General features: G+C 37.1%; 225 protein-coding genes, 1 tRNA gene and 1 pseudogene (1 of these 227 cut by a window edge). 91 read left to right on the plus strand and 136 right to left on the minus strand.

Going from position 1 to position 230,686, the window contains the following annotated elements; translation table 11 throughout:
- From G440_RS0106200 to G440_RS0106250, 10 genes are all read right to left on the minus strand, one after another.
- Positions 1–236 (minus strand): helix-turn-helix domain-containing protein (locus G440_RS0106200; protein WP_026450513.1); only part of this gene is annotated, 236 nt, incomplete at its 3' end.
- A 286-nt stretch (positions 237–522) separates the two neighbouring features.
- Positions 523–1,380 (minus strand): reverse transcriptase family protein, encoded by an 858-nt coding sequence (locus G440_RS20590; RefSeq protein ID WP_026450514.1) that lies wholly within the window; start codon positions 1,378–1,380, stop codon positions 523–525.
- Between the two features lie 9 nt (positions 1,381–1,389).
- Positions 1,390–1,680, minus strand: coding sequence for a helix-turn-helix domain-containing protein (locus G440_RS19560; protein WP_051285186.1), 291 nt, complete (start codon positions 1,678–1,680; stop codon positions 1,390–1,392).
- 37 nt (positions 1,681–1,717) lie between these two features.
- Entirely contained in the window at positions 1,718–1,954 is a 237-nt protein-coding gene (locus G440_RS0106215) for a hypothetical protein (RefSeq protein WP_026450515.1), read from the minus strand.
- A gap of 635 nt (positions 1,955–2,589) precedes the next feature.
- Entirely contained in the window at positions 2,590–3,600 is a 1,011-nt protein-coding gene (locus G440_RS0106225) for a hypothetical protein (RefSeq protein WP_026450516.1), read from the minus strand.
- A gap of 12 nt (positions 3,601–3,612) precedes the next feature.
- On the minus strand, positions 3,613–4,131 hold the full coding sequence (locus G440_RS20595) for a J domain-containing protein (RefSeq protein WP_051285188.1): 519 nt from the start codon (positions 4,129–4,131) through the stop codon (positions 3,613–3,615).
- A 2-nt stretch (positions 4,132–4,133) separates the two neighbouring features.
- Positions 4,134–4,349: a hypothetical protein gene (locus G440_RS0106235; RefSeq protein ID WP_026450517.1), complete on the minus strand. Its 216-nt coding sequence runs from the start codon at positions 4,347–4,349 to the stop codon at positions 4,134–4,136.
- Between the two features lie 254 nt (positions 4,350–4,603).
- Positions 4,604–4,840 (minus strand): hypothetical protein, encoded by a 237-nt coding sequence (locus G440_RS0106240; RefSeq protein ID WP_026450518.1) that lies wholly within the window; start codon positions 4,838–4,840, stop codon positions 4,604–4,606.
- On the minus strand, positions 4,833–5,261 hold the full coding sequence (locus G440_RS0106245; RefSeq protein WP_026450519.1) for an Imm40 family immunity protein: 429 nt from the start codon (positions 5,259–5,261) through the stop codon (positions 4,833–4,835). The genes G440_RS0106240 and G440_RS0106245 overlap by 8 nt, the downstream gene beginning before the upstream one ends.
- Positions 5,262–5,415: 154 nt before the next feature.
- Positions 5,416–5,820: a hypothetical protein gene (locus tag G440_RS0106250; RefSeq protein WP_026450520.1), complete on the minus strand. Its 405-nt coding sequence runs from the start codon at positions 5,818–5,820 to the stop codon at positions 5,416–5,418.
- Positions 5,821–5,909: 89 nt separating this feature from the next.
- Here G440_RS0106250 and G440_RS0106255 point away from each other — a divergent pair, with 89 nt between their 5' ends.
- Positions 5,910–6,365 carry a zinc-finger-containing protein gene (locus G440_RS0106255; protein WP_051285190.1) on the plus strand — a complete coding sequence of 152 codons (456 nt, stop codon included), beginning with the start codon at positions 5,910–5,912 and terminating at the stop codon, positions 6,363–6,365.
- Between the two features lie 43 nt (positions 6,366–6,408).
- On the opposite strand, the gene G440_RS0106260 is transcribed toward G440_RS0106255, so the two are convergent.
- From G440_RS0106260 to tamL, 6 genes are all read right to left on the minus strand, one after another.
- A complete protein-coding gene (locus G440_RS0106260; RefSeq protein WP_026450522.1) occupies positions 6,409–7,572 on the minus strand; it encodes a tyrosine-type recombinase/integrase in 1,164 nt (387 codons plus the stop codon).
- A gap of 244 nt (positions 7,573–7,816) precedes the next feature.
- Positions 7,817–10,060, minus strand: a complete 2,244-nt coding sequence (locus tag G440_RS0106265) for a polyribonucleotide nucleotidyltransferase (protein ID WP_026450523.1) — start codon at positions 10,058–10,060, stop codon at positions 7,817–7,819.
- A 374-nt stretch (positions 10,061–10,434) separates the two neighbouring features.
- The gene (rpsO, locus tag G440_RS0106270) at positions 10,435–10,704 is read right to left on the minus strand and encodes a 30S ribosomal protein S15 (protein ID WP_026450524.1); all 270 of its coding nucleotides are present in this window, start codon (positions 10,702–10,704) and stop codon (positions 10,435–10,437) included.
- Between the two features lie 121 nt (positions 10,705–10,825).
- Positions 10,826–11,701, minus strand: coding sequence for an acetyl-CoA carboxylase, carboxyltransferase subunit beta (accD, locus tag G440_RS0106275; protein WP_026450525.1), 876 nt, complete (start codon positions 11,699–11,701; stop codon positions 10,826–10,828).
- A 173-nt stretch (positions 11,702–11,874) separates the two neighbouring features.
- Positions 11,875–12,942, minus strand: coding sequence for a class II fructose-bisphosphate aldolase (gene fbaA / locus G440_RS0106280; RefSeq protein WP_026450526.1), 1,068 nt, complete (start codon positions 12,940–12,942; stop codon positions 11,875–11,877).
- A gap of 128 nt (positions 12,943–13,070) precedes the next feature.
- On the minus strand, positions 13,071–15,653 hold the full coding sequence (gene tamL / locus G440_RS0106290) for a translocation and assembly module lipoprotein TamL (protein ID WP_084426637.1): 2,583 nt from the start codon (positions 15,651–15,653) through the stop codon (positions 13,071–13,073).
- Between the two features lie 12 nt (positions 15,654–15,665).
- Here tamL and G440_RS0106295 point away from each other — a divergent pair, with 12 nt between their 5' ends.
- On the plus strand, positions 15,666–16,394 hold the full coding sequence (locus G440_RS0106295; RefSeq protein ID WP_026450528.1) for an RNA methyltransferase: 729 nt from the start codon (positions 15,666–15,668) through the stop codon (positions 16,392–16,394).
- Here G440_RS0106295 and porT read toward each other — a convergent pair.
- Both porT and ubiE read right to left on the minus strand, forming a co-directional pair.
- Positions 16,381–17,109 (minus strand): type IX secretion/gliding motility protein PorT/SprT, encoded by a 729-nt coding sequence (gene porT / locus G440_RS0106300; protein ID WP_026450529.1) that lies wholly within the window; start codon positions 17,107–17,109, stop codon positions 16,381–16,383. The genes G440_RS0106295 and porT overlap by 14 nt on opposite strands.
- A 3-nt stretch (positions 17,110–17,112) precedes the next feature.
- Positions 17,113–17,844, minus strand: a complete 732-nt coding sequence (gene ubiE, locus G440_RS0106305; RefSeq protein ID WP_026450530.1) for a bifunctional demethylmenaquinone methyltransferase/2-methoxy-6-polyprenyl-1,4-benzoquinol methylase UbiE — start codon at positions 17,842–17,844, stop codon at positions 17,113–17,115.
- Between the two features lie 208 nt (positions 17,845–18,052).
- Here ubiE and trkA point away from each other — a divergent pair, with 208 nt between their 5' ends.
- On the plus strand, positions 18,053–19,402 hold the full coding sequence (gene trkA, locus G440_RS0106310; RefSeq protein ID WP_026450531.1) for a Trk system potassium transporter TrkA: 1,350 nt from the start codon (positions 18,053–18,055) through the stop codon (positions 19,400–19,402).
- A complete protein-coding gene (locus tag G440_RS0106315) occupies positions 19,402–20,907 on the plus strand; it encodes a TrkH family potassium uptake protein (RefSeq protein WP_026450532.1) in 1,506 nt (501 codons plus the stop codon). Before trkA ends, G440_RS0106315 begins: the two co-directional genes overlap by 1 nt.
- 143 nt (positions 20,908–21,050) lie before the next feature.
- Here G440_RS0106315 and G440_RS0106320 read toward each other — a convergent pair whose 3' ends face one another.
- From G440_RS0106320 to G440_RS0106335, 4 genes are all read right to left on the minus strand, one after another.
- Positions 21,051–21,371 carry a nucleotidyltransferase family protein gene (locus G440_RS0106320; RefSeq protein ID WP_026450533.1) on the minus strand — a complete coding sequence of 107 codons (321 nt, stop codon included), beginning with the start codon at positions 21,369–21,371 and terminating at the stop codon, positions 21,051–21,053.
- 128 nt (positions 21,372–21,499) lie between these two features.
- A complete protein-coding gene (locus tag G440_RS0106325; RefSeq protein WP_026450534.1) occupies positions 21,500–24,412 on the minus strand; it encodes a GEVED domain-containing protein in 2,913 nt (970 codons plus the stop codon).
- Between the two features lie 124 nt (positions 24,413–24,536).
- Positions 24,537–25,724 carry a pyridoxal phosphate-dependent aminotransferase gene (locus G440_RS0106330; RefSeq protein ID WP_026450535.1) on the minus strand — a complete coding sequence of 396 codons (1,188 nt, stop codon included), beginning with the start codon at positions 25,722–25,724 and terminating at the stop codon, positions 24,537–24,539.
- Positions 25,725–25,729: 5 nt separating this feature from the next.
- The gene (locus G440_RS0106335) at positions 25,730–26,830 is read right to left on the minus strand and encodes a fatty acid desaturase family protein (RefSeq protein ID WP_245574835.1); all 1,101 of its coding nucleotides are present in this window, start codon (positions 26,828–26,830) and stop codon (positions 25,730–25,732) included.
- A 128-nt stretch (positions 26,831–26,958) separates the two neighbouring features.
- Here G440_RS0106335 and rsmG point away from each other — a divergent pair, with 128 nt between their 5' ends.
- Positions 26,959–27,588 carry a 16S rRNA (guanine(527)-N(7))-methyltransferase RsmG gene (gene rsmG, locus G440_RS0106340; RefSeq protein ID WP_026450537.1) on the plus strand — a complete coding sequence of 210 codons (630 nt, stop codon included), beginning with the start codon at positions 26,959–26,961 and terminating at the stop codon, positions 27,586–27,588.
- Between the two features lie 150 nt (positions 27,589–27,738).
- On the opposite strand, the gene G440_RS0106345 is transcribed toward rsmG, so the two are convergent.
- The 3 genes from G440_RS0106345 to G440_RS0106355 all read right to left on the minus strand — a co-directional run bounded on the left by G440_RS0106345 (position 27,739) and on the right by G440_RS0106355 (position 32,103).
- The gene (locus G440_RS0106345; protein ID WP_026450538.1) at positions 27,739–28,299 is read right to left on the minus strand and encodes an NUDIX domain-containing protein; all 561 of its coding nucleotides are present in this window, start codon (positions 28,297–28,299) and stop codon (positions 27,739–27,741) included.
- A gap of 116 nt (positions 28,300–28,415) precedes the next feature.
- A complete protein-coding gene (locus G440_RS0106350; protein ID WP_026450539.1) occupies positions 28,416–30,086 on the minus strand; it encodes a T9SS type A sorting domain-containing protein in 1,671 nt (556 codons plus the stop codon).
- 325 nt (positions 30,087–30,411) lie between these two features.
- Entirely contained in the window at positions 30,412–32,103 is a 1,692-nt protein-coding gene (locus G440_RS0106355) for a T9SS type A sorting domain-containing protein (protein ID WP_026450540.1), read from the minus strand.
- Between the two features lie 358 nt (positions 32,104–32,461).
- Here G440_RS0106355 and G440_RS0106360 point away from each other — a divergent pair, with 358 nt between their 5' ends.
- Positions 32,462–33,196 (plus strand): T9SS type A sorting domain-containing protein, encoded by a 735-nt coding sequence (locus G440_RS0106360; RefSeq protein WP_026450541.1) that lies wholly within the window; start codon positions 32,462–32,464, stop codon positions 33,194–33,196.
- Between the two features lie 83 nt (positions 33,197–33,279).
- Here the strand turns inward: G440_RS0106360 and G440_RS0106365 are convergent, their stop codons facing one another.
- Positions 33,280–34,941 (minus strand): DUF6029 family protein, encoded by a 1,662-nt coding sequence (locus tag G440_RS0106365; protein ID WP_026450542.1) that lies wholly within the window; start codon positions 34,939–34,941, stop codon positions 33,280–33,282.
- Positions 34,942–34,967: 26 nt separating this feature from the next.
- Positions 34,968–35,453, minus strand: coding sequence for a TlpA family protein disulfide reductase (locus G440_RS0106370; protein ID WP_026450543.1), 486 nt, complete (start codon positions 35,451–35,453; stop codon positions 34,968–34,970).
- A gap of 244 nt (positions 35,454–35,697) precedes the next feature.
- On the opposite strand from G440_RS0106370, the gene G440_RS0106375 reads away from it, so the two are divergent.
- Positions 35,698–37,014 (plus strand): Omp28-related outer membrane protein, encoded by a 1,317-nt coding sequence (locus G440_RS0106375; RefSeq protein ID WP_026450544.1) that lies wholly within the window; start codon positions 35,698–35,700, stop codon positions 37,012–37,014.
- Between the two features lie 187 nt (positions 37,015–37,201).
- On the opposite strand, the gene pruA is transcribed toward G440_RS0106375, so the two are convergent.
- The gene (pruA, locus tag G440_RS0106380; protein WP_026450545.1) at positions 37,202–38,827 is read right to left on the minus strand and encodes an L-glutamate gamma-semialdehyde dehydrogenase; all 1,626 of its coding nucleotides are present in this window, start codon (positions 38,825–38,827) and stop codon (positions 37,202–37,204) included.
- Positions 38,828–38,961: 134 nt separating this feature from the next.
- Between pruA and G440_RS0106390 the strand changes: the two genes are divergently transcribed.
- On the plus strand, positions 38,962–39,726 hold the full coding sequence (locus G440_RS0106390; RefSeq protein WP_342663960.1) for an NRDE family protein: 765 nt from the start codon (positions 38,962–38,964) through the stop codon (positions 39,724–39,726).
- Between the two features lie 25 nt (positions 39,727–39,751).
- On the opposite strand, the gene apaG is transcribed toward G440_RS0106390, so the two are convergent.
- The 4 genes from apaG to G440_RS0106410 form a co-directional block, all read right to left on the minus strand.
- The gene (gene apaG / locus G440_RS0106395; RefSeq protein ID WP_026450547.1) at positions 39,752–40,138 is read right to left on the minus strand and encodes a Co2+/Mg2+ efflux protein ApaG; all 387 of its coding nucleotides are present in this window, start codon (positions 40,136–40,138) and stop codon (positions 39,752–39,754) included.
- Positions 40,139–40,144: 6 nt separating this feature from the next.
- On the minus strand, positions 40,145–41,221 hold the full coding sequence (locus G440_RS0106400) for a DUF3667 domain-containing protein (RefSeq protein WP_026450548.1): 1,077 nt from the start codon (positions 41,219–41,221) through the stop codon (positions 40,145–40,147).
- A gap of 67 nt (positions 41,222–41,288) precedes the next feature.
- Entirely contained in the window at positions 41,289–42,539 is a 1,251-nt protein-coding gene (locus G440_RS0106405) for a type IX secretion system plug protein (RefSeq protein ID WP_026450549.1), read from the minus strand.
- Between the two features lie 136 nt (positions 42,540–42,675).
- Positions 42,676–43,554, minus strand: a complete 879-nt coding sequence (locus tag G440_RS0106410; protein ID WP_026450550.1) for a retropepsin-like aspartic protease — start codon at positions 43,552–43,554, stop codon at positions 42,676–42,678.
- Positions 43,555–44,312: 758 nt separating this feature from the next.
- Here G440_RS0106410 and G440_RS0106415 point away from each other — a divergent pair.
- From G440_RS0106415 to G440_RS0106455, 9 genes are all read left to right on the plus strand, one after another.
- The gene (locus G440_RS0106415; RefSeq protein WP_026450551.1) at positions 44,313–45,665 is read left to right on the plus strand and encodes a Na(+)-translocating NADH-quinone reductase subunit A; all 1,353 of its coding nucleotides are present in this window, start codon (positions 44,313–44,315) and stop codon (positions 45,663–45,665) included.
- 5 nt (positions 45,666–45,670) lie between these two features.
- Positions 45,671–46,870: an NADH:ubiquinone reductase (Na(+)-transporting) subunit B gene (locus G440_RS0106420; RefSeq protein ID WP_026450552.1), complete on the plus strand. Its 1,200-nt coding sequence runs from the start codon at positions 45,671–45,673 to the stop codon at positions 46,868–46,870.
- 2 nt (positions 46,871–46,872) lie between these two features.
- Positions 46,873–47,622, plus strand: a complete 750-nt coding sequence (locus G440_RS0106425) for a Na(+)-translocating NADH-quinone reductase subunit C (protein ID WP_026450553.1) — start codon at positions 46,873–46,875, stop codon at positions 47,620–47,622.
- Between the two features lie 3 nt (positions 47,623–47,625).
- Entirely contained in the window at positions 47,626–48,270 is a 645-nt protein-coding gene (locus G440_RS0106430; protein WP_026450554.1) for an NADH:ubiquinone reductase (Na(+)-transporting) subunit D, read from the plus strand.
- Positions 48,271–48,343: 73 nt separating this feature from the next.
- Positions 48,344–49,084 carry an NADH:ubiquinone reductase (Na(+)-transporting) subunit E gene (gene nqrE / locus G440_RS0106435; protein ID WP_026450555.1) on the plus strand — a complete coding sequence of 247 codons (741 nt, stop codon included), beginning with the start codon at positions 48,344–48,346 and terminating at the stop codon, positions 49,082–49,084.
- A gap of 1 nt (position 49,085) precedes the next feature.
- Positions 49,086–50,396 (plus strand): NADH:ubiquinone reductase (Na(+)-transporting) subunit F, encoded by a 1,311-nt coding sequence (gene nqrF / locus G440_RS0106440; RefSeq protein WP_026450556.1) that lies wholly within the window; start codon positions 49,086–49,088, stop codon positions 50,394–50,396.
- 360 nt (positions 50,397–50,756) lie between these two features.
- Positions 50,757–55,631 carry a M4 family metallopeptidase gene (locus G440_RS20600; RefSeq protein WP_051285192.1) on the plus strand — a complete coding sequence of 1,625 codons (4,875 nt, stop codon included), beginning with the start codon at positions 50,757–50,759 and terminating at the stop codon, positions 55,629–55,631.
- A 110-nt stretch (positions 55,632–55,741) separates the two neighbouring features.
- On the plus strand, positions 55,742–56,104 hold the full coding sequence (locus tag G440_RS0106450) for a hypothetical protein (protein ID WP_026450557.1): 363 nt from the start codon (positions 55,742–55,744) through the stop codon (positions 56,102–56,104).
- 78 nt (positions 56,105–56,182) lie between these two features.
- Positions 56,183–57,187 carry an FAD:protein FMN transferase gene (locus tag G440_RS0106455; RefSeq protein ID WP_026450558.1) on the plus strand — a complete coding sequence of 335 codons (1,005 nt, stop codon included), beginning with the start codon at positions 56,183–56,185 and terminating at the stop codon, positions 57,185–57,187.
- Between the two features lies 1 nt (position 57,188).
- On the opposite strand, the gene G440_RS0106460 is transcribed toward G440_RS0106455, so the two are convergent.
- The 8 genes from G440_RS0106460 to G440_RS0106495 form a co-directional block, all read right to left on the minus strand.
- Positions 57,189–59,279, minus strand: coding sequence for a T9SS type B sorting domain-containing protein (locus G440_RS0106460; protein WP_026450559.1), 2,091 nt, complete (start codon positions 59,277–59,279; stop codon positions 57,189–57,191).
- Between the two features lie 30 nt (positions 59,280–59,309).
- Entirely contained in the window at positions 59,310–60,065 is a 756-nt protein-coding gene (locus tag G440_RS0106465; RefSeq protein ID WP_026450560.1) for a class I SAM-dependent methyltransferase, read from the minus strand.
- Between the two features lie 89 nt (positions 60,066–60,154).
- A complete protein-coding gene (gene map / locus G440_RS0106470; RefSeq protein ID WP_026450561.1) occupies positions 60,155–60,958 on the minus strand; it encodes a type I methionyl aminopeptidase in 804 nt (267 codons plus the stop codon).
- Between the two features lie 4 nt (positions 60,959–60,962).
- Positions 60,963–61,370 carry a BT0820 family HAD-type phosphatase gene (locus tag G440_RS0106475; protein WP_026450562.1) on the minus strand — a complete coding sequence of 136 codons (408 nt, stop codon included), beginning with the start codon at positions 61,368–61,370 and terminating at the stop codon, positions 60,963–60,965.
- A 48-nt stretch (positions 61,371–61,418) separates the two neighbouring features.
- Positions 61,419–62,018 carry a thioredoxin family protein gene (locus G440_RS0106480; protein ID WP_026450563.1) on the minus strand — a complete coding sequence of 200 codons (600 nt, stop codon included), beginning with the start codon at positions 62,016–62,018 and terminating at the stop codon, positions 61,419–61,421.
- A gap of 9 nt (positions 62,019–62,027) precedes the next feature.
- Entirely contained in the window at positions 62,028–62,471 is a 444-nt protein-coding gene (locus tag G440_RS0106485; protein WP_026450564.1) for a DoxX family membrane protein, read from the minus strand.
- Positions 62,472–62,526: 55 nt separating this feature from the next.
- The gene (gpmI, locus tag G440_RS0106490) at positions 62,527–64,065 is read right to left on the minus strand and encodes a 2,3-bisphosphoglycerate-independent phosphoglycerate mutase (RefSeq protein ID WP_026450565.1); all 1,539 of its coding nucleotides are present in this window, start codon (positions 64,063–64,065) and stop codon (positions 62,527–62,529) included.
- 227 nt (positions 64,066–64,292) lie between these two features.
- Entirely contained in the window at positions 64,293–65,039 is a 747-nt protein-coding gene (locus G440_RS0106495; RefSeq protein WP_026450566.1) for a M15 family metallopeptidase, read from the minus strand.
- A gap of 36 nt (positions 65,040–65,075) precedes the next feature.
- Between G440_RS0106495 and G440_RS0106500 the strand changes: the two genes are divergently transcribed.
- Entirely contained in the window at positions 65,076–65,519 is a 444-nt protein-coding gene (locus G440_RS0106500) for a GNAT family N-acetyltransferase (protein ID WP_034259187.1), read from the plus strand.
- A gap of 105 nt (positions 65,520–65,624) precedes the next feature.
- On the opposite strand, the gene pepE is transcribed toward G440_RS0106500, so the two are convergent.
- The gene (gene pepE / locus G440_RS0106505) at positions 65,625–66,326 is read right to left on the minus strand and encodes a dipeptidase PepE (RefSeq protein WP_026450568.1); all 702 of its coding nucleotides are present in this window, start codon (positions 66,324–66,326) and stop codon (positions 65,625–65,627) included.
- Positions 66,327–66,454: 128 nt separating this feature from the next.
- On the opposite strand from pepE, the gene G440_RS0106515 reads away from it, so the two are divergent.
- From G440_RS0106515 to G440_RS19580, 6 genes are all read left to right on the plus strand, one after another.
- The gene (locus tag G440_RS0106515; protein ID WP_026450569.1) at positions 66,455–67,273 is read left to right on the plus strand and encodes a carboxypeptidase-like regulatory domain-containing protein; all 819 of its coding nucleotides are present in this window, start codon (positions 66,455–66,457) and stop codon (positions 67,271–67,273) included.
- Positions 67,274–67,381: 108 nt separating this feature from the next.
- Positions 67,382–67,882, plus strand: coding sequence for a DUF6702 family protein (locus G440_RS0106520; protein WP_026450570.1), 501 nt, complete (start codon positions 67,382–67,384; stop codon positions 67,880–67,882).
- Between the two features lie 56 nt (positions 67,883–67,938).
- Positions 67,939–70,245 (plus strand): M1 family metallopeptidase, encoded by a 2,307-nt coding sequence (locus G440_RS0106525; RefSeq protein ID WP_026450571.1) that lies wholly within the window; start codon positions 67,939–67,941, stop codon positions 70,243–70,245.
- 60 nt (positions 70,246–70,305) lie between these two features.
- Positions 70,306–70,668, plus strand: coding sequence for a hypothetical protein (locus tag G440_RS0106530; RefSeq protein ID WP_026450572.1), 363 nt, complete (start codon positions 70,306–70,308; stop codon positions 70,666–70,668).
- A 173-nt stretch (positions 70,669–70,841) separates the two neighbouring features.
- Positions 70,842–71,129 carry a twin-arginine translocase TatA/TatE family subunit gene (locus G440_RS0106535; protein WP_026450573.1) on the plus strand — a complete coding sequence of 96 codons (288 nt, stop codon included), beginning with the start codon at positions 70,842–70,844 and terminating at the stop codon, positions 71,127–71,129.
- 107 nt (positions 71,130–71,236) lie between these two features.
- The gene (locus tag G440_RS19580) at positions 71,237–71,686 is read left to right on the plus strand and encodes a phosphatase PAP2 family protein (RefSeq protein WP_245574836.1); all 450 of its coding nucleotides are present in this window, start codon (positions 71,237–71,239) and stop codon (positions 71,684–71,686) included.
- Here G440_RS19580 and G440_RS0106545 read toward each other — a convergent pair.
- The 8 genes from G440_RS0106545 to G440_RS0106580 all read right to left on the minus strand — a co-directional run bounded on the left by G440_RS0106545 (position 71,672) and on the right by G440_RS0106580 (position 80,102).
- Positions 71,672–72,313 carry an O-methyltransferase gene (locus G440_RS0106545; RefSeq protein ID WP_026450574.1) on the minus strand — a complete coding sequence of 214 codons (642 nt, stop codon included), beginning with the start codon at positions 72,311–72,313 and terminating at the stop codon, positions 71,672–71,674. The genes G440_RS19580 and G440_RS0106545 overlap by 15 nt on opposite strands.
- Positions 72,314–72,332: 19 nt before the next feature.
- Positions 72,333–73,427, minus strand: coding sequence for an amidohydrolase family protein (locus G440_RS0106550; RefSeq protein WP_026450575.1), 1,095 nt, complete (start codon positions 73,425–73,427; stop codon positions 72,333–72,335).
- Positions 73,428–73,485: 58 nt separating this feature from the next.
- Positions 73,486–74,271, minus strand: a complete 786-nt coding sequence (locus tag G440_RS0106555; protein WP_026450576.1) for an SDR family oxidoreductase — start codon at positions 74,269–74,271, stop codon at positions 73,486–73,488.
- Between the two features lie 121 nt (positions 74,272–74,392).
- On the minus strand, positions 74,393–75,841 hold the full coding sequence (locus G440_RS0106560; RefSeq protein ID WP_026450577.1) for an aldehyde dehydrogenase: 1,449 nt from the start codon (positions 75,839–75,841) through the stop codon (positions 74,393–74,395).
- 72 nt (positions 75,842–75,913) lie between these two features.
- Positions 75,914–76,342, minus strand: coding sequence for a RidA family protein (locus G440_RS0106565; RefSeq protein ID WP_026450578.1), 429 nt, complete (start codon positions 76,340–76,342; stop codon positions 75,914–75,916).
- A gap of 13 nt (positions 76,343–76,355) precedes the next feature.
- Positions 76,356–77,804: an FAD-dependent oxidoreductase gene (locus tag G440_RS0106570; RefSeq protein WP_281170756.1), complete on the minus strand. Its 1,449-nt coding sequence runs from the start codon at positions 77,802–77,804 to the stop codon at positions 76,356–76,358.
- Between the two features lie 201 nt (positions 77,805–78,005).
- A complete protein-coding gene (gene kynU, locus G440_RS0106575; RefSeq protein WP_026450580.1) occupies positions 78,006–79,271 on the minus strand; it encodes a kynureninase in 1,266 nt (421 codons plus the stop codon).
- Between the two features lie 129 nt (positions 79,272–79,400).
- Complete coding sequence (locus tag G440_RS0106580; protein WP_026450581.1) at positions 79,401–80,102, minus strand: hypothetical protein; 702 nt, start codon at positions 80,100–80,102, stop codon at positions 79,401–79,403.
- A 91-nt stretch (positions 80,103–80,193) separates the two neighbouring features.
- Between G440_RS0106580 and G440_RS0106585 the strand changes: the two genes are divergently transcribed.
- Entirely contained in the window at positions 80,194–80,490 is a 297-nt protein-coding gene (locus G440_RS0106585) for a GNAT family N-acetyltransferase (RefSeq protein ID WP_026450582.1), read from the plus strand.
- A 33-nt stretch (positions 80,491–80,523) separates the two neighbouring features.
- Here G440_RS0106585 and G440_RS21325 read toward each other — a convergent pair whose 3' ends face one another.
- Both G440_RS21325 and G440_RS21195 read right to left on the minus strand, forming a co-directional pair.
- Positions 80,524–80,667 carry a hypothetical protein gene (locus tag G440_RS21325; protein WP_169718945.1) on the minus strand — a complete coding sequence of 48 codons (144 nt, stop codon included), beginning with the start codon at positions 80,665–80,667 and terminating at the stop codon, positions 80,524–80,526.
- A 44-nt stretch (positions 80,668–80,711) separates the two neighbouring features.
- Positions 80,712–80,870 (minus strand): lmo0937 family membrane protein, encoded by a 159-nt coding sequence (locus G440_RS21195; protein ID WP_026450583.1) that lies wholly within the window; start codon positions 80,868–80,870, stop codon positions 80,712–80,714.
- Positions 80,871–81,027: 157 nt separating this feature from the next.
- On the opposite strand from G440_RS21195, the gene G440_RS19585 reads away from it, so the two are divergent.
- A complete protein-coding gene (locus tag G440_RS19585; protein ID WP_034259127.1) occupies positions 81,028–81,858 on the plus strand; it encodes a class I SAM-dependent methyltransferase in 831 nt (276 codons plus the stop codon).
- 42 nt (positions 81,859–81,900) lie between these two features.
- Here G440_RS19585 and msrA read toward each other — a convergent pair whose 3' ends face one another.
- The 3 genes from msrA to G440_RS0106615 form a co-directional block, all read right to left on the minus strand.
- Positions 81,901–82,572, minus strand: coding sequence for a peptide-methionine (S)-S-oxide reductase MsrA (gene msrA / locus G440_RS0106605; RefSeq protein WP_026450584.1), 672 nt, complete (start codon positions 82,570–82,572; stop codon positions 81,901–81,903).
- A 110-nt stretch (positions 82,573–82,682) separates the two neighbouring features.
- Complete coding sequence (locus G440_RS0106610; RefSeq protein ID WP_026450585.1) at positions 82,683–83,462, minus strand: zinc ribbon domain-containing protein; 780 nt, start codon at positions 83,460–83,462, stop codon at positions 82,683–82,685.
- A gap of 3 nt (positions 83,463–83,465) precedes the next feature.
- Positions 83,466–84,560, minus strand: a complete 1,095-nt coding sequence (locus G440_RS0106615; protein WP_026450586.1) for a Nif3-like dinuclear metal center hexameric protein — start codon at positions 84,558–84,560, stop codon at positions 83,466–83,468.
- Positions 84,561–84,663: 103 nt separating this feature from the next.
- Here G440_RS0106615 and lpxK point away from each other — a divergent pair, with 103 nt between their 5' ends.
- Positions 84,664–85,668 (plus strand): tetraacyldisaccharide 4'-kinase, encoded by a 1,005-nt coding sequence (gene lpxK, locus G440_RS0106620; RefSeq protein ID WP_026450587.1) that lies wholly within the window; start codon positions 84,664–84,666, stop codon positions 85,666–85,668.
- Positions 85,669–85,671: 3 nt separating this feature from the next.
- Here lpxK and G440_RS19590 read toward each other — a convergent pair whose 3' ends face one another.
- The 8 genes from G440_RS19590 to G440_RS0106670 all read right to left on the minus strand — a co-directional run bounded on the left by G440_RS19590 (position 85,672) and on the right by G440_RS0106670 (position 94,302).
- Entirely contained in the window at positions 85,672–87,918 is a 2,247-nt protein-coding gene (locus G440_RS19590) for a response regulator (RefSeq protein WP_034259130.1), read from the minus strand.
- A 29-nt stretch (positions 87,919–87,947) separates the two neighbouring features.
- Positions 87,948–88,946, minus strand: coding sequence for a type I glyceraldehyde-3-phosphate dehydrogenase (gene gap, locus G440_RS0106630; RefSeq protein WP_026450588.1), 999 nt, complete (start codon positions 88,944–88,946; stop codon positions 87,948–87,950).
- Positions 88,947–88,962: 16 nt separating this feature from the next.
- A complete protein-coding gene (gene lipA, locus G440_RS0106635) occupies positions 88,963–89,835 on the minus strand; it encodes a lipoyl synthase (protein WP_026450589.1) in 873 nt (290 codons plus the stop codon).
- A 70-nt stretch (positions 89,836–89,905) separates the two neighbouring features.
- Positions 89,906–90,472 carry an RNA polymerase sigma factor gene (locus tag G440_RS0106640; RefSeq protein ID WP_026450590.1) on the minus strand — a complete coding sequence of 189 codons (567 nt, stop codon included), beginning with the start codon at positions 90,470–90,472 and terminating at the stop codon, positions 89,906–89,908.
- Positions 90,463–91,557 (minus strand): glycosyltransferase, encoded by a 1,095-nt coding sequence (locus G440_RS0106645; RefSeq protein WP_034259132.1) that lies wholly within the window; start codon positions 91,555–91,557, stop codon positions 90,463–90,465. The genes G440_RS0106640 and G440_RS0106645 overlap by 10 nt, the downstream gene beginning before the upstream one ends.
- A 51-nt stretch (positions 91,558–91,608) precedes the next feature.
- Positions 91,609–91,830: a hypothetical protein gene (locus G440_RS0106650; protein ID WP_026450592.1), complete on the minus strand. Its 222-nt coding sequence runs from the start codon at positions 91,828–91,830 to the stop codon at positions 91,609–91,611.
- 268 nt (positions 91,831–92,098) lie between these two features.
- Positions 92,099–93,112, minus strand: coding sequence for a UDP-N-acetylmuramate dehydrogenase (murB, locus tag G440_RS0106665; protein ID WP_026450593.1), 1,014 nt, complete (start codon positions 93,110–93,112; stop codon positions 92,099–92,101).
- Positions 93,112–94,302, minus strand: a complete 1,191-nt coding sequence (locus tag G440_RS0106670; protein WP_026450594.1) for a pyridoxal phosphate-dependent aminotransferase — start codon at positions 94,300–94,302, stop codon at positions 93,112–93,114. Before G440_RS0106670 ends, murB begins: the two co-directional genes overlap by 1 nt.
- Before the next feature lie 115 nt (positions 94,303–94,417).
- Here G440_RS0106670 and G440_RS0106675 point away from each other — a divergent pair, with 115 nt between their 5' ends.
- Positions 94,418–95,746 (plus strand): retropepsin-like aspartic protease, encoded by a 1,329-nt coding sequence (locus G440_RS0106675; protein WP_051285197.1) that lies wholly within the window; start codon positions 94,418–94,420, stop codon positions 95,744–95,746.
- Positions 95,747–95,807: 61 nt separating this feature from the next.
- Here G440_RS0106675 and G440_RS0106680 read toward each other — a convergent pair whose 3' ends face one another.
- Entirely contained in the window at positions 95,808–96,200 is a 393-nt protein-coding gene (locus G440_RS0106680) for a DUF1573 domain-containing protein (protein WP_026450596.1), read from the minus strand.
- Between the two features lie 120 nt (positions 96,201–96,320).
- Between G440_RS0106680 and G440_RS0106685 the strand changes: the two genes are divergently transcribed.
- On the plus strand, positions 96,321–98,951 hold the full coding sequence (locus G440_RS0106685) for a valine--tRNA ligase (RefSeq protein WP_026450597.1): 2,631 nt from the start codon (positions 96,321–96,323) through the stop codon (positions 98,949–98,951).
- 207 nt (positions 98,952–99,158) lie between these two features.
- Entirely contained in the window at positions 99,159–99,401 is a 243-nt protein-coding gene (locus tag G440_RS0106690) for a hypothetical protein (RefSeq protein ID WP_026450598.1), read from the plus strand.
- Position 99,402: 1 nt separating this feature from the next.
- On the opposite strand, the gene G440_RS0106695 is transcribed toward G440_RS0106690, so the two are convergent.
- The 6 genes from G440_RS0106695 to rsfS all read right to left on the minus strand — a co-directional run bounded on the left by G440_RS0106695 (position 99,403) and on the right by rsfS (position 104,210).
- Positions 99,403–99,669 (minus strand): acyl-CoA-binding protein, encoded by a 267-nt coding sequence (locus tag G440_RS0106695; RefSeq protein WP_026450599.1) that lies wholly within the window; start codon positions 99,667–99,669, stop codon positions 99,403–99,405.
- Entirely contained in the window at positions 99,669–100,319 is a 651-nt protein-coding gene (locus tag G440_RS0106700; RefSeq protein ID WP_026450600.1) for a phosphatidylserine decarboxylase family protein, read from the minus strand. Before G440_RS0106700 ends, G440_RS0106695 begins: the two co-directional genes overlap by 1 nt.
- Positions 100,309–101,136 (minus strand): phosphatidate cytidylyltransferase, encoded by an 828-nt coding sequence (locus G440_RS0106705; protein WP_026450601.1) that lies wholly within the window; start codon positions 101,134–101,136, stop codon positions 100,309–100,311. The genes G440_RS0106700 and G440_RS0106705 overlap by 11 nt, the downstream gene beginning before the upstream one ends.
- A gap of 6 nt (positions 101,137–101,142) precedes the next feature.
- Positions 101,143–101,754 carry an LUD domain-containing protein gene (locus tag G440_RS0106710; protein ID WP_026450602.1) on the minus strand — a complete coding sequence of 204 codons (612 nt, stop codon included), beginning with the start codon at positions 101,752–101,754 and terminating at the stop codon, positions 101,143–101,145.
- A 113-nt stretch (positions 101,755–101,867) separates the two neighbouring features.
- A complete protein-coding gene (gene ftsH / locus G440_RS0106715; protein WP_026450603.1) occupies positions 101,868–103,823 on the minus strand; it encodes an ATP-dependent zinc metalloprotease FtsH in 1,956 nt (651 codons plus the stop codon).
- A 15-nt stretch (positions 103,824–103,838) separates the two neighbouring features.
- A complete protein-coding gene (gene rsfS, locus G440_RS0106720; RefSeq protein ID WP_026450604.1) occupies positions 103,839–104,210 on the minus strand; it encodes a ribosome silencing factor in 372 nt (123 codons plus the stop codon).
- Positions 104,211–104,300: 90 nt separating this feature from the next.
- On the opposite strand from rsfS, the gene G440_RS0106725 reads away from it, so the two are divergent.
- Complete coding sequence (locus G440_RS0106725; RefSeq protein ID WP_026450605.1) at positions 104,301–105,032, plus strand: biotin--[acetyl-CoA-carboxylase] ligase; 732 nt, start codon at positions 104,301–104,303, stop codon at positions 105,030–105,032.
- 87 nt (positions 105,033–105,119) lie between these two features.
- Here G440_RS0106725 and G440_RS0106730 read toward each other — a convergent pair whose 3' ends face one another.
- From G440_RS0106730 to pyrE, 3 genes are read right to left on the minus strand one after another with little or no spacing between them, the layout of a single operon-like run.
- Complete coding sequence (locus tag G440_RS0106730; RefSeq protein ID WP_026450606.1) at positions 105,120–105,512, minus strand: hypothetical protein; 393 nt, start codon at positions 105,510–105,512, stop codon at positions 105,120–105,122.
- Positions 105,513–105,566: 54 nt separating this feature from the next.
- Entirely contained in the window at positions 105,567–106,139 is a 573-nt protein-coding gene (locus tag G440_RS0106735; protein WP_026450607.1) for a hypothetical protein, read from the minus strand.
- Positions 106,140–106,191: 52 nt separating this feature from the next.
- A complete protein-coding gene (gene pyrE / locus G440_RS0106740; protein ID WP_026450608.1) occupies positions 106,192–106,833 on the minus strand; it encodes an orotate phosphoribosyltransferase in 642 nt (213 codons plus the stop codon).
- A gap of 7 nt (positions 106,834–106,840) precedes the next feature.
- On the opposite strand from pyrE, the gene G440_RS0106745 reads away from it, so the two are divergent.
- Positions 106,841–107,470, plus strand: coding sequence for an NUDIX hydrolase (locus G440_RS0106745; RefSeq protein WP_026450609.1), 630 nt, complete (start codon positions 106,841–106,843; stop codon positions 107,468–107,470).
- On the opposite strand, the gene G440_RS0106750 is transcribed toward G440_RS0106745, so the two are convergent.
- A complete protein-coding gene (locus G440_RS0106750) occupies positions 107,432–109,186 on the minus strand; it encodes a M14 family metallopeptidase (RefSeq protein ID WP_026450610.1) in 1,755 nt (584 codons plus the stop codon). The genes G440_RS0106745 and G440_RS0106750 overlap by 39 nt on opposite strands.
- 488 nt (positions 109,187–109,674) lie before the next feature.
- Between G440_RS0106750 and G440_RS0106755 the strand changes: the two genes are divergently transcribed.
- Entirely contained in the window at positions 109,675–110,517 is an 843-nt protein-coding gene (locus G440_RS0106755; protein ID WP_026450611.1) for a T9SS type A sorting domain-containing protein, read from the plus strand.
- Between the two features lie 378 nt (positions 110,518–110,895).
- Here the strand turns inward: G440_RS0106755 and rho are convergent, their stop codons facing one another.
- Positions 110,896–112,674 carry a transcription termination factor Rho gene (gene rho / locus G440_RS0106760; RefSeq protein ID WP_026450612.1) on the minus strand — a complete coding sequence of 593 codons (1,779 nt, stop codon included), beginning with the start codon at positions 112,672–112,674 and terminating at the stop codon, positions 110,896–110,898.
- 210 nt (positions 112,675–112,884) lie between these two features.
- Here rho and G440_RS0106765 point away from each other — a divergent pair, with 210 nt between their 5' ends.
- Positions 112,885–113,295 (plus strand): DUF4293 domain-containing protein, encoded by a 411-nt coding sequence (locus tag G440_RS0106765; RefSeq protein WP_026450613.1) that lies wholly within the window; start codon positions 112,885–112,887, stop codon positions 113,293–113,295.
- 370 nt (positions 113,296–113,665) lie between these two features.
- Here G440_RS0106765 and G440_RS0106770 read toward each other — a convergent pair whose 3' ends face one another.
- Entirely contained in the window at positions 113,666–114,478 is an 813-nt protein-coding gene (locus G440_RS0106770) for an ion transporter (RefSeq protein ID WP_084426639.1), read from the minus strand.
- 296 nt (positions 114,479–114,774) lie between these two features.
- Between G440_RS0106770 and G440_RS21330 the strand changes: the two genes are divergently transcribed.
- Entirely contained in the window at positions 114,775–114,933 is a 159-nt protein-coding gene (locus G440_RS21330) for a hypothetical protein (RefSeq protein ID WP_169718946.1), read from the plus strand.
- On the opposite strand, the gene G440_RS0106780 is transcribed toward G440_RS21330, so the two are convergent.
- The 7 genes from G440_RS0106780 to G440_RS0106810 form a co-directional block, all read right to left on the minus strand.
- Positions 114,930–115,205, minus strand: a complete 276-nt coding sequence (locus G440_RS0106780) for an ATP-dependent Clp protease adaptor ClpS (protein ID WP_026450615.1) — start codon at positions 115,203–115,205, stop codon at positions 114,930–114,932. The genes G440_RS21330 and G440_RS0106780 overlap by 4 nt on opposite strands.
- Before the next feature lie 35 nt (positions 115,206–115,240).
- Positions 115,241–116,068, minus strand: a complete 828-nt coding sequence (gene prmA / locus G440_RS0106785) for a 50S ribosomal protein L11 methyltransferase (RefSeq protein ID WP_034259139.1) — start codon at positions 116,066–116,068, stop codon at positions 115,241–115,243.
- A gap of 99 nt (positions 116,069–116,167) precedes the next feature.
- Positions 116,168–116,923 carry a triose-phosphate isomerase gene (tpiA, locus tag G440_RS0106790; RefSeq protein ID WP_026450617.1) on the minus strand — a complete coding sequence of 252 codons (756 nt, stop codon included), beginning with the start codon at positions 116,921–116,923 and terminating at the stop codon, positions 116,168–116,170.
- 61 nt (positions 116,924–116,984) lie between these two features.
- Positions 116,985–117,461 carry a TlpA family protein disulfide reductase gene (locus tag G440_RS0106795; protein ID WP_026450618.1) on the minus strand — a complete coding sequence of 159 codons (477 nt, stop codon included), beginning with the start codon at positions 117,459–117,461 and terminating at the stop codon, positions 116,985–116,987.
- Positions 117,462–117,526: 65 nt separating this feature from the next.
- Positions 117,527–118,603: an ABC transporter permease gene (locus G440_RS0106800; RefSeq protein ID WP_026450619.1), complete on the minus strand. Its 1,077-nt coding sequence runs from the start codon at positions 118,601–118,603 to the stop codon at positions 117,527–117,529.
- A gap of 1 nt (position 118,604) precedes the next feature.
- A complete protein-coding gene (locus tag G440_RS0106805) occupies positions 118,605–120,320 on the minus strand; it encodes a BT_3928 family protein (protein WP_034259142.1) in 1,716 nt (571 codons plus the stop codon).
- A gap of 139 nt (positions 120,321–120,459) precedes the next feature.
- Complete coding sequence (locus G440_RS0106810; protein WP_026450621.1) at positions 120,460–121,035, minus strand: DUF1599 domain-containing protein; 576 nt, start codon at positions 121,033–121,035, stop codon at positions 120,460–120,462.
- 186 nt (positions 121,036–121,221) lie between these two features.
- Here G440_RS0106810 and folP point away from each other — a divergent pair, with 186 nt between their 5' ends.
- Positions 121,222–122,001 carry a dihydropteroate synthase gene (gene folP, locus G440_RS0106815; RefSeq protein ID WP_051285221.1) on the plus strand — a complete coding sequence of 260 codons (780 nt, stop codon included), beginning with the start codon at positions 121,222–121,224 and terminating at the stop codon, positions 121,999–122,001.
- A gap of 77 nt (positions 122,002–122,078) precedes the next feature.
- On the plus strand, positions 122,079–122,852 hold the full coding sequence (gene cdaA / locus G440_RS0106820) for a diadenylate cyclase CdaA (protein ID WP_026450623.1): 774 nt from the start codon (positions 122,079–122,081) through the stop codon (positions 122,850–122,852).
- A gap of 220 nt (positions 122,853–123,072) precedes the next feature.
- On the opposite strand, the gene G440_RS0106825 is transcribed toward cdaA, so the two are convergent.
- Together G440_RS0106825 and truA are read right to left on the minus strand one after the other, a co-directional pair.
- Positions 123,073–124,842 carry an ABC transporter ATP-binding protein gene (locus G440_RS0106825; RefSeq protein WP_026450624.1) on the minus strand — a complete coding sequence of 590 codons (1,770 nt, stop codon included), beginning with the start codon at positions 124,840–124,842 and terminating at the stop codon, positions 123,073–123,075.
- A 123-nt stretch (positions 124,843–124,965) separates the two neighbouring features.
- Entirely contained in the window at positions 124,966–125,727 is a 762-nt protein-coding gene (gene truA, locus G440_RS0106830; protein WP_026450625.1) for a tRNA pseudouridine(38-40) synthase TruA, read from the minus strand.
- Positions 125,728–125,958: 231 nt separating this feature from the next.
- Here truA and G440_RS0106835 point away from each other — a divergent pair, with 231 nt between their 5' ends.
- Positions 125,959–126,453 (plus strand): metallophosphoesterase family protein, encoded by a 495-nt coding sequence (locus G440_RS0106835; protein WP_026450626.1) that lies wholly within the window; start codon positions 125,959–125,961, stop codon positions 126,451–126,453.
- Between the two features lie 118 nt (positions 126,454–126,571).
- Here G440_RS0106835 and G440_RS0106840 read toward each other — a convergent pair.
- Positions 126,572–126,645 (minus strand) — tRNA-Arg (locus G440_RS0106840).
- A 262-nt stretch (positions 126,646–126,907) separates the two neighbouring features.
- On the opposite strand from G440_RS0106840, the gene G440_RS0106845 reads away from it, so the two are divergent.
- Complete coding sequence (locus tag G440_RS0106845) at positions 126,908–127,423, plus strand: adenine phosphoribosyltransferase (protein WP_026450627.1); 516 nt, start codon at positions 126,908–126,910, stop codon at positions 127,421–127,423.
- On the opposite strand, the gene G440_RS21470 is transcribed toward G440_RS0106845, so the two are convergent.
- Together G440_RS21470 and G440_RS0106855 are read right to left on the minus strand one after the other, a co-directional pair.
- Positions 127,420–127,572: a hypothetical protein gene (locus G440_RS21470; protein ID WP_026450628.1), complete on the minus strand. Its 153-nt coding sequence runs from the start codon at positions 127,570–127,572 to the stop codon at positions 127,420–127,422. The genes G440_RS0106845 and G440_RS21470 overlap by 4 nt on opposite strands.
- 69 nt (positions 127,573–127,641) lie before the next feature.
- Positions 127,642–128,553: a hypothetical protein gene (locus tag G440_RS0106855; RefSeq protein ID WP_034259144.1), complete on the minus strand. Its 912-nt coding sequence runs from the start codon at positions 128,551–128,553 to the stop codon at positions 127,642–127,644.
- Between the two features lie 134 nt (positions 128,554–128,687).
- On the opposite strand from G440_RS0106855, the gene G440_RS0106860 reads away from it, so the two are divergent.
- The 14 genes and pseudogenes from G440_RS0106860 (at position 128,688) to G440_RS0106920 (ending at position 144,736) form a co-directional block, all read left to right on the plus strand.
- Positions 128,688–129,641: a calcium/sodium antiporter gene (locus G440_RS0106860; RefSeq protein WP_026450630.1), complete on the plus strand. Its 954-nt coding sequence runs from the start codon at positions 128,688–128,690 to the stop codon at positions 129,639–129,641.
- A 136-nt stretch (positions 129,642–129,777) separates the two neighbouring features.
- Entirely contained in the window at positions 129,778–131,964 is a 2,187-nt protein-coding gene (locus G440_RS0106865) for a glutamine synthetase III family protein (RefSeq protein ID WP_026450631.1), read from the plus strand.
- Between the two features lie 1,174 nt (positions 131,965–133,138).
- A pseudogene (locus G440_RS21685) lies at positions 133,139–133,210 on the plus strand (hypothetical protein); the annotation flags it as partial.
- Between the two features lie 18 nt (positions 133,211–133,228).
- Positions 133,229–134,293: a hypothetical protein gene (locus G440_RS0106870; RefSeq protein ID WP_245574837.1), complete on the plus strand. Its 1,065-nt coding sequence runs from the start codon at positions 133,229–133,231 to the stop codon at positions 134,291–134,293.
- Between the two features lie 195 nt (positions 134,294–134,488).
- Complete coding sequence (locus G440_RS0106875) at positions 134,489–135,031, plus strand: hypothetical protein (RefSeq protein WP_026450633.1); 543 nt, start codon at positions 134,489–134,491, stop codon at positions 135,029–135,031.
- On the plus strand, positions 135,032–135,832 hold the full coding sequence (locus G440_RS0106880; protein WP_084426642.1) for a CsgE family curli-type amyloid fiber assembly protein: 801 nt from the start codon (positions 135,032–135,034) through the stop codon (positions 135,830–135,832). It abuts the gene before it with no gap.
- 90 nt (positions 135,833–135,922) lie between these two features.
- Positions 135,923–136,333 carry a curli production assembly/transport component CsgF gene (locus G440_RS0106885; RefSeq protein WP_026450635.1) on the plus strand — a complete coding sequence of 137 codons (411 nt, stop codon included), beginning with the start codon at positions 135,923–135,925 and terminating at the stop codon, positions 136,331–136,333.
- 10 nt (positions 136,334–136,343) lie between these two features.
- Positions 136,344–137,714, plus strand: coding sequence for a CsgG/HfaB family protein (locus G440_RS0106890; protein WP_026450636.1), 1,371 nt, complete (start codon positions 136,344–136,346; stop codon positions 137,712–137,714).
- 21 nt (positions 137,715–137,735) lie between these two features.
- Positions 137,736–139,262 (plus strand): carboxypeptidase regulatory-like domain-containing protein, encoded by a 1,527-nt coding sequence (locus G440_RS0106895; RefSeq protein WP_026450637.1) that lies wholly within the window; start codon positions 137,736–137,738, stop codon positions 139,260–139,262.
- A gap of 83 nt (positions 139,263–139,345) precedes the next feature.
- Positions 139,346–140,524 carry an AIR synthase related protein gene (locus G440_RS0106900; RefSeq protein WP_026450638.1) on the plus strand — a complete coding sequence of 393 codons (1,179 nt, stop codon included), beginning with the start codon at positions 139,346–139,348 and terminating at the stop codon, positions 140,522–140,524.
- A 10-nt stretch (positions 140,525–140,534) separates the two neighbouring features.
- Positions 140,535–141,539 (plus strand): DUF3078 domain-containing protein, encoded by a 1,005-nt coding sequence (locus G440_RS19595; protein ID WP_034259147.1) that lies wholly within the window; start codon positions 140,535–140,537, stop codon positions 141,537–141,539.
- A gap of 125 nt (positions 141,540–141,664) precedes the next feature.
- On the plus strand, positions 141,665–142,741 hold the full coding sequence (prfA, locus tag G440_RS0106910) for a peptide chain release factor 1 (RefSeq protein ID WP_026450639.1): 1,077 nt from the start codon (positions 141,665–141,667) through the stop codon (positions 142,739–142,741).
- A gap of 404 nt (positions 142,742–143,145) precedes the next feature.
- Complete coding sequence (gene pyrF, locus G440_RS0106915; RefSeq protein ID WP_026450640.1) at positions 143,146–143,967, plus strand: orotidine-5'-phosphate decarboxylase; 822 nt, start codon at positions 143,146–143,148, stop codon at positions 143,965–143,967.
- Entirely contained in the window at positions 143,954–144,736 is a 783-nt protein-coding gene (locus G440_RS0106920) for an ABC transporter substrate-binding protein (RefSeq protein WP_034259149.1), read from the plus strand. The genes pyrF and G440_RS0106920 overlap by 14 nt, the downstream gene beginning before the upstream one ends.
- A 31-nt stretch (positions 144,737–144,767) precedes the next feature.
- Here G440_RS0106920 and G440_RS0106925 read toward each other — a convergent pair whose 3' ends face one another.
- The 4 genes from G440_RS0106925 to G440_RS0106940 all read right to left on the minus strand — a co-directional run bounded on the left by G440_RS0106925 (position 144,768) and on the right by G440_RS0106940 (position 147,906).
- A complete protein-coding gene (locus G440_RS0106925; RefSeq protein ID WP_026450642.1) occupies positions 144,768–144,950 on the minus strand; it encodes a Lacal_2735 family protein in 183 nt (60 codons plus the stop codon).
- 120 nt (positions 144,951–145,070) lie between these two features.
- Positions 145,071–145,784 (minus strand): DUF4197 domain-containing protein, encoded by a 714-nt coding sequence (locus G440_RS0106930; RefSeq protein ID WP_034259152.1) that lies wholly within the window; start codon positions 145,782–145,784, stop codon positions 145,071–145,073.
- 86 nt (positions 145,785–145,870) lie between these two features.
- Positions 145,871–146,821: a T9SS type A sorting domain-containing protein gene (locus G440_RS0106935; protein WP_026450644.1), complete on the minus strand. Its 951-nt coding sequence runs from the start codon at positions 146,819–146,821 to the stop codon at positions 145,871–145,873.
- Between the two features lie 131 nt (positions 146,822–146,952).
- Positions 146,953–147,906 (minus strand): T9SS type A sorting domain-containing protein, encoded by a 954-nt coding sequence (locus G440_RS0106940; protein WP_026450645.1) that lies wholly within the window; start codon positions 147,904–147,906, stop codon positions 146,953–146,955.
- Between the two features lie 164 nt (positions 147,907–148,070).
- Between G440_RS0106940 and G440_RS0106945 the strand changes: the two genes are divergently transcribed.
- The 3 genes from G440_RS0106945 to G440_RS0106955 all read left to right on the plus strand — a co-directional run bounded on the left by G440_RS0106945 (position 148,071) and on the right by G440_RS0106955 (position 152,543).
- Positions 148,071–151,517: a methylmalonyl-CoA mutase family protein gene (locus G440_RS0106945; RefSeq protein ID WP_026450646.1), complete on the plus strand. Its 3,447-nt coding sequence runs from the start codon at positions 148,071–148,073 to the stop codon at positions 151,515–151,517.
- Positions 151,518–151,581: 64 nt separating this feature from the next.
- Positions 151,582–152,082 (plus strand): type II RES/Xre toxin-antitoxin system antitoxin, encoded by a 501-nt coding sequence (gene parS / locus G440_RS0106950; RefSeq protein ID WP_026450647.1) that lies wholly within the window; start codon positions 151,582–151,584, stop codon positions 152,080–152,082.
- Positions 152,083–152,084: 2 nt separating this feature from the next.
- Positions 152,085–152,543, plus strand: a complete 459-nt coding sequence (locus G440_RS0106955; RefSeq protein ID WP_026450648.1) for an RES family NAD+ phosphorylase — start codon at positions 152,085–152,087, stop codon at positions 152,541–152,543.
- Here the strand turns inward: G440_RS0106955 and G440_RS0106960 are convergent, their stop codons facing one another.
- On the minus strand, positions 152,544–153,164 hold the full coding sequence (locus G440_RS0106960; protein ID WP_026450649.1) for a hypothetical protein: 621 nt from the start codon (positions 153,162–153,164) through the stop codon (positions 152,544–152,546).
- 77 nt (positions 153,165–153,241) lie between these two features.
- The gene (locus G440_RS0106965; RefSeq protein ID WP_026450650.1) at positions 153,242–153,637 is read right to left on the minus strand and encodes a hypothetical protein; all 396 of its coding nucleotides are present in this window, start codon (positions 153,635–153,637) and stop codon (positions 153,242–153,244) included.
- A gap of 121 nt (positions 153,638–153,758) precedes the next feature.
- Between G440_RS0106965 and G440_RS0106970 the strand changes: the two genes are divergently transcribed.
- A complete protein-coding gene (locus G440_RS0106970; RefSeq protein WP_026450651.1) occupies positions 153,759–154,202 on the plus strand; it encodes an Lrp/AsnC family transcriptional regulator in 444 nt (147 codons plus the stop codon).
- A 100-nt stretch (positions 154,203–154,302) separates the two neighbouring features.
- The gene (locus tag G440_RS19600; protein ID WP_034259154.1) at positions 154,303–154,506 is read left to right on the plus strand and encodes a hypothetical protein; all 204 of its coding nucleotides are present in this window, start codon (positions 154,303–154,305) and stop codon (positions 154,504–154,506) included.
- A gap of 1 nt (position 154,507) precedes the next feature.
- Here G440_RS19600 and G440_RS0106980 read toward each other — a convergent pair whose 3' ends face one another.
- A complete protein-coding gene (locus G440_RS0106980) occupies positions 154,508–155,731 on the minus strand; it encodes an MFS transporter (protein ID WP_026450652.1) in 1,224 nt (407 codons plus the stop codon).
- 764 nt (positions 155,732–156,495) lie between these two features.
- On the minus strand, positions 156,496–157,128 hold the full coding sequence (locus G440_RS0106990) for a hypothetical protein (protein WP_026450653.1): 633 nt from the start codon (positions 157,126–157,128) through the stop codon (positions 156,496–156,498).
- Between the two features lie 178 nt (positions 157,129–157,306).
- Between G440_RS0106990 and G440_RS0106995 the strand changes: the two genes are divergently transcribed.
- The gene (locus G440_RS0106995; protein WP_026450654.1) at positions 157,307–157,912 is read left to right on the plus strand and encodes a DUF1684 domain-containing protein; all 606 of its coding nucleotides are present in this window, start codon (positions 157,307–157,309) and stop codon (positions 157,910–157,912) included.
- Here the strand turns inward: G440_RS0106995 and crcB are convergent.
- Together crcB and G440_RS0107005 are read right to left on the minus strand one after the other, a co-directional pair.
- The gene (gene crcB, locus G440_RS0107000) at positions 157,909–158,280 is read right to left on the minus strand and encodes a fluoride efflux transporter CrcB (protein ID WP_026450655.1); all 372 of its coding nucleotides are present in this window, start codon (positions 158,278–158,280) and stop codon (positions 157,909–157,911) included. The two genes, G440_RS0106995 and crcB, sit on opposite strands and share 4 nt — an antisense overlap.
- Positions 158,281–159,336: an SRPBCC family protein gene (locus G440_RS0107005; RefSeq protein ID WP_026450656.1), complete on the minus strand. Its 1,056-nt coding sequence runs from the start codon at positions 159,334–159,336 to the stop codon at positions 158,281–158,283.
- A 147-nt stretch (positions 159,337–159,483) separates the two neighbouring features.
- On the opposite strand from G440_RS0107005, the gene G440_RS0107010 reads away from it, so the two are divergent.
- The gene (locus G440_RS0107010; RefSeq protein ID WP_026450657.1) at positions 159,484–161,523 is read left to right on the plus strand and encodes a dipeptidyl-peptidase 3 family protein; all 2,040 of its coding nucleotides are present in this window, start codon (positions 159,484–159,486) and stop codon (positions 161,521–161,523) included.
- Between the two features lie 122 nt (positions 161,524–161,645).
- Here G440_RS0107010 and G440_RS0107015 read toward each other — a convergent pair whose 3' ends face one another.
- The 3 genes from G440_RS0107015 to G440_RS20605 all read right to left on the minus strand — a co-directional run bounded on the left by G440_RS0107015 (position 161,646) and on the right by G440_RS20605 (position 163,739).
- The gene (locus tag G440_RS0107015; protein ID WP_026450658.1) at positions 161,646–162,341 is read right to left on the minus strand and encodes a hypothetical protein; all 696 of its coding nucleotides are present in this window, start codon (positions 162,339–162,341) and stop codon (positions 161,646–161,648) included.
- A gap of 29 nt (positions 162,342–162,370) precedes the next feature.
- On the minus strand, positions 162,371–163,063 hold the full coding sequence (locus tag G440_RS0107020; protein WP_026450659.1) for a hypothetical protein: 693 nt from the start codon (positions 163,061–163,063) through the stop codon (positions 162,371–162,373).
- Between the two features lie 190 nt (positions 163,064–163,253).
- Complete coding sequence (locus tag G440_RS20605) at positions 163,254–163,739, minus strand: hypothetical protein (RefSeq protein WP_026450660.1); 486 nt, start codon at positions 163,737–163,739, stop codon at positions 163,254–163,256.
- 812 nt (positions 163,740–164,551) lie between these two features.
- Between G440_RS20605 and G440_RS0107035 the strand changes: the two genes are divergently transcribed.
- The gene (locus tag G440_RS0107035) at positions 164,552–164,938 is read left to right on the plus strand and encodes a pyrophosphohydrolase domain-containing protein (RefSeq protein WP_026450662.1); all 387 of its coding nucleotides are present in this window, start codon (positions 164,552–164,554) and stop codon (positions 164,936–164,938) included.
- Between the two features lie 112 nt (positions 164,939–165,050).
- On the opposite strand, the gene G440_RS0107040 is transcribed toward G440_RS0107035, so the two are convergent.
- A complete protein-coding gene (locus G440_RS0107040) occupies positions 165,051–166,121 on the minus strand; it encodes a branched-chain amino acid aminotransferase (RefSeq protein ID WP_026450663.1) in 1,071 nt (356 codons plus the stop codon).
- A 111-nt stretch (positions 166,122–166,232) separates the two neighbouring features.
- Here G440_RS0107040 and G440_RS0107045 point away from each other — a divergent pair, with 111 nt between their 5' ends.
- The 3 genes from G440_RS0107045 (at position 166,233) to G440_RS0107060 (ending at position 168,592) form a co-directional block, all read left to right on the plus strand.
- Entirely contained in the window at positions 166,233–166,748 is a 516-nt protein-coding gene (locus tag G440_RS0107045; protein ID WP_026450664.1) for a DUF4920 domain-containing protein, read from the plus strand.
- 5 nt (positions 166,749–166,753) lie between these two features.
- Complete coding sequence (gene mnmC2 / locus G440_RS0107050; protein WP_026450665.1) at positions 166,754–167,422, plus strand: tRNA (5-methylaminomethyl-2-thiouridine)(34)-methyltransferase MnmC2; 669 nt, start codon at positions 166,754–166,756, stop codon at positions 167,420–167,422.
- Between the two features lie 264 nt (positions 167,423–167,686).
- A complete protein-coding gene (locus G440_RS0107060) occupies positions 167,687–168,592 on the plus strand; it encodes a TIGR01777 family oxidoreductase (protein ID WP_034259156.1) in 906 nt (301 codons plus the stop codon).
- Positions 168,593–168,644: 52 nt separating this feature from the next.
- Here G440_RS0107060 and G440_RS0107065 read toward each other — a convergent pair whose 3' ends face one another.
- The gene (locus G440_RS0107065; protein ID WP_026450667.1) at positions 168,645–169,298 is read right to left on the minus strand and encodes a YceI family protein; all 654 of its coding nucleotides are present in this window, start codon (positions 169,296–169,298) and stop codon (positions 168,645–168,647) included.
- Between the two features lie 105 nt (positions 169,299–169,403).
- Between G440_RS0107065 and G440_RS0107070 the strand changes: the two genes are divergently transcribed.
- The 9 genes from G440_RS0107070 (at position 169,404) to G440_RS0107110 (ending at position 179,750) form a co-directional block, all read left to right on the plus strand.
- Complete coding sequence (locus G440_RS0107070; RefSeq protein WP_084426645.1) at positions 169,404–170,000, plus strand: nucleotide exchange factor GrpE; 597 nt, start codon at positions 169,404–169,406, stop codon at positions 169,998–170,000.
- Between the two features lie 2 nt (positions 170,001–170,002).
- Positions 170,003–171,118 carry a molecular chaperone DnaJ gene (gene dnaJ / locus G440_RS0107075; RefSeq protein ID WP_026450669.1) on the plus strand — a complete coding sequence of 372 codons (1,116 nt, stop codon included), beginning with the start codon at positions 170,003–170,005 and terminating at the stop codon, positions 171,116–171,118.
- A 335-nt stretch (positions 171,119–171,453) separates the two neighbouring features.
- Positions 171,454–172,380 (plus strand): ABC transporter ATP-binding protein, encoded by a 927-nt coding sequence (locus tag G440_RS0107080; RefSeq protein ID WP_026450670.1) that lies wholly within the window; start codon positions 171,454–171,456, stop codon positions 172,378–172,380.
- Between the two features lie 6 nt (positions 172,381–172,386).
- Positions 172,387–173,694, plus strand: a complete 1,308-nt coding sequence (locus tag G440_RS0107085; RefSeq protein ID WP_026450671.1) for an ABC transporter permease — start codon at positions 172,387–172,389, stop codon at positions 173,692–173,694.
- 179 nt (positions 173,695–173,873) lie between these two features.
- The gene (locus tag G440_RS0107090) at positions 173,874–174,794 is read left to right on the plus strand and encodes a DUF6268 family outer membrane beta-barrel protein (RefSeq protein WP_026450672.1); all 921 of its coding nucleotides are present in this window, start codon (positions 173,874–173,876) and stop codon (positions 174,792–174,794) included.
- A 1-nt stretch (position 174,795) separates the two neighbouring features.
- Complete coding sequence (locus G440_RS0107095) at positions 174,796–175,959, plus strand: sigma-54-dependent transcriptional regulator (RefSeq protein WP_026450673.1); 1,164 nt, start codon at positions 174,796–174,798, stop codon at positions 175,957–175,959.
- 155 nt (positions 175,960–176,114) lie between these two features.
- Entirely contained in the window at positions 176,115–176,993 is an 879-nt protein-coding gene (locus G440_RS0107100; protein WP_026450674.1) for a PPK2 family polyphosphate kinase, read from the plus strand.
- A gap of 230 nt (positions 176,994–177,223) precedes the next feature.
- Positions 177,224–178,615, plus strand: coding sequence for a M20/M25/M40 family metallo-hydrolase (locus G440_RS0107105; RefSeq protein ID WP_026450675.1), 1,392 nt, complete (start codon positions 177,224–177,226; stop codon positions 178,613–178,615).
- Between the two features lie 265 nt (positions 178,616–178,880).
- Entirely contained in the window at positions 178,881–179,750 is an 870-nt protein-coding gene (locus G440_RS0107110) for a universal stress protein (RefSeq protein WP_026450676.1), read from the plus strand.
- 7 nt (positions 179,751–179,757) lie between these two features.
- On the opposite strand, the gene G440_RS19610 is transcribed toward G440_RS0107110, so the two are convergent.
- Positions 179,758–180,471 (minus strand): DUF1853 family protein, encoded by a 714-nt coding sequence (locus tag G440_RS19610; RefSeq protein WP_051285200.1) that lies wholly within the window; start codon positions 180,469–180,471, stop codon positions 179,758–179,760.
- 92 nt (positions 180,472–180,563) lie between these two features.
- The gene (locus G440_RS0107120) at positions 180,564–181,019 is read right to left on the minus strand and encodes a DUF1801 domain-containing protein (protein WP_026450677.1); all 456 of its coding nucleotides are present in this window, start codon (positions 181,017–181,019) and stop codon (positions 180,564–180,566) included.
- Between the two features lie 121 nt (positions 181,020–181,140).
- Between G440_RS0107120 and G440_RS0107125 the strand changes: the two genes are divergently transcribed.
- The 3 genes from G440_RS0107125 to G440_RS0107135 all read left to right on the plus strand — a co-directional run bounded on the left by G440_RS0107125 (position 181,141) and on the right by G440_RS0107135 (position 182,324).
- A complete protein-coding gene (locus G440_RS0107125; RefSeq protein ID WP_026450678.1) occupies positions 181,141–181,473 on the plus strand; it encodes a hypothetical protein in 333 nt (110 codons plus the stop codon).
- A gap of 77 nt (positions 181,474–181,550) precedes the next feature.
- Positions 181,551–181,943 (plus strand): TlpA family protein disulfide reductase, encoded by a 393-nt coding sequence (locus tag G440_RS20950; RefSeq protein WP_084426648.1) that lies wholly within the window; start codon positions 181,551–181,553, stop codon positions 181,941–181,943.
- Positions 181,944–182,051: 108 nt separating this feature from the next.
- The gene (locus G440_RS0107135; RefSeq protein ID WP_026450680.1) at positions 182,052–182,324 is read left to right on the plus strand and encodes a T9SS type A sorting domain-containing protein; all 273 of its coding nucleotides are present in this window, start codon (positions 182,052–182,054) and stop codon (positions 182,322–182,324) included.
- A gap of 19 nt (positions 182,325–182,343) precedes the next feature.
- Here the strand turns inward: G440_RS0107135 and rlmF are convergent, their stop codons facing one another.
- The 4 genes from rlmF to G440_RS0107155 form a co-directional block, all read right to left on the minus strand.
- Entirely contained in the window at positions 182,344–183,192 is an 849-nt protein-coding gene (gene rlmF / locus G440_RS0107140) for a 23S rRNA (adenine(1618)-N(6))-methyltransferase RlmF (RefSeq protein ID WP_026450681.1), read from the minus strand.
- 59 nt (positions 183,193–183,251) lie between these two features.
- Positions 183,252–183,992, minus strand: coding sequence for an AAA family ATPase (locus tag G440_RS0107145; protein WP_026450682.1), 741 nt, complete (start codon positions 183,990–183,992; stop codon positions 183,252–183,254).
- A gap of 189 nt (positions 183,993–184,181) precedes the next feature.
- On the minus strand, positions 184,182–184,817 hold the full coding sequence (locus tag G440_RS0107150; RefSeq protein ID WP_026450683.1) for a class I SAM-dependent methyltransferase: 636 nt from the start codon (positions 184,815–184,817) through the stop codon (positions 184,182–184,184).
- 115 nt (positions 184,818–184,932) lie between these two features.
- Positions 184,933–185,121 carry a hypothetical protein gene (locus G440_RS0107155; RefSeq protein WP_026450684.1) on the minus strand — a complete coding sequence of 63 codons (189 nt, stop codon included), beginning with the start codon at positions 185,119–185,121 and terminating at the stop codon, positions 184,933–184,935.
- Between the two features lie 190 nt (positions 185,122–185,311).
- Here G440_RS0107155 and G440_RS0107160 point away from each other — a divergent pair, with 190 nt between their 5' ends.
- Positions 185,312–185,566, plus strand: coding sequence for a hypothetical protein (locus G440_RS0107160; RefSeq protein WP_026450685.1), 255 nt, complete (start codon positions 185,312–185,314; stop codon positions 185,564–185,566).
- Between the two features lie 3 nt (positions 185,567–185,569).
- Here G440_RS0107160 and G440_RS0107165 read toward each other — a convergent pair whose 3' ends face one another.
- The 4 genes from G440_RS0107165 to G440_RS0107185 all read right to left on the minus strand — a co-directional run bounded on the left by G440_RS0107165 (position 185,570) and on the right by G440_RS0107185 (position 189,431).
- A complete protein-coding gene (locus G440_RS0107165) occupies positions 185,570–186,385 on the minus strand; it encodes a DUF2971 domain-containing protein (protein WP_026450686.1) in 816 nt (271 codons plus the stop codon).
- Positions 186,386–186,834: 449 nt separating this feature from the next.
- Entirely contained in the window at positions 186,835–187,125 is a 291-nt protein-coding gene (locus G440_RS0107175) for a helix-turn-helix domain-containing protein (protein ID WP_026450687.1), read from the minus strand.
- A complete protein-coding gene (locus G440_RS0107180) occupies positions 187,122–187,463 on the minus strand; it encodes a type II toxin-antitoxin system RelE/ParE family toxin (RefSeq protein ID WP_026450688.1) in 342 nt (113 codons plus the stop codon). The genes G440_RS0107175 and G440_RS0107180 overlap by 4 nt, the downstream gene beginning before the upstream one ends.
- A 129-nt stretch (positions 187,464–187,592) precedes the next feature.
- Entirely contained in the window at positions 187,593–189,431 is a 1,839-nt protein-coding gene (locus G440_RS0107185; protein WP_026450689.1) for an ABC transporter ATP-binding protein, read from the minus strand.
- Between the two features lie 132 nt (positions 189,432–189,563).
- Between G440_RS0107185 and G440_RS0107190 the strand changes: the two genes are divergently transcribed.
- From G440_RS0107190 to G440_RS0107210, 5 genes are read left to right on the plus strand one after another with little or no spacing between them, the layout of a single operon-like run.
- The gene (locus tag G440_RS0107190) at positions 189,564–190,967 is read left to right on the plus strand and encodes an MATE family efflux transporter (RefSeq protein WP_026450690.1); all 1,404 of its coding nucleotides are present in this window, start codon (positions 189,564–189,566) and stop codon (positions 190,965–190,967) included.
- A 17-nt stretch (positions 190,968–190,984) separates the two neighbouring features.
- The gene (locus G440_RS0107195) at positions 190,985–191,215 is read left to right on the plus strand and encodes a hypothetical protein (RefSeq protein ID WP_026450691.1); all 231 of its coding nucleotides are present in this window, start codon (positions 190,985–190,987) and stop codon (positions 191,213–191,215) included.
- Positions 191,216–191,245: 30 nt separating this feature from the next.
- Positions 191,246–191,464 carry a UPF0175 family protein gene (locus G440_RS0107200; RefSeq protein ID WP_026450692.1) on the plus strand — a complete coding sequence of 73 codons (219 nt, stop codon included), beginning with the start codon at positions 191,246–191,248 and terminating at the stop codon, positions 191,462–191,464.
- Positions 191,457–191,915 (plus strand): PIN domain-containing protein, encoded by a 459-nt coding sequence (locus G440_RS0107205; RefSeq protein WP_026450693.1) that lies wholly within the window; start codon positions 191,457–191,459, stop codon positions 191,913–191,915. Before G440_RS0107200 ends, G440_RS0107205 begins: the two co-directional genes overlap by 8 nt.
- On the plus strand, positions 191,915–192,502 hold the full coding sequence (locus G440_RS0107210) for a phosphatase PAP2 family protein (RefSeq protein WP_026450694.1): 588 nt from the start codon (positions 191,915–191,917) through the stop codon (positions 192,500–192,502). The genes G440_RS0107205 and G440_RS0107210 overlap by 1 nt, the downstream gene beginning before the upstream one ends.
- 23 nt (positions 192,503–192,525) lie before the next feature.
- Here G440_RS0107210 and G440_RS0107215 read toward each other — a convergent pair whose 3' ends face one another.
- From G440_RS0107215 to G440_RS0107225, 3 genes are read right to left on the minus strand one after another with little or no spacing between them, the layout of a single operon-like run.
- The gene (locus G440_RS0107215) at positions 192,526–194,181 is read right to left on the minus strand and encodes an ArnT family glycosyltransferase (protein WP_026450695.1); all 1,656 of its coding nucleotides are present in this window, start codon (positions 194,179–194,181) and stop codon (positions 192,526–192,528) included.
- On the minus strand, positions 194,171–194,803 hold the full coding sequence (locus G440_RS0107220; RefSeq protein WP_026450696.1) for a lipid-A-disaccharide synthase N-terminal domain-containing protein: 633 nt from the start codon (positions 194,801–194,803) through the stop codon (positions 194,171–194,173). Before G440_RS0107220 ends, G440_RS0107215 begins: the two co-directional genes overlap by 11 nt.
- Positions 194,800–195,510, minus strand: a complete 711-nt coding sequence (locus G440_RS0107225) for a glycosyltransferase family 2 protein (RefSeq protein ID WP_026450697.1) — start codon at positions 195,508–195,510, stop codon at positions 194,800–194,802. The genes G440_RS0107220 and G440_RS0107225 overlap by 4 nt, the downstream gene beginning before the upstream one ends.
- Positions 195,511–195,619: 109 nt before the next feature.
- On the opposite strand from G440_RS0107225, the gene G440_RS21585 reads away from it, so the two are divergent.
- Both G440_RS21585 and G440_RS0107235 read left to right on the plus strand, forming a co-directional pair.
- A complete protein-coding gene (locus G440_RS21585) occupies positions 195,620–195,742 on the plus strand; it encodes a hypothetical protein (RefSeq protein ID WP_281170754.1) in 123 nt (40 codons plus the stop codon).
- Positions 195,743–195,826: 84 nt separating this feature from the next.
- Entirely contained in the window at positions 195,827–196,768 is a 942-nt protein-coding gene (locus tag G440_RS0107235) for an NAD-dependent epimerase/dehydratase family protein (protein WP_026450698.1), read from the plus strand.
- A 2-nt stretch (positions 196,769–196,770) separates the two neighbouring features.
- Here G440_RS0107235 and meaB read toward each other — a convergent pair whose 3' ends face one another.
- Entirely contained in the window at positions 196,771–197,850 is a 1,080-nt protein-coding gene (gene meaB / locus G440_RS0107240; protein WP_026450699.1) for a methylmalonyl Co-A mutase-associated GTPase MeaB, read from the minus strand.
- A 94-nt stretch (positions 197,851–197,944) separates the two neighbouring features.
- On the opposite strand from meaB, the gene G440_RS0107245 reads away from it, so the two are divergent.
- Positions 197,945–198,373: an Ohr family peroxiredoxin gene (locus G440_RS0107245; RefSeq protein WP_026450700.1), complete on the plus strand. Its 429-nt coding sequence runs from the start codon at positions 197,945–197,947 to the stop codon at positions 198,371–198,373.
- 52 nt (positions 198,374–198,425) lie between these two features.
- On the opposite strand, the gene G440_RS0107250 is transcribed toward G440_RS0107245, so the two are convergent.
- Positions 198,426–198,959, minus strand: a complete 534-nt coding sequence (locus G440_RS0107250; RefSeq protein WP_026450701.1) for a DUF2383 domain-containing protein — start codon at positions 198,957–198,959, stop codon at positions 198,426–198,428.
- Positions 198,960–199,105: 146 nt separating this feature from the next.
- Here G440_RS0107250 and G440_RS0107255 point away from each other — a divergent pair, with 146 nt between their 5' ends.
- Genes G440_RS0107255 through G440_RS0107265 form a run of 3 tightly spaced genes read left to right on the plus strand, consistent with a single transcriptional unit; the run spans position 199,106 to position 201,654 of the window.
- Complete coding sequence (locus tag G440_RS0107255; RefSeq protein WP_026450702.1) at positions 199,106–199,651, plus strand: RNA polymerase sigma factor; 546 nt, start codon at positions 199,106–199,108, stop codon at positions 199,649–199,651.
- 4 nt (positions 199,652–199,655) lie between these two features.
- Positions 199,656–200,273: a hypothetical protein gene (locus G440_RS0107260; RefSeq protein ID WP_169718947.1), complete on the plus strand. Its 618-nt coding sequence runs from the start codon at positions 199,656–199,658 to the stop codon at positions 200,271–200,273.
- Positions 200,245–201,654, plus strand: a complete 1,410-nt coding sequence (locus G440_RS0107265) for a YggN family protein (RefSeq protein WP_026450704.1) — start codon at positions 200,245–200,247, stop codon at positions 201,652–201,654. Before G440_RS0107260 ends, G440_RS0107265 begins: the two co-directional genes overlap by 29 nt.
- A 126-nt stretch (positions 201,655–201,780) precedes the next feature.
- On the opposite strand, the gene G440_RS0107270 is transcribed toward G440_RS0107265, so the two are convergent.
- The 16 genes from G440_RS0107270 to G440_RS0107355 all read right to left on the minus strand — a co-directional run bounded on the left by G440_RS0107270 (position 201,781) and on the right by G440_RS0107355 (position 222,815).
- The gene (locus G440_RS0107270) at positions 201,781–203,076 is read right to left on the minus strand and encodes a T9SS type A sorting domain-containing protein (RefSeq protein WP_026450705.1); all 1,296 of its coding nucleotides are present in this window, start codon (positions 203,074–203,076) and stop codon (positions 201,781–201,783) included.
- Positions 203,077–203,777: 701 nt separating this feature from the next.
- Positions 203,778–205,070, minus strand: a complete 1,293-nt coding sequence (locus G440_RS0107275; protein ID WP_026450706.1) for a T9SS type A sorting domain-containing protein — start codon at positions 205,068–205,070, stop codon at positions 203,778–203,780.
- A gap of 397 nt (positions 205,071–205,467) precedes the next feature.
- Entirely contained in the window at positions 205,468–206,766 is a 1,299-nt protein-coding gene (locus tag G440_RS0107285) for a T9SS type A sorting domain-containing protein (RefSeq protein WP_026450708.1), read from the minus strand.
- Positions 206,767–206,949: 183 nt separating this feature from the next.
- Positions 206,950–208,077, minus strand: a complete 1,128-nt coding sequence (locus G440_RS0107290) for a tetratricopeptide repeat protein (RefSeq protein WP_084426651.1) — start codon at positions 208,075–208,077, stop codon at positions 206,950–206,952.
- 10 nt (positions 208,078–208,087) lie between these two features.
- The gene (locus G440_RS20610) at positions 208,088–209,641 is read right to left on the minus strand and encodes a helix-turn-helix domain-containing protein (protein WP_026450710.1); all 1,554 of its coding nucleotides are present in this window, start codon (positions 209,639–209,641) and stop codon (positions 208,088–208,090) included.
- Positions 209,642–210,021: 380 nt separating this feature from the next.
- Positions 210,022–210,498 carry a DUF4199 domain-containing protein gene (locus G440_RS0107300; protein ID WP_026450711.1) on the minus strand — a complete coding sequence of 159 codons (477 nt, stop codon included), beginning with the start codon at positions 210,496–210,498 and terminating at the stop codon, positions 210,022–210,024.
- 235 nt (positions 210,499–210,733) lie between these two features.
- Positions 210,734–211,312 (minus strand): hypothetical protein, encoded by a 579-nt coding sequence (locus G440_RS0107305; protein WP_026450712.1) that lies wholly within the window; start codon positions 211,310–211,312, stop codon positions 210,734–210,736.
- A gap of 19 nt (positions 211,313–211,331) precedes the next feature.
- The gene (locus tag G440_RS0107310) at positions 211,332–211,607 is read right to left on the minus strand and encodes a T9SS type A sorting domain-containing protein (protein ID WP_026450713.1); all 276 of its coding nucleotides are present in this window, start codon (positions 211,605–211,607) and stop codon (positions 211,332–211,334) included.
- Positions 211,608–211,692: 85 nt separating this feature from the next.
- Positions 211,693–212,283 (minus strand): hypothetical protein, encoded by a 591-nt coding sequence (locus tag G440_RS0107315; RefSeq protein WP_026450714.1) that lies wholly within the window; start codon positions 212,281–212,283, stop codon positions 211,693–211,695.
- On the minus strand, positions 212,280–214,967 hold the full coding sequence (locus G440_RS0107320) for a T9SS type A sorting domain-containing protein (RefSeq protein ID WP_026450715.1): 2,688 nt from the start codon (positions 214,965–214,967) through the stop codon (positions 212,280–212,282). Before G440_RS0107320 ends, G440_RS0107315 begins: the two co-directional genes overlap by 4 nt.
- 235 nt (positions 214,968–215,202) lie before the next feature.
- Positions 215,203–218,562, minus strand: coding sequence for a preprotein translocase subunit SecA (gene secA / locus G440_RS0107330; protein ID WP_026450716.1), 3,360 nt, complete (start codon positions 218,560–218,562; stop codon positions 215,203–215,205).
- A 239-nt stretch (positions 218,563–218,801) separates the two neighbouring features.
- A complete protein-coding gene (locus G440_RS0107335) occupies positions 218,802–219,023 on the minus strand; it encodes a DUF2795 domain-containing protein (protein WP_014782927.1) in 222 nt (73 codons plus the stop codon).
- A 260-nt stretch (positions 219,024–219,283) separates the two neighbouring features.
- The gene (locus tag G440_RS0107340) at positions 219,284–219,856 is read right to left on the minus strand and encodes a cob(I)yrinic acid a,c-diamide adenosyltransferase (RefSeq protein WP_026450717.1); all 573 of its coding nucleotides are present in this window, start codon (positions 219,854–219,856) and stop codon (positions 219,284–219,286) included.
- A gap of 168 nt (positions 219,857–220,024) precedes the next feature.
- Complete coding sequence (locus G440_RS21200; RefSeq protein WP_157417884.1) at positions 220,025–220,195, minus strand: hypothetical protein; 171 nt, start codon at positions 220,193–220,195, stop codon at positions 220,025–220,027.
- A gap of 262 nt (positions 220,196–220,457) precedes the next feature.
- Positions 220,458–221,654 carry a lipoprotein N-acyltransferase Lnb domain-containing protein gene (locus G440_RS0107350; protein ID WP_026450718.1) on the minus strand — a complete coding sequence of 399 codons (1,197 nt, stop codon included), beginning with the start codon at positions 221,652–221,654 and terminating at the stop codon, positions 220,458–220,460.
- 93 nt (positions 221,655–221,747) lie between these two features.
- Entirely contained in the window at positions 221,748–222,815 is a 1,068-nt protein-coding gene (locus G440_RS0107355; RefSeq protein ID WP_026450719.1) for a putative type IX sorting system protein PorV2, read from the minus strand.
- Positions 222,816–223,068: 253 nt separating this feature from the next.
- Here G440_RS0107355 and G440_RS0107360 point away from each other — a divergent pair, with 253 nt between their 5' ends.
- Complete coding sequence (locus G440_RS0107360) at positions 223,069–223,818, plus strand: CDP-alcohol phosphatidyltransferase family protein (RefSeq protein ID WP_026450720.1); 750 nt, start codon at positions 223,069–223,071, stop codon at positions 223,816–223,818.
- Between the two features lie 328 nt (positions 223,819–224,146).
- Here G440_RS0107360 and bshC read toward each other — a convergent pair whose 3' ends face one another.
- Entirely contained in the window at positions 224,147–225,742 is a 1,596-nt protein-coding gene (gene bshC, locus G440_RS0107365; protein WP_026450721.1) for a bacillithiol biosynthesis cysteine-adding enzyme BshC, read from the minus strand.
- A 182-nt stretch (positions 225,743–225,924) separates the two neighbouring features.
- On the opposite strand from bshC, the gene G440_RS0107370 reads away from it, so the two are divergent.
- Positions 225,925–228,390, plus strand: coding sequence for a M14 family metallopeptidase (locus tag G440_RS0107370; protein ID WP_026450722.1), 2,466 nt, complete (start codon positions 225,925–225,927; stop codon positions 228,388–228,390).
- 143 nt (positions 228,391–228,533) lie between these two features.
- Positions 228,534–229,463, plus strand: coding sequence for a T9SS type A sorting domain-containing protein (locus G440_RS0107375; protein ID WP_051285206.1), 930 nt, complete (start codon positions 228,534–228,536; stop codon positions 229,461–229,463).
- Positions 229,464–229,707: 244 nt separating this feature from the next.
- Here the strand turns inward: G440_RS0107375 and G440_RS0107380 are convergent, their stop codons facing one another.
- Both G440_RS0107380 and G440_RS0107390 read right to left on the minus strand, forming a co-directional pair.
- Positions 229,708–230,283: a hypothetical protein gene (locus G440_RS0107380; RefSeq protein ID WP_026450724.1), complete on the minus strand. Its 576-nt coding sequence runs from the start codon at positions 230,281–230,283 to the stop codon at positions 229,708–229,710.
- A 397-nt stretch (positions 230,284–230,680) separates the two neighbouring features.
- On the minus strand, positions 230,681–230,686 hold the final stretch of the coding sequence (locus G440_RS0107390) for an alpha-ketoglutarate-dependent dioxygenase AlkB family protein (protein WP_026450725.1). The gene runs 603 nt beyond the window's last position; the window shows 6 of its 609 coding nt (coding positions 604–609); its start codon lies beyond the right edge, outside the window — the gene reads right to left on this strand; it ends in the stop codon at positions 230,681–230,683.

Genomic DNA, 230,686 nt, shown 5'->3' on the forward strand with positions numbered 1-230,686 from the left:
TTTAGAATTGAATCCTCAACTTTCTGATCGGTTCTGTTGGGGTGATTAATCGGCGTCCTTTCTTGCTCAATTAATCCCGATAGACCCATTTTCTCATACCGAGAAATCAACTTGTAGGCGGTAGGTCGCGATATGTTAAATGACCTACAAAGTTCTGTGATGGTGTAATTTTGAGTTAACCATTCGTGAATAAATTCTACCTTTTGTTCCATTTTAGTTTTTGCTTTCCAGACCATGATAAAATACTTTTTCAAGCAATTTATGAATCTTAAAAGTGTAAACTATGTCCCTTTAACTTTGTAAAGGATGTCCCTTTACCGTACCCAAATTAACGCCAACGTTTAGTATAAAAGAAGTAGGGCTGTAAATAAGCAATTAACTTTCGGATTATCCACAAGCCAAATCTTTTGCATTTTGTTTTATATTATTGTTCTAAAGCCAAATCAAAAGATTTGGCGACCTCGAAAATGCGCCTGAAACATTGGGATCAGCACTTACTTGCCCTATTTTTTTTATACATTGTTAGGGTGCGTTTTTTTTCGTTTTCGCAACCTTTTTTACATATTTTATTCGTTGAATATGTCCATTTCTTGAAGCTTCTTTAATTGTCAAATCATTCGAGCTGTCAAATGTGTTAGGAAGAGGACAAATTCCGTTGTTCTTTACTTGAATTCCTGTAACTCTTGGGTTTTTAGTACAATAGTGGGTCTTCTCAAAATTGATTTTCAATCCTCGATCTCGCAGTTCGTCTAAAATGACGTTTGTTCTTGGTTTAAAATCCGTTGGACTTGAAAAGGTAATATCATCAACGTATACTGAAACTTTAAGTCCTTCTAATTGATATTTTTTAAAAAGGTCATCACAACTATGATAAACAACTAATGATGCCAAAAATGAAGAAGTAGGGCAACCTTGAGGAATTGCTCCTTCTTTTGTGCAAATTCGAGTTATTAATCTTGCGACATCTGGGTAGAATCCCTCCTTTCTAAGTGCATTTTCAACACTTTTAAAGTGAACAGAGGGATAGAAGTTTTTTAAATTGGTAAGAAAAAAATATTTGTTTCCTTGATGAATACGTGCATTTAAGACAGCATCTTTATTTTTTAATCCACCAAAAAAATATTCCGGTAATTTTATCTTATACAGAACATTGGTCAAAAGGTTAGATTGTACATCTTTTAATTTTTTAATTGGAGCGTTGATTGGTCTTGTTAGTGCAACACCATTTTCAAATCTTGGTTGTTTGTTATGATCTGTTTTAGGCTCGTTCCAATTCCTATAAAAATTACTTTCATTTGAATCTATCGAGGATGATAAATTGAGCAAAAAATCTTTATCGATTTTTAAGGTAAATGCTAAATCCTTTATCCTTTTTTTCATTTCAGATTTTTATGAAATGAAAACGTCACTTATTAACCCTTTGATTGAAGGCTCTAACATATCGTAGGCATCTTGTTTAGATTCAGCAACATCATCTCTATTAAGAGATAGGAAAACTAAAACAGGCATAGGAATAGAAAGTGCATTAGCAATTTGTTTTAAAATACTTAATGTAGGCTCTTTTCTACCTTTCTCAATGGATGAAAGATAAGATTGAGACAAACCACATTTGACAGCAAAATCGGTTTGTTTTAAACCTTTTTGCTGTCTTAAATTTTTTATGGCAGTACCTATATTCATAATGTTATTTGTTTTGAAAAAAAATGAGAAGTGGGAATTAGAATAACTTAGTGATATCGTCAATTCCGAAGAATTTCAGAAATCTAAGAAGTAGGGAGAGAACTTTCAAAAATTCGTCTGGACTGTTGTCCTTTTCGTTGTTTGACATCTCTTCCAACTCTACTAAAATTGCTTTTAATAAAGCTTTATCCTCTTCCGAGAACGCGTACCCGCTCTTAGCGAGTAATGACTTCACTCCACTTTGGAGTTGGTCAATTCTGTGTTTGTGTTTCATACTGTATCGTATTTATTAAATTAAAATGGGAGCACTATGCTTCCTGCTTAATTAGCTACGTGAACCCATATAGGATACAGTCCTACGACACTTCTCGATTTCCTGCTTAAATAAAAAAAATCTCTAATACTAATTAGATACATCTTTAAGCAAATGTTGCAAGGGGTTTAATCATCTTAATGCTGCTTCGGTACAATCTTGTTTCAGTTGTACGTCTGTTCAGTCGCTAAGTCTCTTGTTGCCATTACAAAGACCCATTACGGGTGGAGGGAAAAACCCTCTTCAATAGTTTTTTAACAAAACTCTTGGGTTCACTACACAAACATTTCAAAGAACTACAATGCGAATATACACAAATTATTTCTGTGAGCAATAAAAAAGACGAAAAGATGACAAATATTTTCTGTGAGGAATAAAATAGGTAGTGAAAAGTCTTTAGTTTCCTTGGATTTTCAATGGTTTATCGATGTTTTTTCAAATGCACCCTAACGTTTATGTATATGAGCTGTGGCGTGTTTTAGCACGAACCTTTCGGATAAAAACTGAACTTTGGGAAATCCGTAGATTTTCCAAATTGGCACAGACCAAGCCATAGCTTATATACTGTGTTGTGCATAGTGCTTTTCCACACTTTTTTATATTATCTCAAATGTTTTTATAAAGTCTTGAAATTTCTTTTCAACATTATTATCATCTGTAACTTGGAGCATATAGCTTTTCATTTTATGGTGAAAAAATACTGCTTTAGTAGTTCTTCCGTCTTGGGTGTTATCATAAAACACCGCGTCAAATTCTTTAAATTTACCTCGCTTATTATTAATTGACATCTCATCAAATTTTGTCTGATAATAATCTAAATCATTTTTGTTGTAATCGGCAATTTCTTGTTCAGATTGACCTGCAAGAACGCTTTCAAAACTACTGACATTAATATTATAATCTGTACCATTATCGTAAACGTGAAATGGTCTTGAATTATCATCCATTCCATTTTGCTTCATTTGTTGTATTCTCAATCTATCGAGTTTTATTTCTTTATTGCATTTGACCATAAATCCGTCTTCTTGAAATACTTGGTAGCCATCTTCTATTGCTTTATTCTTGTCAAATTTATTAGCAATAGGAATGTTCAAAATTCCTTCTTTCATTGCAATAGACTTTATGCTTTTAGCAATTTGTGCAAAATTATTATCGCTTAATGCCATAGAATTAATTGTAAATTGCTCTGTGTCATTCCTTACTATTGCAAAAACTCCGTATGAAGTTAAGGTAACAATTCCAGCTCCTTGTTTTTTCAAGTCTTCTTCATAGAAGGAAATAACACCTTTTAGTCCGTTTTCTTCAAATTCTTCTGTCCTTATAAATTCGCTGTTATCAAATAAATCAGTAGTATTTCGGGAAGCTAAATAATCTGTCAGTTCTGTTTTTAAATCTGAATTTCCAATTTGACCTACAATAATATTAAAATAAGAGTGTTCGCCTGCTTGCCAAGTTAATTCGTTGGTTTTGCTATATTTTTCTGGCAAATCAATCGAATACCCATTTCCAAAATCGAATTTCTCAAATGATGTATTTCTTTTTTGGTCGCAGGAATTTAAAAATAAGATTATTAGAAAGGCAGTAAAATAATTTGTTAGGTTTTTCATATTGGTTAGTTTTTAGTTGCAAGCCTTAAATAAAAGCATAATTATTAATCCTGAAATAGCATAATAAATAAGCATTTGAAACATTTTTGAACCTGCTTGTTTAGTAGCTTCGACACTTAAATCTGCTATCTCTTTTAATGTCTGTTTTGCTAAATCCACCGCTTGTCTTCGTGCATTTTGCATCCATTTCTCTAAAGTTTCATCTTGTACTTCATATTCATACGTTCTTGATTTTGATTTAGTTTTTGAATTTGCATTTTCTTGTTTTTCATTTTTGTTTTCTGTACGTTGATGTTGATTTTGTTCTTTGAACTCTTTATATTTTAAATACTCAATATCATATCTTCTTCTTGCCTCACTATCTTTTAAAATTAGATAAGACTCATTTATTTCTATCATCTTCGTATTGGTGTCAGTACCAATATTTTTATCCGGATGCCATTTCAAAGCTTGCTTTTTATAAGCACTTTTTATTTCTGCTTGAGTTGCAGAATGTGAAATTTCAAGAATGTAATAGTAATCTTTAAACACAATTAATCTCTTTTATCAAGTTGGTGTTTGTCCGTTTCTGTAATTTCACTTTTGACCGCAGGTTTTTTCCAAACTGCTCGAAGTCCTGCAATTAATCCTGCAAAAAGAATTAATCCTAAAAGTCCAGGTGTTCCACTTCCTTTATTCGCAAAAACTATAACTCCGAATAAAAAGAAAAAGCCGATTAAAATTCCGATTGTAACAATAACTTTTGACATATTTTTTTGGTTTAGTTGGTTTTCAAAATTCCGAAATGGTTTTATATTTTACTTATGGTTTTCCTCAATTCCGAATGTTTATTTAATGTTTGGATTTTTTTTCAGCATTATGCACAACGGCGTTTAGTATATGAAAAGTAGGCGATTTCGAAGCACTAAACTTTCAGTTAAGCACAAAGTTTGATACGAGCCAAAACCCTTGATTTTACTACTATTTCGCCTATTTTTTATATACATTGTTGTGGTGTCGTTTTTTATTCTTTTTCATCTCGAACGGTTTCTCTCGCTTTCTTTACAATTTCTCGATAGTCCGCTCGAAATGGTTCACTTAATTCCTTTTCTAAAATACATTCTACATCCCATAGAACTCTTTGCTCTGATTGGTCTTCAAATCTGCTTAAGTCATCATTCTCATTGAATCTGCCGAGAAATTCGAAAAGAACGATTGCTTCTTCTTTAGTCAGTTCAATATTTACTTTGTCATCAGCCATTTTCTAATTCGGTTTCAAGGTCATTGAAGTATAAAATGAAAATCAAGAAGTCACCGATATTTGTGTTAGTTTTACTTTTCTGTTTCAAAAAGTCGAAGCTTTCAATTCCTTCTTTTATTAATTCGCTGTCGGTCGGAAGTTTTTCAAATTGACTTAAACACTCCTTTTTAGTCCGCTGGCAGTAGTCATTCCAACTTTCTCCTGATTTTCTTTCTGTCGTGTCGTATTTGTGCCAATAAAGTTCACAAGTTCCGTCTGGAAGTTTAAATTGAACTTGTCCGCCAATAATTCCAAGTCTGACTTCAACGGCTTTGTCAATGACTTCTCTAAAGTCTGTTCGCTTCCAACCATATTCTTTTTCGCTTACAATTGCCTTTTGTAAGATTTCAGACGGTAGATATTTTTCTTCGGTTTCTATCATTTTTTAAATGCACCACAACGTTTGGTGTAAGAATAGTTGCGTGGGTTAAGCACCTAAAATAACAAATATAAACCGAGCCTGTGGAAATTCCGCAGGAATTTCCAAGTACGCGAGAACCAGCAATTATTTTTACACAGTGTTGTACGCTGGCTTTTTATTCCTTACTACTTTTTATCAAATCGTTCTGCAAAAATTCAAATTTCGATTTTTTCCAAAAAGACAAGTTAAATAGACCTGTAGTACTGTCTTCTTTCCAAATCCCATTTTCAATTGACTCTACAGTCCATTTTATAGGTTTATTTCCTTTTTTGGTCAATTTTAATCTACAATCTTTAGAAAGTCCGAACGCAAAGCAATTCAGAGCATCATTTTCATTATAAAATTCCTCGTGCCAAAAGTCAAACGCAACAGTGAAATTTTCATTGCCGTTATCAGTCAGAGTTACTGGAAATCCGTTTTCATTATTTGGATTCACAGTTATTGATTCCGCATTTAATTCATATTCCGCTTCTGGATATTTCTTTAATCGGCTTACTATTTTGTTTATTGTTTTAGTCATTTTTTTAGCTGGCGTACAACGGTAAAGTATATGCGTTCGGTTGCGATTAAAAGCACTGACGTATCAATTTTAAACAAAAACTTAATAAGATGAATGAAACTTTGAATAAGCACCAAACCGCAACTGACGTATATACAGTGTTATGCACTGGGCATATCTGCCCTTACTGTGGTGGCAAAACGGAATACGTTGATAGCAGTTATGTTTATGGTAGAAGCTATGGTATGATATACATTTGTAAACCTTGTGATGCTTATGTAGGTGTTCATAAAGGTACAGATAAGGCTTTAGGTAGATTATCAAATAAAGATTTAAGAGAAGCAAAAAAGCAAGCACACTATTACTTTGACCAAATAGCAAAGACAAGCCTTATAAATAAGATTTGGAAAAAATGGATTCCTAATATTAGTAACCGAAACAAGGCTTACAAATGGTTAGCTATAAAGCTTGATATGGATGAAGAGTTTTGCCACATTGGAATGATGGACGTTGAACAATGCAATAAGGTTGTAGAAGTGTGCAAGCCTTTCTTGCCTTGTGCATAACTTGTTATATACTAACATTTATCATGGATATACCGGATGCCTGTCAGTTTATCCTAAGGTTTTTGTCATGGTTATTCCGTAAAGATAAATTATTTAATCCAAAGTCTAAAGGGCTCTTTATTTCGCGTAAGTCCTTATTTGTTACTTGGGTGTAGATCATCGTGGTTTCTGGCCTGCTATGGCCTAATAACTCCTGTATGTAACGTATATCAGTTCCATTTTCCAGTAAGTGCGTGGCATAACAATGCCGTAAACTATGGGGCGTAATGGTTTTTTTTATTCCGGCCAACTTGCAGTTCATTTTTAAAAAAGAACGAACACTAGCAGCGCTATACGGTCCACCTTGGGGGTTTTCTACAAAATAAACTTTGGGAGTATAGGTTTGATAATAATTTTTTAGCATCGGGTGCAATGATTGTGCAATACTGGCATAACGGTCTTTTCTGCCTTTTGCATCTCTAATGTGAAGCTGATTGCGAATAAAATCAAAATCTTTTAATTCTAAACTTAATAATTCGCCTATGCGTAAACCTGAAGCGTACAACATGGAAATTATGACTCTATGCTTAAGGTTTTTAGTTACCTGTATTAATTTTAATATTTCTTGGATACTTAATATAACCGGTAATTTTTTGTCTTTTCTTGGCATATTTATGGCGTCCGGATCTATAGAACAAGTGGGGTATAAATGAGCAAAATGACGAAGCCCACTCACCATTTGTCTATGCGTGCTTACCGCATAGTTCAATGTGCCTACAGCCCATTCTATAAAGTGACGAACATCCGTGGCATCAAGGAGTTCTGTTGGCTTGTTTTCTGTGAATCTTAAAAACTGACGAATAAAACCGCCGTAGGTTTTTATTGTGCTCGCGCTCATGCGCTTCCCTTGGAGCGAATCTATAAAACTCTGATAGACTTCTTCTTTTTCAGGAGTTAAGGACGATAAAATAGTTTTTGCTGCTTCGCTGTTTGGTGCTGCGGTTTTTGGTTCGCTTTCCATAATAACAAAATCTTTAGCAATTAGTTCCTTTTTAAACGAATCAATAGTTAAGGCATCGTAAAGAATATAAAAGCATCCGTGCGTTTTGGTCCAAAGTACACCTTTCATTTTTTTAATGATTTCCTTGCTCTCAAAATCATAGGGAAATTTTAATCCCACGCAGCTCTTTTCATTATGTATAAACGGCTTTAATGTAATGACTGTCATAACGTTATATTTTTATACTAAAATACAAAAAAAAGCAGCCCCTTCCGGAGTTTCAAGGCGAAAGACGTTTTAACCCCGATGGAACGATTTAAAATCTATTGAAGATCAAAGAATCTATGCCTGTTATTTCCCTGTAAAAATGTAGCTGCCATCATGTAAAAAACTAAAAAAGCCTTCATCCAATTTAATGGATGAAGGCTTAAAATAGCTCATAATTCTGATTCCGATACCTATCGGAACAACATTAATCTCTCTTTCTGTCTCTATCGCGGCTATTGCGATCGTCGCGGCCACGGTTGTCGCGTCCACGATTATCACGTCCACCGCTTCGGCTATCGTCGCGTGGTGCGCGTTCTTTATAACCTTCTGGTTTAGGCAATAAAGCTTTTCTTGAAACTTTATCTTTTTTCGTTCTTGGATCGAAGCCTATGAATTTTATATCAAAAACATCGCCCATGTTTACCACATCGCTTACGTTTTCAGTGCGTTCCCAAGCAAGTTCACTAACGTGTAGTAAAGTTTCGTTTCCTGGAGCATCCATATATTCTACGACAGCACCAAAGTCAAGCATTTTAATAACTTTAACTTCATAAGCGCTTCCCACTTCAGGTTTAAAGGTAAGAGAGTCAATTTTTGCCATAACAGCATCAATTCCTTCTTGCCCAGTACCTAAAATTTCCACAATCCCTTCTTCGGTTACAGGATCTTCGTTTATCACGATAGTACACCCTGTTTCTTTTTGAAGTTCTTGAATTACTTTTCCACCAGGTCCAATCAAGGCTCCAATGTATTCATTAGGAATACGTACAGTCACCATTTTAGGTGCATACGGTTTCACGTCTTCACGAGGCGCTGCAATAGCATCAGTCAATTTCTCAAGAATGTGCAAACGTCCATCTCTTGCTTGATTTAAGGCAGCTACAAGAATATCATAACCCAATCCTTTCACTTTAATATCCATCTGGCAAGCAGTAATACCATCTGCCGTTCCGGTTACTTTAAAGTCCATATCTCCTAAGTGATCTTCATCTCCTAAAATATCTGAAAGCACTGCGTATTTTCCTGTTTCGCCATCAGAAATTAATCCCATTGCGATACCGGAAACTGGTTTTTTCATTTGGATTCCTGCATCCATCATCGCCATAGTTCCTGCACAAACCGTTGCCATAGATGAAGAACCGTTAGATTCCAATACCTCAGAAACTACACGTACTGTGTAAGGACAATCAGCTGGAACCATTCCTTTAAGTGCGCGTTGTGCTAGGTTACCGTGACCTACCTCACGGCGAGATGTTCCACGAATGGGTCTAGCTTCTCCGGTACAAAAAGGAGGGAAGTTATAGTGAAGGTAAAAAGTTTCTTCACCTTCATAAGACGGCATGTCTATTTTGTTCGCTTCTCTTGAAGTTCCCAATGTTACCGTTGCCAGTGCTTGGGTTTCTCCACGTGTGAAAATTGCAGATCCGTGAACAGATGGTAAATAGTCAATCTCGCACCAGATAGGGCGAATGTCAGATGTTTTACGACCGTCTAGACGTAGGCCTTCATTTAAAGTTAAATCGCGAACAGCTTCTTTTTCTGCCTTACGGTAGTATTTTGAAACCAAATCGCCAAAGTCTGCCAATTCTTCTTCCGAAAAGGTAGCTTTAATAGAATCTTTTATTTCAGAAAAAGCAGCGCTTCTTTCGTGTTTAGCTGAACCAGCTTGTGCAATGGCATATACTTTATCATACGCCATATCGTGTACCTTCTTTTCAAGGTCTGCATCTTCTCTTTCCGAAGGATACTCCCGAACTTCTTTCTTTCCAAAAGCTTCGGCCAATCTAAGTTGTGCGGCACATTGTAATTTAATATGCTCGTGTGCAAACTTAATGGCTTCGGTCATTTCTTCTTCAGAAATTTCATCCATTTCACCTTCCACCATCATCACGCTGTCTGCAGAAGCACCAATCATCATATCGATGTCAGATTCTGCTAATTGTGCTCTTGAAGGATTAATTACGAATTCGCCATTTACACGTCCTACTCTGGCTTCAGAAATAGCACATTCAAAAGGAAAATCTGAAAGTTGAATAGCTGCAGAAGCGGCCAATCCTGCCATAGCATCTGGCATCACATCTTCGTCGTTGCTCATCAACTGGATCATCACCTGAGTTTCAGAGTGGTAATCTTTTGGGAAAAGTGGACGCAGTACGCGATCTACTAAACGCATGGTCAATACTTCGCCGTCACTTGGTCTTGCTTCTCTTTTAAAGAAACCACCTGGATAACGTCCTGAAGCTGCGAATTTTTCGCGATAATCTACTGTTAAGGGTAGAAAGTCTAAGTCTTTTTGCTCGTAGTTTGAAACTACGGTACAAAGCAACATACATTTTCCCGATTGAACAACCACAGAACCATGGGCCTGTTTTGCCAATTTCCCGGTTTCGATGGAGATCTCTCTTCCATCACCTAGGTCTATGACCTCTTTAAATACTTTAGGTATCATTTGTTTTTCATTTTGCTCTCCAAAGTTTTTGCTTTATAAAAGCAATTGCGATGAAGAACGTTAATACTTGGTCAACAATCGATGATCGATTGTAGTGTTGTTGTGTTGTTGTGGTCTGACCAATGAAAAACTTAAGGGTAGCTTTTCTGTTTTTTTTTTCAAGTTTGTTGCCCCAGCCCTAAAGGAAGCAAACTTGAAGATAATATTTAATTTTAGAAAGTCCACCCTTTAGTCCCAATAACTATCGGGAGGGGAAAAGACTTTCGGCTTATCAAGGATTTCAAAATATGTTCTTTCCGGAACAAGTTCGGAAGGACACCTTAGTGTCAATAATAATAAATAATAAAAGGGCTCGAAAGAGCCCTTTTAAAAAATTACTTACGTAATCCTAATTCTTTAACGATAGCACGGTAACGTAGAATATCTTTTTTCATAAGATAATCTAATAATGAACGTCTCTTACCAACCAACATTACCAAAGAACGCTCTGTGTTATAATCTTTATGATTATTTTTAAGGTGCTTTGTTAAATGTGAAATGCGGTAAGTGAATAGCGCAATCTGTCCTTCTGCTGAACCAGTGTCAGTTTTAGACTTTCCGTGTTTTTCGAAAATTTTTCCTTTTTCTTCTTGTGATAAATACATGCCAATATTGTTAAAATGATTATTATGTACTGACTACCGTTTTGATAATCAAGGCGGCAAAGATAGAAAAAGTATTCAGTATACAGTGCTCAGGATCCAGTTATTTTAAAACTTTAAAATCTTATGCGGATTTATCAACTTGCTCCCGTAAAGGTCTGTTTAGCACTAAATCTAGGTATTGGTTTACCTTTTTTTTGAGATCTCGACGATGGGTTATAAAATCTAAGAAACCGTGCTCTAAAACAAACTCCGCAGTTTGGAAGCCTTCCGGAAGTTCTTTTCCAGTTGTGTCGCGAACCACGCGTGGTCCCGCAAAACCAATTAATGCACCCGGTTCACTGATGTTAATGTCACCAAGCATCGCGAAAGAAGCGGTTGTTCCTCCAGTAGTTGGATCGGTAGCCAATGAAATATATGGAATGCCAGCATCACTCAGTTGCGCCAGTTTTACACTGGTTTTCGCAAGTTGCATTAAGGATAGCGCAGATTCCATCATTCGGGCACCACCACTTTTTGAAATGATCATTAATGGAATTTTCTTTTTAAGCGAATAATCGGCAGCGCGAACAATTTTTTCGCCTACTACACTTCCCATGGAACCGCCAATAAAGCTGAAATCCATACAAGCTACCACCAAATCTTCACCCATTGATTTTCCAACGGCGCAGCGAATAGCATCCTTTAATCCAGTTTTGTCCTGGGCTTCTTTTAGACGGTCTGTATATTTCTTTTTGTCTTCGAAGTTCAGCGTGTCTTTTGAAGTAAGATTTTTATCGAGCTCTTTAAACTTATTGTCATCAAAAAGTATTTCAAAATACTCCTTACTTCCTATGCGCACGTGGTAGCCGTCTTCAGGACTTACGTAAAAGTTTTTTTCCAGTTCCTCACTGTCTACAACTTTTCCCGTTGGCGATTTGTACCACAATCCTTTTGGGACGTCTTTTTTATCTTCGGTCGGGGTTTGGATCCCTTTTTTTGTTCTTTTAAACCAAGGCATATTTTAGTTATGAGTTATGAGTTATGAGAAATTCAGTTCTCGGTTCTCAGTTGGTGGTTTATAATTTACAAATTTATGTTTTTTTAATTGTAAGGATATGAAAAACATAAATTTTGAATTTTTTCATTTCCCCCTTTAGGCCTGCCTGCCGTAGGAAGGGAATAGGGGCTAACTTACAAAGTATTCACATTATTTAAATCTTCAAAAGCCTTTGTAAGTCTGTTCTTAAAAGTAATTTCGCCTTCGCGAAGCCATTTTCTTGGGTCGTAATATTTTTTGTTTGGAATATCATCTCCGTCTGGATTTCCTATTTGGGTTTTTAGATATTCTAAATGCTTCGTAATATAATCACGAACACCTTCGGTAAATGCAAATTGCATATCAGTGTCAATGTTCATTTTTATGACCCCATAACCAATAGCCTCTCGAATATCTTCCAAAGAGGAACCACTTCCACCGTGGAAAACAAAATCGATTGGGTTAGGGCCTGTATTAAACTTTTTCTGAATAAATTCCTGTGAATTTTTTAGGATAATTGGAGTCAGTTTTACATTTCCGGGTTTATAAACTCCGTGCACATTACCAAATGCAGCGGCAATTGTAAATTGATCGCTTACTTTTGAAAGCTCCTCATACGCATAAGCAACCTCTTCCGGCTGGGTATATAATTTTGTGGAATCTACATCGGTATTATCAACACCGTCTTCTTCACCACCCGTAATTCCCAACTCAATTTCTAGGGTCATCCCAATTTTGCTCATACGCGCTAGATAACGTTTGCAAATTTCAATATTTTCTTCAATAGGTTCTTCGGAAAGATCTATCATATGGGAGCTATAGAGCGGTTTGCCGTTTTCCTTATAAAATTTTTCACCTGCGTCTAGCAAGCCATCAATCCAAGGAAGTAATTTTTTAGCGCAATGATCTGTGTGTAGAATAACGGTTGCACCATATAATTCCGCAAGCTCGTGAACGTGTTTGGCACCTGCTACACCTCCTGCAATTGCAGCTTTCTCATTTTCATTGGAAAGTCCCTTCCCAGCATTAAATTGCGAACCACCATTAGAAAATTGAATAATTACGGGTGCATTTAAGCTCGCAGCAGTTTCCATAACGGCATTTACACTATCAGAGCCCACAACATTAACGGCAGGCATGGCAAAGCCTTTTTCTTTGGCGTATTGATGTATTCTCTGTATTTCTTTTCCGGTGGCTACCCCCGGTTTAATTCCGTGACCCATAGCTATGTTAAAAAATTTAATTGTTAATAGTTCATTAGTGCTTCTTGATGAAATCGAAATCGAAAATGAAATCGAAATTCCGAATCTTGAAACTCATTCAGCAAACAAAAGTAGCAAATTTTAATGGTTTAGAAAGGATAGTTGATACCGATGTTATAAACGGCTTTTGAGAAATTATAGTCTTTAAACCAGCGTTCACCCACAGGCCTTCCGGGGTTATGGGTTTTAAAACCAACATCAAATCGGAATACGAAAAATCCAAAGTCATACCGAATTCCAATTCCGGAGGCTACGGCAATTTCTTTCAAATCCTTTAGGCTATCAAGTACAAATGCTGGAGTAGTAACATCATCCAGTACGTTCCAGATATTTCCCGCATCTACAAAAAATGCTCCCTTTAAATCACCTAAAATCGTGTACCGGTACTCTGCGTTAAAAGCAAGCTTAAAGTTTGCGTCGTTAAAATCTAAAACACTGCCACTACTTCCGGGGCCAAGGTCATAAGCGCGCCATCCTCGGTTGTCATTTGTTCCTCCAGCAAAATAGCTTCGGGTAAAAGGGATGCTGTTGCTATTGCCATAAGGAATGGCGATTCCTCCAAAAGCACGAACGGCAAAAATATTTTTCCCGTCTAAATCCCAGTGTTTAATGTATTCCGCCTCGGTTTTAACGTATTGCGAATACACCACTCCAAAAGTATTATAGTTTCCATTGCTGTTCTTTTTGACCCCCGCGAGATTGGCAATCCCGGAAAGTAAATTCCCCGCGGTTTCAAGTTTAACACGTACTCTTGAAAAATTGTTGTCGTTAATATTTTCGCGGGTATCTCTTGTTATAGTGATATTTGTTGCGAAAATTAAATTATTCTCACTAAGTCTAGACTGGCGTTCACTAATACTTTGTACTTCTTGATAGGTTTCGGGATCTGAATTTATTCTTCTATCTAAAACATCGGAGATAAATGTTTCGGTTTCGTCTGGAATCTCTAAAGTTGGATTGTTTGATGGATTCGTAAAATCATAATCTAGATCTTGTGCCAATTCATTTAATCTAGCATAAGAGCTTTTGTAAACATTAAAATAGTTCTCTGTATTTAAATTTCGAACATATTGCAGATTGAGCAGATCCAGTTGATAGGTAAATATTTTTGAAGGTTTCCATCGGTAGCTAAACACACCGTTGGCCGACTGCCGGTCTAAACCGATGTTGTTTTGTGCACTTAGACCAAAACTGGCGCTGGTGGATGGCGACATATATTTTGGAATAAGCTTTTCGGTATTTAAAGGAAAAATAATCCTTGGGAAGGTCAGCTTTACATCTGCACCAAATTCCGAAATATTGAAAAATTTGCTTTCGCTATCGGCGGCATCCTTTGAAGAACCAAGACTTCCTCTTCCAGAAATTTCGAGTATTTCGGCACTGCGGAAGATGTTTCTAAAAATCATATTCCCACTAAAACTTACGCCAAATTGCTGTATGGTTGAGGTGTAGGCATCAAAATCGGCTCCCACGGTAAATCGGTCGCGCGGACTGAGCAAAATAGTAGCATCCAGTTTGGTAAACGTAGTGTCATTGGTAACTTCAGAATAATTGATGTTGGGGTATTTGAAAATCCGAAGATCACTAATTTGGTTATACGTAAGCGTTCGGTCAATGTCTTTATAAATTTTACTGGGAATAATGGCAACGGCATCGGTAATTGCTTTAGGACGAAAACGCATTTTCCCATAGCTGAAGAGTTTGTAACCTTTATAACTTAATGAATCCTGAAAACTTTTGTTTCGGTTCTCGTAAGAGAAATCAGTAACAATTCGAACTTCATTAATAGTATGCACCCGAAACGGAACGGTAAAAGTACTATCGCCCTGAGTGATTTTTCTGTTTGAAATAATATAGGTGATATCGGCTTTATGGTCCGTATTAACGGTATCTGCTTCAAAACCTATATAATCCTGCTCAAAATGATACAATCCAGAATTCCGGAATTGAATGGTCAACCGGTCACGCTCGTTTACAAAATCATTGGCGGCGTATTGTTTTCCGGGAACAATAAAAGTGTTGTTTTTTCGAACCTGAAACAGCGAATCTACTACAGGCGAACTTATGATCTCTACAATAGAATCACCTACAAAATAGGGCTTGTTTCTTTTTACCAAATAGGTAAGGCCAGCTCTCTTTTTCTTTTTTGTACTGGTGTCGATCTTATGGTCCACTTCGTCATTAAAGTAACCATAACTGGCATACCAACGTTTCAGCCGATCCTTGGATTTTTCAATTTTGGCGTCCGATATAATTACGGGGGCATCTCCAGACTTTTGAAGCCATTGGTTAACACCTACATAGCTGCTGTCTATTTGATCTACTTGTTTTTTTGAAAGAAAACGAATCAGCCTTTCTTCCCTTTTTGGTTTTTTATGAAGCCATTTGTAATACGTAGAATCCGGTTGCGGATCGGCAAGATTGTAGATGTGCAGCCCCAATGGAAGGCCGATAAGCGGAATGGCAGGATTGGGTTTTTGAGCCAGTTGGCTGTAAACTCCCACATCCTTAATTTTTACACTATCTACTAAAATGGTATTTTGAGTAAGTAAAAATTTTCCGTCTGGAACACGTTTTACAGTATTACACGAAAAAAATAGGACAACTAATACTATAAATAGTGATATTTTTGTGAGGTCGCTCTTCAAGTGTTCAAATTTATTCAAGTTCAAAAATACTATATTTTGGTCAGCAAAAGTCAAACAAAATTAATAACGAGTCTTAACCAAAAAAAGTACCGGGATCAGGCAGGTCTTTTTGTGGCCGAAGGCTCTAAAGTTATTGCTGAATTGCTAAATGAAGGAGTTAAGCTTCAATGGTTCTTTAGTACCGATACAGCTCAGGTTACAGCAGCTAATCACTTTCATATTACCGAAACTGAACTCCAGAAAATCAGTTTTCTCAAAACGGCAAATACTTCCTTGGCCGTCTTTGGGATCCCTAAATCCAAACCCCTGCAGGATGTAGGTTTGATCGTTGCTTTGGATGCTTTGCGCGATCCAGGAAACCTAGGCACTATTATTAGATTGTGTGATTGGTTTGGAGTGCAGGATCTGGTTTGTTCGCAAGACACCGCAGATTGTTTTAATCCTAAAGTAGTTCAAGCTACTATGGGCTCCTTGGCGCGGGTTCGGGTGCATTATTTATCGCTTTCAGAATATTTCAGTAAAACACAATTGCCGATCTTTGGTGGATTTATGGATGGAAAAAACATCTATTCCGAAGAACTTCCAAAAGATGGGATTATCGTTTTGGGTAATGAAGCGAAAGGTATTTCAGAAGAAATAATTCAGAAAATAACACACAAAATAACAATTCCGCGGTTTGGAACCTCTCAAAAAACCGAAAGTCTCAATGTGGCAACGGCAACGGCTATTCTTTTAAGCGAATTTAGAAGGTCTATTGGAATGTAAAGTTGATAAAAACGCCTCGTGTAGATAGTTTATCAATATTTCCGGTCCAAGGACTGTTGGGATCGTCGTCACGCACCAATTCATCGCCAAGGCCAAAAACGCCACGAATGGAAGGGGTGAATTTAAAAAAGTATAGATAGAGATCTATTCCAAAGCCAAGCTCATAATTATTGGAGTTGTTCTTCATTCGGAATCTTCCTTCACTATTATCTTCGGGATTCTTTTCGTTACTCGCTAAGTTTAGTGATGTAGAAACTCCAGCAACAACAAATGGTTTGACGTTGTTTAGGCGTTTGGTAGATATTTTTACCAAAAGTGGAACGTGGATGTATGTGGATTTTACCTGTCGAAGATAATCTTTGGGCTCTGTAAGTCCAGGAAAAGTAAGATCGCGCTGCGAAAAAACCAATCCTGGCTCTAGACGCAAATTGATATATTTATGCAGACGCAAATCGGCAATCAGGCCAACATTAAACCCTGTAGAGCTTTCCACAAGTATATCGGTGTCTTGATCTCCGAAGTCATCTTTGTAGTCAAACTTAAAATCCAGACTATTGAACCCCAAGAAATAACCCCACGAAAAGAGCTTATTATCAAGATTGCCCTTTCCTCCAGTAGCATCATTGGAAAGGCGCTCTCTGGTAAACCATTTCTTCTGAGCTTGAAAAGTGGATGTTACCAATAACAATGTTAATACAAAAAATAGTTTTTTCATAAATTATTTAGTAGCATTATAAATAGTTGCAACCCCAAAGGTTTGCGGTTTATTTTTCACTTCCTTAAACCCAATATTACGCAAAATATTGTTGAGTTTTTCACCATGTGGAAATGCAGATGCACTTTCGCTTAAATATTTGTAGGCAACCTTGTCTTTTGAAAACAGCTTTCCTACAAGTGGGAGAATCGTGCTGGAGTATATATGATACCCCTGTTTAAACGGAAATTTAACGGGAACGGAAGTTTCTAAAATTACAAAAATCCCATCTTTTTTTAGAACTCGTAGAATTTCTGAAAGACCTTTTTCAAGATTTTCAAAATTGCGAATTCCAAAAGAAACTGTTATTGCATCAAAGGTATTGTCTTCAAAAGGCAAGGCTTCAGAGTCGCCCTGAATAAATTCGATCCGCTCTGAAATAGGTTTCCCAGAAACTTTTTTACGGGCTACAGATAGCATGCCGTCCGAAAGATCAAGACCAACAATATTTTTAGCTGAGGTTTTTTCGGCAAACTGAATAGCAAGATCACCGGTGCCGGTAGCGATATCCAAGATGTTTTCAGGATTTTTACCGGCGACCATGGCAATGACTTTTTTTCGCCATTTAATATCGGAGCCCAAGGAGATTACACGGTTTAATCCGTCATAATTTTCAGAAATAGTATCGAACATCTGTTCTACTTGTTTCTTTTTTCCTTCCGAAGAATCTTTATAAGGTGTTATTTTCTTTTCCATAAAATTACGGTGGCAAAACTACATATTTTTTAAGTGGTGATGATAACTTTGTTCATATTTCAAATCGTCAAAAATATTTATATTGGAAAAGCCTTTTAATAATAGGTGGCTTTTATTTATTTATCTTTGCTCCTGCGTAAATTTATTTCGTGTTTTTTCGAAGTAATAAGTCGAAGGGATTTTTATCTAAAAATTAAACTTAATCACAATGAAAATTATCATTGCTGGTGCAGGAGAAGTGGGTTTCCATCTTGCGAAACTACTGTCTTTTGAATCTTTGAATATTACTCTAATCGACCCCAATCGAGATGCATTGGCACATGCGGATACACAATTGGATATTCGGGTGGTACGGGGAGATTCCACATCTATCGCTGTTTTAAAGGATGCCCACGTTGAAGATACCGATCTGGTAATTGCCGTTACCTCCAGCGAAACAACAAACATTACGGTTTGTGTTTTGGCGAAACAACTTGGTGCCAAACGTACTATCGCCAGAATTTCTAACACAGAATTTATTGACAGAAAGGAAGAGGTGGGTTTTGCCAAGTTTGGTATTGATGAGTTAATTTCACCGGAAGCCTTGGCAACAGATGAAATTGTGCTCTTGCTTAACCAAAGTGCTTTTAATGAAAGCTATGAGTTTGAAGATGGCGCGCTGATGATGATGGGGTTAAGTCTTTCGCGGACCTCTGCCTTGGTGGGCAAATCTGTCAAGCAAGTGGCAAAAGTATATCCAGAACTAAGATATGTTCCTATTGCCATTCAGCGGTTTGGCACACAATACACCATAATTCCAAGAGGAGATACCCAGTTTAAGGAGGGAGACCAGGTGTATTTTACAACGGTAAAAAACGGAGAAGAACAAATTTTTAAACTTTCTGGAAAGAGTAAGCAGGAAATAAAAAATGTGATGATTCTCGGCGGAAGTAAAATTGGCTATAAAACAGCAAAAGTATTGTGTAAAAGCCGATTTAACGTAAAGCTGATTGAAAGTAGTAAAGACAAAGCCTTCGAAATAGCAGATGATATTCCAGGGTGCCTAGTGATAAACGGTGATGGAAGAAATGTGGATTTGCTGTTGGAAGAATCTATTGAAGATATGGATGCCTTTATTGCGGTAACCGGAAACAGTGAGACCAATATAATGTCCTGTTTGGTCGCTAAATCAAAAGGAGTTAAAAAAGCCATTGCTTTGGTTGAGAACATGGATTATTTTCAACTCTCGCAGTCTATTGGTATTGATACACTTATCAATAAGAAATTGTTGGCTGCCAATAATATTTTCCGCTATGTTCGTAAAGGAGATGTTGTAGCTATGACGAAGCTAAACAATATGAACGCTGAGCTATTGGAGTTCAAGGTTTCTTCGCACTCTAAAGTTTGCAACAAAAAAATTAAAGACCTAAATTTCCCTACTTCTGCTATCATTGGTGGCGTTGTGAGAGGAAAAACTGGAATAATCGCTTTGGGAGATTTTGAAATAAAAGAGGGAGATAAAGTAGTAGTGTGTTGTCTTCCACAATCTATAGGCAAGATGGAAAAACTCTTCACATAATGGGGCCGCTATCCAAACTTAATTACAAGATTATTTCACACATAATGGGCCTTTTACTTATGGTAAATGGTGGGTTTATGTTGCTTTCTTCTATGGTAAGTTGGTATTACCAAGATGGGGTACTTCATCAAATGCTTTCAGCTGGAGCCGTGGCAGTGGTTTTAGGTGGGGTTATCATGTTTTACACAAAGAACCACAGAAAGGAAGTTCAAAAAAGGGAAGGCTATATTATCGTAGCCTTTGGTTGGATTTTTATGGCGCTTATTGGCACCTTGCCTTATATTTTTACTGGAGCCATCTCGAACTTTACCAATGCTTTTTTTGAAACCATGAGTGGTTATACCACTACTGGAGCAACCATATTAACCGATATTGAAAGTATTCCCAGAGGAGTTCTTTTTTGGCGAAGTATTACGCATTGGATAGGAGGGATGGGGATTATAGTTTTGGCCATAGCAATCTTACCATTACTGGGTATTGGAGGAATGCAACTTTTTGCAGCCGAAGCTCCAGGTCCTGGAGGCGATAAATTACATCCGCGAATAACAGATACTGCAAAGCGGTTATGGCTTATCTATGTAGGCTACACGCTAGCTGAAACCATCTTGCTAAAATTAGCTGGAATGAGCTTTTTTGATGCTATCAATCATTCCTTATCTACACTCAGCACGGGTGGATTTTCCACAAAAAATGCGAGCGTTGCTTATTGGAATGATACGCCAATGATACAATATATCATTATTGCTTTTATGTTTCTGGCGGGGAGCAATTTTGTGCTTAGCTATTTCGCTTTTAAAAGGAAGTTTCAGAAAATATTTCAAGATGAAGAGTTTAAACTATATTCCATTTTGGTGGTTGGTCTTGCAGCTGTAGCTGCGCTCTTAATCTATTTTGAAGCGGATGTCAGTTTTTCATCTATAGCACACCCCATGGTTTGGGGACCTTTTGAAAGCGCAGTTCGTCATAGTTTATTTCAAGTTTTGACCATCATAACCACAACAGGTTTTGTGAGTGCCGACTATACGTTATGGACTCCATTTTTAACGATATTCTTTTTTGGAATGATGTTTTTGGGTGGTTGCGCAGGTTCAACCTCCGGTGGAATTAAGGTCATGCGTCATTTAATAATGATTAAAAACGGAGTGCTGGAGTTTAAAAGAACATTGCATCCACATGCTGTTTTGCCGGTTCGGTATAACAGAAAAGCGGTGCCGCAGCCTATTGTTTTTAATATCTTGGGCTTTTTTATTCTTTATATGCTCTCCTTTATTATTGGAGTTCTAGTTTTTTCTTGGCTTGGCCTCGATTTTAAGACCGCTCTTGGAGGCGCTGCATCCACTTTAGGGAATATTGGCCCTGCGCTGGGGGACTTAGGCCCAGTAGATAGTTATGCATACCTGCCGAGCGCCGCAAAATGGTGGTCTAGCTTTTTGATGCTTATAGGAAGGTTGGAGCTTTTTACAGTGCTGATCTTGCTAACGCCATTTTTCTGGAGAAACCGATAGGTTGAAAATTGAAGTACGAACGACGAGCGACGAACGATGAAATACGAAATAGGAAAGTTGAAAAAGTTCAAATACCAAATGTCAAATTACGGGTTTAGCCTCACACTATTGGGTAGCGCTAAATTTATACTCCATTAGAAGGTTTAATAGGTATAAGACTCATAAATCAAATGTTTTGTTCGTTCTAGTTCCTTGATGAAATAAGGATTTTTTAAAGAGTTTTCGGTTACAATGTCAATTTCCCGTTTAAAAAGTTCTCTCAATGTATCCTGAAAATTCCACCATAATTCATCTTTTTCTAAGGGATCGCTTAAATTTTTATCAAATTTTATTAAAAAGTCTAGATCACTGTTTTTGTTGAATTTTTTATTCAATGCAGATCCAAAAAGATATGCCTTTTCAATACTGTGGTTCTTAAAAATTTGGTCGAACAGTTTTTTGTTGTCTTTTACAATTGCATTCATAAGGGATCCTTTTAAAGTGGAAAAACACGATTTTTTCAGTAAAGGAGGTTGTTTCCTATTCACTGAAATTAAAAAACCCAAAGCACAACCATGCGCTTTGGGTTTATAAAATAATGGTGGTTTCAGAATTACTTCACGATAATTCGTTTAACTCTTCCGTCTTTTTTGTTTCCAACACGAACTAGATAAACGCCTTGCACCACATAACTCATGTCTAATTTGTAATTGTATCCATTGCCGTCGTTTTCTAATTTTCTGAACAGTAATCTTTGTCCAAGAGTATTGTAAACACTTAGGTTTAAAGCTCCGGAATAATTAGTGGTTTTTAAACTTACATCAAAGTTGTTGTTGTCAAGGCTTAACACGGTCAAGCCATTTTCATCGATGATATTTTCTTCAATACCAATAGTTGAAATCTGTGCAGAATAATCTTCGGTTTCGCCAAAGCTTGTTTCTGTACACGCGTTATCTGGTACGGGACCATTCCAATTGGTTTTAGCACGCATTAAGTGCTGTCCGGAGGCCGCTCCCGATGGAACAACTAAATCTGTGGTTATGGTGAATGTTCCTCCCGTTTGTCCAGGTGCGATTACTATATTATCCACTACGGTTTCATCATTACTGAAAACGAAGTCATCGTTAAAATCTATCCAAACTCGAACATACTGATTTCCATATCCAGTGGTCAGTGTGAGGTCGTAGGTAGTGCCTTCTTCCATTCCTGCAACTAGGTTTGTGAAATCTGCATAACCCTCACAAGCAGACGTATTGTTTATATCTGTTACGCTAAATAATGTTAAACCATCGCCAAAGGAACAGTCCCCGCTGGGAGTACAATTTTGTTTGTTTATCACTACCGTTGTTGTGTCGTTGGTGGTATCACTATCTCCAGGTAATGAAGTATAGGCACTTAGATTATACGATCCAAAAGCGGAAAAATCGCCGGTTTGCGTAAATGTGTATGCCATAGATGAATCACCCGCCAATGGACCAGCAACTACTTCGGTAACTATCGTTCCATCTAAATTATAGGAAACATCAAAATTTGATTGTGGCTCACCACCAAAGTTGTTAATGGTAACTTTAATAGCTTCCGTAGCCGTAAGATCGGTTCCTGAAACTGGAGCCGTAATTGCGCTTACACCAATATCATCTGGTTCTAAATAGGTAACTGATTTTGTACGAGAATCGTTTGAAGCATCTTCGTCGCCAGTTAGATCAGTTGCAGCCGTAATAGAATAGGTTTCGCCGACAGTACCCATATTAGCAGTAGCAGTAAAAGTGTACTGAGCAGTTTCAGCAGATTCAATGGTGCCAGTAAAAGTTTCTGAAATCAATGTACCACCATCAACTTTAAAAGTTACTGGAAAGTTTGAGGCACTGTTCTGACCATAGTTGAAAACAGTAACAGTTACTGTTTCACTATTTGAAAGCGTTCCTGTATTTGGCGCATCAATACTCACTATTCCAACATCATCGTTGAAGTTTGGCGCAATTTGAAATACTCCAACTACATTTTTTCTTCCACTATTCATGTATTCATTGTTGAACCAAAACTGTTTGTCATTTGAAGGGTCGATATCAATTTTGCTGTAATCTCCATATCTATTGGAAGGAATGTTGCCATTTCCTGCGGCAATCAATTCTTCTGCAATGGTCATTGTGTTTACTGGATCGTTTGCATAGCGGCCCGTATAATATGAACTTACTCTTTTTGAAGTGGGGTCTGGAGTGGTTGATCCGGCCATTGCGGTGTATCCCATCCCTATATTACCTTGCCCGTCCATCATCATACTTGCGTGCCAAGCGTGTTTTCCGTCTGGTGCAGTATATGTTCCTTCTTGGAAAATGGACCAAGGTTGTCCGTCAGCAGGTTGCCGTAATTCAAACCAACGTACTCCAGCAAGTTCCCCACTAGAAGCATCGGTATCAACCACGAAGTTAAATACCGCAGAGTTGTGGCCACTAAATTTTCTGAATTGTGCTTGGTTCATAACAGTAGCCTGAAGTGCATCAATAGCAGCGCCACCTCCAGGTTGAGATAGGTTTGAAAAGCTTCCGCCGTCAAATACTGAAATAAATGGGGTGGTAGTCAATTCAACAGGAGAAGAAATGGTAGAGTTTGCTGGAGTTGTCCAGTCTACATCTACGGTCCAAACTTTTACGTGATCTTCTGAAACGCCTGCCCAAGCATCATCTTGTAAATATATTATTGGCATTCCACCAGCAGCGGGCAAATTGTTACTGCTTACATTTAAGGCTTGTGGACTGTAAAAACCACTTGTTATTATACCTGGCAAAGGAAAACCTATTACTTGAGCAGTTGCATCGCCCAATAGCATTTTTTCTCTTTCCATTGCATAAACCTTATTGGAAGCTGAGGTATTGTCTGTCATATAATATCCATCACTCCAAACAGAAAGTTTTTGATAGTCATTAATTTGTGGAATGTTATAAACATACCAGCCGTCATTTAAAGGGTCTGGCCCATCAGATACTGCAATCTGCGCTCCGCTGCCCAAAAAAGTCATCACAAATCTATCGGCTGCATTGTCATAGGAAATAGTAAGATCGCAACACCCACCATTTGGAAAAATAGTTGGGTTAGGACTAATCTGAGCCGTTAAAGGGTTTCCGCTTTTGTCAAAAATTCGGAACCCAGTGTTGAATACTACTACAGCGTGATTGGGACCAACTCCTATTGAAGGGTCGGTAGGCTGTGAGTTTGAAGCTGCAGCTTCAAAAACAAGGCTTGGGGTTCTTCCGCTAAGAATCTGCTCCATTTTATTGGGATTTCTAACGAAATAATCATCTTCAATCTGCGGATCTTTTCCGGGGATAATCAAGTTTTTTGAAGCGCGTCCGTCTTGCATAACTTGTTCTTTAACTCGTGCTGGAGCTAAATTGGTCTGGGAGGCTATTGATGGTACGTGCACTACGGAGCCTACGGTGCCAACATAAGTAGCGTTGGTTTTTTCCTGTGCTTGCACGTGAAAAAGAAATGCAAAGAAAAGGAAAAATAGCGTAATTTTTGTTTTCATAAGTTGGGTTTATGTTCAGGTTTAAGAATTAGAAGACCCTAAGGTACAGAAAAATATTAAAACAGAAACGGGATTGATTAAATTAAACCAATCCCGTTTTATATGTAAACTAATAATTATTTTTCTAGGCTACGGCTTCCTTAATACGTTTTATAGCCTCTTTAATGTCTGTTTCCGAAGCAGCATAAGAAAGACGAATACAGTTAGGATCGCCAAAAGCTTCACCTGTTACTGTTGCAACTTTTGCTTCTTCCAAAAGATATAAGGATAAGTCTGATGCTGTGTTTATATTTTTTCCGCGCAAAGTTTTTCCGAAGAAATAAGAGATATCCGGAAATACATAAAAGGCACCTTCGGGCTGATTGGTTTTAAAACCTTCAATTTCCGAAAGTAAGCCTAATATGAGCTTTCTTCTTTCCTTAAAGGCATCAACCATAAATTTAATTTTGCTCGGTGGATTTTCTAAAGCGGTAATAGCAGCTCTTTGGGCGATACAGTTTGCACCACTGGTTACTTGACCTTGCATTTTGTTGCAGGCGCGAGCGATCCATTCTGGGCCACCAATATAACCAATTCGCCAGCCAGTCATAGAAAAGGCTTTGGAAACGCCGTTTACCACTACGGTGCGGTCATACATGTCTTCAAATTCAGCCATAGAAGCGTGACCGCCACTAAAGTTGATATGTTCGTAAATTTCGTCGCTAATAACAATGATATCTGGATATTTCACCAAGACATCTGCTAACTTCCGAAGTTCTTTTTTACTATATACAGAACCACTGGGGTTACAAGGGGAACTGTAAATAATCATTTTTGTTTTTGGTGCGATTGCCGCTTCTAGAGATTCAGCGGTAATTTTAAAATCGGTTTCAATAGAAGTTGGAATCTCCATGGGAACGCCACCAGCCACCTTACATTGATCTGCATAGCTCACCCAATATGGAGCAGGTAGCAAAACTTCATCACCTTCATTTAAAAGCACCATTGTTAAGTTGGCTAAAGATTGCTTGGCACCTGTTGAAACAACAACTTGTGAAGGTTTATACTCCAGGTTATTGTCTCTTTTGAATTTGGTGATTATCGCATTTTTAAGATCGCCATACCCGTCTACTGGGGTGTAAGAGTGATAATTATCCTCTATTGCCTGAATTGCGGCATCTTTAATATATTGTGGAACTGGAAAATCTGGTTCTCCTAAGCTGAGGCCAATGATGTCTATTCCTTGATCCTTTAATTCTCTTGTTTTGGCAGCCATCGCCAAAGTGGCCGAGGTTGCCATCTCGTTCACTCGTTTTGAAAGTCTCTTGTCCATAATGATTATAAGGGTACTGCAGGTTTTAAGCCCATTTCCTTTAAATGACGGAAATGTGCCAAAATTGCCTTGCGCGTAGTTTCGTATTCTTTGTAAGGTAAATTAAATTCTGTAGTTGTGCTCTTTAGTATTTTCGAAATATTTTTATAATGAATATGACTGATATTTGGGAAAATATGATGTTCCACTTGATGGTTTAGGCCACCTGTGTACCAGTTTACAATTTTGTTGTTGGTAGCAAAGTTTACCGTAGTAAATAATTGGTGAATTGCCCAGGTGTTTTTCATCGTTCCAGTTTCATCTGGAAGCATAATCTCAGTACCTTCTACCACGTGTGCCAGTTGGAACACTACACTTAAAATAAGGCCTGCAACATAATGCATGATAAAGAAACCTATTAGTATTTTCCACCATACAATATTGAAAAACAGAATGGGTATTAAAATCCATAAGGTCAAGTAGATGACCTTTGTGACAATCAAAATACTCCATTGCTTAAATGGATTTGGAAATTTACCGTAGGAAAGCTTGCGCTTTAAATATCTTTTAGTTTGAAGAAAATCGGTGGTAAGAACCCAGTTGAAGGTTAATAGTCCATAAAATAAAAAACTGTAATAATGCTGAAATTTATGGAATCTGTGCCATTTTGAATGTTTTGAAAAACGTAGGATTCTCCCCGCTTCTAAATCTTCATCGTGGCCATGGATATTAGTATAAGTGTGGTGTAACACGTTGTGCTGCACTTGCCAGTTGTAAACGTTTCCGGCAAGAATATACATACTGCTTCCCATCACCTTGTTTATCCATTTTTTTGAAGAATAGGCTCCGTGATTTGCATCGTGCATCACGTTCATCCCCACGCCGGCCATTCCTACACCCATTACAATGGTAAGTAGCAATTGTGCCCACCACGGAAAATTTAATGTCAACATTAAAAAATAGGGGGTAAGATATATGGAAAACATGATTACTGTTTTAAGGTGTAGCTTCCAATTTCCCGTTTTGGCAACATTATTTTCCTTAAAGTAATCGTTAACGCGCTTGTTTAGCGTCCTAAAGAACTTTGCGCTATCAACTCTAGAAAATGCTAAATTTGTATATGTCAACTTTATTTTTATTTAACTGAAGGTTTTTACTCACCAACGTACAAAAATAGTTATCTTTTTCGGAAAACTCTCCGTGCAAAATCACAATTTTCGCAAAGATAACATACTTTTGCAGTTCAAATATTATTATGGAACTGATATTAAAGTATTTCCCTCAACTCACTGATAATCAAAAAGATCAATTTCAGCTATTACAAAATCTGTATGAAGACTGGAATTTAAAAATAAACGTGGTTTCCCGAAAGGATATCGAGGAGCTGTATCTTCGGCATGTGCTACATTCTCTAGGAATCGCGAAAATCCAGCCCTTACTTTCAGGTTCAAAAATTTTAGACGTAGGAACTGGTGGAGGATTTCCTGGCATTCCATTGGCGATTCTTTATCCGGAAGTATCGTTCCATCTTGTTGATAGTATTGGAAAAAAAATAAAAGTAGTAGATGAGGTAGTTGCAGGCTTAGAACTCAAAAATGTTAAAACCATCTATGATCGTGTTGAAAATGTTTCTGGAAAATATGATTTTATAGTAAGCAGGGCAGTAGCGCAAATGGAAACTTTTACACATTGGGTTGCGGGTAAAATCGCCAAAAAGAGTCTTCACGAGCGCAAGAATGGGATTCTTTATTTAAAAGGAGGCGATTTGGCCGAGGAACTTAAATCCTTTCCCAAAGCGACGGTTTATTCGTTAAGCGATTTTTTTGAGGAAGATTTTTTTGAAACCAAAAGCCTTGTGCATTTACCGTTGAAATTCAAGGTTTAGAGTTTCAGGTTCCACGTTCCACGTTTCAGGTTGCAAGTTGACGGATTCAACCGTTTTTTATTTTGATTGAATCGCTATATTGTTGTTAGGTTTTTTTATTTTAATTACCAACTGACCACTGACCACTGACCACTGACCACTGACCACTGACTACTGACTTTCCAAAAGATACCATTGCAGGGCAAGAATCGTTTTGGCATCCTTTAATTCTAGAATTTTTGAAGCAATTTCGGCAATAGGGAGTTTAACCAATTGAATATCTTCTTTTTCGTCATCAACGCCGCCTCCTTTTTCTGTTTTGTCTTTTTGTGAAACTTCAGAAAAGAATAAAAACATCCTTTCAGTGCCCGCTCCAGGTGATGCATAAAACGTGCTAATGTGTTCGGGCTTATCTATTTTATAGCCCAATTCCTCCATCGTTTCACGAATAACACAATCTTTTGGGTCTTCATTTTTTTCCAAGGAACCAGCGGGGATTTCCAATAGCCAGCCGTCGTTATTCTTACAGCTTGGATAGCGGAATTGATTGGTTAATAATACGCTTTGCGTTTCTTTTTCAACCAAGAGAATTGCAACCGAGTCTCCTCGTTCAAAAGCGAGTCTTTTCGCGGTTATTTTATTTCCATCAAAAGTATCAAAGGTTACTTCTGCTTGAATCATTTTATAGTGGTCGTTGAAAACCGCTTTTTCGTTAGCAATAGAATATTTCATAATAGTTAGCATGTTTATAAGCGAGAAACCCTTCCAGTGTTAAAAAAAACTGCAAGGGTTAAGATATAAAAAACCCCGATCAAGTCGGGGTTTTTCAGAATAATTAAGAATTTATATTACTTAGAAACTAAAAATCTTTTAGTTGTAATCGTATTGTCTTTGGAAATTTTCATAAAGTAGGTTCCAGTTTGAAGTTTTGCAACGTCAATCTGCTGATCCATAGAAATGGTATCCATAGCGAAGATCATTTTTCCAAGTAGATCAAACACCTGAATGTTTGCGCCTTCAGCATTTTTCAAATTAACTGTTGAAGTTGCTGGGTTTGGATATAGGCTAATGTTGTCAAGTTGACTCTGGTTAAGACCTAGAACGCCATTACTTGAGAATGGAGATTTTTCTCCATTGCCATAATTACCATTGGTATAGTATAATTCAGTTCCAGCACTATCTGTAAGTGTTATTGAACCACCTCCATTGCTAGCAGTATCTAAAATACGGAATTCATAACAGTCTTCTGGAAGTGAAAATGTTTCGTTAATTGTTTGTGGAGCGCCGTTTGGATAAGGACCTCCTCGGTAAAGGGAAGTGCCGTCAGAGGCATAAACGTACCATCTAACATCACTACCGCGGTTGTCAACGTTCAACTCCATATAAACTGTACCAGTTCCTGCTGGCGCTTGGTCAAAGCTTGTTGATGCGCTGTTGTTTGCGTTGTTGTCATCACCAGGAAGGTTTACTTCAACGGAATTAGTAGCTTGGTGGGTGAAAGAAGTTTCAGGAAGCTCGATGGTTTCACTGTGAAGAGACAGTATTTCACCAGTCCAATTGTAGGTATTTGAATCGCCATTAATGATATATTCAATAGCCAATGCAGTTATTGGGTCTTGCCCTAAGTTTTCAACCTTAATTTCTACTGCAACGTCTTCATCACAAGTGGCAGGAATGTCAGTTATAGATCTTATGCTAGCGTCATTTGCATTGGTAAGGCCTGTGTAAGCAGGGAATGCTCTATTACCACTAGGCAGTTCTTGATGTGTATTAGCGATGAATGCCACAACTTCCATATCGGCAAGTTCCGTTGGTACTCCGTTGTAGTCCGCTGGAATTGGATAAGTGTAAGTTCGATCTACAAATGTTCCAGATGTAGTTGTAGCGATTTCTTCACCCCATTGGCCAGTAATCATTTCTACCAAACGGTGCATGTGATTATATTGATTACCGGCACCACCACCTGTTTGTGGTCCTTTGGTGTTGTTTTGAATCAAAACCACATTTAATAAATTGGTAGCTTCAGGACTATTACTTGTGTAATATCCCTCTACGTGTACAGTAAGTATTTTTGTGTTTACGTCGATGCTTGCTTCAACACCAACGTTTACATTTGATGCATTAGCCATAGTTTGATTAGCACGTGATGTCCACTGCCCTCTATCTAGAATAGTATTGCCACCAACAAACACGTGACGGTTTATGGTACCTGATGGGTATCCTTGTAACCCAGTTTGGGCTACAATGGCAGCTCCATAAGGAGTTCTGAAATCTGGTTCGCCATTGCCAGGAACGGCATAACCCCCCACATGAATATTAATTAAAGAAACTCTATCTGGGTTAGCATCTTGGATCGATTTCGCAATAGCATGACCATCTGGGCAATATACACAATGAATTCCTGTGAATTCTTCAAGGATAACGTTTTGATTTTCCGGGGAAGTTGAGACTATTGTTTGCCCATAAGAAGCAAAAGCAAAGAGCGCAACAACCAAGCTAAGGGGTAGTTTTTTAAACATAATTTTGTATTTTAGTTTGTTGTAATAATTAATAGTAGTTACAAATGTACTTTTTTATAATTTATTATAACAAGGTCATTACCAGTTTTTAAGATTAATAATGTTAAAATTATAAGGATTTTTTATTCTAATAAAAGATCTCTTTTTTCAAAATATTTTTTTTTAAATTTTATATAAGATAATGTGTGTCAGTATTTTAAACGCTGTAAAAAGTGTTTTTCGATATTTTGATAACTAGCTATAAAAAAAACCTTCCAATATTTTGAGAATTGGAAGGGTTTGATAATAATTCGATCTTTATGTTTTAAAACAATAATATCTTTCCCTATTTGGAAATCAAGAATCGTTTAGTTGATGTAATGTTGTCTTTCGAAATTTTTATAAAATAAGTTCCATTTTGAAAATTTGTTATATCAATCTGTTCATTTATTGAAATATTCTTCCGTGAAAGGATCATGGTTCCTAAAATAGTATAGATTTCAATAGTTGTATTCTCTGCATTGCTCAGATTTAATTCTGTTGCTGCTGGATTAGGATAAAGCTGAATCCTATCAGTATCAAGTTTATTTATTTCCAAAACTCCATTACTTCTAAAATTCCCTTTTCTATCGCTGCTCCAATTTCCTTCTGCAAAGAAAAGCTGCGTGCCTTGAGAATCAGTTAAGGTTACCGTGGTTCCGCCATTATTGCCGCTATCTGTGAGGACAATAGAATAACAATCTGCCTCAAGAGACAATTCTATGTTAATTGTACTATTACTGTAAGGAGAATCTCCACTAGCTACAATGTCTCCGTTGGAATCTAGAATTTTCCAACCCATCTCATATCCCCAATTATCTGTAATAAGTTCCAAGTTTACTAGCCCTGTTCCTTGTGGAGCTTTTTCGAAGGTGGTGGATAGTGAGTTATTAGAATTATTATCATCGCTCGGTAACGTTACTTCAAAAGTATTTTCATTATTCAAAGTATAATCTACTGGAGGCAAACTCATGGTTTCCTTTCTAAGTGAAAGGATGTTCCCGGTCCAGTTATAGGTGTGTGGTTCTCCATTAATACTATATTGAATGGCCATGGATGTTAGTGGCTCTATTCCAAGGTTTTTGACTATGATATCAGTTCCAAACTCATCCGCGCAAGTAGATATTATTTCAGGGATTTCCAAAAGTGCGGCATCATTGGCAATAGTAAGTCCAGTAAATGTAGGTAATGCAGAATGACCAGTTGGAATTTCTTGATGTGTGTTTGAAATATAAGCTACTACTTCCATATCCTCCAGTACGGTTGGTACATCATTGTATGCAGTAGGGATGGTATAAGTAAAAGTACGGTCTACAAAAGTATTAGCAGTTGTATTGTTAATCACCTCGCCCCATTGGCTTGTTATCATTTCGACTAAACGGTGCATATGCACATAATTGTTACCTGCGCCGCCACCTGTTTGTGGTCCTATGGTATTATTTTGTAATAAAGCAATATTTAATAAATTAGTAGCTTCTGGACTGTCACTAGTATAATAACCCTCTACGTGAACAGTCATTACATTGGTTTGCACATCAATACTCGCTTCAACGGCAAGGTTTACGGGAGAAATTTTTGTCATTGTTTCATTTGCTGAAATTACCCAATACGGTCTTGCCATTGCAGTTCCTCCTCCGCTAGCCATGGAGCGACCCGGAAAAACGTGTCTGTTCACAGTTGCTGCCGGATAGCCAAAACCAGAACCAGAGTAGGATTGGTTTACGATAGCGCTCCCCCATGGAGTTCTAAAATCTGGCTCGCCGTTTCCAGGAACAGCATACCCGCCATTATGTATGTAAATTAAAGAAACTCTATCTGGATTAGCATCCTGGAGCCCTTTAGAGATAGTGTGGCCGGAAGGACAAAATGTGCAATGAATTCCAGTATACTCCTCAAGAACTACATTTTGATCTTGAGGTGAGGTCGATACAATTGTTTGTGCAAAGCTGGCAGCTGCCGGCAAGGCAAAAGATAAAAAGAGGGATAATTTTTTAATCATTTTTCTGATTTTTAATAAGTTAAGTCTGAAGGCGAATTTAATGTTTTAATTCCTAGAATCATTAATGGAGAGAATAGAATTTATCGAGAAAAATGTTAAAGATTAATGGCAGTCCAAGAAATTGACTCCTGTTTATCTGGAAATTTGTACTTACGAAGAAATTCACTTATAGATTTTTTTGATAAATTAGAGAGCATAAATTCCTTGTTTTTAGAGATTAACCCTTTGAGAATCGTCTTAAAAGTGTTAAATTACTGGAAGAGAATACTTAAAGAGACAAAGAATTGCAATAAATATCTTTACTTTTGCAAGACATAGAAATAAACTTAATAGAAATAACCCCCTAAAAACTTAAAAAATGAAAATTAAATTACTTTTTTTAGCCTTAATTGGATCGGTAGCAATTGCAAACGCTCAATTTACCGTGACCAATGAGAATGGAGATATTCTTCAGGACGGCGATGTGCTAGAATACGGAACATATGGTTATAATACTGGAGCTAATTATGATTTTTTTGTAACGAATGACAATCCTTCCGAAGAGATTTACACCAGAGTTGAATTTGTAGATGCTGTTAATGCTGATGGCTCTCAGTTTGAAATTTGTTATGCCGGCCAATGCTATACTGGTGTCGCAGTAGGATTTACGGCACCACCTACTCCAGGGGTACGAATAATTGCTGTGGGTGAGACCACCGGAATTGGAAATCATTTTTTAAATGGTGATCCAGGTGATGGTGCTTATGTGATTGATTATATCTGTGCTTTTCACCAATATGAAGCGGATGGCGTAACTGAAATTGGAACCCCTTTGACATTTACATATCGTTACAACCCGACTTTGGGTGTAAAGGATAACAGTACGGTTAATTTAACGATCCAATCTACCGTTATTTCCAATAACCTTGTTTTTAATGTGAATGAGCCGGTTAGTATGAAGGTTTACGATCTTCAAGGTCGCGTTGTTAAACAAGCGCATTTTGAAACAGGTCGTCAGGATGTAAATATGTCAGACCTAAGCTCTCAATCTTATATCCTTCAATTCAATAATGAAAAAGGAGCTACACAAACCACGAGGATTATCGTTCAATAGAACTTAAATCTTTTAGATAAAAAAAGTGCCCCGAAGATTTCTTCCGGGCACTTTTTATTTTGCTTTCGCTGTAACTTACTTTATTAAAAAGTAACAACGATATTGGCAGTTAAGCCAGTGTTTTCAGGTACATATCTACAAACACCTCCCACGCAAATTAAACCACCGCGCTGACGGCCATAATTTAATGCGAAACGAGCAGGGCCTTTGGAATAACTTCCTCCAAAGCTGTAATAATGAATCTCGCCTTCGCCTTCATAGTTCCAAGCATCGGCTGCATAAAGTGTAAATGCAGGACTGAAATTGTACTCTAGTACCGCACCAGCCCAATTTTTTCTATCTACATTTTTTCTGCTTTTATCAATCCAAAGATGTTGCAGCTCCATACGCAAAGCTTTTCCACCTTCAAAACGGCGTGTAGCCTCAATTACAGCAATTTGTGCTCTAATGTCTCCTTGGGTTCCTAGCGGTCCGCCTTCGGTAACACCTTTGTCTATAATTACATCTTGAAAGGTAGCAACAGAGCTCCATTTGGATGACCAACGGTTTTTTATCTCTATATTGAGATCACGGAAATAACGATCGCCTTTACCAATAAATTTTGGGTCGTAGGTTTGTTCTGCTTCATTATAGGTCGCTTCCAAACCAGCCCAATATGAAAAATTACCTGCTAACTTAGTACCGTATTTTCCTAATGTTGATTCTCTATCAAAGGAGTAATACACGTCTACTTGTCCACCTACTTCCCCAGATCTTTTTTCGGTATCGCTGAAAAGTAATCGTGGTTGTGCGTTGTACACATATATATTAGAGAGTAGATAATCGTGTTGTTTTGTTAATGCGGGAACATAATTTACCACCTCTTCATTGAAAACATTTCCTTCAGCATACCGATCTGCGTAGAAACTGAAATTTTCCAATCGTCTAAAAGTGGAGTTTATACCCAATCCTTTTTGGGCATAGCCTAGGTTCAATTGAAGTGCAGTACCGTCAAAAAGTTGAGGAGAAGTTACTTGCTCTTCGTTGATAACCACATCTGGATCTTTTGTAATAGCTTCCACACTTCCGTAGAAATTATTTGCTACAAAATCCAGTCTTCCACCATAAGCATTAATGTTTGCCGGAATGGAGTCGTTGGGGCCATTTGATTGATAACGGCCCACATAGCTGCCGCCAAGTTTAAGGTCAACCGCATCAATATTTAATATTCCACTTAAATTTACATTTGCATCAAGGCCTTGCATAACCCCTTCAGAAACGTCAAAACCATTTCTTAGTTGGCCGAAAACTCCAGTAATGTCAAGATTGTCTGTGGGAGTAAATTTAACACGAACTCCTTTCATAGCATTGTTGATGCCCAATTGGCGATCTTCCCAGGTTCTAAGAATTAATCCGCTACCAAATTGCTCATAAAAATAACCCCCAGTAACATCTAGGGTCTCATTTTTAAAATTTAAGTAGTAGGTTCCTATTCCATTTTGGTTATCCCAAGTTGGGGAATATCCCAATAATGCAGAGGGCAAATAGGATTCATATTGAATTCCTGCAGTAAATTTTCCGAGCGAATAATTAAACTGTAAATAATTGTTGGATCTAAAACGATCCTCTGGCGCATCAAAACCAATTCCATCATCGGGAACAAGCCATTGTGAGTTTGATTCAAGGCTACCAAAAAAGTAGCCGTTATCTTGCGAAAAGGATATGGCGCCCATTAACATAAAGGCTCCAAGTATAATTTTTTTCATTAATATAGGTTTGGTTGGAAAGAATTTTATAAGTTAGAGAATTCCTTTACTTTTTCATAAAGTTCATACTCGGCGCCTGGGCTGTAGCCTGAATGTCTAAAAACAATCTTGTTGTTTTTTACCAAGAGGGTCAATGGAACAGTTGCGGCTCCTACGGCGCGTTTAAAATCGTTGTTGGTGTCTAAAAGAATAGTGTAATCCCACCCTTTCCCGTTAATTAAGGGTTTTACACGCTTTACGCCTCGGCTGTCATCAATAGAAACGGCATAGAGCTTTACGTTGGTTTCTTCTTGCCAATCTGGATATATCTCGCTAATAGCATCTAATTCTTTTAAACAAGGAACACACCATGTTGCCCATAGGGATATTATAATAACATTGTCGTCTGTAGATAATTCACTGGAGTTGATTGTTTTACCATCTAAGGTGGTCATGTCTATTTTGGGTAATTCATTCTGCGCAATAGCACAAAGGGAAACCATAACCAATAGTAGGGGGAGTAATTTTTTCATCTAATAGAATTTATAGGATTAATTAATGAATAGCAATATTAAGTTATTTTTAAGAAATACTGAGTTTTGAATTGCCGAAAGTTAAGGATTTAACATTCCAAAACCGTGCCTTTTTTTATAAATGCTTTATATTAGCGCACTTTATTTAATCACTTATAGATAAATACTTACTAATAAAACCGAAGATCGATTGAAGTTGGTCGATTTTTAAATTATAATTATCCCTAAAAATAAATTTATTCAAATGAAAAACCTTTCCTATTTTAAGATTTTATTCCTATTTGCTTTTATAGCCATAATAGGGTGTAGTAAAAAAGAAGATCCCATCAGCGAGGCGGTAGACAACCTTTCTATTGTTCTTACGAGTGATATGGGCGCTAATGAATTAGAAGTGATTGGCTTGGAGCAAATGGTGACTTTTAATGTTATGGGCAGTGATGGTGAAGACTATACATCATCTGCCAAATTGTATGTGAACGAAACAGAAATTCAAGGATCTACCTATACGTTTAACACCACGGGAAGCTTTGAAGTAAAGGCTGTTTATGGAGATGCTACTAGCAATATGTTAAACTTTGAGGTGCTTTCCGATACAGAGCGGGCATTAACCGTTGACTATCGCCGAGCTATGAACGACCAGACTATTACTTTTGGGTTATTGGATACCGATGGAAACAATACAGCCTCTGATGCCACTTTTTATATAAATGATCAAGCAATTTCTGGATTTACCTATTCATCCTCCACAGAAGGAAGTTTTGAGGTATATGCAGAATATGAACTCAGTGGTGGTACATTCACTACGGACGTAAAAGACTTTGCGGTATATGTGCCTAAAAGAAATGTAGTATTAGAAGATTACACTGGTACATGGTGTGGCTATTGTTTAAAAGCTGTAGCGGCTATTGACTCCATTAAGGTTTTGACTAACAATCACGTTTCGGTAGTTTCTATTCACAAAAAATCCTTGGGTGTAGAACCTATGCATTTTCCACAAGTTGTTGATCTTCAGGCTGAATTTGATATTCCAAATGAATTTCCTCAGATGCAATTAAACAGAACAGAAAAATGGAACTCACTTCCTAATTCTATTTTTTATGATTATAGCATTGTAACAAATTTGGCGGGGAAAGAGAGCGATGTTTCTATAGCTGTCGATTCACGAATTAATGGTTCTACGCTCACAGTAGATGCAAAAGTAGTTTACAGAAATGGCACGGAGCCAGGAGATAAATTGGTAGTGTATTTATTAGAAAGTGGAATTATTGCAGATCAGGCAAACTATTTTGATGCTAATGAAAATAGTCCTTATTATGGAATGGGAGATCCTATTGTAGATTTCGAACATGAGGATGCTTTAAGAAATTCACTTTCCGGACTTTTTGGAGATGCCATTCCTGAAAAACCTGCATACGAAGAATACGAAAAAAGCTATACCTTTGATGTTCCTTCAGATTACAATGCCCAAAATTTAAGCTTTGTAGTGATGGTGGTAAAGGCAAATAACAACGCGAAAAACTCGCAGCATGCGAAGATTGGAGAATCTGTGATTTTCCAGTAGCACTTAAATTATAGAGATCAAAAAACTCCATCCTGAAAATTTCAGGATGGAGTTTTTTTTGGAAAATTCACCTGATTTTTTGGAAGGAAGCCTGATGAATAGCAGTTATCAATTTACGTTTTAATCTAAAATAAAAAATCCAGTGAAGCTTACTTCACTGGATTTTTACATTTATTTCGGAATCTGATTATCCTAGAAAAGGATATCTATAATCTGTAGGAGAAACAAAAGTTTCCTTTACCATTCTTGGAGAAATCCAACGGTATAGGTTTTGCTTGCTTCCTGCTTTGTCATTTGTTCCACTTGCACGAGCACCACCAAATGGTTGTTGCCCAACAACAGCACCTGTAGGCTTGTCGTTAATGTAGAAGTTACCTGCTGCGTTTTCCAAGGCTTTTACAGCTTGTTCAAGTGCATATCTGTCTTCACTGAAAACAGCACCGGTTAGTGCGTATTCACTAGTTTCATCAACTAGTTGCAAAGTTTCTTCCCATTTCTTATCGTCATAAACATATACTGTAAGAACAGGTCCGAACAATTCCGTACACATCGTGGTGTATTTTGGATCTTTTACTACAATAACGGTAGGTTCAATAAAGTAGCCTTTGCTCTTGTCGTAATTTCCACCTGCTATTACTTCAACGCTTTTGTCTTTTTTCGCTGCATCAATATAACTTGCAAGTTTATCAAAAGATTTTTCGCTAATAACGGCATTAATGAAATTTCCCATATCTTCTGGAGTTCCCATTTTAAAAGAACGGATATCGTCAATCAAATATTTTTTAACATCCTCCCAGATACTATTGGAGATATAGCAACGGCTGGCCGCACTACATTTTTGCCCTTGAAATTCAAAAGCACCTCGAGCCATTGCAGTAGCAACTTGTTTCGGGTCTGAAGTTTTGTGGGCAACGATGAAATCTTTTCCACCTGTTTCACCAACAATACGTGGGTATGTTTTATAATTTGTGATGTTGTCACCAATTTTCTTCCAAAGTCCCTGAAAAACTGTGGTAGAACCTGTAAAGTGAACACCTGTGAAATCTGGACTAGCCATAAGCGTATCTGAAATCATAGCTGCATCGCCCATTACCATATTGATAACACCTGCAGGAACTCCTGCTTCACGGAATACGTCCATAATAACCTTGGCAGAATACACTTGCGTGTTACTTGGTTTCCAAACAACAACGTTCCCCATTAAAGCGGCACTTGCAGGAAGGTTTCCAGCAATAGCAGTAAAGTTAAAAGGAGTAATTGCATATACAAAACCTTCTAGAGGTCTGTACTCAATTCGGTTCCAGGCTGCGGAAGTAGATTCTGGTTGCTCAGCATAGATTTCGGTCATATACTGAACGTTATATCTAAGGAAATCAATAAGCTCACAGGCTGAATCAATTTCGGCTTGATAAATATTTTTTGATTGACCCAGCATTGTTGCTGCGTTGATCTTAGCTCTATAAGGACCAGCAATCAATTCTGCAGCACGAAGGAAGATTCCAGCGCGTTGCTCCCAAGGTATTACGGCCCACTTTTTTCTTGCTTCCAATGCGGTTGAAATAGCTTCTTCCACATTTTTCTTGGTAGCTTTATGATAAGTTCCCAACACGTGTTTATGATCGTGCGGAGGAGACATAGTTGCGGTTTCCTTTGTTTTAACCTCTTTTCCGTTGATAAATAAAGGCACTTCTACTTTTGCCTTATACATTTTTCTGTAAGTATCAAGTACTTCTTCTCGTTCTGCAGAACCCGGCGCATAGCTTTTAATAGGCTCATTTACGGCGATTGGTACTTCAAAAAATCCATTTCCCATAACTTTAATTTTTTTGTGTTTATGAAGATTGCAAAGGTACAAAAAATGGAAGCACCAAAACCTAAAATGAAAGCACCAAACCTCAAAATTCCAAATTCCAAATAAGCTCGATTGTTTTTTTTGGAATTTGGTCTTTGAAATTTGAAATTTTCAGCTTTCCTTTTGTAGCTTCACATATTAATTCATTACAAAAAATGTGTACCGTTACTTTTATTCCAAAGCCCAACCATGGTTTTATTTTAACATCCAATCGCGATGAAGCTCCAGGACGCGAAACTTTCCCTCCGGAAACATATATGGAAGAAGGAGTCCAATTGCTTTATCCGAGAGATGCGTTGGCAGGTGGAACTTGGATTGGCGTAAGCGAAAGCAAAAGAGCGATTGCCTTAATGAACGGTGGCTTTGTAGCACATCAAAGAAAACCCTATTATAGAAAAAGTAGGGGAGTGGTGGTAAAAGATTTCCTAAAAGCTGAAAATTTAACGGCTGAGGTTGAACTTTACGATTTTAATGATATTGAGCCATTTACCGCTATTATGGTTGAATGGAATCAAGGTGTTCAATTATTTCAACTGGTTTGGGATGGTTTAAGCTATCATTTTTCTGAAGAGCCGCTCGCGCCGCAAATTTGGTCTTCTTCCCCTTTGTATCCCGAAGATTTAAAGAATAAACGGGAACAGTGGTTTTCAGAATTTTTATTCGAAAAAATTCGTCCTTCTGATGAAGATTTACTCGAATTTCACAAAACAGCGGGAGAAGGAGATTTAATCAGTAATTTAATCATGGATCGAGGTTTCGTAAAAACCAAGAGCATCACCCAAATTGTTAGAAAGAAAGAAATTGTTGCAATGCGCTATGAAGATTTGCAGAAGGAAGTGATCAATAAATCAGTATTTTAGCCATTAGCCATTAGTCCTGAGGCTTCTAATTTATAGAAAACGGTGCGCTCAAATTAAAGAGTGGAATGGATACTCTAAACTTTCGGGTTGTAGAAAAATTTACCATATTATAATAACCCTTCATGGCGCCAAAAGGTGAGACTAAAAGACAGCCGCTGGTGTATGAGTGTCTTTCTCCCGGTTTTAGAATTGGTTTTTCACCTATAACACCTTCGCCTTCTACAATTTGTGTTTTATTTAAAGAATCTTTGATCTTCCAGCAACGGGAAGTAAGTTGCACGGTGTCCTTACTTTGATTCTCAATAGTTATGGTATAAGCAAAAGCATATTGCACTTTGCGATTTTTGCAAAATGTGCCATCAAATTCGGTTTTTACCGAGATCCTAATTCCTTGTGTTACTTGTTGTACCATTTTATTTTAATAAATCGCTACACTTGCTACCACAAAAATTGTTGCGGCAAAAGTTAATCCTATTACGAATACAGTGCTTAAAAATACAAATTTTAATAAAGTTAGCACCCTGCTTTGCTGATAAAAATTCCGCAATGCTTTATAGAAATAAAATGGACCAATAAAAAGAAAGAAGCAACTGATGAAGAATTTACTCCCAATTAGTAAATCCGGGATTATTGCTATGAGTAAAGCTAAAAATATGAAACTAAATATATGAAAGATGAAAATCATATGTTCCATATAGGTGTATTCTTTCCAAGAATAAATCAACCAAAAAAACAGTGCAAATAGTGGAGCGAAGAAGAAAAGAAAAAAGGGTATTTTGGTGATTAAATATTGCGCGAATTCTGTAGGATCTTCGCTTATCTTTTCCACCGTTGTGTTTTTGGAATAAACCCATCTATTTACCGCCGTGTTCCTGTGATGTAGACTGTCCAGTGCGATTCCGGCATTTTTTATTTTGTGTTTCTCGTAAAAATCATTGTAGAGTGAGAACCTTTCTTTGTAACTTTGAGTGAAAGGCATAGCATCCAGTTCTTTATCTGAATAATATTTCAACGGCTTCTCCTTATTGATGGAGTCTGCATAGCTAATTGTTCGTGAGGTATTTGCAGAAATGGAATCCATCATTGCGTTAAAACCGATTTTTGTTTCAGAATTTCTACTGACAATTTCTTCATTTGGAGTGAAAAAATTAATCAATCCAGTGGCTAAAAAATAAATAATAGAAACACTTAAAAAGAAGCGAAAAGGGTTGGCGTATTTTAATCTTTGTCCTTCTACATAATTCCTAGTAATTTTTCCCGGACAAAATAGAAGATCTTTCAGGGTTTTGCGCAATCGGGAATCATAAACTAGAATACTGCTTATAAATTCCCCAAAAAAGTCTTTTGCCGAAAGTTGCTTGTCGCTGTTAAGCTGCGAGCAATTGGGGCAATACACATCACTTCGGTCCAGCGGGTGGCCGCAATTCAAACATTTTGTTCCGCGGTATTGCAAGGATTTTCTTCCGCTGGAAAGATTCTCTTTTTTGCGCTTCATCGCTTACTAAAATAGATGAATAATGTTTCAGATTCTAGCTTATACCAATTAAAGTATATCTCCGAAATTAGTTATTGGAAATATTGGTTGAATTTGCATAGCCCGTTCCAATAATTCGGTCATATCTGCCGCCTAATTCCCTGTAATAAACAATTACCGAATAATCGTTTTCAGTTTCCCAAAAATCGCCGCTTACGGCACCTTCATCAATACTGCCGTCTCTGTTTACAACTACATATTTATAGTCGTAAAAGCCTTGTTTAAAGAGGCGAGTGTTTTTATAGCTATCACTTTGGGAGTCGTATTTCATATAGGTGCTGCCGTCAATAGTCCAATTATTGAAATTGCCATAAACATGTAGTTCCTTGTCGCCAAGATCATCGTAATACTGAAGGTTGAAATGCATCCGCACATATTCTGCTTCAATATCTTGGTTGCGGGCATCGACGTTACGTACTACAAAATTTCCATTGATATCAGGATTGTAAGTATAAGGCCTATCGTATCTTGGAATGTTTGTATAAAGATAGTTTTCGTAAACATCAGTTAATTCTATGGCTCGCACCCCATTGGAGGCAGAACGTTCATCTTTATTGTCGAAAGAAAGAAACTCGTTTCCCCCGCCAAAGGAAGCTTCTTTGTCATATTTATAAATCAGTTCATTGCCCATAGTATATTGGGGAATTAAATCTGTGATTGCAGTTTTCAGATTGCTATTCTGAAGCACGAGTGTTTTTACCGTTTGCTTTGGGTTTATCAATAATAGGTTAGGTGAATTCACGCTGAATTGCACGACCTGTTTTTTGTCAATCACTTTTAGATCGCGAGAACGTTTTATTTCAACTCCAACGCTTGCAATATTTTCAACAACCAAAAACCTACGTGTGAAAATAAGCTCGTCGTTCTTGTCGAGAACGCTCAGAATATAATTCCCGCTTTTTTTAATTTGTCGTGTGTCTCTATTTGGGATGGTTAGTTCGTAATGTGAAAATAGTTGAAGGGTGTTCAATGAATTCTCATAATTCTGGATGCGCATCTCGTCAAAGCCATCTAAATATTCACTTTTTGAAAGGTCACTGGGCGTCCAGTCAAAATCGTGGTGGGTAATGGTGTAATAGAAATCTGCTTCTTCGCCATTAAGGGCATCAAAACTAAGTTGGAGCCGGTCTCCAAGACGTATAACAGGCAATTGGCTTTGGTCTGTACTACCTCTAAACTGAATGGTGCTGATGTATGATGGTTCAATTTTTTCCACTTGAGCGAATGAAAGAGAAACGATGAACAATAAAAGCAGGGTGGTGGAGTATGATTTTAACATGAATTTATTTTAAAAAGCTAAGATAACAAATTTTGTGCCTTTTAATTGCTGTGTTTTTAATGGAATTTAAAGGCTTCGGTGTTGTGAGGGTTCTAGCTTCATTTGATGGGGGAGTCATCCACTCAAGTGGGAACAGTTACTTCTGCACAATTAGTCTTTTATTCGGAATATCTATTGTGATTTTCTTTCCAATCCAATTGATACCCATAATACCTTCGTGAATCAGACCGTCAATAAATGTCGCCTTAAAATCATTTACAGAAACGTTATTATTTATGTCGGTCATTTTTGATAATGTGGTATAGTAATATTCATTTCCAACTTCTGGTTTAAACATACTTGGCTTAAATTCACTCGCAAGACTTTCTTGATCAATTCCAAGGTTTTCCATAAATCTCGAACTAAATCGAAAAACATTAAACCCAGCGCCGCTATCTAAACTTACATTTAATGCTAATGAGTCATTCAATTTGATTGTGGTGGCAATTCCGATTCTAATATCGCGGTCATTGTTAATTTGGATTGGCATCTCAAAATCTTTATCTGCAATAAGTTGGGATAATGAATTTTCTGATTCAACGCTCAATATGTTATTTTCAAAATCAATGGTTATAGCCATGTCCATAAAAGGTGTTAATGAAATTAATCCATCAAGTGGAAAATCAATGTCATAAACTGCAAATTTTTCCTTGGCTGCCTTAAACGCACCAATTTCTAAAGTTTTGGAATTCCATAAATCGGATTGTAGTTCTTCGCCTGTCGCTCGGTGTCCTGTGTAGAAGTGGTGAGTTTTTTCGAGATCAGTAACTTTGTCTGCAAACTTTTTGGTCAACAAATTGATTCCCGCTCCGGTGTCAAAAATGAAATTTCCTTCAATTCCGTTAATTTTTGCCGGAATTATGATATGTCCGTTTGGGGTTTGTGTAAAGGGAATTTGGACTTTTTTAGGAGTCTTTTCCTGTGCGTGATTTAATGTTGTAAAAGTGATTAATAAAATGGTGAATATTTTTTTCATGAAAATCTGTTGTATTTTTCCCTTTATAGGTAAGACGACCAACTTGCTCTTTCGTAACAATATTTATTTTGGGTAGGGATGTTTTCAAAATTCTTACAGCTGAAATTAACGGCTATCTTAAACAGCATTTTGCATCTTTTTTGGAAGTATTGAGAAGAAACAATACGTAGATTAAAAGAGAGGTGTTGTATTTAAACGCCATACCTGTTTTCGCATAAACCCAAATAATAAAATGTTCTATTATGTTTACAATCTACCCTGATTGGAATTCTCCGATGATGAAATTTTAATTGTTAAAAATAGAAGAGATTGATTATCCAGGAATGCTATTGAAATTAAAAACCTGCTAAGCAAGAAATAATGGGGATGTCATACTTTTAACGAAGCAGAATGCATTTTTTATCTCGGAGCAGGAGGCTTCTTTTTTGATACATCGGCTTTTATCTTGGCAGCTCTCCAGTTCTATGGGTTCTGCAAGGCTAATCCCAAAATGAAATGAAATTGATGTGCTCGAGTGTTTATCATTGCCGATAGTGTCGTTTTTAAACTCGGTTTTTGAAAAGGAGCTAAAACCGAATCATTTGTTTATGAATTTAAAAGTCTTTTAAATGAACATTCAACTTTTTTAACATTGAAAATTATAGGCTTTTGTTGTGCAATGGTGGTTTTAATTTATAAATTTGCGCTCCCTTAATAACCGCCCATTAGTTTTTGGTGGTACGAAGGGTGTTAAAAAGGCATTATTAATATCCATATTCATGTCCAAAGACATTAAGATTACAAAAGGTCTTACCATCAATTTAAAGGGCGAAGCAGAGAAGACGCTAGCTAGCGCACCACGCTCTAGAACTTTCGCTATCAGACCTTCAGATTTCCATTTAATTACTCCTAAAATGGTGGTTAAGGAAGGTGGAAGCGTACAAGCTGGTGATACAATTTTCTATTCGAAAACTAACGAACTTATAAAGTTTGTCTCCCCCGTTAGCGGTACCCTTACAAAAATAGAACGCGGTGCAAAACGTGTAATTACTAACCTACTTATTGAAGCAGATCCGCAAGATACTTTTAAGGATTTTGGGGTGTTGAGTCCAACTGCTTCCAGCCCCGAGGCTATTAAAGCTCGTTTGTTGGAATCTGGTTGTTGGCCCTTTATCATGCAGCGTCCGTATGCCGTAATTGCAGATACAGAGATTGTGCCTAGTAATGTTTTTATTTCGGCATTTAGTACTGCGCCGTTGGCAAACGATCCCGATTTTTCGCTACACGGAAAAGAAAAGGAGCTTCAAGCTGCGGTAACCGCACTTAGTAAGCTTACTGAAGGTCAGGTGCACGTTGGTGTTGGCAAAAGTGGAAGCTCTCCTTTTAAGGGTTTAAAAGATATTACGCTTCATAATGTTTCTGGGCCGCACCCGGCAGGAAATGTTGGAACTCAAATAAATAAAATTAGTCCTGTCAATAAAAATGAGGTTGTGTGGACCATTGCGCCACAAGATCTTGTGATTATTGGAGAGTTGCTGATTACTGGTAAGTTTAACGCAGAACGTGTTATTGCGCTTTCTGGTTCCGAAGTTAAAACTCCAAAGTATTATAGAACTAGAATAGGGTCAGAGGCCTCAACATTTCTGTATGACTCTGGCTTGAAGAATGAAAATGTACGTGTAATTAGTGGCGACGTGCTTACTGGGACAAAAATTTCACCTAAAGAACATTTGGGTTATTACAGCAATACGGTAACGGTAATTCCCGAAGGAGACGATTATGAATTATTTGGTTGGAACAAACCAGTTTTTGATAAAATATCCACTACGCGAGCATTGACTTTTTCTTGGTTAACCCCAAATAAAAAGTATAATCTGGATACCAATACCAATGGAGAGCACCGCGCATTTGTTGTTACCGGTAATTATGAAGAAGTTTTTCCATTAGATATGTATCCCCTGCAAATGCTAAAAGCATGTATGGTTCAGGATTTGGATCAAATGGAGGTTTTGGGAATGTATGAGGTTGCTCCGGAAGATTTCGCGCTTACCGAGTTTATTTGCGTGAGCAAGCAGCCGCATCAGCAAATCATCAGGAATGGTCTTGATTTAATGTATAAAGAAATAGGATAATCGCTATGGGATTGAAACAGAATTTACATAAGCTAAAGGAAAAGTATAAAGGGACCAAAATGGCTCCGGCGTTCAATGCATTGCATACCTTTTTATATACCCCGAATGAAACCACACATTCTGGCTCACACGTTCGTTCGGTAGACGATTTAAAGCGAACGATGAATACGGTGATAATGGCGCTTATTCCTTGTTTGATATTTGGAATATTCAATGCTGGATACCAACATTATGCTGCTATAGATGCAACACTGCGCTTAGATCCGTTGGGTAACTTTTTTACTTGGGATAACTTTATTTTAGGAGCCTGGACCGTTTTACCGTTGGTGATAGTATCTTATGTTGTTGGTCTTGGTGTTGAATTTATTTTTGCTATTATCAATAAACACGAGGTTGAGGAAGGGTACTTGGTAACTGGAATGCTCGTGCCACTTATTGTGCCGATAGATATTCCAATCTGGATGCTTATCGTGGCAGTAATCTTTGGAGTTGTTATAGGAAAAGAGGTTTTTGGAGGTACAGGAATGAATATTCTTAACCCAGCACTAACCATTCGTGCCTTCTTGTTTTTCGCTTATCCTACTTGGATGAGTGGAGATAAAGTTTGGGTACACGGTGCAAAAGCTATGGCCGGTCAGCCTGACGCTATTTCGGGTGAAACTATTTTAGGAAGTCTAGCACAAAATCATGAACCTATATATAGTCTTTGGGATATGTTCTGGGGCTTTATTCCCGGTTCGGTGGGAGAAACATCCACCTTCCTTATTCTTATAGGAGCCGCTTTCTTAATTTTTACCAAAATAGGAAGTTGGCGAATTATGCTTTCTGCAGTTGTTGGAGCTATTGCAATGGGTCTTATCTTTAACGGTGTAGTTGATCAAGGTTGGATTAAAGAAGGAAGTAGTTTCTATGCATTGATGAACGAAACGTATTGGCACCATTTGATCATTGGAGGTCTTGCTTTTGGTATTGTTTATATGGCGACAGATCCCGTTACGGCGGCGCAAACCAACAAAGGAAAATGGATATATGGTTTTCTCATTGGGTTTATGTCTGTAATGATACGGGTTTTCAACCCCGCATATCCAGAAGGAGTCATGCTTGCAATACTTTTAATGAACGTATTTGCACCAACGATTGACCATTATGTAGTACAAGGAAATATTAAGAAGAGACTGAAACGTTTAAAAGTTAAAACAGCGTAATCATGGCAAAAAACACGGATAAAAACTCATATACCATCATCTTTGCGGTGATCATGGTTATTGTAGTTGGATCACTTTTAGCCGGGGTAGCACAAGGGCTTAAGAGTAAGATAACATTAAATGAACGTTTTGAAAAAATGCAAAACATTCTCTATGCTATGGGTATTAATGATAATGATGGCGATGGTGATGTTGCATTTATTGCTACCGATAAAGTTGAAGCGGCTTTTGATACAAATATTACGAAGCAGTTGGTGATTCAAGGCGATAAAGTGACTGAAGACCCAGAGGCGTATTTGATCGATATTAAAAAAGAGGCAGAAAAAGCAAAGGACCCAAACTATCAACGCAGATTACCACTTTTTGTTGGTGATAAAGATGGTGAAACACTGTATGTAATTCCTATGAGAGGGAAGGGGTTATGGGATGCCATTTGGGGTTTTGTCGCTATAGATAAGTCATTTGTGGTTCATGGAGTGTTTTTTGATCACGCCGGAGAAACTCCCGGTTTAGGAGCCGAGATTAAACAACGGTATTTTATGGATGACTTTGCAGGCGAAGAAGTAATGAATGGAGATGTCTTTAAAGGTATTACGGTTGCAAAGGGTAATAATGATCCTATAAATGAAAACAAAACAGATAATAAGGTTGATGCTATTGCCGGGGCTACTATAACGGGTGATGGTGTTACTGCAATGATAAAAAAGGATGTGAGAATGTACATTCCTTATCTAGAATCTTTAAATAAATAGAATATGGCACTTCTTTCAAAAAAAGATAGCAAGTTAATTTTAGATCCACTAGCGGATAACAACCCTATTACCATTCAGGTTTTGGGAATTTGTTCTGCATTGGCAATTACTGCTCAGCTAAAGGCTTCAATCGTAATGGCAATATCGGTTATTGCCGTCTTGGCCGTTGGAAACGTGGTTATATCGCTAATGCGAAATATAATTCCTTCCAAAATTAGAATTATCGTTCAACTGATCGTTGTGGCTGCCTTGGTGATTATTGTGGATCAAGTATTAAAGGCTTTTGCATATACGCTAAGTAAAGAACTTTCTGTGTTCATTGGGTTAATTATAACCAACTGTATAATTATGGGGCGTTTTGAAGCTTTTGCTTTAGGAAACGGGCCTTGGCGTTCTTTTCTAGATGGAATAGGAAATGCCGCAAGATACGGACTTATTCTTGTAATAGTTGGTTTCTTTAGAGAACTTTTAGGATCTGGAACGCTTTTGGGAATTCAGGTTTTAGGAGATCCTATCGCAAAAACAGGTCTTTATGCAATAGGCTATGAAAACAACGGTTTTATGTTGCTTTCCCCCATGGCATTGATTGTTATTGGGATCATCATCTGGGTGCAACGTTCAAGAAATAAAGAATTAATAGAAGAATAACAAACTTGGCACTTGCCAGTAGCAGGGGCCAGTCCTACTGCAAACTGCAACTGTAAACTGAATACTCAAAAAAATGGAACATATAGAGTTATTTTTTAAATCGATCTTTATAGACAATATGATATTTGCCACCTTCCTTGGAATGTGTTCATATCTTGCTGTTTCTAAAAAAGTTACAACCGCTGTTGGTCTTGGGGCTGCAGTGATTTTTGTTCTAGCGGTAACTGTGCCCATTAACTGGTTGCTAGATCAATATATTTTAAGAGACGGTGCCTTGGTTTGGTTGGGAGAAGAATATGCTTCTTATGACTTAGGTTTCCTTTCGTTTATACTTTTCATCGCTACTATCGCCACTATGGTTCAATTAGTAGAAATTGTGGTGGAAAAATTCTCACCTTCACTTTATAATTCATTAGGAATTTTTCTTCCGCTTATCGCTGTAAACTGTGCGATTTTGGGAGGATCGTTGTTTATGCAATCTAGGGAAATCCCTACCTTGGGGTTGGCATTGAACTATGGAATTAGCTCAGGTATCGGATGGTTCTTAGCTATTTTAGCGATTGCTGCCATTCGTGAAAAAATTCGTTATTCCAATGTGCCTCCAGCATTGAGAGGTTTGGGGATAACATTTATTATCACAGGGTTGATGGCCATCGGCTTTATGAGTTTTGGAGGTATGTTAACAGGTGGTGACGATGACAGCACTTCATTGGAAGGTAAACCTGAAAATATTGGCATCCAGAAAGAAGAGATTCAACAAGAAAATATAGAAACCGAGAAAACGGTTGAAGTTTCAACTATAACGAAGCAATAGTATGTTTTTAGCAGTAAGTACATTAGGAGTAATTTTAGTAACGGTTATCGCATTTTTGATCTTAACTTTGCTATTAGTTGCATTATTACTTTTTACGAAACAGAAGCTTTCGCCATCTGGTCCAGTAAAAATCACTATCAATGATGAAAAAGTAATTGAAGTAGAAAGTGGAGGGTCACTTTTATCTACGCTTAGCGGCGAAAAAATATTTCTTCCATCAGCCTGTGGTGGAGGTGGAACCTGTATTCAGTGTGAATGTCACGTTGTTTCCGGTGGTGGTGAAGCACTTCCTACAGAAACTCCACATTTTACACGTAAAGAGTTAAAGGATGGCGTACGTCTTTCTTGCCAAGTAAAGGTAAAGCAGGATATGAACATTCAAATTCCTGAGGAAATCTTCGGAATCAAGAAATGGGACGCTACCGTGGTTAGAAACTATAACGTTGCTTCCTTTATTAAGGAATTTGTAGTTGAAATTCCTGAGGACATGGGCTATAAGGCGGGTGGTTATATCCAGATAGAAATTCCACCTTGTGAGATAAAGTTCGAAGATATGGACATTACCGCACACCCAGAGGAACATGAAACACCAGACAAGTTTCAGGACGAATGGGATAAATTTAAACTTTGGCCTTTGGTAATGAAGAATACTGAAATTACCGAAAGAGCTTATTCTATGGCGTCATATCCAGCCGAAGGACGTGAAATTATGTTGAACGTTCGTATTGCAACTCCGCCATTCGATAGAGCCAAGGGTGGATGGATGACGGTTAATCCAGGAATTGCTTCTTCTTATATATTTAATTGTAAAAAAGGGGATAAAGTAGTTATCTCTGGACCTTATGGTGAATTCTTTATAAATCCTTCCGAAGCAGAGATGCTTTATGTAGGTGGTGGAGCAGGAATGGCACCTATGAGATCGCACTTATACCACCTTTTCAAAACTCTTAAAACTGGTAGAAAGGTTACGTATTGGTATGGTGGACGTTCAAAAAGAGAGTTATTCTATTTAGAGCACTTTAGAGAATTGGAGAGAGAATTTCCAAACTTTAAATTTTACTTAGCCTTAAGCGAACCAGCCGAAGAAGATAACTGGAAAGTAAAAACAGACATAACTGATGAGGCTGGTGATGGTTTTGTAGGCTTTATCCACCAAGTGGTGATTGATAATTACTTAAACCTTCACGACGCACCAGAAGATATAGAATTGTATTTCTGTGGTCCTCCATTGATGAACTCAGCAGTTCAAAAAATGGGTGAAGACTTCGGAATCCCAGACGAGAATATTCGATTTGATGATTTTGGAGGATAGAGATATTCTAAAATTTTAAAAAATGCCTTTCAGAAATGAAGGGCATTTTTTTTTGATGACATTTTATATTTTTTCCGATTCATTAATATCAATCCATTCTTTTGATATTAACATAAAGTGAGGATTTATTATAATATCATTTGTTATTAGAGTAACTCATTTATTGAATTATTTGTAATTTCCGATGTAATCATTTGTATATTAGTGTTTAATGAGTTAAATTTATCAGCAAGAATCTCCTCAAGTTCTAGATTTGTTCCTTAACTCCTCACAAAAGAACGGTCTAATGTCAAGATAAAATTGCTTTTATTACAATCTAATTAATATTTTATCAACCTTCACCTCTAACCAAAAACTATTATGAAAAACAATCTACCCGTTTACAGAGGCCTGTTCTTCTCAGGCATTTTTTGTCTACTATCAATTTTTTCGACCGTAGGCCAAAATAAGATTTCTAAAGCAACCATTGTTCCTCAAAATGATGGTTTAATTATTTTAGAAAGTTCGAAACAGTTTTCACTTCAAAATAAGGAACAATTATTTGAAGAGGTTTTTAATGCTCCGGATAACGTTTCTTTCATGGAAACAAAAACTGAGCAAGACAATTTGGGTTACACCCATATAAAAATGCAGCAATACTTCAACAATATTAAGGTGGAGTATGGAACGATACAATTGCATTCAAAACAAGCTAATGTAAAATCCATTACTTCTGAATATCGGCAGATTGCTTCAGATTTTTCTACACAGGTAGCGATAAGCGCTCCTCGAGCATTTGATTTCGCGATTGCCCACATTAATGCTGAGCATTATTTATGGGACTTCCCTGAGATTGCCGCAAGAACCAGCAACTATCAAAAACCAGAAGGTGAATTGGTTATTTTACCAGTATTTTCTGATTTAGAAAACGGAAAGGTGCAAACATCCTATAAGTTGGCTTATAAATTTGACATCTACGCAACCCAACCCGTAAGTCGTGGCTATTGGTTTATAGATGCAAATACAGGAGAAGTCTTGTTATTTGATGCAATTATAAAACACGCTGTAGATAGAATTGAACCTCTAACGATTATTGCAACAGTACAAACAGAATCACAATACTGTAGCCAATTAGAAACTAGTTTTGCTACTCCTAACATATTGGCAATTGGAACGGCCGATACCCGTTATAGTGGTTCTCAAAATATTACTACTAGCTCTGGGGGTCTTGGTTTTATTTTAAAAGACGAAACACGTGGCAATGGCATACACACTTTTAACGCTAATGAAACTTATGGTTCAACGCTGACCGACTTTACAGATGCCGATAACAATTGGACAGCTGCTGAATTTGACAATAACGCTAAAGATAATGCCAGTATGGATGCTCATTGGGGCGCAGAAAAAACCTACGACTATTGGATGGAGATACATGGTAGAAATAGTTATGATAATGCTGGAGCGACAATAAACAGTTGGGTGCATTATGGACCAAGTGTAAATAACGCCTATTGGAATGGAAGCACTATGCTCTATGGAGATGGCACTTGTGTGTCTGAAGGTTGTAATGGTTTTGATGCTCTTACCGCAATAGACGTTGCTGGGCACGAAATTGGTCATGCCGTTACTACAAATACTGCAAATCTTGTATATGCTAGGGAATCTGGAGCGTTGAATGAGGGTTTTTCAGATATTTGGGGTGCTGCCATTGAGCACTTCGCTAAGGGAAATGGCAGTGATACTAGTCCCGATCCGAATGTATGGCTGGTAGGAGAAGAAATTGATAGAAGACCTGGTTCCGCCGCGCTCCGATCTATGAGCGATCCTAATTTATTAGGTCAACCAGATACATATATGGGTACTTATTGGATCGATGCCTCAAATGGTTGTATTCCAACACAGAGTAATGACCAGTGTGGAGTGCATACCAACTCTGGCGTTATAAATCATTGGTTTTATTTAAGCGTAGTAGGTGGCGCTGGTACAAATGACAATGGTGATGACTTTTATGTTGAAAGTATCGGAATGGCAAAAGCATCTGCAATTGCATTTCGAACTCTTAATCTCTATCTTTCTGCTAATTCAAAATATATAGATGCAAGAATCGGGTCTATACAAGCAGCTTCTGATCTTTATGGAAATTGCTCTTTTGAAGTGCAGGCTGTTACAAATGCCTGGCACGCTGTTGGAGTTGGAGACGTATTTGTAAACTCGTGCGTTCCAGCAATTGGTTTTATTAGCACAACAGAAAGTTCTCTTGAAGGCTCGGATTGTGGTTTTATTGATGTTTCAATTCCACTTAATATTGCAATTGCCGCTTCACAAGACGCTACGGTAAGCTTTACTGTTTCAGGAGGTAGCGCAGATAGTTCAGATTTCACTTTAATGACACCTACTGTTACTTTTCCAGCGGGTTTAATTACTGAACAAAATATGATACTTCGTATTGGTAGCGATTCATTCTTGGAAACTGATGAAACTATTGTAATAGATTTAGCTGTTGACCCGAACGGAGGCGATGCTTTTGCCGATCCAGCCAGAAGCAGCCTAACCTTTACTATACTAAACGACGATTTTGCCGCTGCTACCACTCAAGTAGTTGATGTTTATTCAGAAAATTTTGAAACAGCACCCTACAAAACCGATTCAAGTAGTAGCTCAGCTACAGATTGGGCTGTGGGTGACGCAGCAACTGCATCTAGTGCATATTGGACTATATCAAACAGTAATGCATCTCTATTTGCGTTTACAAATGATGATGCTTGCAATTGTAATAAAAGTAATGATCTTTTGTGGACAGATTCTTTTAACCTCAATGGATATATAGATGCAACACTTCTTTTTGATCATGCATTTTCAGATATTGGTTCAGAAACAGCTGAGGTGCAAATTTCAATAAATGGTACGGCGGGCCCTTATAATACTTTGGCACCTCTTTCCAATATTGGAAATTCGTCAACGCCTTGGGTAAATGACGTAACTATAGATCTTACACCTTATATAAATAATCCAGCAGTGTCAATTCGCTTTAAATATAACGACGGCGGTGGTTGGGCTTATGGTTTGGCCGTGGACAATATACGGGTCTCTGCAACAAAAAACACAGAGGTACAGACAGCTATAAATACAGCTACTGCAGCGAATATAAATCTTTATGGTGTTGGTACGGCATATGCAACAGATGCGGTAACAGGCAAAATTATGGTAGCCATAGAGAATAATAATGCAGACGATTATGGCTGTACCACAATTGCCGTAGATCGAGCTGGAACAGGCGCTCAGTCTTATAACGGTAGTACAGGTAACAACCGTGTAATGGATAAGCGGTTTATAATTACTAGTGCTAATAATATTACCTCCGGAGATACAAAAATGAGCTTTTATTTTACTGACGCTGAAATTATTGGCTGGGAAACTGCAACTGGTCAAGACCGTAGCGATTTAGTTATAGGCCACGAAGTTAATGGCGAAATTATTGAAAGTGCAACAACTACTGTATTCAATTTTGGACCGGACAATAAAATGCTTGTGGCCGACTTAGGAAAGGCAAATGGTAGTTATTACTTTGGCCTGGTAGATGCTTTTGGTTGTGGTCCCATTACAACTTTAACAAGTTCCGGTTGGAGTAATGGTGTTCCTACCTCAGGGAATACGGTCGTTATAGATGCAGATTATAGCACAGCAACGGCTTCACTTGAAGGTTGCAGCCTTTGGGTAAAAGCTGGTAGAACGCTTACAGTACCTGCGAGTTCTTATATTAAAATCGATGGAAATATTAAGGTGGATGGCACCTTGTTTATAGATCATGAAGGCAGCCTCGTTCAGGTAGATGATAACGCAACAGTTACAAATAATGGAAGCATTACGGTACGTAAAGTAACGCCTACGCTTGCACCTCGTTCCTTTATGGTTTTAGGTAGCCCAATGACAGCTGAAACCCGAACTGGAGTCTATGACGCTTCCATTCTGTTGAAAAGGCATATTACAACAAACTTTTTTCCGAACCCAGATGTAGCGGCTGCATATCCTTTAGCAGAAAATTTTGCTGATGATAATGGTGATGATTGGTTAAACTACTCAGGGAGCATTAATGCTGGTGAAGGTTATTTAGTATATCCGCAACCAGATCTATATGTAGGTGGTTCATATATCTTTAACTACACACAAGGAACGCTCAATAATGGTGAAGTTAATTATGCTGTCGACTTTCATATTGATCAAAACTCAAGTCCAAATATTGTTGGCAACCCATATGCTTCAGCAATTGATGCACTTAAGTTTATTCAAGATTTGGATAACGATATGGTTAACACAGTTTATTTCTGGGAGCACTTAACACCTGCGTCTTCAAGCTATCCCGGATATAATAACTTTAACTTTGATATGGGCGATATCTCTATGTTCAATAGTTCTGGAGGTGTGAAAGCTGCAAACGATCCTGGAACCTCAACAACTCCCGATGGTTATATTGCTTCAGGACAAGGTTTTGGTTTCAAAGCAACCAACGCTGGAACGGTTAAGTTCAAGAACGATATGCGCGTTACAGACCATAACGATACCTATAGAAGAGAAGTAGAAAACAGAAATCGCATTTGGCTAAACGTATCAAATGAAACTTATGGATTAAGCAGTGGTATGCTGGTTAGCTTTTCTGAACAATCCGTGGATGCTTATGACGCTAAATATGATGCAAAAAGATTGGCTACACCACTGAGTCTTTATTCAAAATTGAATACTGGTGAAGAACTTGCTATTCAAGGCCGAAGTATAATTAACAATTATGAGGAAATTCCATTGGGGTTTGTTAGCCAAGTAGATGAAGTCCAAGAGTATGAGATATCTATAAGCAATACCGATGGAGTTGTTTGGCCAGATGTACAAGTATATTTAATTGACAAAGTTAGTAATAAGGTTCATAATCTAAATAGTTCAACTTATACTTTCAAGACCACAGCGGGTTCCCAAAACAATCGTTTCGTGCTTGCATTCAAGAGAACAGTTCTGGGTGCTTCAGGAAATCTGCTTGAAACTATTAGCTTAGTGCCAAACCCAACCAAGGCATATATAACTATTCTATCGCCAAATGCTACAATCAATTCTGTTGAAGTGTTCGACATTCGAGGTAGAAGTTTAATGGCTGTAGATTACCATGGTAGTCAGTATTCACTAGATCTATCAACCTTGCAATCAGCTGTCTATTTTGTTAAAATAAACACTATAGAAGGTTCTTTAACCAAAAGGATTATTAAGGATTAATAGGAATAAGCAGCTTCACAATAATTACCGCCTTTGTAATTACAAAGGCGGTTTATTTTTATTGAAAGATGAAAGAATAAATCTAAAATTCTGTAATTTTGACGCTTCTTATGGATAAAAATTTAAATAAGCAAGAACTTCACAATCTTGCGATGAACATTGTAGGGAAACAGCTGGAAGCCGATGGATACGAATTTCTTGGAGTCAATTCAAAGCTAAAAAGAGACCCTCAGTTTGTTGCCCTTAAAGATAAAGTGCTCCACTTTGTAATTGTGCGAGCCATTAGTTTTCCTGAAGATGCGCACGCCTATGATCCTGAATTAATGCAAACCATTAAGGAGCACGCCGATAAATTTGAAGCAAAAACCTATTATGCCGGTGTGGGGCTTGGTCACGGTGATGATTATGGAAAAGCAGTTTTAAGAGATGAACCATATACCATGGTCTATAAAGGTTTGCAGGAAATCCATTAATTATTCTCCAATGACTACTGTTCGTTTTTACCTTAATCTTCCCAAACTTTAAGACCTTTGCGGTCAAACTATGGTACTATGAAATATCTATCGCTTTTATTGATTTTCCTATTTGCTTCTTGTGGAAGCAATGAGCCCGAACCTGAATTTTTTCAAGGAGAAGCATTTGGTACTACCTATAACATTCAATTGTACTCCAAGAGCGATGTCAACTTCCAAAAAGGGTTAGACTCCGTTATTGCAGCTGTAAATCATTCTGTAAGTACATATATACCAGACAGCGATATTTCTAAAGTGAATAGGGGAGATTCTACCGTAGTGGTAGACTCTATATTTAAAGAAGTTTTCGAGATTTCTTCCAAAATCAATAAAGAAACAAATGGATATTTTGACCCAACCATTGGCGTTCTGCGTAATGCTTACGGTTTTGGTGATGTAAAGCCATTAAAAAATATAGATAGTACAAGGCTAGATTCCCTGATGAAATATGTTGGTTTTCATAAAGTAAAACTCAATAATGATGGAACAATCTCAAAAGAATATCCTCAAATGTATTTTGACTTTAATGCAATAGCAAAAGGTTTCGGAATCGATTGTTTGGGACGCTATTTAGAGTCAGAAGGTGTGAAGGATTATTTGATTGAATTGGGAGGTGAAATCCTTACTAAAGGGGAAAACCTTGCAAAACATCAAGAATGGGTAGTGGGTATAGAAACGGTAACTTCTGAGCTAGACGATCGAAGTTTTGCCGCTACTGTAAAACTTAAGAATGTGGGAATGGCTTCTTCAGGTAATTACCGGAAATTCCGGATTGATTCAGCAACTGGGAAGAAATATGTACACACCTTAAACCCGTTAACCGGTTCGGCGGAACAAAGTGATGTAACGAGTGCAACAGTATTAGCCGCTACTTGTGGCGAAGCAGATGCCTATGCAACTTCATTTATGGCTTTAGGATTGGAAAAGTCAGAAGAGTTATTGAAAGATTTGCCGAATGTGGACGCTTATTTAACTTACACCGATTCTTTAAACCAAGATCAAGTTTTTATTACCGAAGGCTTTAAGAGAGCCATGCCAAAATAAACTATCTTTTTAAGGTGAAGTGGCCTCTGTATTGCGGCCTATCCTTAATGTCTATGGTAAACCAGTAATCGCTTGAAGGCAAAGGTTTCCCTTTAAGGTTGGTACCATCCCAGCCTTTGGAAGTGGGTGAAATTTGCTTTAATAACTTTCCGAAACGATCGAAAATATAAATTTTAGCATCTGGAAATTCATTCATCCCAATGAACTGCCAGTAATCGTGGTAATTATCACTATTTGGGGTGAAGTAACGCGGATAATCCAATACTAAAACTTGTTGTGAAACTACGCCACAACCGCGCTTATCACGAACGTATACCGTGTAATAACCATTCTTAAGTCCTTTAAAAATATTGCTGTCTTGATAATATACATTGCTGCCGAGAGCGTACTCATAATCGCCTGGACCTTCCACGATTATTTCAATTGAATTATTGAACCCGCTAAAGTCAATAACTTTTATACCAGTTATCGTGGCAATATTGGAAGGAAGAACTTCTACACTCACATTGTTTTCACATCCGTAATAGTTTGTTACTGTAACATTATAATTCCCAGGAGTATCTACGAGAATCTTGTTTAAGTTAACTCCTTCTTCGCCCGTATTCCAGGTATAATAATGAAACCCTCCCTGAACAGAAATTTCCAGTGGTTCATCAGCGTTTAGACAGTAGTAATATAAGTCTTGACTGAATGTTGGTATCGGCAATGGATTTACAACAATGTTAAATTGTGTATAATCAAAACACCCTGAGTCAGTTTCTAGCATGTTTACATAAATGGTCTGTGGATTTTCGGTATTTCGAAAACTTCCAGAAATGGGATTGGTTCCGTTCAACCTGTCCTCAATAGAAGTGTAATAATTAATTTGGAAATCGTTCGCTGAAAGTCCGTTGCGAATTTCAAGATCCATGTCTTGGAGGTTTACGGTGATTTGGCCATCGAAATCGTCGTCACATTCCACGAAACCTTCAGGCGCTGTGGCGAGTTTAATTCTGTTTATATATCCTTCAAAGGAAGTAACAGCAAAACACAACGGATCGTTTTCATCAGTTACCCGAACGTATATGGTGTTGGGTGTTTCAGTTAACTCTATACTTCTTCCTATTGCATTTACGTTGTTATTGGCATCATCTTCCGAGTTGTGATAACTAAAAACATAGCCTTCTGGATCTGGAATTACCTCAGGAATTATTGAATCTAAAACATAAAGCACAGTGGAAGTGTAGTTGCAAAAAACCACATCTTCAGGATTCATCAACTCTGGGCTGCCTACTTCAATGGTGAAGGTGGTTAAATCGGTACAACCATTTGTTCTTTGAATACGCGCGAATATGGTTTGCGGGTTTTCGGTATTGGTATAAGGGCTTGTTAGTGGGTTTATCCCAATACTGGCGTCGTTTAGACTCTCGTGATAGGTAACTGTAGCATCGGTTTGTAAACCAATGATGGCGCTGGTTTGTAGTTCAAGATTAAAGTCAGTGAAACCGTCTGGATTAGTATCTGTTTCGCAGTTAACCATATTTTCAGCTTGGTTGGCAACCACTGGAGCCGGCAATTTTGCGGTTCCTGTATAAAATAAGCTTAAAGGGCCGGAGCCTACTGCGCGATCCACCAAAAGATAATAGGTGTCACCAGCCGTGGCGTCTATATACATTAAATAACCATTGCCATCTTCTCCGGGACCTTCCTCGGTATCAGTTTCATCCATGTTTAGCCCGGTTGCAGCAGGAACTCCCGCTTCTTGCGGATTTGTACTGGAACATCTAATGGAGGCTCCCAAAGTGGTACAGGTAACTGATGGTCCATATATGGCAAAATCATAATCATCCTCCCCGTTATCGGGAATAAGATCGAAGGTAAAAGTTCCCGATTCAACAATTATAAACTTAAACCAAATGGTATGTTGGTCAAAATAATAACAGGGAGGAACTTCATTGCCGGGCAATGAAAACTCATCAAAGCCAATTCCATCAGGATCAATTCCTAGACTCGAATCCCCACATATAGTAATTGCATTCACGCAATCATTGGGATTTTGCGCGATTGCGATACTTGTGAACCCTAATAAAAAGAAAAGTAATTTTAATTTCATTGAGGACTAATATACGGATAATTAGATAAGTTATTTCTTACAAACAGGAATTAATTCTCCTTTCGGCAGTCTATATTTTTCAACTTCTTCTTCGGAAAGTGTGTTGGTATAGTCTACTGCAGCGACTTTAAAGCCAATAGATTCGAGTTTGGTAAAATAATCCATTCCATAAACACGAACGTGGTCATATTGCCCAAAGATTCTGGCGCGCTCTTTAGGATCTGTAATACTGTCGTCTTCAAAAGTAATTTCCAAATCCGCTTTATAGGGAATTTGTAGAATAGCCGTGCCGCCAGGTGCAAGAATTCGATAGATTTCAAGCATCGCTTTGGTGTCGTCTGGAATGTGTTCCAAAACATGGTTGCAGATTATAAAGTCAAATTCATTATCCGTAAAAGGTAAATCGCAAATATCTGCTTTCACATCGGCGATAGGTGAATTTAGGTCGGTAGTGGTATAATCCAGATTTTTCATATTTCTGAATTTTTTATAAAACGCCTGCTCGGGCGCAAAGTGAAGCACTTTTAAATTTTCAGTAAAGAAACCTGTTTCATTTTTTAAATAGAGCCATAGTAATCTGTGTCGCTCCAACGAGAGCGTTCCTGGGGAGAGCACATTCTCACGAACAATTTCATAACCATAAGGAAGAAATTTCCGATAGGATTTCTCGTCTATAGGATCTTTATATTTATTTCCTCTTAGAAAAAATGCCAGAATAGGCCTACCAATAATGCTCAACCTAATGAGCAATGGACGGGGAATGGTATTTAGGATTTTTTTGAACAAATTGTAAAACAGATTTACTTTTACTCTGTGTTCCTCTGTGCCTCCGTGGTGAACTTTAAACCACAGAGGCACAGAGAGCGCAGAGGTTTTTAGCTTCGAAACTCCTTCTCTTCATCACTCTTAATCCCCAAAGCTTCATAAACGTAATCAAAAGTTGAGAGTAATTCGGGTTTGCCGTCAACCAAGGCGATGTCGTGCTCAAAGTGTGCACTCGCTTGTCCATCTTGCGTTACAATGGTCCAACCATCGCTTAATTGTTTTATTTTATGTGTTCCCAAATTTATCATAGGCTCTATGGCAACAGTCATTCCTTCAATAAATTTCTTTCCACGACCGCGACGCCCGTAATTCGGCATTTCGGGATCTTCGTGCATTTTTGTTCCAAGACCGTGACCCACCAACTCACGAACCACACCGTAGCCATGTGCTTCACAATATTGTTGAATGGCATAACCAACATCACCTACGCGATTTCCAGCTTTAAATTCGCGAATACCGACATAAAGTGACTCCTTAGTGATTTTTAAAAGCTTTTTAAGTTCAGGAGATACTTCGCCTACTTCAAAAGTATATGCGTGGTCTCCATAAAAACCGTTTTTGATAGCGCCGCAATCTATAGCTACAATATCGCCATCTTTTAGTGGGATATCTGTTGGCAAACCGTGAACCACGGCGTCATTAACACTGGTAAGCAAGGTTGAAGGACAATCGTATAACCCCAAGAAACCTGGAATTGCATCTTGACTGCGAATATATTCCTCGGCCATTTTATTTAGTTGATTGGTTGTTACGCCAACTCTTACTTCCTTTGCTAACATTCCCAAAGTGCGGGATACCACTAATGCACTTTCGCGCATCAATTCAATTTCGTCTTTTGTTTTTGGTATTATCATCGTGCTATTTTAAAAAGGAAAAAAATCCTTTCTTTTGATATTTAGGGTCGGGCGCAGGTTCACCGATTAGTTCTTGGTATATTTCACCCCAACTTTTAAGACCACCAATATTGCGATCGTCTATAAAAATATCTGCGTGTATTTTTCGACTTAGGGAAGTGTCAAATTCTTCTTCAGGAAAACTGCTGTTTACGGCGTAGAAGACAATGCCGTTTTTTTCGCAAAACTTTACGGCTTCATCCAAGGCAGAACCTTTCCTGTAGGTCCAAAGTATAAGTCTATGGCCTTTGTTTTGCAACTTTTTTAAGGTGTCAAAAGCAAATATAATAGGCTTGCCAATACCTGGATATTCATCTTCCACGATGGTTCCATCAAAATCGACAGCGATAGTTAAGGTTTCTCCAATCATCATATTTTTTCAAGCTGCAAAATTACAAAGAATTATAATGATGCCAATGGATTATTCGGCGTAAGCGTGCTTGTAATCTTTTCCGCTTAAAATGGCCAGCATATCTTTTTCAAGAGTTTCAATTGGGTATTCCACTATTCTGCCTAATTCCTTTTCGTTTTTATAAAAGATAATTGTTGGAACGTTAAAAATATCGTGTTCTTTTATTAAATCCTGCGGCATGGTTTTATCTTCGGAAACATTAATTAAAGTGAGTTTAGATTCATCAAAGTCTGCATCGTCTAGAATCTTATATAAATGTGGAACATCCCGCTGACTGTCTTCACACCAAGTACCCATAAAGACTGTAATAGAAACATCTTTAAGAAGTGGTTTTAATATTTCTAAGGTTTCTGGGTCTGCTTTATAACCTTCGTAACTTAGATTGAACCAGTCTTTAAAAGGATCCATTTGCAGCCCTTGGCGGTTGGATTTTCCAATAAGCATTACAGATTCTTCATAGGGAATGGTATTATTCATTTCTTTCGCCTTTGGGTTTTCAGAATCGGCTGTTGTTATTTCAGGATTATTCATTTCCGCTTTGTTTTTCTCTTTGGAAGAATTACAGGCTACCATTGTAATTGTAGCGATAATCAGGAGTATTTTGTTCATTTTTCTATTTTAATATTTATGATATTTATTTTTTTTCTTTAAGAAAGAGTCCAATTCCAAAAACTTGAATTTCATAAAGCCTAAGGCAAAAGCTGCTGCGGAAGCACTAAAAACGGAATAATCGAAAGCGCCCTTTATCCCGGTCGAAAAAGTCATGGATATGGCAAAGAGCAATAAAAGGAATCCACTGAGTTTTGCGATAAGCTCTGTTTTGTATCCAATTAATAGAAGCAGTGCGAAAATTATTTCAAGAGCGGTAGCAGCTATTGCCAATGTGGGAATAAAAGATATTGGGAACCAAGGGTTTAATATTTCGGTATATTCCAAAAAGCTGTTCCAATTTCCCCAAACCGAAACATCTTGTGGCCACCAACCGAATCGATCAGCAGAGGCTGATAAGAATCCTGCCGATATTGCGAGTCTTAAAAAGAGTTTGATTATTTTCTTACCCATAATTAGCGTTTTTAAATTGACCAGAATGCTTAATATTGATTGCGGTCACAATGGATTAAACCAAAGATTCCTGCGTCATAACCTCGGGTTTTTCTACCCCCATGATATCGAGGATAGTAGGAGCGATATCTCCTAAAATTCCATTTCTAACGGCTTTAATTTCATTGTCAACAACAATAATAGGAACCGGGTTTATTGTGTGTGCGGTATTAGGGGAGCCATCTGGATTGCGCATGGTTTCGCTATTGCCGTGGTCGGCAATTATTAATGTTACATAATGGCTTTTTAAAGCTTGCTCAACAATTGCCCGCGCACAGTTATCTACTGTTTCAACAGCTTTTACAGCTGCTTCAAAAACCCCGGTATGGCCTACCATATCAGGATTTGCAAAATTTAAGCAGATAAAATCGGCAGTTTCATTTTCAATTTCTGGTAAAATCATATCCCGAAGATCATAAGCGCTCATTTCGGGTTTTAAATCGTATGTTGCTACCTTGGGAGATGGACAAAGGATTCTTTTTTCACCTTCAAAAGGAATTTCCCTTCCGCCAGAAAAGAAGAAGGTTACGTGAGGATATTTTTCTGTTTCCGCAATTCGGATTTGTTTCTTTCCATTTCTTTCCAATACTTCCCCTAAGGTGTCGTGTAGGTTTTCTTTCTTGTAAACCACGTGAATGTTTCCGAAGGAAGCATCATAATTAGTAAGAGTAACGAAATAAAGTGGAAGCGTTTTCATTCCAAAATCTGCGTGATCTTTTTGTGTCAAAACCTCCGTAAGTTGTCTCCCGCGATCGGTTCTAAAGTTGAAGAAAATTACCACATCATCACTTTCTATGGTTGCGACTGGCTTCCCCTGCCTGCCGGCAGGCACGGCTTCAGAATTGGTCATAACAATCGGTTCGATAAATTCATCGGTAATTCCTTCGGCATAACTTTCCTCGATGCTTTTTATAGCATTGTGCGAAGGTTTTCCTTTTCCGAAGCGTAGAAGATCATAAGTTTTTTTAACGCGTTCCCAGCGTTTGTCGCGATCCATAGCGAAATAGCGACCAATGATTGAAGCCAGTTTTCCGCCAGTTTTTTCCATATGATTTTGCAAATCTTCAATAAAACCTTTTCCAGAATGTGGATCTACATCGCGGCCGTCTGTAAAAGCGTGAACGTAAACATCTTCCAGTCCTTCATTATGAGCGGCTGTAAGCAAACCTTTTAGATGTTCCATGTGTGAATGCACTCCACCGTTAGAAACGAGGCCCAAGAAGTGAACTTTCTTATTATGACTCTTTGCGTATTCAAAGGCTTTTTTCAGTTCAGGTTCGCTGTTTAAGGTGCCATTTTCCACAGCCATATTTATTTTGGCGAGGTCTTGATAAACAATTCTACCCGCACCAAGGTTCATATGTCCCACTTCGCTGTTGCCCATCTGTCCGTCTGGCAGCCCAACATTCATCCCGTGCGTAAGCAACTGGGCGTGCGGATATTTTTTATAAAGGGAATCTAGAAAAGGCGTATCGGCTTGGGCAACGGCAGAAACAGAAGGATCCTGCGTAACTCCCCAACCATCAAGGATCATTAAAAGGACTTTTTTATTCATTTTGTAAAGATACGAAGGCTTCGTGGGATTTTAGATTAAGAGTTTAAATGTTTAGGAGTTTAAGAGTTTATGAGTTAAGAAGTTTATTGGTATGCTTACGAAATCTATCAACCACTATGATTAACATTTTAATCTCACAAAGACGCTAAGTCGCAAAGTTTTTTATTTTTGAACACTGAACACTGAACACTGAGTCTTGAACCTTGAATTTTAAATATTGAATCCATTTATGGCAGCAATTTCGGATTAATATCCATAATGTTTTCTTTCACATACTTCGAAATAAATTCATCTGAAAAATGCTCATTCCCCATTAATTTTTCTTCGGAAAGCATCTTCTTTACGTCAATTTTTTCCTCGTATTCCTTTAACATTGGGATTGAAACTGGCGCGTAACTGAAATGCCAAGGCTCATATTTAAAACCTTTGCGGTTGCCATTGTCGGTGTAAACTTCATAGAAATTGAATTTTTCGGCGTTTTCATTTAACCACACTTTAAAATCACAGTAAGGTCCGTTTCCGTGAAAGTTTTCAGGCATCAATACATTTGCGGGGCGTGGAGCGTTGGCGTCTATAATGTCTAAATCTGTTCCCCAATGATGTCTTGAGGTTCCGGGTATTGTGGAATATTCAATGATCTTATCAATTGCTTTTTCGGGAGAAAGACCTTGAGAAGTAAACTGTTTGTACTTTCTTTCGAAAATTTCTTTTTGTCTCTGAAAACTGCGGTATGAAGATACAACTTCAATCTTTATATTATCCTTTGCAGCCGCTGCTTTCATCTTGTTAAATGCTTCCTTCGTGGTTTTATTCATTTTTGAAGTGTAGGTATCGCCAATGATATCTGGATTTCCTTTCCCAAGAAGTTGGTTACGAGTAAATTCTTCGGAAAAATCCTTAAAAGAAAAATGTGGAAAAATAGCCAAGCTTATTCCGGCAAGACCAGAAATTTTAATAAATTCGTTACGCTTCATTGAAATTGTTTTGTGAAGTTTAAAATTACTATTAATTTGAAAGATAACGCCATTTCAATCCGCATTATTGAAGCCAAGGAAATATTTAGCATTCTTCCACTTCTGCAAAAACTGGGGAATTATTCAGTTTCTGAAGCGATTTTAAAGGAGCGACTACAGGAAATGACGCAGCAAAATTATGAATGTCTCGGCGTTTATAATGCCGATTCATTAATAGGTATTTGTGGTTTATGGTTTCAAACAAGGCATTATGCTGGTCGTAGCTTGGAAATGGATCACGTTATTATTGACGATTCTTACCGCAGTCACGGCATTGGGAAAATGATAATTGAATTTGTGAGCGATTACGCCACGGAAAAATCTTGTAATTGGATTGAATTAAATAGTTATGTACACAATTTTCCTTCGCATAAGTTTTTTTACAATCAAGGTTTTGTGGCGAAGGGGTATCATTTTGTGAAAGAGTTAAAAAAGACGTAAGACCGCTGCGCTAAAGGACATATGATGTAAGACTGAAAACGGAATTCATTAATTCATAACTGTCAAGTAAATATATTTTGGATACTTTCAACTGTCAGCGATTATTTAAAAAATTAGAATCGTTTCGCTTTCTATCTCGTACGGTACTTTCCCTTGTTCAAAAACGCGGGCTTCAAGTTCTCCTCTAAGAATAATTTCATCTCCTTTTACGCGCAACCAACTTCCTTCTCTAAGTCCGACCACTGGAATAGTGTTTTGGGTGTGGAACTCTGCAATTCGGGTTTCGCGAGTTTCGCCCATATGTTTGCTATTGGAATCTGGATCTAAATAATGTGGGTTTAAATTAAAGGGAATCACTCCCAAAGTTTTAAACGATGGCGGATAGACTATCGGCATATCATTCGTGGTTTGCATAGAAACTCCACAAATATTACTTCCAGCACTGGTTCCCATATATGGCAATCCGTTAAAGATAGCTTCGCGAAGTGGTTGCATCAATTCTAAACGATAAAGCGCACTCACCAACACAAAGGTATTTCCACCGCCGGTAAAAGCTCCTTTTGCATTCTTCAAAGCTATAACTGGATCTTTAAATGTATGCAATCCGATTAGCTTTTTACCAATTTTCTTAAATACCTGCGCTGCTTTTGTTGTGTATTCATCGTGGGTTATTCCACCAGGGCGAGCATAAGGAATAAAGATTACTTCTTCGGTATCTTTAAAGAGATTGGCCATTTCTTCCGTTAGATAATCTAAATATTCGCCGCCGAAAATGGTGCTAGTGCTTGCTACTAATAAGTTTTTCATTGATTTTATGTTTTTCCATCGGCTATTTTCATGCCTCAAGAGTTTGGTTTTATGCAAAATGTAAATTTAACTATTGAAATTGGAAGATTTAAGTTTTCAGTAACAAAACAAATCCGTATTTTTAGTGAATGACAAAAAAACTACTACTTCTACTATTTATCGCTATTTCCCCAATGTTGCTGGCGCAAGATATTGATCGCACTAAAGTTATTGGGAAAATTCACGTGCCTCAGGGCGAAGACGCCGAAGGTATTTCAGTTTATAATATCTCCGCTCAAAAAGGAACCATCACAGATGCCTATGGGAGTTTCGAAATTGATATAGCTGAAAACGATCGCATACAAATAACCGCGCTACAGTATCAATCATTTACTGTTATAGTGGATAAGGGGGTTGTAGAGCGAAAACTTTTGAATATTTTCTTGAATCCTGCTGTAAACCAACTGGAAGAGGTAGTGGTTAGGCCGTATGATCTTTCGGGGAATATAAACGTAGATGTAAAAAAGATTCCCACCTATAATGTGACAAAAGATTGGGACTTGAGTTATGCAGCCATGGAATATGACTATAATTTTAAACCGGATGATAAAACATCCATTTCTGGAAATGCTGCAGAAGAAGCTTTGCACGATCACACTATAAAAAATGGCGCAGATGTTCTGGCTATTTTGGGCGGGGTTGGTCAGTTGTTATTTCCGCAGGGAAAAAAGATATCGATTGCGGAGCGCGAACGGAATCAGGCCTTGGTAAGCAACAATATCCAACAGCGTTTTAGCAAGGATTTTATTGCAGCCAACTTCGATATTCCCGAAGATAAGGCGGTTGATTTTCTTTTTTACGCCCAAGAAAATGGTCTTGACCAGAATTTGTTAAAGCCAGAGAACGAGATGGAGCTGATGGAGTTTCTTATGAAAAAAAGTAAAGAATACAAAAAACGCAGTGAATAAGAAGTTCTTCTTCTGAGCGGTTATATCGAGACGGAAAATATGAACTTTCGAGTTGATACTTTTAAATTTAAAAATTTGTAACATACCTTTGCGGCTTCCGACTTTAATATGAGGTATTTAAGAATTTTTATTTTATTACTTTTTTTCCCCTTGGTTTCGGCCACATCTGCACATAAGTTTTACGTGAGCATTACTAAAATTGAATACGTAAAGGAGAAGAATTCCATTCAAATAATCACGAAAATTTTTACTGATGATATGGAGAATGCGCTTCGGAAACGGTATGATCCTACAATTTCATTAAATACAAAAAAGGAAACCGAAGTTGCAGTTGAAGATTTAAAGAAATATATTCTCCAAAAGATCAAGATCAAAGTAAACGGCAAACCAGTTCAACTTAATTATATAGGCAAAGAATACGATACCGATATGCTTGTCGCATATATGGAAGTTACGGACGTGAAAGAACTAAAAACTATTGAAATTGAAAACAAAGTGTTGATGGAGGTGTTTCCTGAGCAGCAAAATATCATTCACTTAAAGACATCAACAAGTCGCCGAAGTTTAATTCTTGATAAAGACGAACCCAGCGGCATATTAAAGTTTTAAGCCTAGACAGTTAAGCTTCTAAACTTTTAAACAGCCAAACTCATAAATTTTTTTAAATGAAATTATTTAAATTAGTATTCCTCTCTGCACTTTTCCTTTTTTCCGGAATAGTTTTAGCCCAAGATGAAACCCAGACTACCCAACGAGATCCAGGACATTATAATCAAAATCGTTTTAAACAACTTTACGAAGAGTTTTCAACGCCAAATATGTTCAGAACTGCAAGTGGTGCGCCAGGTCCAAACTATTATCAGCAACAGGCAGATTATGTGATGGATATTGAATTGGATGATAGGAACAAGAAAATCACCGGATCTGAAACCATAACATACACTAACAATTCGCCCGATGTGCTGGAGTATTTATGGGTGCAGCTAGATCAAAACGTAAGATCGAAAGATTCCAAGTCACCTTTAATTGAGTCCAATAATACTTCGCCTACAGAAATGGCTGGAAGCTTTGTGAAAAATTATATGGAAAATGGTTTCGATGGTGGCTTTAATATTTTGGAGATTAAAGATGCGAAGGGAACCTTGTTAAAACACACAATCAACCAAACGATGATGCGGGTGGATATGCCGAAAAATTTAAAGCCTGGCGAAAAATTTGTCTTTTCAATTAAATGGTGGTACAACATAAACAGCCACGTGGTGGATCGCGCTAGAAGCGGTTATGAAACTTTTGAAGATGGTAATCGTGGTTATGTTATTGCACAGTTTTATCCAAGAATGGCGGTTTATAATGATGTTGAAGGATGGCAGAATAGTCAGTTTTGGGGAAGAGATGAGTTTGCATTGCCCTTTGGAAATTTCGATGTAAGTATTACCGTTCCTGCAGATCATATCTTGGATGCTACGGGTTCCCTTCAGAATAGAAAGGAAATTTTCACCAAGGAAATGATGAATCGTTACGACGCGGCTCAAAAATCATTCGATAAACCTGTTATGATTGTTACCCAAGCCGAAGCGGAGGCTGCAGCAAAGAATTTTTCCAATGCAAAAAAAACGTGGAGGTTTAAAGCTGATAATGTCCGTGATTACGCTTTTGCAAGTTCTAGAAAATATATTTGGGATATGATGGCTGTGAAAATGGGAAGTGGTTCTGTTATGGCCGTTTCGCTCTATCCACCGGAAGCAAATCCGTTATGGGAAGATTGGTCCACAAGAACCGTGGCGAGCACTTTAGAAACCTATTCCAGAATGACTTTTGAGTATCCGTATCCAAAAGCTATTTCCGTAAGTGCAAAAAATCAAGGAATGGAATACCCGATGATTTGCTGGAACCACGGACGTCCAGATAAAGATGGGTTTATAAGTGAACGCACAAAATTTGGAATGATAAGCGTGATAGTTCACGAAGTGGGGCACAACTATTTCCCCATGATAGTAAACAGTGATGAACGCCAATGGACGTGGATGGACGAAGGTTTAAACACCTTTTTACAGTATGTGGCCGAACAGGATTTTGGGGAAGCTTATCCCGATGCAATTGGTCCCAATAAAAAATACCCTTCCCGCCGAGGTCCCGCAAAAAACATAGTGGATTATATGGCTGGCGATCAAAAGGAATTGGCGCCGATTATGACCAAGGGATTAAACACCTATAATTTTGGATCAAATGCGTATGCAAAACCTGCAACTGCTTTAAATATTCTTCGCGAAACCATAATGGGGCGTGAACTTTTTGACTTTGCTTTTAAAACTTATGCCCATCGCTGGATGTTTAAACACCCAACCCCAGAAGATTTTTTCAGAACGATGGAAGATGCTTCAGCAGTAGATTTGGATTGGTATTGGAGAGAATGGTTTTACACTACAGATTATGTAGATATTGGCGTGAAGGATGTTAAGAAATTCTACGTAACTTCAGAAATGAATAAAGAGATGAATGAGAAGATGACCGCTCGTGGAATTTCTGAAAGCGATTTGCCAGCAATAGTGTATTTAGTTGAGGAAGACAGTGAAGATTTTGATGAAAGTAAGATAGTGTCTAATCTTGATGAAGTCCAAACGCTAAAAGATTATATTAGTGAGAATATTCCACTTGCAGAAAGAGCGAATTTAAAACGTCCCAATTACTTTTATAAAGTAACTTTTGAAAAACTGGGCGGAATCCCGATGCCGATAATAGCGCAATTCACCTACAAGGATGGAACATCTGAAAGCATTGTTTATCCACCACAAATATGGCGTAAAAATGATGCGATGGTTGGAAAAGTTATTGCTTCAGAAAAAGAAATCATCAAAATAGAAGTAGATCCAAACCAAGAAACAGCCGACATTGACACATCAAACAATTCTTGGCCAAAACAGAAAGAACTTGGGGCTTTTGAGAAGTTTAAGAAGAAAAATAGTAAAGATTAAATCGTTAGGATTCAGTCTTGCTAAGTTCTTCCCAAGTGTTTTAAATTTAAAATAAACACTATGAAAAAATTCGTAATTGCCTTATGTTTTATTTTTTTGATAGCTACGGTCATAGTTTTAAGACCAGTTCCTATTGTGCATGAAGCCGATGCGGTTACGGAGCGAGGGGTAGTAACTGCAGTTTATGATGGAGGAGGAAGCGACATTGTTTTTAAATTGAAAAATAATGAGCGTACTTTTTATATAAATAGAGGATTGCAGGCAGGAATTGAGTTAAATGAATTAAGGGAAAGCCTAATTGGGAATGAAATAACCTTAAAATATCCAAAATATTGGACTCCACTTGATTGGGAAAATAAAATCAAACATCTTTCAAAAGTTGAATTTGAGAATATAATAGTTTTCAACGAATTTAAGGAATAGTTCAAAATATTCGATTGTAGAAGTTCCTACATAGGTTTTTCTGTTAAGATTAATGAAAGATTTATAAACGCTACATATAGCTATTGTGTTAATTATAATTTTATTAAGATTCCTTTGCAGAAAAACTCATCACTCATCACTCATAACTCATAACTGGTTAGTATATTTGTACTATGATTTCACAGGCAATTTTTCTTTTTATTAGCGGTGCTGAAATAGGCTTTGTTCTTTTCATCATTCTTCTTGTTTTTGGTGCCGACAAAGTACCAGAAATAGCACGTGGTCTGGGAAAGACTATTCGGCAGGTAAAGAATGCGACCAACGACATTAAATCTGAGATTACTAAAGGTGCCGAAAAACAAGGAATCGATATCGATATTACCAAAGATGTCCGAAAACACATAGACCAGGTAAAAGATGACGTTGATGAGGTAACTGGTCCTATCAAGAGAAAGTTCTAGATGCTTGAAACCCTAAAAAACTGGGACAGGGAACTTTTTGTTTTTTTAAACGGTTTGGGAATAGAAAGTTTCGATAGGTTTTGGCTCTTTGCTACCCAACCCAAGAATTGGATTCCATTATTTATTTTATTCTTTATTCTTATCGTTTTAAAAAAGGAATAGTAGTTGCCTTCTTTTTATTGCTCACCGTTGTGGTTACAATGCTTTTTACTGATATGGTCAAGGATTATGTTGCGCGTCTTCGGCCAAATAATGTTGAGGTCTTAGGTGAATTAATCCGTATTCTTCAAAAACCCTCCAATTACAGTTTCTTTTCTGGGCATGCGTCTTCAAGTTTTTCCATTGCCACTTTCATAGTTTTGATGTTACGAAAATTTTCAAAATGGATCTATCTAATTTATCTCTGGCCACTTATTTTCGTGATGAGCAGGATTTTTATAGGAGTACATTATCCCAGTGACATTTTTGTTGGGGCATTGGTAGGAACTAGTTTTGCATGGATTTTTGTGATTTTTTGCTACAAAACCTTAGCGAGTAAAAGTCTATTTAAATCTTGAAATCGTCAATCCATCTCGAATAGGTAGTAAGACAGTTTCCAATTGAGGATGGTTATTTAGCATCTCATTATATTGAAGAAGGGCACGGGTATCCATATCATCACGCCTAACTTTTTCAACTACTTTCCCACTCCAAAGAACATTATCACTTAAAATTACAGAACCCGTTTTTAGCTTTGGGAGAATCATTTCAAGATAATTGGGATAGTTAAACTTATCGGCATCAATAAAAACTAAATCGAAGACGGTATCAATTTCTGGAACTATATCCATAGCATTCCCCAAATGCTGGAAAATTTGTTTTCCGAAATCTGATTCATCAAAATATTTCCTTTGAAAATCATACAATTCCTCATTGATATCGATGGTGTGTAATTCGCCGTCATTCTGCATTCCTTCAGCTAAACACAAAGCGGAATACCCAGTATAAGTTCCAATTTCCAAGATGTTTTTCGGATGGATTAATTTTGAGATCATACTTAAAATCCTTCCTTGTAGATGTCCGCTCAACATTCTTGGAACGAGTACTTTTTGCCAAGTTTCTCGATTCAGTTTCTGCAATAATTCAGGCTCTGCTTGTGAGTGTTTTTTTACGTAATTGTTTATTTCTTCAGAAAGAAGATCCATTTTAACTGAATTAAAGGGTTTAATTTATCTTTTGGCCGAGAATTCTGTTTACTAGTTTTTCCTTGGCTACATCATCATCTCCGCAGAGCCATTTTATCACGTTATCCTCCCACATAGCGTCAGATTGTTCTTTGGTAATGATACTTCGTTCCACAGCCAAATCTAATATTTTTCCTGGATAAGAGGATTGTACTGCACTTTCCATTTCTCCCAGTGGGTATGGATCGTCAAGGCCTACCAATACTTGCTTTGCGCCTTGATTTTTTACAACTAATTCTAACGAACCGGTATCGTGAACCAAGGTATCAAAGAAAATATTTTTATGCCCTACCGATTTCCGTGGATGGGATTTACCTTCAAAGAGATCAGGACGACCATCAAAGCCTTGAATTCTTCTACCAAGATTTATTTGAGCCAATTGCCCTCCGTGGGCGAAGCAGGTTCGCATATTTGGATATTTGTCTGGATACCCATTTAGTGTTAAAAAGTGATAAGCATCAGCGCACTGCGCCAACATCCAGATTAAATGAAATCGCCAAGCTGTATTTTCTAGTTTGATGAACTTTTCTCCATCGTAAGGGTGTACTTCAACTGCCAGATTGTATTTTGAAGCCAATTCAAAAATAGGTTCATTTTCTTCGTCAAAAATACAACGCCACGTGCCTATAGTGTCCATATAGTGCGTTGGTAAACACAGTAATTGAAGGCCTAATTCCTCCACGCAACGTTCAATTTCCCACAAAGCGCCGGTTACAAATCCCGGATGTACTACAAACCCACAAGTGAATTTAGAAGGATTTTCGTGTTGTACCTTTGCGTTAAAATCATTTTGAAAACGAAGTGCCTTTTTCATTTCTTCTACACGAAGTCCATTTCCATATAATTGGGAAAGATTGAGAACAACCGCGTGATCAATTTTGAAACGTTCCATCCATTCCAGTTTTTCATTCAAGAAAAAACTGGAGTCTGTAACTGGGCGGCTCCAATCTTTTTGAAGCATGAATTTGCGGTCTTTATCTACCCAAAAAATTTCCTTATCCTTCATAAACTGAGGGATTTCCTCAGGATAGGGAAGAAGATGGGAATGACCGTTAATGCGAAGTTTTCGTTTCATATCAATCCCCTGCGAAGGCAGGGGTCTCATTTAATTAATAATTTTTTCAAAGCTAAAGTTATAAACTTTTGGTGCGACCTCCATCAACTGGCAGGTTTACTCCATTGATATAACTTGCAGCTTCACTCGCTAAAAATGCAACTGCATTGGCAATTTCGCCAGGTTGTGCAAATCGTTTTGCAGGTACTAGGTTTTTCATAAAATCACTAGCTTCCTTTTCGGTTGAATCCCTTCTTTTTGCGGCGTTGCTAACAATGCCTTCCAATCTATCAGTGGCGGTAAACCCAGGTAAAACATTATTAACGGTTATCCCGTATTGCCCCAGCTCATTTGCCATAGTCTTACTCCAACTTGCAACTGCCCCTCGAATGGTATTGCTCACGCCCAAATTATCGATTGGTTGTTTTACGGAGGTGGAAATGATATTTATAATTCTTCCGTAGTCAGCTTCTTTCATTCCTGGAACAACGGCCTGCGCTAAAATCTGGTTGCAAATCAGGTGCATTGAAAATGCTTTCTCAAATTCGTCTGTTGATGCAGAAAAAATGGGGCCTCCTTTTGGACCTCCTGTATTATTCACCAAAATGTGAAAAATTTTGCTGGAAACTGCGACCTCTACTTTCTTCTTTAATTGCTGTGGATCGGTGAAATCGGCAACAAAATAGTTGTGTTTTTGTCCTTTATCGTGGGGAAGTTCTATTAAGGTCTCCTGCAGTTTCGCTTGGTCGCGAGCCACCAAGGTAACGGTAGCTCCAAGTTTCGCCAATTGAATTGCGGTTGCCTTTCCTATGCCTGCAGTACTTCCACAGACTAATGCATTTTTATTTGTTAAGTCTAAATTCATATTTTTCAGTATTCAGTATTCAGTATTCAGTACTCACTAAACAGTTTATATTTTGGATTTCGATTTCTCCCGATAACTATCGGGATCAATTTCAGTATCAATTTCAATTCCCCCTTTGGGGTTAGGGGGCTTTGTATTTAATGCACACATTCTTCGTTTCGGTAAAAAACCGAAGTGCTTCAAAGCCTCCTTCACGGCCAACGCCGCTGTCTTTCATACCTCCAAAAGGAGTTCGTAAATCGCGGTTTAGCCAAGTGTTTACCCAGACTATTCCTGCTTCAATTTCTTTGGAAATTCGCATTGTGCGGTTTAAATCTGAAGTCCATAAGGTGGAAGATAAGCCATATTTAACCGAATTAGCCATTTTTAAGACTTCTTCTTCGGTTTCAAAAGGCATTAGCGTTACTACGGGACCAAAAATCTCTTCTTGATTTACGCGACATTGATCGTCATAAACCTCAATGATTGTAGGTTCCAGATAATAACCGTTTTCATAATCTTTTACAGTAACCCGTTTTCCACCAAAAAGGATTTTTCCGCCTTCTTCCTCGGCGATTTTAATATATGATTCTACTTTTTCTAAATGTGGTTTTGAAACCAAAGCACCAACGTTGGTATCGGCATCAAAAGGATTTCCCACTTTTAGCTGTTTGACTTTTTCAATAAAGTCTTTTTTAAACTTTTCGTAAATAGGCTTTTCAACAAATATTCTACTTCCGCAAAGGCAGATCTGACCTTGGTTCGCAAAAGAAGAACGAACCGTAACTTCTAGCATTTGTTCATAATCGCAATCGGCAAAGATGAGGTTTGGGTTTTTTCCGCCCAGTTCCAAGGATAGTTTTTTGAACATTGGCGCGGCGGTTCGTGCAATATGTTCCCCGGTTTTGGTTCCGCCAGTAAAGGAAATCGCTTTGATGTTTTTATGCGTCACAATAGCTTCGCCTGCGGAAGGTCCCGTACCGTGAACAATATTTAAAACACCTTTTGGCAGACCTGCTTCGGTGCATATTTCACCTAAAAGAAAAGCGGTCATAGGTGTTACTTCACTAGGTTTTGCAACTACCGTATTTCCAGCTGCAATCGCTGGAGCAATTTTCCAAGTGAAAAGGTATAGTGGTAAATTCCATGGCGAAATACAACCCACAACGCCAAGAGGTTGACGTAATGTAAAATTCATTGTGTTTAAACCTACACTTTCGTGAGCTTCACTTGAAAACTGGGTGATTGAATTTCCGAAAAACCGAAAGTTTGATGATGCTCTCGGAATGTCAACAGCCAATGCCAGACTCAGTGGCTTCCCGTTGTCCTTAGCTTCGGCTTGGGCTAGATCAACCAGTTTCTCTTCGATTAAATCTGCAATCTTTAGCAGAATTCTGCTGCGCTCATCTATAGTTGTATTGCTCCATTTTGGAAAAGCTTCTTTTGCCGCTTGATATGCATTTTCAATATCCTGTTTATTTGAATCTGCTATTTGGGAATACACTTCGCCATTAGAAGGATTGTAATTATCCAACCATTTTTTTGAAACAGGTTCAACGTATTCGCCGTTTATGTAGTTTAGGATTTTCAAATTAGATTGTATTTCAGACCTAACAGGTTTTTAAAACCTGTTAGGTCTCATTTTAACTGCAAACTGTAACTGCTACTTTTTAACTGGCTTATAAGCCATCGCCTTAATTTCAACTATCAACTGTGGATGCGGCAATTGGTGTACGGCAACCGTGGTGCGCGCTGGGCCGGTTTCTTTATTGAAATATTCTGAATAGACTTGGTTATAACCGCCAAAGTCGTTCATATTTACCAAAAAGCTGGTAACGTCAACAACATCTGCCATTGTAGCGCCTTCAGTAGCTAGGTAATCTTTTATGTTTTCAAGTACGGCACGCGTTTGTTCTTTAATATCGAAATGCATGGTGCCCATTTCGTCAATTTTATTTACGCCTGCAATAGTATTGTCGGGCAAACGTGAACTAGTGCCGCTAATGAATATGAAGTCGCCTACTCGCTTTACGTGCGGGTACGCACCACGCGGAGTAGCTTTTCCTTCAACTAACTTGCTTTTATTCTCCATGATAAAACTATTTTTATTTTAAATAATCTGCCATTTCATTTTTATTGAGAATGGCTTCTGTTTCTTTATTTACGGTTTGTAATTTTTCTTTTAAGGGCATGGATTCTGGTAATTTTCCATCGTGCAACAATCCTAAAATGGCCTTGTCTTGTGCTCTTCCCAGTTTCTTTGCTTCAGAATAAGGAATTGATTCATTAAAGGTAACCAAAGAATATTTGCTGTTGTATTCTCCGGGGAATTCTGTTTCGAATGCAGTTTCGAGTTTTCTTTTCTTCTGAAATAATTCCATTCCAGTATGGGCTTTCATTTCATCAAAATTATCCACGGCTAACTCGCCAATGGCATCTGCATCTTTTTTACGGACTTTCTCATATTCGTCAAAAATGGTTTCCCACGAAACTTTTCCGGAGCTTAAATCCTCTTTGTGTTCACTTAAAACTTCATCAAAAACAGCAACATCTTCAAAACTTGCATTCATCCCTTGGCCATAAAAAGGAACCATGGCGTGAGCAGCATCTCCCATCAATAATATTTTTCCGAAACGGTGCCAAGGGTCACATTTCACGGTGCCCATAGAACCAACGGGATTGTTGAAAAATATTTCGGTTAAATTCGGAATCAATTCCAATACATCAGGAAATTCATTTTGAAAATACTCTTGTACTTTTTCAGAAGTAGTGAGGTTCTCAAAACAATAGTCGCTGTTTTTATAGGGAAGAAAAAGCGTCACGGTAAAACTACCGTCTAAATTTGGTAGTGCGATAAGCATATCTTCTCCACGCGGCCAAATATGAAGGGCATTTTTATAGGTTCTGTAGCCGTTGTTTTCGGCTGCAGGAATTTCAAGTTCTTTATAGCCATGACCAAGCCATTGCTGCGAAATATTAAGAAGAAATTCTTTATCATTTATCATACTCGTCCTAACTACCGATCCTGCGCCGTCAGTTCCGAAAATAACATCGGCTGAATATGTGCTTTTTTCACCTGTTTCAAAATCTTCAAAGCTTGCAGCAGGTGTTTCATAATCAACATCAGTACAAGCCTGGTTGAAAATTATCTTCAGGTTCGGCATTTTTTCTGCTTCATTTAATAAAAGCATATTAAGCCCCGGACGTGAAACCGAATTGATGAATTTATCTTCGTTACCGCTATACGGACTTAAAAATGTTTTCCCTGATTTCTCGTGAATCATTCGTCCTGTCATCGGGATTAAAAGTTCTTTCGCCGCTTCTTCAACTCCAGCCAAACGCAAACCACGTAAACCGCGATCACTCAGAGCGAGATTTATAGAACGTCCAGCATCCTGTGTTGTTTTTCGTAGATCCGGTCTTTTTTCAACTAAGGTTATGTTGAAGCCGTGTTGGGCTAAACGTAGTGCAAGTAGGCTGCCGCAAAGACCGGCGCCGATGATAAGTATGTTTTGGTTTTTCTTCATATTAAATATCTTTTGACATAAGACGATAAGACTTAAGACGTAGGACAAATTACCCTATTAATTAGTCTTACGTCGTATGTCAATCAGTCTTAAGTCAATTTTTCAATACTTCTTTTGATTTTTTTTTGAAAACTTAAAAACGTCTTCAAAATTCATTTCTTTGGACATTAGAGGTAGGACAAATTCTGCTATTAATTAGTCTTAGGTCCTATGTCAATCAGTCTCAAGTCAACTTTTCAATACTTCTTTTAGTCTTTCCGAAAACTTAAAAACGTCTTCAAAATTATTATAAAGTGGAGTAGGGGCTATCCTGATAACATCTGGTTCGCGCCAATCGCTTATCACTCCAGCTTCGGTTAATTTAGTATGTAATTTTTTATCGGCATTTTTCACTTGAATGGAAAGCTGACAGCCGCGTTCTTTGGGATTTCGTGGAGTGATTACATTAATAGCATCGTTTTTCATCTCGTCTAGTAAGAACTCTAAATAACCGGTAAGCTTTTCAGATTTGTTCCGAAGATTTTCAAAACCTGCTTCGGCAAAAGTATCTAAGGAAGCTCTAATTGCAGCCATAGATAGAATTGGAGGATTACTAAGTTGCCAGCCTTCAGCTCCGGGCAGCGCGTCAAAATCTTTCCTCATATTGAAGCGCGTTTTTTTATTATGACCCCACCAACCCGCAAAACGATTAAGTTCTTTATTGTTAGCGTGACGTTCGTGTACAAAACATCCGCCTAGACTTCCGGGGCCGCTATTTAAATATTTATACGTACACCAAACGGCAAAATCGGCTCCTGTCTCGTGGAGGTTTGGTTGAATATTTCCAGCCCCATGTGCCAAATCGAAACCAACCATACAATTGTATTTATGGCCGAGTTCTGTGATTTTTTTCAAGGGAAAGAATTGTCCAGTATAATAATTAGTACTTCCAATCATCAACAGAGCGATCTCGTTACCGTGATTTTTCATTATCTCTTCCAAATCCTCAAAACGGCAAAGTTCTTCGCCTTCTCTAGGTTTCCAAAGAATTAAACCATCTTTAGGATCAACGTTATGGAATTTTAATTGACTTTCCATCGCGTATTTATCGCTTGGAAAAGCATCGCTTTCAACCACAATTTTATACTTGGTTTTTGTGGGTTGATAAAAAGAAACCATCATCAAATGGAGATTTGTTGTCAAAGTATTCATGACAACAACTTCCGAAGGTTTTGCACCTAGGATTTTCGCCATGTTTTCGGCTAAAAATTCGTGATATGGTAGCCAAGGATGCTTGGCTTCGGTATGACCTTCAACACCTAAATTTGCCCAATCGGTCAATTCTTCTTGAATATATTCTGAAGTTATTTTGGGTTGTAATCCTAAGGAGTTTCCACAGAGATAAACAAGTTCCTCGCCGGAAGCATTTTTAGGGATATGGAATTTATTTCTAAAAGATGACAATGGATCTTTGGTATCTTGTTGTTTTGCGTATTCTAAGGTATTTTGAAACATTTAGATAGGTTGATTTTTTAGCTTTTCACAAAAATAGGAATTTATATTCGGTTAAATTGTCTTTAATCCTTTCAATAGATAGCGTTTGTTCTATGTTTTTCAACATATGTTTTCCTAAGAAGGTTCTATTTATTTTTTCACAGAAATATCGGTGAAATACAACTTAAAGTTACCCGTCGCGCCTGTGTGCATGGTCGCAATATCGATTCCACCGAAGTTTTTATAATCTTCCCAAGTGGTGGTCATCGTTGGTTCTGGAGCATTGTCTTTTCTGTAGTTCCACTCTTTTATTTTATAGTTTTTATCATAAAATAAATCGTATGCATCCCCTGGAGTATAACCGCCGGCATTACCGTAAACAACAGTAAGCCTATTTAAAGCATCTTTCGAAATTGGAGCTTCAACATTTTCTTTTTCGGTAAAAGAAGTGCCTTTGTCCCACGCTATTTGAAATGGAGCCAATAGCCAGTACTTATCATTTATAAATGAAGCATCGGTTTTCATCGCTAGGCTATCCAGCTTGGAGCGATTGTAGCTTAGTTGACCTTTTTCTGAATTCATTTGCACATCTCCAGTTTTTGGATTCCAAACCCAAGAACGATAAAAGTGATTGCCGTCGCGATCCACATTAAATGTAAAGGAAATTTCGCTTACGTCTTTCCAGTTTTCAAAGCCGCTGGCGTTTGCAATTTTGTGTGCAGTATCCATGTTTTCAATGGAATCTGAAGGTTCATTGTTGATTTCGGAAGCTGTGTTTTCTGAAGATTTTTGCGTGTTGTTACATCCAACGATTGCAAAGATGACTAAAATGGTGAAGATCTTGATTTTCATAAGGTTTATTTTTATAGTAAAAGTAAGAAATAGTTTTGGCTTTCATATTTTTTGTATTTTTAAAGCATCTTGAATTAAAAAATAGTACGCTATGAATGTAACTGACAATAAAGAGAAAAACAGGTTTGAAACGAAAGTCGATGGACATGAGGCTTTTATAGAATACTCGGTTCAGCCGGGGGTTTTATCCTTAAACCATACCGAAGTTGATAAAGCTCTTGCGGGACAGGGTGTAGCAAGTGAAATGACAGAGAAGGTCCTTCTTGAAATTGAGCTTCGAGGATTAAAGATAATCCCTGTTTGTTCTTATACAAAAAAATACATCAGCAAGCATCCGGAATGGAATTCGATTGTGGCAGAAGATAAAAACAAAAAACCCTCTCAATAAATGAAAGGGTTAGTTTTTATTAATGCATATAGATTAATTTAATGCATCATCAATATCGTCACCTATATCGTCCGCGACATCCTCTATTTTGTCTCCTGTTGATTTCTTTTCACGGCAACTGGTAAAACCAGTTGTCATAAGTCCTGCTGCGAATAAAATTAAAAATACTTTTTTCATAATTAGTTGTTGTTTTAAGGTTAATAATTATTTTTCGTAATTGATTAAGGTCGGCGGCCTGTTGCCAATCGGTATAAAATACCAATGATTGCCAATACTAGTAAAATGTGAATCAGACTTCCAACGGCTTCACCGAAACCGAAGTAGCCCACTAACCATCCTATAATTAAAAGAACCACTATTAGCCAAATGATGGCGCCCATTATAATTAGGTTTTAAGATTAGTTGGCTAAAACTACAATAAAACTTTTCTAGTTTCAATTTTTTTAACCCTTGTTTAACGAAAGGTATAAATAAATTTGAAAAACGTTAAGATTAATGCTTTATCAGTTAACCCTTTATTTTTAAAAATACCAAGCTATCAAACATTCCGAAAAATTTGAGACCAACAGGAAGACTTGGAATACCAAGGTTACACTTCATGCGCAAAGTGAATTTTATGACTCAGCAAATTTCAAAAAGGGTAAATCTTCATTGAATAATTACGAACTGAAAGCTTTGGGAGATGTCTCTGGCAAAAATATTTTGCATTTACAGTGTCATTTTGGGCAAGATAGCTTGAGCTTTGCCAGAATGGGAGCTAAATGTACTGGCGTTGATATTTCTGAAGAAGGAATCAAACTTGCAAAACAATTAAATTCGGAATTAAACCTCGATGCAAATTTTGTTTGCTGTAATGTCTTGGATACTTCTAAATTTGTTTCAGAAAAATTTGATATTGTTTTTAGCAGTTATGGCACCATCGGTTGGTTGCCGGAATTAAAACCTTGGGCAAAAATGATTTCAGAAAGATTAAAACCAGGCGGCTTCTTTTATATCGTTGAGTTTCATCCTATAGCTTGGATGTTTGATTATACCGTGTCACCACCCATTATGAAATATGGCTATCAGCAAAAAGAAGCTATTTATGAAGAATATGAAGGAACTTATGCCGATGCCAATTCTAAAATGATGAGTAAGGAATACGGCTGGAACCATAGTTTGGGTGAAGTAATTTCGTCACTTTCCGAGGCAGGACTTCAAATTGAATATCTAAAGGAGCGCGATGCTTCGCCTTATGATATTTTTCCGGGATTAGTAAAAAATGACGAAGGGATGTTTGAGCTTCCTAGCAAAATCTACCCTTTGCTGTTTGAGGTAAAGGCGAATAAAAAAAACCGACAGATTTCTAGTCTTCATTTCTTTTTGTGAAGAATAGTAACTCTGTCAGTTTAGGTTTGAAAATCTATTTTTTTAATGCTCTAAATTTTCCTTTAAAAGCTCTGGAAATTTTGCTTTAAACATTTTTATTCTTGGAATGGATACGTTTTGAATGTATGGATTTTCCGGGTGGTTCTTTTCATAATTTTGGTGATATGCTTCCGCTTTCCAGAATTTTTGAAATGGCATAACCTGTGCGGCAACCTTATCTCCACCTAGCTGTTTGTTTAATGCAGCTACTTTAGCATCGATTATTTTCTTTTCAGAATCGTTTTGATAGAAAATTATAGATCGGTAGGATTGTCCTCGGTCTGGGCCTTGTCCGTTTACTTGAGTGACGTTTTGTGAGCCGAAGTAAACATCAACCAATTGCTCAAAACTTATTACTTTGGGATCATAAATAACTTCCAAGGCTTCCGCGTTATCTCCGTGGTTTTTATAGGTTGGATTTTGCGATTTCCCGCCGCTGTAACCAGAAACAGCTTCATCTACTCCTTTTACGCTTTCATAAATTGCTTCCAAACACCAAAAACATCCACTTGCAAAATAGGCTTTTTTCAAGCCGTCTTGCGTTTCGGTCTGTACTGGAGTTTGTTCTTTTTGGGCTATTGCTTCGGCTTCCTTATTTCTTTCGTTGGAAGGTTTACAAGCACCTTGAAGGGAGATTAGAAAAAGACTAAATACTAAAATCGATATTTTCTTCATTTGTTTCTTTTTAAAAAATTGGTCTGTATTAAACTAAAAACCTTTCATTTAAATTACAAAAAAAGCCCTCACTAAATGTGAAGGCTTTGTTATAGTTTTATGTAAATGTATTATAGTTTGGAAAACATGGCTTCCATTTTTTCGCGTTCTTCGTTCGCTAAATCTGCGTCTACTAAGATACGACCACTATGCTCATCAGTGATAATTTTTTTTCTACCAGCAATTTCCATTTGTACTTGTGGTGGAATGGTAAAGAAAGAACCTCCAGATGCGCCACGTTCTACAGGAACTACGGCCAAACCATTTTTCACATTGGTTCTAATTCTCGTGTAAGCTTTGATAAGTCTAGGCTCTATTTTATCTTGGAAACTCTCAGATTCTTTAATAAGAGTCTGCTCTTCTTTTTCCGTTTCTTTTAGAATCTCGTCAAGCTCGTTTTGTTTGTGATTCAGGTGTTCTGTGCGTTCGTCAAAACGACCCTTCGTCTCTTCAATAACTTGGGTTTTCTGCTCTATCTGGGCACGGAACTCCTTAATATTCTTATCTGCAAGTTGAATTTCAAGTTCTTGAAACTCTACTTCCTTGCTCAAAGAGTTGTACTCGCGGTTGTTGCGAACGTTATCTTGTTGGGTAGAATATTTTTTAATGAGTGTTTTGGACTCTTCTATATTATTCTTTTTTTCCTTGATCTGATCTTCAATTACTTCAAGATCCGCATTAAGTTTCTCTAAGCGAGTGTTCATTCCAGCTACTTCATCTGCAAGATCTTCTACTTCTAGAGGAAGCTCCCCGCGAACGTTTCTAATTTCATCAATTCTGGAATCAATAAGTTGTAAGTCGTAAAGTGCTCTTAACTTCTCTTCAACAGTAACTTCGGTTTTTGTTGCCATAAATTATAAATAGCTAATAGGATTGGTATTTGTTTGTGATAAAAGGATTGCAAAATTAGTGATTTTTTTCTTAAGGAAAGAATGAATAAGGTCTTTTGTGAACTGTTCACTTTCATAGTGACCAATATCCGCTAAAAGTATAGTGTTTTCGGCCTTAAAGAAGTCGTGATATTTAAAATCTGCCGATATAAAAGCGTCGGCGTCGGCATTTTTTGCAGTTTCTATGGCAAAACTTCCGCTTCCACCAAGTACCGCAACCTTCTTTATTTTCTTTTTGAGTAAGGAAGAATGACGTACGCAATCCGTTTTCATGGTTCTTTTGATAAATTCCAGAAATTCAAGTTCTGGCATCGCTTTATCAAATTCACCAATCATTCCTATTCCAATATGTTGGTTTTGGTTTTCTAGGGTGGTAATTTCGTAGGCTACTTCTTCATATGGATGCGATTGGAACAGTGCCTTTAGAATTTTTGATTGTAGATGTTTTGAAAAGGTAATCCCAATTTGAGTTTCTCTTTCAAAATGTAAATCTCCTTTCTTGCCGATTACTGGGCTCGAATCTTCATTTCCTTTAAAACTGCCGCTTCCTTCTATATTGAAACTACAGTTTTCATAATTTCCAATACTTCCGCCGCCAACGGCAAATAGCGCGTTTCTAACTTTTTCGGCATCCTTGGTCGGGACAAAAGTGATGAGCTTTTTAATGGTTGCATCCTGCGGAATTAAGATACTACGATTTTTAAGCCCTAGTTTTTTACAAATCATTGCATTTACGCCATTCCAGGAATTGTCCAGCGCAGTATGGTTGGAAAATATAGCTATGTCGTGTTTTATCGCTTTTTGAACCACACGCTCCACATAGGTTTTTCCTGTGATTTTTTTCAATCCAGAGAAGATAATTGGGTGAAAACTAACAATGAGGTTGCAGTTGTTTTCAATAGCCTCATCAACAACCTGCTCCAAAGTATCTAAGGTTACTAGAATCCCAGAGACTTTTGTGTTTTCATCTCCCACCAACAAACCGGTGTTGTCAAAACCTTCGGAATAGGAGAGAGGCGACAGTTCTTCCAATAGCGCAATTACATCTTTTACCTTCATTTTGTACATTTTTTGTAAAGATAACAGATTGCAAAATCATAAGAGCTTTCTAAAATTATTTTAAAGTAATCGCAAATTTATTTGGAATTAGTACTTTCGTCAAATGAATTTGTTGCGCAAATTACTCTTTCCTTTTTCTCTGTTGTATGGCGGCATAACGGCGCTTCGCAATTGGTTATACAATAAAGGTTTGCTGAAAAGTAAAGCCTATACCTTACCTGTAATTTGTGTAGGTAATCTTTCTACAGGCGGCACGGGGAAATCGCCAATGATTGAATTATTGATTTCATTCTTAAAAGACGATTATAAAATCGCTGTGCTGAGTCGTGGTTATAAACGAAAAACAACCGGATATAGAGCGGTTTTGCTGAAAAGTTCTGTGGAGGAAGTAGGAGATGAGCCACTTCAGTTTAAGACGAAATTTCCCGAAATAACTGTTGCTGTATGTGAGGATAGGCAAACTGGTATTGAAAAGCTTCAAAAAACAGCTGAGGTCATTTTGCTTGATGATGCTTTCCAGCACAGAAAAGTAAAAGCCTCATTGAATATCTTGCTCACCTCTTTTGATAAACTTTATAGCAATGATTGTATGTTGCCTACAGGAAATCTTAGGGAACCAAAATTTGGTGCAAATCGAGCGCAAATTATTGTCGTTACCAAATGTCCAGAAAATATAGATAATTCAAAAATGGAGGCGATAAAGAGAAAGCTTAAACCGCAATCTTATCAAGAAGTTTATTTTTCAAAAATAGGTTACAGTTCTCAAATTATGAACGAAACTGAAGTAAAGCCATTAGAATATTTAAGGAGCAAAAAATTTCTTTTAGTAACAGGAATCGCAAACCCGAAGCCGCTGATCCATTTTTTGGAGCAAGAAGGATTGCATTTTGAAACTAAATCTTTTCCAGACCATCATAATTTTTCAGCTTCTGAAATGGAGCAATTAGGAGAGCATAAACTGATTCTTACCACCGAAAAAGATTATATGCGATTGCAGGCATTGACAAATAAAACGGAAATCTATTTTCTCCCTATAAAAACAGTCATTTTAAACGGAGCAGAATCCCTTTTTAAAAATGAGGTAGTTACTGAGGCTAAGTTAAAATGATGATTATTGCATCAAAAAATCATTATTGCGAAGGACGGTGTTTATTTTTTCGAAGAAATCTTCGGCTTTAAAAGGTTTTGGAATAAATTCATTAAAGCCTGCAGTATAGAATTCTTCAAGGTTATCCTCAATTGTAATGGCGGTTAAAGCAATTATTGGGATGCTTTTATTGAATTCCCTGATTTTTTTTGTTGCTTCAATTCCGCTTATTCCGGGCATGTGGATGTCCATAAGTACAACGTCAAATTCATCTTCTTTAACTCTTTTTATTGCCTCCAAGCCATTATCTGCTACCGCGCATCGCATTTTTTTCTTCTCCAGGATTTTTTTGGTAATCAGCTGGTTGATTTTATTGTCTTCTACAATTAGAATCGCTTTGTTTTCAAGAATATCGTCGTCAAGTATTACTTGAACTTCTTTAACATCAGTAGCTTTGATGTCCGTTTTGAAAATAGAATAACTTATGTCAAACCAAAACTTGGAGCCTTTGCCCAGTTTACTTTCCAAATTAATTTTGCTTCCCATTAATTCCAAGAGATTTTTAACGATGGAGAGGCCGAGACCAGTACCGCCATGTTTTCTATTTATTTGAAGTGAACCTTGTGAAAAGGAATCGAATACGGTATTTTGTTTTTTCTTGGAAATACCATCTCCCGTATCCTCAATTTCAAAATGTATAACCACATTCTCGTCTGATTCTTCAGTAGTTTTTACACGAAGCCAGATATCTCCATTTTCCGTGAATTTTATGGAGTTGCTCAATAAATTTATAAGGATCTGCGATAATTTCAGAGAATCGCCGACTACTTGTTCTGGCAAGTTAGAATCGTATTCGAAATGAAGATTATTATTTTTATATTCAGCAGATTTTCGAAGTGCAACTACCACACTGTCTATTCTTTTCTTGAGGTGAAACGGTATTTTTTCTATTTCAACCTTATTGGCTTCTAATTTATTGAGATCTAAAATATTGTTGATAAGCGACAAAAGATATTCGCCAGAAAATTTAAGGGAATTTAAATGCTCTTTTTGCTCTGGTTTTGGGTCCTCTTCCAAGAGCAAATGGGTGAGCCCAGTTACAGTATACATCGGAGTTCTAAGTTCATGGGTTATAGTTGAAAGGAACTGTGCTTTGGCTTGAGACGCCTTTTCGGCTTTTTCCTTTGCTGCTTGCAGCTCGGTGTTTTTATCTTGTAATAACAGGTTCGCCTTTGCTCTTAAATTGTTGTTTTTATATAATGAAAGTGTCAATAAAGAGAGTATCAATATTAATGCAATACTCAGCCAACCTGTAAGCTTACCGAAGAACAGGGATTTTTCTTTTTTGGAGATATCGTCTTTTTGGCTCGCAATGGTTTGTTGTAAATCTCCAATGGATGATTCCGCTTGAATTCCTTTTTCAATAGCAACTAAATGTGTTTGCCTTAAAGAATCCTTTTTTTTCAAATAAAACTTCAATTCTCTTTCAGCCAATGAGTCTTTTTTTTCGGCGATAAAAATTTGGGAGTTGATACGATTATTTTCAATTACAAGTTTGGGAAATCCATTGGCTTCTGCTATTTCTTTGGCTAATGCTGAAATTCTCCTAGCTTCAAGAATTGGATTTGGATAGATTTCTGAATTAATAAGTGAAAATGCATCCGCAAGGTTGGTATAGGTAAGGGCTTCATGATAAACTAATTGCTGTTCCTTGAAATCTTTTGCGGCAGCTGTTAAATTTTCCACTGAGATTTTATACTTTCCCAATCTAAGTGCCAACAAACCTCTCCCATAGTTGACGTTTGTCCTATTATTTTCGTCATTCAAATCTTTATAAATGTAGTCTGCTCTATCGAAATATAACTCAGCATCTGCATATTTACCTGTTGAAATAAGTATGATTCCATATAGATTGTATGCGTCGGCTAGTTTGAGGCTATTCTTAAAAATTTCGGCATTATTAACTGCCGCTTTTGCTTGCTCAGCGGCTTTCTCAAAGTATTCTAGGTTATAATAAAGGTTGGCTATACTAAGTTCAACATCTGGATTATAGCTCTTATACTTGGGAAGCATTGTAAGCTTGTGTGCATCGTTTAAACTTTTGACCGCTTCTAGAAAGTCATCTTTTTCAATCGCTTTTGCGGCATTATACTGCAATTGCTTTATGGTTAAAATGGTGTCCTTTATTTGATAACCAAAAGAAGGCGTCGAAAACAAAGCACAAAAAAGAAGAAGTCCAAAAAACTTGTATTTCGAAAACAGTAATAGCATCGGTTGATTTAAGGTAACACTAAATATAGCTATTTCGTCTGCAATCTTTCAATTAAATCAATAATTCTGGAGGAGTATCCAATTTCATTGTCATACCATCCAATGATTTTGACCATTTTTCCGATTACGGAAGTCATTTCGGCATCAAAAACACACGAATGTGGATTGCCAATTATATCTATGGAAACGATAGGGTCCTCAGTGTATTCAAGGATTCCTTTTAAAGATGTTTCTGCGGCCTTTTTAAATGCTGCATTCACCTGTTCTATGGAAACCTCTTTTTTTACATTTAAAGTGATGTCGGTCAAAGAGCCATTTGGAACCGGAACGCGAATCCCACAACCACCAATAACATCTGCCAGCTCTGGAAAAATTTTTGTTAGTGCTTTTGCAGCTCCAGTCGTGGTGGGAACAATTGATTGTCCGGCAGCACGTGCACGACGTAAATCGCGATGCGGTTGATCGTGCAAGCTTTGGTCTGTCGTGTATGAGTGTATGGTGGTAATGTAAGCCTGCTCTATGCCACAGAGCTCCTTAACTATTTTTAGCATGGGCGCTGCATTATTCGTGGTGCAGGAGGCATTGGAAATTATAGTGTCTTTAGCTGATAAAATGGAATCGTTTACGCCTAGAACTATGGTTTTTATTTCATCATCTATTGGCGGAACTGACAAAATAACCTTTTTTGCACCATTTTTTATGTGGTTTTCAAGTGCCGCTTTTGTCTTAAACTTTCCAGTACTTTCCACTACTATATCTACATCTCCCCAACGGATATCTTCGATATTTTTTTCTGAAGTGAATCTTACTTTTTCGCCTGCAACTGTAATTTGATCTGTGGAATAAGAAATGTCTTTGTGTAAAACCCCGTGGATACTGTCGTACTTTAAAAGATGGCTCAGCGTTTTTGCATCGGCTAAATCATTTATTGCAACAACTACCACATTCGGGTTTTCTAGTAATAGCCTGAAAAGATTTCGACCTATACGACCAAAACCATTAATGCCAACGCTTATCTTTTTTTTCATCACCAACTAGTATCAATTAAGTAAGATGCTTTTGTGCTTTGTATGAAGAACGCACCAAAGCGCCACTTTCCACGTGACGAAACCCTAAATCGAGCCCTATTGCTTCGTATTTTTTAAATTGCTCCGGAGTTATAAACTCCTTTACTGGCAAATGTTTTTTTGAAGGTTGCAGATATTGTCCAATGGTTAAAATATCCAAACCAATATTTTTTAAGTCGTGCATGGTCTGTATAACTTCTTCTTCTGTTTCGCCCAACCCGAGCATAATGCCGCTTTTGGTACGAGGCATTCCCGATTGTTTTAAATAATTTAAGACTTCGAGACTTCTTTCATATTTCGCTTGAATACGAACTTCACGCGTTAACCTTTTTACCGTTTCCATATTGTGGCTTACCACCTCTGGTTTTACAGCAATAATGCGATCGATGTTTCGGGTGTTTCCCTGAAAATCGGGAATTAATGTTTCCAGTGTAATTTCAGGATTCATTCTTCGGATGGCTTTTACGGTTTCTGCCCAAATAATGGATCCCATATCCTTTAAATCATCCCTGTCTACTGAAGTTATAACGGCGTGTTTTATACTCATGATTTTAATAGAGCGTGCTACTTTTTCAGGTTCGTCCCAATCTACCGTTTCGGGTCTACCGGTTTTTACGCCGCAAAATCCGCAGGAACGGGTGCAGATATTTCCTAAAATCATAAAAGTGGCAGTCCCTTCGCCCCAACATTCCCCCATATTTGGGCAGCTACCAGAGGTGCAGATCGTGTTGAGTTTGTATTTGTCAACCAACCCGCGTAATTCTGTATATTTTTTTCCTGTGGGAAGCTTAACCCGGATCCATTTTGGTTTTGGGGTAGGTCTTTGAAGTTCTAAGGTTTCTTTACTCATAGTATGAACAAAAGTACGAAAAAAAGCCTCCTGATTCCTAAAGCTGAAACTTCAAATTTTTGAAATATGTTTATTGTTTTTGTGAAATAATTTCGGCCAAAAGTTTGCGGGCACGTAGTAACCTCACTTTCACATTATTCAAGGGCTCTTCTAAAGATTCGGCTATTTCATTGTAGCTCATTTCATGGAAATAACGAAGGTTTATTACATCTTGGTAATGCGGTTTCAACAGCTTTATGTAGCGTAAAAGCTCCGCCAAATTCTGTTCCCTGATCAATCTATCTTCAGGAGTAGGAGAATGGTCCACAATTTTTTGAACCTGTTCATTGGAAGTGTCGGTAGTGTTTGAATAAATGGAAGCGTTTTTCTTGCGTGTTCTGTCTATCTGAATATTTTTAGAAATAGTGATAAGCCAAGTTGAAAAATTATAACTTTCATTAAAAGTTTCAATTTTATCAAAAGCTTTTGCAAAAGTTTCGATTGTAATATCTTCAGCTTCATGTTCATTTCGAACTCTTTTAAGCTGAAAACCATAAACTTCATTCCAGAAATGATCCATCAGAAACTTGAAGGCGCCTTGCTTTCCGTTCTTTGCTTTTTCTATTTGACTTGTAATTTCTTCTGAAGTTATTTCCATCGCGAGTTTTTTTCGCCGCTATTGGAAATAAAGATACTTAATTGAGTGAATAGTAAAAGCAATTCATACAAAGGAATTAACGGAATCAAATCTTGCTCCTTGAGTTTTTGGGCAGATTTTCCGATAACTATATACTGGAAAAGAAGCCTTAAAAAGATGACTCCAAGTCCGAATTGCCATTGATCCTTGAAAAGAATAATCGGTAGCAAAAGCCAAAAAAGTAAATTGAAAAGATAATAAGTACCTAATAAAAAGCGATGCTTCGGTTTATAGAGCTTGGCGGTTGAATAATGTCTTTTTTTCTGAAGTAGCCATTGCTTTCTTTTTCTTTTAGGAAGGGAATATGTGAAAGCTTCGGGCTCAATACAAAGAGCTACGTTTTTTGCGGTTGCAGCCTCGTTTACAAAGAGATCATCGTCACCTGAAGGGATTTTGATGTGGCTCATAAACCCTTTGGTGTCATAATAAAGCGTGCTGGTGTAGGCGAGGTTTCTGCCCACGCCCATATATGGATTTCCAGCGTGGGCGTAGGAAAAATACTGCATAGCGGTCATCAAGGTTTCAAAACGAATTATTTTATTTAAAAATCCAGGATGTCTTTCGTAAGCGCCATAGCCTAAAATCAATTGTTTTTCCTCCGAAAAATTAGAAGCCATCATTCCCAACCAATCTTTTGAGGCCGGATAACAATCTGCATCTGTAAAGACGAATCGAGTGTTTTTTGATCGCTTGATGCCCAAGGTGAGGGCATATTTTTTATTTGCCCAAAAAGCTTCGTTATTTTTTACATTTACTATTTGAATACGCGCGTCATCTGCGGCAAAAGATTCCATTACCTCCAATGTATCGTCAACTGAGGCATCGTTTATTAAGATAATATCATAGTTTGGATAATTCTGGGCTTGCCAGAGGGGAATATGGTTTCGAAGATTTTCAGCTTCATTCTTAGCACAAACTATAAGCGATATTGGGTATTTCTCCGACTTATGTTTATATGAAGTTTTTAAAGAAGTAAATTTTAAAAAGAGAAGATAATAAGCACAGTTAATCAACGCGACTGCGCCGAAAACGTAAAGTAGCACCATACAGATCTATGATTGTGATTTTATAATGTGAATCGAATTTTCCTCTAAAAATTATTTAGAAGAAGTCTCTATTTTATGAGGTTCTTCGTTACAAGTGTCAAATTGATCTGGTGATTTTCCACAGAAACCACAAGGAGCCGCTTCTTTATTTAAAAAAGGACTTTGGCTAGCGCAGGTTCCTGCGAATTTACCGTCTTTTTTAGCCCAGATTTTAATAGCAATACCTGCAACGCCCAATAATAATAGTACTAATGTTATAAGTAGAAGTTTCATTTGTAATGTATAAGTAGAAGGGGGAATGTCTATGAAAGCGCTTGTTAATTATGGCAAACCAATTTCAATATTTCACCTTTCTGAATTAGAATACAAAAATACAATCTTTCTTGTAGTTGCGCTCAGGATTTAAGTTTTTTTAGTCTCAATTGTAAATACTTTAACGAAGCTTAAACCGATTATACTCTAATGGATTTGAATCTTTTTCTTCCCAACTATCGCTGGTAAAAGATTGAAATCGGGTGTTTTTTAGAAAAGAGATTGCCATTTAAAAGACATTGACTTCGGGTACAATAAAGATTCCGGTCATTTCTTTTACTTGTTTTTGAATGTCCATCGCCAGTTGCCATATCTCTTGCCCTGTGGCATTTCCATAATTAACTAGAACGAGGGCTTGGTTTTTATGAACTCCTGCATCGCCAAAACGTTTTCCTTTAAATCCAGCCTTTTCAATGAGCCAGCCCGCAGGAATCTTAAATTCCGTGGGGGTAATTTCGTAAAAAGGAGCTTCAGGAAATTCTTTTCTAAATTCTTGAAAGCGCTCTGAGTTTACTATTGGATTTTTAAAAAAACTACCACTATTGCCCAATACTTTTGGATCTGGAAGTTTTGATTGCCGAATTGCGATAATCGCTTCAGAAATGTCTTTGACACTTGGATGCTTTATATTTTTATCATTCAAGATCTTTTGAATATCACCATAAGAGATATTCTTTTTATGATCCTTTTTGGTCAGTTTAAAGCTTACACTTGTGATAATATACTTTCCTTTCAATTCATTTTTGAAGATAGAGTTTCGGTATCCAAATTGACATTCTTCTTTGTTGAATTCTCTTTCCTCTAAGGTTTCAATTTTCAAGGTGTGGCAGCTTTCAAAAGTGTCTTTTAGCTCCACACCATAGGCTCCAATGTTTTGAATGGGTGCGGTGCCTACATTTCCAGGGATTAAGGATAGATTTTCAATTCCGCCAAAATCGTTTTTAATGCAATATTCAACAAACTCATGCCAGGTCTCGCCAGCCATAACTTTTACAAAGACTTCCTTTTCAGTGGTCTTTGTTATTTCAATTCCTTTTAGGTTGAGGTGAATTACGAGTGCATCCAAATTATCTGTTAACAACATATTGCTGCCGCCACCAAGTAAAAAAAGTGCTTCAGAAGGATTTTCTGAAAGCACTTTTTTTAGCTCCTCAACCGTTTCCACCGAAACAAAATAGCGTGCCTCGCAATCTATTCCGAAGGTGTTGTGGTTTTTAAGCGATTTGTATTCTTCAAATCGCATTAGTCTTTGTATTTCTCTAATGCAATTTTTAAAATTTCAACAGCTCTAATCAAACTTTCCTTTTTGATCACGTAGGCAATTCGCACTTCGTTTAAGCCAACTCCTGGGCTAGAATAGAAGCCGGCAGCTGGAGCCACCATTACGGTTTCGCCATTGTCGTCAAAATCTTCTAGTAACCATTGGGCAAATTTGTCGCTGTTTTTAATAGGAAGTTGTACAATACAGTAGAATGCACCTTTGGGCACGCCTACTTTTACTCCGGGAATTTCCTTTAAAGCATTGACAAGAGTGTCTCTTCTGTCTTGGTATTCTACTATTACTTCGTCAAAATACCTTTGTGGTGTTTGCAGTGCTGCTTCACTCGCAATTTGTGCGAATGTTGGTGGACTCAATCGTGCTTGGGCAAACTTTAGGGCAGTGGAAATAACTTCTTTGTTTCGTGAAACCAAACAGCCAATGCGTGCGCCACACATGCTATATCTTTTTGAGACAGAATCAATTAAAATTCCGTTTTCGGCCAAACTTTCTTCTGCTAGAATGGAGTAATGTTTAGAACCGTCATAGGTAAATTCGCGATATACTTCATCCGCAACCAAAAATAAATCGTGTTTCAATACCAGTTTTGCCAAGGCCTGAATCTCTTCTTTTGAATAAAGATATCCAGTTGGATTTCCTGGATTACAGATAAGGATTGCTTTCGTTTTTGGAGTGATCAGCTTTTCAAATTCTGAAATAGGAGGTAAGGCGAAGTTGTTTTCGATTTTTGAAATAACGGGAACAATATTTATTCCGGAAGCAGTTGCGAATCCGTTATAATTGGCGTAAAATGGTTCTGGAATTATAATTTCGTCATCAACATCGGCAATACTTCCCATGGCGAACAATAGTGCCTCGCTTCCACCAGTAGTAACTACAATATCGTCGGCTTCAGCAGGAATGTTGTTTTTATGGTAGTATTCAGCAATTTTTTCGCGGTATTCCTGCGAGCCCTCAGAACGGGTATAAGCAAGGGTTTTAATATGGTGATTTGCAACGGCATCCATCGCAATCTTAGGCGATTTAATATCAGGCTGACCAATATTTAAATGATAGACGGTTTTGTTGGCTTTATAAGCTTTTTCGGCATACGGGACTAGTTTGCGGATGGGTGATTCCGGCATGTTTTTCCCTTTCTTTGAAACTAAAGGCATAATGAGTTTTGTTTTGGGCAAAGTTGCAAAATATATTTTATAATTCCATGCTGCTAGCGGCAACATTCAGCTTTTTTTTATACCTTCAAACCTATTCATTGTAATTCTTAAAAAAATGGTTAAAGCTCTGATTTTTCTACTTGTTCTTTGCTTTTCTGCTTCATCCATAGGACAATCAGGTTTTTATTTACAAAACAATAGAAAGAAAGATCGTATCCCGTTTCAATTAGTGAACAATTTGCCTATTATTGAGGTGGAAGTTAACGGTACGCCTCTGTCGTTTATTCTGGATACAGGTGTAAAATCTACCATCCTTTTTAGTTTAGAAGATGCTGATAGCCTTCAGTTGATGAACACTTCTCCTGTAAAACTTCAAGGGCTTGGTTCTGATGGCTCTATAGAAGCGCTGAGAAGTTTGAATAACAGCGTTAAGGTGGGAGATGCTATAGATAGAAATCATTCACTTTATATAATTTTCGACAGTGCGCTTAATTTTTCACCGAGAATGGGGATTCCTATTCACGGAATATTGGGAAATGAGTTTTTTGAAAATTTTATAGTGAAAATGAAATACTCTTCAGAAGTAATAGTCATTTCTGACCCAGATAAGCGTCCTTTGAAATCGTGTAGGAAATGTGAAGAGATGCCAATGAATTTTGAAAGAGGCAAGCCCTATGTTTCACTGCAGACCGTATCTGAAAATAAACGGGAAGAAGTAACGCTACTGATTGACTCTGGTTCTAGTGATGCACTATGGCTTTTTGATGAGAACAATTATATTCATGAAAATCCAAAAAATTATTTTCAGGACTTTTTAGGCTTGGGCCTTAGCGGAAATATAAATGGGAAACGGGCAAAAATACCAGAACTTCTTGTGGGAGAATATAAGTTAACCGATGTGAATACCTCTTTTCCTGAAGCTGCCGCGGTAATAAAAGCCCGCTATTATGAGGATCGTGATGGAAGCTTGGGGGGGGGATTTTTAAAGCGGTTTACTGTTACTTTTGATTATCGAAACAATAAGGTGCGATTTAAGAAGAACAATAAGTTCAATGATCCATTTCATTATAATATGAGTGGTCTTACCCTGGAACATGAGGGTGTGGAGCTCGTAAAGGAGGAAAGGCAAGCAACGGTTAATGCGTATAAAACTAATCAAAATAAAAGCCTTTCATGGAGCCGCGTTGCCGTAACCACCGAAGTTAATTTTTCTTTGGTTCCAAAATATGTGGTTGTAGATGTACGTAAAGATTCGCCGGCAGCCTTGGTGGGATTAGAAAAGAATGATGAAGTAATTTCAATAAACGGAATACCTTGTTATCAATATAAATTGTTTGAGCTTATTAATATGTTCTCAAATGAAGAAGGAAAACGCATTACTATGGAAGTAAAAAGAAATGGTCGCCCTATGAAGGTTAAGTTTTACCTTAAAGCAGTGTTCTAAAAAAAAATCCAGTCTAAGCTAGACGCTTAAACCGGATTACTTTTTTAAGAAGTATTATTGCTTAGAGTTTTTCCAAAACACTAGAAGCCTCTTTTACTTCTCCTTTAATTTTTAAAGCCACCATGGGTTCGTTGGCATTAGAATAAACGGTGATGGTTTTTCTTATTGGACCAACACGGTTTGTGTCATACTTAACTTCAATCGTGCTACTTGCGCCTGGAGCGATAGGCCCATCAGGTTTTTTTGGCACTGTACATCCACAACTGGATTTTACATCACTTATAATAAGTGGGGCATCGCCAGTATTAGTGAATTCAAATACCCGAACTCCGTCACTATTTTTTGCTATAGTGCCGTAATCTACGGTATCTGCATTAAAACTGATTTTTGCTTGTTGCGCTTGGGCGGTAAAACCGATAAAGGCAACGAGAGCCATAAGAGCTAGTTTTTTCATGATTTTTAGTTTTTGCTAAATTATAGAACTTTAAAGAATCTGCAAAATAACTGATTCACTTTTATTATCCTTCAGATATATTTACTTTTACAGCTTATATCTCAAATACCAGACCAAAGTATGGCTTTAGAAGCAAAATATAATGCGAAACAGATTGAAAACAAGTGGTATAGCTACTGGATGGAGAACCGTTATTTTCATTCTGAAGTCGATGAAAGAACGCCGTACACCATAGTAATTCCACCACCAAACGTTACAGGAGTGCTCCATATGGGGCATATGCTCAATAATACCTTGCAGGACGTATTGATTCGCCGTGCGCGGCTAAAAGGTTTTAACGCCTGTTGGGTGCCAGGAACAGATCATGCTTCTATCGCTACAGAAGCTAAAGTGGTTGCAAAACTGAAAGCCGATGGAATTGACAAAGCCAATCTTTCCAGAGAAGAGTTTTTGGAGCACGCTTGGGAATGGACCCATAAACACGGTGGAATTATCTTAGAACAACTTAAAAAACTGGGTGCTTCCTGTGATTGGGAGCGAACCAAGTTTACCATGGATGAAGAAATGTCAACATCCGTAATAAAGGTTTTTGTTGATCTTTATAACAAAGGCAACATTTATCGTGGCTACCGAATGGTAAACTGGGATCCTGCAGCAAAAACTACCCTTTCTGATGAAGAAGTTATTTACGCAGAAAAACAGGGTAATCTATACTATTTAAACTATAAAATTGAAGGTAGTGATGACACTTTGACTATCGCCACCACACGTCCAGAAACCATTTTGGGCGATACAGCTATCTGCATCAATCCAAATGATGAGCGCTTTGCACATCTTCGCGGTAAAAAAGCAATCGTTCCTGTTTGCAATCGAGTAATTCCAATTATTGAAGATGAATATGTAGATGTTGAATTTGGAACGGGTTGTTTAAAAGTAACTCCTGCGCACGACGAGAACGATAAAATGCTAGGTGATAAGCACAATCTCGAAATAGTGGATATTCTGAATGATAATGGAACTTTAAACAGTTTCGGTCTTCATTATGAAGGGAAAGATCGTTTCGCGGTCCGTAAGGAAATTGTAAAGGAACTTGAAGAAATGGGCGTGGTTTCAAAAATTGAAACCCATATGCACAAGGTTGGTACTAGTGAAAGAACAGGTGCTGTTATAGAACCAAAGCTTAGCGATCAATGGTTTCTAAAAATGAAGGAATTGGCGCAACCTGCTTTAGATGCCGTACTCGAAAAAGAGGTGCATCTGGTTCCTGAGAAATTTATAAACACCTACCGTCATTGGATGGAAAACGTTCGTGACTGGAATATATCTCGCCAACTTTGGTGGGGACAACAAATTCCTGCATACTTCTATGGTGATGGCAAGGAAGACTTTGTAGTTGCTGAAACTATAGAAGAAGCCTTAAAACTGGCACAAGAAAAAACTACAAACTACAAATTACAAACTATTGACTTAACACAGGATCCTGATGCTTTAGACACCTGGTTTTCGTCTTGGCTTTGGCCGATAAGTGTTTTTAACGGGATCTTGGAGCCTGACAACAAAGAAATAAATTATTACTATCCAACCAACGACCTTGTAACCGCTCCCGAAATATTATTTTTCTGGGTGGCACGAATGATAATCGCCGGTTATGAATATAGAAATGAAAAACCTTTTACGAATGTTTATTTAACGGGTATCGTGCGTGACAAACAGCGTAGAAAGATGAGCAAGTCTTTGGGGAATTCTCCAGATCCAATTGGATTAATGGAAACCTATGGTGCGGATGGAGTACGGGTTGGGATGCTTCTTAGCTCCCCTGCCGGAAACGATTTAATGTTTGAGGAAGATCTCTGCAAGCAGGGTAGTGGCTTTGTAAACAAGATATGGAATGCATACAGATTGATAGATGGTTGGGAGGTTTGCTTGGAAAAGGAGCAATCCCAAAGTGATATCATCTCCCTTCAGTGGTACAAGAATAAATTCCAAAAAACCCTTGCTGAAATTGAAGATCATTATAGTAAATACCGAATTAGTGATGCTTTGATGTCAACGTATAAGTTGGTTTGGGACGATTTCTGCTCATGGTTGCTGGAAATGGTAAAACCTCCTTTTGGGGAGAAAATCTCAGAGAAAACATATTTGGAGGTAATTTCGGTTTTAGAAGACAATCTAAAGATATTGCATCCTTTTGTGCCATTTATTTCTGAAGAAATATGGCAGCATATCACCCAACGTGATATTTCCGAAGCCTTGATAATTTCAAAATGGCCAAAAGCAGAATCATTTGACAATAAGATTATAAAGGATTTTGAATTTGCTTCGGAAGTAATCTCGGGAATACGAACCATTCGCAAGGAAAAAAATATTTCATTCAAGGATAGCATTGCGCTGTCGGTTTTGAATAACGATAATGCGTCCAAAGAATTTGACGCAGTAATCACAAAACTCGGCAACATTTCAGAATTGAATTATATTTCAGAAAAAATCGATGGAGCTCTTACTTTTCGCGTAAAAAGTAACGAATACTTCGTGCCAATTGCTGGTGCCATAAACGTGGAAGAAGAAATAGCAAAACTTTCCGAAGAGCTAAAATATACGGAAGGATTTTTAAGAAGCGTTCAAGGAAAATTGAAGAATGAACGTTTTGTAAGTGGCGCTCCGGAGCAGGTTGTGGCTTTGGAAAAACAAAAAGAAGCAGATGCGCTATCTAAGATTGAAACTTTAAAGATGAGTCTCAGTGGTCTAAAATAAATATAGCAATTACTTTATAGACCTGTCCGGTTTTTCATCCTATTAGTAAAATTTCGTGACGCGCGAAATAATGAAGAAAGGAAAACCAGACGGGTCTTTTCTATTCAAAAGCCGTTAAAAACTCTTAATTTAATCTAAATCAAGGTTAATGTTCTAAGGCTAGGAAACTTTTGTCTGTATCTTGTTCAAAAATAAAACAAAACAATTATGGACCAAGCAAAATATAACGAAATGCAGGCAATGCTGCACAAACTGGAAGATATCAAAAACAGTCAAGAGAGCATTCTTGACAAAATAAATCACGTAATTACAGATCTCTTTCAAAATCCTGACAAGGAATTAGAAAAGGCGATGGAAGCAGCACACGAAAGAGCTTCAGAAAATGTTTCGAAAATAGGTGAGGCTATTGAAGAGTACGAAATAAAATTCAACAAGGCGCAACAAGCCTAGTTTATTTCCTGTATAAAAAATATTGGTTTACTGCCTCAATGTAGCGTTCTTTCGCTTCATCACTTGATAGACCACGTGTTTGGAAAAGCGCGTTGGTCTTAAAGGCAGAGATATGGGGTTTTCTTCCGCTTGGTGTATGGGCTTCATTTGTTGCGCGTTTATAATAAGCGTACAATCGCAACAAAACATCTGCCGGAAAGGGTTCTTTATGGTCGTTAATACTTTTTACAGCGGTTTTAAAGGCTATATCTAACTCTTCAGAAGTCATTATTTTTCAGCAATTATTGAGATTCCTCCTTTAACTTTTTGGTTTAATTCAACCTTTATTTTTGCATTTAAAGGTAGATAGATATCCACACGTGATCCAAATTTAATAAAACCACTATCTGAGGCTTGATCTACCTCTTGGCCCACTTCAGCGTAGTTTACAATTCGCTTGGCCATCGCGCCTGCAATTTGACGAAACAAAACATCTCCAAAGGCGCTGTTTTTAACAACAACGGTGGTACGTTCATTCTCTTCGGAAGATTTTGGGTGCCACGCTACTAAATATTTCCCAGGATGATACTTACTGTAAATTACCTTTCCGCCAACAGGATATCTGGTAATGTGAACATTTATTGGACTCATAAAAACAGAAACCTGCAGTCGTTTATCCTTAAAATATTCTTTTTCAAAAACTTCCTCAATAACAACAACTTTCCCATCAACTGAGGATAGTACTTGCTCTGGGTGCACCAAGAAATTTCTTTTGGGGTTTCTAAAAAACTGTAAAACCAATAGCAAGAGAATTATTAGTGCAATAATAACTCCGCCACGAAAGGTTGGGTTTTCAATAAACACATTTGCCAAAAGGCTGAGCCCGATAACAATAGCTAGCGCTATAACAATAATTTTGAATCCTTCTTTATGAAACATTGTCAACAATTAATAAAAATGCATAAACAAAAGGACTGGAGTAAATAATACTATCCAACCTGTCATACAAGCCACCATGGCCCGGCATAATAATCCCGCTGTCCTTAACTCCAGCTTGTCTTTTAAACTTAGATTGTATTAAATCTCCAATCGTTCCAAAAACAGAAACGATGATCGCCATCACTATCCAAATCCATAATGGATACGTTTCAGCATCCATGGGCCTATAGTTTTCTAATAGATTAAAGATAACAAATCCTGCGAATAATGCGCCTAATATACCTCCAACAAAACCTTCAATGGTCTTATTGGGCGAAATGCGCTCCAATAGTTTATGCTTACCAAAATTTTTACCTATTAAAAAGGCAAAGGTATCGTTGCTCCATACCAAAATGAAGACAGCCACAATCAACTCAGGTATAAATTCTCCACCAATCATCGGGATAAGGGTTAAAAACACGAAACCGCTTATGATGTAAAAAACCACTGTAATATATTTTTTCTTTTCGAACATGGGTATTTTGCTCACCCATAAAACATCTTTAAGTAAAAATAGATTTACAAAGGTGCTCATGATCAGAAGAAGATATACCGAATTTATATCGAATATATTATAACTCAAAAAATAAAAGCCTGCGGCTAGGAGAAAGTATGCGAGGTAACTGGTGAGGTGTACTAGTTTTAAATATTCACTTAAGGTGATTACAGCGAGTACAAAAAAAAGACCCATAAACCATTCACGCGAGGTGAACATAGCAAAGATGATGATCGAAATGTATAATACGCCCGAGAGGGTCCGTATGAGAATTTCCTTCATATTATATTATAAGTCTTCTAAAAGCAGCAAATATAGGTTTTTTGAGCTACTTCCATAACTCATAAAATTCTTTTCTTTTTCAATTTCAAAGTTTTGAATGGTAGTAATGTTACTTGGAATGTAACCCGTGCTCTGGTTTTTTATGGTGCGTAAGCCTTCGCTTATTGTATCTACCATCTGACTGGTAGTAGCAAAAATGATGAAATTTGAAGGTAGTTCCTTTAATTTTTTTTCTTTTACTTGGTTTGAGGAAAGTAGTATAGAGCCATTGTTGGATACAAGCGCTTCACACGTGGACAGAAAGAATGTTGACTCAGGATTCCTTACGAAATTGAGGTTAAAGCCTTCAAACCTTTTGCTAAGCTTCTCGTTAACGCAAAATACATCCTGCTCATACCAATCATTTTCTAGCATGATATTATCAAATGCCTCAATAATCTCGTCCCAGTTTTCGCAATAAATGAACTTTCCACCATTATTTTTAAAATTATAGGTGAATTTTTCGTCTATCGGAAGTTTTTCCTCAGGGAAATAGCTACTTGTATCGGAAGTGTCAGCTCTTTTAGCCTTTTCTTCCGCTTTGTAATTAGGATTTAAAAGTCTTTTGAATAGACTCATTTATAACGAATTGAGGAGTTTATAAGTACATGAACTTCAAATATATAAAATCTATAATGAAGTTATGTTATCAAAAAAACAAAGTTACGGAATAGCTCTTAAAACCGACAATTTTAAGTAGTTGCCGGTCTTGTAGCTTCTTCTGGAATTTTGAAAGGACGTTCTCCAAAAATCTTTTCAAGGTTGTCTTTGAAAATCACTTCCTTTTCAAGTAAAACATTAGCCAGCTCGGTCAATTTATCCTTGTTCTCTTCCAGCAGCGCTAATGCACGTTGGTATTGACCTTCAATAAGGGCTGAAATTTCTTGATCAATAAGCTCAGCCGTCTTTTCACTATAAGGCTTAGAGAAGTTATATTCTGATTGACCGCTGCTATCGTAATAAGTAAGGTTACCAACTTTTTCATTCAATCCGTAAATTGTGACCATAGCACGGGCCTGCTTGGTTACTTTTTCAAGGTCGCTTAAGGCTCCTGTAGAAATACGGTCAAAGATTACCTTTTCTGCGGCGCGACCACCAAGGGCTGCGCACATTTCATCTAGCATTTGTTCTGGATGAATAATCAATCTTTCTTCAGGCAAATACCAGGCGGCACCTAAAGATTGTCCACGAGGAACAATAGTTACTTTTACCAATGGTGCGGCATGCTCCAACATCCAGCTCACGGTTGCGTGACCAGCTTCGTGGTAAGCAATGGCGCGCTTTTCGTCCATGGTCATTATTTTGTTTTTCTTTTCAAGTCCGCCAACAATTCTGTCAACAGCATCAAGGAAATCTTGCTTGCCTACAGATTTCTTGCCATTTCTGGCAGCGATTAGGGCAGCTTCATTACACACATTCGCAATATCAGCTCCAGAGAAACCTGGGGTTTGCTTTGAAAGGAAGTCTGTATCTAAATTTTCGTCCTTTTTAATGGGACGCAAGTGAACTTCAAATATCTCTTTTCGCTCACGAACATCTGGAAGATCAACATAGATCTGTCTGTCAAAACGACCGGCACGCATGAGCGCTTTGTCTAAAACATCGGCGCGGTTTGTTGCGGCCACTACAATAACATTGGTATTTGTTCCAAAGCCATCCATTTCGGTCAACAACTGGTTTAATGTGTTTTCACGCTCGTCATTGCTTCCAGACATGTTATTTTTTCCACGGGCACGGCCAATGGCGTCAATTTCATCAATAAAAATAATCGCTGGCGATTTGTCTTTGGCCTGCTTAAACAAGTCACGAACACGTGATGCACCAACACCAACAAACATCTCCACAAAATCGGAACCTGAAAGGGAGAAAAATGGAACTTGAGCTTCCCCGGCAACGGCTTTTGCCAAGAGGGTTTTTCCAGTTCCTGGAGGTCCAACAAGTAATGCACCTTTCGGAATTTTTCCTCCGAGGGAGGTGTATTTTTCCGGGTTTTTTAAGAAATCAACAATTTCCTGAACTTCTTCTTTTGCACCTTCCAAGCCAGCAACATCTTTAAACGAAGTTTTTACATCGGTTTTTTCGTCAAAAAGTTTCGCTTTAGACTTACCAATGTTAAACAGTTGTCCACCTGCACCACCACCGGCGCCTGAAGACATTCTTCGCATAATAAATATCCATATCCCAATTATAATAGCGAAGGGAAGAATACTCATGAGTATATCACCCCAAACGTTGGAGTCGGTCTGGAAATTCAAAGTTGCTGTTAAACCGTTTTCAGACTTTATATCCTGAAAATCTTTTTGGAAAATTTGAAGATCTCCAAATTCAAATTGATAATCGGGATCATTGGCACTTGGCTCCAAAAACGAGGGTACATTCTTTTCTTTGGAATGAACTTCTTTCTTTTTTGCTTCGTCCGTTAAATAAACTTTTGCAATCTTTTTATTAATTACATCCACTTTTTTAACGTCGCCATCTTTTAAAAATGTTTCAAATTGGGATTGTGTGGTCTTTTCTGGTTGAGACCAGCTACCACCGCCAAAGATGTTTATTCCCAAAAATATAAGCGCAATGGCAATATAAATCCAATAATAATTAGCCTTAGGCTTCTTTGAGTCTTTCTTCTTATTTTTATTTTCTTCGGCCATAAGGCAGTTTTCTTTTTAGTTTGTTGTTTCTATTTTAACCGACTTGGCATCGCCCCAAAGTCCTTCAATGTCATAAAACTCGCGAATGTGCTTTTGGAAAACGTGTACAACTACGTGGACGTAGTCCATAAGTATCCATTCGGCATTGTCGCTACCTTCAACGTGCCAAGGTTTTTCCTTTAAAGTTTTACTAACGGATTTTTGAACGGAATTAACAATTGCGTTCACTTGAGTGTTTGAGGTACCATTACAGATTATAAAATAGTCGCAAACGGTATTTTCTATTTCTCTTAGGTCAAGAATTTCGATATCTTGCCCTTTTACATCTTCAATTCCTCGTATTATTTGAGTAATAAGTTGATCTGTTTCTGCTTGTTCTTTATGCATTAAATAAATTTCTTTTTCTATTTCGCAAAGTTATTACTTTTTTGTTTCTTGAAAGCCTTTAAAAATGTAATACTAAACTTAATTATCATTTTGAACTTAATCAAACTTAGTGCCATCGATTCTACCAATACCTACCTGAAAAAGTTGGCTAAAGAAACCCAGTTGCCAGACGAAACCGTCGTGATAACAAAGCATCAGGTTTCTGGTCGCGGTCAAATGGGTAACATGTGGCTCTCCAGAGAGGGTCAAAGCTTAACATTCAGTATGTTTAAGATATTCGAGAGGTTTCCTATTGAAGATCAATTCATGGTATCGATGGCTACTTCATTGGGTATTTTGGATGCTTTAAAAGCTTTAAATACTCCTGCTGTTTCAATAAAATGGCCAAACGACATATTGTCAGCCAAAAGTAAAATTGGCGGTATTTTGATTGAAAACCTATTGGAAGGCAGTTTTTTAAAGTATTGTGTCATTGGAATTGGCTTTAATGTAAACGAAACCGTCTTCCCCAATTTGCCAAACGCTAGCTCCTTAAAATTGGAAACCGGGAAAGATTTTACTTTGGAAGAGGTGCTTCAGGAAATTTTAGAAAAAGTATTTAAAAGATTAACAAATCTTAATCAAAGTAACTTTTTGCGGCTAAAAGAAGAATATGAAAATAGTTTATTTCAAAAAGGAGCTATTTCTGTTTTTGAGACTCCCGAAGGTTTGCGTTGCAACGGAATTATTAAAGGTGTTTCTGATATAGGTGAACTTTTGGTAGAAACCGAAAGTAATCCCTTGCGGAAATTTCAATTGAAGGAAGTGAAAATGATATATTGAGCATGGGATTTACCCCCTACCCCTAAAGGGGAGGAACAAAACACAACAAAATTTATTGGCACCCTTTAGGGCTGGGGTTTTTAAAATTTAAACCTGCTCCAAGTTTGATGCAAGGGTTTCTATGAATTTTGAGATGGGTCCCTTTATCATCATGGCCATCATGCTGTTAAACTGACCATCAAAGAATAATTGAACATTGGAAGTGTTTTCAGAAACATCTTCAATATTTCCCGTTAATGTAAACGGAAGTTTATCGCTTATTGCGCCTAAAACTATCTTGTTTGGTTTTTCTACTTCTTTTACTTCCAATGCAATCTCAGGCATTCCTTTTAGAGCAAAGACAAAGGCGTTTTCTCTTATCACCTCAAATTTGCTAATATTTTCTGGCATTAAACCTTCAAAATTCTTTACGTCGGTCAAGTAATCACAAAGATCTGAAGCTGATTTTTGAACTGTTACTTTTTTGCTATTTAAATTCATTTATCCTATTTTTTATTCTTTATTGCTATTGGTTATTTTTTCAACAATTAATTTTTAATTCTTACGGAGTCCACAAGTAATGTTATATATGGAAATAATAGAACTTAAATCACGAATTCTGTTAAATTCATCATTATCAATCCTTGTAATTAATGCAGGACAATCTTGTAAAAAAGAATATAATACCGATTTCTTTTTATTGTTAATCATATTTTCACTCCCGACGATTGTTAGTTTTTCTTGATCTTTTTGTCGAATATAATAATTATAATAACTTGGACTGTAAGTAGATCCGGATATCATCTTTCTATATAGTTCTAATTTGCCTAAAACTATCTGTTCAACAACTTGAAGTTTTTTCTCGTCTTGTACAGGTAAAAAGCGGAGGCGCTTAGTACTCCCAGATTTTTCAATCAAAGTCACAGAATCAATTAGTTCTATTTTGACTTTGTTATATCTGTCACCCACTTTTTTGTAATATTTGAAGTACTTGGTATTATAAGTCCCTCGCATATCAGTTATAACTTCACCAGATTTGAGATAGATTGTGCAAGGCTGCGTTATTTGCGAAAATGATATTGTACTTATAACTAAAGCAATGATGCTGAGATGAATTTTTCTTGACATACTTTTTATTTTTTTTCAAGCTACTGCTCACTGCCACTGCCAACTGAATACTTTATTGTCCCCAGGTTTCAGGGTTTTCTCTCCACTCTCCCAGTAAAACTGCTTCTTTGGCATTTATATATTTTGAGTTTTCGGCTTCGTGCAACAACATTTCATAATTGCTCAAAGTATTCAAAGTAACATTGGCATTTTTAAAATTCTCTTCAGCAATATTAAACCCATAGCTAAAAATGGCCACCATTCCCTTTACGTTTGCATTAGCCTCTTTTAAGGCTTCTACAGCCATTAAGCTGCTTTTTCCAGTACTAATAAGGTCTTCAACAACTATTACGTTCGTGTTTGGTTCCAAATGTCCTTCAATTTTATTTTGTCGTCCGTGACCTTTTGCTTCAGGGCGGACATAACAAAAAGGAACGTTCAAGTATTCTGCTACTAGAACACCAATTCCTATGGCTCCAGTGGCCACACCGGCAATCATTTCGGGCTTTCCGTAGAGTTCCTCAATTTGCTTTGCTAGGTTCTCACGAATGTAATTTCGAATGGTTGGATAGGATAATGTAACGCGATTGTCACAATAAATTGGAGACTTCCATCCAGAAGCCCATGTAAAAGGGTTTTGCGGTTGCAATTTTATTGCATTAATTTGCAATAGCAATGCAGCGGTTTTTTGTGCCGTATCTTTGTTTAATATCATACTGCAAATGTATAAAGTTTTTGTAAAAGATATCCCCATTATTCTTTCAACAGAAAAAAATATTGGTGAGCATTACACTACCATCCCTTTAAAGCAAGCGCGTTTTAAAAAGTTGGTAAAAAAAATAAACAACGGTGAGCTCCTCTATGTGAACCTTTATCACAAGAATGCTGAGAAGTTGGAGCGTTTTCTACGGAAAAAAATAAAAGTTGTGGAAGCTGCCGGAGGCTTGGTTTATAACAGTAAAAAGGAAATTCTTTTTATTAGAAGAAACAAGAAATGGGATCTTCCCAAAGGAAAGATTGAAAAAGGCGAAACCCACGAAGTAGCCGCAATCCGTGAGGTTGTTGAAGAAACGGGGATAAAAGACCTTGAAATCCGTGAATTTATAAAAACGACATATCACGTTTTTACCCGCAACAACAAATTCCGACTCAAAATAACCTATTGGTACGAAATGTACAGTGATTATGACGGACCGCTGGTTCCCGAGGCTGAAGAAGGAATTAAAAAGGTAAAGTGGAAGGATTTCGAAAAATCACAAAAGGCTTTGCAAGATTCCTATGAAAACATAAAACTGCTCTTTCCAAAGGAATATCTAACCACCCACCCGAATGATCGGATATCTGAGGTGTGATTTTTCATAGTTTGGCGACTTTTTATGAATCCAAGCTAATTGGGCATACCAGTTCTTTGCAAATCCAGGATCCTTTACTTTTTTAGCCTCAAAGGCTTTCTTGATTTCGGGATTGTTGTCTAAAAACTTTTCCGCCATATCCTCCCAGACGTAAGGTGAAAATCCTTCTTTTTGCTGAAGAATAGCGTCAAAGAAATTCCAATTAAAAAACGAATCTTTGGCTGCCGGCTCTAAGGTTTCCAAAATGTATCTAACCCCAAACTGTTGAGTCTTTACCAAAACATCCCCTTTTCTTACTGAAACCTTTTCTTTGCTTTCAGTAACTTTGGTTTTAAAGTGTAAATAATGGCCTTCATAAGCGCTCTTTACCGTTTCAAAATCTTTTATATGATAAACCTCCGCGGAAACAGTTGAGTCGTTTTCAAATTCGGAAAATTCTATTTTGTTTAATCTTAATAGATCCATAACATTCCAGTAGCCTTTGGGAATAATATAGGCTGTAGGGATTTTAATAGAATCATTCGCTTTAAAATAATCGTAATAGGTAATGTCTTTGGTATAAGGTTTATCTCTAAAATATTTCAAACGTTCACCACCGGTAACTTTGCTCGGAATCATTTCTCCTTCATAACCCTTAAATGAAAGTGTTGTTGTCTTAGATGAATCCACTTCCCAAGAAATAGGGTAGTAGCTTCCTGCTTTGTATTTTTGAAATGAATTTTCACGCAAATTTTTAATCTTCTTCGCATCTTTTTCAGCGATATCGATAAAGCTTTTCATCAGCTCATAAGTTCCTTCAACCCTTTCCTTGTAAGGTTTTAGCATATGTGTTTCTACCATCATTCCCAAAGTGTTGAACAATGAAGTATAACCTGTAGAATAGCGCGGTGAGTCCATAAATTGTGAAAAACCTACTTCAGGTACTTGATTGAATACATTAACATAAGGAGTAATGTCCCAATTTTTTTGATGTAAGGAGTTTTCAAATTGTGACATAAAAGAATTCTGAAGATAATCGCCTATTTCGTTCCCCAATTTATTGTGCTGCGTAAATAGGTGTGTCAGTATATATTGATAATCGGCACCGTTGCTTACGTGATTGTCGATAAAAAGATCTGGATTTAACCAATGAAATATTTCAGCGAAAGCTCGCGCATTTCTCGTGTCACTTTTTATAAAGTCACGGTTTAAATCATAGTTTCTGGCATTTCCACGGAAGCCGTATGATTCGGGACCGTTTTGATTGGTTCTGCTTGTACTGTTTCGGTTTAATGCTCCTCCTATATTGTAGACTGGGATTGTGGCGATAATGGTGTTCTTAGGTAGTGGAATTTTCTTTTTCGCAAAATCTCGGAATAGTAGCATCGTGGCGTCTATTCCGTCAGGTTCCCCGGGATGGATTCCATTGTTGATTAGCAATAGGTTTTTACCATTTTTTGAAAACCTTTCTTTCGTTTTAGAAGAATTTGTCGTTTCGGAATCAAAAATCACGACATGCAATGGAATTCCGCTATCTGTTAATCCCATTTCAACAACCGTTATTTCAGGGAATTTCTTTTCTAATGTCAGATAGAAATCGATGGTTTTTTGATAGGTTCCTGTTTGCATACCTTTTGAAGATTCAAAAGTTGTCAAAAAACCCTCATTCTTTTGAGCTTTTGATGGAATTGCTATTAAAAGAAATGTAAAACATAAGATTGCAAAAATTGTTTTCATAAAATACTTTTATCAAATATATAAACTCTAGTCTTTAAAAGATAAGTTGTGGTTATATATTAATAGGGTGTTAAAGAAGTGCACATGCCATTTAGTCATTGGTTTTAATTCAAAATTGATAAAAATAATACGCCTAATTTATTTTTAATAAAGCAAATAGTTAGGATCAAAAAGAAATTTATCACCAATCGTGTCTTATAAAATATGTTATAAAAAAGATTATATAATGCTAAGACTGCCAATAGTTTAAAGATGCGTCTTGTTTTCTATTGTTTTTCCGGTAAAATAAGCATTATTGGAGCTTTTTTTAACATTCAGGATAAGATGTTTTAGTGAAAAGTTAAAGTTGTTTTCTAAGTATTTAGGTTTTAATGTTTTGTAATTAAAATAAGTTAACAATTAAAAATAGTGAAGATTTATTTTTTTTATAAAGGCCTGTATTCATTAGCTTTGACGCTTATCTAAAAATAATAATTAAAATAAAAAAAATGAAAAAAATTACTTTATTAGTATGTGCAATCATGCTATCTGTTGCTGCTCAATCTCAAACTCTACTTACTCAATCTATAGATCCTGATACTGTAGATGATAGCGGAGTTGCGTGTTGGGACAATCAGGGTGGAACTTATAGTCAAAATTCCTTTTTTAGAGCCTACGACATGGAGGATTTTGGAGTAACTGGAGATTTTGAAATTACCGAATTACAGTACGGTCAAGGAGCCGCAGATGATGGAAAGGAGGTTTTCTTGAATGTATATACTTCAAATAAAACTGACCTGAACACAGCTACTTTAACCTTAGTTGGTGGTACTGGTCATACAAGTAGTGCGGCAGACGACTTAACAATGGTTACTGTGCCATTTAGCGCAACTATTCCTGCAGGTTCTATCGTTGTCTTCGAGGTGAACGCTGGAGACAGTAATGGCGAACCAGGTCAGACATATTTCCCTGGAACTAATGGTGCTGGTGAAAATGATCTTAGTTACCTAATGGCTGAAGATTGTGGAATATTTGAACCAACTCCTGTAGGTCAGGTTGCTGGCGTAGAATACTATGTTATGAACGTACTTGGAGACGAGGTTCTTTCAGTTGGTAGTAACCTAGCTGATGTTATTTCTGTATACCCAAGCCCTGCAACAGACATCTTGAATATTCAACTTCCATCAAGTGTTGATGTTGAAAGTGCTTCTTTAACAAGTGTTCTTGGTAAAACAACTGGAGTTGCTTATTCAAACGGGCAGATGAACGTTTCTGGTCTTGCACCAGGAGTTTACTTCCTTAGCATTGAAACTAACTTAGGAGCTTATACCCAAAAAGTTGTTAAGCAATAACTAGTGGGTTTTAAACTTATTTACAAAGACCCCGATCGAAAGATTGGGGTTTTTTTATGCCTGATACTTTCTTGGCAAAATGATTATTCCTCTCCTGTAAAACATATTTGTCCAACCAAAAGAAGTCTGGAGAGTGCGATTAAATTATAAAGAACTAGCGTATTGCTCTAGGCTACCAAGATGTTTTCTTTATAAAATTGACTAGGTAAAGGTATTCTTAAAAGTAGAACAGTTGTTGGTAGGTTGATCCTGCTCTTAGGTCATTCGGGCTACTGTAATGGGTCAGATATGTATTTTCAGCTCCCAAATGCTGATCATAAAAAAACTCCCTCAGGATGGCCTGAAGGAGTTTTGTGTTTGGTAGATGATTGGATTTGGTTATCCGTTCATCGAAATAAGAAATTCTTCGTTGTTTCTTGTTTGCTTAATACGATCGTTAATGAATTCCATAGCTTCTATCGGGTTCATATCAGCAAGGTATTTACGCAACACCCACATACGTTGTATGGTGTTTTCATCGAGTAACAAGTCGTCGCGACGTGTGCTAGAAGAAGTAAGATCGATAGCTGGGAAAATTCTTCTGTTGGATATTTTTCTATCCAATTGAAGTTCCATGTTTCCAGTACCTTTAAACTCTTCAAAAATAACCTCGTCCATTTTAGAACCAGTTTCAGTCAATGCGGTTGCAATGATAGACAATGAACCTCCATTTTCTATATTCCGAGCCGCTCCAAAGAAACGCTTTGGCTTGTGAAGTGCGTTAGCATCAACACCACCACTCAATATTTTACCACTTGCTGGTTGCACTGTGTTATAAGCACGGGCCAAACGTGTGATTGAATCCAAAAGGATAACTACGTCGTGACCACATTCCACCAATCGCTTGGCTTTATCAATAACAAGATTCGCAACACGAACGTGCTCTGTGGCTTCTTTGTCAAATGTTGAAGCAACTACTTCTCCGCGAACGTTACGCTGCATATCGGTAACTTCTTCCGGACGTTCATCAATTAAAAGCACGATTTGATAAACTTCTGGATGATTTGCAGCAATTGCGTTTGCAATATCTTTCAGCAACATCGTTTTACCAGTTTTTGGCTGGGAAACGATCATTCCACGCTGTCCTTTTCCTATAGGTGCAAAAAGATCTATAATTCTTGTGGAAATAGTACTTTGCTTATCTGCAAGGTTGAATTTTTCCTGGGGGAAAAGCGGGGTTAGGTGTTCAAAAGAAACTCGGTCGCGAACCACATTAGGGTTTAGACCATTTATTTTATTCACTTTAATTAAAGGAAAATATTTTTCACCTTCTTTAGGAGGTCTAACTTCACCCAAAACAGTATCTCCGGTCTTTAAACCAAAAAGTCGAATCTGTGATTGTGAAACGTAAATATCATCTGGAGAGGAAAGGTAATTATAGTCACTAGAGCGCAAAAAGCCATAGCCATCTTGCATAATATCTAAAACGCCTTCACTTTCTATAATGCCGTCAAATTCATAATCAGGCTCGCGATAGCGGTTGCGGGAATCTTTGTTTCCATTATTTCTGTTGTCGCTCACATTACCATCTTTTTGTTTGTGGCTTTGGTGCTTATGTCGATTATCTGAGCTATTGTCGTTACGTTGGTTTTTCTGACGGTTGTCAGTATCTGCGCCGCTTGACTTTTGGTGTTGCGATTTTTTGTCGCTTTCTTTTTTGTCGTTTGAAGAGCGCTTATCGTCTTTTGACTTTCTGTCATCTTTCGACCGGTCATCTTTTGATCTGTCTTCTTTTGATCTGTCATCTTTCGACGTTTTGTCGTCATCAATTTTTTTACTATGACTTTTCCTTTGTGGAAGCGACTTTTTAGTTTGAGCTTCTTTGCTTGGCGGACGTTTTTTTGGACCGCTAGTTTTACTATCCTTGGACGTAGATGGTTTGTTTTCTTTATTGTCCTTGGCAGTGGGAGCAGTGGTTTCTTTCTTAGAAGTGTCTGAAGAAGTTTCTTCTGCTTTTATAACAGCTTTCACCGCTTTGGGGTTTGCGGCCTGGTAATCTAGAATTTGATATACCAAGTCCAGTTTTTTTTGTGTGCGATATTTTGGCACATTAAGTTCTTTAGCTATTTCCTGAAGCTCAGGAAGCTTTTTGCTTTTTAGTTCTGAAATTTCAAACATTGAAAAAATTCTATTGTTAAAGTTGATACTGTTATGTTCCTATTGAGAAGGTAAGTATGTTGAAAGTTGAAAATTTATTTCGAAGACTAAGTAACCTTGATTGAGTTGATTACGAATAGATACTGCAATAATACAATAATAAATTAAAAAGTACTGTTATTTTTTTTAAAAAAGATAATGTATTTTTGCTGCTTAAACGAGTTTTAAAGTATGATACAGCGTATCCAGACCATTTATTTAATTATTGTTGTCCTTATAATGGGGGCTTTGTATATATGGTTTCCGGTTGTAATGGGAGAAGATGGTACTGTAATCATTGAGCGAAATGAACCTTTAGTTTTTGGACTCATTTTGGCGTCTATCGCTTTGGCGATACTTTCAATTTTAAATTTTAAAAAACGGCAGTTACAGTTTGTGCTAAACCGTTTTAATATCATATCAAACTTTGTATTACTGGGAGTTTTCGTTTACAGATCGCTCACTTTATCCGGAGAAACTTTGGTTTCAGAGAAGGGTATTGGGGTTCTTCTTCCCATCATTTCTATCGTGTTTTTAGTGCTGGCCAATAAGGCCATAAAAAGGGATGAGGACCTTGTAAAATCTGTTGATCGTTTACGTTAAACCAATCTTAGTATATTAGTGCAAAACCCCTGAAGAATGCCATCTTTGGGGGTTTTTTGTTTTCAGAACGAAACTTAAAGATTCCGAATTCCAGAAAATAAAAAGCTAGGATTGGTAAGGTTTGTGATTCTGCAATACAACATTAAAATGGCTGAGCCTGCCTGCTTTTATTTGAAAGTTAAATTTCTAGAAAAGCACACCGCTTTTTCTGGAGGGTGTGGACTTTTCATTGTAAGGCGGGAGCCTTATCAAGATATATAATCTTGCTAAACAACAATTCCTAAGAACCACCTGCGCATACTTCATGAATCCTTATTTCCAGACCCGTCAAGAGCTTCCGCTTTTGTAAACAATTGTAAATAGAACAGATTTATTCTTCCAATTCTTCTGCTACTTCTTCCCTTGTCTGTTTATTCTCCTCTAGCTCAATGCTTCTTGCAGATGAAAGCGCACTCGCTATTAAACCTGTTGGGATTGTAATTATTCCGAGACCGATTAATAGTATAATAAAGGTGAAGGCTCTTCCGCCAATCGTAATTGGATAAATATCTCCATATCCTACAGTAGTTAATGTTATTATGGCCCACCAAAGACTATGAAATATAGAGGCAAACTCCTTAGGCTGTGCCTCATTTTCAAAATAGTAAATACCTGCTGCCGAAAGAAAAATAAAAATACTTGTTAATATAAAGAACAAAGTGAGTTCAGGCGTTATCATTTTTAAGGCCACCGCAAATCTTTTAAGTGCAGCGTTATACTTAGAAATTTTAAGTGCACTAATTATCCTAAAGATTCGCAAAGCTCTAATGGCTCTTAAATCAAATTGTTTTGCGAATAGGAAAGGTAAAATTGCCAGTAAATCAATGATACCATAAAAACTAAATATATACTTCAATTTTTGGTCTGTGATATAAATCCGTCCAAAATACTCTATCGTAAAAACTACATAACAAACATTATTAGCAATGTTTAAAGCTTTTAACCAAGCCGGAGATAGATTGGGGAGCGTTCCTAAACAATAAACCAAAATGGAAAGGAAGATGAGAATTTGTATCACGACATCAAAGATTCTTCCTGGCTTTGAATCATTATCCTCTATAATTCTCCTTAATCGCTCTTTAGTTGTAAGGTTTAAGTCTTGAATGGCTTTAGAAGCTTTTTTTACCCTGTCTCTTTTTCTCATGTATTTTCTATGATCTAATCGCGCCTATTAAACCTTCAAATGCCGCATCAAATTAGTATGCAAAGCTAAAGATATACTCCTATAAAATTCTAATTAGATCAAGTTTTCTATCCACCCAGTTTAATACAGCACTCTGTTTCACAAATTTACTACACTCAATACGTTTTACAAAAAAGCTTTCCTCATGAGTTATGGGAATCAAAAATTAATTCATTTTTGGGAACAGAAGCTATTGCTCGATGGCTAATAAAAGCTTATCTTTTCACAAAAATTGATTTTATAAAAAATATAGGTAAATGACAAAAATCGTAAAAGACCCAGATAACGAACAAGAAAGAGATTACATTCTTCAAGACAATAAAAAAACCCGCTTTGGAGCAGGTTTTATAATAACTATATTGGTAGTACTAATAATAGCAGTTGTAATATCTGCCGTATATTTTGGTTGGTTTTAAACAATTTCCGCACTCAAACCGGCCTCTAAAAGCATAGAACATCTAGGTTCCAATTCTTCAATATCTCCTGTTTTAACGGTGCACTTTCCTTTATAGTGAACTATAATGGAACATTGCTCTGCCTGTTCTGGGGTGTGCTCGCAAGCATATATCAAACTATTGATTACGTGGTCAAAAGTATTTACTTCATCATTGTAAAGCACTATCTCGTTTTGGTTGCTCTCTTTTTCGGCAACTGCAACATCTTCCTGAATTTTTTCCTTGGTACTCATAATAATATATAAAATGCTTAAACCTATGTAAATTACTAAATTTTAAACTTAGCTGCAACCCATCTATTTTTCTCTTTGTTTCCAACGAATGTTAAGCCCAAATTATTACAAGTTTCAGTAATAATGGGCAGGTCTTCCGTATAAAACCCGCTTAGATAAAGAACCCCATTTTCATTAAGACTCTTGCGATAGATCTCCATATCGTTCAACAAAATATTTCTGTTGATGTTGGCGATAATCACATCATAACTTTTATCGTTCAATAAAGATGCATCTCCTAAATAAACAGTTATGTCTTCAATATTATTCCTTTGAATATTCTCCAAAGAATTCTCATAACACCATTCATCAATATCAATTGCGTCCAAATCTGAAGCACCGCGCATCTTAGCTAAAATTGCTAAAACTGCAGTACCACAGCCCATGTCTAAAACCTTTTTATTCTGAAAATCATTTTCCAAAATAAACTGGAGCATCATATAAGTGGTTTCGTGATGCCCTGTGCCAAAAGACATTTTGGGTTCAATTACGATTTCGTATTCAAAATTTTTCTTTGGATGAAAGGGCGCACGTACAGTACATTTTCCATCCACTTCAATTGGATCAAAGTTCTTTTCCCACTCCTCGTTCCAATTAACTTGCTCTATTTCTGAAAAAGTGTATTCAATACTGAATTCTTCAGAAGTAAGAACATTTATATCCTTCAGAATATCCTTATAACAGGCTTCCTTTTGAATATATGCACTAACTCCATTTTCATTTTCCACAAAGCTTTCAAATCCTGCATATCCCAGTTCTGCGATAAGAATTTCGGTTCCTGGTTGAAGCGGGCTAACCGTAAAAATGTATTCTATATAATTCATAATATTTTAAAAATCTAAATAACAAACCCCAAATAACAAATTCCAAAAAATAAAGAGGAAAAGTTTGGCTATTGTTTATTGAACGCTACAATTTGGCAACTAATTTTCGAAGGAATTTACAATTTTCATAAAGCTTTCAACCTTTAACGAAGCACCTCCAATTAGGCCTCCATCTACGTCGTCCTGTCCAAAAATTTCCACGGCATTGTCTGGCTTCACACTTCCACCATAAAGAATAGAAACATCATTAGCTATAGCATCATTATACTTTTTAGCAATGGTTTTACGAATAAAATGGTGCATTTCCTGAACTTGTTCCGGACTTGCAGTCTCCCCAGTGCCAATGGCCCAAACAGGTTCATAGGCAACCACTACATGCTTCCAGGATCCTTCCAAAATATGAAAAAGTCCCTCAGTGAGTTGCTTTTCAATTAGGTCGAAGTATTTATCCTCCTTTCTATCTTCTTCTTGCTCACCGATACAGAAAATAATATCCATATCATTTTCCAGTGCGGTTTTCACCTTTTCAGCAAGAAGGGCATTGGTTTCATGAAAAAGTTCCCGACGTTCACTATGGCCCAAAATAACAGTTGTAGTACCAACACTGATTAACATTTTAGCTGAAACTTCACCTGTAAAAGCACCTTTATCGCACTGATGCATATTCTGGGCAACGATTTCCACAGGGAAATCTTTTAGCGAATTAAAGGCTTGGTTTAAGTTGGTAAACGACGGTGCAATCATTACTACTACATGCTCTGGAATTACCTGTTTCTTTAATTCAGTGAAAAACATTTCAGTTTCGGCCAAATCATTATTCATCTTCCAATTTCCTGCAACTATTTTCTTTCTCATAATTATACCCGCCCCTCGACCATCGCTCTGGATAAACTTCGGCGGAATCTTTTTAAGGTTATTAATTCAGTTCTTTGATGAGGTTTTCATCATCTGTAACAATGGCTTTGTAAAGGCTTATTTCACCTTTAGGGTTTACGATCATATATCTCGGAATCCAGTCTAAATCTATCGAAGAACAGAAAGGTCCTTTCCAGCCGGAAGAGATAAAATAATTTTCGCCTGTCACGTTGTATTTTTTAATTCCGTGTTTCCAACTTTCCAATTCTTTATCTAAGGAAAGGAACAAGAACACAATCTCAGGATTTTCCTTTTGAAGCTTTTCTATCTTCGGCATCCCTTCAATACAATCTTTACACCAAGTTGCCCAAATATCTATAAAAACGGTCTTGCCTTTGTATTGTTGAAAAATTTCGGAAAGACTGATTTCCTTGTTGTTTTCTGAAAGAAAAACATCATTCAATGCGGCTTCGGAAAAGGTTTTCGGCTGTGCTTGTGCAAAAGAAACGAATAGGAAAAATAGGAAGAGTAATTTCATGTGGTGATATTAAATAGAAATGTTGATACCTGTACAAATTTACGAATATTGAAAAGTATAAACTGTTATAGTGTTCTTATTTTTGGATCAAGCCAGCCGTAAATTATATCGACAAAAATATTAATTATAATAAATAATGTGGCTATTACGAGAACGGCTCCCATAATTATGGGCAGATCCAAGGTGTTTAAGGCATTCACAATTTCTTTTCCCAAACCATTCCATCCAAAAATATATTCCACAAATACGGCACCCGCAAGCATGGAAGCAAACCAACCAGAAATAGCAGTAACCACTGGATTTAATGAATTTTTAAGAGCGTGTTTTTTAATAATTTGATAAAACGAAAGCCCTTTTGCCTTTGCCGTTCGAATATAATCCTGATTTAAAACTTCAAGCAATGAGTTTCGCATTAATTGACTCACAACGGCCAGTGGACGAATTCCCAAAACAATTGCCGGAAGTATCAAATTTTTCCACTGAATATACTTCCCATTACCGAAATCATCTACTTCATATAGACTTCCTGTCATATTTAAATTGGTGTATTCGTGAAGTAGAAAGCCGAAAATCCAAGCAAATATAATCGCACTAAAAAATGAAGGAACACTCATTCCCAACGTACTGACCAGTTGAATCATCTTATCGACAAACCCATCTTTAAAAAGCACGGAAATAATCCCGAGAAATACCCCGATAATTATTGCTATAATAATGGCTGAAACCGCGAGAATAAAAGTGTTGGGCAAAGTTTCTGCTATAACTTGACTTACCTCTTTTCCATTCTTTTGAAAGGATTCCCGCAAATAGGGGGTTTTTAAAACTATGGAAGTATTTCCTATGGAGAACAACTTTGCCGCGTTGTATTTTCCCAGAGCTAGAAAAGTATAATCTTCGGGATTCTCACTGTGAAAAGAAATAGGAGCCAAATCGTTCAAGTATCTTACGTACTGAACCGAAACAGGCTGATCAAAACCATACTTCTTTTTTACGATTGCCAGCTGCTCAGCAGTTTCGTTTTGACCGAGCATCATCCGTGCGGGATCACCGGGAAGGATGGTAAAAAGCAGAAAAATAACCGTTACAACCCCAAACAAAGTGAGCAAAGCATAACCTAATTTTTGAAGTAAGTAAACCGCCACTTTATTGTTGGTTTATTTCTTTAATGCTTCGTGGCTCATAAACAAAATCGTCTCCAAAAAGAACTTTGGCGTATTCTTCAATCGTATCTTCAAAACCGGCTTCAGCTCTTCTTTCATTTACCGCTTCAGCATTTTCGATAGGCCAGATAAAAGAACCTCTTTCATCGTCATAACTCATACCTTGTGTGCCATAAACTTGAGGTTTACCCTCCATCATTAAATACCGATCTTCCATCATTGCCGCGGAAGTTTTAGGAATTTCCCCATCAGTAGCAGCCTTTTTCACCAAGGGTAAATAAAGTGGAATTTTATCTGGATTATGTTGCAAAACATTCCAAGCCACCAAGCTCGATTCAGCACCAACTACAGATTTACCAGGATAGCCTTTTTCAATAAAATATTTTTCAACAAAAATCATGTTTACACTGTCCAGAACACTTTGCATCTGCGATAGATCTCCGCTGTATTCCGCTTCCGATAGCCCCATGCTTTCACCAAGTTTTTTTCTTTCTTCCAAAGATCTGGATTGCATTAATTTGCGATACTTCTGATCTTGAATCGCAATGCTGTCCAAACGTTGTTTTAAGGAAAGGTCCAGTTTTGGTTTTGCATTTTTAACCACTGGAAGTTCCAATTTATTGGCATCGGTCCAGTGAAGTTTTTGTTTAATAGTGCCTCTGTCCAACTCCAAAATTCCAGGATTACTGCGTACAATTGTTTTTAGCGTAGTCTCATCACAGAAATAAAACTTAAAATTAAGTTTATATTCTTCCGTAAGTTTATCTGTCATTTCCTGTGAAGAAGCGGAAAGCCCAATAACATTATATCCATTCTTTAAGGCCTCATCAGTAACTTTTTTTACAGACCTATAACCATCCTTTTCGGTATTGCCCAAGCTGTAAGCTATTATAACTACCAAGTTCTCTTCGTTCAGAAACTGGGTTGTATAGTCCTCGCCATCTCGTTCAATAGTAAAGTCGTGAATTGGTGGCGCATAACCTTCTTGAATCATCTTGGTTTCAGTGTCAATCAATTCACCATCAACTTGTGGATAATCGCCGTTAGTGGTGATAATTTTTTCTTCACCGTTTATATCGAATTTCCACTTATATTCATAAACCGGAGCTGGAGCACCTTCTGGAACTGTCATTCCTTCAGTGATGTTGGCCCCAATTTTATATGGACGGAAATCTATAATAGGTAGGTGTAATAAAACAAAATAAGTTATTCCTAAACAGACCACAAAAGATGCAAAAATGGTTATGCTTCGTACTCCTTTTGTAAAAATTGGCTGAATATATTTTTGTCCGAAAAATAGAATCAAAATCAAAACCAACAAAACGATATCCTTGCTAAAAGATTCCCAAGGTGTAAGTGGAATAGCATCTCCAAAACACCCACAATCGGTTACTTTGTTGAAATAAGCCGAATAAAAAGTAAGGAATGTAAAAAATACAATCATTAGCAATAAAGCCCACATCGTAAATTTTTTCAGATACCCCAGCAGTAAAGCTACCCCTACCAAGACTTCAAAAATCACTACAAATATGGCAATCAAAAGTGCGTAGGGCACCAAAAACCCAAGGTCTAAAACTTCAGGTGCAAAATAATCCTGAAGCTTAAATGCAAATCCTACTGGGTCGTTTAGTTTTATCAATCCGCTGATGATAAAAAGCAATCCGACTATTATTCTTGATATTCCAACTAAATATTTCATAAGCAATTTTTGTATCCTGCAAGGTATTGCCACAGGCTACCTTGTAGGTATTTTCTAATTATATTTTTAGACCTACAAGGAGGTCTCTTCCGATAACTATCGGGATCGGCAACATCTTGCAGGTGAAATCGAAACTTCTTTATTCTTTCTTCTTTTCTCTTTCCTCCTTCTTTTCTTTTCCCTCTGCCAAATGAATTAACGCAAACACTGCATAATTCACCATATCCTGATAATTTGCATCAATCCCTTCCGAAACCAGCGTTTTTCCGCTATTATTTTCAATCTGCTTTACGCGTAATATCTTCTGAAGAATCAAATCTGTTAAGGAACTTACGCGCATATCACGCCAAGCCTCGCCATAATCATGGTTTTTGTCCATCATTAACTGCTTGGTTTTGGCTACGTGTTCGTCATAGAGTTGCGTTGCATCTTCAACCGAAAGATCTGGTTGTTCCACTACTCCTTGATCCAATTGAATGAGCGCCATGATGGAATAATTCACAATTCCGATGAATTCACTAGTTTCATCTTCGGCGATTTTTTGTTCCTTATTTTTTTGAAGTCCGCGAATGCGCTGCGCCTTTATAAATATTTGATCCGTTAAGGAAGGAAGTCGTAGAATTCGCCACGCACTTCCATAATCGTGCATTTTATTGATAAACAGCGCCCTACATTTTTCAATCTGATCGTTGTATTGATTTGAAGTATCTGCCATTAGTGGTTTGTAAGATTTTGCGTAAATTTCGCTTAAATAGTTCAAAGTTCAAAGTTGAATGCCTAAAGTTATTTGCCAAACAGCACATTGACTAAAAATTTTTGAGTTTTGAAAGCTAAAAAGTTTAAAAAATTGCAGACCCTTAATTGCCACGGCAACCTCATAGACCTTTCCACCCCAAAAGTGATGGGCATCATTAATATAACGCCCGATTCATTTTATGACGGGGGAAAAACTTTTTCTGAAAATAAAATTCTGAAACAAGCCGAAAAAATGCTTTCGGAAGGCGCCACCTTTTTGGACCTTGGCGGATATAGCTCCCGTCCAGGGGCAGATGATGTTTCCGAAGAACAAGAAACAAAACGCGTTGTTCAAGCTATTCAACTTATTCTCAAGGAATTTCCCGATACATTGCTTTCCGTGGATACCTTCCGAAGTAAAGTCGCACTACAGGCAGTAGAAGCTGGAGCGTGTATCATAAACGATATTTCCGGAGGAACTTTGGACCCGAATATGTTTAAAACCGTTTCAAAACTGCAAGTTCCATATATTCTGATGCATATGCGCGGAACCCCCAAAACAATGGCGAAGCTTACAGAATACAAAAATGTAACGATAGAAGTTATAAAAGATCTATCAGAAAAAATTGCGATAGCCCGTGCAGAAGGTATCAATGACATTATTGTAGATCCAGGTTTCGGTTTTGCTAAAAAGCGTTCGCAAAGTTTTCAACTTTTGAATAATCTCGAGCTTTTTAAAAACTTGGAAGTCCCCATTTTAGCAGGCGTTTCACGAAAATCGATGATTTATAGAACATTGGAAACCTCTGCAGAAAATGCTTTAAACGGAACGACATCGCTAAATACCATCGCACTTTTAAAAGGCGCTTCAATTTTAAGGGTCCACGATGTAAAGGAAGCTTGTGAATGCGTCGTATTAAACGAAAACTTAAGAAATGTTCCTTGAAAAAGTAAAACAACAATAACCGCTACAGTTTCAATAGGACGAATTTTTAAATTACTTTTACTAAAAAAAGCACAACCTTGGATTTTCTCGACATACGGATTTTAGATATTGTAGATATTTTGCTAGTAGCATTCCTACTCTATTATCTCTATAATTTGGTGAAAGGAACTGTTGCTATCAATATTCTGGTAGGAATTATTATAGTCTACGCCATCTATATTATTACCGAACTTTTGGAAATGGAGCTTTTAAGTAAGATTTTAGGCGGTTTTCTCGGGGTTGGAATGTTTGCTCTGGTAGTGGTTTTCCAACCTGAAATCAGAAAGTTTCTCTTAATGTTGGGCTCTACAAATTTCAATGCGCGACGGCGATTTCTGAAGCAGTTTAATTTTTCGGGCAATGATTCCACTTTTAAAACCAACTTAGCCGGAATAATTGCGGCCTGTAAAAAAATGTCAGGTACAAATACCGGCGCCTTGATTGTGATTCAGCGTAACAACAGCCTCGATTTTGTCAAGAATACGGGTGATGAAATGAATTTAGAGGTTAACCAACCCATTATTGAAAGTATATTTTATAAAAACAGTCCGTTGCACGATGGTGCAATTATTATTGAAGAGAATAGAATTACCGCCACCCGTGTTATTTTGCCAGTTTCCAACGATAAAAACATTCCCTTACGCTTTGGACTTAGACATCGAGCTGCAGTTGGTATTACCGAAAAAACAGATGCGGTATGCTTAGTGGTTTCTGAAGAAAACGGACAGATTTCCTATTTAAAAGATGGCGATTTTGTACTTTTTGAAGGAACTGAAGAGCTTTTTAAAATTATGAAAAAGGATCTAAGTTAATTCACTCAGATATTCAAAAGTTCTAATTTTCACGTTTAAAAATAGTTCTTTCTAATTTAGCTTCCAATTCTTCCAAGGAAATAAACTTAGGATTTTCAGAATTAATTTCTTCCAGTCCTTTCTACAGTATCTCTAAAGATTTCGTTTTCACTGTTTCTCTATACTCGTTCATTAATTTATAAAGATTTCCTCTTTTGCGCTTGCCTGCCGGAGGAAGGGGCTAGGAGGCTATTTCTTCCTTCATAAACTGGACTTCATAAAGATTTCGATAGAAACCATTTTCAAGTTGCAACAATTCTTTGTGGGTTCCTTCCTCAACAATTCTACCAGCATCCATCACGATAATTTTATCAGCTTTTTTGATGGTAGCCAAACGGTGTGCGATTACTATTGAAGTGCGATCTTTTGTAATCTTATCTGTCGCATCCTGAATCATTTCTTCAGAATAAGTATCTACGGAAGAAGTCGCTTCATCTAAAATCAAGATGCTAGGTTTACTTACGTATGCACGAAGAAAGGAGATTAACTGACGTTGCCCTGAAGACAACATACTTCCGCGTTCCTTCACGTTATAATGATACCCTTCTGGAAGTGATTCGATAAATTTGTGTACCCCAATTTCCTTTGCTGCAGCAATTACTTCTTCTTCGGAAATAGCGGGATTGTTTAGGGTTATATTATTCAAAATAGAATCCGCAAATAGAAATACATCCTGTAGTACAACTGCTATCTGACCTCGTATGGAAACCAGTTTATATTCTTTCAAAGAAATTCCATCAATCAAAATCTCGCCACTATCAATCTCGTAAAAACGATTCAACAAATTGATAATGGTACTTTTTCCAGCTCCCGTAGCACCAACAATAGCAACCGTTTCTCCGGGATTCGCTTTAAAGGAGATTCCTTTTATTACTTTTTCATTTTCAACATAGCCGAAATGCACATTTTTAAACTCAATTTCACCTTTCGTACTTATATAATCAATTGTTCCCGTATCTGCGATATGCGATGTGGTATCTAAAATCCCAAAAACACGATTTGCAGCAACCATACCCATTTGTAGCGTATTGAACTTATCTGCAATTTGCCTAAGCGGTCTAAAAAGCATTTCGGAATATTGAATAAAGGCGGTAATCATACCCAAGGTTACAATACCTCCTCCAATAACATTTAAACCCCCATACCAAACCACCAAACCTGTGGCCACAGCTCCTGCCGTTTCCGCAATGGGAAAGAAAATAGAGTTGTACCAAACCGTTTTTATCCAAGCTTTTCTATGGTTCTTATTTATTTCCTGAAAACGGTCATACTCTGTTTTTTCACGGGTAAAAATCTGAACTATTTTCATTCCCGTTATTCTTTCCTGAACAAAAGTATTGAGGTTTGCTACTTGGTTCCGAACGTCTTCAAAAGCCACTTTCATTGCTTTTTGGAATACCCTGGTAGCATAAAGAATAAAAGGCAAAACAATAAAAACAATCAGCGAAAGTCGCCAGCTTTGTGTAAGCATAAACCCAGCAATAACAAGCATTTTAAGCAAGTCACTGATAATCATAAAAAGTCCTTGGCTAAAGATACTGGAAATGGTTTCAACGTCGTTGACGGCGCGGGTTGTTAGTCTTCCCACAGCGCTTTTATCAAAATACTTCATTTTAAAACTCATCATTAAACTAAAGAGTTTTTGACGCATATCACGAATGACGCTCTGCCCAAGCCAGTTAGTGAGAAAGATAAAAGCAAATTGAAAAATCACTTCAAGAAGGAGCACAACTATCATTAAAATGATATACTTCATAAACCCATCGCCATCTTTTGGCACCATGGAATTATCAATGGCCAATTTCAAAAGATAAGGACGCAGTACGGCCAATACAGACATTATTATCGCGGCAAATGCCACAAAATAAAATACCACGCGATAGGGCTTCGTAAAAGCCAACAACCGTTTAAACAGTTTAAAATCGAATGCGTTACCAGTGGTTTTAGACACTTGTTTCAGTTATTTTGTTAAGTTAGTAATTTGGGCTTCGGTACAAATTTCCTTTTCGCTCCGCCACCTTTTCTTTGTTATTTTTTATGTTTATACTGTCATTGCGAGCGCAGCGAAGCAACCTCAAACAGTTTCTCCTTTTATTTTGAAGATATCGTCCGGATAATCAACCTTCTTTAAGTACAAACCTTTTGCAGGTGCTGACGCGCCGGCTTCTTCCCTACGCTTACTGTCAAGAATGATCTTAAAATCTTCCAAGGAGGTTTTTCCATACCCCACATCCAAAAGAGTTCCCACAATGGCGCGGACCATATTGCGCAAAAAACGATCAGCTGCAATCGTAAAAATAAGTGTATTATCTTTTGCTTCCCAATTTGCTTTTACAATGGTACAATTGTACGTTTTTACATCTGTATTTGAACGTGAAAAGCATTGAAAATCTCTATGGTGCAATAGTAAATCTGCCGCTTCGTTCATCAAATGGACTTTGGGTTTATTGTGAATTTGAAACGCAAAGTCTTCAGAAAAAGGATTTTTTTGAAGCGAAACAATATATTCATATTCCCTTTGGTTCGCATGAAAACGAGCGTGAGCATCATCTTTTACTCGGAAAATATTTTTTATTGCAATATCCTTCGGAAGAAAGGAGTTCAATCTAAAAATTAATTCCCTTAAATTCCGAATTTCTTCAAAATCGAAATGTGCAAATAACTGTTTGGCATGTACGCCTGTATCCGTTCTACCAGCTCCAGTGATTTTTATTTCTTTTCGAAGTAAAGTTGAAAGCGATTCCTCCAGAACCTCTTGTACGCTAATCTGTTTGGGCTGACGCTGCCACCCAAAATAATCAGTACCCTTATAAGCTATTTCTAGGAAATATCGCAATTCATTTTTTTAGAATCGACAAAATTACAACATACAAATCAGTATGATTGTTATAAATTTCAAAAACTTAAGATCTATGCTTCTTTATCCTCGATATATGAAGTTGAGAGCTGGCTGTGCTTAGGGGTTGAAAAGTTTAGTTGTTTAAGTTTTGAAGATTTACAAGAAGAACTATGATTTTGATTATTTTTGACACCACTGAAATCCCTTAATAAAAAACGATAATTTCCTTTGAAAAAAATCCTGCTTCTCAGCGACACCCACAGCTATATAGACGAAAAAATTCTTAAATACGTAAAACAGGCGGATGAAGTTTGGCATGCTGGCGATATTGGTGATCTGTCGGTTACAGACAAGATCAAAGCATTAAAACCTTTACGTGCCGTTTATGGTAATATTGACAGCACGGAAGCACGAATGGAATTTCCGCTTCACAACCGTTTTATGTGTGAAGGTGTTGATGTTTGGATTACACATATTGGTGGTTACCCGGGAAAATACAATCCTTCTATTAGGCAAGAAATCTATTCCAACCCACCAAAAATATTTATTAGTGGCCATTCCCATATTCTAAAAGTGATGCCTGATAAAACAACAAAACTCCTTCATATGAATCCGGGGGCTGCAGGAAAACATGGATTTCACAAGGTGAGAACCATGCTTAGATTTGAAATAGACGGTGAAAAAATCCAGAACTTGGAGGTAATTGAATTCGAGATTCGGTAATAATTTCTATTTTCTGCGAAATTTTTTTTATTTCCAGCTCTTTACAAAATCTGAAGGGCTTTTAACGGGTCTGGAAATAAAAAAAGTCCGCACTTTCGTGCAGACTTTTCGCTCTAAGTGACCTTGCCAAGATTCAAACTTGGAACCTCCTGAGCCGTAATCAGGTGCGCTATTCAGTTGCGCCACAAGGCCGTTTTAATTCGCTATTAGCGGGTGCAAATATATTTCTTTTTAAATTATTAGTCAAGTTAAATGCGAAAAATATTGTGCTATTTTAATCAATCGTTTACAAAGGTAATAGTTTAACTTTATCGAACTGTATTTTTCTGTAATTAAAGCTACCTTAGAATATTGTGACAAACGAGTTATAGTGCTATGAAAAAACAAGAAGAAAAAAGAAAAAAAATTTGAGCTAGATAAACTAAGCTCAGATCAAAAACACAACGATTAATCTATGCAAAAAATTGAAAAGTTTATTCGAGAGATTGAGGATTTTCCTAAAAATGGAATTCATTTTAAAGACATAACGCCTTTATTGGCGAATCCGGAAGCTTCAAAATTATGTTTGGAAAAATTAATGGAAATGATTGGTTCTGAAAAGATTGATAAGGTTGTAGGGATTGAAGCAAGAGGCTTTTTCTTCGGAACCTTGCTTGCTCAGCAATTGGATGCCGGTTTCGTACCAATCCGAAAGCCGGGAAAACTTCCTTATAAAACTATTGCCGAACCCTATGAGCTTGAATATGGCTTAGATTCGCTTGAGATGCACGAGGATGCCATAGAAAAGGGGGATCGGGTTTTGCTCCACGATGACGTTTTGGCAACAGGGGGTACCGCCCGTGCCGCGTGTAAGTTGATTGAAAGTCTGGGAGGTGAAATCGTGCAGTGTAATTTTCTGATTGAGTTAAAATTTTTAAATGGAATTCAAAAGTTAAAAAACCAGCACGTAAAAACATTGCTGAAATACTAATCCAAAGCATTTTTTGTCACCCACAACTTATAGCCAAATATGGCCATTTGAAATTTAGAGGCCTTTGCCAAGTCTAGCCCTTGCTTGGTATAGCTAGGTAATACTTTTCGATTAACTTTTGACAGGAATTTAAAAAATCTTTTTTTCACGTATGTTTGGATTTCGTTCTAAAGTAAACATTTTTGAGTGATATTCTTTTAAATTGAAGCTTTAAAAAACTATTCCGCACTTTTCATAATGCTATGTTCTGAATCTACGCCAATGGAGACATTGCTTATGGGTTCTTTCCCGTTTCCAAAGCTAGATGTTGAAATAGAACCCGCGCCATTATTTATCGTGATTGAGATATGAGTTATCAAATTACTCGCATTGCGTTCTAACTGATTGTAGGAAAATATTATGTTTTCAGCTTTATAAGTTTTTTCTAATGTTAGCAATTCTGCATCGGTGGTGTTTTTGGAAATTGTATGATAGGTCCCGGTAAAACTCTGAGAACTTTTTGATCTTTGGTTCCCAAAAACACTATCTCTTTCATGTTCCATTTTCGCACGCATTTGGGTTTGTCTTTCCCTCATTTCCTGCATACGTTCGGCCATGTTATTATTCATTTCTTCGCTTCTCCTATGCATTTCAGCTCTTCTTTTCTCCATTTCAGCCCTGCGGTCTTCTGAGGTTTGTTGCCTGTCTGCTGAAACCTTATTACCGCTTCCTTGATTTATAAAGGCTTGGTTTCCGTTGCCCTTACTTTTAACGGAAATCTGGTTTCCATTGGACATAATAACAATATCATTTATCGGATTTTCGCTCCCCACGCTATAGCTCCCGCTGTTATTGTTTGCGTCCTTGTAGCTGATGGATATGGAGATGATCTCTTTTTGGTCATTATACACAACATTGGAGTAATCAAACTCAAAGCCCTCATCTTTCATTTGGTTCTTGATGTTTTCGAGCTCTTCTAGACTTGTTTTTTTTGTGATTATTAAAGAAGTCTGCTTTTCCATTACTTCATTATTATTCGTTGATTTTATTGCCAATCCATTTGCGGTGGTAGATGAAATAAAAAAGGAAAAAAAGATTAGAACCAGGAAAGAGACGGGTTTTTGCATAATTTTAAAGAGTAGCGTTTTCATGATAAGATTTATTTTATTGTGAGTTCGAATGAGTTTAGAGTTCAATAGATCACTAAGTTTTTTACAAGAGGATAGTACCAAATATACAACAAATTCTTTTTTTCATTTAGTATCTTCGCACGCAATTATATTTTATGGATTATTTATTTGTTTTTCTCGGATTGATTTTACTAGTGGTCGGCGGCGAATTTTTAGTTCGCTCCTCGGTTGCCCTTTCATTTAAACTTCACCTTTCAAAAATGGTGATTGGTTTGACCGTGGTTTCCTTTGCAACTTCCGCGCCAGAACTTTTAGTGAGCCTTCAAGCTGCGTTAAATGGGTTTTCTGATATTTCATTAGGGAATGTTATCGGATCTAATATTGCCAATATTGGTCTTGTTCTGGGTATAACCGCAATAATCACTCCGCTGGCAATTGATAAGGGCTTTTATAAGTTGAATTGGCCGGTGATGATGATTCTTACTGTAGCCTTGTATTTTATTCTGAAGAGTGGAAATGAAATTTCTCGTTCTGAAGGAATCGCTTTGTTGCTTATGCTTTTTGTTTACCTCTGGATTTTGATTCGCAAAGCCAAAAAAGAGAGAGGAACTATGCCGGTTGATGATGATATTGACGAAGGTTTGTCTAAAGCTTCTAATTTTAAAATAATTGTTTGGTTAGTTATAGGTGGTGTTTCATTATATTTTGGTAGCCAACTTCTGGTGAACAGTGCTATAAATATAGCTGAACTCTTTGGTGTAAGTGAACGGGTTATTGCGGTAACAATGATAGCCGTAGGAACAAGTATTCCTGAGCTGGCTGCTTCGGTAATTGCCGCGCTAAAAAAAGAAAAGGCAATTTCATTGGGAAACCTTATAGGTTCTAATATTTTCAACATTTCTTCCGTTTTGGGAATCACGGCGATCATTCAACCAATTGCAGTTAAAAGTCAGGAGGTCCTTACAAATGATATCTTTTGGATGATAGGATTTTCGGTAATTATTCTTCCTTTGGCTTTTCTTCCCACATCGTATCAGCTTGGTCGTAAACGTGGGATTTTTTTGGTAGCGGCCTATGCGATCTTTATCGGGATGACTATTTTGAAATAGCTAAAAATAGAACACACCCCATCTTGTAATGGGGGTTGTCACAAAATTTCACATGTTTTTTCAAATAAAACATTAAAATTAGGGGGTGTTTTTGTGTTTTTTGTATTTTTGCACGGTCAAATTCTAAAAACACAAAATGCCCACACTACGATTTTATGCAATTAAGGAAACCTTTAATAGAGTTCCAGTTCCAGTTACCGAGCCTGAACGTCGTTCCGAAATCTTCGGAAAAAACGTTTTTAATAAATCTGCTATGCGGCAGTATCTTACAAAAGACTCCTATAAAAGTGTTATGGATGCCATAGAAAATGGCACCAAAATAGAACGCCATATAGCCGATCATATTTCTACAGGTATGAAGGAATGGGCCATTGCAAAGGGAGGAACGCATTATACGCACTGGTTCCAGCCATTAACGGGAGCTACTGCAGAAAAACACGATGCTTTCTTTGAAACAATGGAAGATGGCCACGCCATAGAAAAATTTGGAGGTGGGCAATTGGTTCAGCAAGAACCGGATGCTTCCAGTTTTCCTAATGGTGGAATTAGAAATACATTTGAGGCACGTGGTTATACCGCTTGGGATCCAACTTCGCCAGCATTTATTTATGGTACAACTTTGTGTATCCCTACTGTTTTTGTTTCATATACAGGGGAGGCCTTAGATTATAAAACACCATTGCTGAGAGCTTTGCAGTCCATAGATAGTGCGGCCACAGATGTAGCTAAGTATTTTGATAAAAACGTAACAAAGGTAAGCGCAACCTTAGGTTGGGAACAGGAATACTTTTTGGTTGATAGTGCTTTAGCAGCCTCAAGACCAGATATTTCGTTGGCGGGAAGAACTTTATTGGGACATTCTTCGGCAAAGGGCCAACAATTGGACGATCATTATTTCGGATCTATTCCAGATAGGGTACTTAACTTTATCCGTCATTTGGAAACGGAATGTATGCTTTTGGGTATTCCAGTAAAAACACGCCATAATGAAGTGGCACCCAATCAATTTGAGCTTGCACCTATCTTTGAGGAGACCAATTTGGCGGTTGACCACAATTCGTTATTGATGGACTTGATGAATAAAATTGCCTCAAAACATAACTTTAAGGTGTTGTTTCACGAAAAACCCTTTGCCAATGTAAACGGTAGTGGGAAACACAACAACTGGTCTTTGGCTACCAATACCGGAGTAAACCTTCTTGGGCCAAGCACTACGCCAACAAAAAACCTTCAGTTTTTGACTTTCTTTATCAATACGCTAAAGGCTGTAAATGATCACGAAGAGCTGATTAGAGCATCTATAGCGAGTGCGGGCAATGATCATCGTTTAGGTGCAAACGAGGCTCCTCCAGCCATTATTTCGGCATTTATAGGCTCTCAGCTGACAGAGGTTTTGGATGAATTGGAAAAAGTTACCAATGGAAAACTTTCTCCACAGGAAAAAACTGATTTAAAACTTAATGTTGTTGGTAAAATCCCAGAGATTTTATTGGACAATACAGATAGAAACCGAACTTCTCCTTTTGCATTTACAGGAAACAAATTTGAATTCCGTGCCGTTGGTTCAACCGCAAATTGCGCAAACCCTATGACCGTGCTAAATGCGATCGTTGCCAGACAATTGATTGACTTTAAGGTAAAGGTCGATGCACTCATCAAGGACAAAAAGATGAAGAAGGACGATGCTATCTTTAATGTGTTGAGAGAGTATATTAAGGACTCGAAACGAATTCGTTTTGAAGGTGATGGATATGGAGAAGCTTGGGAAATTGAAGCGAAAAAACGTGGTTTGAGCAATCATAAAACCACTCCAGAAGCTTTAAAGGCTAAAATCTCCAAGAAAGCGATTTCACTTTTTGAAGGCCTTGGTATTATGAGCAAGGTAGAACTGGAGGCTCGTTATGAAATTGAGATGGAAGACTACGCCATGCGAATTCAAATTGAAGGCCGTATTCTAGGAGATATTGCGCGCAACCATATAATCCCGACCGCAATTCGTTATCAAAATATTTTGATAGAAAACGTGCAAGGGCTAAAGAACATTTATGGTACAGACTTTAAAAAATTCTCTGTGGAACAGATGCATCTTATTGAACAAATAAGCGGCCATATTGCTGAGATCAATAAGGGAATAACAGATATGATTGAAGCGCGCAGAAATGCAAACAAAATTGAGGATGTTACCAAGAGAGCCTTTGCATACGGTGATGATGTGAAATCGTATTTCCAGGTTATTCGCTATCACTGTGATAAGCTAGAGTTGCTTGTGGACGATGAAATTTGGCCATTGACAAAATATAGGGAGCTACTTTTTACCAAATAGATTTAAATAAATTTTTAAAGCTTGATTAAGTCGTCCAGATTCGTTTGGACGACTTTTTTATTTTCTAATCACTGCATATAATTGAAGGAATCCTTTCTTCCCTATTAGTATAATTAAGAATGCTATATATAAGGTGCGTCTTTTAAATTGAAGTAGGCTTACCTGTAACAAGGTGTTCTACTCTTTTGTGATTTCTTAACTTAGTTATTTTAACAAAAGATTGAATGCTACATTAGTTAAAAAAAGACATATTCCATAATATTGAATTAGGTAAATTCAATATTATCTGGGTGAATTCATTGGTTAAGTGGTTTAAATTGCATTCACCCGCAAATAATTGAACGTATAATAATTTTTAACATATATTTAACAATTTACGTTAAATTACATTTTCTTGCACTTCGTCGAGTTTTAATTGTAATTCGTCTTATAAATCGGAATTTATGATAAGGGAAAACCATTTTTTGTATAGGGGGTTTCCCCCTTTTTAGCTTGTAGGACGTCTGACCCCTTGCATGTTATAATATTATGTTGCACCTTTGAATTGTGATTTGGTGGTGAAAATACCTAAAAAATCATACCTCCTCAAAATATTAAAAAACAAACCTATCCCCTAGGTTTTTTGAATACTGTTACAATTAAATTTTTGTTAAGAATTCAAAAAAAACTTTAAATTTTCCCCTCTATATTTTTAAATGCACCATTTAATAGGTCATTTTTCAAATTATCCCCCTAATATAATAAGAGTTATTTCAAATTGATCTTGATTATGATTTATTTCAATTCGATAATGATTTTTTAAAGGAAGAAATTCCTTATCCAAAACTGAATATTTTTTTAACCAAATATTAATCTTTAAAACCTTTAAATTATGAAAAAAGTAATTTTTTGCGCAGCAGCGCTAATGATTGGAGCCGTGGGTCTTGCACAGACTACCCCCGATACTCCAGATGCACCAAACAATGCTTTGCTCCTTACTCTTAGTCAGCCAGCTGCTCCTGGAGCTAACAGAGCCAAAGCTATCCAAAATGGTATGAACAACAAAGTGGCAGTTAAACAGGTTGGAACCAGCCAGAATGCTTACTCAGATCAAGGGGATGGCTCAGGCATGGGATCTAACCAAGGACGCATTTGGCAAACTGGAAACGTAAGTTCTAGTAGTGGTGACTCCAACATGGCTGAACTTTACCAAAGAGGTACATCAAATCAATCCACCCAATATCAATTTGGTGATGGTAATGAGTCTCTAGTAAAGCAAGGTAACATGGATAGTGGAAGTTCTGGAAACAAAGCCTATGCTCAACAAGGGGATATAACAGCGCAAGAGGCTCAGGACAATAAACTTGAAATTAGCCAAAATGGAGATGATAACCAGGCTCGTACGGAGCAACGTTTTGACAATAATGAGGCGTTGACAGATCAAACTGGTACCGATAACTATGCCGATATCTATCAATATGCACAACCAGATCAGTCTGACGGGCACACCGCTGAGGTAACTCAAAATGGGGGGCTAAACGACGCTTGGGTTAGACAAGATGGTGTAGGTGCTCGCAACGCAGCCACTTCCCGTCAAGACGGAACAGACAACTACTCTGATCAAGTTCAGTGGTCTACAGATAATACTGATTTTGCCGACAGTAACAATGCTGCTGTATTCCAAGGCACAAATGGTGGTAACCTGATGACCACAGTAATTGATTCATATATGGATACTTTCGTTGATAATTATCACGTTGGAGGTAATTCAGCTTCTATTAGAAATAGTGCATTTCAAGATCAATACGGAGATGACAACGACGCTGCCGCCTTCCAAAGAGGACAAGATAACTATTCCGAACAAAAACAAGTAGGGGACGAAAATGATGCGTTGGTTATTCAAAATTTCTATGATCCAAATGGAGCAAATGGCAATAACTATGCTAAGCAAACTCAAACTGGAGATTATAACATAGCGGGTATCGCCCAAAATGGATATAATAACAGAGCGCTTCAAAGCCAAAACGGTGATTATAACATAGCGCTTTCTACCCAACAGGGTCATGATAACGACGCAAACGTACATCAGATTGGTGATGATAACTATGCTACAACTGCTCAAAGAGCTTCATGTAATGATATACTTGTTGTGCAGTATGACGGTCAGAGTGCTGTTGTTGAGCAAAACCTTGATGGCTTGCCAGGAGGTAACAATACCGCTAATATCTATCAGTCTGGTCCTGACGGAGGAGGAGGAACTATCAACTGTGCTTTCGATCCAAAGTTAACACCAAGAACTCGTGTTGATATTCCAGTATTCAACATTCCAGATGTGTGCCCAGGTTGTTAATCCAATTTCGGTCAGAACAATCGATTTAATAAAAAAGGAGGGCAGTATTATGCCCTCCTTTTACAATAAATTTAATATCTTTATGACGAGCTTATATTAAAAGTCTTAAAAGAAAATGATTTTGATAAAGACTTAGGATTAAATTTAGACACTGTATAATCACCGTAGAAAACGGATAATTTAAACTTGCTGATGATGAAAACAACACTAAAAAACATACTGTTTGCTATCTTGATGACGGCGTTTCTATCGCCTTGCGTTTGGAGTCAAACATATAAAGAAGAAGGAAACACTTCTGCTGAAGGGGAAAAGATGGTGCCAGGCCAAAAAATGTCTCCAGAGCTAATGGCAAATTTGGGAATTATTTCTGCCCCAAATCCAAAAAATGCAACCGTTCAAGGGAATGCTGTATATGTTCGTCAAATTGGGAGTTATAACACTGCCCAAATCCAGACCCGTACCAATGCCAGTGAAATAAACCTAAGCCAGAATGGAGATTATAATGACACAAACTTAGATTATACCGCCAATACTGCGGTGGCCGATCTTATTCAGAACGGCAATAATAATCGGATCAAAGATTTCGTAAACAATCCTAATGCCGATATTTCTCTAGATCTTACACAGGACGGCAACAATCTCAACTTTGAGCGCGACGGCGTGAATGAGCTTACAAAATCGTTGAAATTCCGGCAAACGGAAGCATCGCCAACAATATTAGTCAGAAGCTTTTATTAGATGAACCTGGCTCAGAGACATACCGTTTCAGTAAAAAACATTATACTCTTCACTTGTATGCTTTGCATGACCGTGGGAGTAAACGCACAATACTATAATAAGGAGTATGTGGCAAAAATTTTGGTGAGGGATGATAGTGAGTTTTTCACTTTTGCCGCAACCGCTGAAAACATTACTCCAACAGATGTAAACCTGAAATATGATTTTAATCTATATAGTACCGATGAGAACGACAGTGTGTCGAGAAGCAACCAATCAGAACTTTTCTTCTTAAAGGCAAACGAGAAAAAAGTGCTATCCACAGTAGCGGTAAATTATAATAGTGAGGATAAAATTACTTTAGTATTGGTGCTCTATGATAAAGACGGCAAACCAGTGGGTCAGGACCGTATTGAGTTAACTTCGGAAAATGGCCATCAAGAAATAGTGAAAAAAGAACATCCCCCACAAGAGGAAGCCTTAAGTCAAGATCAAGCTGCGCCTCAAGATGGATTTGTTATGGATGGGTTTGTAGTTGAAAACACCATGACCAAGGCAGGTCGTGATTTTTATAAGTATTTTTATGCTGATTATTACAACCGTGGGATACAAACAAAAAAAAATATAGTGATTGATGAAGTGCCAGGAAAAATGAGAACTACGCGGATTTCTGTTAAAATGGATGATCAACTGCTATGGCAATTTTTTTCGCAACCAAAGAAAACTTTTTTAAAAGCAATGGCAAAAACAGCTTTAGATCGTTGCATTGCCTACATTCAACAAATTCAACAGCAAAAGGATAATACATTAATCCGGTATTGAAAATAAATATCCATGATTAATTTTTTAAACACAGTGGAATGACTAATTGGATGTTCCAGATGTTATTTTAAAAACAAATAATGTAAAGAGATGAAAATATTAAAACTACTTTCCGTATTTATATTGCTATTTACAGGCATAAATAGTTTTGCTCAGCAACTTACATACAAACCTCTAAACCCGGCTTTTGGTGGCGATAGTTTTAATTACAGCTGGATGTTAAGTTCAGCCACGGCACAAAACAAGCTTGTCGCCCCCGCTAAAGAAGGAGAACAGCGTTCCGAACTTCAACAATTTGGAGCTAGTCTTAACAAGCAGTTGTTAAGTCAAATTTCGCGAACCCTGCTCCAGCAACAACTTGGGGGGCTTGATTTTGGTCAAGAGGGTACCTTTACCTACGGTACATTGAATATAGAAATTTATCAATCTGATGAAGGTTTGGTAATAAATATATTAGATACCTCCAATGGAGAGGAAACACAAGTAATTGTTCCAAATTAAAAAAAAATTCATGAGAATATTTTTAAGATCCATTTTTTTAGCAAGCGTTTTTTTGTGTTCATCCTGTTCGGCTTATTTTAATCAGCCCGTATCCCAACAAGCTTCACGTACTGGAGAGTTTACTAAATCTACACAAATTCTTTTAGATTTGCCTCCCGCAGCTCAGCCCTTAGAAGTAGCAGTTTATAATTTTAGTGATCAAACAGGACAATACAAGGCGGTGGAAAATGGAAGTACTTTCAGTACTGCTATTTCTCAAGGGGGAACCACAATGTTGATAAAGGCGTTGGAGGATTCTGGTTGGTTTATTCCGATAGAACGGGAAAACTTGAGCAATCTCTCCACCGAGCGTAACATCATCAGGAACACCAAACAAGAATACATTAAAAATCTAAATCCGGATGAGCCACCGCTGCCTCCACTTTTATATGCTGGCTTATTGTTGGAAGGTGGCGTAATTTCCTATGACACAAACATTATTACAGGTGGTGTAGGCGCTCGATATTTTGGGCTTGGCGGGTCAGCCAAATATAGACAGGATAGAATTACGGTTTATCTTAGAGCGGTTTCCACCAGTAATGGGGAAATTCTGAAAACGGTTTATGTTTCCAAGACAATACTTTCGCAAGCTATAGACGCCAGCTTTTTTCGTTTTGTGAAATTTCAAAGATTGCTGGAAGCGGAGACAGGGGTTACACAAAATGAACCTGTTCAATTGGCGATGAAGGATGCTATAGAAAAAGCAGTGCACGATCTTATTATTGAAGGTATTCAAAAACAGTTTTGGAGTACCCAAGACGGAAAAGAGAAGAATGATCAACTGGTCGCAGAATATATTGAAGAAAAACAAAGAGATGAATCAACGCTGCTTCTAGATCGATTTATAGTAGGGCGCGAGGCGCAAAATTCAATTGGAATTTCGGGAGGTGGAAGCTTACCGGATAACGATTATGCTACGCAGAATCTAGGTTTTATGGGTAGATTGGAATATCGCAGAAATTTTGGCCATTATTTTGGTGTTGGATTAGCTGGCACAGTATTTAGAATGGATAATGGAAATCAATTTAACAATACTTTTGGCAGTCTTGATCTAAATGGACAATTTAATATTTTGCCGAATGATAAGTTGTCTCCCTTTATCTATGCAGGTATGGGAGGGATTCTTGACATTAGTGGTAAAACTTTGAATTTTGGAGACGGCTTTGTCAAGATTCAATTTGGGGTTGGGGCTGAATATTTCATCTCAAATAAATTAGGAGTCAAATTATTTGGTGAGCAGAACATTGCCCTTAGCGATAAAGTGGATGGGGTTGTTCACGGTAAAAGGAATGACTTCTATTATAACCTTGGCCTAGGAATTAATTATTATTTTAAACTGTAACTTTCAATAAAAAATAAAAAGATGAAAAAATTTATAACATTGATTTGTGCGGCTTTTCTCCTTTTCATCTGGAGCTGTAGCGAAGATACTATAGAGGTAGTTTTGTATGGGAATCTTACAGGAAAAGTTGTGGATAAAATAAGTGGAGAGTCTTTGGATAATGTTAAAATAACAACTAATCCAGCCTCCACAACCGTTTTTACCGATACTTCAGGAACGTTTAAAATAGATCGAATTCCTGTTGATGATTATTCAGTTCAGGCTGAGTTGACGGGGTATTCAGCTGGTTTTGAAGCTGTCTCTGTTTCTGAGAATAATACATCAACAGTTTCCTTTGAGCTCTCGATTGCCAATACGAAAAACAAGCCGCCTACCACCCCCGAATTAGTATCACCTGCAGATGGAGAAGTGGAATTACCGCTTGAGGTAACCTTTACTTGGGAAGCATCAGATCCTGATGGGGATGAACTTTCATATACCTTGGATTTAAGAAATGGAACTACAGACGAGATGGAGGTTTTTGAGATAGTACGAGACACGAGCTATACGGTACAAAACCTTCAACTTGCAACTAAATACTTTTGGCAGGTTACTGCAACCGATGGAGAAAATGACCCTGTAAGCTCTACCATAAGTGAGTTTAAAACCCTTGTTTTGCCTGATAATCCCTATATATTTGTTAAAGAGAAAAATGGAAATCTCGTAATACATTCTGGAGCTAAAAGCGATACTGTAACAGGTGGCACTACGGTGCCTGATTTTAATGTTTTGCAACTTACAAGTGAAAACCAAAATAGTTTCCGTCCTAAAAAGAGTACTATCCTCAATAAGATTGCTTTTTTAAGAAATTCAGGTGGAAATACCCATATCTATACAATGAATTATGATGGTACGGATCTAAGACAAATTACATCCCAAACACCGGTGGCTGGTTTCCTAATTGAAGAAGTGGGATTTACATGGGCCCAAAATGACAGCAAATTATATTATCCCTATTTTGACAAACTATACTCTATAAATTCAGATGGAAGTGGTCTCAATTTAGAATATACTACTACTGATGGCGCTTTTATATCAGAAGTTGCAGTGCCAGAGTTTGATAACAATCTTGTTCTCTTAAAAACTAATAATTCTAGTGGTTATGATGTCCGCATTTATACCGCAAGAATTGATACCGATACCGAGGAGACAATAATTCTTGAAAATGTACTCGGTGCTGCTGGAGGAATTGATATTTCCTCGAATGCCGATAAAATTTTATACACCAAAGGTGATAATGAACAAAACTCTTCCTATAAAATTTTCAATAGTCGCATTTTTCTCTACACCATTGGACAGCCTGATCAGCCGGTTGAAGTAGAAACAAATGTTTTGCTTGGAGAAAACGATTTGGATGTAAAGTTCTCACCTTCTGAAGGTGGGATAATATTTACTCGGGTGCAAAGCAACATAGGAGCTACTCCTGCTGTTTATTCCTTAATATTTGATCAACAATCTCAAGCGGATCAGATATTATTTACGAACTCATTTATGCCAGATTGGGAATAATCATCTAAATATTCAAAAACCTTAAAAGCCCACCTTTGTGGGCTTTTTTTAAATGCGTACTTTTGCGGCTTAACTCCAATTCAATGAGCAAAGAGATTTCAAAGCGCTACGCACAGAGAGGCGTTTCCGCTGGTAAAGAAGATGTGCACAACGCCATCAAGAATGTCAACAAAGGACTTTTCCCAAAAGCATTCTGTAAAATTGTTCCAGATTACCTTACTGGCGATGCCGAATATTGCCTCATTATGCACGCCGATGGTGCCGGCACCAAATCTTCATTAGCGTATTCATATTGGAAGGAAACGGGAGATTTGTCCGTTTGGAAAGGTATTGCCCAAGATGCACTTATCATGAATATTGACGACCTGCTTTGTGTGGGTGCGGTAGATAATATCTTGCTTTCTTCAACCATAGGTAGAAATAAAAATCGTATTCCTGGGGAGGTTATTTCAGCCATTATAAATGGAAGCGAAGCACTTATTGCCGAGATGGAAGACTTTGGTGTTACTATTCATTCTACAGGCGGAGAGACAGCTGATGTTGGCGATCTAGTGCGCACCATAATTGTGGATTCTACAGTTACAGCCCGAATGGAACGGAGTAAGGTCATTGACAATGCAAACATCCAGGCTGGAGACGTTATTGTGGGCTTAGCTTCTTTTGGCCAGGCAACTTACGAAAAGGAATACAACGGCGGTATGGGAAGCAATGGATTAACTTCAGCAAGACACGATGTTTTTGAAAAGTATCTTGCCAAGAAGTATCCTGAAAGTTTTGATGCGTCCGTACCTGATGAATTAGTTTATTCCGGCTCAAAAAAATTACAGGATTCGGTGGAAAATAGTCCTCTGAATGCCGGAAAACTCGTGCTTTCGCCTACGCGTACGTATGCTCCTATTATTAAAAAAATACTTTCACAATTCACGAATAAGGAAATTCACGGAATGATTCATTGCAGTGGTGGCGCACAGACTAAAATTCTGCATTTCGTTGATAATCTTCATATAGTAAAGGATAATATGTTTGAAGTTCCACCGCTTTTTAAACTTATTCAAGCTGAAAGCGGGACCGACTGGAAAGAAATGTATCAGGTTTTTAATATGGGGCATAGAATGGAGCTTTACGTTCCAGAAGAAGTTGCCGAAGCTATCATTCAGATTTCAAAATCCTTTCATGTTGATGCCCAGATTGTTGGTCGGGTGGAGACTTCGAATAATAAGAAGCTTACAATAACTAGCGAAAACGGCACGTTTACCTATTAAATTGATAGTAATGAAAGATATTTTTTGGTTAGTTTTTGCGCTATTTCTCTTTAGCTCTAATAACCTAATTGCCCATACAGATACATTATCTGTTAATACAAAGGAAGGTGATACTGTTTACTTAGGTTGGCGAACCAAAAAGGAGGTTGGTTTATTGCTCAACCAAGTATCTTTTACGAATTGGAATTCAGGTGGAACAAATTCTATTTCTGGTATTGTTTCTGCTAAATCTTCAACTAAATTTAAACAAGAAAAGTGGTTTTGGAATTCAGATATAAACCTGAAATATGGTTTGAATAAACAACAAGATAACGGTGTTAAAAAAACAGAAGATGTTATAGAGTTGAATTCCCGTATTGTAATACAAGCCGATTCCATAAATAACTGGTTTTATTCCGCCAGACTTAGCTTTAACACACAGTTTTCTAATGGTTATAAGTACCCAGACAAAGATGAAGCCATATCTAGGTTCCTAGCTCCTGGTTATATGTTTTTTGGATTAGGGATGGAATATGGTAGAAAAATTGAAAAACTGTCTTTTTATGGATCTCCTTTTACTTTAAAAACAACCTTTGTTATGGATGATGATCTTGCCAATAGAGGCGCATTTGGTGTAAATCCGGCTATTTACGATATGGATGGTAATATGTTGCGGGAGGGTAATACCATTAAGCAAGAAGTAGGAATACTATTAACAAGTAAATACGAAGAAAATATTTTCGAAAACATTAAACTGAATACTCAATTAAGTTTATATACAGATTACGTTAATAGTTTTGGTAATGTTGATGTTGATTGGGAAGTAAATTTTGATATGAAAGTTAATAAGTTTGTTAAAGCAACTTTAGGCTCACACCTTAGATATGACAACGATATTAAAGTGGCGTCTGAAAGAAACGAAATCACAAACGAAGAGATTGTTATTGAAGGTTCAAGTGTTCAGTGGAAACAAATACTAGGTGTTGGCATCGTTATCGATTTTGATAAAATTTCAGAATCAAAAGAAACATCCTGATTTTCTTTAAAAACACCTCAAGATAGATTCAGAAATCAAGGAGTTTCTTCATTAAAAATATCATTTTTTCTTTCGAAATATTTTCGACGAAAAAATTGTAAATTTGCACCCACTATAAAATCTATATGTTAGACAGACTTCAAATTATAAAACAACGTTTTGACGAGGTGAGCGACCTCATTATCCAACCTGATGTTATCACCGATCAAAAGCGATACATTCAGTTGAATAAGGAATATAAGGATCTTAGAATCTTAATGGATAAGCGGTCGGAATATTTGGAGCTTACCGATAACATTACTGAAGCAGAAGAAATAATTTCAGACGGTAGCGATGCCGAAATGGTTGAGATGGCCAAACTGCAACTTGATGAAGCTAAAGACCGCATTCCTGTTTTGGAAGAAGAAGTAAAATTTCTTTTAATTCCAAAAGATCCAGAGGACTCTAAAAATGCCGTAATGGAAATAAGAGCCGGAACTGGAGGGGATGAAGCGAGTATTTTTGCTGGAGACCTGTTTAGAATGTACACAAAATATTGCGAAGGAAAAGGCTGGAAAACAAACGTTATAGATTTGAATGAAGGAACCAGCGGTGGTTTTAAGGAAATTCAATTTGAAATTGAAGGTGATGATGTTTACGGAACTTTAAAGTTTGAAGCTGGAGTTCATCGCGTTCAGCGCGTGCCACAGACGGAGACCCAAGGACGTGTGCATACAAGTGCCGCAACCGTTATGGTTTTTCCTGAAGCAGAAGAGTTTGATATAGAAATTAACCCCAAAGATGTTCGTGTAGATTTCTTTTGTTCGTCTGGGCCAGGAGGGCAATCGGTGAATACAACCTATTCAGCAGTACGTTTAACACACGTTCCAACAGGTTTAGTGGCACAGTGTCAAGACCAAAAATCACAGCACAAAAACAAAGAGAAAGCATTCCGTGTGTTACGTTCTCGTTTGTATGATATGGAGTTGGCTAAAAAGCAAGCTGAAGACGCTTTAAAACGCGGGTCTATGGTTACAAGTGGAGACCGAAGCGCCAAGATTAGAACCTACAATTATTCTCAAGGACGGGTAACCGATCACCGAATAAACTTTACATTATACAATTTAGGGAATATTATGAATGGAGACATCCAAGAAATAATTGATGAACTTCAATTGGTGAGTAACACAGAAAAGTTAAAAGAAACCGGGGAAACATTTTAAGGAAAATGACTTAGGATAGTAGGACGTAGGACGTAAGACAAGGTGGTGATAAAATTGAAATACTTTTAATGAAGGTTGAAATAATCCTATGTCTATCATCTAATTATTTATATAACGAACGGAAAAATAATAACTTATACGTTTAAGAATAAAGAGATTTCTAAAGAATTTTGTTTATACACTAATATTACAATCCGTTCAAAACAGGCTGAAAGTCTGTGAAATTTAAAGCGTCTTATTTGCGCAATTGTTTTCAATAAATCGGGAGATTTGTGAAAATTTGTGTTATTCGTGGCAGTAATTAGTTAAATAAAGTTCGAAATCTTGGACGCGCCCGAGTATAGAACTTATATCCTCCAGTCTTATATCCTAATTAAACAATCAACAGCATAAATTTAACTACAATGACAACCAATCAATTAGTTTCAGAAATTAAAAGAAAAAAATCATTTCTTTGTGTTGGTCTCGATGTGGATCTTGAAAAAATACCATCCTTTCTACTAAAAGAAGAGGATCCTATTTTTTCCTTCAATAAAGCTATAATTGATGCGACCCATCATTTTGCTGTTGCATATAAACCTAATACCGCCTTTTATGAAGCTTATGGTATAAAAGGTTGGCAATCACTTCAAAAAACAATAAACTATTTAAACGAAAACTATCCTGATATTTTCACCATTGCCGATGCAAAACGCGGTGATATAGGGAATACTTCTTCGCGTTATGCAAAAGCTTTTTTTGAGGATATGGCGTTCGATTCCATAACGGTTGCGCCTTATATGGGTAAGGATTCCGTGGAACCCTTTCTCGCTTTTAAAAACAAGCACACTATTTTATTAGCACTTACTTCAAATGAAGGAGCCTTCGATTTTCAAACAAAAAAGCTTGGAGAAGACGAATTGTACAAGCAGGTGTTGAAAACTTCCAGAGCATGGCAAAATAGTGAAAACCTGATGTATGTTGCAGGTGCTACAAAAGCCGAATATCTTGCTGAAGTAAGAAGGATTATTCCAAATAGCTTTTTGTTGGTTCCAGGAGTAGGGGCGCAGGGCGGAAGCTTAAAAGAGGTTTGTAAATACGGTCTAACCGAAAATATTGGATTACTCGTAAATTCGTCACGAGGGATTATTTATGCCTCCAATAAAAGTGATTTTGCCGAAACTGCCGCTCAAGAGGCTAAAAAAATGCAGCTTGAAATGAAAATCATACTTGATGGAATGCGTTGATCAGTTAAATAGAGCTTTAAAATTCGAAAAAACGCCTTCCCGCATTGTTTCGTTAGTTCCCTCCCAAACCGAATTATTGGTTGATTTAGGCTTGCGCAGCCAGATTGTTGGTGTCACCAAATTCTGCTTACATCCAGCTGATTTACGAAATAAAAAAAATATTGTTGGTGGAACTAAGAGCGTAAAACTGAACAAAGTTAAATCGCTGCAGCCAGATATCATCATCTGTAATAAGGAAGAGAATACAGAAGAAATGGTTCTTCAGTTAGAGAAGATCGCTCCCGTTTGGATTAGTGATGTCAACTCTGTTTCTGACAGTTTCAAAATGATTGAAGCCTTTGGAGAAATTTTTAATGTTTCTGAAAAAGCTGCAGCCATCAACACAAAGATTGCGTCAGAGTTACAGGCATTTCAAGAATTTGCTTCGGACCTACCTTTGCGGAAGGTTTTGTATTTAATTTGGAAAAATCCCTATATGGCTGCTGGGAGAGATACTTTTATAAATAAACTTCTAGCAATCAATAATTTTAAAAATTTAATCGAAGATCCCAAGTCTCGTTATCCAGAAGTAAATACGGAGCTTTTTAAAGAAGCAGATGTAGTGCTTCTTTCAACGGAACCCTATCCTTTTAAAGAAGCGCATGTTTTAAAGTTGCAAAATGAAATTGAGGCAGAGGTACTTTTAGTGGATGGAGAATATTTTAGTTGGTACGGTTCGCGGTTGCAGAATGCGTTTAAGTATTTTAAAACTCTACACGAAAAAAAGTAATTTAATACGACGTTTAGAAATCTAATTGGTATTACGTATCGCTTTGTTCAAGTGAAAGGTAATTTATTTCCTGAAATAGGTTTAGTGCTTGACGATGTAGGCTTTCACTTTTTTCGGTATCCTTCAAAGAAGTTTCGTAAGATTTTCTCATCAAATAAGTATATCTCTCTTTTAAACTTTCTATTCTAGACTTTTTACTAAACCAATTCATCATTTCCCTATTATTCTTAGGGCAAAGATAGCTTTGTATAACAGAATTTACTGCCAATGATGGGTTAAGGCTATCATAAATACCTTAGATATCACAGCAATAACGTTAAAAAATAAAGTTTTGCTAATCCTGTAAGGCAAATACTTGTTTTAAGAGCGTGGTAGTTCGTGCAGAGACACTGCTTCGAATCTCTTTTTCTTCAACGCTAATCATTTTATAAACTCCACTAAGAGCCTCATTGGTAACATAGTCAGTAAGGTCTGGATTCACTTTGGTCACAAAGGGAACCGAGTTATATTTTGTGATAATGTTACTCCAAATTTGGTCGGCACCTACTTTTGAAAAGGAATTCTTAATAACCGGATTAAACTTGGTGTAAAGCGCCGTATTGGTTCGCTGCTGCAAATAATTGGTAGCTGCGTTATCTGGCCCCAATAAAATATTTTTCGCATCGGAAAAGTTAATTCCTTTTACAGCGCTAACAAATATGGGGGTAGCTTCATTTACGGCGTCTTCAGCGGCTCTATTTAACACTTTTAGTCCTTCATCAGCTAAGCTTCCCAGCCCGATATCTCGAAGGGTCTGATCTACTTTTTGCAACTCTTGGGGCAGCATGATTTTTACCAACTGGTTTTTATAAAATCCATCTGGTTTAGTGAGCTTGGTTACTTGTTTTTCAATGCCCTTATCCAGAGCCTGACGCAAGCCGTTTGCTATTTGAGCTGAATCCATTCCAACCCCGGTTTGGTTTGGGAGGTTGTTTGCTACTTGTTGTAATTCTGCGCACGATAGCAGCGTAAATACTGCACAAAATAGGAAGGCTTTCTTAATCCACATAGATTTTGATGTTTTGAGATTCCAAATATAAAAAAGACCCTTCGAATTCGAAGGGTCTTTTTATATAAAACATTTTTTTAAAATTCTTATTTAAGAACCTTAACTGTGTTGGAAGAATTTCCAATAGTTACTTTAACTAAGTAAGATCCAGATGGAAGGCTGCTCATGTTAATCGCTGGAGAAATTTTTCCAGGGTTTTCTTGAAGAACAACTTTCCCTAAGATGTCATAAACAATAACATTATCTACAGAAGCCGCAGATTTAATGTTCAACATATCTTTTACTGGGTTTGGATATACTGAAAATTTGTTTTCAGAAAAATCGTTAGCAGCAAGAATGTCACCGCTAAAAAGCTTAACATTATCAACGTACATATTATTAGTTACACCAGCAGAGTAGAAATCAAGACCTGCCAATTCAATAAATACTTGCGTGTTAAATTCAAATGGCCAATTTTCAATAGATGTTGGAACGTCGTTTATAAACATATCCCAAGTTTGGAGATCCAGATTATAAACGCAGTCAACTTTAAACCACTCATCTTCTGGATAGGTAAAGTTTACTGCAGCTATAGTACAAGGTTCTGCCTCGGGACTTTGATCGATACTACCAGATCCTGGAGTAGAGCCACCACAGTTAAAGAAAACGTTACCTCCCATCAAAGCTTGATTCCATGCTTGTCCCTCAGGAGTTAATGCAGCTTGCATGTTGAAGTAACCAGAGGCACCAGCAGGAATATAAGCATAATATTCAATAGAGTAAATCCCAGATAATGGAGCAGAAGGTACCAAAAGTATCTCATCGCTCAATACATTTCCACTGATAAGCAAAGATTGATCTCCAGAGAAAGCTTCGTCGTCAGAAACGTCGGCATCATCCGTACCTCCATCTACACCACTCCAAGTCCTCCAATGATCTGCTTGTGCAGCAAGAGGGCCTAAATTATAAGATTCAAAATCGTCTGTCAGCTCGGTTTGAGCATTCATAGATAGACTAAAAGCACCTAATGCAAGTGCCAAAATGTAAGTTTTTTTCATAATATAAAGATTTTAGTCTGTAAAGTTACAGTATTTATATAAACTCACAAGGAATTGGTTTTTTTTCTAAATTAAAAAAGGTCTTTCAATTCTTGAAAGACCTTTAGGTAATGTAAAAAATTTAAAGGGTTTTATTTAAGAACCTTAACCATTTTGGAAGAACCTCCAATAGTTACGTTTACCATATAGGTTCCAGAAGCTAAGCCGCTCATATTAATAGCTGGAGAAATCTTTCCGGGGTTTTCTTGAAGAACAACTTTCCCTAAGATGTCATAAACAACAACATTATCTACAGAGGCTGCAGATTTAATGTTTAGCATATCTTTCACTGGGTTTGGATATACAGAAAATTTATCGGCAGTAAAATCTTCTGTTCCAATTAATCCGTTAGCAAGTGTTACATTGTCAATATACATCTGGTTGTTAGAGCTTGCTGAGTAAAAGTCAAGTCCTGCCAATTCAATAAATACTTGAGTTCCAAACTCAAAAGGATAATCACTAAATTTCAGGTTATCATTGATTTTCATGGACCACGTTTGATTGTCAAGGTCGTAAATATTTGTTACTTTAAACCATTCGTCTTCTGGATAGCTAAAGACTACATCATATGCAGAACAATCGATTAGACCAGTAACTCCACCTTCTCCGGGAGTGTTACCTCCATTACCGGTATCATCATCCTTACAGTTAAAATAAACGTTTCCACCCATTAATGCTTGTTGCCAGTCACTTCCATTTGGAGTTAAAGCTGCTTGCATATTAAAGTATCCTGATTTTCCCGCTGGAACGTATAAGTAAAACTCCATGGTATAATCTCCACTCAAAGGAGCTGAGGGAGTCAGAAGAATCATATCGCTTAATTTATTGTTGCTGATAAGCAAAGATTGATCGCCAGAGAGAGCTTCGTCGTCGCTTACATCAGCATCATCACTTGTGCCACTAGCACTCCAAGTTCGCCAATGATCTGCTTGTGGTGAAAGCGGACCTAAGTTGTAAGATTCAAAATCGTCTGTCAGCTCCGTTTGAGCGTTCATCGATAAACTAAATGCACCTAGAGCAAGTGCCATAATGTAAATTTTTTTCATAATGTTTTGGTTTTAAATGTTTAATATTGAGCAAGCAATATACAAAAATAATAAATAAACACAACGGTTTTTTGAATTATTTTTAACATCATTTTAGGGGTTAGGGGTTATGTTCGTTAGGTTTTCATTAAATTTGCAACTTCTATATTTAAGAAAACTAAATTATGCAACAGATAAAACCATATAAACCAAAATATAAAGTCCGTATAGTAACAGCAGCCTCCTTGTTCGATGGCCATGATGCGGCCATTAATATTATGCGGCGTATCATTCAATCTACTGGGGTGGAGGTAATTCACCTTGGGCACGACAGAAGCGTTGAAGAGGTGGTGAATACCGCCATTCAGGAGGATGCCAATGCAATCGCCTTGACTTCCTACCAGGGTGGGCATAATGAGTACTTTAAATATATGTATGATTTATTGCAGGAAAAAGGTGCTGGCCATATTAAAATATTCGGCGGCGGCGGCGGCGTGATTCTTCCCTCCGAAATCGCGGAATTAATGGATTATGGCATTACGCGTATTTATGCTCCCGATGACGGGCGTGAACTTGGGCTTCAGGGAATGATCAACGACTTGGTGGAACAGGCTGACTTTGCTATAGGCGATACATTGAATGGAGAGGTTGACAGACTTGCAAAGAAAGATATTGGGTCAATTGCGCGGATTATTACTTCTGCGGAAAATTTCCCTGAAGTGGCAAAAGAAGCACTCGACAAAATTCATATTAAAAATAAAAAGTCAAAAACTCCGGTTTTAGGGATTACTGGAACCGGTGGCGCTGGAAAATCTTCCTTGGTAGATGAATTAGTGCGAAGGTTTCTGGTGGATTTCCCGGAAAAAACGATCGGGATTGTTTCTGTGGATCCGTCTAAGAGAAAAACAGGTGGAGCCTTGTTGGGAGATCGCATTCGTATGAATGCCATCAACTCGCCACGAGTTTATATGCGCAGTTTGGCGACTAGACAAAGCAATCTTGCGCTTTCAAAATATGTAGCGGAAGCTATACAGGTATTAAAAGCTGCAGAATATGATTTAATTATTCTAGAAACCTCTGGAATAGGGCAGAGCGATACCGAAATTATAGAGCATAGCGATGTTTCATTATATGTGATGACTCCCGAGTTCGGTGCCGCAACGCAGCTTGAAAAAATTGACATGCTTGATTTTGCCGATTTGGTTGCTATCAACAAATTCGATAAACGCGGTTCATTGGATGCCTTACGTGATGTAAAGAAACAATACGTACGCAACCACCTATTGTGGGATACTCCGCAAGACGAACTTCCGGTTTATGGAACTATTGCGTCGCAATTTAATGATCCCGGAATGAACAAGCTTTATAAGGCTATAATGGCCGATATTGAAGAAAAAACCAGTGCAGATCTTAAAAGCGATTTTCACGTTTCGGAAGAAATGGAGGAAAAGGTTTTTGTAATTCCACCGGCGCGCACACGTTATCTTTCTGAAATTTCTGAAAGTAATAGAGCTTTTGATAAAAAGGCTTTTGATCAGGCTGAAGTAGCACAAAAACTTTATGGAATTTATAAAACAATGGAATCCGTTTCTGGTGAAAAGCCAGAACTTGACAAAGGTGGAATTGTTTCAGAATCTATAAAAAGATCAGAGAACTTGCCTGCCGGTATGGCAGGGAATCAGGACTTATTAAGACTCTTGCTTGCCGAATTTGACCGTGAAAAGTTGAATTTAGATCCGTATAACTGGGAAGTAATCACTGGTTGGAGTGAAAAAGTTCAAAAATACATAAATCCAATTTACAGCTTTAAAGTTCGTGGAAAGGAAATAAATATAGATACCCATACGGAGTCTCTTTCGCATACGCAAATTCCTAAAGTCTCACTTCCAAAATATCAAGCTTGGGGCGACATCTTAAAATGGACGCTTCAAGAGAATGTTCCTGGAGAATTTCCTTATACTTCTGGCTTGTATCCTTTTAAAAGAACAGGGGAAGATCCCGCGCGTATGTTTGCTGGTGAAGGCGGACCAGAGCGAACCAACAGACGTTTTCATTACGTGAGTATGGGCTTGCCGGCCAAAAGACTTTCCACCGCTTTTGACAGTGTTACATTATACGGAAATGATCCAGACCGCCGCCCAGATATCTACGGAAAAATTGGGAATGCCGGAGTTTCTATTTGCTGTTTGGATGATGCCAAAAAACTGTATTCCGGCTTTGATTTGAGCCATCCTCTGACTTCAGTAAGTATGACCATCAACGGTCCTGCCCCAATGTTGTTAGGTTTCTTTATGAATGCCGCAATAGATCAAAACTGCGAAAAATATATCGTTGAAAATGAAATGCAGGCCGATATTGAAAAAAAAATCAATAAGATTTATAAAGAAAAAGGAATCGAACGCCCAAAATATCACGGAAAATTACCAGAAAGCAACAATGGCTTAGGCCTGATGCTTCTTGGTACAACTGGCGACCAGGTTTTGGATGCTGAAGTTTATAACAGAATTAAGTATGAAACTTTACAGCAAGTTCGCGGAACAGTTCAAGCAGATATTTTAAAGGAAGACCAAGCCCAGAACACGTGCATCTTTTCAACGGAATTTGCCCTGCGATTGATGGGCGATGTCCAGGAATATTTTATTGAGAAAAAAGTTCGGAACTTTTATTCGGTTTCTATCAGTGGGTATCACATTGCGGAAGCGGGAGCAAATCCAATTACCCAATTGGCGTTTACGCTTTCAAATGGGTTCACGTACGTGGAATATTATTTGAGCCGGGGAATGGATATCAATGAATTTGGACCAAACCTTTCTTTCTTTTTTAGCAATGGAATAGATCCTGAATACGCAGTAATAGGAAGGGTTGCTCGTAAAATTTGGGCAAAAGCCTTAAAGGAAAAATACGGTGCCAATCCAAGAGCACAAATGTTGAAATATCATATCCAAACTTCCGGGCGTTCGTTGCACGCGCAAGAGATTGACTTTAATGATATTCGTACTACGCTTCAAGCCTTATACGCTATATACGACAATTGTAATTCCTTGCATACCAATGCTTATGACGAAGCTATAACCACTCCAACGGAAGAAAGCGTACGTCGTGCAATGGCCATTCAGCTTATTATTAATAAGGAATTAGGACTTGCCAAAAACGAGAATCCAATTCAAGGTTCATTTATCATAGAAGAATTGACCGATCTTGTTGAGGAGGCTGTTTTAAAAGAATTTGACAGTATTACCGAACGCGGTGGAGTTTTAGGTGCGATGGAAACCATGTATCAACGTAGCAAAATTCAAGAAGAAAGCTTGTATTATGAAACCTTAAAGCACAATGGGGAATTCCCGATAATAGGTGTGAATACGTTCTTGAGTAGTAAAGGTTCCCCCACAGTTCTTCCTGCCGAAGTAATACGCGCAACTGAAGAAGAAAAGCAAATACAGATAGAGACCTTGCAAAACCTACATAAGATGTACGGAAATACAGCTAATGAGACTATAGAAAAAATTCAAACGGCAGCAATTCACAATGAAAATATGTTTGAAAAGCTAATGGAGGCTACTAAGGTATGTTCTTTGGGACAGATAACAGAAGCCTTGTTTGAAGTGGGAGGGCAATATAGACGCAATATGTAAAAAAGAGGGATTAAATTTCTTAAACACGACAAAAATACATATATTTGTGTAAAATGTCGTGGATATGAAAAGGTATGGAGCTCATAATGATGTGAATTTAATTAAGGAACCAGAAGTTTTTTACCTTCTGGATAATCCTTTTGATAGAATAGTAAGCGTTTTGGGAGGTGTTGGTCAAGTAGGTCAAGTTGTAAATAGTGATATAGATCTCATTCACATTACGAGAAAAGGTTTGCCAAAAAGCGTGGTTTATTCCTTGTGTGAAGTTTTAAACATTTCTATGGATAAACTAAGCGATCTGCTGCATGTTTCACACCGCACCCTACAGCGAAAGGCAGATGATGATCTATTAACTGTTTCAAATTCAGAACAGCTTTTTGAAATTGCCGTGGTGGTTTCTGAAGGGATAGACGTTTTTGAAACGCTTGATAACTTTAGAAAATGGTTGCATTCTACGCCATATATCTTTAATGGTCAAAAGCCCCTTGATTTTTTAGATACCCGGTTTGGTATTCAATATGTTAAAAACATCATGGGTCGTATTGCTCATGGAATTCCTTCTTAGTTGTGCGAATTTATAGAATAACCAAAACACATTATATAGAAGATTTGTCTGGGGAAGGGGCTAGACTTTATGGCGGCCGCTGGAACATGGTGGGCGATGCGATGTTATATTTTGCGCAAAATCTTTCCTTAAGCTTGCTTGAAATAATTGTTCACGTGGACTATGCCGAACTTCCGCTGGAATATTCTTTTATTGAAGTCGAAATTCCTGATTCATCGATAAAAGAGATACAGTCCATAGATTTTATAAAGCCTAAATGGAGTACGGAAGAAGCCGTAAACCAATTACAAATGTTTGGCTCAAAGTGGCTTAAAAAGAGTGAAGCCTTGGCTATGAAAGTTCCTTCCGCGGTTTTACATCAGGAGCATAATATATTGATAAATCCTTCCCACAAAGATTTCGGTAAACTTAAAATTATCAGAAAAGATAAAATGGATTTTGATCCGCGTTTATTGCGATAGTTATTCTTCGGAATCATCCTCCTCGTCCCAATCTTCTTCAAGATCATCATAATCATCCTCCTCTTCATCATCGTAGTTCCCAAAGAATTCATCGGGAATATCGTTTGGGTCAAATGGAATATCATCGTCAGGATCGTGGTCGTCATAATTTATTCCAGGTGGATTGAATAATCCCCAACGGTCAATGATATAATCCCAAGGGTCGAAGGTTTTTACCCATTCCGCAAAAAGAATCCGGAATTCTTCCACTTCTTTTCGCAGTAAATCTAAATATTCAGTTTCCTTAAAACCGTGCATCTGTATGCCTCGGGCATCTAAAATAATTTCACGAGCTGCCCTACGGATAAGTGCAGCATTTTCCATTTTAATATCATAGAGATCAACACCCTCGGCACCGGCAATTTTAGCTGGAATGATCATGGAGTTTGACATTAGATAATCCAGATTGTGCTCCAGCATTTGCTTTTCACCTTTCCGCTTAAACTTGATATCGGTGTTTTCTACAGACTTAACCAAATGCCTTACCAACTCTGAAATTTCTTCGGCTTTAATAAATAATGGCATTCGTCGTACACGATTGTGCCGCTCCATTGGATCAAAATCATCTTCTTCCTCAAACATAGTATAGTGGATTAGGTTCTATACAAATGTAAGGATTGAATTTTAATAAATAAACCGAAAGTATGTAGATTGGAAAATTAGAGTGTAAGTCTCCAGGTATGCTGTAGTTTTCTGAATTTTTTAAGCTCTTTACGCAGTAGGGGTAAAAAATCTTTTCCGTTACTATTCACTCTTTCCAAACGTTCGCAGTTTTTATACAGCAAGTTTGAAAGTCGCATCACGGAAGCGGCGTATTTATGTTTTTCTTCGGAAAACGACTGGCTTTCTGCCTTCAGAATTTCAGGTCCCAGAGACACGGATTGCTGAACAATATCCCCTGTAAAATAAATGTTTGGATCTTCCATTCCATTTCTTTGAAGATGAGCAAGGTCCTGGCTAAGATAGGTAGCTATATTTCTACTTAATGAGAATATATCTAAGGCTTTATTATAAATAGCCGAATGCGAATGGTTTCCGAAGGAAGGCGATGACATTTTATTGTTCTTTTTATAGCGAATCAAATTTAAGCACAAGAAACGGTTTTAAGCAATTGATTTTAAAGTGAATTACTATATTTGCTTTAATTATGATGTTAATTTCACATTAAAGCTTAATATGAGTATAGATAAATTGAATTGGAAAATTCTCAATTGTCTGCAGAAAAATGCGCGGCAACCCAATACAGAAATAGGAAGACAAGTAGGCATGAGCTCGCCCGCAGTATCCGAAAGGATCAAAAAAATGGAAGATTCCGGCATTATTCACGGATATCACACTTTGGTATCACCTTTTGAGGCGGGTTATCAATTTAAGGCTATAATTACACTTCGCGCTTTTATGGGGAAACTTAAACCTTTTCTCGAAATTGTAAAAACCTATGATGAGGTTCTCAATTGCTACCGAATAACCGGAAACGAAAATATTGTGATGGAAGTAGTCCTAAAGAATCAGAAACACTTGGAGGCATTTATAGACCAACTTATCATTTATGGCGAAACAAAAACCCAAATTGTTCTTTCTCAGGTGGTAAAAAACAACGACTTAAAACCTTTAACCTGACTTTTTGTTGTTAAATATCTGGTAATTGGATTGCTTTTAAGATTTTGATAAACGCTTTCAAGTTATCTTTATCACTATAACACCCAAACCAAAATTTGATATGAAAAAATATACTTTCCATTTTTTAGTAATCACCATTATTTCAGCTTTACTTGGTTTTACGGGATTGGATTATCCTGGCGCTACAGTGGTGAGGCTAATTTGTTTATTTGGTGGAATAGCACTTATGATATCTTGCTTGGATTCGGTAATTCTAAGTCGGAAAAACCGTAGAAACCTTAAGAAGGAAAAAATCAAAAGTTAATTTAAGCCTTTCTTCTCTCGGCTTTTCTAAGCATAAAAAACAACCATATGGTTAGACTTGCCACGAAAAGCAGGAATATGGCAAAAATATTCCACGTACTAAAATAGCCAAAGCTGTTTGCCATATTCATGCCGCCGTTATGGCCAATTAGATGCGCAATGCTAAAACTCATACTGTATAAGCCCATGTAACTTCCCTTTCTTCCTTTCGGTGCCATTTCAAGTGCTAGCGCGTTTGAAAATGGAAAGCCAATCATTTCTCCCAAAGTCATTAAAAACATCGCAATTACCAAAACCCCAGTCCAACTTGTAAAATTTAAGACCAAGAAACTGAGACCAAGGAAGAAAATACCCCAGAAAGTAGCCATCGTTTTTGATATTTTTTTCCTGTCGAGCCAGCTAATTAAAGGCATTTCAAAAATTACTATGGTCGCTCCATTTATAAACATTAACCAGCCAATTAGATCTTCTGAAAGAAAATGTACTTTTTCGTAATAGATTGGCATCACTGAAAAATATTGAACAAAAGCGAGACTGTTCGCCACCATAATAACGAAAAACAAGATAAAGAGTTTATTTAGATAAGGAGGAACTCCTTCTTTTACAACAATTGTTTTTTCAGGTTTTTTATCCTTTTGTTTCTTAGGTTTTAATAGCGCAATAACGCCGAAAGCTGCTAAAATACAAGTGACTCCATCAATCCAAAAAAGAGAGCTGTAATTGATATTTGCGATTATCAATCCACCAACTAAAGGGCCTACGGAAAAGCCTAAGTTTATTGCCAACCTAATTAATGTAATACTTCGGGTAATGTTTTCCGGTCGGCTATACGTATCTGCAGCCACAAATATTGCTGGCCTTCCAGAATCGGTCATCAATGTCAATAAAAAAATACCGATGCAAAACCCATAAAAGGAATCTATAAACTGCAGTAACATAAATCCAACTCCACCAAAAAACAGACTAAAAAGAATAACTTTATAAAATCCGATGCTATCTGTCAATCTACCGCCAAAATAGGTTCCCACCAAAGACCCCAGACCAAAACAAGACATAATCCAACCTACATGGGGCAAATCAAAACCTTCAACATTGATAAGGTACAATGATAAAAATGGAATTACCATGGCTCCAGATCGGTTCACAAAAGTGACTAAGGCCAAAAGCCAAATTTCGTGGGAAAGCCCTCGGAAATTCGCTAGATAATTGGTATATATTTTTCTCATCAGTATTTAATAGGAGTAATACCAAATTAACAATGTAATGTCGCATTTAAACTCGTTCATTTTCCGTTCTATTTCCCTGCCTGCCGGCAGGCAGGTTGCTCATAATTTCCATAGCTATGGCTATGCAAACCAATCGCAGCGTCATAGAACGAAAAAGCAACTTCGTTTTCTGTACGACATTACAAAATTAAATTGGTATAAGATGGAATATCTAACTTCTCATCATTGTTTTTTAAAAATTGATAATAGGATTTTTGTTCCTGGTTTCTTCTGTTAAATGTAAAACGTCCCGATTTTAGCCGGGACGTTTTACTATTGAATAATTTTATTGCTATATAATCAATACATACATCACCGATTTTTCCATCTGTAAATGACCGGAGTTGATTGGCGGATATATGTGTTATTCTTCATTTTTAGATTTAATTTGTAATCAAATGTAGTGAAAAAATCTTTTCGTAAATAAAAAAATTGTATATCCGTAATCAATAATATGATTGATTTTGTCATTTTGTGCTTTGATTTTTGCGTCCGTAAACATAGCCTTTGAAAATGACGGAATATGCCATGAAAGGGCAACATATTATAAGATAGGGCAGCGCCCTATCAGCACGTAACCAGGTTAAGGTCAGCCCTGAAAGGGCAGTATAAATGGCCGTCGTTCTATAATGCAGTTAATTATTGCGCTCTTTCAGGGTTGGTTTATCAATGTTCTTTAAATTTTGGTAATATATTATGACGCTTTACGGACACCCAATAAAAAATTAATCTAAAACACGTTTTAAGGCTTGTGCAAACTTATATCCAGCTTTGATGTAGGCTTTCTCCATCCTTCTGAAACTAGGCCAATCTTTAAGATTGTAACTTTCATTATTGGTTCCCATTGCTCTGCTTATATCTGTAGCGAATAAAATATTGGATGGGTTTGCTGTTTCATAAAAACTTAATGTCATCGACACTTTTGATGGCTGTTTCCCTACAATTACGTTATATCCAAAATACATCCAATCACTGTTTACTTGAATTGTGTATTTTGCAGTGCTATCATTCCTATTGAATACCGGCGTATTATCATATTTGGCAGTTCTTTCATTTAAGGTATTTATAAATGCTTCTTGCCATTGATTGTTTTTGTATTCATCATAAAGAACAAGCCATTCTTTGGCAGCTTGCTTGTCTTTCCATTCAGAAACTTCCACATAGCGGTTTTGAAGAAACTCCACTTCTGGGATGTTTTTCCCGTCAAATGTAAGACTGTCGAAAGTAAATAACACATTCACTTTTTGTTGTTCTGCCAAAAAGACAAGTTCTTTTTTATCAATACGAATATGTTGAGCAAGGCAAAACTGACTGCTGAAAGTAATAAGGAGAATTAGAAGGGTAAATCTGTATTTCATGTTTTTTAATTTTAGCTAAAAATAGAAATAAATAAGAGTTATGAACTACTACTTTTTATTTTATAAAACGTCTTATTGGGGTGAGTCGTGTATTTCACTCGCTCGGTGAACGTTAGATTGTTTGAAATATCACGTTATAAAGATAAATTTCTTTTCTATTTTTACGGAAAACCCTATTATGAAGAACTTACTACTTCTTTCATTGCTGTTATTCAGCACCGTTATTATCGCGCAGGATCAAGTTCTTGTTTCTGAAAGCCAATCGGCACAAGATGAATTGAATGAGGAATACACAAATCCCGAAACTACGATTTTAACCCCTGAGGATTTTAAGGATTTCAAAAACTTGGAATTTTATCCAATAGATTTAAAATATCGGGTTAAGGCGAAACTGATACGTACTCCAGACGAAAAGCCATTTTTAATGCCAACTTCAACGGAACGTCTGCCAGAATACGTAAAATATGGGGAGGCACATTTCACCTTAGAGGGAAAGGATATTGTGTTAAATCTTTTTAAAAGCACGCAGCCCTATGATGAACCTGGTTATGAAGATTATCTCTTTGTGCCCTTTACTGATTTAACAAGCGGTGATGGCTCGTATGGAGGTGGAAGATATATAGATCAAAGAATTCCGGAAGGAGACACGATTATTATTGATTTCAACAAAGCATATAATCCGTATTGTGCTTATAACGCTCGCTATTCTTGCCCCATTCCTCCAAAGGAAAACGACATATTAATTAGAATTGAAGCTGGAGTAAAAGATTTCGGGAAGCATTAAAAAAACTTCACTAACCACATTCCCAAGAAAACCATAGCAAATCCAATTACAAAACTGGCTATTGTGTAAAGCGCGAAAGACATAAAGTCGCCCGCCTTTAAAAAGAGATGGTTTTCATAGGCAAAGGTAGAAAAAGTGGTAAATCCGCCACAGAATCCAGTGGCCAAAAACAAAACGGTATTTTGGGAAAGGGAATTGTTTTTTAAGGCAAGTCCAAGAATTAGACCTATTAGTAAACTTCCCAAGACATTGGCAGCAAGGGTTCCGAAAGGAATTCCGTTTTCATAATCGTTTAAATATTTGGAAAGCACATAACGCAAAGAACTTCCGAAACCTCCGCCTAAAAAAACCAATGCTAATTGTTTCATCTAAATTCCTTGTTCTATCGGTTCAGGAGTTGAAATTATTGGAATATAAACCTCGGTTACCCAATTTGCCGGATTTGGAACTTTTTCGGGATCGGTTATATAGACTTCAAACATTTTTCCATCAGGATCTATCTGAAGCGAATTTTTATCCATATACTTTCTTGTTTTGGTATAGGCTTCCTCCAAGTGTTTATAATTTCCTTTTAAAGTAGTTTTCACAGCAGAAACGGGTTCCATATAACCACAAACCACTGGACTGCCCTCTGGCGTGATTACTTGTTCTCTAACAGGCACACCTGTTGAAAAAATAACCGTATTATTTGCATTGTCTATTTGGTTGTAAAGAGTGAAAGGGTTTCCAGCCGTATTCAGCTTATTTCTAGTAACAAAACCCATTACTTCATTCATCATTGGTTTTGTTTTTTCTTCGAGCTCATCCTGTTTGGCAACCGAAGTAGTGTACATATAGTAACCTCCGCCGTATTGGGTAACGCCATCTACGTTTATAGCGTATTGCTTCATGTCTTCTATCACCTCGGCAGCTAATCCTTCAAGACCAACTTTATTCATTTCGTGGACTTTGGATTTATAATCACTTCCCTTTATAGATTGATATGCCTTGTCTACTAGGGTATGTTCTCCCTTTGTTCCCCAAGTTACTTTTGTTCCATTTTCAACTTCCTCAAAATCCCAATACATGATAGAATTTCGTTCGCCCATGGGGGTTTTTACGAGTAAATTTTGTTCAATTTCTTTATTAGGAATAACCTTAGTTGTAGTGATTGATCCATTCATATTACCATTCCAGGAATAAGAAGCACCCTCGCCAGATGTTTTTTCAGCATAGGTAAATGTAGTCTCAGGATCTTCTTTTTTCCAAGGTCCCCATTTTTCCCAGCTTTTAAAATTATTCACTTTGCTGAAGACAACTTCTGGTGGAGCATCAATTACCATAGAATCTTGAATATCATAAGTTCCATCTTTTGTGCCAAAATAAATAGCGCTACCAATTATAATAATAAGAACAAGAAAAAGTAAGTACTTTAATATTTTCATTTGCTTAGAGTTGATTTGCATTGCGAAGATAGTTAAAAATCATTGATGCTACTGAAAATCAATGGCTGCAATCCTATTTCAATTTACCATATTTAATATTGGGAAATATATTTTAGTACATTTGCTAAAATCAATAAAATATTTAAAATGAAGAATAGCTTTTTATTTGCCATGGCAATGTCTGGCATGCTGTTTTTTTCCTGTAATGAAAAGAAAGAGGAAAAAGATATGGCCCAAGTGGAAACTGTAGAAACTACAGACTTTGATTATAACGTTGAGCAGTTCGACGATATTAAAATCTTACGTTATCAAATTCCAGGTTGGGAACAGCTTACATTAAAGGAACAAAAACTAGTATATTATCTTACTCAGGCTGGTTTGGCAGGAAGAGATATTATCTGGGATCAGAATTATCGTTTCAACCTTACTATTAGAAAGGCATTGGAAAATGTTTACAATACCTACGAAGGCGATAAGACTACTGAAGATTGGAAAAACTTTGAAATCTATTTAAAACGCGTTTGGTTTAGCGGTGGAATTCATCATCATTATTCAAATGCTAAAATGAAACCAGACTTTTCTTCTGACTATTTAAAGCAACTTTTAACGGATACCAATACGCAGTTGGAAGGGGAAGCTTTTGACGTACTTTTTAACGATAAAGATTCCAAAAAAGTAAACCAAGCAAAAAGAGTGGATAATGTAGCTGAAAGTGCAGTAAACTTTTACGGGCCAAACGTTACCAATAAAGATGTGGAAAATTTTTATGGCAATAAGAAATCTCCAGATCCAAAAAAGCCACTTTCCTACGGTTTAAATTCAAAACTGGTAAAAGAAGATGGAACGCTTAAGGAGTTGGTTTATAAGTCTGGTGGACTTTACGGTTCTGCAATTGATAAAATAGTTGAATGGTTAGAAAAGGCAGAAGGTGTTGCTGAAAACCAAGCGCAAGGTGATGCACTGGGTCTTTTGATTAAATATTATAAAACCGGAGATCTTCAAACTTGGGATGATTATAACGTGGCATGGACAAAAGCTACCGAAGGTAATATCGATTATATAAACAGTTTTATTGAAGTTTATAATGATCCATTGGGATATAAAGGCTCTTTTGAAACCATCGTTCAACTAAAGGATTTTGACATGTCAGAAAAAATGGCAGTCGTTTCTGAAAATGCACAATGGTTTGAAGACAACTCTCCTTTAATGGAAGAGCACAAAAAGAAAAATGTTGTAGGGGTAACTTATAAAGTAGTAAACGTTGCAGGTGAAGCTGGAGATTCTTCTCCAAGTACGCCAATTGGTGTAAACCTTCCAAATGCAAACTGGATTCGTGCTGCCGTAGGAAGCAAATCGGTTTCACTGGGTAATATTATTGATGCTTACAACAATGCGGGAAGCACTGGTAGATTGAAGGAATTTGTAAATGATGAAGAAGAATTGGAGTTGGAAGAAAAATACGGGCAACTGGCAGATAAACTTCATACCGCACTTCACGAAGTTATTGGGCATGCTTCTGGGCAGCTTAATCCAGGTGTAGGCGAAACAAAGGAAACCCTTAAAAACTATGCTTCTACTTTGGAAGAAGGACGCGCAGATTTAGTTGGTCTTTATTACCTATACAATCCAAAATTGCAAGAACTTGGCTTGGTTGACGATTGGAAAAAAGTTGGAATGGCAGCTTATGACGGATACATCCGTAATGGGTTGATGACGCAATTGATTCGTTTAAATCTTGGAGACGATGTTGAAGAAGCGCATATGCGAAACCGCCAATGGGTTTCAGCTTGGGTTTTCGAAAAAGGAAAAGCCGATAACGTGATTGAAAAGATAACGCGTGATGGTAAAACCTATTACAACATCAACGATTATGATAAACTACACGATTTATTTGGTCAATTACTTCGCGAAACACAACGAATTAAAAGTGAAGGTGATTATGCCGCGGTGGAAAATCTAGTTGAAACCTATGGTGTAAAAGTGGATCAAGATCTTCATAAGGAAATTTTAGAGCGTAATAAGCAGTTTACAGCAGCGCCTTATAGCGGTTTTGTAAACCCAATGCTTGTTCCAAAAATGAATGATGATGGCGAGATTGAAAGCTTTAGCGTTGAACAGCCAAAAGATTTTGCTGAACAGATGTTATACTATTCAAAAAATTACAGCAATTTGCCTGCTATGAATTAATTCTTGTTTCAAATAATTTAAAAACCTCCCAGAAAGTTAATTCCTGGGAGGTTTTTTTATTTAAAAATGAAACAAATCAATTTGGCTAATTGTACTATTTGATTTTTTAAAGTAAAGGATATCTACTTAATCCTTGCCTGAAACTCGCTAATGGCATTGGTGTATTTCCGCAACAAGCGATCCCAGTCCTTAAATAGTTGGTCCTGATGAGGGTTGCTTTGGGCTTGTTGAGACTGTTGACTGATCAACTTTAACTTAAATACTAGGGGTTCTGTAGATGTTTCTTTTATTATAAAGCGGGTGCGTACCGTATTTTGGGTATAAGTCTGTGAATTCCATCCTGTTCGCAGATAGCCTGTTTCTTTATCTGCCATTTCTATTACGTCCACATAGGTTAGCAAAATCTGGTTAATGAGTTTCCAGGCTTGGTCTTTATCAATGTTTTCACATTTTAAAATAATATCTCTATTTAAGTTTTCTGCATAAACAGTTGCTTCGTGAGATTCGTCTGGCCGCATTTGTACGGTGTGCGTTTTCGATAGTTTCTCCATTTCCTTCTTATTGCAGAATTCTATTTTCTCTGTAAGGAAACTTTCTTTTTTTATGATTACCACAACGCAGTCTTCTTTAGGAACAACAATCAAAGCTGTACCTGTACCTATCTTTCTGCCATTCATAAATATTTCGGCATCTTTTTCTGAAGTTCGCAATTCTATTTTTTTCTTTCCCATTACGGCATCAAAAGTTTTGTTTTCCGCAATAGATGATGGCGAAATTATGAAAACCATGATGGTAAAAAGTAGTAGTATATTTTTCATATTATTTCTTTAGAAGGTTTTTTATTCAATTAAAACTGAATTCCAACAGTGAACTTGTTGAAATTGGAAAATCCAGCTGTAAGGCCTATTCCGTTAGACTTTAAAGTGAATGAAAAATCCAAGAATACTCCGTAGTTAAGGTGGGTTCCGTTTTTCTCATTCTCTGCGGTAAAGGCAAAAAGGTTTACTGCTTCTGGATTGGATGGATCTATGTCGGCTATGTCAAGTTCTAGATTAGTGCTTTGTATAAGTCCATACCCTACAAAAGGCACAATATAAAGTCCATCAATTATTTTGAGACTATAATTAAAATTAGCACTGGCGCCATATATTATAAGGTAATCTTGCTCAATTTGATTGACAACGTCATCACTGAATATTTGTCCACTGACAAAGCCGCGGATATCAATGTACAATTCTTTATAGATTGTAAAGGTGGGAATGTCTAAGGCTAAAGTATATGCCTTGTCCGCTCCAATATCACTGGCATCTAGGGATGCAAATTGGTTGCTAAAACTGGTGCGCAACCTAAAAGGTTTATGCCGGTCCAATTTAATCATCTTGTCAAGTAGCTCTTGTTCTTTTTCGCTGAGGCCGGTGTTTTCTTCTTCCTCAACCTCTTCCATTACTTCACCGGTATCTGGGTCTATGGTTTGGGCGTAGCCTATTCCGCTTCCTGTGGTGATAAAAAGAAGAAATAATAATTTTAGTACTGTTTTCATATGGGTTAGATTAATTGTTGAATATCAAAAATAGGTTGAAGAAGAAAATAAAAAAATACCCTGTGGAGGGTATTTTTAAGTGAAAAGCCTTCAAACAATTAAGGTTGAAGGCTTTTTCAGAATAAAATAGGTTGACAGGTTTATTGTTTAACAATGCAATACTGTCTTAAGTGTTTACAGTGCCGGTTTCTTAATTACCAGCGTCGCAAGTAACGCCATATCCACCTACAATTACATCAATAGATCCGTTAGCTTGTAAATTTGCTTCCAAGACATACTCCGTTCCATTAATTGTAATCGTGCAGGTATTTGGCGAGATGCTCCCTAAATTATGTGCGTAAAGAGTTACATAGTTATAGCCATTGTAACCAAAATCATAATCGACACTTATTTTGTTTGAAGGACCATCGAGGACTTTTTCGTCAACAATAACATCGCCGTTTGCAATTATAGAAACAATGTCCCCATCAATCTGTCCGTGGTCCCATGCTTCAATGGTCGATATCCTACCTTCAATTTCAATACACCCCAAAAAAGTGTTTGGACGGTCAAGATTAGTAGAAGGTATTATAGAAGTGTCATTTATTTTTATTTCATTGTCATCATCTTTACTACAGCTTGTTAAAATGATTGAAAAAAGTAATAAGATCGGAATAAATAATTTTAATTTGGTCATGAGTTAGTTGTTTTAAGTTGTTGATATTGACAAAGATGGGAATCAAGATTGAGATAGGCAGGAGATAAAACCCCCTTTTTACAAAGGATTTTTCCCTATTAAAGCTATACATAGAGGAAATATGAGAAAGTTTAAGCTTGCTTTTTTGGTAATTGTTAAATGGCTGAAATGCCGAGTAGAATAAGCTTATCAAAAAGTTGATTGACAACATGGAACTTCTCAAGATAATTATAGGCTTTTCGCTATAAATCAGTAAAGAATGAATCTATTATTAATCATAAGACGCTAATACTGTGTAGTGGTATTCAAAGGATGCGACATTTAAAAACACGAGTCTTTAATATAGCTTTCATAGAAGAATTATGGGTAATGCTATTATCCGAAATGTATTTAATACACAATTGAGAATAAGAAAAATGGTAATTTTTACAGGAGAATCAAGGCTTGAAATATGTTTTCATTACTATTAATAGAAGAATGAAAATAATAAATCCGACTAGTACCCAAAGGCTTCCTTTGTAGTATTTTTTATGTAGCTTCTTATCGCCACGGTAGCTAATTATCATTACAATGATAAAAGCAACAAAGAATATAATGGCGAAAACCAATTGGCCCGTACTGAACATTAATTTGTAGTTTTGTGGCTGCAAAAATAGAGATTAATCAGGAAACAAGAGACAAGACTTAAGGGAAACACAACAAATTTGGGAACCTATTCAAAATTGTTCTAGCTTCTAATTCAATTTTGAATCCATTGACCAAATATATATCAATTAATAACTAAAAGATACCCGCCTTCGCGGGACAGAAATATGAAAAACAAAATAACAGCCGTTAAAGAATTTCACAAAGCATTTGGCTTGGGGTTTAAAGAAACTCCTACTGCCGATCTTGGCATCAAAAAAAATCTATTGCGCTATAAGCTGATGCGTGAAGAAAATGAGGAATACCTTGAAGCAGCCAATACCAATGATCTGGTTGAGGTTGCAGATGCGCTTGGAGATATGCTTTATATTTTATGTGGGACGATTATAGAACATGGTATGCAACATAAAATTGAAGAAGTCTTCAATGAGATCCAACGCAGTAACATGAGCAAATTGGGAGCAGATGGAAAACCAATCTATCGTGAGGATGGAAAAGTTTTAAAGGGACCTGATTACTTTCAGCCTAAAATTAAAGAAATACTTGAAGGGTAAAATTCCAAATTCCAAATTCCAAATTCCAAAAAGTTTGATCTTTTGCAATTTGGAATCTTGGTCTTTATTTGGAATTTGAGTTTTTTGAAATTTGGAAATTAAGTTTTGTTTTTTACAAAACTTCGTATCTCCAATTAAATGGATCTTTGGCCAGGTTATGCTGAATATTCATCAGTTCACTTTTAAAGCGGGTAGAAAAACTATCTTCTGGTTTGGTGAGCTCATAAATTTCTTCTTTATGTCCAAAAGCACTCACAGGGCTAATAACCGCCGCTGTTCCAGCTCCAAAAATTTCTTTTAGACTTCCATCTTTGGCAGCCTTCACCAATTCGGAAACTAAAATTGGGCGTATTTCTACATCTATATTATTGTGTTTTGCAAGGTCTATTACACTTTTCCGTGTTACACCGTCCAAAATTCTATCACTAACTGGAGCTGTTATTAAGGTATCGTTTATTCTAAAGAAAACGTTCATCGTTCCTGCTTCTTCAAGATATTTGTGCTCGCTATCGTCTGTCCAGATTACTTGCTGAAAGCCTTTTTCACGGGCCAGATTGGTCGGGTAAAACTGTGCGCCATAATTTCCTGCAGCTTTAGCAGCACCTACGCCACCATTTGCAGAACGGCTGTAATGGTCAGCAATAACAACTCGCACATCACCAGTGTAATAGGCTTGTACTGGGGTTGTTAAAATCATAAATTTATATTCTGTAGAAGGCGAAGCCGAAACGCCAACTTGGGTTGCCATAACAAAGGGGCGAAGGTATAATGAGTTGCCAAGACCAGGTTGGATCCAATCCTTATCCATTTTAATCAAGTTGTTTAAGCCTTCAAAGAAAATATCGCGAGGAAACTCTGGAATAGCCAAACGTTTAGATGATTTATTGATGCGCTCAAAATTTTGCTCGGGTCTAAACAACCACACTTTTCCTTGATCGTCCTTGTAAGCCTTCATTCCTTCAAAAACAGCTTGGCCATAATGAAAAACTTTTGCTCCAGGCGAAATAGATAAGTTGCCATAAGGTCTAATAGTAGGATTGTGCCACTCACCATCTTTATAGTCACATTCAAACATATGGTCGCTAAATATTTTTCCGAAAACTAGGTTGTTAAAATCTACTTCCCCAAGGCGAGAAGACTCGATTTTTTGTATATTTAATTTTGATGTTGTAGAAGAATTCATTGGTAGAAATGTTTATTTCGTAAAAATAGGCAAAATTTAAACCATTAAAAATTTAAAAAATCCTTAAAATTGCAAAGCAATAGTAATCAATAAATTAATAATTTTTTTAAAATGAAAAAAATACTGTTCATTCTCGCAATATCTGTTGTTTCATTTAGTTGTAAAAACGAAAAATCCGAAGAAAAAGTAGTTCCTAAGGTAGAAGAAATGGCTATGAACTATCAATCTTTTGGCGATGAAATTACGGATGCAGATGTTTTGACCAAATCCGAAATGATGGAAAAATATAAAACTATAAACCTTGGAGATACTTTGAATGTAAAGTTTGCATCAACGGTAAAAGAAGTTTGTCAGAAAAAAGGATGTTGGATGAATCTTGATTTAGGCGAAGCCCAGGCAATGGTACGGTTTAAGGATTATGAGTTTTTTATGCCAAAGGATATTGCCGGACAGGAAATAATCGTTAATGGTAAAGCTTATGTTGAAGAAATGAGTGTAGAAGATCAACGTCACTACGCCGAGGATGGAGGAAAGTCTCCTGAAGAAATTGCCGCTATCACAACGCCAAAACGCACTTTGGCTTTTGAAGCCGATGGTGTGTTGATTCCAGAAGTGGAAAAACAATAGTTCCTTTGAAACGTACACTTTTAAAGACAGGCGATGGTTCTTATACCTTGCACATTCCCGAATGGGACGAACAATATCACTCCAAACACGGTGCAATAGCTGAAGCCCTTCATGTTTTTATTAAAGAAGGACTTTATCATTGGCTTTCAGAAAATGCAACTTCTAAGATTTCTATTTTAGAAATTGGTTTTGGAACAGGCTTAAACGCCTTATTAACTTTTTTGGAATCGGAAAAACATTCTTGGAGTATTGAATACACGGGGGTTGAGGCCTTTCCGCTAGGTGAGGAGGAGTATCAAAAGATGAATTACAGCGAAATGCTGAAGACATCGGAGGAAGTCTTCCTAAAACTCCACAATTCTCCTTGGGAAGAAAATGTGATTGTCTCACAAAAATTTCAACTACGGAAGGAACAGAAATTATTTTCGGATATTTCTGCAGTAAACAACTACAATCTAATCTATTTTGATGCCTTTGGAATTCGGGTACAACCAGAACTCTGGACGGAAGATATCTTCGCTATCATGTATGCTTCGCTAAAACCCAAAGGTGTATTGGTTACTTATGCAGCAAATGGTAATGCGAGACGAGCTATGCAAGCCGTGGGCTTTAGGGTTGAGCGTCTTCCAGGCCCTCCGGGAAAAAAGGAAATGTTAAGGGGTACGAAATCTTAAATTCAAGATTTAAGGTTCAAGATTCAAAGTTCAAAATTACTCCAAGCTTTAAAAAGTTAGATTTATTCCAAAAAAAACTGAATGTCCGAATCTGGAATCATCGAATCCCGATTTAACAATTCACGAATTACCGAATCCCAATTGAAGGTGGCTGAATGAATTTCTATTTTCACAGAAAATAGAAGTTTATACCGAAGCCAAAAATCACAATCTTCCGTTAAGGAGCTTTGCTGTTCATTCTTGATTCTATAAATTTAGAATATTATGAAAAGAGTATTAATTACTGGGGCTACGGGGTTAATTGGGAGTGAGTTGGTTAGACAATGTCACAGTAATAATATTGCTGTTAACTATCTAACCACCAGTAAAGAAAAGATTGAAAACTCCGAAAATTATCAAGGTTTTTATTGGAATCCCAAGGAAGGGGAGATCGATATTAATGCCTTTAAAGATACATCAGCGATTATTAATTTGGTAGGAGCTTCCATTTCAAAACGATGGACAGACAATTACAAAATGGTAATTCTCAATAGCAGGATCGAAAGTATGAACTTGATTTATGAAAAGCTTCAAGAAATAGATCATCATATTGTTCATTTTATTTCTGCTAGTGGGGTTAGTGTATACCCTAATTCTAAAACAAAATTATATTCCGAAGAAGACGAAGCGGTTGACGACACCTTTTTAGCAAATGTTGTGGTTGCTTGGGAAGCAGCAGCAACTAAATTTTTGGATTTGGGCATGGAAGTAAGCAAAGTCCGTACTGGAGTAGTCTTAGCGAAAGAAGGCGGAGCTTTTTCAGAGTTAATTAAGCCCATAAAATTAGGGGTTGGCGCTCCATTGGGAAGTGGTGATCAATGGCAATCTTGGATTCATCTTGAAGATATAGCAGGAATTTATCTTTTTCTGCTAAAAAATCAAGTAGAAGGAATATTCAATGCAGTAGCTCCAAATCCCGTTCAAAATAAAAAAATGACCAAAATGATTGCTGCAAAAATGGATAGCCCACTTTGGTTGCCGAATATTCCTGCGTTTGCGCTAAAACTTCTGTTGGGTGAAATGGCTATTTTGGTCTTAGAAGGACAATTGGTCAGTTCCCAAAAAATTGAAAAACTTGGGTATCAGTTTAAATTCTACAATCTAGAGAACGCTTTACAGGATTTATTGTAAAAAAAAAGAGACCCGCAAAAGGTCTCTCTTATATATTGAATTCTTCTTTGGGTTATGCCTTGTTGGCAACCAAGGAAAGTGTAATCGTCATCGTATCGTCAATAAACTTATCTCCTAAATTTGGAAATATTGATTTTGAGCCAAAATTCACATCCCATTTTGTTCTGTCTAATTCAAAAGTCTCACTCTTTAGCATCATTTTATCTCCATCCATAGTTACAGATGCAGGAAATTCAACAGCATTGGTTTTGTCTTTAATGGTCAAGTTTCCTTTTACCACATTATTTTCAATACCTGTCATTTCAAATTTTGCAGATGGGTATTCCTTCACATTGAAAAAATCACCTTCTTTCCCGTCTGCCGTACCTTTAAGGTGAGCTTCAAGACCTGCTTTATCATCGCCTTCCAAGTCTTGAACGTTGATAGTATTCATATCAATTATAAAATTTCCAGCTTCAACATTTCCTTCGTTAAGATGAAAAACTCCTGAAGAAAGCGCTATTGTTCCGTTATGTGTTTTGGTTGGTTTTGAACCTTCCCACATAATTTGTGAAGCGGCTGGATCTACCGTGTATTCCACTGCCATTTCTGTTGCTTCGGCTGCTTGTTCCGTTGCAACTTCGGTATCTTTTTCAGCGTTTTTGCAAGAGAATGCTCCCACTGCAACAAAGGCTAACATTGTAATTTTTAAAGATGTTGATTTCATAATTATTGGTTTTTATAATGGACGGCAAACATAAGTTTAATATATATGATTTTTCTTAAAGTATTATTAAATTAAAAGCCGTGACATTTTGACATTTTAGCACAAATGGCAGTACTTTTGCTCCCTTCAGAAAAAAATGAAACAAACGCTATTATGAGCAAAAATGATAAATTCAAAGAAGACCACGAAGAAGAAGTGGTTTTCGAAGATAAAGGAATAAACGAGCAGGAAATTGCCGAAGAAAATGTGACTGATGCTCTTTCTGAGCTACAAGACGAATTTCAACGCGAAAAAGATCGGTATTTACGACTTTTCGCTGAATTTGAAAATTATAAGAAACGTACTTCTCGTGAACGTATTGAAATGTTCAAGACAGCAGGAGAGGACGTAATAGGTTCTTTACTCCCAATATTGGACGATTTTGAGCGTGCTTTAAAGGAAATTGAATCTATGGAGGATGACAGTCATTTTAAAGGTGTTGGCCTAATAAATAATAAACTTCGCGAAACTTTGCGTAACAAAGGCTTAGAGCTTATGAACGTGAAACCTGGCGATACTTTTGACGCAGATTCACACGAAGCAATTACACAAATTCCAGCTCCAGAAAAGAAGCTAAAAGGTAAAATTATTGATATAGTGGAAAAGGGCTACACCCTTGGCGATAAAATAATCCGCTACCCAAAAGTTGTTATAGGACAGTAAATATGAAGGAAGATTATTACGAAATATTAGAGATTTCAAAAAGTGCGACGGCTGCTGAAGTTAAAAAAGCATACCGAAAAAAAGCGATAAAACATCACCCTGATAAAAATCCTGGCGACCACGAAGCAGAAGCCAAGTTTAAAAAAGCAGCTGAAGCTTATGAGGTGCTTGGGGACCCCAATAAACGTTCCCGTTATGACCAATACGGTCACCAAGCCTTTGAAGGCGGCGGTGGCTTTGGCGGCGGCGGAATGAATATGGACGATATCTTTAGTCAGTTTGGAGATATTTTCGGTAGTGGTTTCGGCGGTGGCGGCTTCGGCGGAGGTTTTGGTGGCGGCGGCCGCAGAACCGTAAAGGGAAGCAATTTGCGAATTCGCGTGCAACTTTCACTGGAAGAAATAGCCACTGGTGTTGAGAAAAAAATAAAAGTAAAACGCAAGAAACTTGCAAAGGGAACAACCTATAAAACCTGTTCTACTTGTAACGGGCAAGGGCAGGTAACGCGAATTCAAAATACAATTTTGGGACGTATGCAAACATCCGCAACCTGTAGTGCTTGTGGAGGTTTGGGTCAAGTTGTTGATTCTAAGCCGCCAAATGCAGATGCTGAAGGAATGTTGTTGACTGAAGAAACAGTTTCCATCAAGATTCCGGCTGGTGTTGTTGACGGAATGCAGCTCAAAGTTTCTGGAAAAGGAAACGATGCTCCAGGTGATGGAATTCCAGGAGATCTTTTGGTAGCCATAGAAGAAAAACCACATGACAGATTACAGCGTGAAGGCGATAACCTACATTACGATTTATATATAAGTATTTCTGATGCAGTATTGGGAACTTCTAAAGAAATAGAGACCGTTACTGGGAAAGTTCGTATAAAAATTGATGCTGGCGCCCAAAGTGGTAAAATTTTGCGTCTTCGAAATAAAGGAATTCCAAGTATTAATGGATATGGAACCGGTGATTTATTGGTTCACGTAAATGTTTGGACACCAAAATCACTTTCAAAAGAACAAAAGGAATTTTTTGAAAGAATGAGTGATGACGAGCATTTCGAGCCGAAGCCAGAGAAGGAGGATAAGTCCTTTTTTGAAAAAGTTAAAGATATGTTCTCTTAATTAAACGTTAAATAGATATTTTTATATATATTTGAAAGGTCGCTTCGACTTAGAAGTGATATTTTTCTTTTTCATAGCAATTTTTTTTCCCACCCAAGAATTTATTTTTTTGGGTGGGTTTTGCTTTTAAGCAAGCCCCTAACCCCTAAAGTTTGCAGAAACGATCATCCGTCATCTAGCATCGGTCATTCTGCAACCTTCATCCGTCCCCCGTATTATTTCTTTCCTCTTTTTTCTCTCCTCTAATTCATTTATCTAAAAAAATCATAAATCTTGCCTTCTTTCGAGTACTACGATTCTCAAATCAATATATTTACATACTTCAATTAAAATCTATGGAAAAACTTTTAGTAGTCAACAATGTCTCCAAAAACTACGGTAATTATAAGGCACTTAACGATGTGTCAATAGAAGTGGAAAAAGGAAGCATCTTTGGCTTGTTGGGGCCTAATGGCGCAGGTAAAACAACCTTGATACGCATTATTAATCAAATTACCATGCCAGATTCGGGTTCTATCATTTTGGACGGAGAACCATTGCAGCCTCATCATATTCAAAATATAGGCTATCTTCCTGAAGAGCGAGGGCTATATAAAACAATGAAAGTTGGCGAGCAAGTTCTTTACTTGGCGCAACTAAAAGGACTTACAAAACAGGAAGCAAAGCATAGGCTAAAATACTGGTTTGACAGACTGGAAATTGGCGATTGGTGGGACAAAAAAATCCAGGAACTTTCCAAGGGAATGGCACAAAAAATCCAGTTTGTGGTTACAGTGCTTCACAACCCTAAGCTTTTGATCTTTGATGAGCCTTTTAGCGGTTTTGATCCTATAAATGCAAACCTTATAAAAGATGAAATCTTAAAACTTCGTGACGATGGGGCAACCGTAATTTTTTCTACCCACCGTATGGAATCTGTTGAAGAAATGTGTGATCATATTGCCTTAATTCATAAATCTAATAAAATACTGGATGGAAAATTAGTGGATATTAAGCGTCAGTACAAAAACAATGTTTTTGAAATTGGTTTGTCTACGCCAGATCACGCCGCAACTTCGGCCTTGTTGAAAGAAAAATTTGAAATTTTTCCTGCAACGTTTAAAAGTATAAATAACGAATTGCAATACAAGGTAAAAGTGCCGGACTCCATAGCTATCAATGATTTTGTAAACTACCTCACTTCGCAAGGGCAATTGACTCATTTTGTTGAGGTCATTCCTTCGGCCAGCGATATTTTTATTGAAACCATACAAAAAAACTAAAGAACGATGAACCATCTTCCTCTTATCATCAAAAGAGAATACCTTACCAAGATTCGCAATAAATCGTTTATAATAATGACGTTTTTAAGCCCGCTTATTTTTGTGGGTATTTTTGCGTTGGTAGCCTATTTGTCTAGCTTAAACAATGATACCGTTCGAAATATTGTGGTTTTGGACGATAGTGGGTTGTTTGTTGATGAATTCAACAACACACCGCATTTACAGTATAAAATTCTTTCTGACACTGCTTTCCCTGAAGCTAAAAAGGAAGCCGAAACCCAAGATATCTATGGCTTTCTTTATATTCCAAAAACAGAAAACCTAGATGATCTTTCGAAGGAAATAACATTCTATTCTACAGATTCGCCTTCGGTTTCTCTGATGGGGGATATCAACAAGTTGCTAGAAAATAAAGTGAATACCATGAAATTGAAGGAAGCAGGAATTGATTCCGAAACCATCAAAAACCTTCATATAAATATTAGAGCCAATCAAGAGACCTTCGGGGGGCAAGAGACTTCAAAGCTGGGCTCTGGTCTCAAGCTGATATTTGGAGGAGCGGCTGGTTACCTACTTTTCATGTTTATCATTATTTATGGTAATATGATTATGCGAAGTGTGATTGAGGAGAAAACCAGCAGGGTGATAGAAGTGATTATTTCATCGGTAAAACCTAGAGTACTGCTTTTGGGAAAAATATTCGGAACCACGTTGGCAGGAATAACACAATTTTTGATTTGGGTAGTTCTCATTTTGGTTTTGATGACGGCAGTAACATCTATTTTTGGAATAGACCCCACGGCTGGATCACCAACTGCACAGATGGTAGACCAAAATGTTAACGGCGGAACCCAACAAATGATGCAAGATATAATGATGGAAATAAACAATTTGCCAATCGCCAATTTGATTGTGATGTTTATTCTTTTCTTTATCGGCGGTTATTTATTATATGCCTCGCTTTATGCTTCAGTAGGTGCTGCGGTAGATAGCGAAACAGACACGCAACAATTTATGATGCCTATTTTAATGCCGCTTATTTTGGCGGTTTATGTAGGGTTTTTCACCGTTATCGATAATCCACATGGCATGGTTTCACAGGTGTTTTCCTATATTCCTTTTACTTCACCGGTGGTTATGTTAATGCGAATACCATTCGGTGTGCCGCTTTGGCAACAAATTGTTTCGGTAGTAATTCTCTTTGCAACTTTTATCGGTATGGTGTGGTTTGCTGCGAAGATTTATAGAGTTGGTATTTTGATGTATGGAAAGAAACCAACTTATAAGGAAATCTTTAAATGGCTTAAATATTAATCGTTTCAATTTTTCAGAATTACGTATAAACAGTGAAATATGTCTTGGTGTCAGTGCGTTGTTAAAAGAAAATAATATTGCTATTCATTTTCCAAGAAAAAAATGTTCGTCTATTGTCAATACCCATTTCAAAAACTGACGTAACGGATTTTTTTGGGGACTTAAAAAAAAAGAAATATATGATCAAAAGAAGCAATTTCATAATTGTACTCTTTGTGCTTTTGGCTATGGAAATGACGGCTCAAACCACAGACTTGGCGCGAGTTGAATACATGAATCTTCCGTATTCAAAATCTGATAATTCCTTACAGCGATACCGTGCTTTGGTCCAGGTGCCGATTCCGCTAGATAAAGATCGAAAGAGAATAGTTGTATTGGGTTTCGAATATCGTTATGTGGATGTAAATTTAAAGGATACCGAAGATGTTTTTGCTTTAGATAAGAATTTAGTAACTTCTGCTCAGCAAATTGATGCCTACTTGGGATATGTCTGGAAACACAATGAAAATTGGCGATTCGGAACAAAGGCGGGTGTGAAGATCCAAAGTGATTTTGAAGGAAAGCTATTGAGCGACGATTTTATATATGAGGTTGGCGTATTTGCCATAAACGATATGACCGATGATGTACCTGAAGGCGGAAAGCCGTATCGCTTTATCGCGGGACTTCAATATACCACAGTTCCAGGAAGATGGTATCCATTGCCAATTATAAATTATTTTAGAGAATTTCACCCTAATTGGACCTATACCATTGGAGTCCCAAAATCTAATCTTAGGCATTATTTAAATGACGGACATAAAGATGCGATTCAAGCTTTTGCTACATTGGATAATATTTATGCAAATATTCAGCAAAACTTCGTTCCATTAATTGACCAGGGAGAGGATGGGAAAGTTGCCGAAAGCATACAATTAACGGTCGGTCTTGTTGGTCTGGGCTACGAACACTTTTTTACAGAGCATTTATTGTTTTATGGCTATGCCGCCCATTCCGTTTACAATGATTTCCGTTTGGAAGATGGCGATGGGAAAAAAGTATATAAAATCAATACGGTAAATTCCCCTTATTTTAGAGCGGGAATAAAATTTAAATATTAGAATGTCAAGAATACTTATAATAGAAGACGAAGCAGCCATTAGAAGGGTTTTAGTGAAAATCCTTAGTGAAGAAAATAAAGGATACGAAGTTTTTGAAGCTGAAGATGGCCTTGCTGGAATGGAGATTATCAAGAAAGAAGATTTTGATCTCGTGCTTTGCGATATAAAAATGCCGAAAATGGATGGTGTGGAAGTTTTGGAAGCAGTGAAAAAGATAAAACCAGAAATACCAATGGTTATGATTTCTGGCCATGGCGACTTAGATACAGCAGTAAACACGATGCGTCTTGGCGCATTTGATTATATCTCAAAACCACCAGATTTAAATAGGTTGTTGAATACGGTACGTATTGCATTAGACACCAAAGAACTAGAAGTCGAAAATACGCGCCTAAAAAAGAAGGTTTCCAAGAACTATCAAATGATTGGAGAATCTTCGGAAATAGAGCAAATTAAGGAAATGATTGAAAAAGTGGCGCCAACGGAGGCCCGCGTTTTGATTGCTGGCCCCAACGGAACTGGAAAGGAACTTGTTGCACATTGGCTTCATCAAAAAAGTGAACGTAGCAAAGGTCCAATGATAGAAGTTAATTGTGCAGCCATCCCAAGCGAACTTATTGAAAGTGAGCTTTTCGGTCACGTTAAAGGAGCATTTACTTCTGCCAATAAAGACCGCGCTGGTAAATTTGAAGCCGCTAATGGAGGAACTATTTTTTTGGACGAGATTGGTGATATGAGTCTTTCGGCGCAGGCCAAAGTTCTTCGTGCGTTACAGGAAAATAAAGTACAGCGAGTGGGAAGCGATAGAGATATTAAGGTAGATGTTCGCGTTATTACCGCAACTAATAAGGACTTAAAAAAGGAGATAGAAGAAGGCCGTTTTCGTGAAGATTTATATCACAGATTGGCAGTTATACTTATAAAAGTCCCATCCCTAAATGATAGACGTAATGATATACCGTTGTTGGTGGATTATTTCACCGGAAAGATTTCAAGCGACCACGGAACTACACAAAAGAAATTTACCAGTAAAGCGATAAAACTATTGCAGGAATACGATTGGACAGGAAATATTCGTGAATTACGAAATGTTGTGGAACGTTTAATTATCCTGGGAGGGAAGGAAATCACTGAAGAAGACGTAAAACTATTCGCCAGTAAATAACGGAGCGATGCGCGATTGTTCGCTTCCTTGCAATGAAATAATAAGTTTATACTAAATTTTATAAATTCGTAAAACCAATAATTATTATTCACCCGTCACCCGTCACCCGTCACCCGTCACCCGTCATCCGTCATCCAACATCCAACAAAAGCATTATGAAAGAGATAAAAATTGAAGACTTTAAGATTTCTGAGAAAATAAAAATTGATGGAACCAAGACGAAATTCGATTTGGATGCTTCAAAAAAGGAACTTAAGAAGCATTTAAAGAAAACCCGAAAGGAATTGGGAGATCTTCAAGATAAGCTCTATGCCCACGGAAAATATGCGGTGCTTATTTGTATTCAAGGTATGGATACGGCTGGCAAGGATAGCTTAATTCGCGAGGTATTTAAAGATTTTAATGCGCGTGGTGTAATAGTTCACAGTTTTAAAACACCAACAGCATTAGAGAAACGCCACGATTATTTATGGAGACATTATATTGCGCTTCCGGAAAGAGGAAAATTTGGTGTTTTCAACCGTACCCATTATGAAAATGTATTGGTAACACGTGTTCACCCAGAGTATATTCTTGGTGAAAATTTGCCCGATGTGAATAGTTTGGAAGATATTGATGAAGACTTTTGGGACGAACGTTTTCAGCAAATCAATAATTTTGAAAAAACGATTCAACAGAATGGAACCATAATCTTTAAATTCTTTTTAAATCTTTCAAAAGATGAACAGAAGCACCGGCAATTACGCCGCTTGGACAAGCCGAACAAAAATTGGAAATTTTCTCCAGGTGATCTCGACGAGCGTGAACTTTGGGGTGAATATCAAAAATGCTATGAAGACGCCATAAACCACACTGCAAATCCACATGCTCCTTGGTATCTTATTCCGTGCGACGATAAAAAAACCTCCCGGGTTATTGTTGCAGATATTATGCTTCAGGAACTTAAAAAATATAAAGATATTAAAGAGCCTGAGCTGGATGACGCTATTAAAGACAAGATTTCAGAATACCGCGAACGACTTAAAAATGATTAATTTAAACACTTTTTGTATTTAGAAATATTTTTTAATGTTCCAGTCGCTCTGTGAATAACTGAGTTTTCTTCGAGAAACTAGGTGTTATAGATTTTGCACAGAGGTCCAAGAATCAGAAAGTTTCACAAAGGATAAAACTAGAAGATACATTTCCAAATAATTACTATTTATATGCAATTAGTTAAAATAGACTTCTAATTTTGTTTCACTTCATTTATAAATATATTTTGATGAAAACGCTTTCAATACCCAGCTTAATTTTCTTTTTATTTTTTTCTTCAATAAGCATTTCACAAAATGCCATTCAGGATTCTATAATGCTGAAAAAGATATATTCCACAGCATTGACTGATGGAAAGGCTTATGACTGGCTGGATTATCTTTCCAACGAAATTGGTGGCAGACTCTCCGGTTCTATTGAAGCGGAAAGCGCAGTAAACTATACAGAAGAACAATTAAACGAACTGGGTCTCGATAAAGTGTGGCTTCAATCTGTAATGGTTCCAAAGTGGACACGTGGTTTTAAAGAATACGCTTACATCGAAACAAATTCTGGCGATAAATCAGTTACAAACATCTGTGCCCTCGGTGGTTCTGTACCAACCCCAAACTTAGGCATTAAGGCTGAAGTTGTGGAAGTTCAAAACTTCGAAGACTTGACAAAGTTGGGAAAGGATAAAATTGCTGGAAAAATTGTTTTCTTTAACCGCCCGATGCAAGCAGATTTAATTCATACGGGTTCTGCGTATGGCGGTGCTTCAAACCAACGCTATTCAGGAGCAGAACAAGCAGCTAAATACGGCGCAATTGGAGTTTTAGTGCGTTCATTGACTCTTAAGCTGGACGATTCGCCACATACGGGCGCAATGAGTTACGGAGATACCCCAAACTCCCAACGAATTCCAGCAGCAGCCATAAGCACGAAAGGAGCCGAATACCTTAGCAGCCTGTTAAAACTTCAACCGAATCTTCAGTTTTATTTTAAGCAGAACTGCAAAATTTGGGACGATGTACCTTCATTCAATGTTATAGGTGAAATTACGGGCAGTGTACATCCCAATAAATTTATGGTTGTTGGCGGCCACTTGGACAGTTGGGATCTGGCAGATGGCGCACAAGATGATGGGGCAGGAGTAGTGCAGAGCATGGAAGTGCTACGCTTGTTTAAAAAATTAAACTATAGACCAAAACACACCATTCGAGTGGTTTTGTTTATGAATGAGGAAAACGGATTACGCGGTGGATTAAAATATGCCGAAGAAGCCAAAAGGAAAAAGGAAAAGCACGTATTTGCTTTGGAAAGTGATAGTGGCGGATATACCCCACGCGGTTTCTCACTTGAAACCGATGCTGCCAACGTGGCACAGATACGATCTTGGGCTCCACTTTTTAAACCCTATTTAATTCATTTATTTGATGAAGGTTACAGCGGCGCAGATATCCGCCCAATGAAAGGAAATATTGATGTTCTCGCTGGATTACAGCCAGATTCGCAACGGTACTTTGATATCCACCACTCAGAAAATGATACTTTCGATCAAGTAAACAAACGTGAATTGGAACTCGGTGCGGCTACTATGGCTAGCTTGATGTACTTAATGGATATACACGGGGTTAAATAAGTATTCAGTATTCAGGAGTCAGTAATCAGTGATCCGTGATCAGTATCCAGTGATCAATATTCAGTGGCGGTAGGCAGTTTAAAGGAGTTACAATAGTTTTTAAAGACGTCACAATAGCTTTCCTTTAGTCGGCAGTTAAATAAGTTCAGTCTCCTTTTTTGGGAAAGTGTTATAAATGATTTAAAACGATTATAAGTAACTTTGGTAGAGTTCGTTGATTGAAAGATCAAAGAATTTTAAACTAATCTCTTATAATTTTAATATCATGAAAACTATACTTGTGCCTACCGACTTTTCAGAAACGGCCAAGCTTGCTTTAGAAGTGGCTGTACAATTGACCAAAAAATACAATAGTAAACTAGTGTTATTGCATTTGTTGGAAATCCCAGTGCATCTACTGCCTACAGGAGATAAGACCAATGATGTTACTTCTGCTCAAAGTACGCACCAAAACGATTTGCCTGCGGCTCTGTTTTATATGAAACTGGCACAAAAGCGTTTTGCCGAAATTGCCGAATTACCATTTATGAAAGGAGTGGAATACGAGGAAAACGTACAAAACTATTTAGACTTTAAAGCAATAATAGACTCTGCCCATAAATACAATGCCGATTTAATTGTAATGGGATCTCACGGCGCAACTGGATTTAAAGAAATGTTTGTCGGTTCCAACACAGAAAAAGTGGTGCGTACTTCGGATATTCCTGTCTTGGTGATTAAAAGTAAAAACGAAAACTTTAATGTGAAGAATTTTGTATTCGCTACAAATTGGGAAAAGGAAAGCAAGCAATCGATTATCGATGCGTACAAATTAGCTGAGAAACTTGGTGCCAAAATGAATATTCTCTATGTTAACACGTCTGGAAACACTTTCTTGACTACTGAAGAGATAGACCAAAAGTTTGATAACCTATTAAAAGATACAGCGATAAATGGGGATGCGGTTACTACGAGTATCTATAGCGATAAATCTATTGAAGAGGGTATTCTCAATTTTAGTAAAAAAATGAACGCAGATCTTATTGGCGTTACTACACACGGAAGACGTGGCATAGCACACTTTTTTAACAATAGCATTAGTGAAGATATTGCCAATCACGCCGAAAGACCGGTAGTTACTTTTAAAATTGAGTAGCACTTTTTTACCAGCAAACCACAAAAAAACGTTCCACCTTTTGGAGCGTCTTTTTATAAATTAGAGGCGACTTTTTATTCTGAATTTGTAATTCAATCAGTTTTTCTACTTCTGAAAAGGAATACCAATTAACAATGGACTCCATTGGTAAAAGCCATTCCTTTTTATTCGGAATAGCGTACAATGCAGTTCTGTCTTCTTCACTAAAATCCTTGTGCTTTATCCAATGCCCAACAACGCTAGCTGCATAATTAGCAGGAAAGTTTCTACGGTTTAATTTCTTCGGAATAAATAAAAATGCTTTTAGACACAATTGTTGAAAGCTCGGAATTTCAACTTCAAGAGATTCAAGTTTTTCAATTGTTTCATTTTTATAAAGTAGGGGAAATTGCTTCCACTTTACTTTTTCCAATTTATCATAAAGACTATCCTTTCTGTTGGGACCAATCCATTTTTCTTCTTCGGAAGAACCTGCGTCCACATCATATAAATAGAATTTACAGGCTAATTCAATATGGATAACTCGATTTGTTTTAAGATTTCGAAGTATATAATCCAACTCGCCTAAGGTTTCTTTTTCACCGTGAATTTGAAGATTGGCAGTTAGAATTTTATAGTTTTTTGAACGCATTAAATATGCTTCAAAGCAGGATTCTGCTTGCATTCCGAGAACTGAATTCTTCGGAAATTGGAATTCATTTTCAGATATTTCTTCGTCCAAAAATTTAAAATTTTCAAAAGGATACTTTTCCGAATTTATCTTTAAATCGGGAACGTTTATAAAATGTTGTAAAAAGCTTTTTGTTTTAATACCTATTTTTTAAATGTTCTCTCATATTTCGCAATCCAGTCTTCTACAGACATTTTGGCGGTAAGCGTTCCCAATAATTCAAATTGAATATTATTTGGGTTTTTGAACCGAATACAACTTTTACCGATATCAAGCTTTCCAGTTGTGTGTTTTGGATATTCATCGGTAAACCATTTTAACAAATCTGGGTCGCTGTAAATTCCCATATGGTGAAAGCCTATGTGATTTTTCATAGAGGAAATACTCATAAAAGGCAGTGAATTTGTAGGCTTGCAGTGATAACCATCAGGATAAATGCTGTGCGGAACCACGTAGCTTATCATTCCGTATTGCATAGTTTCCTCAAAACCTTTAGGAAGATTCTTTTTAATTGTTTCACTTAGTTTTTGCATGACTTTATTTCGATCTTCCGACAACGTGGTGATGTATTGGTCTGCTGTGGTTTCTTCAGTTTGCATCTTGTGAAAAATTTATACTCAAAGTTAAACGTTTTTGATTAAAAGTGTTAGTCGAGGTAGATGATAAACTTTTTCGTCATTAAGATTTATAATTGTACTTTAGAAAGAAATATAAAAAGATATGAATAAAGTTATAGCGTTTTCAGTAGTTGCCCTTTTCTTTTTATTTACAACGGAAGGATATTCCCAAGGAATCTCAAAAGATGATTTCCTCGAAATAATTATAGTTCAAAAGGCAAACAACCGCGGGAAAGTTAAGCGAATAAAAGTGGAAGAACAAACTGCGTTATCAGGACAGAATATTACTATTAAGGAAATCGAAAAGATTGAGCAGACTTCAACCTTATTGAATTATATGAACGCCCACGACTGGGAGTTTTTGGACCGGCAATCTGTTGTTTCCAGTGATAATGATCCTGTTTGGATGAGTTATATTTTTAGAAAGCGAAAATGATTGGAATGAAAAATGACTAATGAATAATTTTTAACGATGAGGAAAATGTTTAAAATCATTTTCTATTTACTTCCGTTATTTATAGGTTATGGAGCCACGTCTCAGGTTCCAATTACAATCTTGGAGATGTAGTTGATGATTTTACAGTTACGGATGTTAATGGCGATGTCTGGAATTTATACGATATAACAGCTCAAGGCAAATATGTTTATCTCGATTTTTTCTTTACGGATTGTGTGCCTTGCCAACTTACTCAAGCTACTTTTAATGAAGTTTACGATAAATACGGTTGTAATAATGGAGATCTTTTTTTGATTTCTATAAACCGAGGTACAGAAACAAACGCAGAAGTAATTGCTTATGAAATTGAATTCGGAGGATATTTTAACCACGCGCCGGCTGTTGGCATTGAAGGTGGTTGTGAAGCGGTCACCAATAATTTTGGAATAAATGCATACCCTTCATATTAATTAATTAATCCTGACAATGTTTATATACACAGAATAGGTGGAACGATAGGCGGTGTTACAGTTGAAGCTTTTGAAAACAGTTTTTCCACAAATTTTAATCCGGAGCCGATGCAGTGTAATTTGGGAATCAACATTGACAAGATAGATTTTAATTTTACCGTCTTTCCAAATCCAAATGATGGGAATTATATAAACTTATTTGTAAAAGATTTTTATACACATGCTGCGGTTGTTATTTACAACACTTTGGGGCAGGTGCTATATTCACAGGAAATTAATAAGCCTTCCACTGTTATAAAACCTAATTTGCCTTCAGGGAGTTATTTTATCCAACTAACAATACAGAATGGAAAATTCACTAAAAACCTATTAGTGGAATAAGCTGTTTTTTCAACGCTCTTTATTTCTGAAACGTCCAAGCAATAAATCGGCTTTGTTTATTACCTAATTCCATCTCCACGATTTTTACTTCTGAAGGTTTGGTTTTATTGACCGCTCTTTTTATGTTTTTCAGGTTTTCTTTTTGTGAAACGATAGCCGTAAACCAATGCACTTGCTCTTTAAATTGAATACTTTCTTCGGCCATCTTTTTTATAAAGGCTTCTTCACCACCTTTATACCATAACTCATTGCTCAAGCCTCCAAAATTTTGAGTTTTATCTTCACTTAATTGAAGATTTTCAAACTTCCGTAAGTTGCTTTTTTCAGCATCGGTGCGGTTTTTAAAGAAAGGTGGATTGCAAACAACTACGTCAAAAAAGTCATCAGGTTGGATGATGTGTTCCAGAATATGAGTTTTAAACTGTTGGTGTCTAAGTTCAATATCTCTTAGTTCCGGATTTTTAGCAATGATTTCCTGTGCATTACTGAGGGAATCAGTATTTACTTCGCTGGCAGTACATTTCCAATTGAAATGTCTGGTTGCAAGGATTGGGTAGATGAGGTTCGCGCCAGTACCAATATCCAGCAAATGAACATCTTCTTTAGGAAGCAAATCGGCAATGTGCAAGAGATAATCCAATCTCCCAGGAACGGGTGGGCAAAGATTGTTGTCGGGAATACTCCAAAAGGTTATCCCGTAATGAGCCTTTAGTAAAGCGGTGTTTAGCGCTTTAACTGCTTCGCTGTTTGCAAATTTTATCGTTTTGGTATCGTATTCGTTTACATAAACGAAAGGTTCTAAAGGCGGATACTTTGCCACCAAATTGTCAAAATTGTAATCTTTGCTGAAAGGGTTTTTAGAATGCACGGGTTGATTTTTTGAAGGGTAAAGATACTATAATCAGCGCCGTTCTATTGTATCTTAATCTAATGTTCTACATTTTCGTTGACTTCCGGCTGCGCTTTGGCCTCTTCTTTTGCAATTATAGCGTTTTTCATTGCTCTAAAAGTAATATCCTTGGCTTCGGCATACGAAATGTTATAAACGCGTTCCAGGTTTCTAAACTGTTCTGGAAATTGTTCCAATAGCGAATTATAATAGACATCCAATTGCTCTTCAGTTGGCAATACAAACTTTAATTTCAGTTGAAATCTTCGTAAGAGTGCGGTATCTATAACTTTAGAATGGTTTGTCGCAGCAATCAATAAAGTGTCATTTGGCAGTTCGTCTATCAATTGGATTACTGTGTTTACAAGACGTTTCATTTCGCTGGAATCCTTGTCGTCGTGATCCCGCAGTTTTCCGATGGAATCAAATTCATCTAAAAACAAAACGGCTTTTTCCCGGTTTGCTTTTTTAAAGACATCCGTTATATTCTTGGCGGTCTCACCTAAACGTGAAGAGACGATGTTTCCCAAGTTTAGAGTAATGATTTTCTTATTTAATGCTCGAGCTATGGCTTTAGCCGTGGTTGTCTTGCCACAACCTGTATGACCGAAAAGAAAAATTTTATTGTCAACCGGAAGCTTGTATTGACTTAAAACATCAATGTGTGAAAACTCTTTTAATAATTGGTTTAACGCATTTTTGTTAGCCTCGCTTAGATGGATTTCATCCAAGCCAATCGTGTTTTCATTTGAGTTGAGTATAAAATCTGATATAGCCATTTTGCCTACTTATTTAAGACTGCAAAAATAGCGAAGCTTTTTGAATGATTGGTGTGTTATTGTGAGAAGAAATGACTTGTAGTTTTTCCAAGAGGTTTGGGTTTAATTAAAGTTAAGTTGTGGCTTCTCCAATTCAATCTAACCAGTTACGCAGACATATCTTGAGTGTGCTAGAGGGAAATCATTGTTTTACATTTGTTTTGTCAATATTATGATAGTATGGTCTTCATCAACGCCTTCTGCTTTTATGTGCTTTTTTGTAAATAGTTTATTTATTTCAAATGAATTGGCTTTTAACTCATTTTTGATCATATCCAAATTATGATACTGAAAGTAAACCCTATCTCCGCTACTTCCTGATATAAATCCAGAATCTTTATAATCTCCTGCAACAAAACTTAAGTATAATATTCCAGCGTTGTTGAGAAGGTTTTTACAGTCGGCAATCAATTTTTCGCAATCAGATTGTGATAAGTAGGGGATGCAGAAACCGCAAATTACAGCATCAAACTTGGTATTTAGACTGTCTATTTCTCGACAATCCATAACTTCAAATTCAGCCGTTGGATTGTTCTTTTTAGCCAGTTCAATCATATTTTCTGAAATGTCAATTCCCTTAATTTTTAAATTTGCATTTTTTGATAATAGATAGTTGGTAATGTTTCCCGGGCCGCAACCAATTTCCAGAACTGAAGAATTTGGGTTCTGCATTAAATCAAGAAAAGAATCATACGTGTCATTGTACAAGTCTAAAATCATAAACTTCTCTTGGTAGATTTTGGCTACTTTATTCCAAGTATTAAATGTTTCCTGATATTTGTCCATTTTTTGTTGATGTGGCTAATTATTATATTAGATAGTTTTTTATGACTTGAATTTACATTTTATTTTTTTGTGATGGATGTTGGGATGCTCAATTTGATGGTTTGTGGATTAAATTTTAGAGTTCAAGCACTGTTGCAGGCACGATTGCTACGATTGAGCTAGCCCTCTTCTGTTTTGCTTTTTTAACTTTAAAATACATTACAATAAGAAGAACGATTGCAAGTAGGATAAATGGAACATCTGTAACAGTTAAAAATCTTAGGTCAATTTCTGGAGTTGGATCTATTAATCTTAAAGCTATCATTATTCAGTTCTTTATTTTCTTGAATCTATTGTTAATATTAACTTAATTGTTTTCTGATAATTACAGGCACTAGCGGGAAATTTGCAGTAATTAGAATAGAGATTAACATAAAAATTTAGTTTTAAAATAAACTAAAAAATATTGCGATATTTACCAAATCGCCAATTCTGTGCAAAAAAAATATTAAAAAATGAATTTTAAATATAAACGTTTAATTTTATGTTGGTTGGGTATCGGAATGATGTTAACTTGTTTTTTATACGTTCTTCAAGAAAATCATAATTCTAAATATAAGTTCGTTCCAAATAATCCTACAGAAATTTTCCGAAAAAAAGGACTTAGAAATATTTCCGAAAAGCGTTTTACGTATTATGAATTATGTGGGGCAATTACATTAGGTGGCGCTCTCGTAATATTAGGAATGGGTATTAAAGAAAACAATTAATTTTCAACTTTTGTATGGTCGTATTATTTGGAAATACTTTTCTAAATAATCATTATTGGGCTCAACAACAACATTACAACCTGAATGACTGAAATTAACATCAATTAAGGGTACATTTAAGTATTTAGCAAATTTCTTGAGTCCTATGAAATTTTTGGTGCTAATTATATTTCCGCAAACAATTATTCCAAGTAAACTTGGTTCAATTGATATATGTTGAGGTTGTCCAAAATTAATAATTCTAAATTCACACTCATCTCTAAAATCTAGATGTTTTCTAAATAACAAATAATTGGAGAGTGATATACGGTTCTCTTTATATTCTTTTCGACCATATTTAGATAAATCATTACTATAAATATCTAAATAGTCATTTTCAAATTTATCATATGGAATATATTCAACTTTATCCCACAGATTAATCGTGCTGTTTTTGAGTAATTCCTGTTTATTAAAAGCTAGGCAAGCTCCTTTGAAATTATCTCCGTATTGATTCCACATTCTTGATTTTTTATAACCGTATTCACAATGTATTTTTGAAATTTCATTAAAACAAAAGCTTATTTGATTATTCGTATTCATTCTTTTCCGAATTAAATCGTAAATCATATGTGAATCGTTTTTTGTACTTTCTTCAATTTTACTATCACTAATAGCTATGCTTTTTGAAATTATTATTTCTTTGTTTTCTAATGGATCGTGTGAGCTATTTCTCGGAGAATATAAAAGGGATTTCTCTGGAAGAATATATTTAATTGCAGTAATAGCTTTCGTATAATGAAAGATTGTATTTTTATCATTCAGAAATTCAGGTAACATAATTTTTTGATTTAGGAATTATTCTACAAATCTAAATCGAAAAATATTTACGGATTTGCTCTGAAGGTAATCTAAAGGCTCTTTTAATTTTAATCTTTAATTCTCTTTGTTTGAAACCTAAATAATTTCTGAGTTCAACCCATAAGTGCAACACATTGTGTTTTTTGTGCCTTTTTTTCCTATCAAAAGGTCTTCGGCTTCGCTTAGTTTATAGGTTTTCATCCTCGAAAATGATTATATTTGTAATCCGCTGTCCTGGTAATTCCTCTTCCAGATATTAGATGCTGGTGATGAATCCGGGTTTTTTTTATGACTTAAATTTACGCTTTATTTGCCAACTTCTCATAAAAGCTATCTGGATCGATTTCGATTTCAGTTTCGATTTCATTTTACTGATACCCCGCCGCCCGCAACTTAAAAAACTCCAAGTACATTTTTGAATTTTACAATTATTGAAGCTGAAGTTTAAAATTCAATTTGGCCCCGAGTGCATCAAGGATTTTAATTACGGTTTCAAAAGTAACGTTGCCTGTACTGTTCTCAAGCCTTGAGATTTGGGCTTTTTTTACGCCCACCAGTTCGCCCAATTGTTCTTGGGTAAGGTTTCTTTTTTTACGGGCGATTTTAATCATATCTCCGATGAGCTCAAGTTTTAATTCAAACTCATATTCATCCCGTTCTTTTGTGCCCTTTTTTCCTATCAAAAGATCTTCGGCTTCACTTAATTTATAGCTTTTCATTTTTTCTTAGTTTTAAAATAGCTGTGTCTAATATTTTCTGCTTTTTCGATTTCTTTTTTATCTACTTTACTTGTCTTCTTTATAATTCCGTGGGTTGCAAAAACTAGCGTGTTGCTTTTATTTTCCTTATCCCAAAAAGCCAACAATCTATATTGAATACCAGAATATAGGGTTCTGAATTCCCATATGTTATTGTTCAATTTTTTGAAAAATTTATTATCAGGGTTTTGTTCGGCACGCTTGATGTTCTGAAGAATTTTGCTTCTTGATTTTAAATTCTGTTTTTGAACGAATTCAAATGCTTCTTCTAATAATATGGTATCAAAGCGTTTAATCATTACAAGTCTGTCTTTTTCACGAGATACGAAGATAATAAAGTTTCTATAAATGTAAACTATTTATTTTTATTTTCGACTTCGACTTCGACTTCGACTTTTCCCGATAGCTATTGGGATCGATTTCAAAACCTACTGATACCCCGCCGCCTGCAACTTAAACAGCTCAGAATACAATTTTGGATGCGCCATCAACGCTTCGTGAGTTCCAAGTTCCAGAACACGACCGTTTTGTAATACCAAAATACGATCCGCCATTCGTACCGTGCTAAAACGATGACTAATGATAATACTGGTTTTCCCTTTGGTGAGCGCGATAAAACGCTCAAAAACATCATATTCTGCCTGAGCGTCCAAGGCGCTGGTGGGTTCGTCGAGAACCATCACATCGGCGTCTTTCATATACGCACGGGCGAGGGCTACTTTTTGCCATTGTCCGCCGCTGAGTTCTTGTCCTTGGTAGAAACGTCTTCCTAGACGTTGTTCCAGTCCGTCTTCCATTTCGCTTACAACTTGTTCCGCGAGACTTTTACTGGCGGCGTAGCCAATGGTTTCATCGTTATCTATTTCAGAAATATTTCCAACTGCAATGTTTTCACGCAGCGTAAATTCATATTTAAAAAAGTCTTGAAAGATCACGCCAAAACGCTTTCGGTATTCATCTACATCAAATTTATTAATGTTGATGCCGTCCAAAAGGATTTCCCCTTGGGTAGGTTCGTAAAAACGAAGGAAAAGTTTTATAAGTGTCGTTTTTCCAGCACCATTTTGTCCCACAAAAGCCATTTTTTCACCTGCTTTCATTGAGAAAGTTACACCTTTTAGTACTTCGGTTTTACTTCCGGGATAGGCAAAATGCAAGTCATTAACCTGAAAACCTTCGATAATTGTTTCTGGAATAGGCGTTTTTTCTTCGGAAGTTTGTTCAATTTTAAGATCTAAGAAATCAAAATAATCCTGAAGATAAAGCGCACTTTCGGAAATACGGGTAAAGCGTGAGAAGAAGCCTTGTAAATTATTTCGCAGTCTGTTAAAAGAACCGGATAGGAAGGTAAGTTCCCCAATACTTATCACGCCAGAAAGCACGCGAAGAATTATATAAACATAAGCTCCGTAATAACTGAGCACCCCCAAAATGTTGAACAGGGAACCGTACAGACTTTGTTTTAGCGATAGCTTTTTGTTGATATGGTAATAATCGTTTGAAAGGACTTTAAAGCGTTCCGCAATAAAATCGGTCAGACCAAAAAGCTTGACTTCTTTAGCGGTTTGGTTGTTGGCGCCAATAAAACGGAGATAATCGAGTTCACGGCGTTCTGCGGTCCAACTACGTGCCAACGAATATCTGGTACTGCTGAATTTGGCTTCATTTATAAAAGAGGGAATAATACTTACAATGAGAATCAATATTAAAATTGGTTCAAAATACACCAGTCCAGCTATAAGGGTAATTATGGAAATAATACTTTCGGCCTGACCTAAAGCGTTGCTCATCAAACCAACTCGGCTACTGGTTTGGGTTCTGGCGCGCTCCAGTTTGTCGTAAAATTCGGGATCTTCCAGTTGGGCGATAGTAAGCTCTGAAGTCTTTCTAATTATTTTTTCGGAAGAATCGTTAGAATATAGATCGCCCAAAAGTCCATCGGTAAGGTTTATGAGCCTTCCCAGCAAATCTGAGAGTATAGCAACGGAGAATTCAATAAGGACGTAATTCCAAAGTTGCGTGAAATCTTTTTCTTCAGAAGCAACTAGACGAATGATTTCGTCAATTATCATTTTCCCCACCCAAAGAATGACTACGGGCGTGAAGGCATTGATTAATCTACTAAAAACGTTTAATAAGAAAAGCTTCGGACTGCTTCGGAATATCTCTTTAAAAAAACGAGGAATGGCTTTTAGCGCTTTAAAAGAATCCTTAACGCTGGTTTTTTCTTCTTTATCGGTAATTGATTTTGGTGTGGGTCTGGCCATTTTAATAGTTAAGAGTTATGAGTTATGAGTTCAGAGTGGTCATAACTCTGAACTCATAACTCATAACTTTTTATTTGAATTACAAAGCTATTCTAAAAAACACAAAACCTATCTTTGCGCAAAAATTTAATATTGGCGCTTTCAGATTACACTCGTGAATTTAAATACAATACCAAACTGGCAACTCCGGTTATTTTGGGTATGCTCGGGCACCAAGTGGTGGCTTTGGTAGACAATATAATGGTGGGCCAATTGGGAAGTGCAGAACTTGCGGCTGTATCATTAGGGAACAGTTTTATGTTTGTTGCAATGAGTATTGGCGTTGGATTCTCTACTGCAATCACTCCTCTAGTTGCCGAAGCAGATGGGGAAGGAAATCGCGAAAAAGGAAAATCATCCTTTAAACACGGTTTGTTTTTATGTATTATACTCGGGTTGGCACTTTTTGCAACCGTAATGTTTGCCAAACCATTAATGTACGTGATGAGCCAACCACCAGAAGTGGTGGATTTGGCGATGCCATATTTAACTTTGGTGGCGGCTTCTTTAGTGCCGCTGATTATCTTTCAAGGATTTAAGCAGTTTAGCGATGGGATGTCTATGACGCGTTTCCCGATGTATGCCACAATTGTAGCCAACTTGGTAAACGTGTTGCTAAACTATATGTTTATCTTCGGAAAATTTGGCGCACCGGAACTGGGCGTTGTTGGTGCAGCAATTGGTACTTTAGTTTCACGTGTTGTGATGGTCGCGTATTTATGGTATTTATTGAGCAAGAAAGAAAAGTCGCGCTATTTCGTAACCGAGATTAAAATTTTCACACTGAGTAAAGTCATGCTCAAAAAACTATTAAACCTTGGATTTCCATCGGCTATGCAGATGTTTTTTGAGGTAGGGATCTTTACTTCCGCAGTTTGGCTTTCAGGAATTCTTGGGAAGAATGCACAAGCTGCAAACCAAATTGCGCTTAACCTTGCTTCAATGACCTTTATGGTCGCAATGGGGTTTAGTGTCGCTGCAATGATACGAGTTGGAAACCAAAAAGGATTAAAGAATTTTAAGGAATTGCGACGAGTGGCAATTTCCATCTTTTTACTTACAGCGCTGCTGTCTCTAGTATTTGTGGCTGGGTTTATAATCTTTAATGGTTCCTTACCCAAAATTTTCTTGGATTATGATAATCTTGCCCAATTTGCAGATAATAATGAAGTGGTAATTCTCGCATCCCAATTGTTGATAATTGCCGCGATATTTCAATTTACTGATGCCTTGCAAGTGGTTGCCCTTGGAGCCTTGCGTGGAATGCAGGATGTGAAAATACCTACACTGCTAACATTTATAGCATACTGGATTATCGGTTTCCCAGTATCGTACTATCTAAGTATGCACACTTCGTTGGAAAGTATGGGTATTTGGATTGGTCTTTTCGCGGGACTAACGGCGAGCGGGATTATGTTATTCATCAGATTTAATTACCTTTCAAAAAAATTAATAAGAAGCCCCCTAACCCCCATAGGGGAAATTTCTAACTCATAACTCAAAACTCGAAAAAAATGGATTTCCCAAAATATTTATTAGGCGACAACAGCGATTATCCCACTGCGATTTTCGTGATACATACCGAATTTCCCCGTTTTATCATCAATCTCGAAGATGATGAGGTAGAATGGTTAGAAGATTTCGATAAGGAAGACCAAAAAGAACTTGAAGCAGAAGCGGAAGGGTTGATTCAAGGCGCCAATGATTTTTACGATCGTGAGATTGCGTTGTATGATGAGGATTAATTGTTTTACAATATTTGCTATATTTACTTTATGAAAAAGATTGAAATAAACATACCTGATGCTGTAGACGAAAAGACTTTCAAAATGGAGATAGCGGCATTCCTTTTTGAAAAGGAAGTGCTTTCTTCAGGGCAAGCCGCTAAAATGGTAGGTATCTCAAGAAGAGAGTTCTTAGAGGATGTTGGAAAATATGGGGTTAGTATATTTGGCGAAACTTGGGAGGATTTAGAAAAATTAATGAATGGATAATACCATTATTTCCGATACCAGTTGTTTAATTTCTTTGGACAAGCTTGGAATGCTCCACTTACTCAAAGAATTTTATAAAGAAATTACTATTACCCCAGAAGTTTCACTTGAGTGGGGAAAATCAGTGCCAAATTGGATTGTAGAGACTAAGGCACAAAATACAAAGCTTCAATCAAAGTTAGAGAGTAAACTAGGGAAAGGTGAAGCAAGTAGTATTGTTTTGGCTCTAGAATTACAGCCATCGATTGTAATTATTGATGAGGCTAAAGGAAGAAAAATAGCCAAAACATATAATTTAGAAATTATTGGAACCTTGGGAATACTTATTCTTGCTTTTAAAAATGGCTATTTAGATGATTTGGAAAATACGCTTCTCCAACTTAAATCGAATGGATTCAGGGTTTCTGATATTCTTCTTCAAAAAGTTATTGACTCCAGTAAACCTAAATAATGCTCGACCAACTCCTAAATTACGATACCCAACTTTTTCTATTTCTCAATAACCTTGGGAGTGAACCTTGGGATGGGCTATGGTTATTTATTACGCATAAATTTTCATCAATTCCTATTTATGCATTTTTGCTTTATCTTATTTATAGGAATTATGGCTTAAAAGGAACGCTCGTGGTTGTTGTATGTGTCGCGTTAATGATTACTGCTACCGACCAGATTGCCAGTCTTTTTAAATATGGAATCCGAAGACCAAGACCTTGCCAAGTCGATGAATTGAAAGAACAGATGCGTTTTGTTGCCGGAGGTTGTGGTAGGTTCGGATATTTTTCCGCCCACGCCGCAAGCTCTATGGCTGCAGCGGTGTTTTTGGGACTGAGCCTTCAAAAATGGTATAAATATTTACCGTTTATATTATTGTTTTGGGCTGTAATTACTGGATATAGCCGAATTTATTTGGGTGTTCACTATCCACTTGATGTAATTTCAGGAATGATTTTCGGTGGTTTTACGGGGTGGCTGTTTTATTTGTTGCAGAAATGGGGACAGCGAAAGTTTAGTACTGGTATTAACCCATCTAGGATTTAGATTCCAAGAAGGTTTTCGAGTAGTTATTTCTTCGTTACAATAAACAAATCGCGATACAGTCTGTCTTTATGCGTTCGACTGTCAGTTCCTTTTGGATTCATATCGTAACGGATAATGAACTCTTTATCAAAATCTGAAAAAGCCTTTTCAAAGTTTTCGTGATTATTTTCAGAAACCATCACACCAAATTTATTTTCCTCTGGAACAGTAATTTGATCATCTACTTTTAAGATTGTCATCTTTTCGCCATAATCCCAAATGAGCTCTGGCGTCATATCTGAAAACTCATAGATATTTATATTTCCTTCTTTTCCGAAGGTATTCAATTCTGAATACGGCTTGTATTCAGGATTATTGGTTATAGCATTGCTCAGCGGAAGTCCAAACCAAATTACTGCAACTATAAATGAAATCGTCAAATAAAATACTGTTGCAATTTTTCTTCGGAAGAGATTTCGATAGATAAAAATTGCAATTATAAATAAAGCAACGGCAAGCAATACAAACCAAAGCCAGTTTCCGGCCAGACCGTCTTTCAGAAAAATATAACCTCCAATAGGGAAAACTATTCCTATAAATCCAATCAGACCAAAATTGAAATAAACAGGAAATACCTCCCATCCTTCGCCAAGGCTTCGGAGGGCAAGCTTTTTATCTCTTAACTCATTAAATCTTCGGAAGAGATATTCAATATAAAACCCAGTATTCAAAGCCATCGGGATAAGCACCGGTAATAAATACCTCGATTTTTTCTCTGGAATTATTGACAGTAATACAACTGAAATCATGGTCCATAGAAATGTAAATAGATACGCCTTCTTATTAATAACCCGGTTTTTTAAATAGGGATAAAGCAGCGCAATAAATGCCGGAATGGTCCAAACGCCACTTTGGGTAAAGAAACTCCAGTAATAATAGAAAGGTTTGGTTTCGTAACTGATCCAATTGGTGGTTTCGTTTTTGGTTATTTCAGCTGCGGCAGGATCAAATTTTATCGTGTACCAGTGCCACCAAGTTGAAACCACTGTTGCAACAATAATAAAACCAAGTAGAGGCAGCCATCGCGACTTAAAGTTCTTGTACTTATAAACTATCCCGAAAGCAATTAAAAAGGGTAGGAGGAGGGCATAAAGGGATACTGGTCCCTTGCTTAAAAACGAACATCCGAAGAAAAGTCCGGCCAACAATGCATTTTGATACTTGTGTTTTTCTTCCGTAAAAAACTTGTATAGCAAATAAATACACACCATCATAAACCCGTGGGTGTAAATATCCCACTGACCATCGCGGGCGGAGGCAACGATATAAAAGGAGGTTGACATTATCAGCGAACTGATAAAAGCGTATAGCTTTTCGGAAGTTAGTTTTTGTGCGAATTTATAGGAAAACAAAACCAATATAAGCGCCATAATTGCCGCTGGAAGTCGAAGTGCCCAAACACTTTTAATTCCGAAAATAGCTGCCGAAAAAGCAGTTAACCAAGTAGGTAAGGGTGGTTTTTGAAAGCGCGGTTCGCCGTTTATTGTTGTGAGCAACCAATTACCGTCATTTAGCATTTCCCGAGCAGTGATAAAGTTGCGCGCTTCCATAATATTCACGGGTAGCGAGTTTAAATTTACAAAGAAAATGGCGACGCAGGTAAGCAGCAGAAGCAGTAAATAATTTTTTTCAACTTTCATAGGTAAGCTGTTTTTTCCAAATAAAAATATTTCGCACATAAATTACCAGGCCGGCAATATGACCCACAAAAAGAACAGGATCTTGCCTAAAAATGGCGTAGGTTAAAATCAAGGTAGCTCCAACCACACTCATTCTCCAAAACCCTACAGGTAATTGTGAAGTTTTTGTTTTTTCAGAAACGAGCCATTGATAAACGAACCTAAGGGTAAATAGAATCTGTGAAACTATACCCAATAGCAATAACCAAAATGGAATTTCCTCATTATTAAAGAGTTTATTGATGTCGTATTTACCGTTATTGTAAGCGTAAACAACTATAATAACAGGGAATAGGTAAAGAAACCATTGAACCCATTTGGGAGATTTTTGCCACTCTCCTTGCAACTGAAGATTTCGAATATAAATATAATACGTAAGCGCTTGGCCGAGCATTATAGCAAAATCATCCCGTAAATATCCGTAAACAAAAAGTAAAAATGATGCGAATAAGCTAAGCGTCCAAAAGGTTGAAGGTGTAATGATACGTTTACTTTTTTCGGAAAGAATCCATTGCACCAAAAGCCTTCCGCTAAAAAGAATTTGCGCTAAAAAGCCAATGCTGTACACAATCCAATCGTTCATCCTTTGCTTTTAATCTCGTAGTTGATGTATTTTTTCTTCATCCATAGATAGGCGAAACAATCCATCAATGGTCCTAACAACCTGTTCCAAACTCCAAACTTCGGCGTTCCTGCCATTCTAGGAAAATGTTTTACAGGGATTTGAATCACTTTTCCGTTCTGCAATAAAATCATTGCGGGCAAAAATCGGTGAAGCCCTTCAAACATTGGAATTCGTTTTGCGTAGTCTGTTTTTATCACTTTTAATGGGCAGCCAGTATCGTCCATACCATCGCTAGTAAAAGCACGGCGAATGCCATTTGCAATTTTTGATGACATATTCTTTACGAACTTGTCTTTTCGGTCAGCGCGAACGCCAGTTACCAAATCGTATTCCCCAATATGTTCGAGTAAAAGATTGAAATCCTCAGGATCTGTTTGTAAATCGCTGTCAATATAACCAACCAGGGGACTTTCCACAGTATCAAAGCCAGCTTTGATAGCCGCGCTTAAACCACGGTTTTCTTTAAAGGAAATAAAATGGAAGGCTTCGTTTCTACTACAGATAGCTTCAATCAGACTTTGACTATTGTCCTTAGAGCCATCATTCACAAACAAAATAGAGGTTTTTTTGGTTGCGATTTCGGTGTAAGCTAGCAGTTCCTTTTCAACGCGTTCTAGGTTTTCTTCCTCGTTATAAACGGGTACAATGATTGTGAATTCGTACATCTAAATAATTGAAAAGGTTTCTGCAAAAGTAATTTTTTTTAGTTTAGAAGATTAGAGGTTTAAAAGTATTTGCGGGAAATGAGCGGAAAATCTAAAATTTTGAAAGTGATTGCTTAAAAAAGATGTTATTTTGCGAGGGAAATGGAAACGCGAGGAAAACCAAATCGAAAACCAAATCGAAAACGAAATCGAAAATGATCCCGATAGCTATCGGGAGAAAATGGCCAGATAGGATTGATTATTTAGTCGTGGTTTGTGGTTCATTTTTTAGTTCTCGATAAAAAATCGAGACAAGCTTTGTTTCAAAACAAAAAATATGAAAATACTTGTTACCGGAGCGGCTGGATTTATTGGCTCACATACTGCGGAAAGATTGAAGATAATAGGTCATGACGTTATTGGTGTTGACAATTTTTCACCGTATTACGATCTTAAATTGAAACAGTTAAATGTAAAATCATTAGCCGATAATGATATAGATGTTCTTAAAATTGATCTACGCACTGATGATCTGAGTGAAAAACTTCCTAAAGACATAGATTATATTTTCCATTTCTCAGCACATCCGGGAATTTCAAATACTTCTACTTTTGAAGATTACTTTAGTAATAATATTATTGCCACACAGCGATTATTGGAGTTTGCCGAAAGTCTTACGAAGAAACCATTCTTTGTAAACATTGCCACTTCCTCAATATATGGTTTAGAGGCTACGTTTCCAGAAAGTGTTCCGCCAAAACCAGCTTCTTGGTATGGGGTAACCAAACTTGCCGCTGAACAATTGGCATTGGCTAAAAGTCGCGAAGAAAAGTTGCAAGCTACTTCTTTACGGTTATTTTCGGTTTATGGTCCAAGGGAAAGACCAGACAAGTTATACACCCGATTGATTGATTGCGGATTAAATAACAAGCCATTTCCCCTGTTTGAAGGCAGTGAAAAACACCTCCGCAGTTTCACCTACGTACAGGATATCGTGGACGGAATTGTAAGCGTGATAGGGAAAGAAGAAGTTTGTAATGGCGAGATTTTTAATTTAGGAACGGAAACAGAAAGTACAACTGCAGAAGGAATTGCAACTGTTGAAGCTATTCTCGAAACAAAAATTGCAGTCGAAAAAAAACCACTTCGTGCCGGGGATCAATCGCGAACTAAAGCAAATATCGACAAAGCCAGAAAATTGTTGGGCTACAACCCCAAAACAAAATTACGTGGAGGTTTGGAAGCGCAGGTATATTGGTTTCGGAAGAGTTTTGAATAGATTTATTTAAGGTTTAATAATTTTTCAGCCGCCTCAAAAGGTGTCGTTCTGTTTTCATCCAAAGCCTTCAACTGAATTTTTAATTCTACTTTAACGGAAGGATTCGCATAAAACTCACTTTTCAATCTGCTTTCTATAGTCTGCATTAACCAGAACTTATTTTGCTCCTTTCTTTTATACTGAAAATAGCCGTTGCTTTGAGCTGTTTCGAAGTAATTAGAAACTACTTCCCAAATTTCAGCAATTCCTTCATCGTTGATCGCACTACACAATAAGGTCTTTGGCGCCCAACCACTTTCTTTGGCAGGATAGAGGTGAAGTGCACGGTTAAATTCATTTTTGGCTAGTTTGGCAGCTTTTTTATTTTCGCCATCGGCTTTGTTGATTACAATGGAATCTGCCATTTCCATAATCCCGCGTTTTATTCCCTGTAATTCGTCGCCTGCACCTGCAAGCTTTAGCAATAGAAAGAAATCGGTCATCGAGTGAACGGCGGTTTCGCTTTGACCCACGCCTACAGTTTCAATAAGGATTACATCAAATCCGGCTGCTTCGCAAAGAATAATCGTTTCCCGCGTTTTTCGCGCTACACCTCCCAAGGTGTCGCCACTAGCGGAAGGACGAATAAATGCATTAGGCTCTTTTACCAATTCTTCCATTCGGGTTTTGTCACCCAGAATGCTACCTTTGCTGATGCTACTACTTGGATCTACAGTAAGCACCGCAACCTTTTTTCCTACGGCAATCAGTAATTTTCCAAAGCTTTCAATAAATGTGCTTTTCCCAACGCCGGGAACGCCCGTTATTCCAATACGAATAGATTTATTGGCGTGAGGTAGACACCTTTCGATTATTTCTTTCGCTTGTTCTTGATGTTTTTGAGCAGTGCTTTCAATAATGGTAATAGCTTGGCTGAGCGCAGTTTGGCTTAGACTTAGGACTCCAGAAACCAAAACTTCAACGGTGAGGGGTTTCTTTCTTAGGGTTTTGAGCTGCTTTAACTTTTCCGTATTTAAAGTTTCTGGTTGCGAAACTCCATCTTTTTCGTTTAAAGCATTTGTATTTTCTTTCTTTTCAGTCACAGTGTGAATTTAGGACAAATTTATGAATATGTTCTTTTAAAAACGGGTTTAACATAGTATCTTGAAATTTAATAATTTTAAAATTCTCAGAAAAATGAAAAAGTTATATGCAGCTTCCTCCACAGCGGTTGGCGGCAGAAAAGGTCACGTAACCACAGACGATAAAAAAATTGATATGGAGCTTTCCGTTCCAAAAGGATTAGGTGGTGATGGTGGAAAGGGAACCAATCCAGAACAGCTCTTTGGAAGCGCTTATGCGGCTTGTTTTGGTGGAGCTATTCAAATGGTTGCAGAAAGTAAAGACGTCAAACTTGGCGGCGATATGAGCGTAACCGCAAATATTGAAATTGGAAAAACCAAAGATGGTGATTTGCAATTAAAGGCTATTTTGGATTGTTATTTGCCAGGAGTTGATGTCGAAACGGGTGAAGATTTAGTAAACAAAGCGCACGAGGTGTGTCCTTATTCCAGAGCAACGCGGGATAATATTACAGTGACTTTAAATCTGCTTTTGGACGAGTAAGACTTTAAAAAATTAAGCATAATAAAGCCCTGAGATTCAGGGCTTTATTTGTTTATATCGCTTTAAGGTTTATCACCTTTCCACGTTCATCTTCTTTTGGTGATTCTACTTTGATTTCCTCCTTTTTTGATTCAACGAAAGGACTTTTCTTCGGTTGTTGCGCTGCTTGTTTAATATACCACTGCAATTGATATTTATGTTTCTCTAAAAGTTCGAGAATACCAGTTGGCAATTCCCTTCGTTCCAAAAGTTCATCATATCTTTTAATATTGTTCTTGTCTCTACTTATACAAGAATTCACAATGGCTTCCGCATCAAAATGCTCCAAGGCTTCCTTAACTTCCTGCCAAGTGCGATCTAGATTTCCTTTATTGGAATCAGTTTTCAAGGGCTCTATGTCTCGAGCGTGGAGTTCATTGGAAATATCATGGCTCATGCGGTTTCTTTCAACAGCCATGTAGTTTAAAAATCGTTTTAAATCTGTTGTTTGGGCGTCTTGAGCCGCATTATAATATAACTTTTCAGCTTCAAAGCAAGCTACAAGCAAGCGATTCAATCTATCAAAATCTGCGTATTTTTTTTCCATATTTGTGGTATTTTACCAAAGTTACTATAAAATTGGATGATTCAAAATTCTAATTATGAAATGTTTCACAAAAAAATACAATTATACTGCAACATCTTAACTTTATTGTCGTCTTCTAAGTGAACAGCAACCAAAAATCATCAAATTTGTCCGATTTACTTCTTATCGAGCAATGCAAACAATGCAACCGAAAGGCGCAAATGGCGCTTTACGGGAAATATAGTCAAGGCATGTTTGTCATTGCTAAAAGATATTTAAAAGACAACGCTTCAGCGGAAGACGCCATGCAGGAGGCCTTTATAAAGGCATTTCAAAAACTGAACCAATTTAATGGGGAAGTCACTTTTGGCGCTTGGATGAAGCGAATTGTTATCAATACTTGCTTGGATGCCATCAAAGCAGCCAAAATGGACTTGCAAGGATTAAATGAAGATGTCTTTAGCATTTTGGATACAAACGATGATTGGTCTATTACGGATGAAACAACAATTCCGGAGGTTTTGGCGGCTATAGAAGAACTATCCTTCAATTATAAATCAACGGTGAAGTTGTATTTATTAGAAGGCTATGATCACCAAGAAATTTCAGAAATACTTAATATTTCTGAAAATGCTTCTAGAACTTATTTGCATCGAGGGAAAACGAAATTAAAAGAAAAATTAAAACACTTGCGATATGGCACGGGATCTTAAAAAAATGTTTGAAAATTACGAGTCGGAATCTTCGGAACTTCATCAAGGACATGAAGCACGGTTTGAGGCAAAATTGGAAGCGGCTTTGGCCGAAAATATTCAGGAAGAGAATTCGATAGGAAAAATAAAAAAACAGAATTCCAGATCGTGGTTAAAAATTGCTGCGAGCCTTGCAATCTTGCTTGCTGTTAGCTTTTTTGGATATCTACAAATGAATACTACTGAAGTGGATGGTTCCAACACGAATAAATCTATCGTTGGAACCGAGTCTGAGAAAATTGAAAATAGTGAAAAGACAAAACGTAGCTTGGCGGACATTTCTCCAGATCTAAAAAAAGTAGAGGAGTACTATATGGCTGGGATTAATGTGCAGTTAGCTTCCTTAAAAATTAATCCCGAAAACAAGGATTTGGTTGACGGTTATATGCAGCGACTTTCAGAGTTGGACAAGGAATATACTTCCCTTAACGTGGAACTGGCGAAGGTGGGTCTTACTGAAACTACCGTAACTGCCCTCATAGATAATTTGAAATTGCGTTTGGATTTGCTGTTCAAACTGAAAAATAAATTAAAAGAACTTAAAACTCAAAACAATGAAGACTTTGAAGCTATTCAGTCATAAAGCAGCGTATTTGCTGCTGTTTGTAAGTGCATTATCCTATTCTCAGAAAAATTATTTGGAGAGCTTTAATGTTTCAGATAATGTGGAGGTTTCCGTAAATTCGTCCTATACGGATATCATTTTTGAGACTTGGAATAAAAACAAGGTTGAAGTGGAAGCCTACATTGAAGGCGAAAGGCTTTCAGAAAAGGAAAAGCAACAACTAATGAAAAACTGGGATTTAAACATTACCGGAAACAGCAAGAAAATAAGTATCAACTCTGATGCGGGAAGTCAAGCTTCGGCAATGAGTATGTTGCCAGATATGGATTTTATTGGTCCGTTGATGGAAAGTCTAGTTATGCCGATGATTCAAAACGTAAAAGTGCCGCCACTTCCGAAAGACTTGTTTGAAAATATAGGTAATATCCAGTTTGATTATGAAGCGTATAAAAAGGATGAAGAAGGCTATATGAAAAAATTTGAAGCCCAAATGGACAAGAAGTTTGGGAAAGATTTTGAAAGAAAAATGGAACAATGGGGCGAGAACTTCGAAAGATCATGGGATGATAAAAAGGCCGATAGCATAGGGGAGGCCTATGGCAAGAGTATGGAGGCTTGGGGCGAGGCTTATGGTAAAAAGATGGAAGCTTGGGGTGAGGCTTATGGAAAGAGGATGGAAGCTTGGGCAGAGCAGTTTGATGATGAAGGAGGTAATTATACCAAAACCGTTACCAAGAGCCCAAATGGAACCTCTATTGTTATAAAAAGCGGGAAAAATAGTAGTAACACGAGTACTGGGAAGACTAAAAAAACGATTATTATCCGTTTACCAAAGAACGCAAAAACCGATATAAATGTGCGGTATGGAGATCTAAAAATGGCAGAAGCAAATAATATAAAAGCCAACTTAAACTATACTTCTTTTACAGCAAATACTGTTGATGGAAAACAAACTGTCATCAATGCCGCCTATGCTCCTGTGGTTGTAAATAAATGGAAACAAGGCGAACTCAATGTGAAGTATGTGGATAAATGTAATATCGACAACATTCAAAATATTAACCTGCAAGCAAATTCCAGCGATGTACGGATTGGAAATATAACCCAACAGGCTTTTCTTTCAGGCTCTTTCGGAGATTTAAGAATTGATAAGGTTTCAGATGGATTTGAAACTTTAGATATCAGTCTTGAAAATACCGATGCAAAGGTGAAAGTACCTTCGGGAGCATTTTCGTTTTATTTCAACGGAAAAAAATCTACCTTAAAATATCCGAAATCCCTTCAACTTAAAGAATCAAAAAGTGCAGATCGGGTATTGGTGAAGGGTTTTAACCAAAGTAATAGTTCCAATAAAACGATTAGTATTAATTCTACTTATAGCAATGTTTCGCTGCAATAGCAATGGATCTATCCAAGGGAGATCGGTTCGGGACTCGAAATGAATATGCAGAGGAAATTCTAGAATAGCAAAAGCCCCTTTCAAAAAAAGAAAGGGACTTAAGTGTATTATAATTAGGGGAGTCTGTTATTGTTTAACAACTTTAAGATTTTCTATACTACCATTGCTAGAAACCTTTACAAGGTAAACACCACTAGCCAAGCTAGAAAGGTTTAATTGCGTGTGGTTATTATTGAAAGTGATATTAGAAACTCTTTGTCCACTGATCGTGTAAACCTCAACTGAATCGATAATTTCCTTAGAGTTTATATGCATTACATCTGCTATTGGGTTAGGGTAGAAAGATATTGTATTTTCCGAAACAGTGTTAGTTCCCAAGATAAGATCATCAAGATAAACCATCCAACCTTCAGCGAAAGGTGGTGCTCCGTTTACCCATCCTGCAATAAATTTTCCATTTGGAGAAATTGCTATAGCTGTACCTAAAAGACCATCCACTGTGTTTACAGTCACGCCATTATCTTCCAAAACATCTTTTAAATAAAGAGGTTGATTACCAAGTGAAGGATGGTAAATGATTGCGTCTCTTACTTGAAAATCGACATCGGCAAAACCAACAACCACACCGTTTTCAGAAATACTTGTAAAGGCTGCAGCATCGGCACCTACAGGAATATCATAGGTTGTAAAAGTATTTGATGCTCTGTCGTAAATAAATGGTTGAAGGTCGAAATCACCTACCATTACATCATTGCTAGTTATATCGTTAATGGTATTTATTTGATATACTGGTAACTGTCCTTCTGGGATAAAATGATATTCGCCATCCAGGGTTCTGTAAGCAGGAACTCTTAAGGTTCCACCACCATTGGGACGATCTACCCATCCAACCATAATTCCGTTGTCATTTACTGCGTAAGAAGCACTTGCTTCACCTTCAGGATCAAAAGTGAGTAGGAGTTCTTCCGTTTCCGTGTCAAATAGAAAACCACCATATTCAAGACCTACACTTGACTGTCCGGTTATGTACTTGCTATTTGGAGAAATACCATAAGTAGTATTTTCATCGTAATCAAATGGATTTTGTTCTGGAGTAAATCCGATTGGCTTCCAAACGCCATCCATTCTGTATCCTGCTTGCAAAATAAATTCAGGTTCATCATAGATCATGAATCCAGCCACATTTTCATCGTTGTTTATGGATTGAACCATAATTGCTTCGGGTTCAAGTGGAGATAACGCTCCTGTTGCAAAGTTATAATATGCTCCAACAGTGACTCCAAATCCTGAGTCATTAACATCATTAAAACGAGTGCCCATTTCTGTGAGGACTTTTAACTCAACTTGAGCTTGCATGTTTGAGGTTCCAAGAAGAACCGCTGCAAAGAGGATGCTCTTCGCTAAAAAGGTAGTTTTTTTCATATTAGTGTTTGAATTAAGGTTAAATTAATTAGAATTTGCCAAGTAAAAGTAGTTTTAGTTGTATTATAATAAAAGAAACACTCTTTAGTAATTCGGAATTCTGGTAGGGTTTGATTTTGTAAAAACCTAAAAATCAGTAAGTAATAAAATTAATTCTTGACTCGTACTATTTGGCTCTTTCGGCTTAAAAAAACATATTATATACTCTTCCTTGTGATTAGGCAGTTGCACGATCCAATAATTGCAATAGGAGCACGCTAAATGTTAAGCTCTTTTGGAATTCGTTTTTTATTGAAGAAAAACCAATTCTTATGGAAATGAATCAGCTTTTTGCATTAATAGCAATCACTTCGAATAGGTTTTAAATCATTAGTGTTCGATTAAAATATTGCAAAATCCTGTTGAAACAAAGATACCAGGCATTTAATACATTTTTATTAAGTGACAGCTTGCTATTAAGTTTATCATTAAAATTTAATAATTAAAAAGCATACTTCATCAATTTAACCTAATTACCAAAGTATTAAGAGGCAAGTCTTATATCTTAAGTCTTTTAGCGTCCGCGTGCCGCCATAGCTTTTGCGGATGAGCAAGCGGTCTTACATCTTAGTCGGACACGACTAATTTCAAATAATAAACCTCCCATCAAAAATGACGAGAGGTTTGTTTGCATGTTAAGTGCGTAGAATTAGGGGAGTCTGTTATTGTTTAACAACTTTAAGATTTTCTACACTGCCGTTTCTAGTTACCTTAACAAGATAAACGCCGCTGGCTAAGTTAGAAATGTTTAATTCTTTATTGTTGTTGTTTGAAGTGATATTAGAAACTCTTTGACCAGTGATTGTGTAAACCGCTACTGAATCAATTGTTTGATTTGAGTTTATATGCAATACATCTGTTACCGGGTTAGGGTAGAAAGACACTGCGTTTTCTGAAACATTGTTTGTCCCCAAGATAAGATCATCAAGATAAACCATCCAGCCTTGTTCCCACGTTGGTGGGCCGTTTAGATAGCCTACAATATATTCGCCATTGGGAGAAATAGAACTAGCCGTACCCAATAGACCATCGTCAGTATTTACAGCTACGCCATTAGCTGCCAATACATCTTTTAGATAAAGTGGTTGGTCTCCTAGAGATGGGTGATATACAATTGCATCGCGAATCTCGATATCAATATTAGCATAGCCCACAGCAACACCGTTTTCAGAAATAGATCCAAAAGTAGCATAGTCTGCGCCCGCTGGAATTTCATAACGCGTAAAAGTATTGGTTGACATATCATAAATGAAAGGTTGTCCGTTAAAATCTCCAGCCATTTGATTCGAGGAATTGATGTCATTTATGGTATTAAGGTTAAATGATGGAGATTGACCTTCTGGAATAAGATGATATTCCCCGTCTAGGGTACGGTATGCAGGAATACGAAGTGTTCCGGGATTAGGACGGTTTACCCATCCAACCATTATTCCGTTGTCGTTTACATTATAAAAAGACCCAGCTTCTCCCTCTGGATCAAAAGTGGCTATCATTTCTTGAGTTTCGGTATCAAATAAAAATCCTCCGTAATCAGATCCTATGTTAAGTTGTCCAGTTATATATTTGTTGTTTGGGGAAATACCATATACTGTATTCTCGTCCATATTTTCAGGATCTTGTTCAGGTAAAAAATCGATTGCATTCCAAGTGCCGCCTACTCTATATCCTGGCTGCAAAATAAAGTTCGGTTCATCATAAATCATAGTACCTACAACATTCTCATCATTGTTTGTGGCTTGCACCATAAATACTTCTTGTTCAATAGGTGTTAATTGGTTTGTTTCGAAATCGTAATAACTGTAGACATTTACTCCGAAACCCGAATCATTAACATCATTGAAACGAGTACCCGTTTCAGTAAGTACTTTCAACTCTATTTGGGCTTGAATATTTGCGGTTCCAAGGAGAATGGCTGCAGGGAAAATGCACGTTTTTAAAAAAGTATTTTTTTTCATTAATGTTTTTTAAATAGAATTAGTTTGATTTGAGTCTGCAAAGTAGTTGGAAACATAGGACTAGAAAAGGAAGGGGCTTTCGGAATTCGGAATTTCGGTAGAATCCAAATTTTAAAATACTGAAAGCCAATTAGTAAATAAAAATGATTCTACACTCATAATATCCGGTTCTTTGTAATTTGAAAGTTGCAGGAGCCAATAATTGCAATAGGAGCACGCTAAATGTTAATAGCTTTTGGAACTGGTTTTTGATTGAAGAAAAACCACTTCTTATGAAAATGACTCAACTTTTTGCATTAAGAGCAATCCCTTCAATTGGATATCTAATAAAAAACCTCCCATCAAAAATGATGAGAGGTTTGTTTGCACGTTAAGTGCGTAGAATTAGGGGAGTCTGTTATTGTTTAACAACTTTAAGATTCTCTACACTGCCGTTGCTAGTTACCTTGACAAGGTAAACGCCGCTGGCCAAGTTAGAAATGTTTAATTCTTTATTGTTGTTGTTTGAAGTGATATTAGAAACTCTCTGACCAGTGATAGTGTAAACAGCTACCGAATCAATTGTTTCATTTGAATTTATATGCAATACGTCAGACACTGGGTTAGGGTAGAAAGACACTCCATTTTGAGAAACATGGTTTGTTCCCAAGATAAGATCGTCAAGGTAAACCATCCAGCCTTCAGCATATTGTGGTGCACCGTTTACCCAACCAGCGATATATTTTCCATTTGGAGAAATTGATATAGCTGTCCCCAAAAGACCATCGTCAGTATTAACTTCTATGCCGTTATCTGCCAAAACATCTTTTAAATAAAGTGGTTGGTCACCTAGTGAAGGATGGTAAATAATAGCATCTCTAACTTGGAAATCAACATCGGCATATCCTACAGCTATTCCGTTTTCGGAAATACTTCCAAATGCAGCATGGACTGCGCCCGCTGGAATATCAAAGCTAGTAAAAGTATCGGTATTCATATCATAAATAAAAGGTGCTAGATCAAAATCACCTACCATCATATTATTGTTATTAATTCCTTGAATGGTATTATCACCAGTAAGAGTTGGTAGTTGTCCTTCAGGAATAAGGTGGTATTCTCCATCTAAAGTAATGTATGCAGGAACACGTAAGGTTCCACCAGAATCTGGACGGTCAACCCATCCAACCATAATACCGTTGTCGTTTACATCATAAGATGAACTTGCTTCTCCTTCGGGGTCAAAAGTCAGTGCCAATTCTTCAGTTTCAGTATCGTACAAAAACCCACCATAATCATAATCTACGTTGGATTGGCCAGTTATATATTTGCTATTGGGGGAAATGGCATATGTGAAGTTTTCATCGTAATTATTAGGATTTTGCTCCGGTGCAAACCCGATTGGTTTCCAAACCCCATCTTTTCTGTAGGCTGCTTGTAAAATAAATTCTGGTTCATTATAAAACATAAATCCAGCAACATTCTCATCATTATTTATCTGTGCCATCATAAATGCTTCAGACTCAATAGGTGTTAATTGGTTTGTTTCAAAATCGTAATAATCATACATGGTAACTCCTGTTCCAGCGTCGTTCACATCGCTAAATCGGGTTTCCATTTGGGTTTGTACTTTTAATTCAATCTGAGCTTGAATGTTTGAAGCTCCAAGAAGAACCGCCGCAAGGAAAACGCTCTTCGCTAAAAAGGTAATTTTTTTCATTTTTATAATTTTAAATAGAATTAGTTTGATTTAAGTCCGCAAAGTAGATGGAATTATACTATAATAAAAGAAACAGGCTTTCGGAATTCGGAATTCCTGTAAAATTTGATTTCTAAAAATTTAATGGTCAGTTTGTTGTAGGTAGGTAAGCAGTGGTTAATATTAGCCTTATTTCTGAGAGAACTATAGCTTCAATTCCTTTTTTAGCACCTTTAAAGTCTTTTCAGAAGCGGAAAATGACCGAGCGATAAGTATAATTACAACAATTATAAGAAGGAGGAGTAGAGCTCGAAATAGGTAATTTTTTGTTTGTAAATCATCCAATTTTTTGGCGTTCACCTCCATATTATTTTGGATGGAATTGTCAATAGTTTTTCGTTCCGTTTGGGTTATTTCGTTGTGAACGGCTAGATTCTTATCCTTGTATAATGAATAATTTTTTAAATCGTTTTCAACCAAATAATTATTTGCCAGCGCATCATAAATGGATCGATTAAGTATTTTGTCGCCTACTTCTTCGGAGTTTTGAAGTGCCTCAGTGAGTAGATTGATAGCTTTCTCACTATCTCCAACAGATGTATAAAAACCGGCAAGACCCTTTTTTGCAAAGGCAACCAAGCTTTTGGCATTATTTTTCTGTGCATAGGTTATTGCTTGCAGAAAACTAGCTTTCGCTTCGCTTGTTTTATCCAAAGAAAGCAGGCAATTTCCTTTATTGTAAAATGCGATGCTTAGATTGGAACTAATATTTGGCAGCGTTTCTATTTTTTTATAGGCTTCAATGGAACTATTAAAATAATCTAGTGCAATTTCACAACTCATCTGCTCTCGATAGATAAAACCGCGGACAAGGTTATTGAAGCCTAGGAGCTTTAACCTTTCGGGGCTTTCTGGAAAGGTTTTAAGCAATTGATAAGCTTCATCTAAATAGGTCAGTGCCTTATCGTAAACGTTTAATTCCTGGTATTGCCCGCCAATCCTGTTAAGTAGTTTAATTTTTAGCTCTTTGTCGCTTATTTTTGGAAACATTTCCATAGCCCTTCGGGAAGATTCCAAAGATTTTTCGTATTCTCTTTTAGAGGAATATGCCTGAGACGTTACAATGAGCGCTAGGACTTTAGTGTCAGTAGTTGCTTCTGGAGAATTTAAAATTTCTTGTGCCGTTTCAATGGCTACATTTGGGTTTTCATAAATTTGGCTAGTTGCAAATTCAAGAATGCTATCCGTTTCATGTTGCGACCAGGCCATATTGGTTAGCAGAAGAAAACTTCCAATCAAGAAAAACAATCTGTATGAGACTTTAGTATTCATTTTTATAGTGCTAAGCTGCGGGACTTTCTAGTTTGTTTTGTAATAGGCTAATAAAGGTTGTTGGAGAAATTCCGGTAACCGATTTGAATACCGTGGCAAAAACGCTGTGGGACGAAAACCCACTGTCTTTGGCCAAATAACTTATTTTATATTGTAAATATTGAGGGTCAGTTTTTAGTTTTTCGATAATATAACTGATACGTAATTCATTGATATACGTGTTGAAATTTTTCTGTTTATGTGTGTTTACTATTTCAGAAAGATATTTCGTATTAGTTTCGAATTGCAGCGCCAATCGTGAAAGTGAAATGTCATTGTTTGTAAAATCTAGCGAATTCTCAAAGGTATTAAGTTTTTTAAGCAAAATATCTTCCGCTTCTTTTGGAATATTTAAGGTTCGCGGTAAATCAAGTTTTTTTGTAGGAGCGACTTTTACTATTTCTTTTTCTTTGTTCTGTTCTAAATAACCAATAAATTTTTGATATTGGTTTATTTTAGCTCGGTATCTCAATTTGGTAAAGCCCCAAAATAATAAAAGTAAGAATAGAATTCCGCCCAGAATTAATAAGTACCATGTAGCATTAGCGCGAGCTAAATCATACTTTGCAGCTTCATTTTTGTTAAAAATATTATAGGCCACGTTCACTGCATCATTTTCATTTTCACCTCTTGCAGTGTTTAGATCAGCCGCTTTTTGATTATAATTATTGAATTCGTTAAGGTTGTTGAGGACTAAATAATTTTCGGCAATAGCATGGGAGATAGTAATTTGTTCTGGTAGATTCTGAAATTTTTCTGCAATCTTCATGGCAGCATTCAGCGTGTCAATAGCTTTGGTGTGGGCATTCTTCAGAAAAATCAAGTTGCCATAATCAATTAGCGCCTTCATTTCTAAGTAATTTCCCGATTCCTTTTTTCTGCTTTCTTGAAGTGCAGTTGCCAGGTAAACTTCGGCGGAATCCAATTGAAATTCCCTAAGATGAATTTGCGCTAGATCGAGGTTGATATTTCCAATTTGGAAAGAATAGTTTTTAGGGGATAGGCCTTTAAATTTATTTTTTGCTTGATAATAATGTTCTAAGTTTCTTTTGGTGCTGTCGGGTTGATCTTTATTGATAGAATATTGAATGATTTTTCCTTCAACCCAGCTTTTAGCGTTGCTTTCAGAATTTTCATTTAATAATTTGTAACTCTTTTGGTTGTAGTAACTGGAAAGAGCGTTGAGGTATAGATCGTTCAATATCTTTGAAAGAAGAATGTTTAGATGAATTTGAATATCAGTATCGCCTTTCAATTCTTTCTCGGAAAATTTTAAACCAATTTTTAAAGCTTGATCATATTTTCCCTCCATATAAAAAGCACGCGTAAGGATATAGGATGCTTGAAGTAACTCTGTGGGTTGGTCAGATTTTTCTGAAATATATTCGGCAATCCGGATTGCTTCCTGTGGATCTGAATATAAAGCATCTTCCGCCTGCTTAAGTAGGCCTGAAGTATTGTCTTGCTGCGCAACGGAAATCACGCAGAAAAATAATAAAAACCAGATTGTGCAAACCGAACGCATCTAAATAAAGTGTTTTGGAATGTAAAAGTAGGTACTATGAAATGAAAGTGGAAATTATTTTTTTGATTGAATTGAATAATACGGGCTTTGGGACTTTATTTTGCGTTACGCGGGTGTATTTTAGCCATCTAAAAAGCTCAACTAAAAACTCATTTCAAATACGGGAAAGGATCTATTGCAATGCTGTCCAAGCATTAGAGGATTTTATTCCAAATATCCCACCATCCTTTAGTAGTTGCTTTTATAATGTTTGGTTGAGAAATCTATAGAATTTTGGACAACAATATAATATAGGAATCTGAGTTAAAGCAGCGTATTGATAGAAAATCGAACGTATATAATAGATTGCGACTAAGGTTATTTTCGGGGACAAGATTGATTTATTTCTTGCGAACAAAAAATGCAACAATAGCAGCTGTTGGAATTCCAAGGCCCAGTGCTCCAAAAAAAGACTGCAAGATGTAATTGTTTATGTTTAATAAGTCATTCGCCAAGGTTTTTGTCATTAGGTCGTTTGTAACCGAATGTTCTGCAACCGTATTGAAGTATTCCGTGGTAATATAATTGTGTGAAATGTATTGCGCTATGGGAGAAAGCAGGGCGATAAAAACCGTAAGAATTACCCCCGAAACAAAACCTTGTAACCAGGTCATTTTTCTATCGTAAACCCTTCTTCTTTTTTCGCGCATGGCCGATAAATAAAGCAGTAATGCGAAAGGGACAAAGAATAATGTAAACCAATAGCGATCCACGATTTGCTCCTCGTGCCAACCCATAGTTTTTTCAAGCAACATCCAGCATAGTATCGCAATGGTGAATATTACGGCCCATTTAAGTTCGATATATATTTTTTTCATAGCAGTTTTTTATTGAACAAAATCTTTGTCCAATTTCGATTAAAGATAGCTTTTTTCATTGAAAAATCCCGAAGCAACAGCTTCGGGATTATAAACTTTTTGAAAACTATAAAACTCTTAAATTAAATAGTCTTACGTCCTAAGTCATTCCGTCTTACGTCAAAAGTTTTATTCATCCACCAATACCCAATCGCCCTTATTAAGAATAGGAAATTGGTAGCCCGGAAAGATTATCTTACAGCCAACACGGTTTTTTAGTATTGTCCAATGTGGATTTATTGAGATTGAACTCTCCAGTTATAGTCTTCTCAATTGAAGGATCTGCCGTACTAACCATTTCTGACGTAAATGTTCCTACCAGTATTCCTGAACCACTATCATACTCCGTTATTTCAATTGTTCCATTGGCAGAACTGATATAAGAATAGGAGTTTGTAGATTCATCTTCAATAAATAATGAAGTTATTTCAGCACAATATATTGCTACATGATCTGGATTTCCAGTAGATATTGAATAATTCCCTACAGCACCAATGTTTGTCATAGTAATGTATAAACCTAAATCATCTTCAGTTCTTATTGTAAATAGCCAAGTATTATCATTTGATGTACATCGTTGTATATATAAAGTATAGAGCCCAAATCCACCCCCTTGATTATAATAGGGTTCTATGATTTGTCCATCAAAATCCGCCTCAAAAAAGTTTTTATTCTTTATACAATCTTGATCTCCGTTATTATCATCGTCTTTATTACAACTGGATAATAATAGGGCAAATATTATTAAGGATTTTAAAATCATAAATTTTTTCATTTTTTCATTTTTAAAATTATTATCTTTCTATACTTATGTGTTTTGTTGCTTCGACTCCATTCTGTTCTATAATCTTTAAAATATAAATACCATTAGGGATGTTGCCAACTTCCAAAATTATGGAATTGTTGCTTGTACTACGGCTTGCTGTTTTTTCCTGTCCAAACATATCATACAAAATGGCGGTGATTGCAGTATTTTCGCTTTGCGTATTGACAATGGTTACCATATCTTTTGCGGGAACGGGATAGACCACAAAATTCTTTATTGGCTGCGGCCGTCCTTCATCTTCCACAATAACGAACCGTACCGTGGTAAAATGCGGGTTTATAGAGACCGATCAGTTACAAAATATTTTATATAAAACAATGCTTTTCATATTACAGCCAACAAGGCTTTTCATCAATATTAAGTGTAGAGAGATTGATATTAAAGTCACCGCTAATCGGGGATATTATACTTGGGTCAAAGGAGTTGTATAATTCACAATTAAAGGTTCCAATTAAAATACCATCCTCAGAATTATAATCAGTAATTCTTATATCTCCCGATCCTTCCTTGCTGAAATAATAAATAGTTGAATTATCTACAATTTTTTCAACATAAATATATGTTTTGGAAAACGTGAAGGGGGGAGGGGGGAGTTCGCTTGAAGTTGCCGCTTCTATAAGATAATTGCCCGTGCCATTAACATTTACCAACGAAAAATTTAAGGATATCCTATTGTTGGATGTTAAAGAGATTTCCCAGTCATTTTCATCCTCATTATTTCTATTTACAGATAATGTATATGCACTTACTCCTCCACCTGTAATCCATCTTGGTTCAATTATCTCACCTTGAAACTCCGCCTCAAAAAAATTCTCTTCCTTTACGCAGTCTTGTCCATTTTTATTGTCATCGTCCTTATTGCAACTCGTTGCAATAATAGCGCATATAATAAGCGATTTTAAAATCATATAACGTTTCATTTCTCTATGTTTAAATGTTTTATTACCTCAATTCCGTTGTTTCCAATAATCTTTAAAATGTAAATGCCTTCGGGAACATATCCAACGTCAAGGGTCAGGGAATTGTTGTCTACAGCTCGGTGCGATGTTTTTTCCTGTCCAAACATATCATACAAAATGGCAGTGATTGCGGTATTTTCGCTTTGTGTATTGACAATGGTTATCATATTTTTTGCGGGAACGGGATAGACCACAAAACTCTCTATTGGCTGCGGCCGTCCTCCATCTTCCACAATAACGAACCGTACCGGGGTAAATTGCGGGTTGCCGCATTCATCGGTAATCGTGAACCGAAAATCAATGACGGAGTTAAAATTTTTGTTCATATAATAGAAGGTCAAGGTGCTACCACCTGAGGACCAACTGTCCAGCGAATTATCGTTGTCAGCCCAAACCGTCCAAGTTGGGTTGGATGCGCCCGTGGGCATATTGGGCCTTACGGTTACCTTTTGAGCCGCAGGTAAATTGAGCGGGTCTGGATCGCCCAGCAGGGTATTGTTGCCGCCACCGGTCAATAAGGTATATGTTATACCAATTGGAGGATCTACCTTATACGTTCCGCCAGAAGGATAGGTGCCCGTACCTCCCGGATATGGGTCTTGGGGATTTCCTTCAATTTCTTCAAAAAGGTAATATGAAGAAGTGGAAGACAAAAAAGTATGGGGCTCATTGGTTGAGGGTGCTGAGTGATAACTGTTAAATGGGGTATTGTTAGTGCATACTAAATTTCGGTTTATATCTTCATAAAGGTGCGGATCCCCTTGATAGTCCAAGGCGCTTTTTGTTGGTATAAAGCTGAACTTGTCACTGGAAAGTTCCAGATCCATTCCGGCCACAAACCAGTCAAAACCCAGTTCGGTAAGCTCTAAAATATCTTTGTCAAGCGTTTCCAATGTGGCGATACCGCCGGGAGCGTTTTCCAAGCTGCCCATGCTGGGGTTGGTATAGGAATAGCGCTGGCGGTGCCATACGGTTACGCCCAGCAACTTGAGCCTCCAGTTGAACACCCTTGCATTGCCGGAATTATTGGTAAACTTTAAGCGAATGTTTCCATCTATCAAGACCCAAAGCAAATGAGCCTTGCCCTCAAAGTATTTTTGATTTATATCGCTGGTCCCGTTGCCATAGAAGCTACCATTTACCACCGCAATATTCCTAGAATTTTGTGGGTAGCCCATAGTGCTCAAGTTTCCATAAAAAGTATTGTGAAATGTGGAAGAATTATAATGGTTTGATAGTAATTGTTTTACTGCTGGATTTTCCAAGTTTTCACCAATTTCTGAAAACTCTTCATAATCTTCGCCCCAGTTAGGTACAACATCATCCACAAAATCAATCATTTCCTGAGCCCCTCTTGGTACGGTTGCACCTTGGTGGGGCGCATCTACAGATGCGTATAAATCTACATCGTGTGTTAGGCTGTTAAGCTCCATATATCGTAAGGCATAACGCGCAATAACACCGCCCATGCTAAAACCGATAACCTTAGTAGGCTCTGCATTAGTACTTTTGTTCTGGTTTATGAATGTAATCAATTTTACTAAAACCATGGCGTTCCTTTCTATATAATCGGTTCCTCCAGCAACGGTTTTTCCGTTGATGGGACGAGGTTCAAAATTTAAGGTAATTACATCATAATCATTGTTGACGAGATCGGTAGATAGTCCATTTCTATTTAATTGAGCTGTTCCAAAAATATCATCATTATCAAAAGTATCAGCAGGATCATACCCTTCCACAACGATTATGGGTTTATCTACACAAGTTGTGTTTGAATGGTTAGCATATCTACCAATGCCCACATAAGCCTGGCCCTCATCATACCCCTGAAAGGTATAGGGTGCAGATGAAAACACTTGGGTAACTGGTATCGCACAATTACTGGGCAATGTGGACATAGTCTCGCTTATCAAGACTTCATCATTGGGACTTACAATCTCTAAAACTGAGGTGACGGTTTTTGTGGCATTATTGCTAAAGGTTGCTTTTATACTTATATCTTTGTTGCCGTAAGCTGCATACTGTATATAATAGGTTTGGTTTTTTACTACAGTTCTGTACCCGACCCCGTCATTAAAATCAATTTGTAAACTGCTAATGCTATACTGTGCAGTTTCTTTCCAGAATACACTGGGCAGTTTAAAGTATATACTTTTTAAAGTAGTTTTTTTCTTGAGACTTGATGCCACAAAAATATTCTTGTATTCATTGTAAGGAGATAAAGAGGAATTGGGGTTATCATAAAAAAGACTATCATTTCCTTGGACAATTAAAGCTCCTATGTCCAAGGCATCATCTTTAAATTTATTTATATCGGCATTAATAAAACCGATATTAATTATATTACTTGCAGTTTGATTGTTTGTAATTAAAGTTTCAGGATTTGTGAATCTGTTCAAATAATCCATCCTATAAAGATCTTCCATCGCCAAAAAATAATGTCCGGCATTACTGTTTGGCACACTAGGCACTAAAGGTGCAAAACCGGAAGGAGTTCCATAACCTAAAATATTTGAAAGAGGGAGCGTTCTGTCATAAAGGATTCGTGTAGGGACATCGTTTGGATTCAGATGTTGAATTTTGGTCTGGATCTCGGTACGTACATTATCCATAAAAGTTTGTGCTGTGGCAGCATAGGCAATCATAAAAAATAGAAATAAAACTATTCTTCGGGGGGGGGGGTAATACTTTGTTTCATAACGTTAAAAGTTTAAAATGGGACTTCTAATTGGGGAGTTATGGTTTTGCTAAAATGAAAAAAAATAACGGGAAAAGCAAATTTAATACTTTATTTATTAATAAGAAAATCCCCCACAACCGTGAAGGATTTCTTTTTTAACAATATTTTTAAAGCTTGTATTTGGTTCTTGACTCTTAAATTTATTCATCAACCAAAACCCAATCCCCCTTATCAAGCATCGGGATTGCTTGTTTAAACTTCATCGTTTTGTTTTCCCCGCTCATAACGTGCTTGATAGTAACCTTGTCATTACGGTTAATTTTTGGACGTTCACGAACAATGGTTTCTGTTACTTGCTGCTGTTGCGATTGCGTATTTCCAGCAGCACGAGATTCTGCGGCTCGCTCATCCATATTTGGAATCTCTTCTTTCTGCTCGTTTAAATTATCCTTTCTTTTAACCTCACGAGCTTCTTGAATTTGCTGTTGGTTTTCCTGTGGCAATTCGCCTTTGAAAAGGAAGGAAACAACATCTTTATTTACCTTTTCAATCATTTCTTTAAAAAGTTCAAAGGCTTCAAATTTATAGATTAGCAATGGGTCTTTCTGTTCGTGTACGGCAAGTTGAACAGATTGTTTCAACTCGTCCATTTTACGCAAATGCGTTTTCCAAGCATCATCTATAATAGCTAGCGTGATGTTTTTCTCAAAATCGTGAACTAATTGCTTTCCTTCAGTTTCATAAGCTTTTTCAAGATCGGTAGCAACGTTTAAGGTTTTCACACCATCGGTAAATGGCACTAAAATTCGCTTGTATTTATCTTTTTGTGTTTCGTAAACATTTTTGATAACTGGGAAAGCCATTTCGGCATTGCGTTCCATTTTGTTTTGATAATGAATATAAGCAGCTTTATAAACTTTTCCCGCAATTTCACGAGCGTCCATTTTCTCAAATTCTTTTTGAGTAATTGGAGAGCTCATAGAAAAGAAACGAATCAATTCAAATTCAAAATTCTTATAATCCTGAGCCATTTTATTGCTGTCTGCAATTACTTCAGAAGTATCAAAAATCATATTCGCAATATCTACACGAAGTCGATTTCCGAACAATGCGTTGTAACGACGTTTGTAAACTACTTCACGTTGCGCATTCATTACATCATCATATTCCAGTAAACGCTTACGAATTCCGAAGTTGTTTTCTTCTACTTTTTTCTGTGCGCGCTCAATAGATTTTGAAATCATACTATGTTGTATCACTTCGCCTTCCTTTAAGCCCATTTTATCCATCATTTTCGCAATTCGCTCGCTTCCGAAGAGACGCATCAAGTTGTCTTCCAAAGAAACGTAGAACTGTGAGCTTCCTGGATCTCCTTGACGTCCGCTACGACCACGCAACTGCCTGTCAACACGTCGCGAATCGTGACGTTCCGTACCTACAATTGCAAGTCCGCCGGCATCTTTTACTTCTTTGCTCAATTTAATATCCGTACCACGACCCGCCATGTTTGTGGCTATGGTTACGATTCCGCTTTTCCCTGCTTCGGCAACAATATCTGCCTCGCGTTTGTGGAGTTTTGCGTTCAAAACGTTGTGCGGAATATTTTTAATACTCAACATTCTACTCAATAATTCTGAAATCTCTACGGAAGTTGTACCAATCAGTACCGGTCTTCCAGCTCTGGAAAGAGCAACAACTTCTTCGCCAACGGCGTTGTATTTTTCACGTTTTGTTTTGTAAATTTTATCTTCACGATCAAAACGTGCGATTGGACGGTTGGTTGGAATTTCAACCACATCCAGTTTGTAGATTTCCCAAAGTTCACCAGCTTCTGTTACGGCCGTACCTGTCATTCCAGATAATTTACGGTACATACGGAAGTAATTCTGAAGTGTAACTGTAGCAAAAGTTTGGGTCATTGCTTCAATTTTCACATCTTCTTTGGCTTCAATTGCTTGGTGAAGTCCATCGCTATAACGACGACCGTCCATAATACGTCCGGTCTGTTCGTCAACAATCATTACTTTGTTTTCCATCACCACATACTGATCATCTTTTTCAAAAAGCGTATAAGCTTTCAAAAGTTGGCTCATCGTGTGGATACGTTCACTTTTCAAAGAGAATTCGCGGAAAAGTTCTTCTTTTTCAGCAACTTCTTCTTCTGTTGGAAGTCCCTTTTCTTCAATTTTTGCTATTTCCGTTCCAATTTCTGGCATTACGAAGAAATCGGGTTCTCCGTCTCCAGACAGATATTCTATACCTTTATCGGAAAGTTCGATTTGATTGTTTTTTTCATCAATCACAAAATAAAGTTCGGCATCAACCTTGGGCATTTCGCGGTTGTTATCGCTCATATAATGGTTTTCCGTTTTCTGAAGAATTTGTTTTATGCCTTCTTCTGAAAGATATTTTATCAGGGCTTTGTTTTTAGGTAAACCACGGAAAACACGTAGTAGTTGGAAACCTCCTTCTTTGTGATCGCCTTCTTTTATAAGCTTTTTGGCTTCGGCTAAAACACCGGTTAAGTATTTTTTCTGAACTTCAACTATATTATTGATCTTCGGTTTAAGATCATTGAATTCGTGACGGTCGCCTTCAGGAACAGGACCTGAAATAATAAGTGGCGTACGCGCATCATCAATCAAAACAGAATCCACCTCATCCACAATGGCGTAATGATGTGGGCGCTGCACAAGATCGTCTGGCGAATGCGCCATATTATCACGCAAGTAGTCGAAACCAAACTCGTTGTTGGTTCCGTAGGTAATGTCAGAAAGATATGCTTTTCTTCGTGCAGCGGAGTTTGGACGGTGGTTATCGATACAATCAACGGTCATTCCGTGGAATTCGAATAAGGGCGCCATCCACGCGCTATCACGTTTTGCAAGGTAGTCGTTTACGGTTACAAGGTGTACTCCGTTTCCAGCAAGGGCATTTAAGTACATTGGTAGTGTTGCAACCAAGGTTTTACCTTCCCCCGTTTGCATTTCGGCAACTTTTCCTTCGTGAAGTACCACACCTCCAATTAACTGAACATCATAATGAACCATATCCCAAGTGATGGCTTTTCCTGCGGCATCCCAAGAGTTTTGCCAAATGGCTTTGTCGTCTTCAAGCGTTACATACCCCTTGTCTGTAGAAATTTCACGGTCAAAGGGATTTGCAGTTACGGTTAAGGTTTCATTGTCTTTAAAACGCTTTGCTGTTTCTTTCATTACGGCAAAGGCTTCGGGAAGTATTTTTTTCAGAGTCGCTTTTTCAATTTCGTAGCGATCGTCCTTTAATTTGTCAATCTGGTTGTAGATGTCTTCCTTTTTGTTGATATCTTGTTCTTCATCAGATTGCTTTTCGAGGGCGTCTATTTGATCTTGAAGCTCCTTTTGATCTTCTTTTATTATATCTCGGAAGTAAGTTGATTTTGCGCGAAGTTCATCGTGGGATAGTGTTTCTAGCGCGGCTTCATGTTTTTTTACTTCATCTACCAACGGCTGCATTTGGCCTAGATCTTTTTTTGATTTATCGCCTACAAAAACCTTAAGTACGTTATCTAATATTCCCATAATTATTTATTTTGTTGAAGCGCTTTTAAACGCTTTGCTTATTTTGAAGTGTTGCTAGGCAGCACAGTTTTTCAGTTTTGATTTGTTTGGCCACAAAATTGTCTGCTGGTAGGCAGGTTCACGAGTAATTTTTAAAAAAAAAAGGATTCGTGAATTTGTGGCAACTTTTTTAAATAAAAAAAAGCCTCCTTGAAGAGACTTTTTATATTATTTTTTAATTTTTCCCAAGATTAATGGGATTAATACTCATCCTCATTCCAAAGATAATCGTCGTCGGTTGGGTAATCTGCCCAGATCTCCTCAATAGAGTCGTAAGAGTCGCCCTCGTCTTCGATTGCCTGAAGGTTTTCCACTACTTCTAGTGGAGCACCGGTCCTGATCGCGTAATCAATCAATTCGTCTTTGGTTGCGGGCCAGGGTGCATCGCTTAAATAGGATGCTAATTCTAATGTCCAGTACATAGCACTTTAGGTTTTAATTTTCCGCAAAAGTAATTTTTTAGATTAGAAAGTCAAGTAAAATTCCAATTATTTCTGCTGTATTTTAAAGAACGTTTTTATTATATTGACAATCAGACGATTGTATTTTGAATTGTTAATAAGTTATTTATGGAAATGATAGTCTTTAATTAAATTATTCCTTCTTTTCATAATTCATAATTCATAATTCATAATTCATAATTCATAATTCATAACTCATAACTCATAACTCATAACTCATATCACAACTTCTTCGGAATCCACTGTGTTTCTTCCGCGTTAGTATCTTTAGACAATTTTCGTGCCAGCACAAATAGGTAGTCAGATAGTCGGTTTAAGTACTTTAGGACCTTTTCGTCAATAGGTTCATTTTCATTTAACAACGTAGCACGTCGTTCTGCACGACGACATACGGTGCGGGCAATGTGACAATATGACACCGTTGTGTTTCCTCCAGGAAGGATAAAATGCGTCATAGGCGGCAGGGCATCATTCATCCTGTCCATTTCCGTTTCCAAAAGTGTAATATCTTCTTCCTCTATTCTTGGAATGTTCAGACGTTCCTTTCCACTTTTTAAAACGGCTTTGGCAGGATCTGTGGCTAAAATAGAACCCACGGTAAACAATCGGTCTTGAATAGCTATAATTATTTCCTTGCTTTTTGAATCTATATCTTGCGTACGAATCAATCCCATATAAGAATTTAACTCATCCACAGTGCCATAACTCTCTATTCTAATATTGTGTTTCGGTACGCGGGTGCCACCAAAAAGGGCAGTGGTTCCTGCATCACCAGTTTTAGTATATATTTTCATTGTAAGCTCATTTTATAATTTCCTGTTTTGGCTCCCAAATTTACGAATAACAAATAGAAAAATAGACCTGCAAAGTCGCGAACACGCAAAGAATGTTTTTTAATTTAAACTGACCACTGACCACTGACCACTCCTTGTCCTCCAAAGCTTTTTCAGCATAGGGGGAGATCACTGCTCACTTTCTTCCTCCCGTTTCTTTTTACGTTCGTAATAACTGCTGCGGAAATTCTTATTCTTTCGTTGTCGCTGGTTGGAAGCGTTGCGCTTGTTCCAAAAATAGACAATGGCCAGGAAGAGAATTCCACCAATTATTAAAACAAGGGGATTTGAAAAGTCCATATTTAAATATTAGGAGTTATGAAACGAGTTACATTTTACAAATTAACGAATTCTTCAATAACATTCAAAGAAATTGATACGAGGGAGTTGAAGGGGTGATTGTGGACTTAATGATCGTAGATAGCATAATTAATCTGAAATTAGTTCTTCTTTCTTCAGCATGACAAACAACGCCAAATTTGTGAAACAATGATGTTCTTTTTTAATTGACTCAAGCTGTCATAATTGCTACCGTTCAAAAAGCACTCTAATCAAGAATAAACTATTCCGTGGCTACTTTACCTTCTTTCCCTATATAATACATCAAATATAAATATCGAACCGCTAAAGCTATCAACAGCGGTAACAAAGCGATGGCGAAAACCTGTACTCCCGTTATCCAATGGATTGTTAAAAGCACTAAAAGGAGGATGAGTAATAATACATAGCGCTTTAAGTTTAAAGCGACATGTTTTTTTGAAATAGCCCACATAAATAAAAGTGAGATAGGGAAGGCCCAAAGTAAATTGTAGTTGTTTGCGGTGGCGCTATGATCAGTAGCGAACCAAAGCAAGAGCAGAAATACACCAATCAACCCGGTAAAAAGGAAAAGGAAAACATCTAGATAGCGGCTTCGTGTACCTTGCTTAATATCGCGAAAGGTGATTAATATAATTATAAGTCCGAATATCCCTAAAAAGAAAAGCGGGCTCAAAAGAAAATTATTTTCTGTTGGGGTGGGGGAGTTCTTAAATAAAACCTTGGTTGACTTTACTAGATTTACAGTTTCTCCATTTCTTTGAATAACGGCGTTTGCAGCACCCTTAAATACATATTCAGGAAGAAATTGGTATTCTATGGGTGTTGCTTTCCTATCTATTACTGCACCCAAGGCGATATCAATACCCATACTTCCCCAGGTATTAGCTTGTAGGTTTTGCTGGATAAGCTGCCGGAAAGTGAGTTCGTCTTTTATATGATCTTCATGGAACGCCAATTTATTTCCCAAGACTTCCCACATCACATCGCGGATTTTTGTGGCGCAATTGTCGTAAAAGAAATCGTATTTATATTTTTTGTTTTCCGGAAGGGCATTTTTCCAAAGAAAGTCTGTAATGCCTTGTTTTTCCTCTTTTGAAAGATTGAGAACTTGCTCTTTTACAAATCTGTTTTGAGCTACATAATTCTCATAAAAAGGCTGATAATTGCTAACGCCAAGTTCATAAAGTAATTTACCCTGGGCGAATTTGGTATAGAAATTAGGGGTGTCGAAGTCGTAAACACCATAGTTGAAAACCACATCTACGCCGCTCAGGGAGTCCTTGATTCTAAATGCACTATGCCCAAACTTGTCATAAAGCTCTGCTCCAGGACCGATGGTCAATATACTAATCTCCCCTGCAGGAGATAAAGATCCAAACTGCGCTTTGGCAGGAACACTTAGTAAAAGTAGTAAGAATAGAATGTAATTTTTTATCACGAATACACGAATTTTTATTTTTTTTGAATCTATCAGTTTTAGCTTGGTATTCTAATTTTTTATTTTCAAATGCCCCCTTTGGGTCTAGGAGGATTATCTAAAAATATCCCAGTCCAATTTCAGCGAAAACACATTGGAATAAAGCGCCGCGCTCTGGTCGCCTATATCTGTTAAAGCGTAATCAACTTGAATTCCTTTATATCTAAAACCAACGCCAATGTTAGGCTGAAAACCTACGGAATCAGTGTTGTCCAATTGTTTTATGTTTTGAAAATTACCCACGCCACCACGAACATACACCATATCTATATAGGCAAATTCAAGACCTAAAGACGGCGTTATACTAGCGAAAGAGGTAGAAATGATATCATTTGTTTCGGCAAATCTGAAGTTTAAATCTACTTCTGCCAATAATGAAAAGTCATATTGATAAACAAACTTTCTTGCAATTCCCAGTTGTAATTTCGGGATTGTGACTTCCGTAGTTTCTGGCAATTCTTGATTCTGTCCTTCAACCGCTCCTTGAATTTCGGCAAATTTTTCTTCGTCTATACTCCAAGCGTTAAATGTAGTTGTAATATCGCGTGCCATTATTCCAAACATCCATTTATCACTTCTAAATTGAATGGCTGCATCCAATCCAAATCCCCAAGAGGAAGCGAAATCCCCAATAACCCTTCTAATTACTTTCGCATTTACACCATAATTTAAGCCGTCCAATGGCAATTTACGTGCATAGGAAAAGGTGAAACCATAATCGGCGGTAGAGAACTTACTGATACGGTTGTAGTCAATATTTCCTTGATCGTCAATTAACTGGGTGGTATTTAAAATATCATCCACCCCAAAGCGGATTACCGAAAGTCCAACTGCGCTCCTATCATCCAAAGGCATTGCAAACGCTGCGTAGTCATAATTTGCAATATTGGCAAAGTAGGATGCGTGCATCACAGAAATCTGGTTGTCTTCCAAATTGACCAGACCTGCTGGGTTCCAATAGCCTGAATTTACGTCGCCAGAGGAAGCTATCACAGCGTTGGACATTCCGAAGGCAGCGGCATCAACGCCAATATTCATAAACTCGTTAGAATATTTGCGTGCCGTTTGTGCTCCTAAGGTGGCGGAGAGTAGTAGGGTAAGTAGGAGAAATTTCTCTTTCAATCTTAAAAATTTGGACAAATATGAGACTATTTTATAAAATACTAAACTATAAATTTATGCACATATTGTGTTTTGATAGCTTTGGACGAAAATACTTTACTATTTTTACAAGAAACTTTTTAAATTCAACTAGATAGAAAGGATTTCTCGTTTTGTCGAATACGTGGCGAAGTTTATATTAATATTTCTATTTCATTGAATATAAGTCACTTCGAAATACTCAGGATAAACTAAAGTTGAGACTCATAACTATATGCTAAAGCAAATACCAAACATCATTACCTCCCTAAACATTCTTTGTGGCTGTGTTGCCGTTCTTTTTGCAGTTTCGGGTGATTTAATTAACGCTGCCATCTTTGTCTTCCTCGGGATTTTCTTCGACTTCTTTGATGGTCTTGCCGCTCGATTACTTAATGCGCAAAGCGAAGTGGGCCTTCAGTTAGATTCATTGGCAGATGTAGTTACTAGCGGTGTGGTTCCTGGGATTGTGATGTATCAGCTGCTGAATCTTTCCTATTTTGGGCATATGCAGTCGCTCACGGAAACTTTTTCTGGTGAAGGTTGGAATGTGGGTGTAAAAAACTATTTACCGCTCATCGGGCTTATGATTGTTGTTGCTTCCGCCTATCGTTTGGCAAAGTTTAATGTGGATACACGACAAACCTCAGGTTTCATCGGAATACCAACTCCCGCAAATACTATTTTAGTTTTAAGCCTGCCGTTGATACTTCAGTTTCAATATTCTGAACTTGTGGAAAGTATTATTCTAAATAAATGGTTTTTAATAGGAATTACCCTTCTTGGTAGTATTCTTATGAATGCCGAAATCCCACTCTTCGCATTAAAATTTAAAACTTGGGATTTTAAAAGCAACGCCGTGCGCTATATATTTTTGATTCTCTGTGGGGTACTTTTGGTCTTGCTGAAGTTTGTTGCGATTCCGTTTATAATTCTGCTTTATATTGTGCTGTCGTTGATTAGTCAGAAGAAACAAATAGCGTAAAAGGGGCTTGCCACGAATCTGCCAGCTATAGGCTGGTGCGCGAATGTTTTTCTATGCCAAATGGAAGTAAGCTATGTGTTGAGCTTTCCTGGGTTAACCACAAAGAGCACAAAGAAAAAAGCGTAAAAAACACAAAGTATATCTCAGCGAACTCTGCGTAAAACCATTGTGAGCTCTGTGGTTAAAAATACGAATTATTCTTTATTGAAAGTTTTCTAGAACTCGTTTACGAGCGGTTGGATTAACGAATGTTTCAGTGCGTGTTATGGAAAAGACGTTAGATCTCACAGGTTTTTAAAACCTGTGAGGTCTGTAGATATCGATATCCTTACAATGCCAAAACAGTAAAATTCAAATCAAGAGGGTCCAGATTTTCTTTTAGAAAATCCAGCAAATCTTCTCCGTATTCCAAATAGAATTCAGAGAAATTAAGTTGCCGTTCTTGGAGACTTTGATTCGGAAATAATTGATTTTGAATATTTCTCACTTGGTCCAGTTCTTCAGAAAGATTTCTTTTTTGAGCTTTTAGCAAGCGTTTTTCTAAATTGTCCAAACCATTCAATTGTTTCTTTTCCTGAGCGCCCACAGCGCCAAGAAATGAAGCGTCGGTTTTTTTAGCCAATTGATATAAATCTTTAAATTGCTTTTCCAAGTGTTTCTTTTGTTTTGAAAAGTCGATATCAATTTTTGAAATACTCCGCGTGTGTTTCGTTATTAGGTCATACTGTGGAAGAAAGAGATCGTCGATTTTTACGTGGAGTTTTTTTAGTTTTTCTGAAGCTGTTTTCGGAACTAAAACCGCCGAATTCCGAAGTAACAGAATAGGGAATGGTACTTCTAGCTTTTCGAAATAGTCCTTCAACTGAAACCAATATGCAAGTTCGCCACCGCCGCCAATATAACAGAGATTCGGTAAAATAACCTCTTGATATAACGGACGCAACAAGGCGTTAGGCGAAAAGCGCTCTGGATATTCGTGCAATTCCTTTAAAATTTCTTCTTTAGAAAAGGAGATTTCTGTTTCATTCACATAAAATCTGTCCTCTTGTTCAATAATCCGTTCACGAAGGTTTTCCTTTAAATAAAACAAGTTGATTTCCCGTGGATGCACTTGTTCCGAAAAGCCTAAATCAGTCAGTTTTTTGGTAGTTTCAGTAACTTCTTTAAAGCTGAGGTTTTCTGTGAGCTCCTTTTCGGCATAAGGAATAAAAGCCTTTTTAAGTTCTTGGTCGTTGCCATCAACAATCACCAAGCCGTATTCCCAAAACATGGAATTGGCGAGATGCCGCGTAGCATCAGCGAGATTGGTGTTATTTTGATATGCTTCTGCGAAATAGGAAATTAATTTCGCCGCATTTTTGCCGGCTCCCAATTTTTTTTTGAGTTGTTCCTTTACTTTTTTCAAGCCCTCAGTTGAAAGTTCGCCCACGGCTCCTGAAGCATCGCGTTGCCATTCAACTTTACTTCCAAAAAGATTGAAATAGTTGATTTCCTCAAAGTCGTGGTCTTCCGTAGCCATCCAATATATCGGTACGAAATAGTGTTGTGGGTATTCCTTATTAAGCTTTTCTGCCAGATTTATGGTTGAAAATATTTTGTAAAGAAAATACAGCGGCCCCGTGAAAAGGTTAAGTTGATGCCCTGTGGTAACCGTAAAAGTATCTGGCTCGTAAAGTAAATCTATATTGCTCAAGGTGCCTTGAGATATATTGTTATCGCCGTACTGAAGCATGATTCGTTTCGCCAAAGTGCGACGTTGCGCTAAAGATAACTGACTCCGTTTTTCCTCAAATTGGGGTTTAAAGTTTTCCAAAGCAGGAAATCTGTTATAAAAAGAATGCAGACTTGAATTTTCATTTAAGTAGTCACACATTAATTTGGAAAAATATCCGGTGTTTTTATAGGGAATGGAGTGGGTTGGCATAAACTTTTTAGGGAATTTCAAGCAAAAATAATGGTTTTGGATTGGGTGTAGGTTTAAAGATACGTTAATATGATGACCAAATCCCAAATAAGAAGCTTCAAATTGCAAAACCTGCCATTTGGAATTCGGATTTTCGCCTTTGGAATTTGCCTATCTTTGACCGCTAAATAAAATCGCATCTAATGACTAGAGTTTTCGCCTTCCTTCTTTGCCTATCGCCTATACTTGTTTTTGCACAACTGAAATCCCCTGCCGAATTTTTGGGGTATGAACTTGGAACCCAGTTCTCAAGACATGCTGATGTTGTTTCCTATTTTGAACACGTAGCTGCTAATAGTAAGAAGGTGAATTATTTGGACTACGGAAAAACCAATGAACGTAGAAGGCTGACTTATGCGGTGATTTCTTCCGAAGAAAATTTGGGGAACCTGGAAACAATACGAACGGACAATTTAAAGAATGCCGGTATTATTCTTGGAGATGCAAGTCCGCAAAAAGCTATCGTTTGGCTTAGCTATAACGTACACGGAAATGAAGCTAGCAGCAGTGAGGCAGCTATGAACACTGTTTATAAACTGATTACCGAACATTCTGATTATTTGAATAATACCGTAATTATTATGGATCCAGGTGTAAATCCTGATGGCCGCGATCGTTATGTGAATTGGTACAACCAAGTGAAAGCTACGCCTTACAATTCATCCAGAGATGCAATTGAACACAATGAACCTTGGCCGGGCGGGCGACCAAATCATTATCTTTTTGATTTAAATCGTGATTGGATGTGGGCAAGTCAAGTGGAAACCCAACAGCGTTTAAAAATCTACAACCAGTGGATGCCGCAGATTCACGTTGATTTTCACGAGCAGTATATTAACAATCCCTATTATTTCGCTCCAGGAGCGGAACCATATCACGAAATTATCACTCCTTTTCAACGGGAATTCCAAAACAAAATCGGGAAGAACAATGCCAAATATTTTGACGAAAACGGTTGGCTTTTCTTTACGCGTGAGAGTTTTGATTTGCTGTATCCAAGTTATGGCGATACCTATCCGCTTTATATGGGCGCCATTGGAATGACTTATGAACAAGCCGGGCACGGAATGGCAGGTTTGGGAATTATCAATGACGAAGATATCGAACTTACTTTGGTGGACCGTATCGCACATCATACTACCACTGGATTATCTACCATTGAAGTGGCTTCAAAAGAGGCTGCGAGTCTTAATTCTGAATTCAAAAAATTCTTTAAAAACCAGGATTTAAAATATAAAAGTTTTGTGCTAAAAGGGAATCCAGATAATTTAAAAGCGCTGACAGATATGCTCGATCGGCACGAAATTAAATATGGTTATTCCAAAGAAGGCACGGTAAAAGGTTTTAATTATTCAGACAATAAAAAAGGAAAAATAGATGCTAAAGGTGCTTTGGTTGTAAGCACCAATCAGCCGAAAGGGAAAATGGTTCAGGTACTTTTTGAACCTAATACGGCTTTATCAACTCCAATAACCTATGATATTACGGCTTGGAGTTTGCCTTATGCGTTTGGACTTGAAGCTGTAGCAAGTACAACTTTAGTTGCTGCAAATGGAACTGCTCCACAAGCGGTTGTTTCAAATCTGCCAAATGCTTCCGCTGCTGGATATATTGCCAAATGGGATAGTATGAAGGATGCGGAATTTCTTTCGGCTTTGTTAAAAAACGATATCAAAGTGCGCTTTTCTGAAAATGAACTCAGCTTTGGCGGCAATAGTTTTGGCCGTGGAAGCTTGATTATTACACGAAGTGACAACAAAGCGAACACCGATTTTGATAAGACAGTGACCCAATTGGCAAATGAAATAGGAAGACAACTTTACGCTTCTCCAACTAGTTTTGCTGATAAACTCACAGATTTTGGTTCGCAATATGTTCATCTTATTAAGAATAAAAAAGTGGCAATGCTTCGTGGGAAGGAAACATCTTCGTTGAATTACGGTTCACTTTGGCACTATTTTGAAACCCAACTGAAATATCCAATTACCTCTGTAAATACTGAAAATATCAATCGAATAAAATGGAGTGATTACGATGTTTTGATTCTTCCAGACGGCAATTATAAACCTCTTTTTGATGAAGAAACTTTTAAAACTTTGGACGAATGGATAAGCAGTGGCGGCAAGTTGATTGCAATGGGGAATGCTATCAGTCTTTTTGAAGGAAAGGATGGATATGATTTAATCGAGAATTTTTCCAAAGAAGAAAAAGAAAAGCAAAAGGATTCTATAGGCAATTTGGTGCCCTATGCGCAACGGGAACTGGAAAGCACTAAGAATATGATTACCGGAAGTATTTATAAAGTGACTTTAGACAACACGCATCCCTTGGCATTTGGTTATGGAGATTTTTACTATAGTTTAAAGTTGGGCAGCGATTCTTACAAACTTTTAAAAGATGGATACAATGTGGGTTATATAAAAGATGAACCAGAAAGTGTTTCGGGTTTTTCAGGTGAAAAAGCAAATGCGTCGTTAAAAAATTCCATCGTTTTTGCCGAAGTGGAAAAGGGCAGAGGCAACGTGATTTATATGGTTGACGATGTTAATTTCCGCTCCTTTTGGCAAAATGGAAAACTGTTTTTGGCGAATGCGGTTTTCCTTGAATAATAGTTCTTTATTGGCTAAGGATTTATTTATCATTACTAATTTTTTCAGGGAGTTTTTTTAGCAAGAATAATGTAGTAATCGGCTTGACTTGGAGGTGGATATTAGTTAGTTTTGCTTGCTTAACTCATAAAATACATATTACATTGAAAAAATTTACCTCATTTCTTGCATTGACCATTGCCTTTGGTTTCGGATTAAATGCGCAAAATATTTCATTTGAAACATCTGAAGGTTACACTTTGGGCGATATAAACGGCCAAAATCATTGGATAACCACAGAGGATGGTGCTGGTGGATTTATAGAAAATCAAGTTATCACGGATGAAGCTGCAAGCGATGGCAGTTATTCTCTAAAACTAACTCAAGAACCTGATCTTCCTGGAAGTTTAGATCCTTATGTGGGGGGATTTTACAATTATGCTACTCCAGTTTCAATGGACAATGCTGAAATTTCCGCAGCCATTTATATCGACGATCAAAATCCGCTACACTTCAATTTTCTGATGGGTCTGGTGGATCTTCAAGAAGAGCGTTATAGAACTTATATCAATTTTTTCTTTGATGGTACAATCAATGTTTTTGTTAAAGGTGGTCCTACCGGAATTCAGCTGGTATATACAGGCCATAATTGGGAAAAGGAAACTTGGTATAACGTGAAAATAGAGACTGTAGGTGAAGACCTTAAATTCTATATAAATGAAGAATTGATTTATGAAGGTATCGCAGTCTCTGAGGGATTGATAGATCAAGTGAGATTTGCTCATGATAATTACGAAGGTTTTGCATATGTTGACAACTTTAGAACGAATGAGACACTAGCTGTTTCCGATTATACTACTGATGTTGATTTTACTCATTTCTATAATAAGAATAGCCAAATCTTGACACTTAAATCACAAGACAATACTTTCTCAAATATTTCTATTTTCGATATTTTAGGTCAGAATATGCTGACCGAAGGTCTATCTAAAAAAACTGAAAATATAGATATGTCGAGGCTTATAAGTGGAGTTTATATTGTTAAACTAAATATTGGTAAGGCAACAAAAACCTTTAAATTTTTAAAGCAATAAAATATTCCAATAACTTATTGAAAAAACGACCGGAAAATGAACGAGTTTAAATGCGGCATTACATTATTAATTTGGTATTAGTCGCACTTTTATTGGACTGTTGTTAGTATATTCCTTATCTACGGCGTGGAGCTTTTTGAACACATAATCCTACTTGAAGGAACTGGTAAGTTATTTAGACATTTCAAAATAAGATTCGTGAAAGATCTTTCTAATCCTTTATTTAATTAATAGAGACAATATATTAAAGGTTTATCTCTTGCAGAGCTTCATAAAAACCACCATCATAACGGCATATAAAAACTTTCCCATTTTTAAGATTTGCTGTAATATCTATTTCATAAAGCCCTATCGGTGAGTCATAAGGAGTTACCAATTTTATGCTTACGTATTCAGCTTCAATAATTTCATAACCTCCCGTACCCGGAGTTACTTTTGGGATAAATTTAAAATTTCTAACAGCCATATGGTCTATTGCTTCACTGTTATATACACCAGATTTAAAATAATGATCATCAGCTAAAAGTTCAAAAGTTACAAACATTCCCTCAACTCCTTCAATTTGTCCATTGCGCAATTGCATGCAATCTGAAACCATACCAATTACTATAGAATTATCCAAATTATCAGGATCCTCTTCACCTATAAAATATCCAGAAGTGATATCAAATTCCAGATCATTATAATAAGCTTTAGCGTCCATTTCTAAGCACCAACCATTCGGACCTTCGTCGTCTTCAGACTCTTTTGTGCAGCTTATTAATACAGAAAATATAATTACTATTAAAATTAGTATTCGAAGAAAATTTTTAGAAGCCATATTTAGGAAATTTCATGATGTTAGTTTTCAAGATGTTTAAAAATAATTGTAGTGAAAAATATACCCAATACCCAATAGTAGGTATTTTTCTTGATCAAAATTTCAGACAAAGTTCTCACAAGAAGAGAAAAACTGAACGCAGAATTTCTGGAAATTACAATGGAGTATTTCTTTTGTCAATTGATTGACAAAAGTCATTACAGTTTTGATTTCTCATTTCTTTTACTTTATGAATTGATTTTTTTCAAATCTTAATCCTTCTCTGCCTTTAATTTATTTACTAAACCCAGGCTATCTTTTAAAGGTAGATTAAAAGTCAAATTCCAAGCGATAGATTTTTGAGGTTTGAGATTTCACGTTTAGAATTTATTTGAATTTGGTACTTGTAGTTTGGTATTTAACT

The sequence above is a fragment of the Aequorivita capsosiphonis DSM 23843 genome (genome assembly GCF_000429125.1).
GTDB classification, from domain to species: Bacteria; Bacteroidota; Bacteroidia; order Flavobacteriales; family Flavobacteriaceae; genus Aequorivita; species Aequorivita capsosiphonis.

Coding starts and splice junctions, on each gene's coding strand:
- G440_RS20590 (WP_026450514.1), bottom strand. CDS start 1,380: ATGAAAAAAAGGATAAAGGATTTAGCATTTACCTTAAAAATCGATAAA.
- G440_RS19560 (WP_051285186.1), bottom strand. CDS start 1,680: ATGAATATAGGTACTGCCATAAAAAATTTAAGACAGCAAAAAGGTTTA.
- G440_RS0106215 (WP_026450515.1), bottom strand. CDS start 1,954: ATGAAACACAAACACAGAATTGACCAACTCCAAAGTGGAGTGAAGTCA.
- G440_RS0106225 (WP_026450516.1), bottom strand. CDS start 3,600: ATGAAAAACCTAACAAATTATTTTACTGCCTTTCTAATAATCTTATTT.
- G440_RS0106235 (WP_026450517.1), bottom strand. CDS start 4,349: ATGTCAAAAGTTATTGTTACAATCGGAATTTTAATCGGCTTTTTCTTT.
- G440_RS0106240 (WP_026450518.1), bottom strand. CDS start 4,840: ATGGCTGATGACAAAGTAAATATTGAACTGACTAAAGAAGAAGCAATC.
- G440_RS0106245 (WP_026450519.1), bottom strand. CDS start 5,261: ATGATAGAAACCGAAGAAAAATATCTACCGTCTGAAATCTTACAAAAG.
- G440_RS0106250 (WP_026450520.1), bottom strand. CDS start 5,820: ATGACTAAAACAATAAACAAAATAGTAAGCCGATTAAAGAAATATCCA.
- G440_RS0106255 (WP_051285190.1), top strand. CDS start 5,910: ATGAATGAAACTTTGAATAAGCACCAAACCGCAACTGACGTATATACA.
- G440_RS0106260 (WP_026450522.1), bottom strand. CDS start 7,572: ATGACAGTCATTACATTAAAGCCGTTTATACATAATGAAAAGAGCTGC.
- G440_RS0106265 (WP_026450523.1), bottom strand. CDS start 10,060: ATGATACCTAAAGTATTTAAAGAGGTCATAGACCTAGGTGATGGAAGA.
- rpsO (WP_026450524.1), bottom strand. CDS start 10,704: ATGTATTTATCACAAGAAGAAAAAGGAAAAATTTTCGAAAAACACGGA.
- accD (WP_026450525.1), bottom strand. CDS start 11,701: ATGCCTTGGTTTAAAAGAACAAAAAAAGGGATCCAAACCCCGACCGAA.
- fbaA (WP_026450526.1), bottom strand. CDS start 12,942: ATGGGTCACGGAATTAAACCGGGGGTAGCCACCGGAAAAGAAATACAG.
- porT (WP_026450529.1), bottom strand. CDS start 17,109: ATGAAAAAACTATTTTTTGTATTAACATTGTTATTGGTAACATCCACT.
- ubiE (WP_026450530.1), bottom strand. CDS start 17,844: ATGGAAAAGAAAATAACACCTTATAAAGATTCTTCGGAAGGAAAAAAG.
- trkA (WP_026450531.1), top strand. CDS start 18,053: ATGAAAATTATCATTGCTGGTGCAGGAGAAGTGGGTTTCCATCTTGCG.
- G440_RS0106315 (WP_026450532.1), top strand. CDS start 19,402: ATGGGGCCGCTATCCAAACTTAATTACAAGATTATTTCACACATAATG.
- G440_RS0106320 (WP_026450533.1), bottom strand. CDS start 21,371: ATGAATGCAATTGTAAAAGACAACAAAAAACTGTTCGACCAAATTTTT.
- G440_RS0106325 (WP_026450534.1), bottom strand. CDS start 24,412: ATGAAAACAAAAATTACGCTATTTTTCCTTTTCTTTGCATTTCTTTTT.
- G440_RS0106330 (WP_026450535.1), bottom strand. CDS start 25,724: ATGGACAAGAGACTTTCAAAACGAGTGAACGAGATGGCAACCTCGGCC.
- rsmG (WP_026450537.1), top strand. CDS start 26,959: ATGGAACTGATATTAAAGTATTTCCCTCAACTCACTGATAATCAAAAA.
- G440_RS0106345 (WP_026450538.1), bottom strand. CDS start 28,299: ATGAAATATTCTATTGCTAACGAAAAAGCGGTTTTCAACGACCACTAT.
- G440_RS0106350 (WP_026450539.1), bottom strand. CDS start 30,086: ATGTTTAAAAAACTACCCCTTAGCTTGGTTGTTGCGCTCTTTGCTTTT.
- G440_RS0106355 (WP_026450540.1), bottom strand. CDS start 32,103: ATGATTAAAAAATTATCCCTCTTTTTATCTTTTGCCTTGCCGGCAGCT.
- G440_RS0106360 (WP_026450541.1), top strand. CDS start 32,462: ATGAAAATTAAATTACTTTTTTTAGCCTTAATTGGATCGGTAGCAATT.
- G440_RS0106365 (WP_026450542.1), bottom strand. CDS start 34,941: ATGAAAAAAATTATACTTGGAGCCTTTATGTTAATGGGCGCCATATCC.
- G440_RS0106370 (WP_026450543.1), bottom strand. CDS start 35,453: ATGAAAAAATTACTCCCCCTACTATTGGTTATGGTTTCCCTTTGTGCT.
- G440_RS0106375 (WP_026450544.1), top strand. CDS start 35,698: ATGAAAAACCTTTCCTATTTTAAGATTTTATTCCTATTTGCTTTTATA.
- pruA (WP_026450545.1), bottom strand. CDS start 38,827: ATGGGAAATGGATTTTTTGAAGTACCAATCGCCGTAAATGAGCCTATT.
- apaG (WP_026450547.1), bottom strand. CDS start 40,138: ATGGTACAACAAGTAACACAAGGAATTAGGATCTCGGTAAAAACCGAA.
- G440_RS0106400 (WP_026450548.1), bottom strand. CDS start 41,221: ATGAAGCGCAAAAAAGAGAATCTTTCCAGCGGAAGAAAATCCTTGCAA.
- G440_RS0106405 (WP_026450549.1), bottom strand. CDS start 42,539: ATGTTAAAATCATACTCCACCACCCTGCTTTTATTGTTCATCGTTTCT.
- G440_RS0106410 (WP_026450550.1), bottom strand. CDS start 43,554: ATGAAAAAAATATTCACCATTTTATTAATCACTTTTACAACATTAAAT.
- G440_RS0106415 (WP_026450551.1), top strand. CDS start 44,313: ATGTCCAAAGACATTAAGATTACAAAAGGTCTTACCATCAATTTAAAG.
- G440_RS0106420 (WP_026450552.1), top strand. CDS start 45,671: ATGGGATTGAAACAGAATTTACATAAGCTAAAGGAAAAGTATAAAGGG.
- G440_RS0106425 (WP_026450553.1), top strand. CDS start 46,873: ATGGCAAAAAACACGGATAAAAACTCATATACCATCATCTTTGCGGTG.
- G440_RS0106430 (WP_026450554.1), top strand. CDS start 47,626: ATGGCACTTCTTTCAAAAAAAGATAGCAAGTTAATTTTAGATCCACTA.
- nqrE (WP_026450555.1), top strand. CDS start 48,344: ATGGAACATATAGAGTTATTTTTTAAATCGATCTTTATAGACAATATG.
- nqrF (WP_026450556.1), top strand. CDS start 49,086: ATGTTTTTAGCAGTAAGTACATTAGGAGTAATTTTAGTAACGGTTATC.
- G440_RS20600 (WP_051285192.1), top strand. CDS start 50,757: ATGAAAAACAATCTACCCGTTTACAGAGGCCTGTTCTTCTCAGGCATT.
- G440_RS0106450 (WP_026450557.1), top strand. CDS start 55,742: ATGGATAAAAATTTAAATAAGCAAGAACTTCACAATCTTGCGATGAAC.
- G440_RS0106455 (WP_026450558.1), top strand. CDS start 56,183: ATGAAATATCTATCGCTTTTATTGATTTTCCTATTTGCTTCTTGTGGA.
- G440_RS0106460 (WP_026450559.1), bottom strand. CDS start 59,279: ATGAAATTAAAATTACTTTTCTTTTTATTAGGGTTCACAAGTATCGCA.
- map (WP_026450561.1), bottom strand. CDS start 60,958: ATGATAATACCAAAAACAAAAGACGAAATTGAATTGATGCGCGAAAGT.
- G440_RS0106475 (WP_026450562.1), bottom strand. CDS start 61,370: ATGATGATTGGAGAAACCTTAACTATCGCTGTCGATTTTGATGGAACC.
- G440_RS0106480 (WP_026450563.1), bottom strand. CDS start 62,018: ATGAACAAAATACTCCTGATTATCGCTACAATTACAATGGTAGCCTGT.
- G440_RS0106485 (WP_026450564.1), bottom strand. CDS start 62,471: ATGGGTAAGAAAATAATCAAACTCTTTTTAAGACTCGCAATATCGGCA.
- gpmI (WP_026450565.1), bottom strand. CDS start 64,065: ATGAATAAAAAAGTCCTTTTAATGATCCTTGATGGTTGGGGAGTTACG.
- G440_RS0106495 (WP_026450566.1), bottom strand. CDS start 65,039: ATGAAGCGTAACGAATTTATTAAAATTTCTGGTCTTGCCGGAATAAGC.
- pepE (WP_026450568.1), bottom strand. CDS start 66,326: ATGAAAAACTTATTAGTAGCAAGCACTAGCACCATTTTCGGCGGCGAA.
- G440_RS0106515 (WP_026450569.1), top strand. CDS start 66,455: ATGACAAAAAAACTACTACTTCTACTATTTATCGCTATTTCCCCAATG.
- G440_RS0106520 (WP_026450570.1), top strand. CDS start 67,382: ATGAGGTATTTAAGAATTTTTATTTTATTACTTTTTTTCCCCTTGGTT.
- G440_RS0106525 (WP_026450571.1), top strand. CDS start 67,939: ATGAAATTATTTAAATTAGTATTCCTCTCTGCACTTTTCCTTTTTTCC.
- G440_RS0106530 (WP_026450572.1), top strand. CDS start 70,306: ATGAAAAAATTCGTAATTGCCTTATGTTTTATTTTTTTGATAGCTACG.
- G440_RS0106535 (WP_026450573.1), top strand. CDS start 70,842: ATGATTTCACAGGCAATTTTTCTTTTTATTAGCGGTGCTGAAATAGGC.
- G440_RS0106545 (WP_026450574.1), bottom strand. CDS start 72,313: ATGGATCTTCTTTCTGAAGAAATAAACAATTACGTAAAAAAACACTCA.
- G440_RS0106550 (WP_026450575.1), bottom strand. CDS start 73,427: ATGAAACGAAAACTTCGCATTAACGGTCATTCCCATCTTCTTCCCTAT.
- G440_RS0106555 (WP_026450576.1), bottom strand. CDS start 74,271: ATGAATTTAGACTTAACAAATAAAAATGCATTAGTCTGTGGAAGTACT.
- G440_RS0106565 (WP_026450578.1), bottom strand. CDS start 76,342: ATGGAGAATAAAAGCAAGTTAGTTGAAGGAAAAGCTACTCCGCGTGGT.
- kynU (WP_026450580.1), bottom strand. CDS start 79,271: ATGTTTCAAAATACCTTAGAATACGCAAAACAACAAGATACCAAAGAT.
- G440_RS0106580 (WP_026450581.1), bottom strand. CDS start 80,102: ATGAAAATCAAGATCTTCACCATTTTAGTCATCTTTGCAATCGTTGGA.
- G440_RS0106585 (WP_026450582.1), top strand. CDS start 80,194: ATGAATGTAACTGACAATAAAGAGAAAAACAGGTTTGAAACGAAAGTC.
- G440_RS21325 (WP_169718945.1), bottom strand. CDS start 80,667: ATGAAAAAAGTATTTTTAATTTTATTCGCAGCAGGACTTATGACAACT.
- G440_RS21195 (WP_026450583.1), bottom strand. CDS start 80,870: ATGGGCGCCATCATTTGGCTAATAGTGGTTCTTTTAATTATAGGATGG.
- msrA (WP_026450584.1), bottom strand. CDS start 82,572: ATGAAGAAAATATCGATTTTAGTATTTAGTCTTTTTCTAATCTCCCTT.
- G440_RS0106610 (WP_026450585.1), bottom strand. CDS start 83,462: ATGGCAACAAAAACCGAAGTTACTGTTGAAGAGAAGTTAAGAGCACTT.
- G440_RS0106615 (WP_026450586.1), bottom strand. CDS start 84,560: ATGAAGGTAAAAGATGTAATTGCGCTATTGGAAGAACTGTCGCCTCTC.
- lpxK (WP_026450587.1), top strand. CDS start 84,664: ATGAATTTGTTGCGCAAATTACTCTTTCCTTTTTCTCTGTTGTATGGC.
- G440_RS19590 (WP_034259130.1), bottom strand. CDS start 87,918: ATGCTATTACTGTTTTCGAAATACAAGTTTTTTGGACTTCTTCTTTTT.
- gap (WP_026450588.1), bottom strand. CDS start 88,946: ATGAAAAAAAAGATAAGCGTTGGCATTAATGGTTTTGGTCGTATAGGT.
- lipA (WP_026450589.1), bottom strand. CDS start 89,835: ATGAGTAAAGAAACCTTAGAACTTCAAAGACCTACCCCAAAACCAAAA.
- G440_RS0106640 (WP_026450590.1), bottom strand. CDS start 90,472: ATGGAAATAACTTCAGAAGAAATTACAAGTCAAATAGAAAAAGCAAAG.
- G440_RS0106645 (WP_034259132.1), bottom strand. CDS start 91,557: ATGGTGCTACTTTACGTTTTCGGCGCAGTCGCGTTGATTAACTGTGCT.
- G440_RS0106650 (WP_026450592.1), bottom strand. CDS start 91,830: ATGAAACTTCTACTTATAACATTAGTACTATTATTATTGGGCGTTGCA.
- murB (WP_026450593.1), bottom strand. CDS start 93,112: ATGCGATTTGAAGAATACAAATCGCTTAAAAACCACAACACCTTCGGA.
- G440_RS0106670 (WP_026450594.1), bottom strand. CDS start 94,302: ATGCCTTTAGTTTCAAAGAAAGGGAAAAACATGCCGGAATCACCCATC.
- G440_RS0106675 (WP_051285197.1), top strand. CDS start 94,418: ATGGTTAAAGCTCTGATTTTTCTACTTGTTCTTTGCTTTTCTGCTTCA.
- G440_RS0106680 (WP_026450596.1), bottom strand. CDS start 96,200: ATGAAAAAACTAGCTCTTATGGCTCTCGTTGCCTTTATCGGTTTTACC.
- G440_RS0106685 (WP_026450597.1), top strand. CDS start 96,321: ATGGCTTTAGAAGCAAAATATAATGCGAAACAGATTGAAAACAAGTGG.
- G440_RS0106690 (WP_026450598.1), top strand. CDS start 99,159: ATGGACCAAGCAAAATATAACGAAATGCAGGCAATGCTGCACAAACTG.
- G440_RS0106695 (WP_026450599.1), bottom strand. CDS start 99,669: ATGACTTCTGAAGAGTTAGATATAGCCTTTAAAACCGCTGTAAAAAGT.
- G440_RS0106700 (WP_026450600.1), bottom strand. CDS start 100,319: ATGTTTCATAAAGAAGGATTCAAAATTATTGTTATAGCGCTAGCTATT.
- G440_RS0106705 (WP_026450601.1), bottom strand. CDS start 101,136: ATGAAGGAAATTCTCATACGGACCCTCTCGGGCGTATTATACATTTCG.
- G440_RS0106710 (WP_026450602.1), bottom strand. CDS start 101,754: ATGAGTCTATTCAAAAGACTTTTAAATCCTAATTACAAAGCGGAAGAA.
- ftsH (WP_026450603.1), bottom strand. CDS start 103,823: ATGGCCGAAGAAAATAAAAATAAGAAGAAAGACTCAAAGAAGCCTAAG.
- rsfS (WP_026450604.1), bottom strand. CDS start 104,210: ATGCATAAAGAACAAGCAGAAACAGATCAACTTATTACTCAAATAATA.
- G440_RS0106730 (WP_026450606.1), bottom strand. CDS start 105,512: ATGAATTTAAATAGCAAAAAAGTAACAGTTCAAAAATCAGCTTCAGAT.
- G440_RS0106735 (WP_026450607.1), bottom strand. CDS start 106,139: ATGTCAAGAAAAATTCATCTCAGCATCATTGCTTTAGTTATAAGTACA.
- pyrE (WP_026450608.1), bottom strand. CDS start 106,833: ATGATATTAAACAAAGATACGGCACAAAAAACCGCTGCATTGCTATTG.
- G440_RS0106745 (WP_026450609.1), top strand. CDS start 106,841: ATGTATAAAGTTTTTGTAAAAGATATCCCCATTATTCTTTCAACAGAA.
- G440_RS0106750 (WP_026450610.1), bottom strand. CDS start 109,186: ATGAAAACAATTTTTGCAATCTTATGTTTTACATTTCTTTTAATAGCA.
- G440_RS0106755 (WP_026450611.1), top strand. CDS start 109,675: ATGAAAAAAATTACTTTATTAGTATGTGCAATCATGCTATCTGTTGCT.
- rho (WP_026450612.1), bottom strand. CDS start 112,674: ATGTTTGAAATTTCAGAACTAAAAAGCAAAAAGCTTCCTGAGCTTCAG.
- G440_RS0106765 (WP_026450613.1), top strand. CDS start 112,885: ATGATACAGCGTATCCAGACCATTTATTTAATTATTGTTGTCCTTATA.
- G440_RS0106770 (WP_084426639.1), bottom strand. CDS start 114,478: ATGAGAAAAAGAGACAGGGTAAAAAAAGCTTCTAAAGCCATTCAAGAC.
- G440_RS21330 (WP_169718946.1), top strand. CDS start 114,775: ATGACAAAAATCGTAAAAGACCCAGATAACGAACAAGAAAGAGATTAC.
- G440_RS0106780 (WP_026450615.1), bottom strand. CDS start 115,205: ATGAGTACCAAGGAAAAAATTCAGGAAGATGTTGCAGTTGCCGAAAAA.
- prmA (WP_034259139.1), bottom strand. CDS start 116,068: ATGAATTATATAGAATACATTTTTACGGTTAGCCCGCTTCAACCAGGA.
- tpiA (WP_026450617.1), bottom strand. CDS start 116,923: ATGAGAAAGAAAATAGTTGCAGGAAATTGGAAGATGAATAATGATTTG.
- G440_RS0106795 (WP_026450618.1), bottom strand. CDS start 117,461: ATGAAATTACTCTTCCTATTTTTCCTATTCGTTTCTTTTGCACAAGCA.
- G440_RS0106805 (WP_034259142.1), bottom strand. CDS start 120,320: ATGAAATATTTAGTTGGAATATCAAGAATAATAGTCGGATTGCTTTTT.
- G440_RS0106810 (WP_026450621.1), bottom strand. CDS start 121,035: ATGGCAGATACTTCAAATCAATACAACGATCAGATTGAAAAATGTAGG.
- folP (WP_051285221.1), top strand. CDS start 121,222: ATGGGCATCATTAATATAACGCCCGATTCATTTTATGACGGGGGAAAA.
- G440_RS0106845 (WP_026450627.1), top strand. CDS start 126,908: ATGCAAAAAATTGAAAAGTTTATTCGAGAGATTGAGGATTTTCCTAAA.
- G440_RS0106855 (WP_034259144.1), bottom strand. CDS start 128,553: ATGAAAACGCTACTCTTTAAAATTATGCAAAAACCCGTCTCTTTCCTG.
- G440_RS0106860 (WP_026450630.1), top strand. CDS start 128,688: ATGGATTATTTATTTGTTTTTCTCGGATTGATTTTACTAGTGGTCGGC.
- G440_RS0106865 (WP_026450631.1), top strand. CDS start 129,778: ATGCCCACACTACGATTTTATGCAATTAAGGAAACCTTTAATAGAGTT.
- G440_RS0106870 (WP_245574837.1), top strand. CDS start 133,229: ATGGATAGTGGAAGTTCTGGAAACAAAGCCTATGCTCAACAAGGGGAT.
- G440_RS0106875 (WP_026450633.1), top strand. CDS start 134,489: ATGAAAACAACACTAAAAAACATACTGTTTGCTATCTTGATGACGGCG.
- G440_RS0106880 (WP_084426642.1), top strand. CDS start 135,032: ATGAACCTGGCTCAGAGACATACCGTTTCAGTAAAAAACATTATACTC.
- G440_RS0106885 (WP_026450635.1), top strand. CDS start 135,923: ATGAAAATATTAAAACTACTTTCCGTATTTATATTGCTATTTACAGGC.
- G440_RS0106890 (WP_026450636.1), top strand. CDS start 136,344: ATGAGAATATTTTTAAGATCCATTTTTTTAGCAAGCGTTTTTTTGTGT.
- G440_RS0106895 (WP_026450637.1), top strand. CDS start 137,736: ATGAAAAAATTTATAACATTGATTTGTGCGGCTTTTCTCCTTTTCATC.
- G440_RS0106900 (WP_026450638.1), top strand. CDS start 139,346: ATGAGCAAAGAGATTTCAAAGCGCTACGCACAGAGAGGCGTTTCCGCT.
- G440_RS19595 (WP_034259147.1), top strand. CDS start 140,535: ATGAAAGATATTTTTTGGTTAGTTTTTGCGCTATTTCTCTTTAGCTCT.
- prfA (WP_026450639.1), top strand. CDS start 141,665: ATGTTAGACAGACTTCAAATTATAAAACAACGTTTTGACGAGGTGAGC.
- pyrF (WP_026450640.1), top strand. CDS start 143,146: ATGACAACCAATCAATTAGTTTCAGAAATTAAAAGAAAAAAATCATTT.
- G440_RS0106920 (WP_034259149.1), top strand. CDS start 143,954: ATGGAATGCGTTGATCAGTTAAATAGAGCTTTAAAATTCGAAAAAACG.
- G440_RS0106925 (WP_026450642.1), bottom strand. CDS start 144,950: ATGATGAATTGGTTTAGTAAAAAGTCTAGAATAGAAAGTTTAAAAGAG.
- G440_RS0106930 (WP_034259152.1), bottom strand. CDS start 145,784: ATGTGGATTAAGAAAGCCTTCCTATTTTGTGCAGTATTTACGCTGCTA.
- G440_RS0106935 (WP_026450644.1), bottom strand. CDS start 146,821: ATGAAAAAAACTTACATTTTGGCACTTGCATTAGGTGCTTTTAGTCTA.
- G440_RS0106940 (WP_026450645.1), bottom strand. CDS start 147,906: ATGAAAAAAATTTACATTATGGCACTTGCTCTAGGTGCATTTAGTTTA.
- G440_RS0106945 (WP_026450646.1), top strand. CDS start 148,071: ATGCAACAGATAAAACCATATAAACCAAAATATAAAGTCCGTATAGTA.
- parS (WP_026450647.1), top strand. CDS start 151,582: ATGAAAAGGTATGGAGCTCATAATGATGTGAATTTAATTAAGGAACCA.
- G440_RS0106960 (WP_026450649.1), bottom strand. CDS start 153,164: ATGTTTGAGGAAGAAGATGATTTTGATCCAATGGAGCGGCACAATCGT.
- G440_RS0106965 (WP_026450650.1), bottom strand. CDS start 153,637: ATGTCATCGCCTTCCTTCGGAAACCATTCGCATTCGGCTATTTATAAT.
- G440_RS0106970 (WP_026450651.1), top strand. CDS start 153,759: ATGAGTATAGATAAATTGAATTGGAAAATTCTCAATTGTCTGCAGAAA.
- G440_RS19600 (WP_034259154.1), top strand. CDS start 154,303: ATGAAAAAATATACTTTCCATTTTTTAGTAATCACCATTATTTCAGCT.
- G440_RS0106980 (WP_026450652.1), bottom strand. CDS start 155,731: ATGAGAAAAATATATACCAATTATCTAGCGAATTTCCGAGGGCTTTCC.
- G440_RS0106990 (WP_026450653.1), bottom strand. CDS start 157,128: ATGAAATACAGATTTACCCTTCTAATTCTCCTTATTACTTTCAGCAGT.
- G440_RS0106995 (WP_026450654.1), top strand. CDS start 157,307: ATGAAGAACTTACTACTTCTTTCATTGCTGTTATTCAGCACCGTTATT.
- crcB (WP_026450655.1), bottom strand. CDS start 158,280: ATGAAACAATTAGCATTGGTTTTTTTAGGCGGAGGTTTCGGAAGTTCT.
- G440_RS0107005 (WP_026450656.1), bottom strand. CDS start 159,336: ATGAAAATATTAAAGTACTTACTTTTTCTTGTTCTTATTATTATAATT.
- G440_RS0107010 (WP_026450657.1), top strand. CDS start 159,484: ATGAAGAATAGCTTTTTATTTGCCATGGCAATGTCTGGCATGCTGTTT.
- G440_RS0107015 (WP_026450658.1), bottom strand. CDS start 162,341: ATGAAAAATATACTACTACTTTTTACCATCATGGTTTTCATAATTTCG.
- G440_RS0107020 (WP_026450659.1), bottom strand. CDS start 163,063: ATGAAAACAGTACTAAAATTATTATTTCTTCTTTTTATCACCACAGGA.
- G440_RS20605 (WP_026450660.1), bottom strand. CDS start 163,739: ATGACCAAATTAAAATTATTTATTCCGATCTTATTACTTTTTTCAATC.
- G440_RS0107035 (WP_026450662.1), top strand. CDS start 164,552: ATGAAAAACAAAATAACAGCCGTTAAAGAATTTCACAAAGCATTTGGC.
- G440_RS0107040 (WP_026450663.1), bottom strand. CDS start 166,121: ATGAATTCTTCTACAACATCAAAATTAAATATACAAAAAATCGAGTCT.
- G440_RS0107045 (WP_026450664.1), top strand. CDS start 166,233: ATGAAAAAAATACTGTTCATTCTCGCAATATCTGTTGTTTCATTTAGT.
- G440_RS0107060 (WP_034259156.1), top strand. CDS start 167,687: ATGAAAAGAGTATTAATTACTGGGGCTACGGGGTTAATTGGGAGTGAG.
- G440_RS0107065 (WP_026450667.1), bottom strand. CDS start 169,298: ATGAAATCAACATCTTTAAAAATTACAATGTTAGCCTTTGTTGCAGTG.
- G440_RS0107070 (WP_084426645.1), top strand. CDS start 169,404: ATGGCAGTACTTTTGCTCCCTTCAGAAAAAAATGAAACAAACGCTATT.
- dnaJ (WP_026450669.1), top strand. CDS start 170,003: ATGAAGGAAGATTATTACGAAATATTAGAGATTTCAAAAAGTGCGACG.
- G440_RS0107080 (WP_026450670.1), top strand. CDS start 171,454: ATGGAAAAACTTTTAGTAGTCAACAATGTCTCCAAAAACTACGGTAAT.
- G440_RS0107085 (WP_026450671.1), top strand. CDS start 172,387: ATGAACCATCTTCCTCTTATCATCAAAAGAGAATACCTTACCAAGATT.
- G440_RS0107090 (WP_026450672.1), top strand. CDS start 173,874: ATGATCAAAAGAAGCAATTTCATAATTGTACTCTTTGTGCTTTTGGCT.
- G440_RS0107095 (WP_026450673.1), top strand. CDS start 174,796: ATGTCAAGAATACTTATAATAGAAGACGAAGCAGCCATTAGAAGGGTT.
- G440_RS0107100 (WP_026450674.1), top strand. CDS start 176,115: ATGAAAGAGATAAAAATTGAAGACTTTAAGATTTCTGAGAAAATAAAA.
- G440_RS0107105 (WP_026450675.1), top strand. CDS start 177,224: ATGAAAACGCTTTCAATACCCAGCTTAATTTTCTTTTTATTTTTTTCT.
- G440_RS0107110 (WP_026450676.1), top strand. CDS start 178,881: ATGAAAACTATACTTGTGCCTACCGACTTTTCAGAAACGGCCAAGCTT.
- G440_RS0107120 (WP_026450677.1), bottom strand. CDS start 181,019: ATGCAAACTGAAGAAACCACAGCAGACCAATACATCACCACGTTGTCG.
- G440_RS0107125 (WP_026450678.1), top strand. CDS start 181,141: ATGAATAAAGTTATAGCGTTTTCAGTAGTTGCCCTTTTCTTTTTATTT.
- G440_RS0107135 (WP_026450680.1), top strand. CDS start 182,052: ATGCAGTGTAATTTGGGAATCAACATTGACAAGATAGATTTTAATTTT.
- G440_RS0107145 (WP_026450682.1), bottom strand. CDS start 183,992: ATGGCTATATCAGATTTTATACTCAACTCAAATGAAAACACGATTGGC.
- G440_RS0107150 (WP_026450683.1), bottom strand. CDS start 184,817: ATGGACAAATATCAGGAAACATTTAATACTTGGAATAAAGTAGCCAAA.
- G440_RS0107155 (WP_026450684.1), bottom strand. CDS start 185,121: ATGATAGCTTTAAGATTAATAGATCCAACTCCAGAAATTGACCTAAGA.
- G440_RS0107160 (WP_026450685.1), top strand. CDS start 185,312: ATGAATTTTAAATATAAACGTTTAATTTTATGTTGGTTGGGTATCGGA.
- G440_RS0107165 (WP_026450686.1), bottom strand. CDS start 186,385: ATGTTACCTGAATTTCTGAATGATAAAAATACAATCTTTCATTATACG.
- G440_RS0107175 (WP_026450687.1), bottom strand. CDS start 187,125: ATGAAAAGCTATAAATTAAGTGAAGCCGAAGATCTTTTGATAGGAAAA.
- G440_RS0107180 (WP_026450688.1), bottom strand. CDS start 187,463: ATGATTAAACGCTTTGATACCATATTATTAGAAGAAGCATTTGAATTC.
- G440_RS0107185 (WP_026450689.1), bottom strand. CDS start 189,431: ATGGCCAGACCCACACCAAAATCAATTACCGATAAAGAAGAAAAAACC.
- G440_RS0107195 (WP_026450691.1), top strand. CDS start 190,985: ATGGATTTCCCAAAATATTTATTAGGCGACAACAGCGATTATCCCACT.
- G440_RS0107200 (WP_026450692.1), top strand. CDS start 191,246: ATGAAAAAGATTGAAATAAACATACCTGATGCTGTAGACGAAAAGACT.
- G440_RS0107205 (WP_026450693.1), top strand. CDS start 191,457: ATGGATAATACCATTATTTCCGATACCAGTTGTTTAATTTCTTTGGAC.
- G440_RS0107210 (WP_026450694.1), top strand. CDS start 191,915: ATGCTCGACCAACTCCTAAATTACGATACCCAACTTTTTCTATTTCTC.
- G440_RS0107215 (WP_026450695.1), bottom strand. CDS start 194,181: ATGAAAGTTGAAAAAAATTATTTACTGCTTCTGCTGCTTACCTGCGTC.
- G440_RS0107220 (WP_026450696.1), bottom strand. CDS start 194,803: ATGAACGATTGGATTGTGTACAGCATTGGCTTTTTAGCGCAAATTCTT.
- G440_RS0107225 (WP_026450697.1), bottom strand. CDS start 195,510: ATGTACGAATTCACAATCATTGTACCCGTTTATAACGAGGAAGAAAAC.
- G440_RS0107235 (WP_026450698.1), top strand. CDS start 195,827: ATGAAAATACTTGTTACCGGAGCGGCTGGATTTATTGGCTCACATACT.
- G440_RS0107245 (WP_026450700.1), top strand. CDS start 197,945: ATGAAAAAGTTATATGCAGCTTCCTCCACAGCGGTTGGCGGCAGAAAA.
- G440_RS0107250 (WP_026450701.1), bottom strand. CDS start 198,959: ATGGAAAAAAAATACGCAGATTTTGATAGATTGAATCGCTTGCTTGTA.
- G440_RS0107260 (WP_169718947.1), top strand. CDS start 199,656: ATGTTTGAAAATTACGAGTCGGAATCTTCGGAACTTCATCAAGGACAT.
- G440_RS0107265 (WP_026450704.1), top strand. CDS start 200,245: ATGAAGACTTTGAAGCTATTCAGTCATAAAGCAGCGTATTTGCTGCTG.
- G440_RS0107270 (WP_026450705.1), bottom strand. CDS start 203,076: ATGAAAAAAACTACCTTTTTAGCGAAGAGCATCCTCTTTGCAGCGGTT.
- G440_RS0107275 (WP_026450706.1), bottom strand. CDS start 205,070: ATGAAAAAAAATACTTTTTTAAAAACGTGCATTTTCCCTGCAGCCATT.
- G440_RS0107285 (WP_026450708.1), bottom strand. CDS start 206,766: ATGAAAAAAATTACCTTTTTAGCGAAGAGCGTTTTCCTTGCGGCGGTT.
- G440_RS0107290 (WP_084426651.1), bottom strand. CDS start 208,077: ATGAATACTAAAGTCTCATACAGATTGTTTTTCTTGATTGGAAGTTTT.
- G440_RS20610 (WP_026450710.1), bottom strand. CDS start 209,641: ATGCGTTCGGTTTGCACAATCTGGTTTTTATTATTTTTCTGCGTGATT.
- G440_RS0107300 (WP_026450711.1), bottom strand. CDS start 210,498: ATGAAAAAAATATATATCGAACTTAAATGGGCCGTAATATTCACCATT.
- G440_RS0107305 (WP_026450712.1), bottom strand. CDS start 211,312: ATGAAAAAATTTATGATTTTAAAATCCTTAATAATATTTGCCCTATTA.
- G440_RS0107315 (WP_026450714.1), bottom strand. CDS start 212,283: ATGAAACGTTATATGATTTTAAAATCGCTTATTATATGCGCTATTATT.
- G440_RS0107320 (WP_026450715.1), bottom strand. CDS start 214,967: ATGATTGCCTATGCTGCCACAGCACAAACTTTTATGGATAATGTACGT.
- secA (WP_026450716.1), bottom strand. CDS start 218,562: ATGGGAATATTAGATAACGTACTTAAGGTTTTTGTAGGCGATAAATCA.
- G440_RS0107335 (WP_014782927.1), bottom strand. CDS start 219,023: ATGTACTGGACATTAGAATTAGCATCCTATTTAAGCGATGCACCCTGG.
- G440_RS0107340 (WP_026450717.1), bottom strand. CDS start 219,856: ATGAAAATATATACTAAAACTGGTGATGCAGGAACCACTGCCCTTTTT.
- G440_RS21200 (WP_157417884.1), bottom strand. CDS start 220,195: ATGGACTTTTCAAATCCCCTTGTTTTAATAATTGGTGGAATTCTCTTC.
- G440_RS0107360 (WP_026450720.1), top strand. CDS start 223,069: ATGCTAAAGCAAATACCAAACATCATTACCTCCCTAAACATTCTTTGT.
- bshC (WP_026450721.1), bottom strand. CDS start 225,742: ATGCCAACCCACTCCATTCCCTATAAAAACACCGGATATTTTTCCAAA.
- G440_RS0107370 (WP_026450722.1), top strand. CDS start 225,925: ATGACTAGAGTTTTCGCCTTCCTTCTTTGCCTATCGCCTATACTTGTT.
- G440_RS0107380 (WP_026450724.1), bottom strand. CDS start 230,283: ATGGCTTCTAAAAATTTTCTTCGAATACTAATTTTAATAGTAATTATA.